This window comes from Herbaspirillum sp. SJZ107 (genome assembly GCF_006715485.1).
Classification (GTDB): domain Bacteria; phylum Pseudomonadota; class Gammaproteobacteria; order Burkholderiales; family Burkholderiaceae_D; genus Telluria.
In genome coordinates this window covers 513,760-744,445 of sequence record NZ_VFNH01000002.1, presented here as the reverse complement: position 1 = coordinate 744,445, position 230,686 = coordinate 513,760, and the positions used below count along the sequence as shown (strand labels likewise).

Below are 230,686 nucleotides of genomic sequence, written 5' to 3'. Positions count from 1 at the left end.
CTACATGCTGTCGCCGGAACGGCTGCAGGCGCTCGACGTGCAGTTCGTGCGCAAGCCGTTCACGGCCGGCGACCTCAACGATGCCTTCGTCAAGGCCTTGCGCAAGAACGACGCCGGCAGTCCGCGGCAGCGCCGCTAGCCGGCCGGCGCCGTGGCGCGGGTTTCACTTGGCCGCGAGACCCTTCAGCAGCGCCGCATGAAACGCCGCCGGATCCTGCATCTGCGGGGCATGTCCCATGTTGCCGAATTCGACCAGCGTCGCATGGGGAATCGCCCTGGCCGCACGCTTGCCCAGTTCCGCGTAATTGCCCAGCTTGGGACGCAGCTCGGCCGGGGCGGCATCCTTGCCGATGGCGGTGGTGTCCCTGGTCCCGATCAGCAGCAGCACCGGCATTTTCAGTAACGGGAATTCGTACACCACCGGCTGGGTGTAGATCATGTCGTACAGCAGGGCCGAATTCCAGGCCACGATCTGCTTGCCGGCGCCGCGGTACATCCCGGCCAGCATCTGCACCCAGGGCTCGTACTCGGGCTTCCATTGATTGACGTAATAGGTCGATTTTTCGTAGTTGCGGATCTTGTCGGCGCTCTGCCCCTGCTCGCGCTCGTACCACTTGTCGACGCCGAGCGAAGGCACGCCGAGCGCCTTCCAGTCTTCCAGCCCGATCGGGTTGGCCAGCACCAGCTGCTCGGTCTGCTCGGGATACAGCAGCCCGTAGCGTACCGCCAGCATGCCGCCGGTGGAGTGGCCCATGATGGTGGCCTGCTTCACGCCGATCGATTCCAGCAGACCGCGGGTGTTGGCCGCCAGCTGCTGGAAGCTGTATTGATAGTGTTCCGGCTTGCTCGACTTGCAGAAGCCGATCTGGTCCGGCGCCACCACGCGGTAGCCGGCCCTGGTGAGCGCGTCGATCGATCCTTCCCAGGTCGCGGCGCAGAAGTTCTTGCCGTGCAGGAGGACGACGGTGCGGCCGTTCGGCTTGGCCGGCTTGACGTCCATGTAGGCCATGTGCAGCTGCACGCCCTGCGAGGTGAAGCGGTATTGCTGCACCGGGTGCGGGTAGTCGAAGCCTTCCAGTTCGGGGCCGTAGGCGGGTTCGGCGGCGGGCGCGGCAGCATGGGCGCCGCACACGGCGACGGTGAGGAGTGCGCCGAACAGTGCGGACAATCGTGCTGGTGCAGGCATGGGGCTTCCTTGTTGGATGGCGATGCCTGAAAGTCTAGCCGATCTGCTGTTTTAGCGTCGTCCCACGCAGGCGGGGACGACGTGGACAGGCATCAGTCCTGGGAAATCAGGGCTACCGGCGCAAGCGCATTGAATTGCACCTTGCCGTTTGCAACCACCGCGCTCTTGCCCGAATACGCATCGCGCACGGTCTGGCCGTCGTTGAACACGCCCGCCACCGAAATCGGCAGGTCGCGGTCCAGCGGCAGGTTCAGCGCGATCACGACGCGGTCGCGCACGCCGTTCTTGTCGTAGGTGCGCTTGAAGGTGTACGGCATCGAGGCGATCATCTGGTGCACGCCGGCGCCGACCGCCGGGTGGGCATGGCGGAAGCGGCCCAGTCGCGCCCAGTGCGCCTGCACGTCGGCCACGCCGTACAGACCGACACGCGCATTCGACTTCAGCTGGTCCCAGTTCATGAAGGAGCGCAGGTTGGCGTCGCCCTGCGCACCCTCGATCTTGAGCACGCGCGCGGTTTCGTCGCCGTAGTAGATCTGCGCCGCGCCCGGCGCCAGCAGCAGCTTGTTGGCGGCTTCCAGCGGATACTGGCGCATGGCGTCGAAGGGATTGCCGTCGTCGTGCGAGTCGAGGTAGTTGAGGACGGACACGCCTTTCAAGGGGCCGTTGAGCATGGCGGAATACCCCGAGAACAGCTGCTCGTAGCCCTTGGCCGCATCGCCCGCCATGCTGAAGTTGATCATGCTGTCGAAACCGTTGGCGAAGTAATCGACTTTGGTGCCGTCGTCGTAGGCGAATTCTCGGCCGGACTTGACCGAATAGCCGTACACCTCGGCCGTCATGAAGAACGGCAGGTCGCCGGCCACCTTCTTGGCCGGATTGGCGCGCTTCCAGTCCTCGTAGGCGGCGCTGGCGACGGTCTTGAGGTCTTTCCACACGCCCGGCTCGGTGTGCTTGACGGTGTCGGCGCGGAAGCCGTCGAAGCCGTACTTGCGGACCCAGTCGGCATGCCACTTCATCAGGTAGTAGCGCGGCGCGCGCGGGTAGCCGGTGCGCTTGAAGAAGTCGTCCAGCTCCTTCACCTCGCGCTCGTAGCGCCCTTCCCGCTTCCACTTGGCCACCAGTCCCGGGGGCAGCTCGACCTTCGCGTTGCTGTCGGTGCGGATGTCGGGCAGGTTCTTCACCAGCGTGCACTCGATGGTGGTGCGCATGGTCTTGAAGCCGCATACGGGTCCGGTACGCACCCAGTCGGCCGGCCAGGCCGGGTCTTGCGCCGTCACCGGACCGGTATGGTTCATCACCACGTCCAGCAGCACGCGGATGCCGCGCGCGTGGGCGGCATCGACCAGCTCGTGCAGGTCCTGCTCGGTGCCGAGGTTGGCGTCGACCGCGGTGAAGTCGCTGGCCCAGTAGCCGTGGAAACCGTAGGACTTGCCGGTGCCTTCGTCGGTGGCGCCGTGGATCTGCTCCACCGGCGGGGTGATCCAGATCGCATCCACGCCCAGGTCCGTGAAATAACCCTCCTTGATCTTCGCCGTGACGCCGGCCAGGTCACCGCCCATGTAGCCGCGCGCGGTGGCGGCGTCAGCCTTGCGTCCGTAGGCGAGATCGTTGGCCGGGTTGCCGTTGTTGAAGCGGTCCGTCAGCAGGAAGTAGACGGTCGCGTTTTCCCAGGTGAAGGGTCGGGCCGCGCTCGGCTTGCCTTGGGCTGCCGGGGCCGGGGTGGCGGCCGAGGCGGTGCCTAGGGCGAGCATCAGGGAAACGGCAAGAGCGGAGAGTTTCATTCAGGGTCCTGTCTTAGTTAGCATAAACCCGTCGCCCCTGCCTGCACAGGGGCGACGGCGGTAAATCACGTGACAACGGTAGGCTGCTCGCGCCCGGTACGCTGCTTGAGTCCCGACACCTGCCCGGCAATCGCGATCAGCGGCGCCAGCGCTTCCTGGGTGTCGAGCTGGTGGCGTGCCGGGTCGGCTTCGTAGCGCTCGAGGTAGAGGCGCACGGTCGCGCCCTCGGTGCCGGTGCCCGACAGGCGGAACACGATGCGCGAGCCATCGGTCATGATGATGCGCACGCCCTGGCGCGTCGCGACCGACTTGTCGATCGGGTCGGTGTAGACGAAGTCGTCGGCCTGCTGCACGCGGAATTCGCCCAGCGTCTGGCCGGCCAGGCCTTCCAGCTGGCCGCGCAGCGCCACCATCATGGCGTCGGCGGCGCCGGCATCGACCGCCTCGTAGTCGTGGCGCGAATAATAGTTGCGGCCGAAGCGCGCCCAGTGTTCTTCCACCAGCTGGTTCACCGACTTGCCGGTCACGGCCACCAGGTTCAGCCAGAACAGCACGGCCCACAGGCCATCCTTTTCGCGGATGTGGTCGGAACCGGTGCCGTAGCTCTCTTCGCCGCACAGCGTGGCCAGGCCGGCGTCGAGCAGGTTGCCGAAGTACTTCCAGCCGGTCGGGGTCTCGAAGCAGGAGATGCCGAGCGCCTCGGCCACGCGGTCGGCCGCCTGCGAGGTCGGCATCGAACGCGCGATGCCCTTGATGCCGGCGCGGTAGCCCGGCGCCAGCGTCGCGTTGGCGGCGATGATGGCCAGGCTGTCCGACGGCGACACCGCCAGGTTGCGGCCGACGATCATGTTGCGGTCGCCGTCGCCGTCCGAGGCGGCGCCGAATTCGGGCGCGTCCGGACCGTTCATCAGCGCCACCAGTTCGGCGGCGTTGACCGGGTTCGGGTCCGGGTGGTGGCCGCCGAAGTCCTCGAGCGGTTCGTCGTTGACGACGGTGCCGGCCGGTGCGCCCAGGATGCCTTCGATGATCGCCTTGGCGTACGGGCCGGAGACGGCGCTCATGCCGTCGAAGCGCATCGTGAAGCCGCGCCCGAACAGGGCGCGGATGGCATCGAAGTCGAACAGGCGGCCCATCAGCTCGGCGTAGTCGGCGACCGAATCGATCACCTCGACCTGCATCGCTTCCAGCCGGGTGGTGCCGAGCTGGTCGAGATCGACCGGGCCGGCGTCGCTGATCAGATATTGGCTCAGGGACTGGGTATGGGCGAAGATCGCTTCGGTGATCTTTTCCGGGGCCGGGCCGCCGTTCTCGATGTTGTACTTGATGCCGAAGTCGCCGTCCGGGCCGCCCGGGTTGTGGCTGGCGGAGAGCACGATGCCGCCGTAGGCGCCGTGCTTGCGGATCACGCAGCTGACGGCCGGCGTCGACAGGATGCCGCCGCGGCCGACCAGCACCCTGGCCACGCCGTGGGCGGCGGCCATGCGCAGGATGGTCTGGATCGCCTCGCGGTTGAAGAAGCGGCCATCGCCGCCGAGCACCAGGGTACGGCCGCTGCAGTCGCCCAGGGTCAGGAAAATCGCCTCGACGAAGTTTTCGAGATAGCCGGGCTGCTGGAACTCGGTCACCTTCTTGCGCAGGCCCGAGGTGCCTGGACGCTGTCCGGCGAAGGGTTGGGTGGCTACCGTTTGAATCGTCATGTTGCGCTCCTGTTGATGCATGGGTTTGTTGTCAAACCATTACAATACGACAGGAACGCAAAACACGTCGCAATTATCGCGTGGCCTGCTTGGCGTTATCGGTGACGAACAGCGTCAATACCGCCGCCAGCACCATGCAGGCACCGCCCAGCACCAGCGTGAGGATCGCATGGCCGCCGAACAGGTGCTTGGTGAAGAAGCCGAGCAGCAGGCCGCTGACGATCTGCGGGATCACGACGAAGAAGTTGAACAGGCCCATGTAGTAACCCATGCGGCTGGCCGGCAGCGCACCGGCCAGGATCGCGTACGGCATGGTCAGGATGCTGGCCCAGGCCAGGCCGACGCCGATCATCGGCAGCATCAGCATCGTGATGTCGATGCCGAACACGTGCGCCAGCACCTGGCGGTCGTGGATGAAGAACAGGCTGGCGAGCGACAGGCCGCCGATCGCCAGGCAAACCGCGTGGCAGGCCTTGCGGCTGGTGGCGCGCGCCAGCACCGGCAGCACGAAGGCGGCCAGCGCAGAGATGCCGTTGTAGACCGCGAACATGACGCCGACATAGTTGGCGGCTTCCTGGTAGGCGCTCGATTGCGCATCGGTGGTGCCGTAGACGCTGTCGGCGATCGCGGTGCCGGTATAGATCCACAGCGAGAACAGGGCGATCCAGGTGAAGAACTGGACGAAGGCCAGCTGCACCATGGTTTTCGGCATCTGGGCAAAGCCGCCGACGATCTCGCGCAGGGCCACGCCGAAACCACGCGATGCGCGGCGCTGGGCCTGGAAGCGCTCCATGTCCGGCGGCGGCAGTTCGGTGGCGGTGAACACGGTCCAGCTGACGGCCACCAGGAACACCAGGCCGCCCAGGTAGAACGAGTAGCGCACCGTGTCGGGAATCGCGCCGGCCACCGGCGTGTTCGAGACGTGCATCACCTCGGAGAAGAAGGTCGGCAGCAGCGACGCGATCACCGCGCCACAGCCGATGAAGAAGGTCTGCATCGCGAAGCCGGCGGTCTGCTGCGACGGATCGAGCTTGTCGCCGACAAAGGCGCGGAAGGGCTCCATCGACACGTTGATCGCCGCATCCAGCATCCACAGTACGGCCACTGCCATCCAGACGGCGGCGGAATTCGGCATCAGGAACAGCGCGATGGTGGCGAAGATCGCACCGAGGAAGAAGAAGGGACGGCGGCGGCCCCAGGTCGGGTGCCAGGTGTTGTCGCTGAGGTAGCCGATGATCGGCTGCACCAGCAGACCGGTGACCGGTGCGGCCAGCCAGTACAGGGACAGGTCGTCCATGTTGGCGCCGAGGGTGGCAAAGATGCGGCTGGTGTTGGCGTTCTGCAGTGCGAAGCCGAACTGGATGCCGAAGAAGCCGAAGCTCATGTTCCACAGCTGCCAGAACGACAGGCGCGGCTTGAGCGAGTGAAGTTGCATGTCCATCTTTGTCCCCTGATGGTGCCCGGACGTACGCCAGACTACCTGATGTAGCAAAATAACATGGGGATTGATGAGTGTCAATTCATACAACACCGGGCGGAAGATGGAATTTTGTAGTCAAACAACAGAACCATCAACGCAGGTGGGCGCCACGCTCCCACCCCACGCTACCAGCAACGCAACGTGGTCGTATCAACCTTTGCGATGCGGCTTCTTGTCGGCAAACTTGCGCTTGGCGGCCGGCTTCTTTTCCGGCGGTTCCTCGCCGTCGCGCGTGATGCCGAGCTGCTGCCCCGCCACCCACACCTTCTTCAGGTGGTCGACCAGGTCCTGCGGCAGGTCGGCCGGCATGTCCAGCGTACTGAAGTCGTCGTAGATCTCGATGCGGCCGATTTCCTTGGACGCGATGCCGCCTTCGTTGGCGATGGCGCCGACGATGTTGCCCGGCTTGACGCCGTGCGCGTGGCCGACTTCGATGCGGTAGGTGGCCATGCCCGGCTCCGGCGCGCGCGCCACGCGTTCCTTTTTGAAGCCTTCACGCGGTGCGAAGCCTTCGCGGGCGCCGCGTGCCGGGCGCTCCTCGCGCTCGCGGAACTCGCGCGGCTCACGCTCGCGGAACTCACGTGGCTCACGCTCGCGCCACTCGGCAGCCGGCTTCGGCTCGCGGTCCGGCTTTTCGATCAGCAGCGGCTCGTCGCCGCGGTACAGCCTGGCCAGCGCGGCGGCGATGTCGATCGCCGGCACGTTCTGGTCGCGCTCGTATTCTTCGATCAGCGAACGGAACACCTCCAGGCCGCCGGCGGCCAGGGTCTCGCCGATCTGGTCCTTGAAGCGGGCGATGCGCACGTCGTTGACGGCCTTGACGGTCGGCAGCTTCAGTTCGGCCACCGGCTGGCGCGTGGCGCGCTCGATCGACTTCAGCAGGCCGCGTTCGCGCGGCGTGATGAACAGGATCGCCTGGCCGCTGCGGCCGGCGCGGCCGGTGCGGCCGATGCGGTGGGTATAGCTTTCCGGGTCCGACGGCACGTCGTAGTTGATCACGTGGCTGATGCGCTCCACGTCCAGGCCGCGGGCGGCGACGTCGGTGGCGACCAGGATGTCGATCTTGCCGTTCTTGAGCTGGTCGATGGTGCGCTCGCGCTGCTGCTGGGCCAGGTCGCCGTTGATGGCGGCGGCCAGGAAACCGCGCGCCTGCAGCTTGCTGGCCAGTTCTTCGGTACCGAGCTTGGTGCGCGCGAAGATGATCATGCCGTCGAAGGGCTCGGCTTCCAGGATGCGCGTGAGTGCCTCGATCTTTTGCAGGCCGGCCACCAGCCAGTAGCGCTGGGTGATGTTTTCGGCGGTGCCGGTCTTGGCGGCCACCGTCACTTCCTGCGGCTCGCGCAGGTAGGTCTTGGCGATGCGCTTGATCGCCGGCGGCATGGTCGCCGAGAATAGCGTGGTCTGGCGCGTGGCCGGGGTCTGCTGCAGGATCTGTTCGACGTCGTCGATGAAGCCCATGCGCAGCATCTCGTCGGCTTCGTCGAGGATCAGGGTCTTCAGCTGCGACAGGTCGAGCGAACCCTTTTCGATGTGGTCGATCACGCGGCCCGGGGTGCCGACCACCACGTGCACGCCGCGGCGCAGCGCCGCCAGCTGCGGGCCGTAGGCCTGGCCGCCGTAGATCGGCAGCACGTGGAAGCCCTTGATGTGGGCTGCATAGCTCTGGAAGGCTTCGGCCACCTGGATCGCCAGTTCGCGCGTGGGCGCCAGCACCAGCGCCTGCGGCGCGGTGAGCTTGGTGTCGATCTGGGCCAGCACCGGCAGCGCGAAGGCGGCGGTCTTGCCGGTGCCGGTCTGCGCCTGCCCCAGCACGTCGCGGCCTTCCATCAGCAGCGGAATGGTGGCCGCCTGGATCGGCGATGGCGTTTCGTAGCCGACGTCCTTGAGCGCCTTGAGGATGGGCGCGGGAATATTCAGGTCGGCAAACGTCTGGAGCGGGGTTTCAAGCATGAAAGAAAATCTCTTAAAAAATCTGGGCAATCCTATAGTTTACTCGTTCAAGGGCTGGACGCTGTGATTATTTGAGATAAATGCCTGTTATTTAACGGTTTGCTGTGGCAATTGCCCTGATGAATTCCTTATGTGAAGGCATCACATCGACGCACTTGCCGACCACGCGCTCGATATTGCCGAGAAAATCGGCCAGTTCCTTGTCGCTCAACAGGTCCACCAGCGGGTTGTAGCCTGCGGCCTGGACGCCCTGCCCGTGCAGCACCTGCTGCCAGCCGATCTCCGTGAACAGTTCGTTGTTTTCTCGCACCACCCGGCCGTGTGCCCCATATAAATCCAGCTTGCGCCGCAGCGTATCGGGAATGGCCATGGTGCGTACATGGTCCCAGAACGGCGTGTCGCTGCGCTCGGTCGCGTGGTAATGCAGGATGATGAAGTCGCGGATGCGCTCGACCTCGAAATCGCACTGGCGGTTGAACTCGTCGATGTCGGCCTGGTGGAAGCCGGCGTCCGGGAAAAAGCTGACCAGGCGCGAGATCGCCGACTGGATCAGGAAGATCGAGGTCGATTCCAGCGGCTCCAGGAAGCCCGACGACAGCCCGACCGCGACCACGTTCTTGTGCCATGCCTTCTTGCGCTTGCCGGCCGTGAAGCGCAGCAGCTTCGGTTCGGCCAGCGGCTTGCCGTCCAGGTTCTTCATCAGGATGGCGGCCGCTTCGTCGTCGCTCATGAAGCGGCTCGAAAATACGTGGCCGTTGCCGGTGCGGTGCTGCAGGCCGATGCGCCATTGCCAGCCGGCCGGGCGCGCGCTGGCGCGCGTGTACGGGAGCAGCTCGCCGCCCGATTCGCACGGCACCGCCCAGGCGCGGTCGCAGGGCAGCCAGTGGCTCCAGTCCTCGAAACCGGTGTTCAGCGCCTGCTCGATCAGCAGGCCGCGGAAGCCCGAGCAATCGAGGAACAAATCGCCCTCGACGACGCTGCCGTCTTCCAGCGCCAGCGACTCGATGAAGCCGTCGCGGGGTCCGCCATTCAGACGCTGGCGCACCTGCACGATCTTGCCTTCGGTGCGCACCACGCCGTGTTTCTCGGCGTAGCTGCGCAGGTAGCGCGCGTACAGGCCGGCATCGAGGTGGAAGGCGTAGACGATGTCGGCCAGCGGCGAATTCGCCATCTCGGGCGACGGCCGTATGAATTTGTTCGCATGCGCCGCCATGCGGTTGATCGAATAGCGCTCCAGGTCGGGCGCCTGGCCGGCCCGGTGGGCCTTCAGCCAGTACTGGAAGAAGTCGACCGTTTCGAGGTCCTGGCCGAACCGGCCGAAGCCGTGCATGTAGCGCTCGCCGATTTTGCCCCAGTCGGTGAATTCGATGCCGAGCTTGAAAGTGGCCTTCGTCTCGCGCATGAACTCGTCCTCGTTGATGCCGAGGACGTTGTTAAACAGGCGCATCATCGGAATCGTGGACTCGCCGACGCCGACGCTGGAAATGGCGTCCGACTCGACCAGGCAGATGGCGTACTTGTTCTTCAGGAGGCGCGACAGCGCTGCGGCTGCCATCCAGCCGGCGGTGCCGCCGCCGACGATCACGATGCGCTTGATGGGTGTGGGTATGCTCATCTGGACAGAATACAAAAAAACCTCCTGCACGGTACACCGGGCAGGAGGCTGTTGTCGACATTTACACCGTCGAATTACATTTTATAGTTCAGGCCAAACATCACGCTGCGGCCAAAGCGGCGATCTTCGATGATGTTGTCCTTGGTCTGGCGATAGCGAATGAAGTGCGAATCGTTCAGGTTGTTCATCTGCAGGAGGAAGGACAAGCCCTTCATCGGGCCACCTTGCAGCTCGTAACCGAACTGCAGGTCCACGACTTTGTCGCCGACGATGTAGGTCAGTTCACGGTCGCCGGTGTTGGTGGCGACTTCGCCGATGAAGTCCGAACGATAACGCTCTGCCACACGCGCCGAGAAACCGGCCTTCTCGTAATACAGCGCCAGGCTTGCGGTGCGCTTGGACAGGCCAGGCAGCTGCATGGTGCCCGAACCGCCATTGGCGATATTCGGCAGCGAAACCGAGCTGCTGTTCTGCGAACCGTTGACCACGATGCCGAAGCCGTCAAGGTAACGGGTCATCAGGTTGAACGGCAGCGATGCCGCCAGTTCGACACCTTTCAGGTTGCCGCCCGAGCCGTTCACCGGCGAGGTGTAGATACCGATGTTGGTCGGTGCCTGGAACGACGTCGGCAGCAGGCGCGGGGTGAAGTCGTAGGTCTGGCCGGCATCCACGATGTAGGTGTCCAGCTTGCGGTAGAACACCGCGGCGCTCACGTAGGCCTTGCTCTCCCAGTACTTTTCATACGAGAGGTCGATGCCCTTGGCGCGGTACGGCTTCAGTTCCGGATTGCCGCCGTTGCCGCTGAATTGCTGGCGGGTCTGGTCGTAGCCGAAGCTGCTCGATGCGCGCATCTGATTCAGGTTCGGACGGGCCATGATCTTCATGGCCGAAAAGCGCAGGGTCTGCTGGTTGCCCAGGTCGCCGATCAGGTTCAGGCTCGGCAGGAAGTCGTTATAGCTGACGCCATCCGTGAAAGTGCCGGTCTGGTTGATGACCGCGGTATTCTCGCGCGGCGCATCGATCGAGTATGCGGTCGACGACTGCTTGGTGTGCACCAGTTGCGCGCCCAGGGCACCACGTACCGGCATCGAGCCCAGGTGCGAATCGATGTTCAGCTTGGCGAATGCCGTGCTGACCTTTTCGCTGACGATCCAGTCCTTGTTGAAGATGTCCGGGTGCTGCTTGCCTTTCAGCGTGTACAGATTCAGGTTGGCAACCGGATCGAAGGTGATCACGTTGATGCCGGTGTCACCCGCCATGCCGGAACCGCTGCCGCTGGGGTACTGGGTGCTGGCGAACGGGCTGGTGGTGCCGGCGATCGACATCAGGTTCTCGGTGTACTCGCGGGTCTTCGAACGGCTCGAGAAATTCACGCCGGCAGTAAGCTTGTTGAAGATCGAGTTATCGAGATCGCGGGTGACATCGAAGCGCTGGGCACTGATCTTGTCATACACGTGCGGGAACTTGACGTAGCCAGCCTGGATGTCGGCGCCACCCCAGCCCTGCGGGTCGGTCAGGACGACCACTTTCGGATCGGCGTAATTCAGGCCGGTCGTGAAGGTACGGCTGCCGGCCGTGAAACCGACCGTATCCGGCGTGGTGCCGGTACCGTAGGTCTCGATATTGGTGCCCGCGCGTTCCGCCGAGTTGAACGACAGGTCGAGGCTTGCGGTCCAGTCCTGGTTGAGCTTCAGCTTGTTGTTCCAGCCGAACGATTTGGTGGTATCGCTCCAGACTTCGGCGTCGTTGCGCAGCACGGCATGCACATTGTTGAAGCTGCCCGAGGTGACAGTGTTGCCCGACAGCGTCGCATTGATCAGCTGGCCCGGCTTGTCATACGCATTGTTGGTCGCATCGGCCAGCGGCACCTGGATGCCGCGGTTGTTCGTGGCACGGTCGTACTTCGAGTAGAACAGGTCGATGGTGCTGCTGAATTCCTTGGTCGGGCGGAACTGCAGCACGCCCATGAAACCGTTGCGCTCTTGCGAGTAGACTTCGCTGAAGGCGTTGAAACCGGTGTACGGAATGTTGACGGTCTGGCCGTTATAGGTCGTGGTGCCGTTGCCCCAGGACTCGAAACGGCTGGTTTCGGCGCTCTTGCCCTGCAGGCGTGCGAAACCGAAGGCGATGCCGACGGTGCGGTTCGCGAACTGGTCGATGTAGGAGAACGTGAAGCGGTTGCCGTGGCCTTTGGTATCCATGCCCAGGCCGTTCTTTTCACGGCGGTAGTTGACCGCCATGGTGCGGCCCTTGAAGTCCAGCGGACGCACGGTCTGCAGGTCGACGGTGCCCGACAGGCCCTGGCCCACCAGGCCGGCATCCGGGGTCTTGTACACCACGACACCCGACAGCAGCTCGCCCGGGTACTGGTCGAATTCCACGCCGCGGCTGTCGCCGGTCGAGACTTGTTCGCGGCCATTCAACAGGCCGGTCGAGAAGTCCGAGGACAGGCCGCGGATCGAGATGACCGTGGCGTTGCCGTGGATGTCACGCTGGGCAGCCAGGCCCGGCAGGCGCGAGATCGATTCGGCGATCGACTGGTCCGGCAGCTTGCCGATGTCCTCGGCCGAAATCGCCTCGACGATGGAGTCGTTGTTCTTCTTGACCGAGATCGCCGCTTCGATACCGCGGCGAATACCGGTCACTTTCACGCTCTGGATGCCGATGTTGCCGTTGTTGGCGGTGGCGTCGCCGTTACTTTGCGCGACAGCCTGGCTGGTGCTCTGTTGTTCTTGTTCCTGTGCGAAGGCAGCCTGGGTTGCCAGTGCCATGAAAACGGCGCAGCCTGCTGCGACCGGACGGAGTTGGAATGCAACATTGCCCGGCACTTTGCGCGCCGAGCGCTTGTTTGCGAAAAGGTTCATTTGTCCCCTCGAATACATTTAGAACTACATTTTTTCCCGCAAACACCGGCCGGAAGCCAACAACACGGGATCCTCGAATAAACGTTTCTTAGACGTTCTGTCAACGATTCTGTACTAAAACTAGATGCACTGTCAACGAGACTTGCCTTTGACTACTTGGATGTAAATTTTTTACGTCAATTTCTCTAAAACAGGGGGTTTAACGTTGTATTCGAGCTACAAACGCCGGTATTTGTTATTGTAGTCGTACTACAACCCTGTTGATTTGCACCAACTTAACGCATAAATGCACTGAATTAGTGCAAAACTACGTAGTAGGTTTACGGAACGATCAAACGATTGATCAATATCCGTTGACTTTTGCTCCATGAGTGTTTGTAGCAAAACTAGCCCATAAATTTTGCGTGCGCGTTGTCGCTACCCCTGCCCTGTAGTATTCTCGCGGCAATAATAAGCAAACAGCATCTTTTTCTGAGGAAAACTAGTCCAGTGGGCCTGTAGTTTGGCTACTTGGCCTTGGGGTCGCTCAGCCCTTTCTATACTGGAGACATCAATGAACAAGACCCTTGCCCGCCTGCTCACGCCGCTGCTGGCGAGCGGCGCCTTGCTGGCTGCCGGCGCCGCCCATGCACAAGCACCGGCACAGGCGCCGGCCATCGACCACATGGATCCGCCGTTCTGGTGGGCCGGCATGCAGCACAAGGGCTTGCAGCTGATGGTCCACGGTCCCGCCATCGCCGCCCTGGAACCGACCCTGAGCTACCCGGGCGTGCGCATCGCCTCGGTCAGCCGGGTCGCCAGCAAGAATTACCTGTTCATCGACCTGCAGGTCGATGCTGATGCCAAACCGGGCAGCTTCGACATCGTGTTCAAGGGCGCCGACGGGCGCAGCACGACGTATGCCTACCGGCTGCTGGCACGCGAGCCGGGGTCAAGCCAGCGCAAGGGCTTCGATACCAAGGATGCGATCTACCAGATCATGCCGGACCGCTTCGCCAACGGCGACCCGAAAAACGACAGCGTCGCCGCCCTGCCCGACAAGCTCGACCGCAAGCTGGGACACGGCCGCCACGGCGGCGACATTCAGGGCATCATCGATCACCTCGACTACATCGAAGGCCTGGGCTTCACCCAGCTGTGGCCGACGCCCCTCGTCGAAAACGATATGAAGGCCGCCTCGTACCACGGCTACGCCGCCACCGACCTGTACAAGATCGACCCGCGCTACGGCAGCAACGAGGACTTCAGGCGCCTGTCCACCGAAGCGCGCAAGCACGGCATCGGCCTGATCCAGGACGTGGTGCTGTCGCACATCGGCCTGAATCACTGGTGGATGAAGGACTTGCCGACCCCGGACTGGATCAACCACCCCGGCACCTTCGTCGCGACCCGTCACGCCCACACCGCCGTGCACGATCCGTATGCGTCGAAGGAAGACGCCGACAACTTCACCACCGGCTGGTTCAGCCCCGGCATGCCGGACATGAACCAGACCAATCCCTACGTCGCCAACTACCTCATCCAGAACAATATCTGGTGGATCGAGTATGCCGGCCTCACCGGCCTGCGCATCGATACCTTCGGCTATTCCGACGGCGGCTTCCTGAGCGAGTACACGCGGCGCCTGATGCAGGAATACCCGCACCTGAACATGGTCGGCGAAGAATGGAGCAAGCTGCCGTCGCTGGTGTCGCACTGGCAGCGCGGCAAGGTCAACTTCAACGGCTACGTCAGCTCGATGCCGAGCCTGATGGACTTCCCGCTGACCGAAGCGATGCGCGACGCCCTGGCCAAGAAGGACCGTGGCGACGGCCGTGGCGGCAACATCTTCAACGACGTCTACGAGACCCTGTCGCAGGATTACCTGTACCCGGACCCGAAGCGCCTGGTGCTGTTCGAGGGTAACCACGACACCGCGCGCATCTTCAGCGTGGTGAACGAGGATTACGACCGCTATCGCATGGACATCGCCTTCGTGATGACCATGCCGCGCATCCCGCACTTCTACACCGGCGACGAACTGCTGATGACCAGTACTGTCGGGACACGCGACGACAACAGCTACCGCCACGACTTCCCGGGCGGCTGGGCCGGCGACAAGGTGAATGCCTTCACCGGCGCCGGCCTCACGGCGCGCCAGCGCACGGCCCAGGACTTCGTGCGCAAGCTGGTCACCTGGCGCAAGAACAGCCCGGTCATCCATGACGGCAAGCTGATGCAGTACGCGCCGGAAAACAATACCTGGGTCTACTTCCGCTACGACGAACAGGCACGCGGCGTGAAGAAGGTGATGGTGGCGATGAACGCGAACGCCAGGGAGATGGTGCTGCCGGCGGCGCGCTTCCACGAGATGCTGGGTGGCGTGGCATCCGGACGCGACGTATTGAGCGGCAAGACGTACACTCTCAAGGACGAGATCCGCCTGCCTGCCAAGTCGGTGCTGATCCTGGAACTCTGATCGATGCACGCACTTGCCCACCCTACCCGAGACGCCTGATGAAAAAAACCGTGATCGCCCTGGCCGCCCTGTTCGCGGTGCTGGTCCTGACCGCCCCCACCGCGCCTGCCGCCGAGGCGGTGCCGCTGAAGTACGACATCTACGTGCGCGGCGCCTTCAACGGCTGGGGCACCGACGACCTGCTCGCCTACAAGGGCAAGGGCCTCTATGAAGCGGATGTGCTGGTCAGTCCGGGCAACCATGCCTTCAAGATCGGCAGCAAGGACTGGAGCGCGGAATGGGTCGCCGATCCGGCGGCCAGCGTGCGGGTCGACCTGGAACGCGCCTATCCGCTGGCGACCCAGCCCGGTCCCGAGGATTACCTGTTCACCCGGCAGACCGCCACCTTCCGCTTCCGCGTCGACGTCAGCAACCCGGCCAGGCCGGTGCTGAGCGTGACGCGGCTGCCGGCGCAGGCGCAGGCCCAGGCGCTCGATCCGCACAAGGATGCCGCCGCCACCCGCACCCTGGACTTTGCGACCTGGGACGGCAAACAGGAGCACGCACGCTTTTCCAGCCCCGATCCGGCGGCGCCGCTGCGCACCTACGTGCACTCGACCACGATGCAGCTGCGCGACCCCGGCCCGCAATTCGCCTCCTACCAGGAAGACCCCGCCCTGCCCCGGGTCCGCAGCGGCAACCTGGCCTTCGACGCCCTGTTCGCGCTGGCCGTGCACGAGATGCGCCAGGATTCGGTCAAGGAAATCCGCGACAGTAACTACAACGGCAACGCACCGATCCCCTGCGACTGCTTCGAGACCGGCGAGAAGTGGCATTACGTGTGGACGCGCGACCTGTCGTATGCCGCCGAGCTCGGCCTGGCGATGCTGGATCCGCAGCGCGTGCGCAATTCGCTCGAGTTCAAGCTGTCCGGCTGGCGCGACGGCGTCACCAGGGCGGCGCACGTTGCCGGGACGGCCGACGGCCTGCAGATCGTGCAGGACACCGGCAGCGGCGGCAGCTGGCCGGTCAGCACCGACCGCGTGACCTGGGCCTTCGCCGCCGAGGAAACGCTCAACAACCTGGCGCCCGCCGAGCGCCCGGCCTTCGCCGCCAGGGCCCTGCAGGCGCTGTCGAACACGATCGAGAACGACCGCCTCGCCGCCTTCGACCAGGCAGCCGGCCTGTACACCGGCGAGGAATCCTTCCTCGACTGGCGCGACCAGAGCTACGCGGCCTGGATCCCGAACGACCTGGCCTCGATGGCCAGCAGCGCCGCGCTGTCGACCAACGTCGCCCACTACAAGGCCTTGACGCTGGCTGCGCAACTGGCGCGCGAACAGGGCGACCCGGCGCGCGCCAAGCGCTACGGCGACTGGGCGGCCGCGCTCAAGCGCAGCATCAACACGCGCCTGTGGCTGCCCGACGAAGGCATGTACAGCAGCCTCACCGCCGCCCACTTCGACGGCGCGCCGCTGCACAAGTTCGACTGGCTGGGCCAGGCGCTGGCGATCGTCACCGGCGTCGCCGACGGCGAACGGGCACGCAGCATCCTGGCCCGCTATCCGCACGGCCCGATGGGCGCACCGGTGATCTGGCCGCAGCAGCAGGGCATGCCGGTCTACCACAACCGCGCCATGTGGCCGTTCGTGACCGCTTACGGCCTGCGCGCCGCGGCGCTGGGCCGCCACGCCGGCGTGGCCGATGCCGCCTACGATGCGCTGATCCGCGGCGCCGCGCTCAACCTGTCGAACATGGAGAACCTGGAGTGGCTGTCCGGCCAGCCGGTGCTGCTGGACGAAGCGCACCCCGAGCTGATCGGCCCCGTCATCAACTCGCGCCGCCAGCTGTGGTCGGTCGGCGGCTATATCGGCATGGTCGTACGCAACGTGTTCGGCGTGTCGGCCACGGCCGGCGGCATCCGGCTGCAGCCTTTCGTCACCACCCGGCTGCGCGCCGGCATGATCGGTGCGGACGGTGTCGCCACGCTGCGTAACCTGCGCCTGCGCGGCCATACGATCGACGTCACGCTGCATCTGTCGGCGGATGGAGGCAGCAATCATGCCCCGGGCATCTACACCGTCGAACAGATCCTGCTGAACGGCCAGCCGTCAGGACCGGACATCCGCTGGGACCAGCTGCGCGCCGAGAACACGATCGAGATCCGCTTCGGCAAGGCAGCCGCCGATGCGCAGCCGATGCGGCGCGTGCAGGCCGACCCCTACCGTGAAGATCCGGCCGTGTTCGGCCCGCGCGAGCCGCTTGTCAAGAGCATGACGCGCGACGCCGCCGGCCATCCCGTGCTGACGGTCGGCGGCCCGGGCGAAGCGGCCGGCGTCACCTACAACGTCTACCGCGACGGCAAGCCGGTCGCGCACGGGCTGGCGGCCGGCGCCTGGACCGACCGCGCCGCCCCTGCCAGTGCCTGCTACGCCGTCGAAGCGCAATTCGGTGCGAGCACCAACCGCAGCCACCACAGCCAGCCGCACTGCATCGGCACTGTGGTCGACATCGCGGCCACCGACGCCCGCGTCGCGGCAAGCGTCGCGCTGGCCGGCCCGAATGCCCGTTTCGCCGAAACCCACCTGGCCAACTGGGGCAAGCCGGACGACCACTTCACGGTGCGCGACGTGCGCGTGCCGCAGGACGGCGACTACGCCGTGCAGGTGCGCTACCACAACGGCGCCAACCAGGTGAACCTGGGGATCAGCGGCGGCGTGAAGTGGCTGACGGTGAAGGACGGCGCCGGCGCCATCGTGGCGCAGGGCGTGGTGCAGCTGCCGCACGCGCGCATCGACAAGGCGAATACGCCGACGGTGTTCTCGACGCCGCTGGCGGCGAAACTCGCTGCGCACGCCAGCTACCGCATCGAGATGAGCGACTTCTTCAACATGAGCTATTTGCAGAGCAACAGCAGCTTCAGCGCCGCCGGCGGCGTCGAGGGGCCGTCGAACCGCTTCGACATCTACGGCGTGCGGTTGCTGCGGGTGCGCTGATTATCGGGACACGGCGCGGACACGGGCGCGGAAACGGTGCGCGGCGTCAGCGCCTCGAGCGCCTGCGCAATGCGCGGCAGGCGCCCGTCATCCAGCCGCGGCGCCAGGTCGATGCTGTATAGATTGGTGCCGGCGTCGCCCGGCGCCAGGTGCGTGAAGCGCTCGAAGCGCATCCCCATCTTGCGCAGCAGGTAATTGGAAGCGATGTTGTTCGGCGAGGTGATCGCCAGCACGCGCCGCAGGCCGAGGCTGGGCGCGAACCCGAGCACTGCCACGCCGGCCTCGAAGGCGTAGCCCTGGCCGCGCCAGGCCGGCAGGAAGGCGTAGCCGATGTCGACGCCATCCAGGCTGTCGCGCTTGATCAGGCCGCACATCCCGATCGGCACATTACTATCGCGCAGTTCGGCCACGTACAGCGAGTGGCCGCGATCTTCCTGCATCGCGATCGGACCGGCCAGCAGGGCTTGCTGCGCATCGTCCAGCGTGCGCAGGCCGCGGTCGCCGATCTGCTCGACGAAGGCCGGGTCGTTCAGCAGCGCCAGGTAAAAGGCGGCGTCGCCGGGTTCGACGGTGCGCAGGTTCAGGCGCGCGGTGGCGAGGATATGCAAGGGGTCCTCAGTCTTCCTCGGGAAGCGCCCAGCGGGCCGGGTCTTCCAGCAGCTTGTACATCACGTAGGCGTCGACGTAGCCCAGGCGGCGGTGGCGGTAGGCCTTGGGCAGGGTGCCGACGATCGAGAAGCCCAGCCGCTTCCACAAGTGGAGCGCGCGGCTGTTGGTGCTGACCACGAAATTGAACTGCATCGCCAGGAAGCCCTGGCGCCGCGCCTCGCCGATACTGTGCTCGCCCAGAAGGTGGCCGATGCCGACGCCCTGCGCGTTCGGGCTGACCATGTAGGAGGCGTTCGCCACGTGGGCGCCGCGCCCGAGCTGGTTGGGCTGCAGCCGGTACATCCCGAGGATGCGCTCGCCACCCTTGACGGCCACCCAGGTGGCGACGCCCGGCGCGAACCAGTAGTCCAGGGCCTCTTCGCGGCTGGTCGTGCCGTCGTGAACATATGTTTCTCCCTCGGCGACATGCGACTGGAAGATCGTCCACATGGCGTTGAAATCGGCATCGGTCGCTGGACGAACACGGATATCTGTCACTTGCTGGGCCTGCTTAAAGTATCGAAAGCGCAAGAGTTTATCACCAGGATTTGGCTGCACGGCTAGCGAATCTGACAGGTTTGACGACTATATTTTTGTGCAATTACAAGAGGAAATAGATGCTGCATCCAGGCATGCTGGCGGCGGGAGCCGGCGCCCCGCTTGCTGTATGATCCGCTCCTTCAAAAGAAGGACATACATGCTCATCATCACCATCAAACAGGGCAAGGAAAAAAGCATCCTCGCCGGCGATCCCTGGATCTATCTCTCGGCCATCGACAAGGTCGACGGCAAGCCGCAGGAGCGCAACAAGCCGGGCGCCACCGCCATCGTGCAATCGTCGTCGCGGCAATTCCTGGCACGCGCCGCCTACAACGCCAGGTCGCAGATCGCCGCCCGCGTCTGGACCCTGCGCGAAGACGAGCCGGTCGACCATGCGCTGATCAAGCGCCGCGTGCAGGCCGCCGTGGAGCGCCGCGCCGGCGCGCTGCGCGCTGCCGATCCGCAGGCGCTGGTGCAGCTGGTCGACGGCGAAAAGGACGGCTTGCCGGGCCTGCTGGTGCACAGCCTCGGCGGCAGTAGCGGCTATCTGACCTGCCAGTTCAATGCCGCCGGCGTCGATGCATGGAAGGTGGCGATCGTGCAGGCCCTGCTGAAAGCCACCGGCTGCCCCAACGTCTACGAACGCTGCGACGAGCTGCTGCGCAAGGGCGAAGGCCTGCCGGTCATCTGGCGCGCGCTGGCCGGCGACGAGCCGCCGCAGCGCCTGACCGTGCGCGAAAACGGCCGCCTGGTGCCGATGGATATCCGCACCGGTTTCATTTACCCACGCTGAGCCGCCGCCCCTTCCTTGTTATTCAAGCCTCGCGCCCGAGCCGGAAATCCACCGTCTCCGGCCGACCCGGCAAACGCAGGCTGGCGCGCGCCCGCGGCGCCTCGCTGACCACCTGCCCGCGCCTTACCACCGCGCGCCGCGCCGCGCGCAGCCGGATCGCCTCGACCGGGCCGCCGGCATCCAGCAGCACCAGGTCGGCCTTGCAGCCCGGCGCAATGCCGTAGCCCTGCAGGCCGAGGATGTGCGCCGGGGTCTCGGTCACGGCCAGGAAGCACTGGTGCATCGCGGCCTGGCCGGTCATCTGCGCCACGTGCAGGCCCATGTGCGCGACTTCCAGCATGTCGCCCGAGCCCATGCCGTACCACGGGTCCATCACGCAGTCGTGGCCGAAGGCCACCGGCACGCCGGCGGCCAGCAGTTCCGGCACCCGGGTCATGCCGCGCCGCTTGGGGTAGGTGTCGTGGCGCCCCTGCAGCGTAATGTTAATCAGGGGATTCGCGATCGCCGCCACGCCGGACTCCGCGATCAGCGGCAGCAGCTTGCTCACGTAATAATTGTCCATCGAATGCATCGAGGTGAGGTGCGAACCGGTCACGCGTCCCTGCAGCCCGAGGCGCTGGGTTTCATAGGCCAGCGTCTCGATGTGGCGCGACAGCGGATCGTCGCTCTCGTCGCAATGCATGTCGACCATCAGGCCCTGCTCCGCCGCATATTCGCACAGCAGGCGCACCGACTCGGCACCCTGCGCCATCGTGCGCTCGAAGTGCGGGATGCCGCCGACCACGTCCACGCCCATCGCGATCGCGCGCTTCAGGTTGTCGAAGGCGGTCGGACTGCGCAGCAGGCCGTCCTGGGGAAAGGCTACCAGCTGCAGGTCGAGCCAAGGCGCGACGCGCCGTTTTACCTCGAGCAGCGCCTCGACCGCCAGCAGCCGGTCGTCGCAGACGTCGACGTGGGTACGGATCGCCAACAGCCCGCGCGCCACCGCCCAGTCGCAATACTGCAGTGCGCGTTCGATCAGCGCTTCCTGGGCCAGCTGCGGTTTCAGTTCGCCCCACAGGGCGATGCCCTCGAGCAAAGTGCCCGACTGGTTCACGCGCGGCAAGCCGTAGCTGAGCGTTGCATCCATGTGGAAATGGGCGTCGACAAAAGGTGCCGAGACCAGATCGCCGCCGGCGTCGATTTCGTGGGCCCCTTGCAACGGCAGGCTGGGACCGACCTCGACGATGGTGTCGCCGCGGATCGCGATGTCGATCTGCTTGCGGCCGTCGGCCAGGGTGGCGTTGCGAATGACGAGGTCCATTTGTTCTCCTTCGGCACAGGTAATGGGACCAGCTTATCACATCCAAAATTAATGCTGCGTTGCAATATTTCCTTGTAAAAACTACACAGAATTCCCTTTCCAACCCTGATGAACGGCTTTACACTAGGTCTATTGCAGTGCGTCATAACCTGAATGAACAAGGAATTTCCAATGACTTCACTCCCCGATCGCCTGTCCGTCGTGCGCCCCCAATGGGAAGCCCAGCTCGACGCCTTCCATGCGCTGACCACCCGCGCGCTCGACAGTGCCGAGCAGCTGTTTGTCCTCAATATCAAGACTTCGCGTGCTTCGGTGGAACAAGCCACCGGCACCCTGCGCCAGATGCTGCATGCCAGCGATCCGCGCGACCTGCTCGCCATCGGCAGCCAGGCCCAGGGCCAGTGGCAGCAGATGTTCTCCTATTCGCGCGAACTGCTGGGCATCGCCATGGGCGCGCGCGAGCGCAACTGGAGCACCATTCCGATGCCCGTGCCGGCGCCGATGCCGATCCAGCCGCCGGCGCTGCTGGCGGCCCCGGTCGCGCACGTCGTCGAACAGGCCGGCATCGCCATCGCCGATGCCACCACCGTGACGACCGAGATCGCGACCGCCGCGGCCGAGAGCAATGCGGCGCTGGCCGAGGACACGATGGGCGTGGGTGACCAGACCTCGCCGGCACCGGCAGAAGCGCCGGCCGCGCCGGTGGAAGCACCGACCGAACTCGGTGCCGAAAAGACCGGCGAAGCGCCGTCCGAAGTCCCGCCCGAGCCGGATGCCGCTCCCCTGCAGGCCAAGGCGCTCGACGAGGAAACCAGCGCCAACGTCGATGCCCTGGTCGACATCGTGATCGCCGACGAGGCGCCGCCGGCCAAGGCCAAGCCGCTGGTCGAAGCCCTGAACGACCTGGCCCCCAAGCCCGTGGGCGCCGAGCACCCGATCGCCTCGACCGTGCCGCTGGAAAACGGCAAGCACGTCGAACTGCCGCCGGTGGCGCCGCTCGACACCACGCCCCCGGTGCAGCTGAGCAACGGCCCGGCGCCGGAACGCCGCCGCGCGTCGCGCAAGAAATCGTGAGCACGGCGCCTGAACAGCGCGCCTGAGCACGGCGCGCGCTGTTCCGCTTGTGGGCGCCCCGCCTGCAAGGGCTGCTCAAAGGTAGTACATTAGCGGGCCTTGGCCCGCTTCCAACGATCCCTCAAAATCGCTGGCGGGCTTCGGCTTGCTTTCTTTTTTCAACGGGATAATCAATGGGTTTGGCTAGCCTGATCGGCGGCTTCGTGCGCCGGCATTGGCGTTCTTATGCGTCGTCGGCCGTGATGCTGTTCGGCGTATCGATATGCTCGGTGCTGGTGCCGCGCAAGGTCGGCGCGATGATCGACGGACTGGCGGCGCACCGCCTCGGCGGCCACGATCTCACCATCCAGTTGCTGGAACTGCTCGGCCTCGGCCTGGCGATCTACGGCCTGCGCGTGGCCTGGCGCCTGCGCTTGTATTCGGCTGCCTATCGCCTCGGCGTCGAGCTGCGCACGCGCCTGTATGCGCGGCTGTCGGCCCAGGGCCCGGCCTTCTACCAGCGCCAGCGCACCGGCGACCTGATGGCGCTGGCCACCAACGACATCGACGCCATCGAACAGGCATCCGGCGAAGCGATGCTGGCCGGTTTCGACGGCACGCTCACGCTGATCATGGTGCTGGGCATCATGCTGCTCGGCGTCGACTGGCGCCTGACCCTGATCGCGCTGCTGCCGTTCCCGCTGATGGGCGTGGCGTTCTGGCACATCTCGCGCCACATCCACACCGCCTCCGGCGACTCGCTCACGCGCTTCTCGAAGCTGAACGACCACGTGCAGGAATCCTTGAGCGGCGTGCGCACCCTGCGCGCGCTCGGCCTGGAACAGCGCAGCAGCAAGCAGTTTTCGGAACTGGCCGCCGCCGCCGCCGACGCCAGCCTCACCGCCCAGAAATGGGAAGCCGCCTACGAACCGGCGGTCGGCCTGACCCTCACCGCCGCCACCGGCCTGACGCTCGGCCTGGGCGGCTACCTGGTGTGGCAGGGCCAGCTCACCATCGGTCTGCTGACCAGCTTTACCATGTACCTGGGCCAGCTGATCTGGCCGATGTTCGCGGCCGGCTGGGTGCTGTCGCTGATCGAACGCGGACGCGCCGCGCTGGCGCGCCTGGAGCCGCTGCTCGACGCCCCGCTCACGGTCGACGACCACGGCACCGTCCAGCAGCTGGCGCGCGGGCCGCTGGTGCTGAAGGACGTCAGCTTCACCTACGGCGGCCAGGAAGGCTCGACTCCGCCGGCGCTGAACGACATCTCGCTGCGCCTGGAACCGGGCCAGACCCTGGGCCTGGTCGGCGCCACCGGCGCCGGCAAATCGACGCTGCTGCGGGTGCTGCTGCGCCAGGCCACGCCGCAGCGCGGCACGGTCACCTGGGGCGGCCATGCGCTCGACGTCTACACGCTGGCGACGCTGCGTTCGGGCCTGAGCTGGGTGCCGCAGGAATCCTTCCTGTTCTCGGCCTCGATCGCCGAGAACATCGCACTGGGCCGCCCCGGCGCCTCGCGCGAGGAGATCGAGGAGGCGGCGAAGATGGCGGCGATCCACGACGACATCCTGCGCTTCCCGTACGGCTACGACACCCCGGTCGGAGAAAAAGGCATCACGCTGTCAGGCGGCCAGCGCCAGCGCGTCGCGATCGCGCGTTCGCTGCTGGCCCGGAGCAGCCTGCTGCTGCTGGACGATGCGCTGTCCGCGGTCGACACCGGCACCGAGACCAGCATCCTCGAGCACTTCGACGAATTGCGCCGCACGCGCCCGGAACTGTCGGTGATCATCGCCAGCCACCGCCTGTCGGCCGTGGTCAAGGCCGACCTGACGGTGGTGCTGCGCGACGGCCGCATCGTCGAATCGGGCACCCACGAACAACTGCTGGCGCGCGACGGCTGGTATGCCAGCCAATGGCGCTATCAACAACTGGAGGCCAGTCTCGATGCAGTCTGACGCAGACAACGACAAGACCAAGGGCGCATCAAAGGACCAGGCCTTCCAGGCGCTCGGCCTGCTGCGGCGCGCCGCGGAACCCGACCGCGTCCACCTGAAATGGGCCACCGGCTGGCTGATCGTCGCCGCCGCCCTCGAGGTGCTCGGCCCCCTGCTCGGCAAGAAGCTGATCGACGAACACCTGCTGCCGCACCACCTCGACTGGACCCGCATGGCGCTGCTGCTGGCCGGGGTGCTGCTCACCGGCTGGGCCGCGTCCTGGCTGCGCTTCCTGCAGCTGGTGCGCCTGTCCGGCCTGGCGATGCGCTCGGTGCAGCGCCTGCGCGAATGGGTGTACGGCCACGTGCTGCGCCTGCCGATGGCCTTCTTCGACAAGGCCATCACCGGCCAGCTGGTCAGCCGCGTGACCAACGACACCGAGGCCGTCAAGACCCTGTACATCCAGGTGCTGTTCGTGATCCTCGACAGCAGCATCGTGCTGGTCGGGACTTCGATCGCGATGGCCTGGCTCGACTGGCGCCTGATGCTGATCGTGCTGGCGCTGGTGCCGGCGGTGCTCGGCATCGTCTGGCTGTACCAGAAGATGTCGGCGCCGGCGGTCACGCGCGCACGCGCGCTGCGCAGCGACATCAACGCCCAGATGGCGGAATCGATCGGCGGCATGAGCGTGCTGCAGGCGAACAATGCCCAGCACCGCTTCGGCGAGCGCTTCGCCGGCACCAACGAACAGCATTACACGGCGCGCGTGGCCGAGCTGCGCGCCAACGCCTTCCTGCTGCGCCCTGCGCTCGACTTCCTCAACGTGGTGCTGCTGGCGGTGGTGATCTTCAGCTTCGGCCAGCGCAGCCTGAACGGGGTCGAAGTCGGCGTGCTGTACGCCTTCATCAGCTACATCGCGCGCGTGGTCGAGCCGCTCATCCAGATCACGATGCAGTTCAGCGGCCTGCAGCAGGCGGTGGTCGCCACGGCGCGCGTGTCCGCCCTGCTCGACGAGACCGGGGCGCCGGAACACGGCCGCCGCCGGGCCAGCGCAGGGCGCAATGCCGACGGCGCCGCCGATGTGGACCCGAACGCGCCGGCGGTCCGCGTGCGCAACCTGAACTTCGCCTACATCGAAGGCCAGACCGTGCTGCACGATCTGTCGCTCGAGATCCCGCGCGGCGCCTTCTTCGGCATCGTCGGCCACACCGGCAGCGGCAAGTCGACGCTGCTGTCGCTGCTGCTGCGCTACTACCCGGCGACCCGCGGCAGCATCGAACTGTACGGCGAGCCGCTGGCGGCGATCGACAACGAACGCTTCCGCAGCGAAGTCGGCCTGGTGCCCCAGGACCCGTTCCTGCTGGCGGCGTCGGCGCGCGAGAACATCGACATGGGCCGCGGCCTGTCCAGCGAGGCGATCGAGGCGGCGGCGCGCGCGGCCCATGCCCACGGCTTCATCGCGGCGCTGGAGAATGGCTACGACACCCCGCTCGGCGAAGGCGGCTCGCGCCTGTCGTCCGGCCAGAAGCAGCTGATCGCGATTGCGCGCGCGCTGGCCGGCAAGCCGCGCGTGCTGCTGCTGGACGAGGCCACCTCGCGCATCGACAGCCAGACCGAGCAGATCGTGCAGCAGGCACTGACCGAATTGCGCGGCAAGGTGACCATCATCGCGATCGCGCACCGGCTGTCGACGATCCGCGATGCCGACCGCATCGTCGTGCTGAACCACGGCCGCATCAGCGAAGCCGGCAGCCATGACGAGCTGATGCACATTGAAGGCGGCCTCTACCAGCGACTCTACCTGTTGCAGCAATTGGCCGCCTGATCCCGCCTTTTAACGACACATTTGCACCATAACGGAGCAAATGTGTCTTGACATACCTTCATGGTATGTCTTTTTTTCGCATACGAGAGATAAAAAACGTCTTTCTGTTATGCAACAGGCCTATAATCCCAAGGTCGGTTCCAAGACCGGTCTCATCCATTCTTGGGACAGCCTATCTCCGGGGAGAGCTATCTTGGCAGGCCTGCATTGCGCATCGCAATATCGAAGCAGCCGCGCAGTCTTGCGTGCGCCGCTGCTATCGCTGTTGCTGGCGTGGGGTAGCGCTTTCGCCGCCGCGCCGGCACAGGTACCGGCCACCGCTGCCGCGGTCGCCTCGCCACTGCACAAGCAACTGGGCGAGATCCAGGAAATCACCCGTATCAACCCGCAGCGCGCGCTGCCGATGCTGGACAAGCTGGCTGCCGAACTCCCCACGGCCACGACCGGCGAACGCGCCAATTTCCTCAGCCTGTCCTGCATCGCCCAGTACCGCCTGGGCCACAACGAACGGGCGCTGCCCCTGTGCGAAGAGGCGCTGGCGCTGGGCCGCAGGCACAACGACGAGGATGCCATCGCACGTGCCCTGCTGGCCAAGGCCTATGCGCTGTTCGCAATGAACGAGATGGCGCAATCGCACCAGCTGGTATGGGAAGCCGAGAAGCTGGCCCTGGACAGCCAGGACCGCGAGCTGCGCATCCGCGCGATGGTCTCGTCCGGCGAGTCGTATGCCGAGGACGGCAACTTCCCGAGCGCCCTGAACCGGATCCAGGCGGCCGTCACCCAGGCACGCCAGAGCGGCGATCCATTGTCCATCGTGATCACGCTGAATTCGCTGGCCTATCTGTACAACCAGATGCGCGAACACGGCAAGGCCTTCGACGCGCTCGACGAAGCCTACCGCGCCGCCAGGACGCTGGATTCGCCGGCGCGCCTGGCGACGCTGAAGAACACCGAATATGGCGTGGCCATGGATTCCGGCCAGCTCCAGCGCGGCCTGAAGGTCATGCGCGAAGAACTCGCGCTGGCGCGCCAGATCGGCGCCGACCCGATGATCGGCACCGCGCTGGTCAACCTGTCGGATTGCCACCTGAAGCTGCGCAACCACCACGCCGCGCTGTCGTATGCCCAGCAGGCGCTGGAACATGCCCGCAAACGCAAGGACGAGCAACTGATCGCCGTCGCGCGCCTGAACATCGGCCAGGCCTATCTCGCCATGGGCCGCCTTACCGAAGGCAAGAAAAGCATCGAGGAAGGCATGGCCTGGTACGAGAAGTCCGGCCACAAGCCCGACCTGCAGATGATGCTGACCGAATACGGCGACGCGCTGGAACGCGCGGGCGACTACGCAGGCGCGGTGGGTGCCTACCACCGCGAGCGCGCGCTGTCGAACGAGCTGTTCGAGAAGCGCCGCCAGAAGGCGATGCTGGAGCTGCAGGAAAAGTACGAGGCCGACAAGCGCCAGCGCCAGATCGAACTGCTGCGCCAGGAAAACCAGGTCAAGTCGACCGAGATCGACAACCGCCGCCTGCAGCAGCGCGTCTGGTGGCTGCTGGCCACGGTCTTCGCGCTGGCGTCGGCGATCGTCTTCATGTTGTACCGCAAGGTACGCCAGGCCAACGCCCAGCTCGAAGAAAAGAACCAGGAACTGAAACAGCAGAGCGCACGCGATCCGCTGACCGGCCTGTACAACCGCCGCCACTTCCAGGAATACATGCGCGGCCACCAGGACACCGAACGCCGCGGCGCCGGCCTGAACCCGCAGGGCGACGACATGGTCAGCGCCCTGTTCCTGCTCGACGTCGACCACTTCAAGCACATCAACGACACCTACGGCCACGGCGCCGGCGACGCGGTGCTGCGCGAGATCGCCAGCGGCCTGCGCGAGATCCTGCGCGAGACCGACATGATCGTGCGCTGGGGCGGCGAGGAATTCCTGGCCTTCCTGCCGGCGGTGCCGCGCGGCGGCCTGGACGAAGTCGCGCTGCGCCTGCTGAGCGACATCCCGGCGCGCACCATCGACTACCAGGGCACGCAGTTGTCGGTGAACGTGTCGATCGGCTTCGCCCCCTTCCCGCTGACGCGCGGCGCGGCACTGTCGTGGGAGCGCGCCGTCAACATCGTCGACATGGCGCTGTACCTGGCCAAGGGCCACGGCCGCAACCGCGCCTACGGCGTGCGCGGCCTCAAGCGCCTCGACCCGGCGGCCCTGCTGGAAGTCGAACAGGACATCGAACGCGCCCGCCGCGCAGGACTCGTCGATCTCTCGGTCGTACAGGGCGGCATGCCGGTGTTGAGGGCAATGTCCTGAGCATGCCGGGATAAACCCGCCTTAATGCGCGGCCTGCTGGATCTTCTCGCCGGCCTGCTCCACCTTCTTCCCGACCGCCTCGGTCGCCTTGTCCAGGTTGCGGCTCGCCTGCGCCGTCGCTTCCTTGGCGTTCTCGCGCGCCTGGGCGGCAACGGCATCGGCCTTCTCGACCTGTTCCTGCACCTTGCCGGCGACTTTGGCGCCGGCGTCGTCGATGGCCCGGCCCGCCTTCTCGGCAGGACCGACGCCATCGGCCTGGGGTTTGCAGCCGGCCAGCACAAGAGCCGCCAGCAGCACCGCCGATGAGATCGTACGATTCATTTCAGCCTCCTTTTTGTTATCAATATTACACCTGGCAAGTCCATGCCGGCGGACGGCTGCGCAGTGATGCTCGGACTAGTCTTACGTGATTTTTGGCTGTGCCGACCTTGTATGCAGCACGGGTCGCTTGCTACCTTCATGTCGACGCAGGCCCACAATCACGAACAGGAGCAGACGACCATGTATGTCATGCCATTGCCATTCCTGCTGGGCACGCTGGCCAGCATCGCTTCGATTGCCCTGCTCGGCGGCGGCATCTATATCCTGTGGGCCTGGACTACCGGCGTCCTGATCGCCACCAGCTGGCTGGTGTCGGGCATCGCGATGCTCGTGTGGTCGGCGTTCGGACGCCAGATCGTGCTGGCCTTCTACCCGCGCGGCAAGGATGAGCCGCACGCCGAACGCGGCGCCGAGATCCGGACCATCACCGGCGCCAGCGGCAGCACCCTGCATCTCGAGTTCGATGGCCCGGCCGACAAGCCCGTCATCCTCCTCACCCATGGCTGGGCGCTCGACAGCACCGCCTGGTACTACGTACGCAAGGCGCTCGCCAGGGATTACCGGCTGGTGCTGTGGGACCTGCCCGGCCTCGGCCGCTCGAGCCAGCCCGCGGACAAGCAATATTCGGTGGAGAGACTGGCCGAAGACCTGCGCACCGTGATCGCGGAGACCGGCGAGCGGCCGGTCACCCTGGTCGGGCACAGCATCGGCGGCTTCATGATGCTGACGCTGGCCCGCAAGCATCCCGACCTGTTCAGGAACAAGGTGAACGGCATGGTGTTCATGGATACCACCCATACCTGGCCCCTGAAGACGGTGATGGCGGGCGGTTTGCTGCGGCTCCTGCGCTGGCCCGTCATCGAACCCTGCTGCTGCTCACCATCGTCCTGTCGCCGCTGATGCGCCTGATGAACCTGCAAAGCTACCTGAACGGCAGCAGCCATATCGTCAACCGCATCACGTCCCTGAGCCGTGGCGTTACCCGTGGCCAGCTCGACTTCGGCTCGCGTTTCAACGTCAAGGACACGCCCTCTGTGATTGCGAAAGGATTGCGCGCCGTGCTGCGCTGGGACGAGACGGCCACCCCGGCCACGCTCCCGGTGCCGGTCCGCGTGCTGGCCGGCGACGCCGACCGCATCACCAAGCCCGAAGCTGGGGTTGCCATCAGCAAGCTGGCGCCGCGCGCCGATTTCATCCTGATCCGCCCGGCCGGCCACAACGGGCTGCTGGAAGAAGGCGGCCAGTACGCCGCCGCCATCGCCCAGTTCGTGCAGGGCCTGGCCGGCGCCGCCGGCAGCGGCCGTGTCCAGCCGCTGCGCGGGACTGGCCAGCGCTAGCGGCTTACTTCACGTTGATGAAGGGGACCGCGCCGCCGCCGGCCACGGTCGGCAGCTTGCCGTCCCACTTCTCGATAGCCATGCGCTGGTTTTCCATCTCGCGCAGGCGGATCAGTTCCGGCGTCACCTGCTGGCGCTGCACCGCCAGCGACTCGGCTTCGGCGCGGGCCTGGGCCACGCGCTGCTTGGCTTCGACCTCGATGCGCTGGAGGTCGCGCTCGGCCTTCAGCTTCAGCTGCTCGGCCGTGGTCTTGGCTTCGATCGCGTCGTTGAACGAGCGCGAAAAATTGAAGTTCACGATCGAGAACTCGTCCACCATGATGCCGTGGCGCGCCAGGCGCTCGCGCAGCTGTGCCACGATCTGGTCGCGCACGTCGGTGCGCTTGGCGATCAGCTCTTCGGCGGTGAAGCGCGCGGTGACGGCCTTCACGGCTTCCTGCACGGCCGGGATGATGATGCGCTGGCCGGGCTCGTTGCCAAGATCGCGGAACACGGTCACGGCGCCTTCCGGCCTGACGTGGTAGTTCAGCGCCACCCGGGTGTGCACGGTCTGCAGGTCGCGCGAGGCGGCATCGCCGTCGCCCTCGCCCTTCTGGATCGACACGTTGACCAGGTTGAGCTTCTGCGCCAGCGGAATGCGGAAATGGATGCCTTCGCTGAGCACCTGGCTGCTCGGACTGCCGAAGGTCGTCATCACGCCCCGGTAGCCCGCCGGCACGGTGCCGAACGGCGCCAGTGCCCACAACACCATCAGCAGGACCAGACCGCCGATGAGCCTTACCAACAACATGCTTTTCATGTCGAATCCCTTTCGATCGGTTCTGCCGGCCAGGTAATGAACGGACAGATCGTCGTATAAATTGACGACAAGAAAAGTGTATAGCTTGATAATTCTCAGAGAAATATAAAATTTCCGGGCGTTGACTGCGGAAAAACCTGAACTGCGCACAGCCTGCCGCTCTGCTGCACGACGCGCTACCCACCTTGCGTGCGCCAGGCATGAAGCGATCCCCACCATAATTCAATATCTGTATGACATTGTCCAGTATTAATTCACGGGAGAAATAATGAAACGCACATCCGCAGTTGTCGCTCTCGCACTCGCCGGCATGGCCGGCAGCGCCGCTTGGGCCGCACCGGCCCAGCCCACCCTGGAACCGGTCGCACAGTTCGCGCATCAGGTGACCGGCGTCACCGTCAGCGAACGCGGCCGCATCTTCGTCAATTTTCCGCGCTGGACCGAGGATTCGCCGGTGTCGGTGGCCGAAGTCATGAAGGACGGTTCGATCAAGCCCTACCCGGATGCGCGCTGGAACGCCTGGCGCAATGCGAATGGCGACGAGACCTCGCCGGGCGACCACTGGGTCTGCGTGCAGAGCGTGGTGGCCGACGGCCGCGGCAACGTCTGGGTCCTCGACCCGGCGTCACCGGCGCATGAAGCGATCGTGCCCGGCGGGCCGAAGATGGTGCGCATCGACCTCGCCACCGACCGCGTGGCCCAGACGATCGCGTTCGACCAGTCGGTGGCGATCCCCGGTTCCTACCTGAACGACGTGCGCTTCTCCAGTGACGGCAAATTCGCCTTCATCACCGACTCCGGCGAGCGCGGCGCCCTGATCGTGGTCGAACTGGCCAGCGGCAAGGCAAAGCGCGTGCTCGACGGCCATCCGTCGACCCAGCCCGAAAAAGGCGTGGTCGTGCATTCGGACGGCAAGCCGGTGCGCTCGCCCGACGGCCGCAAGGTCCAGTTCGCCGCCGACAGCATCGCCCTGTCCGGCGACGGCTACCTGTACTGGAAGGCGCTGACCGGCAAGACGCTGTACCGGATCCAGGCCAGTGTGCTCGAATCGCGCGGTTTCCAGGGCCAGGACGTGGCGGGCGACGTCCAGTCCTACGGCCAGACCGGTCCGACGGACGGCTTCTGGATCGGCCACAAGAACGGCAAGCCGGGCAACCAGCTGTACGTCAGCCTGATTGAAAACAATGCGATCGGCGTGCGCGACCTGGCGCAGGGTGCATCCGGCAGTCCGCGCACGCTGGTCCAGGATGCCCGCCTGCGCTGGCCCGACACCTTCAGCCAGGGTCCGGACGGCAGCCTGTACGTGACCACCTCGCGCATCCAGGATTCGGCCTTCTACAAGAAGGATGCGCCGCCGGCCCTGCCGACCCAGCTGTGGCGCGTGAAGCTGGGCGACTGAGCGCAGCGCCGGCGCCGGCGCTTGCCGCCTCAGGCGAGCATCTTCAGCAGTGCGCCCGCGCCGGCAACCGCCAGCACCACGGCCAGGGGCGGGCTTTTCCAGATGACTAATAGAAGGAAGCCTGCCACCGCCACGGCGAAATCCTTCCCATCCAGCACGGCGCCGGTCCAGACCGGGTCATACAGGGCCGCGCCGAGAATGCCGACGACCGCGGCATTGGCGCCGCGCACCGCATGCTGCGCTTGCGGCCAGGCCCGGAACAGGCGCCAGAAAGGCAGGGCCGCATACACCAGCAGCAGTCCAGGCAGGAAGATCGCGACCAGCGCGACGACGGCCCCGGCTGCCGCTGCGCCGGTGCCGGCGCCGAGGCTGGCACCGAGGCTGGCACCGAGGTAGGCGGCGAAGGTAAACAAAGGACCGGGTACGGCTTGCGCCAGGCCATAGCCGGCCAGGAAGCGGTCGTCCGCCAGCCAGCCGGTCCCGACCACTTCCGCACGCAGCAGCGGCAGCACCACGTGGCCGCCGCCGAAGACCAGCGCACCCGCGCGATAAAAGGCGCCGAAGATCGACGTGGCGGACGCAGTGGCGGCCTGGGGCATGGCGACGGCCGCCAGCAGCAGGCCGCAGAACAGCGCCAGCGCCACGATGCTGCCCTTGTGCGCGCCCGGCGATCCGGACCGCGGCAGCGCGGCCGATACCTGGCCACGGCCCAGCCACATGCCGGCAAGGGCGCCGGTAACGATCGCCGCCACTTGCCCGAACGTGCCGCCTGCAAACACCACGATGGCGAGGGCCGCCAGCGCGATGCCGGCGCGCGGACCGTCGGGCGCCAGCGAGCGCGCCATGCCCCAGACCGCGTGGGCAACGACGGCGACGGCCACCAGTTTCAAGCCGTGGATGGCGGCCGCCGCCCATGGACCATTCAAGACAGCGGCGCCCAGGGCGCATCCAAACAGGATCAGCGCGGACGGCAAGGTAAAGCCGAGCCATGCGGCGCAGCCGCCTGCCAGGCTTTGCGCTCGCAACAAGCCCAGGCAGAATCCGACCTGGCTCGATGCCGGCCCCGGCAGGAATTGGCAGAGTGCGACCAGGTCCGCATAGTCGGCTTCGTCCAGCCAGCGGCGGCGCAGTACGAACTCGTTGCGGAAGTAGCCGAGGTGGGCGGCGGGGCCGCCGAATGCGCTCAACCCGAGTTTCAGGAAGATCGCGAAAATCGCCAGGGCGCTGTCTTTATGATGCGAACCGGGTATGGATCGAAGAGGTGGCGCGGACATCGTTTTCCGAAAAATTCAAGCTTCAGCGTTGTCTTGCCATCGATGGCGCATGCAGCGCCGCGATATTGCACGATCCCGGTCGTGAGAAACAGCGGTCGTCCGCCGCACGCAGTTCGGGGCCGAGCATGTATCCGAACGAGGCCTTCGCGGGCAGCTGTGGAATGCGGCGAACGATCCGTCCTTCGGGCACCGAGACTTCATACAGATTGAATGTTCCCATATTGTCGCAATTAGAATGCGGCAGCACCTCGGCCGCCACCATCACCCTGGTGCCGCTTGCGGACCAGGCGACGCCGGCGACGTTCGGCGTCTCCGGTTCAAAACACTTTGGATAACGGCGCCGGAAGTCGCGCCGGACAGCCGATGCGATATCGATCTTCTCCATCTTCCCAGCGCCGATGCGATACGCCGCCACCTCGTAGGTACCCACGGCCCCCCCATCGCTGTAATTGATGAAGAAAAGCGTCGAGTCCGAAGCCCAGGCGACTTCCGGACAGGGCCACGCCGCCGTGTCGATCGGGGTTTCCCGGCCGTTGCCATCGATGGCGAAAGTCGCCGTGTCACCGTCTGCAGTGAGGCGCAGTGCGATCTTTTGCCGGCGGTCAGGCGACCATACGGTGGCATCGGCTACCTCCGGGGACGATGTCTTACACAGGTTGCGGGCAGCGGCGGCAAAGACGCCGTTCCCGGCCGGGACATACCAGTCCTGGTTACCGGTGCCTGTCCCGGCATACGCATGCTGCGCCAGCGTCCAGGCCAGGACGCACGGCATCCATCGCTTCGGCATCGCCACCTCGAGAGGAAAGAAAGCGGTTGATTCAGGGCGTCACCGACGGCGCCCGCTTCAGGCAACGCAGGGTAAACGTCGAACGCGTATGCCGCACCCCCGGCAGTTTATACAGTTTCTGCCGCAGAAAACGCTCGTAGCCTTCGGTGCCCGCCACCGCCACCTTGATCAGGTAATCGTATTCGCCGGACAGAAGGTACGCCTCCATCACTTCCGGCAGCTCGGCCAGCGCATCCGAAAAAGCCTTGAAGATCTCGTCGTCGTGGCGGTCGACCGTGACTTCGATGATCACGGTGTCCGGCATACCCAGCGCGCGCTGGTCGAGCATCGCTGCGTAGCCGGTGATGTAGCCGCCCTCTTCCAGCGCGCGCACGCGGTGCCAGCACGGCGTCGGCGACAAGTTCACGGTCTCGGCCAGTTTCTGGTTGCTGATGCGGCCATCCTGGCTCAGCGTGCGCAGGATCTTGCGGTCGATTTCGTCGAGTTGCCCATCTTTCATGAAGCGTGTCCTTACGGGTTTTCGATGAATCATAAAAGGAATATCTTCATTTTACCTTTTCCAAAGATAAATCCTTGGAAAAAACCGCTGTTATCGGTATCGAACAAAAGCACATTCTATTCATACTGCCTTACCATTCTCGCGCGCGTTGATGCAACGCACAAAACACCCATGCGCCGAGCCACTTCCTTACCGGGAATGCGCTGTCGGCGCTTTGTTCACCCTCACCATCCATCGAGGAGTTTGCGTGTCCGAAGCCATTTCGCAGGGCAGTCTGGGCTACCGGGGCAATGCCTTTGCCGCCGAATTGCCGCTGATGTTCATTGCCCCCGCCCTGTTCGCCGCCAACCTGATCGTGGCGCGCTGGGCGCAAGGCGCCGGCATCGCACCGGTGTTCCTGGCCTTCGGGCGCTGGGCGCTGGCCTTCCTGATCCTGCTGCCGACCGTCGGCCCGCGCATGTACGCGCTGCGCCATACTTTGCTCGCCAACTGGCCGCGCATCCTGCTGCTGGCCAGCCTCGGCATGGGCGTGGCGGTGGCGCCGCAATACGTCGGCGCGCGCCATACCAGCGCTGCCAACATCGGCATCATCTTCGCCGCCTGCCCGGCGCTGGTCACCCTGATCGAGACCCTGGTGTGGCGCGTGCCGCTCGAGCGCAAGCAGGCCGGCGGCATGCTGCTGGCCATCTTCGGGGTGCTGATCGTGCTCTCCAAGGGCAACCCGGCCGCCCTCGGCCAGCTGGAATTCGGCCGCGGCGATCTGTGGGTGGTGCTGGCCGGCTGCGGCTGGTCGCTGTACACGGTATTCAACAAGCGCGTGCCGCTGCTGCCGCTACCGAGCACGGTCAAGCTGGCGTCGCTGATCGGCGGCGGCGCGCTGGTGCTGGCGCCGTTCGCCGCGCTGGAAACCCTGCACGGCAACGTCCCCGATTTCGGCGACAGCCGCTTGTACATCGCGCTGGGCTTCCTGGCCGTCGTGCCGAGCCTGGGCGCCTACTTCTGCTTCGACCGCCTGGTGTCCCTGGCCGGCCCGACGCGCGCCAGCATGAGCCTGTACCTGATTCCGCTGTTCGCGACGCTGGCCGCCTGGCCGCTGTTGAAAGAAGCGCCGCATCTGTACCACGTGGCCGGCTTTGCCGTGATCCTGGGCGGCGTCGCGCTGTCGAGCATGCGCCGCCGCGCCTGAGCACCGCGGCGCGCGCATCATTTTCCGTTCGCGGCGTCCCTGCCTCATGGCCGGGACGCCGTTTTTTTATCCGCAAGCTGTTGTATCCTTCACAGAATTTCATTTGCGAAGGTTCAACATGCCCCTCAACGTCCAGCCGCTGCGCACGCTCGTCATTGCCGCCGCCCTTGGCGCAGCTGTCCCCATGATGTCCGTGCAGGCCGCGGCGCCGACCGCCGCCCAGGCGCAGGCCGCCGCGCAGCAGGTCGACCGCATCGCCGCGCGCTTCTACGACCTGCGCGCCAAGTACGACCCGATGCTGTACGCGACCGCCAACGGCGACAGCCGCTACGACGACCAGCTCGGCATGGCGATCGCACCGACGGTGCGCGCACGCTACCTGGCCGACAACCATGCGCTGCTGCGCCAGCTGCAGACGATCGATGCGTCGCGCCTGGCACCCAAGGGACGCCTGAACTACGACATCCTCGCCTTTGAAATCGGCAGCCAGCTCGACCTCGAGAAATTCCCCGAGCACCTGCTGCCGCTGAACCATTTCGACAACATGCCGAGCAACCTGGCGAACTACGCCGGCGGCACCGGCTCGCAGCCGCTCGAGACGCCAGCCCAGTACCGCGCCTACCTGAGCCGCCTCGAGCAGTTGCCGGCCTGGATCGACCAGGCCATCGCCAACATGAAGGAAGGCATCCGCGTGGGCGTGGTGCAGCCGAAGATCGTCACCGAGCGCATGCTGCCGCAGTTCCGCCAGCTGAGGAGCGCCAAGGCCGACGCCAGCGTGTTCTATTCGCCGGTGGCGCGCATGCCGGCCAGCTTCTCGGACGCCGACAAGCGTACCCTGGCGGCCGGCTACCGCCAGGCTGCGGAAAAGATCGATGCCGCGCTCGGCCGCCTGGTCGGCTTCCTCGAGACCGACTACCTGAAAGCGGGCCGCACGACCGCCGGCTATGGCGCCCTGCCGGACGGCGCCGCCTGGTACCAGGCGCGCATCCGCAACAACACCAACCTGAACCTGACCCCGGCCGCCATCCACGCGCTCGGCCTGAAGGAAGTCGCGCGCATCCGCCAGCAGATGGCGGCGCTGGCGCCGCAGCTGGGCTACCAGGGGCCGCTCGAGCGCTTCCCGCACTGGGTCGAGGAGCAGGCGAAGTTCAAGCCGTTCAAGACCGACCAGGAAGTGCTGGCGCGCTACCGCGAGATCTACGCCACGGTCGAGGGCAAGCTGCCGGCCTATTTCTCGCTGTTGCCGAAGGCCAGGCTGAGCATCCAGCTCGAACCCGAACTGACGCGCGCCACCGCCTCCGACCACTACACCCCGGTCGCGGCCGACGGTTCGCATCCGGGCGTGTTCTGGGCCGTGGTCAACGATCCGAAGCAGTACAGCACCGTCGGCATGTCGACGCTGCTGCTGCACGAAGGCGTGCCGGGCCACCACCTGCACGCGGCGCTGCTGAAGGAACTGCCGCTGCCGGACTTCCGCAAGTTCTTCACCGAGCACCCGAGCGCCGCCGCCTACGGCGAAGGCTGGGCACTGTACTGCGAAACCCTGGGCCGCGACTTCGGACTGTACGAAGATCCGGCCGCCTACTTCGGCCACCTGAACGACGAACTGCTGCGCGGCGTGCGCCTGGTGGTCGACACCGGCATGCACGCCCAGGGCTGGTCGCGCGAAAAGGCGATCGCGTACGCGGTCGAGAACCTGGGCTACGGCGAGGCCGAGGCGGCCAACCAGATCGAGCGCTACATGGTGTGGCCGGGCCAGGCGCTGGCCTACAAGATCGGCGCGCTGAAGATTCTCGAACTGCGGGCCAAGGCGCAGAAGGCACTGGGAGCAAAGTTCAGCTTCCCGGCTTTCCATGCGGTGGTGCTGGGGGACGGGACCTTGCCGTTGCCGATTCTGGAGGCGCAGGTGAACCGGTGGATTGCGGCGACGAAGTGAGTGGTGAATGCTGAGCGGTGAGTGACTACGCTCGTTGAACTCTAGCCATCTACAGTAGCACGTCGCCCCTGCGGAGGCAGGGGCGACGTGCGTGGCTAACGAATCCTGCCAAGCCCACAGGGCATCACACCCCGTCCGCCCGCCGTCCCACACCCACCTCCCCCTGCTCCGGCGGCACCGCCAGCGGATGCTTCTCGCGCGCCGCCGCCTCGTCGATGCGCGCCTTCAGCTCGCGCGTCTTGCCATCCTCCCCCCAGCGCCGGATGAAACCCTGCAGGCGTGCGCGTGCCTTCTCGGCGCTGCCGGCATCCAGCGCGGCGTCGGCGGCAGTGCTGGCTTCGAGCCAGGCCTTGTTGCGCAGGCGCCGTCTGGTGCAGATCGCGGACTGCTCGTTGAGCGTCTTCTGCAGCTGCTCCAGTTGCGCCGGGGTGGCGCGGCTGCGGCCCAGCGAGATCAGCTCGGCCTGCGCTTCGTTACTCTTGCACTCCTTTGCGAGTGCCACGGCGTGGTCGATCTGGCGCTCGATCTTCTTCGGCGACGGCCTGGCCAGCAGCCACACGCCCGCCAGGATGGCCAGCGCCAGGATCCACCAGCGCAGCTGCACCGGCCGGCGCTGCGGCGGACGCGCCGGGATCGGCGGACGCGGCACTTCCTGGTGCGGCGGGGCGGCGCCAGGCGCGTTGCTGCCGCCCGCCGATGCCGAGCGCCCGAAATCGGTCGCACTGGGCGGGACGCCGGGGCCGCGCACATTGGCGGTGACGCCCTTGCGGGGCGTTGCCGGATTGGGCTGCGCCGGTGGCGCCGGTGGCTCTGGTGGCGGTGGTGGAGGTGGCACGGGTACGTCGGACAGCGGCATATCCAGCCCGCCGGACATGGCGGCCGCCGCGGCTGCCCCGGCATTGGCGGCAACGGCCGCGGCGACGTCCGGACGGCGCGCATGCACGTCCGCCTCCGCGCCCGTGCCTGTGCCCGCGCGCGCGGCCGCCTGCCCCTGCGCGGTACCGCACCAGGGGCAGAAGTTCACCGGGCGCGGCATCGGCCGGGCGCAGGCCGGATTGATACAGCGGTAGATCACATCTTCTTGCACGTCACTCCCTTATTCCGGATCCGGAATGGCGTCGTCCGGATCGGGGATCGCCGACGCGAGCGCGCCCGCCAGTTCCGGCATCTCGCCGACCGTCTTCCATTTGTCCTGGCGCGGATTCCAGCCCATGTTCCAGACCCGCGTGTTGAGGTCGATCTCGCCGCGCAGCAGCAGTTGCACGACTTCGTCCTGCGCGTACGGTCCGCGCTGGCTGCCGCCGATGAACAGTTTGTAGCGCGCCGCCAGCGGCGTGGCGCCGATCACGCTGGCCGCGGGGCCGGGCATGGCGGCCGGCGGCAGACCGGCCGTGCCGCCGGTCGGGCTGACCACGAACGCTGCCGGCGCGCTGCTGCCGCCGCCGATGGTCGGATCGAGTGGCCCGGTACCGGGGGCGGCCCCCGCTGCAGCGGGGGCCGCGGCCGCACCACCACCGCCGGCACGCCGCTCCAGCACCTGCGCCGCGCGCGCATCCTGGGCCAGCACATCCGGCTTGATCACGCGCTTGTCGACGGCGCGCTCGACTTCCCAGTTGTAGGCATCGCTGGCCGAATCCGGCACGGCGTCGGTCCATTGCTCGAGCTGGGCCAGCGCGGCCTCGACCTGGGCCGGCGACAAGGTCGGATCGAGCGTGACGGCGCGCCGGAACCAGGCGTCGTACAGCCGGCGCGCGGTGATGTTGGGCAGCGACGGCGACGGCAGCTGGGCGCCGGTCTCGTCGACTTCGAGCTTGGGTTCGTACACGCGCAGCTGGTAGTGGCGCATCAGCGCCGCCAGCAGCGCCAGCTGGTGCGGTCCCATCGCGGCCAGGCGCTTGCGCACGCCCGCGATCACCTGCTCGCGGTAGTACGAAGGCAGGCCGTTCGAGCGGATCGCGTATTCGTTGCCGATCTGGAGCCATTCGCCGCTGCCCGGCTCGACCTCGAACAGGTACTGGCCGCGCGGCTGGAAGCTGGCTTCGCGGTCGCCGGCATCCCCCTTGCGCCGCACCACGCCGAGCGCGATCGCCTGCAGGAACCATTCGTAGTCATCGGCCAGGCGATTCAGTTCGTCCATCGATGGCGAGATCGGATGGCGGAAGCGCGTCGAATCGAAGTGCAGGTGGGTCGGGATCTTCGGGTTTTCGATCTGGTAGGAGGCACGCCAGGTCGGCAGGCCGCGCAGCACCGTCATCGGGTAGCCGGACAGTTCGATGTAGCACACCGCCCTGCCGGCGACGCCGGTATTGACGATGGCGACCGCATCGCCCTGCAGGAAGCCGGTCGGCACGGCGCCGCGGATCTCGGCCTCCATGCGGCGCCAGGCAACCGGGTCGCCGACGCCGATGAAGCACTTGAACTGGTCGGCGCTGGGCGTGAACTCGGCCGAGAAGCGCGCATTAATCCAGGGCATGGCACTCCTGATCCATTCGCTGAACACGCGGTGGCGCTCCTGCGGCGACATCGCGCCCAGGCGCTCCAGCAGCGGGTCGCCCGGCTCGGCGCCGGCCGCATGTTCGGCGCTCAGGTGGGTCTGCGCGCGCCGGAACAGTTTAAGTAACAAGTCGGACCGCAGGCGTTCGTCGCCGAGCTGGGGGAACAGGCGCGCCGAGCCGCCGAATTCGTTCAGGACTTCCTCGCTCCAGCCGTCGACGTCGCCGGTCAGGCGTACCGGTTCCGGCAGCACGTCGCTGGCCAGCTTGATGTAGGTGGCATGCTCGTGGCGGGCGTCGGCACGCAGCTGGCCGATGCGCTGGTCGACCGCGCCAAGCATGGCCTGCACCGCGCGCCGGCCTTCCTGGAATTCGCCGGCGATGCCGCTCCACTGCACCTGGCCCTGCTCGTCGGGTGCCTGCGGATTGCCCAGCCAGGCCGACATGCTGTGCATGACCTCGACCGCCTGGCCGGCCGCCACCGCCAGCAAGTGGAAGCGCAGGAAGTCGGCGATGTCGCGCTTCAGGTGGTTCATCACTTCGCGCGCCTGGGTATCCTTGCCGAACAGGCGGCTGGCCGCCTGGGTCAGGTTGTTCAGCGATTCCTCGACCTGGCGCGTGCGCAGGGCATCGCGGATGTCGCGGTAGCGCTTGCCGTTGCGCTGGACGTTGGCCAGGTCGCGCTGGTTCAGGCGCGCCTTGACCTGCTCCAGCAGCGACAGCACGAATTCCAGGCCGCCCTGCTTGCGGTCGTCGAGCAGCATGTACAGGCGCCCGCGCACGCCCAGGCGCAGGTTGGCCAGCAATTCGCCGGTATGGCGCTTGATGCGGTCTTCGCTGGTCTCGGCGGTGGCGCCGGCTTCGCGGATGGCGTCGCGTTCCAGGTTGGGCAGCAGCTCGACCACCTTCTCGCGCCACAGTTTCAGGTCGTACGAGGCCATGATGCGGTCGATCTCGAGCTGCACCTTGCTCTCGATCCGTTCCAGCAGCGAGCGCTGGTCGCGGTCCATCAGCAGCATGTCGGTCAGCGCGTATTCCTGGAAGGGCGTGACGTCGACGGTGCCCTTGCGGAAGTCCGGGAATTCCGAGAACGGGTGTTCGGCCATGCCCATCTGCTCGCGCATGAAGGCGTCGCGCTCGGCGTCCGTCGCGCGGCGCGCCTGCACGCCGTCGGTGCCTGCCAGGCCAAAGAAAGCCTTGACCATCAGCGCCGCCAGTTCGTAGGCGCGGATGTCGTCGCGCAGGCTTTGCTGGGTGTCGAGCACGGCCTGGCCGAAGGCCGAATACACCTTCGAATAGGACAGGCGCATCTCGCCGAAGCGCGCCTCCGGCACGCGCGGGTTGTAGGGGCCGAGCTTGTGCTGCTGCTGGTTGACCGCGACCGAGCGCTTGCGGTTGGCGAAGTCGGCCGAAGCAAAATCCTCGAACAGCGTGTCCGCCACCATCTGGTAGACGTCCTTCACGTCCTGGGTCGCCTTGTTGGCCAGGTTGGCGGTGTCGACGAAATACACGTCGTCGAAGGGCGTGCCGCGCCCGACCACGCTGTCCGGGTCCATCCAGCGGACCTGCGCGTTCATGTCGCGCATCGTGGTCTCGAGTTCCATCATGGTTGCATAGGCGTTGGCCTCCGTGCGCTCCTTGTTGGCCTTGGCATAGCCCGAGGGCAGGAACATCACCAGGTCGACCTGGCTGTCCGACACCTCCTGGCGCGCGATGGCTTTCGCGATCCAGCCCAGGTCGATCGCGCTGCCGGCGCCGGTGCCGCCGGCATTGGAGGCGATGACGACGATGCGGAACTTGGAGGTATCCACCTGCAGGCCGAGGCGCTGGTAATTCTCCTTGCGCTCGATGCCGGCGTTACTGCTCAGGAAATTCAGCGCGCCCTTGATGCGGCCGCGCAGCTTGGGATACTTGTCGAACAGGTAGAGCCGTGCCAGTGCGCGGATCTGGCCGGCGCCCTTGGACGGGTCGATGCCGAGCGAGCGCAGTTTTTTCGGGCGCAGCGGCATCCAATTCTCGATCAAGGGGAACCGCGCCAGGCTGTCGTCCGACTCGTGGTACTGCGGCAGGTCGAGCGGCTCGACGAGCCGCTCTTCGTCGGTCAGCTTGACCAGCTCGAACCAGGGGTCGGTGCGCTGCGACTTGCCCTCGTCGATGATGGCGTTGTTGTCGAGGTCGAAGTGCAGGAAGCGCGCCACCGGGAAGTCGGCCAGCGATTCCACTCGTGTCGGGTGCTGGCGGTTCCACACCGCCGACAGGATGCGCCGGCGGATGCGCATCATGACTTCCATGCCGGTGCCGCCGGCGCCGATGAACAGCGTCGGGCGCAGGTCGACTTTTAGCTCGGCTTTGTTGTTGGCGTTCAGCGTTGCCGGATCGGGAAAATCTGCCATCTTGAGTCCTTTTATTTAGCGGCGGCCGACGAACAGCGCCGCCACCAGCGTCACCACGCCGACCAGCACCAGCGGCCCGGTAATCGCGAGCGTCAGGTATTTGGCGGCGTTCACGATTGCCAGCACCGCCGCCAGCGACAGGAAGCCCAGCCCGACGAACAGCAGCCAGCCGGCACTCCCGGCCGACGAAGGCGACACCCGGCGCACGACCAGGTGGTGCACGTAGGCGTTACGCACGAAGAAGTAGATGACCAGCAGGACCAGGAACACGGCGCCGGAAATCGCCAGGTCGCGCGCCGAGGTGTCGCGCAGCGGCGCGGCCGACGGATTGGTGGCGCCGCCGGGCGCGATCTCGACCGGCTGCCGGGCGGTATCGGGCGTGGTCTTGGGCATGCCCTCGTCGGGGGTCTGGCCCGGCAGCTTGAAGCCGGGGTCGGCGCTTGGCGCGGTGGTGGGCTGGGTCTTCTGGTCTTGCATGGGTGTCCTTTATATTTATCTGCCGAGCCGGACCTGCGCGCCTTCGCGCAGGTCGAGCAGCTGGTTGCCGAACAGGGTCGTCTTCAGGCGCGCCACCTGCTGGCCCGCCTTGTCGTAGATCGGTTGCGTGGCCCCGGCGCGGGTGTGCACGGTGCGCAGTTCGTCTTCCACCGTCAGCACCACGCGCCGCGGGCGGGCATAGGCATAGGCAGCGCCCACGCCCAGTCCCAGCAGCGCCAGCGCCGCGCCGATCGCGGCGAACAGCGGGCCGGACCCGTAGTGCACGCGCACCTCGATCGGCAGCACCGCGGTCGACGCCTGGATCTCGCTCGGGGGCGTGAAAATGTCCGGCAGCGGATCGCCGGGGAACAGCGCGGCCATGCGGTCGCGGAAAGCCTGCGACAGTTCCAGGCGCTGGCCCTGCAGCTGGAGTTCGATCCGTCCCGGCAGCACGTAAGCCGAGCCGGCCGACTGCAGCGCCGCCAGCGACCATTTGCCGGGCAGCTGCGCCACCGGCAGCTGCATGGTCGAGGCCAGCGGCGCGGCCTGGCCCGGCGCCAGCCGTCCCACATTGTTGTTTGCCAGCGCGATCCGGTGGTTCTCGCCGCCGAGCATCGAGCGCGCCGCGAGCGAGGCGCCGGCGATGGTGTACGGATAAATCGTGTTTTCCAGATTCCAGCGGATGCTGGCGCTGGGGCTGCGCGCATCGGGTGCGACGTCGGCGCGCAGCAGGCCGTTCGCATCCATCGAGAAGTCGACCCCGGGTGCGTTCTCGACCTTGCGCGGGACCAAGCGCACCGTATCGCGGTCCAGCGGCTTCAGGCGCGCCGGCGGCTCGGTGATCACGCGCTGGATGCGCCCGGCGGCCAGCAGGCGGTCGAGTGCCTGCGCGCCCTCGCGCCCGACCGCGAACACGTAGATCATCAAGCCGTTGGCGCGGTAGTGCTGGCCCTCGACCTGCATGCGCAGCGGCCAGGCCAGCGCCTTGTCGATGGCCTGGCCGCGGTGGATCAGCGTATAGAACTCGCGGTTGCGCGCGCTCGTGGCCTGGTCGTTGTTCGGGCTGTTGCGGTTGTTGGTGACCAGCCAGACCAGGCCGGGCTTGCCTTGCAGGACCTGGGTGACGGCGGCGTTGACGGCTTCGCCGAGGTCGGTATCGGCCAGCGCAGCGCCGCCGGGCTTGCGCGCCAGGTCCAGCCCGGCCAGCGCCGTACCCACGTGCGCCTGCACGGTCTTGGCATCGACCGATTCGGACAGCAGCCCGCGCGGCGAGGGCGCGCCGGGACGCGACTGGTTGAAGGCGGCCAGCACCAGCGCGTCGCCCGGCTGCGCCACGCTGCCGGCCAGCGCCGCCACCAGCGGCTTGAACTGCGATGTGGGGTCGCTGTAGAAGGGTTCCATCCAGCCCGAGTTCTGGACCAGCACCACCTGCGGCACCGCCAGCGCGGGTTGCGCGACGCCCACCAGCCCGCCGAGCAGCAGCGCGGCCCGCGACAGGAACGAAGGCAAGGTACGGCCCCTCACGACAGCGCTTCCAGGTGCCAGCCGCGGATCCGGTTCCAGTCGGGATGGTGCAGCCAAAGCCGGTTGGCGTACACGAAGGGCACGCATTCGTGCGGACGGGCCAGGCGCGCGATCTCGTCGAGGATCACATTGCTGCGGCCGATCCACTCCACCGTGGTGCGCGGGATCACGCGGTTGGCCAGCGCGTCTTCCGCGCGGCCGGTGTATTTGTGGAAGCGCAGCACCAGCCCGCTCGGCTGGCTGCGGTTGTTGTTGAAGCTGCGCAGCAGCGGCAAGACCAGCGAATCGTCCTCGCCCTGGTCTTCGACGTGCTCGCCCGACCACGGCTCGTCCAGCACCGGGTGGCCGCGCCGGAACAGCAGGTTGGCGAAGCCCAGGCGGGCGCCGTCGATGCGTTCGCGCTGGGGCGACGCCGTCCCCAGCTCGAGGAAGCAGTAGGACTGCCCATCGTGCCCGATCAGCCACATGCGGCCGTCGCGGCTCAGGGTCGGGCCGCCGAGGTCGAGGCTGGGCAGCCAGGTGTCGGGCCAGGGCAGGAATTGCGGCGCCTCGCCGGGACGCCAGGCCAGCTGCCCTTCCGGGTGCAGCCACAGTAGGCGGCCGTCGTAGCCGACCGGCCGGCTCCAGCCGGTCAGCGGCAGCGCGCCGCAATCCTGGGCCGGGCTGGGGGCCAGGTCGGCATCCAGCGCATACAGGCTGACGCCGCCGCCCGGATTGCGCGCCAGGCAGGCGATATGGCGCCGCATCGTGCCCGGCGCGGCCACCAGCGGCGCGGCCAGCAGGGTCTCGGTGCGGTAGGTTTCGCTGACCGGGTTGATCCACAGGCGGCGCAGGCCGTGCGCGGTGGGCAGCAGCGCGACTTCGCCGCGGCGCGGCTCGTGGCCGAGGCTGGCGACCGGCAGCCAGCCGTAGTCGGAGGCGGTAAAACTCAGGTCGGCGGCGCCGTCCTCGGGCTGCAGCACCTGCCATAGCTCGGCCAGCGGGTCCCAGTATTGCAGCACGCCGCGCCCCGGCGCCAGCGCCAGCAGGCGCTGCTCGGGAAACCCGTAGCCGGCGGCGGCAAACACGCAATGGGCGTTGGGCGGCGTCGGCATGGCGTCGTCGAAGCGGCCGATCACGGGCGCCGCGGGCCGCTCCTCGAGGCTGTCGCCGAGGGCCAGCGAAGTAACCGGCAACCCGTGCGGCACGTGGCGCGGCAGCAGCGCATCGGCATGGGGTCCCCACCAGTCGGGCAGGTGCTGGCGGCGGCCGGCAAAGCGTTCCAGCGGGCGCCCGCATTCGGGGCAGAAGGCGAAGCCTTCGGGATAGATGGCCGCGTGCGCGCAGCCGGCCGGCAGCGAGGCGCCGAGCAGGCGCGCAATATCAGGAACGCGCGCAGCCACGGCGCCCGCCTGCGCCCGTGCGTTCCAACCAAGTTGGCCCAGCCCTTCGCTGGTGGCCAGTTCGAACTGGCCTGTCCTGTCGTCTTCCAGCCAGACGCTGGCTGGCGTTTCCCATCGGTATGCCATTAGCTCCGCCGTTAGATCGTCAAAAAGGCACCGGCCCGCCGCAGATGTCGGGCCGTTGTGCTTTTGGAATCATAGCGCCACCGTCAAGCATACGGCGCGCTGTTCACGGAGTAGCGTGTGGCGGTACCTCAACGGTCAAATTGTGGACGGGTCGGGGGAACTTCCGGCAGGCCTCGCTTCCGCCAGCACCACCTGGCGGATTTTCCAGCTGCCCGCTTCCAGCACCATGGCCAGCGCCAGCACCCGCTTGGCGCCCTCCTCGCCGCCCAGCGTGACGATGACGTCGGCGCCGGCACCGCTCTGGCGCACGGTGGTTGCGGCCACGTGGCGGCGCCAGTCGCTCCGGTAGCCGGACGACTGCAGGAAGTAGTCGGTGTCGGGCACGCGGCCGCCGACCAGGCGCGTATTCAAACGTTCGACCAGGCGCGCCGTCAGCTCCCTGGCGACGTAATTGTTGAAGGTGGCATGGCGGTCGCTGAGCGGGTCCTGGTCGGCCGCCAGCGTGTCCAGGTACCAGCCGTAGAACTCGGTGGCCACCGCATCCGGCGCCGGCTGGCGCTGCGGCGCGGCCTGCACCTGCTCGGAGCCCATCCAGGCCAATGCGAGCACCATCAGCGCCGCACCGAGCGGGGCCAAAAACTTGGAGATTAGAAATTTTCCCTTTAGAATCAACATGATGCGCTCCTGACAACCCAACTGTGCAGCAAAGCGCGACGGCCGGCCCTGCGCTGCCGCAAGCGCCGCTGCCCCCACTGGACGGGCCTGTTTCGACCGCTGTTTGCACTTATAATGCCGGGTTGCCTCCTGATCCGTGCCGCCATGACCACCGCCCCGCTCTCCAGCCCCGACCTGCCCGCATCCGCCATCGACAGCGCCACCGCGCACCTGCGCGACGTGCTGGCGATCGCCCTCGAACACAGTCCCGGGCAACGCGCGCTGGTGGTATACGACACCCGCACCGGGCTGGCGCGCGCGCTGGCCGAGGCTTACCGGCGCAACCTGCCGGACGCCGTCTTCGTCGACTTCGACAGCGTCGCGCCGAGCGAGGTGCTGGCCCTGTTCAAGACCTTCGCGCCGCGCGACCTGGTGGTGCTGGTGCAGTCGTCCAACTTCCGCCTCGACGGCTTCCGCCTGCGCGTGGAACTGTTCAAGCTGGGCCTGAAGGTGATCGAGCACGTGCACTTGTCGCGCATGCCGGGCACGCAGGGCGAGCACTACATCGAATCGCTGGCCTACGATCCGCGCTACTTCCGCGGCGTCGGCCACGCGCTCAAACAGCGTATCGACCGCGCCCGCCGCGCCGAGGTGCATGGCGGCGGCGCCGTCCTGCGCTTCGATTCGCCGCTGGAAGCCGCCAAGCTGAACGTCGGCGACTACAGCGCGATGGCCAATGCCGGCGGCCAGTTCCCGATCGGCGAAGTGTTCACCGAAGCGCAGGACCTGGAAGCCGTCAGCGGCCGCGCGCAGATCCACGTGTTCGGCGACACCCAGTACCTGGTCAACCGGCCCGACAAGCCGGTCACCATCGTGATCGAGCGCGGGCGCGTGGTCGAGGCGATCGACGCCACCCCAGAATTCCAGCAGATGCTCGACATCATCCGCCGCGACGAGGGCGAGGTCTGGGTGCGCGAACTCGGCTTCGGCATGAACCGCGCCTTCACGCGCGAACGCCGCGTCGACGACATCGGCACCTACGAGCGCATGTGCGGCATCCACCTGTCGCTGGGCGCCAAGCACGGCGTGTATGCCAAGCCGGGCTTCAAGCGCAAGGATGCGCGCTATCACATCGACGTGTTTGCGGTGACCGATGCGGTGTATCTCGACGATGAGCGGGTGTATGCGGATGGGGCCTGGACCGTGGAAAGTTAACGGTGAATCAGGCCCGGTTCTTGCTTGTTTTTTCGGCATGACTACCGCCGCCACCCACCCCACCCGCGACCCCGAACCGCCGCAACGGATCGTCAAGATCCGGCGCGACTACAACACCTGGGTTGCCGACGAAACGATCGAAGACTATGCGCTGCGCTTCACGCCGCGTTCGTTCCGCAAGTGGTCGGTGTTCCGCGTCGCCAACACCGCCTTCGGCGCGATCTCCTTCCTGGTGCTGGAAGCGATCGGCGGCACCATCGCCGTCAACTACGGCTTCGTCAACGCGTTCTGGGCCATCGTCGCCATCGGCCTGATCATCTTCCTCACCGGCCTGCCGATCAGCTACTACGCCGCGCACTACGGCCTCGACATGGACCTGCTGACGCGCGGCGCCGGCTTCGGCTACATCGGCTCGACCATCTCCTCCTTCGTCTACGCCTCCTTTACGTTCATCCTGTTCGCGCTGGAAGCGGCCATCATGGCGTATGCGCTGGAGCTGTACTTCGGACTGCCGCTCTACCTCGGCTACCTGGTCAGCGCGCTGGTCGTGATCCCGCTGGTGACGCACGGCGTGACCCTGGTCAGCCGCATCCAGATGCTGACCCAGCCGGTCTGGCTGCTGCTGCTGGCCCTGCCCTTCGTCGCGATCGCCGTCAAGCAGCCGCAATTGCTGGCGCAGCTCGGACATTTCGGCGGTGCCTCCGGCACCCACGGCAGCTTCAGCATACTGCAGTTCGGCGCCGCCACCGCGGTCGGCGTGGCCCTGATCACGCAGATCGGCGAGCAGGTCGACTTCCTGCGCTTCATGCCCGAGCGCACACCCGCAAACCGGGTGCGCTGGCACCTGGGCGTGCTGGCCGCCGGGCCGGGCTGGATCCTGCTCGGCATGGCCAAGATGCTGGGCGGCGCGCTGCTGGCGCTGCTGGCGATCGAGGGTGGCGCCACGCTGGCGCAAGCCGTCAATCCCAACCAGATGTACCTGGCCGGCTTTCGCCAGGTATTCGCCAACCCGGCGCTGGCGGTGGCGGCGACCGCGCTGTTCGTGATCGTCTCCCAGGTCAAGATCAACATCACGAATGCCTATGCCGGCTCGCTGGCGTGGTCGAATTTCTTTGCGCGCCTGACCCACAGCCATCCGGGCCGCGTGGTGTGGGCCGTGTTCAATGCGCTGATCGCCGTGCTGCTGATGGAACTGGACGTGTTCCAGGCGCTGGAACAGGTGCTCGGCCTGTATGCCAACATCGCGATCGCGTGGATCACCGCGGTCGTCGCCGACCTGGTCATCAACAAGCCGCTCGGCCTCAGCCCCAAGGGCATCGAGTTCCGCCGCGCCTATTTATATGACATCAACCCGGTCGGCGTCGGCGCCATGCTGCTGGCATCGCTGCTGTCGGTGGCCGCCTTTGCCGGCGTGTTCGGGCCGCGCGCGCAAGCCTTTTCGGCTTTCATCGCGCTGGCCACGGCCTTGATCAGCGCACCGCTGATCGCCTGGGCCACGCGTGGCAAGTACTACCTGGCGCGCGCCCAGCCCGGCTGGCCGGCCGGCAGCACCACGCGCGTCTGCTGCATCTGCGAAAAGGAATACGAAACCGACGACATGGCGCACTGCCCGGCCTACCAGGGGCCGATCTGCTCGCTGTGCTGCTGCCTCGATGCGCGCTGCGACGACGCCTGCAAGCCGCACGCGCGCCTGTCCGCGCAATGGGAGCAGGCGGCCAAGGCCTTGCTGCCGGCGGCGATGTGGCCCTACATGAGCAGCCGCCTCGGCCACTACCTGCTGCTGATGGTGGTGACGGCGGGCTTCTTCGGCGGCCTGCTCGGGCTGCTGTACGTGCACGAGGAAACCGCGATCGGCGCCGCCGGCGCCCACCTGCTGCCGGCGCTGCGCCTGGCTTTCGTGAAGGTGTTCAGCGCCCTGGTGCTGGCCAGCGGCATCGTCGCTTGGTGGCTGGTGCTGACCGGCGAAAGCCGGCGCGTGGCCCAGGAAGAATCGAACCGGCAAACCAGCCTGCTGCAGCGCGAGATCGAGCTGCACGGCCGCACCGACGCCCAGCTGCAGCAGGCCAAGCGCCAGGCCGACCAGGCCAACGGGGCCAAGAGCCGCTACATCGCGGGCATCAGCCACGAGATCCGCACGCCGCTGAACAGCATCCTCGGCTACGCCCAGCTGCTCGACAACGATCCGGCTATTCCTGCTCACCGCCAGCAGGCGATCCGTGTGATCCGCGGCAGCGGCGAGCACCTGCTGTCGCTGATCGAAGGCTCGCTCGACATCGCGCGCATCGAAGGCGGCAAGTTCAGCTTCGACATCAAGGAGCTGGCCCTGCCCGAGTTCCTGGCCCAGATCGTGCGCATGTTCGAGCAGCAGGCGCAGGACAAGGGGCTGGGCTTCCGCTACGAGGTCGCCGGCGCCCTGCCCGAAGTGGTGCGGGCCGACCGCAAGCGCCTGGGGCAGATCCTGATGAACATCCTCGGCAACGCGGTCAAGTTCACGGGTCGCGGCGAGGTCGTGTTCCGCGTGCGCTATGCGCGCGAGATGGCGACCTTCGAGATTACCGATACCGGACCCGGCATCCTGCCGGATGAAATCGAGCGCATCTTCGAGCCGTTTGCGCGCGGCAGCGCCGCCAACAGCGCGAACACCGCCGGCACCGGCCTGGGCCTGCCGATCAGCCGCATGCTGGTGCAGCTGATGGGCGGCCAGCTCGCCGTCGATGCCACGCCCGGCAACGGCAGCCGCTTCACGGTCCGCCTGCAGCTGCCGCGCGTGCACGCGCCTGCGCACGCGCGCATCGCGCCGGCGCCCGCGCCCGGCGGCTACCTGGGGCCGCGCAAACGCATCCTGGTGGTCGACAACGAACGCGTCGACCGCGAGCTGCTGGTCAACATCCTGGCGCCGCTCGGCTTCGAGATCCTGCAGGCCGAGACCGGCGCCGACTGCCTCGCGCGCTTCGACGACGCCAGGCCCGACCTGGTGCTGATGGACCTGGCGATGCCGGTGATGGACGGCTGGGAAGCGAGCCGCATCCTGCGCCACGAGCGCGGGGTCACGGTGCCGATCCTGATCGTCTCGGCCAACGCCTACGAGAAGGGAAATTTGGAGCAAGGGGCATTGGACAACCCGGCCGCCATCGCAGCCGAGGATTTCATCGTCAAGCCGGTCAACGTGGCCGAGCTGCTGGAGCGGATCGGCATCCGGCTCGGGCTGACGTGGACGGCGCAGACAGACTCCCCAGCCCCTGCCCCGGTCGCGGCGCCGGCACCCGCGCTGGTCTTCCCGCCGGCCGAACAGGTGGAAGCCTTGCGCGCCCAGATCGCGCTCGGCTATGTACGCGGCATCAACCGCCAGCTCGATGCGATCGCCGCGCTCGGCCCCGACCATGCCGGCTTCGTCGACGCGCTGCGCACGCTGGCCGCACGATTCGACCTGGACGCCATGTCCGCCTTCCTCGACCGCGGAGCACACCATGCGTAACCAAGCCTTCGACCGCCACGCCAGCCTGGTGGTGCTGATCGTCGACGACGTGCCGGAAAACCTCGCCGTGCTGCACGATGCGCTCGATGAATCGGGCTACACCGTGCTGGTGGCGAACAACGGCGCGGCGGCGCTGGAGCGCGCGCGCCAGACGGTCCCGGACGTGATCCTGCTGGACGCCCTGATGCCGGGCATGGACGGCTTCGAGACCTGCCGCCGGCTGCGCGCCGACAGCGCCACCCGCACCATCCCGGTCATCTTCATGACGGGGCTGACCGAGACCGAGCACGTGGTCGCCGCCTTCGGCGCCGGCGGCACCGATTACGTGACCAAGCCGGTGCGCCAGAGCGAAGTGCTGGCGCGCATCGGCGCGCACGTGCAGACCGCGCGCCTGATGCAGCAGGCGCGCAGCGCGCTGGATGCCTTCGGGAACGCGGTGCTGGCGGTGACCCCGCACGACGGCCGCATCGTGTGGCAGACGCCGCTGGCGCGGCAGTGGATGCAGGCGTATTTCGGCGACGACGGCGACGCCGCCACGCCGGCGCCGCTGGCGGCCTGGCTGGCCGGCCTGGGCACCAGCGTGGCGCCGCAGCCGCTGGCCGTGATCCGCGGCGCCGCGCGCCTGGTCTTCAATGCGCCCGACCTGCGCAACGGCGAACAGTGGATGATCGTGCTGCGCGAGGAATCGGACACGGCGCGCGTGCAGGCGCTGATGGCCCTGTTCCGGCTGACCCAGCGCGAATCCGAGGTGCTGCACTGGGTCATCCAGGGCAAGACCAACCGCGACATCGGCGACATCCTGGGCATGAGCCCGCGCACGGTCAACAAGCACCTCGAGCATGTGTTCGAGAAGCTGGGGGTGGAGACGCGCACGGCGGCGGCGACCCTGGCGACCAACAAGATGCGGACGTCGGGCTAAAGCCGCTGACGTGCTTCAGCCAACCATATCAGACAGCCAAGTGTCTCCTCACATGCTCCCCATCCATCTCCCCGGCCGTCCCGCTGGCCACCACCTCCCCGCGCGACAGCACCACGAACTTGTCCGCCAGCGCCCGCGCAAAATCGAAATACTGCTCGCACAGCAGGATGCCGATATCGCCGCGCTCGCGCAGCAGCCGGATCACGCGCTCGATGTCCTTGATGATCGACGGCTGGATGCCCTCGGTCGGCTCGTCGAGGATGATCAGCTGCGGCCGCGCCAGCAGCGCGCGCGCGATCGCCAGCTGCTGCTGCTGCCCGCCCGACAGATCGCCGCCGCGCCGGCCCAGCATCTCCTTCAGCACCGGAAACAGTTCGTACACCTCGCCGCTGATGCGCGCCGCTTCGCGGCCCGATAGCGTGGCCATCCCCATCAGCAGGTTCTCTTCCACGGTCAGGCGCGCGAAGATGTCGCGTCCCTGCGGCACGTAGGCGATGCCGCGTGCGGCGCGCCGGTGCGGCTTCAGGCGCGTGATGTCGCTGCCGTTCCAGCGCACGCTGCCGCGCGCCACCGGCAGCACGCCGGTCAGGCACTTCAGCAGCGTGGTCTTGCCGACGCCGTTGCGGCCCAGCAGGGCCAGGCATTCGCCCTTGGCCACCGACAGCGACACCCCGCGCAGCGTGTGCGACGAGCCGTAGTACTGGTTCACCTGTTCCACCTGCAGCATGCTGTCTCCCCGAATCATCTGCCTAAATACACTTCGATCACGCGCTCGTGCGCCTGTACCTCGTCCATGCGCCCTTCGGCCAGCACCGCGCCCTCGTGCAGCACCGTCACCTTGCCCTGCTGCGCGATCTCGGCAACAAAACCCATGTCGTGCTCCACCACCACGATCGAGTGCTTGCCGCGCAATTCGTTCAGCAGCTCGGCGGTACGCGCCGTCTCGGCATCGGACATGCCGGCCACCGGCTCGTCCAGCAGGATCAGCTGCGGTTCCTGCATGAGGAGCATGCCGATCTCCAGCCACTGCTTCTGGCCGTGCGACAGCAGACCCGCCAGCCGCTCTTCCTGGCCGTGCAGGCGGATCAGGCGCAAGGTGGCGTCGATGCGGTCGCGCTGCTCGCTGCTCAGGCGCGCGAACAGCGTCGGGCGCACCCGCTTGTCCATCTTCATCGCCAGCTCCAGGTTCTCGAACACCGTGTGCTGCTCGAACACGGTCGGACGCTGGAACTTGCGGCCGATGCCGGCGTGGGCGATCTGGTATTCCGTCATGTGCGCCAGGTCGTGCGACTGGCCGAACCAGGCGCTGCCGCTGGTGGGCCGGGTCTTGCCGGTGATGACGTCCATCATGGTGGTCTTGCCGGCGCCGTTCGGGCCGATGATGCAGCGCAGTTCGCCCACCGAGATGTCGAGCGTCAGCCTGTTCAAGGCGCGGAAGCCGTCGAAGGAGACCGTCACGTCTTCCAGGTACAGGATGGCGCCGTGGCTGGTGTCGACGCCGGGGCGTTTCATGGCCATGTCGATGCTCATGCGGTTTCCTCCTTGGCGCCGGGCGCCGGCTTGCTCGCTGCCCTGCCGGGCAGCAGGCGTTTCAGGTCCGGCAGCGTGCCCACGATCCCCTTGCGCAGGAACAGCGTGACCAGGATGAACAGCAGGCCGAGCGCGAACAGCCACAGGTCGGGGAAGGCGGCCGTGAACCAGCTTTTCAGGCCGTTGACGGCAAAGGCGCCGACGATCGGGCCGACCAGGGTGCCGCGGCCGCCGATCGCCACCCACACCACCATCTCGATCGAATTCGCCGGCGACATCTCGGACGGGTTGATGATGCCGACCTGCGGCACATATAAAGCACCGGCGATGGCGCACAGCACCGCCGACAGCGTCCACACGAACAGCTTGAACGCCAGCGGATCGTAGCCGATGAACATCAGGCGCGATTCCGCGTCGCGCACGCCCTGCAGTACGCGGCCCAGGCGCGAGCCGACGATCCAGCGGCACAGCAGCAGCGCGCCCACCAGCAGCACCAGCGTCGCCAGGTAGAGCGCGGCGCGCGTCTCCGGCGCCGTGATCGCATGGCCGAGGATGCGCTTGAAGTCCGTAAAGCCGTTGTTGCCGCCGAAGCCGGTGTCGTTGCGGAAGAACAGCAGCATGAAGGCATAGGTCATGGCCTGGGTGATGATCGAGAAGTACACGCCCTTGATGCGCGAGCGGAAGGCGAACCAGCCGAACACGAAGGCGAGCAGTCCCGGCACCAGCACCACCAGCAGCATGCAGTACCAGAAGTGGTCGGTGAAGGCCCAGTACCACGGGTAGTCCTTCCAGTCGAGGAAGACCATGAAGTCGGGCAGCAGGCTGCCGTAGCTGCCGTCGCGGCCGATGGCGCGCATCAGGTACATGCCGTGGGCATAGGCGCCGAGCGCGAAGAACACGCCGTGGCCGAGCGACAGGATGCCGGTATAGCCCCACACCAGGTCGAGCGCCAGCGCTGCCAGCGCGTAGCACATGAATTTGCCGACCAGGCCCATCGCATAGCCGGACACGTGCAGCGGATGCCCGGGCGGCAGCGCCAGGTGCAGCAGCGGCAGCAGCACGGCCACCAGCACGCAGGCAGCCAGCACGGTCCAGCCACGCTTGTTGAATAACGGTTTCATTCGACGCTCCTTCCCTTCAGCGCGAACAGGCCCTGCGGCCGGCGCTGGATGAAGATGATGATGACGACCAGGATGCAGATCTTGGCCATGACGGCGCCGGCCAGCGGCTCCAGGAACTTGTTGATCTCGCCCAGGCCGAGCGCGCCGATCACGGTGCCGGCCAGCTGGCCGACGCCGCCCAGCACCACCACCATGAAGGAATCGACGATGTAGGACTGGCCGAGGTCGGGGCCGACGTTGCCGAGCTGGGACAGCGCCACGCCGCCCAGGCCGGCGATGCCGGAGCCGAGGCCGAAGGTCAGCATGTCGATGCGGCCGGTGGGCACGCCCACGCAATCGGCCATGCGCCGGTTCTGCATGACGGCGCGCACGAACAGGCCGAGGCGCGTGCGGTTCAGCACCAGCCAGACCGCGCCGACCACCAGCACCGCGAAGACGATGATGGCGATCCGGTTCCACGGCAGCACCAGCGAGCCGAGCACGGTGACGCCGCCCGACATCCACGCGGGATTGGCCACCTCGACGTTCTGGGCGCCGAAGACCGTGCGCACCGCCTGCATCAGCACCAGGCTGATGCCCCAGGTGGCCAGCAGGGTTTCCAGCGGCCGCCCGTACAGCCAGCGGATCACGCTGCGCTCGAGCAGCACGCCGACCGCGAAGGCGACGACGAAGCCGGCCGGCAGCGCCGCCGCCAGGTACCAGTCCAGGGCGCCGGGCAGGTACTGGCGGAACAGCGACTGCACCACATAGGTCGTGTAGGCGCCGATCATGAGGAGTTCGCCGTGCGCCATGTTGATGATGCCCATCAGGCCGAAGGTAATGGCCAGGCCCAGCGCCGCCAGCAGCAGTACGCTGCCCAGCGAGACGCCGTAGAACAGGTTGGCGACGATGTCGTTGCGGGTGGCGCGCCGTTCGATCGCGGCCAGCGTCGTGGCGGCGGCCGTGCGCAATGCGGCGTCGGTTTCGATGTACGTGCCGTCCGGATTGCGCGCCAGGATCGCCTGCAGCTGCGGCCGCAGCGCCGGCGTGCCGCTGTCGGCCAGCGCCGTGACGGCCGCCTTGCGCCGGGCCGGGTCGCCCGATTGCAGGTCGGCCGTCGCCACCAGCTGGCGCAGGATGCCCTGGATGTCCGCGTCGGTCTCGCGCGCGAGCGCCTGGCGCAGCAGCGGGGCCTGGGCCGGATCGAGGTCGCGTGCCTGCAGCGCCTGCGCGGCGGCCAGGCGCTGTTCGCGTGCCGGCGCCAGCAGGGCCAGGCCGGACAGTGCCGCCTCGGCCGCGCCGCGCAGGCGGTTGTTGACGACCACGCCGCCGGCGCCGTCGGGCAGCGCCACCGCCTGCCCGCTGGCGGCGTCGACCGCCTGGCCGTCGTGCACGATCAAGAGCTGGCCGGCGGGCGTGGCCATCAGTTCTTCGTCGAGCAGCGCCTGCAGCAGCTTGCGGGCGTCCGGGCTGCCGGTGGCGGCGATGCGGGCGACGGCTTCGACGCGGGCGTCGGGATCGTCGCCGGCCAGGGGTTGCAGCAGCGTGGGGGCGATGGCGGCTTGGGCCAGGGTCGCCCAGCACAGCGTCAACGCGGCGAAGAAATATGTGAGCATGCGCCTCATGATCTAGCCTATTCAAGTAGCACGTCGCCCCTGCCTGCGCAGGGGCGACGGTTTTTCGGTTACCGTCTTGCGGTTGCGATTCAGCGGTTCAGCGGTTCAGCGGTTCCGCAATGCCGCGGTGCCGCGGTGCCGCGTTCACAAGCTCTGCTTGCCCTCATTCCCCTTGATATAAGGGCTCCACGGCTGCGCCCGGATCGGCTCCTTGCTCTTCCACACCACCGTGAACTGGCCATCGCCCTTGATCTCGCCGATCATCACCGGCTTGTGCAAGTGGTGATTGGTCTTGTCCATCACCAGCGTGTAGCCGGACGGCGCCTTGAAGCTCTGCCCCGCCATCGCCGCGATCACCTTGTCGGTGTCGGTCGACTTGGCCTTTTCCACCGCCTGCGCCCACATGTGGATGCCGACGTAGGTCGCTTCCATCGGGTCGTTGGTGACGGCGCCGGCGGCGTTCGGCAGCTTTCTGGCCACGGCGTAGGCCTTCCACTTCTTGACGAACTCCGCGTTGGTCGGGTTCTTGACCGATTCGAAGTAGTTCCAGGCCGCCAGGTGGCCGACCAGCGGCTTGGTGTCGACGCCGCGCAGCTCTTCCTCGCCGACCGAGAACGCCACCACCGGCACCTCGGTCGCCTTCAGGCCGGCGTTGCCCAGTTCTTTATAGAAGGGCACGTTGGAATCGCCGTTGATGGTCGAGATCACCGCGGTCTTGCCGCCGGTCGAGAACTTCTTGATGTTGGCGACGATGGTCTGGTAGTCGGCATGGCCGAACGGCGTGTACAGTTCCTGGATGTCGCTGTCCTTGACGCCCTTGGTGTGCAGGTAGGCGCGCAGGATCTTGTTGGTGGTGCGCGGATACACGTAGTCGGTGCCGAGCAGGACGAAGCGTTTCGCGCCGCCGCCATCCTTGCTCATCAGGTATTCCAGCGCCGGAATGGCCTGCTGGTTGGGCGCCGCGCCGGTGTAGAACACGTTCTTCTCGAGTTCCTCGCCCTCGTACTGCACCGGGTAGAACAGCAGGCCGTTGAGTTCCTTCACCACCGGCAGCACCGACTTGCGCGACACCGAGGTCCAGCAGCCGAAGATGGCGACCACCTTGTCCTTGGCGATCAGCTGGCGCGCCTTTTCGGCGAACAGGGGCCAGTTCGAGGCCGGGTCGACGATCACCGGCTCGAGCTTCTTGCCCAGCACCCCGCCCCTGGCGTTGATTTCGTCGATCGCCATCAGCGCCGTGTCCTTCAGCGAGGTCTCGGAAATCGCCATGGTGCCGGACAGCGAATGCAGGATGCCGACCTTGATGGTATCGGCGGCGTGGGCGGAAACTCCGCCGGCCAGCAGGGCGGCCGCGGCGGCGCTGCGGGTCAGGTTGGAGAGAAAAGTGCGACGGTTGGACATGGTAGGCCTCTTGGATTGGATGATGAATCAGTACTGGAGCTGGAGCGTGACCGAGAAGGTCGAGCGGTCGTCGGCGCCGGTCACCTTGGTGCGCGAATACAGCGCCGCCAGCTGGGCGTTGTAGCCGTCGATGACGTAGTTGACGCCGGCGTCGGCCTGGCGCGTGTCGATGCCGGTGTCGGCCTCGAACTTCTGGTAGCGCACGAAGGGCTGGAAGCGGTTGACGATGTAGCCGGCGCCGACCAGCCAGGCCTTGCCCTGCTCGGCACGCACCACGTTGCCGGTGTCGTAGTCGTACCAGGCGCCTTCCAGCGACACCGCACCTGCACCCGGCAGGCGCTTCTCGAGCAGGACGTCGAGGCTCCAGGAGCGGTAGTCGCCGCCGGCGGCGGGCGTCAGCACGCCGTTCTTCTGCGAGCGTCCGGCCAGGCCGACGGCGAGGATGTCCTTGGTGCCGAGGTAGTTGCCGGTGCCGTAGTAGCCCGGCTCCGGGTCCCAGAAGTCGTATTGCAGGCGGCCTGCGAACATCGGCTTGTCGGAGGCGCGCAGGCCGGCCGCGTTGGCCTGGCTCTGGGTGAGCGAACCGATGCCGAAGGTATGCCCTTCGAAGGCGCCGAAGGAATAGCCGAGGCGGCCGTCCAGCAGGTTGCCCCAGACGGTGACGCCGTCGTCGCGGCCGCGGAAGATGCCGCCGTTGTAGCCGTAGCGCGAGGCCACGCCGGCCCAGTAGCCGCCGCCCAGGGAATAGTAGGGTCCGGCCATGTTGGCGCGGTCGCTCGGCGACAGCATGCGTCCGGCCCAGACGTTCAGCTCGGGCGAGAACGCGAATTCGCCGACCGCATCCAGCACGCGGATCTTGTCACCGTCCCACTCGGTGTTGAACATGCCCTTGATCTGGCGGTTCAGCGAGCCGCCGAGGTAGAGGCGCGCGCTGTCCAGGTTGAAGTCGTTCGAGCGCGAGCCGTCCGCCGCGCCGTGTTCGACGCTGGAATAACTGGTGCGCATGCCGAAGCCGAGGCTGACCGACTGGTCCGGCCCGAAATTCACGGTGGCGCCGGCCTGCGCCTCGAGCGCCGGCAGCGTGCCCGCCATGGCGATCAGCGCCAGCAGCAAGCCCTTCTTCCCTGATGATGTCATTCCTGGTCCCTGGTGGATGAGTGGATGAGTTGTTGTGTTCTCATCATCGCCACCGGGAAGCGCCGCGGCCATACGTCAGGTTACGTAGTTGTGTCTTATCATGTGCAGAGAATCACGAACGAGGACCCCATGCTGACCACCGCACAGCGCGAACGATACCAACGCGACGGCTACATCGTCATCCCCGATTTCAAATCCCCGGACGAGATCGCGCGCCTGCGCGCCCGCGCCGAAGCCATCGTCGACGCCTTCGACCCGGCCGAATCGCGCGCCATCTTCACCACGCGCGACCAGGCCCGCGCCAGCGACGCCTGGTTCCTCGGCTCGGACAACACGGTGCGCTGCTTCTTCGAGGAGGAGGCCTTTGGCCCGGACGGCCAGCTGAAGCAGGCCAAGGCGCTGTCGATCAACAAGATCGGCCACGCGATGCACGACCTCGACCCGGTGTTCGACGCCTTTACCCGCGATCCCAAACTGGCCGCCGTGGCGCGCGACCTCGGACTGGAGCAGCCGCAGGTCTGGCAATCGATGTACATCTTCAAGCAGCCGGGCATCGGCGGCGAGGTGCGCTGGCACCAGGACGCCACCTTCTTCGACAGCACGCCAATCACCGTGACCACCTTCTGGTTCGCGCTGGAAGACGCGACGGTCGACAACGGCTGCCTGTGGGCCGAGCCGGGCGGCCACCGCGGCCCGCTGCGCGAGCGCTTCCTGCGCGAGGGCGACCACATCACGATGGAAAAGCTGGACGCCACGCCGTGGCCGGACAACAGCACCGCGGTGCCGCTGGAAGCGAAAGCCGGCACCCTGGTGTGCTTCCACGGCCTGCTGCCGCACTACTCCGCACCGAACCGGTCGCCGGTGTCGCGCCATGCCTTCACGCTGCATGCGACCGATGCGCGCAGCATCTACTCGGCGCGCAACTGGATCCAGCGCGGTGCCGCCCTGCCGGTGCGGGGTTTCGACTGACTCGATGTCGTCATTTTTCCAAGCGGTCCGTCACGGCGGCTGCCAAGCGCCGGGACAGCCCGGGCTTCACCTTGATCCAGCCGGTTTCGGGGCATTGCGCGATTATATGTTTTCGGCCGGCAGGAAAGGTTAGCAAGCCGCGTTCGACCGCTACCGAACTGGCTGCCAACAGCGTGCCCAGCGCGTACGAGATCATCTCGTCGGCCGAGTCCACATGAAAGATCGCGAGCGCCATCAACTCATACATCAGCGCCGAATCGGGATGTGCGGCCATCAGCCGTGAGGCATGGCGCACGCATGGCATGACCTCGTCCTCATCGTAGCACTCGAGCGCCTGGGGCAGTCGTCGGGAGGTCTCCCTATCCGCACCGCCACCCGACTATGCGAAGCGCCCATACAGCGCGTCAGCTCTCTTGAATACGCGAACAATCTCCACCGCCGCCCTGGCGTGGCAGTGTTTGCCAGTTAAGGACAGTGCGGCCGACGTAAAAGTTTGGAAGGAAGCAGCGAAAGCGTCAACCAGCGCCACCGCCAAGCATTTCTGACTGTCTGACTCGACCTTAAAACGCTGTTGTGCAACTTGAGTCACGTCGATAGCTAGAAGCCATGATTACGGCGTTGTAGCTACCAATCAACGAATATGACTGGAAACGTTCTCTAGAGCCTGTAAGACACTTTCCTGAGCCTACTGCAAAATATTTTATTATTAGGCAATACTCCTAATAGCCCGCCCTGTGTACACTAAGCCGAGTAATCACCCTGAAAATATCTTCCTTACAGGAAGACGTTCGGCAATCCCATATAACCTGCACTAAGCCGACACTTCAGCATGGCAGATATTCTCTGCCGCCCTCTACATCTCTATCCCCACTGGGAACTTTAAATTTTTAGAAACTCAGCCACCGAGAATAATTAGTTGTTTGTGTAATAACACATACGATCTATAACAACGGACTGTCCTCTGCAACTTTCTCATCTTCGACGATTAGATTGTAACCACCATAAATTAATGATAAATTTGAGGAAAAATTTTACCGGGGAAACATTATGTTTAATCTATCATTCACTACATCACAAGGCTATACTCAGCTAATTCTTTCTCCTGGAAACATTCTTTTTGTTGTCGGTGCAAACGGGACAGGGAAATCAAGCCTGATGAATCATTTCTACAGGCAAAATGTTTATAACGCAAAACAGATCTCTGCACATCGGCAAACATGGTTTATGTCGGGTGCACCGATGCTTTCAGCATATGACAAGAAAAATATTGAATCAAGTATGCAGAACCAAGACGCAAATACTCAAACTAGGTGGATGGACCATTATCCGTCTCAGAGAGCAAGCATCACGATCTACGATTTAATCGATGCAGAAAACTCTCGCGCGCGGAAAATCACAGATGCCTTCGAGAACAATCGTTTTGAAGAAGCCCAACGTTTAAGCCTGTTCGATGCACCACTTAAAGCCATTAATGAACTCCTTGCACAGGCGAACATACCTATCAAGATTTTCATTAGAGAGGCTGATCAAATGATGGCCACGAAAAGTGGCGGAGCAGAGTACAGCATTGCGGAGCTATCAGATGGGGAGCGCAATGCACTTTTGATTGCTGCTAATGTGCTAACTGTTAAGCCGGGCACTTTAATACTTATCGACGAGCCAGAGCGTCACTTGCATCGTTCAATTATATCTCCGCTACTTACTCAGCTATTCGCCAAGCGAACAGACTGTGCATTTGTTGTGTCTACCCACGATGTTATGCTTCCAATCGATAATCCAGCCTCGCAGGCCGTGCTTGTTCGCGGCTGTACTTATTCCGGAGCACTTGTAACTAGTTGGGATGCCGATGTCGTTGATGCAAACGAGACTATAGATGAGACGTTGAAGCAGGATATTCTTGGCTCCCGTCGTAAAATCATTTTCGTGGAAGGAAGTGAAATTAGTCTCGACAAGCCTCTGTATAGTTTGATTTTTCCATTTGTCTCTATCCTGCCAAAATCGAGCTGCCATGAGGTGGAGCGTGCAGTCGTCGGAATTCGGGATGTTCAAACTCTTCACTGGGTCTCGGCGTGGGGTATCGTGGACAACGATCGCCGAAGCGAAGAAGAAATTCGTGAACTGCAGAGCCGAGGCGTGTACGCATTACCGGTCTTTTCCGTCGAATCAATCTTTTACCACCCGCACTTGCAGCGTTTAGTCGCAGAGAAGCATGCGGTAGTTGTCGGTGGCGATGCGCAACATTCAATTTCCGAAGCGAAGAGCGCCGCTTTAAACGCAATCAAACCTCACGTTAACCGCCTGAGCGAGCGGGCAATCGAGAAAACGCTTCGGGATGAAATGTTTAAACATCTTCCAAGGAGGCAGCAGATATCAGCAGGACAACCTATTAAGGTAGAGATTGATTTGGCTGAAATTATCAGAGAAGAACGTGAGCGATTTTCAACTATGCTAGAGGAAGGGAATCTTCAGAAAATTATTTCTCTATACCCGGTACGAGAGACTCCTGCATTGGATCAAATTGCTGAAAAGCTTGGATTCAGAGGGCGGTTGCAGTACGAGAATGCTGTTCGGAAACTAATTAATGACAGCGAAGAAGCGTTAAATTTTGTCCGCTCGATGTTTGGAACATTGGTTTCCGAGATCAATAACTCTTTATCTTGATCTTCGGAAACTTCCTATGTCGTTGTTGTTGGTGATTTCCAACATACAATCTACATCTTCAAGCAACCGGGCATCGGTGGCGAAGTGCGCTGGCACCCGGACGCCACCTTCTTCGACAGCACGCCGATCACCGTGACCACCTTCTGGTTCGCGCTGGAAGACGCGACGGTCGACAACGGCTGCCTGTGGGCCGAGCCGGGCGGCCACCGCGGCCCGCTGCGCGAGCGCTTCCTGCGCGAGGGCGACCACATCACGATGGAAAAGCTGGACGCCACGCCGTGGCCGGACAACAGCACCGCGGTGCCGCTGGAAGCCAAGGCCGGCACCCTGGTGTGCTTCCACGGCCTGCTTCCGCACTACTCCGCGCCGAACCGGTCGCCGGTGTCGCGCCATGCGTTCACGCTGCATGCGACCGATGCGCGCAGCATCTACTCGGCGCGCAACTGGATCCAGCGCGATGCCGCCCTGCCGGTACGGGGTTTCGACTGACTCAGGCACCAAGTATTAAAACTACATACTCTTCAAAATCCGATTGACACATAAATAAGCGTGTTCAACAATCCCTCCATCGGGATTGAGGAGACACTGACATAACCATGTCCCGATACGTAGTAAAAGTACCTGCGCTCACCCGCCAGGACCTTACCGTATAAAAAATCGGAGAAGAGTATGAAAAACCGTCACATTGCCGCCATCCTGGCGGCAGGCATTCTCACGCTTGCAGGACATGCAAGCGCCGCCACCCCGGCCCAGCAGGCGGGTAACAGCAACGCCATCCTGCTGCAGGGCTTCCACTGGAATTCGGCGGGCTACGCCGGCCCGGACTGGTACAACACCGTGATGAACAACGTCGGCGACCTGAGCGCGATGGGCTTTACCCATGTCTGGTTCCCGCCGCCCTCGGATTCGGCCGCACGCGAAGGCTACCTGCCGCGCCAGCTGAACAAGCTGGATTCCAGCTACGGCAGCGCGGCCGAGCTGACCAACGTGGTCAGTGCCTTCAAGAGCCGCGGCGTCAAGGCGATCGCCGACGTGGTCGTCAACCACCGCGTGGGCACCACCGGCTGGTCCGATTTCACCAATCCGAACTGGACCACCTACACCATCGTCAACAACGACGAGTGCAACTGCGGCCTGGGCGCCGGCGACACCGGCGACGGCTTCAGCGGCGGGCGCGACCTGGCCCACACCAATGTCGGCGAAGTCCAGAACGGCATCATCAACTGGCTGAACTACACGATCAAGCCGGTCGGCTTTTCCGGCCTGCGCTTCGACTACGTGAAAGGCTTCAGCCCGGCCTACGTGGCGCAGTACGCGAACGCCTTCCAGGCCGAGTTCTGCGTCGGCGAGCTGTGGCCCGACTTCGACCTCAACAACATGGACGCCAACCGCCAGGCGATCATGAACTGGATCAACGGCACCAACAGCAGCTGCGGCGCCTTCGACTTCACCACCAAGGGCATCCTCAACGATGCCCTCGCCAACGGCAACTACTGGCGCCTGAAAGCCACCGACGGCAAGCCGCAGGGCGCGCTCGGCTGGTGGCCGGCGATGTCGGTGACCTTCGTCGACAACCACGACACCGGCCCGGCGGAAAGCTGCGGCAGCGGCCAGAACCTGTGGCCGGCGCCGTGTGGCAAGGTGATGGAAGGCTATGCCTACATCCTGAGCCACCCGGGCATCCCGACCGTGTTCTACCCGCACATCTACAACTGGAACCTGAAGACCCCGATCGCCGCCCTGATGAAGGCGCGCAAGGATGCCGGCGTGACCTCGACCTCGGCGGTCGCGATCCAGCAGGCGACCCAGGGCCTGTATGCGGCCATCGTCACCGGCAGCACGCGCCAGCTGGCGATGAAGATCGGCCCGAACAGCTGGAGCCCGGGCAGCGGCTGGACGCTGCAGACCTCGGGGACCAACTACGCGGTCTGGATGAAGTAAGCGCGCCCGTCTAGGTCCACGCCATGCACGCTGACGCGGTTGCGTCCGTTCTGCTTGGCGTGGTACAGCGCCTCGTCCGCGCGCCGCAGGATGTCTTCCCAGCGCAGGTCGCCGGCATCCAGTCCCGCCACGCCGACGCTGACCGTCATGGCCACCGCCCGCCCCTCCGTCACCAGCGGCAGGGCGGCCACCATCTCGCGCAGGCGCTCGGCCATGCGCCAGACCTCGTCCGCCCGGCTGTCGGCCACCAGCACCGCGAACTCTTCGCCGCCGATGCGGAACAGCGCGTCGCAGCCGTGCAGCACCCTGGATGCCACGGCGGTCACGTGGCAGATCGCGGCGTCGCCGATGCCGTGGCCGTAGCGGTCGTTGATCGACTTGAAGTGGTCGATGTCGAAGGTGATGAAGTGGAGCGCTGCGCCGCTGCGTTCGCTGCGCTGGAATGCGCGCAGGGCGGTGTCGTGCAATGCGCGCCGGTTCAGCCAGCCGGTAAGGACGTCGGTCAGCGAGGCGCGGCGCAGGGCGCGGGTCTGGTCGTGGGTGACGATCAGGGCGCAGCTCATGGTCGCCACCGACAGGAACACCAGCACGAACAGCGCGTCGCAGGCCTGCAGGAACTGGCACGCCGCCATGCCCGGCGCCGTGTGCAAGGCGTCGGCCAGGATGCGCACGCCCTGCTGGGCGGCAAAGCCCGCTTCCAGCACGATCATCGGCAGATAGGCCACGCGCGCCTCGCGGTCGGGCTGGCGCCACAGCAGCCGGGCGACCGCCAGGTCGATCGCTACCACGGCCGGCACCAGCACGGCGGTCAGGGCGCCCTGCAGGGCCGGCACCAGGTGCACGCCGAACACCAGCAGCGCCACGGCGGCCAGCAGGTCCCAGCGCGGACGCAGCTTCAGGTGGCGGCGCAGGCCCGCCAGGATGCCGTAATGGCCGGCCACGTAGAGCACGTTGCCGAAGGCCGGCACCCTCACGTCATGCAGCTGGAAGTGGATGGCGCAGGCGACGATGCTGCTGCTGGCGGTGAAGAACAGCCCGGCCACGGCCCAGTTGAACAGGCAGACGCGGCGGGAGCTGGCGAGATACAGCAGCCCCATGCTGACGGCCATGATCGTGGCCGCCAGTGCGGAAGCCACGGCCAGCGTGAACGAATCCATGTCTACCCTTGCTCTTCTATCTGTACACTCGTATTTCCATAAGTATAAAACTCTTGCATATATTCAAATCTCACGCATTGTTTCAGTAGCAGAAAAACATCAGCTTCTTCAGAGCGCTTCAAGAGGCACGCCGACACGCGCAAGTGAAACCGTCTGCGGATGGCCTGTGATATAAGTGCAAACCGCTTCCACTCATCGAGGCCCCATGAGCCCGGCTTTTTTCGCCATCGTTGGCGCCCAGTTCTTTTCCGCGCTGGCCGACAGCGCCCTGTTCATCCTGTGCGTATCGCTGATCTCCACGCTGGCCTTTCCGGAGTGGATGACGCCGATGCTGAAGATGGGCTTCGTGCTGTCGTACATCCTGCTCGCCCCGTTTGCCGGTGCCTTCGCCGATACCTTTCCGAAGGGCCGCGTGATGCTGGTCACGAACACCATCAAGATGTTCGGCTGCTCGCTGATCCTGGCCAAGGCCAATCCCCTGCTCGCCTACGGCATCGTCGGTTTCGGCGCCTCGGCGTATTCGCCGGCCAAGTACGGCATCCTGGCCGAGGTGCTGCCGGCGCGGCGCCTGGTGGCCGCCAACGGCTGGATCGAGGGCACGACCGTGGTCGCGATGATCCTCGGCACCATCCTGGGCGGGCTGATTTCCTCGAACGAGCAGACCATCGCCTGGCTGCTGCACGTCAACTTCACGCTGTTCGGCTCGCTGTTCGGCCATGCCGTGCCGAGTCCGCTGCACGCGGCGGTTACCGTCATTGTCCTGACTTACCTGCTGGCCGCGCTGCTGAACCTGGGCGTGCTGAACAAGGGCAAGCGCTACGCGCACACCGGCCGCAACCTGCAGACCCTGTTCCAGGATTTTTACCGCTGCAATTCCACGCTGTGGCGCGACCGCGCCGGCCGCGTGTCGCTCGGCGTCACGTCGCTGTTCTGGGGCGCCGGCATGGTGCTGCAGATCCTGCTGCTGGCCTGGGCCCAGACCGCGCTCGGGCTGAGCCTCGACAAGGCGGCGCTGCTGCAGGCGGTGTTCGCGCTGGGGGTCGTGCTGGGCGCCGCGCTGGCCGGCAAGGCGGTGCCGCTGGTGCGCTCGATGTCGGTGATGCCGCTCGGCGCCGTACTCGGCCTCGCGCTGTGCTCGATGGCGCTGGTGCACTCGGTACAGGTGGCATTGCCGCTGCTGCTGGTCATCGGCATCCTGGCCGGGCTGTTCGTGGTGCCGATGAATGCCGTGCTGCAGCACCGTGGCCACAGCCTGATGAGTGCGGGGCAATCGATCGCGGTGCAGAACTTCAACGAGAACCTGGCCATCCTGGCCATGACCGGCGGCTATGCGATGGCGCTGCAGGTGCAGCTCGGCATGAACACGGTCCTGATCCTGCTGGGCACCGGCATTACTCTGGCGACCCTCTATTTGCGCATGATCGCGCGCACCATCTCGGGGCCTCCGCCCGGATCCTGAGCCGGTCCGGTGCATTGCTGCACCGCCGTAGCGGCGCCATATGTCGCATTTGCTACACCTTTCTGTTTGTAACAGCCTTGTTACAAATCAACTAAACCTATGCAAGAGAGCTAAGACTAGAATATTTTCTTTCTTTCAATCTCTTACACAGGGAAAACATGATACGTTTGCCGATCGGCCTGGCGGCGCTCTGCCTCACCATGTCAGCAATCGCAGCGGAACCTTTCGACGACAAATTCCGCCAGCTCGACGAACTGCTTCCAACCCCGACCACGATCCGCACCGCATCCGGTGCACCGGGTCACGCCTACTGGCAACAGCGCGCCGATTACCAGATCCGCGCCACCCTCGACGAAGCCAACCGCTCGATCAGCGGCGCCGAGACGATCACGTATCACAACAATTCCCCGGACACCCTGAGCTACCTGTGGGTGCAGCTCGACCAGAACATCTACAAGCCGAACTCGGACGCCCGCACCACGGCCACCCTGCCCTCGCGCGAAGCATGGCAGGGCCGCAGCGCGACCGACGGCGTGAAGTTCGACGCCATCCGCACCGTGCTGGAAGCGCGCACCTTCCCGGGCGGCTTCAACATCAAGAGCGTCAAGGACGGCAACGGCCGTCCGCTGAACTTTGTAATCAACCGCACCATGATGCGGATCGACCTGCCGCAACCGCTGAAAGCCGGCGCGCGCACCGCCTTCAGCATCGAGTGGAGCTACAACATCACCGACATGAAGGTGCTGGGCGGCCGCTCGGGCTACGAGAAATTCGACGACAAGAACGACCTGTTCGAGATCGCCCAGTGGTTCCCGCGCATGGCGGCCTACTACGACGTCTACGGCTGGCAGCACAAGCAGTTCCTCGGCTCGGGCGAATTCACGCTGGAGTTCGGCGACTATGACGTGCAGCTGACCGTCCCGGCCGACCACGTGGTCGCCTCGACCGGCGAACTGCAGAACCCGGACGCGGTGCTCACGCCCGCCCAGCGCGACCGTCTGAAGCAGGCGCGCACGGCCGACAAGCCGGTGCTGATCGTCACGCAAGCCGAAGCGGAAGCCAAGGAAAAGCAGCGCGCCACCGGCACCCGCACCTGGCACTACAAGGCCAAGAACGTGCGCGACTTCGCGTTCGCCTCGAGCCGCAAGTTCATCTGGGATGCCCAGGGCTTCAAGAAGGACAGCACCAACGTGCTGGCCATGTCCTACTACCCGAAAGAGGGTAACCCGCTGTGGGGCCAGTACTCGACCCAGTCGATCATCCACACCATCGACCAGTACAACAAGTATTCGTTCGACTACCCGTATCCGGTGGCGATTTCCGTCAACGGCCCGGTGGGCGGCATGGAATACCCGATGATCTCGTTTAACGGCCCGCGTCCGACCAAGGACAAGAAGACCGGCGAACTGACCTACTCCAAGCGCACCAAGTACGGCCTGATCAGCGTGATCATCCACGAAGTCGGCCACAACTACTATCCGATGATCATCAACTCGGACGAGCGCCAGTGGACCTGGATGGACGAGGGCCTGAACTCCTTCGTGCAGTACCTGGCCGAGCAGGCCTGGGAAGAGCATTATCCGCAGTCGCGCGGCGAACCGCGCGTGATCGCCGACTACATGAAGAGCCGCAACCAGGTGCCGATCATGACCAACTCGGAATCGGTGCTCCAGTTCGGCAACAACGCGTATGCGAAACCGACCGCCGCGCTGATCGTGCTGCGCGAGACCGTGCTGGGCCGCGAACTGTTCGACTTCGCGTTCAGGGAATACGCGCAGCGCTGGAAGTTCAAGCGCCCGACCCCGTCCGACTTCTTCCGCACCATGGAAGATGCGTCCGGCACCGACCTCGACTGGTTCTGGCGCGGCTGGTTCTACACCACCGACGCGGTCGACGTCAGCGTCGACGGCATCAGCGAGTACACCATCGGTACCAAGGATCCGGACATCGAGAAAGCCTGGCAGAAGGCCCAGCGCGACGCCCAGCCGATCTCGATCACCGACCAGCGCAACAAGGGTACGCTGCCGCGCCGCGTGGATGCACATCCGGAGCTGAAGGACTTCTACAACGAGCACGACGACTTCACCGTCACCAACAAGGACCGCAACAAGTACAACGAGGAGACCGAAGGCCTGGAAGACTGGGAAAAGGCGCTGCTGAAGGAAGGCAAGCACCTGTACCTGGTCGACTTCTCGAACCTGGGCGGCCTGGTGTCCCCGCTGGTCCTGGAAATCACCCTCCAGAGCGGCAAGAAGTACATCGAGCGCGTGCCGGCCGAAGTCTGGCGCTACTCGCCGAAGAAGATCACCAAGCTGATCATCACCGACGAGCCGATGGTCGGCCTGACCCAGGACCCGTACTTGGAAACCGCCGACACCGACGTCAGCAACAACGCCTGGCCGCGCAAGGCGACGCCGTCGCGCCTGGAGCTGTTCAAGTCGCAGCGCGAGCAGAACGACATGATGAAGGACTTCGCCGAGAAGCTGAAAACGGCGAAGGACAAGGACGCCAAGACCGAAGCCCAGAAGGCCGAATAATCCCGGTCACAACCGTCCATGTGGGCACCTTGTGCCCACCCTGCGATCCATCGGCGGCCGTACTCACAAGGTACGGCTGCCTTTTCTCTATCTGGAACCTACGATGAAACGTCTTGCCGCGCTGACCCTCCTCGCTTCCCTCGTCTCTTCCGCCTTTGCCGCCGAGCCTTTCGACGACAAATTCCGCCAGCTCGACGAACTGCTGCCCACGCCCACCGACACCCGCACCGCCTCCGGCGCCCCGGGCCACGCCTACTGGCAGCAGCGCGCCGACTACCGCATCCGCGTCACGCTGGACGAAGCGAAGCGCGCCATCGCCGGCAGCGAGACGATCACCTACCACAACAAGTCGCCCGATACGCTGACTTACCTGTGGGTGCAACTGGACCAGAACATGTTCCGCGCCGACTCGGACAACCGCAGCGTGGCGAGCTATCCGTCGCGCGAAGCGTGGCGCACCGCCAGCACCCCTGGCGGACAGGCCGGCCTGGGCTACGAAGCGGCGCGCTTCCTGGTCGAGAGCCGCACCTTCGACGGCGGCTTCAAGGTGGCCAGCGTGACCGACGGCAGCGGCCGTCCGCTGCGCAACGTCATCAACAAGACCATGATGCGCATCGACCTGCCGCAGCCACTCAAACCGGGCGCCAGCTTCTCGTTCAACATGGCCTGGAGCTTCAACGTGCCCGAAACGAACGTGCTGGGCCGGCGCATGGGCTTCGAGCGTTTCGACAAACAGGACAAGAACGACCTGTTCGAGATCGCCCAGTTCTTCCCGCGCATGGCGGCCTACTACGACGTCCACGGCTGGCAGAACAAGCAGTACCTGGGCGATGGCGAATTCACGCTGGAATTCGGCGACTACGAAGTCGAGATCACGGTCCCGGCCGACCACATCGTGGCCGCCACCGGCGAACTGCAGAACGCGGATGCGGTGCTCACCGGCGCCCAGCGCGAGCGCCTGCAGCGTGCGCGCACCTCCGACAAGCCGGTCGTCATCGTGACCCAGGCGGAAGCCGAAGCCACCGAAAAGGGCCGCGCCACGGCCACCAAGACCTGGCGCTTCAAGGCAAAAAACGTGCGCGACTTCGCCTGGGCGTCAAGCCGCAAGTTCATCTGGGATGCACAGGGCTTCAAGAAGGGCGATACCGACGTGCTGGCCATGTCCTACTACCCGAAGGAAGGCAACCCGCTGTGGGAAAAGTACTCGACCCAGGCCATCATCCACACCATCGACAACTATAACAAGTACGCGTTCGACTATCCGTACCCGGTGGCGATCTCGGTGAACGGCCCGGTCGGCGGCATGGAATACCCGATGATCTCGTTCAACGGCGGCCGCCCGACCAGGGACAAGAAGACCGGCGCCCTCACCTACTCGAAGAACGTCAAGTATGGCCTGATCAGCGTGATCATCCACGAGGTCGGCCACAACTACTTCCCGATGATCGTCAACTCGGACGAGCGCCAGTGGACCTGGATGGACGAGGGCCTGAACAGCTTCATGCAGTTCCTGGCCGAGCAGGCCTGGGAAGAGCATTATCCGGCGCGCCGCGGCGAACCGCGCAACATCGTCGACTACATGAAGAGCCGCAACCAGCAGCCGATCATGACCAACGGCGAATCGATCGTGAACCGCGGCGCCAACGCCTACGCCAAGCCGGCCACCGCCCTCAACGTGCTGCGCGAGACGGTGCTCGGGCGCGAGCTGTTCGACTTCGCGTTCAAGGAATACGCCCAGCGCTGGAAGTTCAAGCGCCCGACCCCGGCCGATCTGTTCCGCACGCTGGAAGACGCGTCCGGTACGGACTTGGACTGGTTCTGGCGCGGCTGGTTCTACAGCACCGACGCGGTCGACGTCAGTGTCGACGGCATCACCGAGTACACCATCGGTACCAAGGACCCGGACATCGAGAAAGCCTGGCAGAAGGCCCAGCACGACGCCCAGCCGGTCTCACTCACCGACCAGCGCAACAAGGGCACGCTGGCGCGCCGCGTCGACGCCCATCCGGAACTCAAGGATTTCTACAACGAGCACGACGATTTCACCGTCACCAACCGTGACCGCAACAAGTACAATGAAGCGGTCGAGGACCTGGAAGACTGGGAAAAGGCGCTGCTCAAGGAAGGCAAGCACCTGTACCTGGTCGACTTTTCCAACCTGGGCGGCCTGGTGACGCCGCTGGTCCTGGAAATCACGCTCCAGAGCGGCAAGAAGTATGTCGAACGCGTGCCGGCCGAAGTCTGGCGCTACTCGCCGAAGAAGATCACCAAGCTGATCGTCACCGACGAGCCGATGGTCGGCCTGACCCAGGACCCCTACCTGGAAACCGCCGACACCGACATCAGCAACAACGCCTGGCCGCGCAAGCTCACGCCGTCGCGCCTGGAACTGTTCAAGACGCAGCGCCCACAGAACGACATGATGAAGGATTACGCGGAGAAGCTGAAAGTGAAGGACGCCAAGGAAACGAAGGATCCGAAGGATGCGGCCAAGGCGGCCGAGCAGGCCGTCGAAGCGGGCAAGGCGGTCGAATGAATGTCCGCCGCATCATGGTGAAGGCCGCCTGCGCGGCTGCGCTGGCCTGTGCCTGCGTGGCTGGGCAGGCGCACCGCTTCCACGCGGGCATCACCGACATCGCCTTCAACGCGCACACCGGCAATACCGAAGTCGTGCACACCTACATGGCGCACGACGTCGAAGCCCTGCTCGCCAACCTGTACCAGCGCCAGTTCGACCTGTCCGATCCCGACGACCAGGCCGTGCTGCGCAAGTACCTCGAAAAGCAGTTCTGGCTGGCCGACAAGGCCGGCAAGCGCCTGCCTTTGCGCTGGGTCGGCCTGACGGTCGACACCGACAGCGTCACCGTATTCCAGGAAATCCCGGCCACGCCGGCCGAGAAAGTCGAGACCATCCACGCCGCCGTGCTGGTCGACTTCCTGCCCGACCAGGTCAACACCGTGAACTACAGCGCCGGCGGCAGCCTGCGTACCTTCGGCTTCAACGCCCGCCAATCCGAACTGTCCGTGCACTGATGAAATTACGTGTCCTCCCCTGCGCGCTGGCCGCGCTGTTCGTCCACGCCCATGCGCTGGCCGACGACCCCGTGATCCAGCGCGTGCTGGTCGAAGGCGCGCGCGCCAGCCAGCTCGGCATCGCCGATTCCGCCAACATGGGCAGCGTCAGCCAGAAGGAACTGGAGATGCGCACGATCTACCGGCCCGGGGAGCTGCTGGAAGCCACGCCCGGCCTGATCGCCAGCCAGCACAGCGGCGAAGGCAAGGCCAACCAGTTCTACCTGCGCGGCTTCAACCTCGACCACGGCACCGACCTCGCCACCTTCGTCGACGACATGCCGGTCAACCAGCGCAGCCATGCGCACGGCCAGGGCTGGACCGACCTGAACTTCCTGATCCCGGAGCTGACCGCGCGCCTGGATTACCGCAAGGGTCCGTATTCCGCGCGCGACGGCGACTTCGCCTCGGCCGGCAGCGCCTGGGTGACCTATGCGAACCGCCTGGTGCGCAACGTCGCCACCGTCAGCGCCGGCCAGAACGGCTATGTCAGGACCGCGGTGGCCGCATCCAGCGATGCCGCCGACGGCACCCTGACCTATGCGCTGGAAGCGCTGCACAACGACGGCCCCTTCACCCGGGGCGACGATTACCGCAAGCTGAACGGCGTGCTGCGCTACAGCCGCGGCTACGCCAACAACGGCTGGAGCGTGACGGCGATGGCCTACCACGGCAGCTGGAACTCGACCGACCAGATCCCGCAACGCGCCGTCGACAACGGTACGCTGGGCCGCTGGGACGCCATCGACAATACCGACGGCGGCGAGGCGCGCCGCTACAGCCTGTCCGGCGTATGGCGCCGGACCACGGCCGACAGCGCGTCCAAGGTCAACGCCTACCTCATCCGCAACCAGCTCGGCCTGTGGTCGAACTTCACCTATTTCATGGACGACCCGGTCCACGGTGACCAGTTCGCCCAGCCGGACCGGCGCGTGACGGGCGGGGTGAATGCGGTCCACACCTGGCACGCGCACCGCACGGACGACTTCTCGTCCGACATCACAGTCGGTGCCCAGGCGCAGAACGACAACATCTTCAACGCGCTGGAAAACACCGAGGCGCGGCGCACGCTGTCCGTCACGCGCCAGGACCACATCGTCGAGACCAGCAAGGCGGCCTGGATCGAGCACGCCGCGCGCTGGGGCGACTTCTTCCGCAGCACGATCGGCCTGCGCGCCGACGGCTACCGTTTCAAAGTGCGCAGCGACCGGCCCGAGAATTCCGGGAAAGCGTCCGATACCCTGGTCAGCCCGTCGCTGAACCTGGTGTTCGGCCCGTGGCAGCAGAGCGAGCTGTACCTGAACTATGGCCAGGGCTTCCACAGCAACGACGCGCGCGGCACCACGACCACGATCGATCCGAAGACGCTCGAGGCGGTCGGCGCGACGCCGGGCCTGGTACGCTCGCGCGGCATGGAAATCGGCCTGCGCACCGAGATCGTCCCGAAGAACCAGACCGCAATCTCGCTGTACCGCCTCGACTTCGATTCCGAGCTGACCTACATCGGCGATGCCGGCAACACCGAAGCCGGGCCGCCGAGCCGGCGCATCGGCATCGAGTTCTCGAACTACTACAAGCCGTATAAATGGCTGTCGATCGACGTCGACGCGGCGTTCGCGCGCGCCCGCTCGCGCGGCGTCGAGCCGGGCCAGGACCGCATCCCGGGTGCCGTCGAGGGTGTCGGCCAGCTGGCGCTGACCGTCAGCCAGGTCGGCAACTGGGAGGGGGCGCTGCGCCTGCGCTACTTCGGCCCGCGCCCGCTGATCGAAGACGACAGCGTGCGCTCGCACGCCAGCACCACGCTCAACGGCCGCATCGGCTACCGCTGGGCCAGGGACCTGCGGCTGGAGCTGGAGGGCTTCAACCTGGCCGACAAGCGGGCCTCGGCGATCGACTATTATTATGCATCGCAGCTGCGCGGGGAGGCGCAGGCGCGGGATGACATCCATTTTCATCCGATCGAGGGGCGGTCGTTCAGGCTGACGCTCATCAAAAACTTCTAAAGGTGCTACGCTATCGGGATGAGTACACCGCAAGCACCCTACACCGATCCCGCGCGCGTCGTCGATGCGCTGCGCAGCGACGGCTACGCCCTTCTCTCCCCCGCCACCGTGGCGTCGTTGGCCGGCTGTCCGCTCGACGAGCTGATGGCCCTGGCGCCGAGCTGGGACCGCCTCGAGCTCGACAATTACCTGAAGGACGGCGGCCGCTACCGGCGCCGCCGCCATTCCTGCTTCGTCGACAGCGGGACAGAGCTGACGCAGAGCCCGCACCGCGCGCACTGGCAGCCGGTCGAGTACAACGCCCTCCACGGCGGCATGCACCGCCTGTTCGTGCCGATCGAACCCGGCACCGTCGAGCAGCCGGCCTGGGGCAAGCTGCTGCGCGCCCTCGGCAGCGTATGCGCGCAGGTCCGCGGTCCCGAGACCTGGTACGTCGAAGCGCACCAGTTCCGCATCGACACCGCCGACGGCATCGGCCGCCCGACGCCGGAAGGCGCGCACCGCGACGGCGTCGATTTCGTGGCCGTGATCCTGATCGGGCGCCACAACATCAAGGGTGGTGAAACCCGTGTGTTCGAGGCGAACGGGCCGAAGGGGCAGCGCTTCACCATGACGGAACCGTGGACCCTGCTGCTGCTCGACGATGCCGCCGTGATCCACGAGTCGACCCCGATCCAGCCGGTGGGCGAGCACGGGCACCGGGATACGTTGGTGCTTACCTGGCGCAAGGGGGCGTTCCAGGGGGACGATGTCGAGGTCACCGGCGCCTGAAGCGCAGGCAAAAAAAAGGCCCGCTGTTGTGCGGGCCGGAATCCAGGTTTTCGGAGAAAAACTGGAGGAGACAGTTCCAATATAGCCCTCATTTTTGTGCACTGCAATACAGTAAAAATACGGTATCCAATCGTGCGCACCCAGAGGGAAGGCTAGCCTCTCACCACCTGAAATGCAGCAGTTCTTTGCGGCATTGCGGGAAACACCTGCGTCAGTTGCTTATCGCCCAAAAGTAAATGTCGTTCAGAAACTTGGGCCAGCACCGAACGGAAATCGGTATTGACCGGTAAATCCCGTCCTTCGTTCAGCGCAGCGTCGCTGACGCCTTCCCACTCGCCGTACACCTTGCCACCGTTCACGCTCCCGCCCAGCAGCCACATGACGTTGCCATGGCCGTGGTCGGTGCCGCCGTTGCCGTTCTCGCGCGCCGTGCGGCCGAACTCCGACATCACGATCACCAGCGTGTCGTCGAACAGCGGTCCCAGGCGCTCGGCCAGCAGCGCCAGCCCCTGCCCCAGCGGCGCCAGCCGGTTGGCCAGCTGGCCGCTGCCGGCGCCCTGCCCCGCGTGCGTATCCCAGCCGCCGAGCGCGACGAAGGCGAGCTGGATCCTGGGATCGTTGCGCATCAGCGTGGCCAGGCGCGCGGCATCGTCGGGGAAGCCGTTGGGCAGCGGCGCGCCGCGGTCGGCGGCCATCATCGGCGCGCTTTCATGATCCTTTTCGATGGCGGCATCCATCACTTCCCGGTGTGCCGTGCGGCCGTCGGCATAGGCGCGTCCGAAGCGCGGGTGGCCGCCGTACAGCGCATCGAACGCCGCCGCCACCTCGGGCCGGTCGAGCACGTCCGCCTTGGCCGCGCTGGCCACGTTCGGCAGGTTGACCGCGGCCGCCGTGCCGGCCAGGATGCGCGGCATGACCGGGCCGATGCCCAGCAGCCGGCTCGGCGTCGCGCTGCCCGGCAGCGCCGCCACCAGCCGGTTCATCCAGCCATCCGGCGTGTTCTTGCGGCCGGGCGTGGCCGATTCCATGTAGTCCTGGGCGTCGAAATGGGAGCGGGTGGCGTCGGGCGAACCGCTGGCGTGCACGAAAGCCAGCTTCTTGTGCTGCCACAGCGGCTGCAGGCTACTCAACGCCGGATGCAAGCCGAAGTAGCCGTCGAGGTCGAGCGCCCCGCCTTCCATGCCGGGCGCCGCCAGGCCGATGGTCGGGCGCAGGCGCAGGTAATTCTCGTCGCCGACCGGGGCGACCACGTTCAGGCCGTCGACGGCGCCGCGCAGCATCACCACCACCAGCTTGCGGCGCGTGGGCGCTGCGGATGCGGTCGCGGCCCAGGCATGCGGCCCGAGCGGCAGCACGATGCCGGCGCCGAGCGCCAGCGCATTCAGGAAATCCCTGCGGTGCATGATCTGTCTCCTCCTGTCGTCCGTCAGCGCTGCATGAAGTCCGGGCTGCCGAGCAGCATGGCCGCGCGCAGGCGTGCCGGCCCCTGGCCGACGATGCCGAGCGTGCGCGGCGACAGCGATCCGGCCAGCGCCGCCTGCAGCGCGGCCGGGTCGAGCGGCACCGGCTTGGGTGCCGGCTGCGCATCGGCCAGCGGCAGCCGGCCGCCTGCCAGCGCCGTGGCAAAGGCGATGCGCCGCGTCAGCGCATCCGGGTTCAGCCAGGCCTCCTGCGTATTCTTGTAGCCGTCCGGCGTCTGGCAACCGTACAGCGGCATCCCGAGCTGGGACATGGTGCTGGTCAACGGCCCCACGTTGGCAACCGCCACGCCGCTCGCGCGCAGCGCCGACAGCACGAACTGGTAGGGCGTCTTGAACTTGGCCCCGGCCGCTTCCGCGGACATGAATTCGGGGCTGGCGAACAGCGTGCGCAGCACTGCGCGGATGTCGCCGCCGCTGGCACGCCAGGTAGCTGTCATGCGCTCGACCAGCGCCTGCGGCGGATCGTCGCTGACGAAGTACTGGGCCAGCTGGCGGCTGACGTGGCGCGCCGTGGTCGGGTGCAGGGCCAGCACGTCGAGCGCGCGTTCGCCCTCGCGCTGGCCGTCGGGCGCGATCGCCTGGCCGAGCCAGATCTTGCTTCCCTGGTCGTGGCGTTTGGGGTCGAAGCGAAAACCTTCGCCGCCGGCCGCCAGGCGGCGCTGGTCGAAGGTCCAGCCGGTCAGCATGCGCGCCAGTTCGGTCACGTCCTGCTGGGTGTAGCCGCCGTCCACGCCCAGCGTGTGCAGCTCCATCAGCTCGCGCGCATAGTTTTCGTTCAGGCCGCCCTTGCGCTTCGCCTTCGGGTTCGCCTCCGGTGCCGAGGACACCGCGTTGTCGAGGTAGAACAGCATCGCCGGGTGTCTGGCGGTGGCGCCCAGCAGGTCGCGAAATCTTCCCAGCGCATGCGGCCGGATCGCCTCGTTCTCGTAGCTGGTGACCAGCGCGCGGTCGATCCCCTTGCCGGCAAACACATTGAAATGGTTGTACCAGAAGTCGACCATGACTTCTTCGAGCTGGCGCGGACTCTCCAGCGCGCGCTGCAGGCGCGCCTCGGCCGCTTCGCGCGCCACCCGCGCGTCGCGTTCGCGCCGCCGCTGCCGGGCGCCCTCGTCCTCGTCGCGCACCTGGCGGCGCAGCGCCAGGTATTCTTCCAGCGAGGCGCCGGCGCTGCGTGTGACCGTGCCGAGGCCGTCCAGGCGCGCCGTCAGCGGCGCCGGCAGCGCGATCGCCTCCGGCTGCAGCTGTTCGTCGATCCAGCGCCCCACGCCCATCCGGGTGACGCGCTCGACGTCGCCGGGACGCGGGCCGAAAGCCAGCCGGTTCAGCACGTGGGCCGCCTGCTGGTCCGGCGCCAGCGGTGCCGGCGGCGCGGCCCCGGCCAGGGCCGGTTGCGTGCACAAGGCAGCGCAGAGTAATAGAACAGGCAAGGGATGGGGGCGCATGCTGGCTCCTGGCCAATGGCGGAGATGGCTCGATGGTATGAGTCTGCCTATCGACGTCCTGCTGCGAAAGCAATGTTTTGTAACATCGTCGCACGGACACGGCGCGTCTTACCATTTGTTGCGGTATTTACGATGCCTCTTTGTTACACTATGGCAGTTAAGTCCATGCCATCCGCCATGGCCGGATCGCCCTTCCTCCAGACACCATGACTCCATTCCGCCCCCGTACCCGGCTTGCCCTGGCCGGCCTCGCCCTGCTCCTCGTTGCCGGCACCGCCGGGATCCTCGCCACCGGCCGCGCCGCCGACGACAGGAAAGCGGCCGCACCGCGGCCTGCGCTCACCGTCACCACCGCGCGCCCGGAAAGCGCACGCATGCCGCTGCAGCTGGCCGCCAACGGCAACGTCGCCGCCTGGCAGGAAGCCGTGATCGGCAGCGAATCGAACGGCCTGCGCCTGCTGGACGTGCGCGTCAACGTCGGCGACGTCGTCAAGAAGGGCGAGGTGCTGGCGGTGTTCGACGCCGCCAGCGTCAAGGCCGACCTGGCGCAGGCCCAGGCCGCCGTGCAGGAAGCCGAAGCGAATGCGGCCGCCGCCAGCGCCGACGCCAAGCGCGCACGCACCCTCACCAACTCCGGCGCGCTGAGCGAACAGCAGATCACCCAGTACATGACCACCGAACGGGCGTCGCGCGCGCGCGTGGCCGCCGCCAGGGCGACCGTGGCCCAGCAATCGCTGCGCCTGAAATACGCCGAGGTGCTGGCCCCGGACAGCGGCATCATCTCGGCGCGCAACGCGACCGTGGGCGCGGTCGGCGGCGTCGGCATGGAGATGTTCCGCATGATCCGCCAGGGCCGGCTGGAATGGCGCGCCGAAGTCACCGCGGCCGAACTGCCGCGCGTGAAGCCGGGCGCCAGGGCCGAGATCAAAACCGCCGCCGGCGGCACCATCCGCGGCACCGTGCGCATGGTGGCGCCCACCGTGGACGCCCAGAGCCGCGTGGCGCTGGTCTATGTCGACCTGCCGCCGATGATGAAGGCCGACGCGCCGCTGAAAGCCGGCATGTTCGCCAGCGGCACCTTCGAACTCGGCCACTCGACTGCCCTGACCGTGCCGCAGCAGGCGGTCGCCGTGCGCGACGGCTTTCCGTACGTGTTCCGCCTGAACGCCGACAGCCGCGTCAGCCAGGTCAAGGTCAGCACCGGGCGCCGCCTGGGCGACCGCATCGAGGTGGTGGACGGCCTGGCGCCGGATGCCCAGGTAGTGGTCAGCGGTGCCGGTTTCCTCAACGATGGGGATTTGGTACGACAGGTACCAAATCCGGTGCCTAACGCAACGCCCGCAACCCCGGCGGCCCGGCCGGCACCGGCCAGGGCCGGCGGCAGCGTCGCGGCGCGCTGAGGAGCGGCGATGAATTTCTCGGCCTTCTCGATCCGCAATCCGATCCCGGCGATCATGCTGTTCGTCCTGCTCACGCTCGCCGGCCTGCTGGCCTTCAAGGCGAGCAAGGTGCAGGACTTCCCGGACATCGAACTGCCGATCGTCACCGTCACCGCCACCCTCGACGGCGCCGCCCCGGCCCAGCTCGAGACCGAGGTCGCGCGCAAAATCGAGGACTCGATCGCGACCCTGCAGGGTGTCAAGAACATCTACACCAAGGTACTGGACGGCGTGGCCACCGTCACCGTCGAGTTCATCCTCGAGAAGGACCTGTCGGATGCGGTCAACGACGTGCGCGACGCCGTCTCGCGCGTGCGCGCCGACCTGCCGGCCGAGATGCGCGACCCCAGCGTGACCAAGACCACCACCGCCGGCCGCGTGGTGCAGACCTTCACCGCGCAGGCGGCCAGCCGGGACGGCAAGCCGGCGCTCGATGCGCCCGACCTGAGCTGGTACGTCGACAACACAGTCTCCAAGCGCCTGCTCAGCGTGCCCGGCGTCGGCGCGGTGAAACGCGTCGGCGGCGTCAACCGCGAAGTGCGGGTCGAGCTGAACGACGAGCGCATGGCGGCGCTGCGGGTATCGGCGCTGGACGTCTCGCGCCAGCTGCGCAACGTGCAGCGCGAGGAACCGGGCGGACGCGGCGACGTCAGCGGCGCCGAGCAGTCGGTGCGCACGCTGGCCACGGTGCAGACCGCGCAGGAGCTGGCGCGCATGGACATCCCGCTGCCGGACGGCCGCCGCGTCAAGCTGTATGAAATCGCCGACGTGCGCGACACGATCGCCGAGCCGCGCGCGATCGCCGAGCAGGACGGCAAGCCGGTGGTCGGCTTCGAGATCTTCCGCACCCGCGGCGCCGGCGAGATGGACGTCGCGGGCGGCGTGCGCGCGGCCATCGCCGAGCTGCAGCAACAGCACGGCAACGTGGTGCTGAAGGAAGTGATCGACAATGCCGCGCCGGTGGAGGACAACTTCGACGCCTCGATGGAGATGCTGTACGAAGGCGCGGTGCTGGCGGTGCTGGTGGTGTGGTGGTTCCTGCGCGACTGGCGCGCGACACTGGTCGCCGCCGCCGCCCTGCCCCTGTCCGTGATCCCGGCCTTCCTCGGCCTCTACCTGTTCGGCTACACCCTGAACATGGTGACCCTGCTGTCGCTGGCGCTGGTGGTCGGCGTGCTGGTCGACGACGCCATCGTCGAGATCGAGAACATCGCGCGCCACCTCAAGATGGGCAAGACCCCGATGCAGGCGGCGCTGGAAGCGGCCGACGAAATCGGCATGGCGGTGATCGCCACCACCTTCTCGCTGGTGGCAGTGTTCCTGCCGACCGCCTTCATGAGCGGCATCCCCGGCAAATTCTTCAAGCAGTTCGGCTGGACCGCGGTGCTGGCGATCCTGGCCTCGCTGCTGGTGGCGCGCCTGCTGACGCCGATGATGGCAGCCTACTTCCTGAAGCCGGCCAGGCACCATGACGACAAGGACGGTCCGCTGATGCGGCGCTACATGCGCACCATGCAGTGGTGCCTGCGCCACCGCCGCCTGACCATGATCGCGGCGGCGCTGTTCTTTGCCGGCTCGGTCTCGCTGGTGCCGCTGCTGCCGACCGGCTTCGTGCCGGCCAACGACCGCTCGCAGACCCAGATCAACGTCGAGCTGCCGCCCGGCGCCACGCTGGCGGAAACCCGCGCCGTGGCCGAACGCGTGCGCCAGGCGGCGATGCGGGTACCGAACGTGACCGGCGTGTTCAGCTCGATCGGCGGCGGTTCCAGCGGCAACGCCCTGGCGCCGGGCGCCGCCGCCGAGGCGCGCCGCGCCGTGCTGACGCTGACCACCGTGCAGCGCACCGCGCGCAAGGAAAAGCTGGTGGAGATCGAGTCGGCGGTACGCGCGCGCCTGGCGGACATCCCGGGTGCGCGCTTCACCGTCGGCCTGCCCGACACCGGCGTCAAGATGCAGATGGTATTGCGCAGCGAAGACCCGGTGGCCCTGATCGCGGCCGCGCGCCAGGCCGAGCGCGAGATGCGCACGCTGCACGGCATCGGCAACGTCAACTCGAGCGCCTCGCTGGTGCGCCCGGAAATCATCGTGCGTCCCGACTTCGCACGCGCCGCCGACCTCGGCGTGACCGCGGCGGCGATCGGCGAGACCGTGCGCGTGGCCACCGCCGGCGACTACGACCAAGTGCTGGCCAAGATGAACGTGTCCGAGCGCCAGGTACCGATCCGGGTGAAACTGCCGGACGCGGTGCGCACCGACCTCGACGCCATCGGCAGGCTCACCGTGCCGGGCAAGAACGGCCCGGTGCTGCTGGCCAACGTGGCCGCCATCACGGTGGAAAGCGGCCCGGCCCAGATCGACCGCCTGAACCGCAGCCGCAACGTGACCCTCGACGTGGAGTTGAACGGCCGCTCGCTGGGCGAGGTGAATGCCGAGGCGCGCGCCCTGCCGGCGCTGCGCAACCTGCCGCCGACGGTGCAGATCGCGGAACTGGGCGACGCCCAGGAAATGCGCAACCTGATGGGCAGCTTCGTGATCGCCATGCTGATCGGCGTGCTGTGCATCTACGGGGTGCTGGTGCTGCTGTTCACCGACTTCCTGCAGCCGGCCACCATCCTGGCGGCGCTGCCGCTGTCGATCGGCGGCGCCTTCGTGGCGATGCTGGTCACGCGCAGCGCGCTGTCGATGCCGACCATGATCGGCCTGATCATGCTGATGGGGATCGTGACCAAGAACTCGATCCTGCTGGTCGACTACGCGATCCTGGCGCGCAAGGCCGGGATGAACCGCATCGACGCGCTGGTCGACGCCTGCCACAAGCGTTCGCGCCCGATCGTGATGACCACCATCGCGATGGGCGCCGGCATGCTGCCGCTGGCGCTGGGCCTGTCGGGCGACCCGAGCTTCCGCTCGCCGATGGCGATCGCGGTGATCGGCGGCCTGATCACCTCGACTTTATTGAGTCTGCTGGTGGTGCCGGCGGTGTTCACCTACGTCGACGACATCGAGCACTGGTTCGGGCGCATGGCCGGCAAATTGCGCCGGCAGCCGAGGCAGGCGGTGAAGGGGCACGAAGCGGTGAAGTAAACGTGGCGCCTCAGGCCAGCAGTTTCACATCCATGCCCCGTTCCACCAGCCAGGCCAGCGCCACCAGCACGATCAGGCAGGAACCGAGTCCGAGCACGCCGCGGCGGTACAGCGCCGTATTGCGCGCCAGATAAGCCAGCGGCAGGAACAGCAGCACGATCGCCAGCTGCCCGAGTTCGACGCCGACGTTGAAGCCGACCAGCGACAGCAGCAGCGCCGCCTTCGGCAGGCCGAGGTCGAGCAGCACGCTGGCGAAGCCGAAGCCGTGGATCAGTCCGAAGGCGAAGGCGACCAGCGCGCGCCGGCCATGGAACAGCGGCCACACATTGTTCAGCGCCGCCAGCGCCACCGATGCCGCGATTGCCGATTCCACCAGCCGCGACGGCAACGCCACCACGCCCAGCGTGGCCAGCGTCAGCGTGATCGAATGCGCCAGCGTGAAGGCGGTGACGATCTTCAGCACGTCGATGGCGGCGGCGCGGAAGGTGGTACGGCCTTCCCAGCGCCGGCCGCGGTACACCAGCACGGCCGGCAGCAGCAGCGACAGCAGGAACAGGATGTGGTCGAAGCCGATCCAGATATGCCAGACGCCATGGCGCACGTAGTCGCCGAACTGGCGCCAGCCGGAGGCATCGGCCACCTGCAGCGACTGGCGCGCGCTGTCGGGCGCGAAGATCGCGGTCGACACCTGGCCGGCGTGGCGCAGCTGCAGCAGGCCCTTGTGCTGGGGATCGATGTCGAACAGCAGGCGGTAGTCGACTTCGAGAGCGGCGACCGCGCCGCCGCAGTCGGCGTGCAGGCGCAGCACGGCGTAGGCGCCGTCGCTGTGGTCATCCAGCAGCTGTTCGGTCACCCGCAGCGGACAGGGCGCGCTGGCGCTGGCCAGCTTCAGGCGCGCCAGTGCATACGCGGCGATCGCATCGTGGCGGGCACGCACCTCGCTCCATGTCAGTTCGCCGTTGCCGTCCTGGTCGAGGCCGATGGCCATGTCGAGGTCGCGCAGGGCGATGTCCCATTGGCCGTCGACACCGGCTTCGCGCACGTCCAGCGTCAGGTAGCTGTCGCTCGGCTTGTGGGCCCGGGCCGGGGCTGCCGCCAGCAGCAATGCCGCGGCCAGCAGCCACAGGTAACGCAAGCCGGACATCATGCGGCCGCCTTCAGGCGCGCGGCCGCCGCCGTCACGTGGCGGTCCTCGATGCGCGAACTGCGCAGCCAGTCGCGCAACAGGCGTGCCGCCTCGGCATCGCCGCTGGCGACGGCGCAATCGGCCAGGATGCGCAAGTCGGCCGGCTCCTTCTGCACCTGCCAGTTGGCCTTGGCCAGGCGCACGGCGGCGGCCGGGTCGCGCCGCAGGGCCAGTTCGAAGCGTGCCTGCTCGCGCTGGTGCACGGTATCGCGGCGCAGCACGGCGGCGTCGAAACGCGCGCCCAGGGCCTCGATCTGCGGGCGCGCCTCGGGCGAACCGGTGGCCTGCAAGGCCAGCGCATAACGCAGCAGCAGCGCATCGACCCGGGTCTTGTCCTTGAGCAGGCGCACCACCTCGGGCGCGCGGCCATGGTCGAGCAGGAAGTCGGCATAGGCGCCCAGCAGGTAGCTGTCCGGCTCGCCCAGGCCCAGCGCGGTGCGGAAATGGGTCTCGGCCGCGCCGTCGTTGCCGCTGCGCGCCGCCATTTCCGCCAGCAGCGTGGCGACCCAGACGTCAATGCCGCGGTCGGCGAGCGGATGCGCGGCCTGGGCATCGACCAGCTGGCGGTAGCTGGCCGCCGCCTGGCCATTCACGCTGCCGACGCTGGACAGGCAGGTCTGCACCACCAGCGCCGGCGCGCGCGAATACAGGCGCATGCAGCTGGCGCGCGCGGCCGCCAGATCGCCGGTCACCATCTGCACGGTGGCGCGCGTGAGCCAGGCCTGCACGTTGCCGCTGTCGCGCTTGACCGCCTGGTCGAGGTCGGCCAGCGCGGCCGGGAACTGGTGGGTGCTCTGGCGCAGCGTGGCGCGCAGCACCAGTACCGGATCGGGCGGGGCGGCCTGGGTCCACCACGGCGCCAGCGCCGCCTGCGCATAGCCGAGGTAGCGCGGGTCGCCTTCGATCCGCGCCTGCTCGATGTAGCGCTGGGCCAGCGCGCCGGCCAGGCGCAGGTCGTCCGGTCTGGCGGCGAGTTCGCCGCGCAGGCGGCGCAGCTCGCGCTGTACCGGAGCGGCGCGGCTGGGCAGGCGTTCGACCACCTGGTTCGGGTCGGCCGGGATGTAGGGCGCGGCAGCCGCCATCCCGGCCACCCCGGCCAGGCTCAACGCCAGCGCGCCACCACAAGCGCGCAGGCGTGACACGGCTCCCGCCATCACGAAGCCGGCAGCGCCACCGGCTCGCTGTTCTCCGGCACGGTAGGGTTCACGCCGTCGGTCGACTGCGGTTCCGCGGTCTCGCTCTGGGTCGCGACCTGCTGCGACACATAGGTGACGAAGGCATCGCTGGTCGCCACCGGCGGCGGGTTGGTGGTGCCGCCGCCGCCCGGGTTGTCGTCGTCATGGTGGTGGCCGCAGGCCGCCAGTGCCAGCAGCACCGGCAGGGCCGCCAGCGCCAGCCGGCTGCGCCGGTTCGCCAGAAGTTTGCTCATGATCTGCGCCTCCCTTTATTGATTGCCCGGCAGCGGGGTGTTCAGGTAAGGGAAAGCCGGCTTGAAGTCGGCCGCGCTCTTGCGCACGCCGTCGGTCAGCTTGAGCCCGCCGGCCGGCGCATCGGCCGGTTTGCAGCCGACGCCCAGCGCATCGCTCGTGCCGGTGAGTACGCACAGCGCGCCCATCGCCACGCGCAGCGAGACGTCGACCACGTCGTCGGCCGGGCGGCGTCCGTTGGGGAAGCCGGCATTATCGCCGCCGGCCACGCCGAGCACATTCTGGTTGGCCAGCGCGGTCGGCGCGGTGCTGGTGTTCAGGCGCAGCATTTCCGAGGCCACCACGTTCTTCGGCTGGTTCACGCCCGGCAAGCCTTTCAGGAAGGCGGTGACCAGGTCGGTGCGCGGGAAGTTGGTCGGCGCCTTGGCGGACGGGAACAGGGTCTCGACCACCGCCGGCAGCACCGGATTGGTGACGTAGTTCAGGAACTGGGCATCATCCTTCGGTTTGGAGGAATTGAAACGGTCCTTGTCGTCCATCCCGATGATCACCTCGTTCACCAGCGGCATGCCGAGGCGCGAGACCTGGGCCCACGGGCCGCCTTCCTTCACCGCGCTGTTGATGCCGGAGCCCGGCGCCGGATTGATCAGGCGGCCCTGGCGCACGCTGGCGGTGGCATAGCCGCCGATGACGGGTTCGCCGGCCGCGGTCAGGCAGGCGATCGGCACTTCCAGCGCGATCGAGCTGACGTTCTTGCCTTCGAGGTCGTTCTTGTTGCCGGCCGCTTCGGCGCCCAGCGGATTCAGGTTGAACAGGTCGAAGATCTTGCCGACCGCGATATAGAAGGGTTCCTTGCGCTGGCCGACGAAGACGCGGCCGGTACCGCAGCCGGGGATCGTGATGTCGTAGATGTGCTGGTTGGCGTAGGTTTCGTAACCGCTGGTGCCGCCGAAGGTCTTGTCGCCGATATTGTCGACCGGCTTGTCGAATTCGGTGGCGCCGCCGGTACCGGCCAGGCGCGTGCGGGTACCGGCGCGGCGGTCGCCCTTGACCATGTCGATGGTGTAGGTCTCGCGCACGTTGAGCGAGGCCGGATTGACGCCGCTGATGGTGGACGAATTGATCAGGGGGATCAGCACCTGCTTGCCGCCGATCGTCAGCGCGGTACGCTTCGAGGTGTTCTTGAAGCGCAGCTGGAAAGTGATGTCTTCCTTGGCATCGCCGTTATTGTCGATATGGATCTCGTACAGGGCATTCTGGTCGAACTGGTAGAAGTTCGGGCCGCCCTGCGGATCCTGGAACGGAATGAAGTTGGCAATCAGCGTGACGTAGTCCTGGCGGCCCGGCGCATAGCTGCGGAACATGTAGAAGTCGGTGCCGTCGACTTTGGGCGCATTGGTCAGGAAAGGTGCTTCGCGGTGGCTGGACGCGCCGGCCGGTGCCATGACTGCGCCCAGGGCGACGCCGGCGAGCACGAGCGCCGGACTCCATTTTTGTAGCTTTTGCATTGCTCCCCCTTGATTTGATGTTATTGATTGCCGATGTCAGCAATAAATACATCTTCTCCCCAAAAGGATGAGCGCACGATTGAAGTTATTAAATAAATTTGGCATTTTTGCCGAAAGCCAACAGTGTCGGTCAGTTTGGCTGGGCGGATCGGGGGCAATAAAAAAGCCGGCATGATGCCGGCTTCAAAGGTCGAGGATCGGCGGCCTCCCGGAGCGGGAGGCGCAACCGACCGGTAGCGATATCAATAATCGCGGCGGCCGCCACCCAGGATCTTGGCCAGGATGAAACCGACGCCGGCGGCGATCGCCACGGCGGTACCCGGGTTCTGGCGCACGTAGTCGCGGCCCTGGTCCATGTACTGGCCGTAGGCGTCGCTCAGTTGCTCCTTGCGGTCGCCCAGACCCGAGGTGGCACCGCTCAGCAGGCCCTGCAGCTTGTCGACGCCGGCGTGGGCGCTGGTAGCCAGGCGGTCGACGACCGGCTGCACGCTGTTGACGGCCTTGTCGACCAGCGGCTTGGCGGCGTCAGCGGCCTTGTCGATCGACTGGTGCAGGTCTTGCGCCTTCTGGTCGGCGGCGTCCTGGGCCTTGCCGATCACGTTCTGGGCCTTGTCGGCTGCATCCTTGGCTGCGTCCTGGACCTTGCCGGCTGCATCCTTGGCGGCGTCCTGGGCCTTGCCGGCTGCGTCCTTGGCTGCGTCCTTCAGATCGCCGCCGGTGCCCGAACCGGTAGCAGCGCCGCTCTGGCTGTTCTGCTGGCCGCTCTGGCTGTTGGTGCCGCCCGCGGTCGAACCGCTGGCGCTCATGGCGCCCATCGAGCCGACGCCCTGGGTGCTGGCGGTGGCGCCGCCGGTGCTGGAACCGGTCGAGCCGCCGATGGTCTGGTCCTTGCCCTGGTTCAGCTGGGTGCTCTTGTTCAGGCTGCCCGATGCGTTGCTGGCGCTGCCCTGGTTGCCTGGGGTGCTGCCTACATTGGTGCCTTTTGCTTCGTTCGACTTTTGATTATCCATGATGAATTCCTCTTTAAATTGTAGACCGACGCGGAGTAGACCGAAACTCGACCATCACCACATTCTTCCCTCATTCCCTACCAAACAAAACGAAGGCACGTGAGTGGGCTGCGCTATATCAACGTAACCAACTGAACAGTGCACACAATCAAGACTTATCGCCGTTGACAATGAAGCTGCTCAAAAGTTCCCGGAGTAGCCGATCCCTCTCGCATTCGCTGCTGTTCCGCGGCGCCATTTCCGGCGCTGTTGAGTTCGCGGAGTTCACGATAGAAAAAATATAACTTTCAGCACGTCGGGACTGTGCGGTGCCTAACAGAGCTATTCGATCGGAGGAAATTGTGCCGGCCAGGCACCGGCAACGCGCTCACATCACCCGCACCCAGTTGCCCTTGTACAGGATCGGACCGGTCGGCCCCTTCGGATCGGGCGAGCCGCCGCGCGGCTCCAGCGACACCGCCAGCATCGCCACCCCGGCACCGAGTGCGGCGCGGTCCAGCGCCAGCGTGCTCTCGCGGCCGGCCAGGATGCCGAGCGAGCGCGGGTTGCCCTGCACCGGCACCGCCCACAGCTGCAGCGTCCGGTCGGCGGCGACGGCGACGTTGCCGAGCAGGCGCACGGTCAGCAGGCGGCGCTCCTCGTCGCCGGTCAGCAGCAGCACCGGCTGCGCCTTGTCGTCCGCCAGGGTGGCGATGTAATCCGGCTGCGGCGCCTGCCGGCCCGGACCGAGCGCGAGCACCGTGACCAGCACCAGCGCCGCCGCCGTCGACAAGCCGCCCAGCCAGCGCCAGAACAGCAGCGACTCGCTGTGCCAGAACTGCCAGGCAGGATGCCTTTCGCGCAGGTGCAGGCGCTGCGCGATCCGCTTCCACACCTGCTTGCGCGGCTGCCGTGGGGGTGCGAACTCGGCCAGCGGCGCCAGGCGGTCGCGCCATTCGTCCGCGGTACGGCGCAGGGCCGCGTCGCCGTGCAGGTAAGCCTCGAAGCGGCGCCGCGCGCCGCCCTTCAGCGTACCGAGCACGTACTCGGCGGCGAGGCGGTCGCGCAGTTCGGGTTTGTCGCGCAGGTTCATGGCTGCCCGCCTTTCTCGAGGCAGGTTTTCAGGCGCCCCAGGCTGCGCCGGATCCAGGTCTTGACGGTACCGATCGGCAGCGCCATCCGCTGCGCCACTTCACTGTGCGACAGGTCGTGGAAGAAGGCCAGGCCGACCACCTGCCGGTGCACGCCTTCCAGCGCCGACATGCAGTAGGCCAGCGCCCTGGCTTCGCGGCTGATCGCCAGCGCTTCGATCGGGGTCGCATCCGGATCGCGCAATGCTTCCACCACCTCGCTGTCGAACGGTTCGAGGCTGATGTCGGCGCCGTTGCCGCCGGCCCGCAGCAGATCGAGCGCCTTGTTGCGGACGATGGTGGTCATCCAGGTCATGGGCGCCGCCAGCTGGCTCTGGTAACTGCCCGCGTGGTGCCAGATGGCGACGAAACCGTCCTGCAGCGCTTCCTCGGCCAGCTCGGGCTTGGCCAGGATGCGCAGCGCAAACCCGTACAGCCTGGCCGAGGTGGCCTCGTAAAGCGCGCGGAACGCCTCCGCATCGTGCAGGGCGGCGGCGCGCAGCCAGGCCTGCAGCTGGACGGAATCGGGAGGATGGACGTCGGACACTGCGCGCCTTTGTCGAAAATGGTGGGTTGAAAAAATGGCAAGTGCAACGAAAGTACCATAACTTTCCTCGCTGCACTGCTGACATCGCGAAATGTTTTCCGGTAGCCGGCGGCGCTCATGACAGGGCCTTTCCGATCAGCACGGCGTTCAGAGCGACGATCGTGGCCATGGCGGCCCATGCCAGCAGCGTCATCCAGCGCGGATTGGCGAAGCGTCCCATGATCCGCGGGTCGGCAGTAAAACGGATCAGCGGGAACATCGCAAACGGCAGCTGCAGGCTCAGGATGACTTGGCTCAGCAGCAGCAGGCGGCCGATGCCCTCGTCGCCGCACAGCAGCGTGACCAGGAAGGCCAGCACCACCGCCAGCGCGCGCGTCGCCAGCCGCCGCTGCCAGGCCGGCACGCGCAGGCGGACAAAGCCCTCCATCACCACCTGGCCGGCCAGCGTGGCCGTGATCGACGAACTCTGCCCCGCCGCCAGCAGGGCCAGCGCGAACAGGACGCCGGCCAGCGCGCTGCCGGTCAAGGGTCCCATCAGGCGATACGCATCTTCCAGGTTCGCCATGTCCTGGTGGCCGCTGGCATGGAATACCGCTGCCGCGGTGACCAGGATCGCGCCGTTGACGAGCAGCGCCAGGGCCAGCGCCACCACGATGTCGGCGGTGGCGAAGCCGATCGCGCTGCGCCGGCCGGCGTCGCCGGCACCGGGGCGGCGCGTCTGCACGATCGAGGAATGCAGATACAGGTTGTGCGGCATGACGGTGGCGCCGATGATGCCGATGGCAAGGTAGAGCATGCGGGGGTCGGTGACCGTGCGCGCGGTCGGCACCAGCCCGGCCGCGACGGCCTGCCAGTCCGGCCCGGCCAGTACCAGGTTGATGCCGAAGCACAGGAACACGATCCCCATCAGGCTTACCACGAAGGCCTCGAGGTAACGCATCCCGCGCTGCTGCAGCCACAGGATGAGCAGCACGTCGAGCACCGTCAGCAGCACCCCGGCGCTGAGCGGCATGCCGAACAGCAGCTTGAGCGCGACCGCCGTGCCGATCACCTCGGCCAGGTCGCAGGCGCAGATCGCCAGTTCGCACAGCAGCCACTGGGCGATGCACGAGCGCGGCGTTGCATGGCGGCGGCACAGTTGCGCCAGGTCGGCGCCCGCCACGATGCCCAGCCGCGCCGCCAGGATCTGCAGCAGCATCGCCATCCCGCTCGACAGGCCGATCACCCACAGCAGCGAATAGCCGTAGGCCGCGCCGCCGGCCAGGTCGGTGGCCCAGTTGCCCGGGTCCATATAGCCCACCGCCACCAGGTAGCCGGGGCCGATGAAGCCGAACAGGCGGCGCCACCAGGAAGTGGCAACGTGTCCGGCTCCACCTTCCACGCTCGGCGTGAGTACGGGTGGCGTCATGCCCGCTCCTCCGTGGCCCGGAGGATCAGGCGTACGCCGTGCTCAGGTTCAGCGTGCCATTCGCGCCTTTCGGGAAAAAGCCGCCCATGGTCACCGATTCCTTGGTGAGATAGACGATGTTCAGCACGTCGCCCGGGCTACGGCTGAAGGCGATGCCGTTCTTGTCGAGCGGGACGATGTTCGACACCGTGTTGTCGGCCGTGTCGACGATGCCCTGGTCGACGTCCGCCGCATTGTCGAGGCTGTCGCGCGCATCGGAAATCGCGCCGGCGGCGGTGCGCAGGCTCGGCGTGCTCAAGCCTTTCGTGTACAGCACCGTCCGCACCAGGCCGGCGTGATAGGCTTCCGCGGCCAGGATGCCGGCGGCCGCTTCAAGGAAGGTCTTGTTCTGGATCAGCGGCGATGCGCCCTTGTACGCTGTCACGCCGACGTCCTCGAAGATGAAGGCGCCCAGCAGGAAATTCTCGTCGCTGGCATAGGGATCGAAGGCCACGCCGGCACCGACCAGCCCGGCTGCCCGCGCCGCATTCGAGAACGCACCGTTCGGATCGGACCCGCCGATGTCGATCGCCGGCTGCGCCACCGCGGCGCTGCCGAGGGCCGAGCGCAGGAAGCCGACGTGCGCGATCTCATCCTGAGCAATTTCCTTGGCGTATTGCGCGACCAGCGGATCCTTGAACGGCACCTTCTTGCCGCCGGTGACTGCACCCTGGGTGCCGGTGCCGGTCAGCATGTTGGCGGCCAGCCCGGTGCCGAACACCGCATACGAATAGAACTGCGCTTCCAGGTATTCCAGGTTCAGTGCAAAGTTGAGGATATCGGTATCGGTCGGCTGCGCCGACTGGGCAATGGCATCGTGGACCGAGCCGCCGCAGGCGCTGAGCAGGGTGCCGCCCACCAGGCCGACGCTGAGGCCGCCGACATTCTTGAAAAACGAGCGCCGCTTTTCCAGCTTTTGCTTGCGCGATTCCAGTAAAGCCAAGGTGACATTGGTGTCCGTCATGGTATTTCTCCCGTTCAATTTGAGGTCGAAAAACATCGCCGGCACATGGCAATCTCATATGTGCGTAAAGCTTGTACTGGATGGGGCTGCGTTCGGATTCAAATTTTTTTCATAACGCTCGTTTTAAGTTCATCAATGAAGACGCGCACCTTGTGTGGCAGGTTCGGCGACGCCGGATAGACGGCATGGATATCGCTCGCCGGCAGCGACCAGTCCGGCAACAGGCGCACCAGGCGCCCTGCCGCGACGTCGTCGTGGACCGAAAACACGGTCGCGCGCAGCACGCCGTCGCCGGCCAGCGCCGCCGCGCGCGAGGCATAGGCGGTGTTGGTCGAAAACACGGTATGGCGCATTGCCACTTCCTGCACCTAGCCGCCGGCGTCGCTCAGGGTCAGGCTGCCAGGCTGGGCCACCACGGTCAGTTCCACGTACGGCAAGGCTGCCAGCGCGGCCGGCGTCGCCGGCATGCCGTGGCGGGCAATGAAATCGGGGCTGGCCACCAGCCAGCGCAGCAAGGGCCCGACGCGCGCCGCCTGCAGGCCGGAATCGGCCAGCTTGCCGAGTCGCACGGCCACGTCGATGCCTTCGGCAATCAGGTCGACCCGGTGGTCGGCGCACAGCAGCTCGACCGTCAGGCCGGGATGCTGCGCCCGCAGCCTGGACAGCAGCGGCGCCACCACCATCACCCCGTAATCGACCGGCGCCGCCACGCGCAGCTTGCCCTGCACGCTGTCGCGTCCGCTGCGCGCCTGCTCGATTGCCGCTTCGGCCGTCTGCAGCACCTGGCGGCTGGCGTCATAAAAGGCGCGCCCGGCCTCGGTCAGGCGCAGTGTGCGCGTGGAGCGCACCAGCAGGGCCACGCCGACCTCGGCTTCCAGCAACTGCATGTGCTTGCTGACCATCGACTTGGCCAGGCCCAGGCGTCCGGCCGCAGCGGTCAGTGACCCGGCTTCGACGACGGCGACGAAGATGGCCAGGCGGTTCAGGTTGACGGCAGAAATATCCATGGGGACGATTGTACGCTTTGGATGAACAGTGATTCCCCGATTGTCCGTCTTATCGAAACGGAGGGCCTTGCCTACACTGATGACTCACTGATAAAAGGAAGCGCCACCATGAAACTCCACGGCATACCCCTGTCCGGCCATACCCACCGCGTGCAGCTGTTCCTGAGCCTGCTGGGACTCCCGTACGAATTCGCCACGGTCGACATGGCCGCGGGCGCCAACCGCACGCCGGCCTTCCTGGCCATGAGTCCGTTCGGCGAAATCCCGGTGCTGGAAGACGGCGACGCCGTCCTGGCCGACTCGACCGCCATCCTGGTCTATCTGGCCCTGAAATACGACGCCGGCGGACGCTGGCTGCCGCGCGAACCGCTGGCCGCGGCCCGGGTCCAGCGCTGGCTGTCGACGGCATCCGGCAAGATCGCCTACGGCCCGGCGGCGGCGCGGCTGGTGACCGTGTTCGGCGCACGCATCGACCACGACGTGGTCAAGGCGATCGCGGTACGCCTGTTCGACACGATGGAAGGCGAACTCGCCGGGCCGTTCCTGGTCGGCGCCGCGCCCACCCTGGCCGACGTGGCCGCCTACAGCTATATCGCGCATGCGCCGGAAGGCGGCGTCTCGCTGCTGCCCTATCCGCGCATCCGCGCCTGGCTCGACCGTGTACGCGCCCTGCCCGGCTTCGTCGCCATGCCGTCAACCGTCGCCGGCGTCGCACCCGAGGAGTACGCATCATGAATCCATCGCGCTTTCACGCCGGCGAACTGCAGGTGCAGGCCCGCGCCGGCGTCCCCGCCGAATACGCCCAGCGCGCCTCTGCCGCAATCCGCGACCACATGCCGGACCAGCACCGCCAGTTCTTCGGCCAGCTGCCCCTGTTTTTCCTGGGCGCGCTGGACGCGGACGGCCAGCCCTGGGCCACGGTGCTGGCCGGCACGCCGGGTTTCATCTCGGCGCCGGATGCGCGCACGTTGCGGATTGTCGGCGGCCCGCTGCCCGGCGACCCGCTGCAGGGCCAGCTGCTGCCCGGGCGCCGCGTGGGCGGACTGGGCCTGGTGCCGGCGACGCGGCGGCGCAACCGGGTCAACGGCGTCATCGATACGGTGGATGGCGGCGTGGTGACTGTCGCCGTGGAGCAGAGCTTCGGCAATTGTCCGCAATATATCCAGCAGCGCACGCCGCGTGCCGTGACGCCGCCTGCCGCGCCGCTGGTCGTGCGCGCCGCCGCGCTCGACGAGCGTGACCTTGCCCTTATCAGGCGTGCCGATACCTTGTTCATCGCCAGTGCCAACCCCGATGCGCAGGCCGCTGCACAAGCCGATGGGGCGCGCGGCGTCGACGTCTCGCACCGCGGCGGGCGGCCGGGTTTCGTGCATGCCGCTGCCGGCGGCATCCTGCTGGTGCCGGACTTTGCCGGGAATTCTTTCTTCAACACGCTGGGGAACCTGGCGGTCTATCCGCGCGCCGGGCTGCTGTTCGTCGATGTCGACAGCGGCGACCTGCTGCACCTGGCGGTCGAGGGCGAGATTGTCTGGGACGGGCCGCTGGTCGAGGCCTTCGAGGGGGCAGAGCGGCTGCTGCGCTTGCAAGTACGCGAGGTGGTGCGCAATGTCGGGGCGCTGCCCTTGCGGTGGAGCGAGGCGCAGCCGGCGGCGCAGCTGGCGCGGACCGGGGACTGGGACGCCGCGGCGCAAGAGCTGGAAAGAAAAAAGGGTCACAAGCTTTCGCTTGCAACCCTTTGATCTCTTACTGAATTCTGGTGCCGCTGACCGGAATCGAACTGGTGACCTTCGCATTACGAATGCGCTGCTCTACCGACTGAGCTACAGCGGCGACACACTGCTTGACGGACTGGCCGTGCAGCAGGGACCCGTATTCTAACAAACAACAGTGCAAACTTGCTAGTCTGCCTCGGCAATTTTGTGTGCGAGGCTGAAAACAGTCGCCAGAATCATCGTCGCCCCTGCGAAGGCAGGGGCCCAAGTTCTGCCTGCGCTATCGAAACGCACGCAACTTGGGCCCCTGCCTTCGCAGGGGCGACGGTTTCACGGCTAGCGAACGAATTATTCCGCGTGGTAGCTGGTCACGCGCTCGACTTCGCTCTTCGACCCCAGGAACACCGGCACGCGCTGGTGCAGCTTGGTCGGCGGGATGTCGAGGATGCGCTGGCGGCCGTCGGTGGCGGCGCCGCCGGCCTGCTCGACGATCATGGCCATCGGGTTGGCTTCGTACATCAGGCGCAGCTTGCCCGGCTGCGACGGGTCGCGCAGGTCGGCCGGGTACATGAAGATGCCGCCGCGGCTCAGGATGCGGTGCACGTCGGCCACCATCGAGGCGATCCAGCGCATGTTGAAGTCCTTGCCGCGCGGGCCGGTCTTGCCTGCCAGCATCTCGCTGACGTAGCGCTGCACCGGCGGGTGCCAGTGGCGCTGGTTCGACATGTTGATCGCGAATTCCTTGGTGTCTTCCGGAATCTGCATGTTCTTCTGGGTCAGGACCCAGGAACCCATCTCGCGGTCGAGCGTGAAGCAGTTGACGCCGTTGCCGGTGGTCAGCACCAGCATGGTCTGCGGGCCGTACACGGCGTAGCCGGCGGCGACCTGCTGGGTGCCGGGCTGCATGAAGTCGGCTTCGGTCGGGGCGCTCATGCCTTCCGGCGCCTTCAGTACCGAGAAGATGGTGCCGATCGAGACGTTGACGTCGATGTTCGAGGAGCCGTCCAGCGGATCGAACAGCAGCATGTATTCGCCCATCGGGTAGCGGTTCGGGATCGGGTGGATCGATTCCATTTCTTCCGACGCCATTGCTGCCAGGTGGCCGCCCCACTCGTTGGCTTCGAGCAGGATCTCGTTGGAGATCACGTCGAGCTTCTTCTGCACTTCGCCCTGGACGTTCTCGGAACCGGCGCTGCCGAGGATGTCCCCGAGGGCGCCCTTGCCGACCGAGTGGCTGATGGTCTTGCAGGCACGCGCCACGACCTCGATCAGGAGGCGCAGCTCGGCGGGGATGTTGTCGTGGAGGCGTTGTTCCTCGACGAGGTATTGGGTCAGGCTGACACGTTTCATGAACTTCCAGTTCCTTTGTTTATATGGATTCCTACAATTAATTCGCTAATGCCTTGCTGATCACTTCACGCACGTCATTCGACAATTTCGTCTGTCCTGCGACCTCCTGCAGCGCTTTTTTCATGTGCGCCTGCAGGGCCGGTGCGTAACGGCGCCAGCGGTCCATCGCGCGTGCCAGGCGGCTGGCGACCTGCGGGTTGAGCGCGTCCAGCGCGACGACCTGCTCGGCCCAGAATGCGTAGCCGCTGCCGTCGGGCGCGTGGAAGGCGACCGGGTTGCCGGCGCAGAAGGTAGACACCAGGCTGCGCGCGCGGTTCGGATTACGCAGCGTGAAGGCCTTGTGCGTCATGAGTTCGCGCACTGCCTCGACGCCGGTGCTCGGCGCCGACGCCTGCATCGCGAACCACTTGTCGACCACCAGCGCCTCGCCCTGGAACTCGTCGTAGAAGCGCTGCAGCGCCTCGCTCGCGGCGGCATCCGCTTCATCGCTGGCGGCACGCGCATGGATCAGCGCCGACAGTGCGGCGACGCGGTCGGTCATGTTGCCGGCTTCGTCGAACTGCTTGCGCGCCAGGGCGATCGTCTCGGCATCCGGCGCCGCGCACAGGTAGGCCAGCGCCAGGTTCTTCAGCGCACGCTTGCCGATCGATACGGCATCCGGGCTGTACTCGCCCGGCGTCTGGTTGGCCTGGTACTGGGCCAGCAGCTCGCTGCGCAGGCGGGCGCCGATGTCGGCGCGCACGAACTGGCGCGCCATGTGGATGGCCAGCGGGTCGACCACGTCGAACTGGTCGGCGATCATGGTCTCGGAAGGCAGCAGCAGCGCCTGCTCGCGGAAATTCGGGTCCAGCGTGTCGTCAGTCAACATCTTGCGCATCGCTTCGACGAACACGTCGTCGAGGTCGAGCGCGGCGGCGACCCGATCGGCGTCCAGCGCGACCGTCGCGTTGTGCGCGGCCAGGCTGCCGGCCAGCCGGACCAGGCGGCTCATCGCCAGGCGCTGGCCGGCTTCCCAGCGGTTGACCGGATCGCTGTCGTGATTGAACAGCAGCGTCAGTTCGGCGTCGTTGTAGCCGTATTTCAGGATCACCGGCGCCGAAAAGTCGCGCAGGATCGACGGCGTCGGCTGTTCAAGGACGCCGGTGAAGACAAAGGTCTGGTCCGCTTCGGTCAGCTCCAGCACGGCGGTGGTGCCGTAGTCCTTGCCATCCACCGTCAGCGGCAGGTCGCGGCCATCCTTGCCCAGCAGGCCGACGGCGACCGGGATGTGGAAGGGCAGCTTTTCCGGCTGGCCCGGGGTGGCCGGGCAGGACTGGACCAGGCGCAGTTCGTAGGTGCCGGCCTGCTCGTCGTAGCGGGTCTCGGCCTGCACCACCGGGGTGCCGGCCTGGCTGTACCAGCGCTCGAACTGGGTCAGGTCGCGTCCATTCGCATCGGCCATGGCCAGGCGGAAATCGTCACAGGTGACGGCTTGCCCGTCGTGGCGCTCGAAATACAGGTCCATGCCTTTGCGGAAGCCTTCGCGGCCCAGCAGGGTCTGGTACATGCGCACGACTTCGGCGCCCTTCTCGTACACCGTGACGGTATAGAAATTGTTGATCTCGACAAAGGAGTCGGGGCGCACCGGGTGGGCCATCGGACCCGAATCTTCCGGGAACTGGGCCTGGCGCAGGGTGCGCACCTGGTCGATGCGGGTAACGGCGCGGCCGGTATCGGTGCCGATCATGTCGGCCGAGAATTCCTGGTCGCGGAACACGGTCAGGCCTTCCTTCAGCGACAGCTGGAACCAGTCGCGGCAGGTCACGCGGTTGCCGGTCCAGTTGTGGAAGTATTCGTGGCCGACCACGGCTTCGATGCCCTGGAAGTCGACGTCGGTGGCAACCCGCGGATTGGCCAGCACGTACTTGGTGTTGAAGATGTTCAGGCCCTTGTTTTCCATCGCGCCCATGTTGAAGTCGCCGACGGCGACGATCATGAAGCGGTCCAGGTCGAGCTCGAGGTTCCAACGCTCTTCATCCCAGCGGATGCTGCGCTTGAGCGATTGCATCGCGTAATCGGTCTTGTCGAGGTTGCCGTCTTCGACCCACACCTGCAGCAGCGCCTGGCGCCCATCCGCCAGCGGGAAAGTCTCTTCCTGGCACACCAGGCGTGCGGCGACCAGCGCGAACAGGTAGGAAGGCTTCTTGAACGGGTCTTCCCACAGCGCGTAATGGCGGCCGTCGTCCAGCTCGCCTTCTTCGATCAGGTTACCGTTCGAGAGCAGGACCGGGAACTTGTCCTTGTCCGCGCGCAGCATGACCTTGTATTTCGCCATCACGTCCGGACGGTCCGGGAAATACGTGATGCGGCGGAAGCCTTCGGCTTCGCATTGCGTGTAGAAATTGCCGTTGGACACGTACAGGCCGCTGAGCGTGGTATTGCTCTCCGGAACGCAGATGGTCTCGATTTCCAGCACAAGCTCATCCGGCGTATCGAGCGCAGCCGTCGGAATACGCAGCAGCGTACCGTCGCGCTGGTAATCCTGCTCCTGCAGCACCTTGCCGTTCAGCCGGATCGCCACCAGTTCAATATCTTCGCCGTACAGCTCGATTTCACGCTGGGCACTGTCCGGATTGCGGCGCAGCGTCAGCCGGTTGGCGACGATGGTACGGGCGGGATCGAGGTCGAAGCCGAGCTCCACGGTCTCGACCAGGTAGCTGGGGGCGGTGTAGTCCTTCCGGTAAATGGTCTGGGGCGTATCGGTGCGCATGGTAGGGTCCGCAAAAGCCGTTGGTGAAGTGCTTATTTTACCAACAGCTTGCAGACCATTTCCGTTCGATTTCATGTATCGATATGTACACCCGGTAACCGCCGGTAAATGGTCAAGCGAATATCGCACAACCAGAATAAGATATATCCCTGCACCAGACCGATTACAAAGCGCGCTCACAAAGCGCGATACCAGAGAGATATCCATCATGAAACGCACAATGATTTTGGCAGCGGCTTCATTGAGCCTGCTGCTGGGCGGCTGCGCGACCACGATTCGCAGCAACGTCACCACCTTCAACCAATGGCCGGCCCAGTTGCCCGAGAAGAGCTACGCCTTCGAGACCGCGCCGGCCCAAGACAATACCCTCGAGCTGCAGAGCTACCAGAACCTGGTGCGCGGCCAGATGGCCCGTCTCGGCTTCCATGAAGCGCCGCAGGCGCCGGCGCTGAAGGTATCGATGCGCTTCTCGACCATCGACGTGCCGACCCAGGTGGTCTACCCGGCCTTCGCCCCGACCTACGCCTACTCGCCGCGCTTCGCCTACTTCGGCGGCCGCCGCCGCTTCTGGGGCGGCGCCGGCTGGTACAGCCCCTTCTATGACCCGTTCTGGGGTCCGATGCCAATGTACGACGTGCAGGAAGAGCACCGTTACCATCGCCAGGTCCAGATCGGAATCCAGCAGGCGGGCGACGGCAAGCGCCTGTTCGACGTCACCGTGCGCAACGTCAGCAGGCAGGAATCGACGCCGGCGGTGATGCCGGCGCTGGTGCAGAGCGCGTTCGAAGGTTTTCCGGGGCCGAATGGCGGGTCGCGGGTGATCGAGTTGAAGCAGCAGCCGCAGCAGAATGGGTGATCGGTAGACTGAAACGGCTACCGGCTTAACCGATACCTGTAAAGCGTCGTCCCTGTGGAGGCAGAGACCCAAGTTTGGCGATACGCCTCGAACTTGGGTTCCTGCCTTCGCAGGAACGACGTTTTACTTTTGCGGACTGAAGCGCAGGTAGTGGCCCGTTCACTTATGAAAAATACGCCTCCGACCCAAACGTAATCGCCACGATCAGCAAGATCGCCAGCAGCAGCACCACCAGCAAACGCCCGAAACGCGGCTGGGTGGCCGGCTCCGGTTCCATCGGCGGTTCCCTGTCGTCGCTGAATTCCCTCATGGCAGGCTCATGGCAGCAGGATGGTCTTGCCCGTGGTGCGGCGCGCTTCCAGCTCGATGTGAGCCTGGGCGGCGTCGGCCAGCGGGAAGCGCTGGTTGATCTCGATGCTGACCTGGCCGCTGGAGACCATCTGGAACAGGTCGGCCGCCATCGCCTCGAGTTTTTCGCGCGTCGAAGCATAGGTCTGCAGCGTGGGGCGCGTGATGAACAGCGAGCCGCGCGACACCAGTTCGCTCAGCGCGAACGGCGGCACCGCCCCGGACGAATTGCCGAAGCTGACCATCAGGCCGAGCGGCGCCAGGCAATCGAGCGAGCGCGCAAACGTGTCCTTGCCGACCGAGTCGAACACGACCGGCACCTTGGCCCCACCCGTGATCTCCATGACCCGCTGCACCACGTCCTCCGTGTTGTAGTTGATGACATGGGCGGCCCCATGGCTTCTGGCCAGCTCCGCCTTCTCGTTTGACCCCACGGTACCGATCAGGTTCGCGCCGATCGCGCGTGCCCACTGGCAGGCGATCAGGCCGACGCCGCCGGCTGCCGCATGGAACAGCACGGTCTGCCCGGGTTCGAGCTTCCAGGTTTGCCGGAACAGGTATTGCACGGTCAGGCCCTGCAGCAGCATGGCGGCACCCGTGTCAAACGGGATGTCGTCCGGCAAGCGCACCAGGATATCCGCCGGCATCACGCGCACTTCACTGTAGGCCCCGTTCGGGCGCGCCGCATAGGCCACACGATCACCCGGCTTGACATGGGTCACATCCGGTCCGACGGCCTCGACCACGCCCGCCCCTTCCTGGCCCAGGCCATTCGGCAGATCGAGTGGATATAGACCATTGCGGAAATACACGTCGATGAAATTCACGCCGATCGCGTGGTTGCGCACGCGCGCCTGCCCGGGGCCGGGTTCGCCGACGTCGACGTCGGCCAGTTCCAGCACCTCGGGACCGCCGGTGCGCGCGAAGCGGATTGCCTTTGCCATGTTCTTCTCCTCAGGGGTCCGTGGAAAAATCAGTGTGCCGATTGCGCGATCAGCTGCGACAGCACCAGCCGCGCGCTGGCCACGTTGGTGGCGCACGGGACGTCGTGGACGTCGCAGGCGCGCACCAGCGCGTTGATGTCCGGCTCGTGCGGCTGCGGCGTCATCGGGTCGCGCAGGAAGATCACGCAATCGACTTCGCCGTTCACCAGGTTGGCGCCGATCTGCAGGTCGCCGCCGAACGGGCCGGAATGCATGCGCGTGACGTCCAGGCCGACCTCCGCGATCAGGCGCGCGCCGGTGGTGCCGGTGGCCGACAGCGTGCAGGTGCGCAGGAAGTCGCGGTATGCGGCGGCCAGCGCGACCATGTCGTCTTTTTTCTTGTCGTGGGCAATCAGGGCGATTCTTGGCTTGAGCTGTGGGTTCATCGTCTCTCTTTTTCGTTAAGGTTATTTTTTCAGCGACAGCATATAAATTCCCCCCAGCACCAGCGCAGTGCCGCCGAGCTGGATCGCCGTGATCGGCTCGCCCAGCAGCGCCCAACCGAGGAACAGCGTCGACACCGGGCCGATCATGCCGGCCTGCGACGCGCTGGGGGCGCCGATGCGCTGCACCGCGGCCATCGTCATGAAGACCGGGAAGATGGTACAGAATAGCCCGTTGACGAAGGACAGGCCATATACCTGCACCGGCTGCACCAGCAGGCTGACCGGGCGCAGCAGGAAGAACTGGCCGATGCAGGCGGCACTCGATACGCACATCGCATACGCGACCAGGCGCAGCGAGCCGATCCTTTTCACCATCTCGCCGGTGCCCAGCAGGTAGACCGCATACGCGACCGCCGAGCCGAGCACCAGCAGCGAGCCGGCGGCGATGCTGCCGCTGCCGCCCTGCAGGTCGTGCAGGAAGACCAGCACGATACCGCAATACGACAGGGCCAGTGCCGCCCACTGGGCGCCGTTGACGCGGCGCTTGAACACCAGTGCCGTCATCAGGAGGACGAAGGTGGGCGTGGTGAACAGGATCAGGCGCTCCAGGCCGACCGAGATGAATTGCAGGCCGAGGAAATCCAGGTAGCTCGACAGGTAGTAGCCGAGCAGGCCGAGCACGACCAGGCGCCAGCGGTCGCCCTTCGACAGCGCCGGCCCGGTGCGCATCTTCCACAGCGCCACACCGGCAAATACCGGAAACGAGAACAGCATCCTGAAGGCGATCAAAGTTACCGCATCGATGTGGTAGCGATACAGCAGTTTGGCGACAATGGCCTTCGTGGAAAACAAAATGGCCCCGCCAATGGCGATCGAGAGGCCGGCGAACTGTGCCGGACGTGTCACCGGCGCAACAGAAGTGTCGATTGCAGTTTTGCTCATCAGGCAATTGTAGGATGAATCCGGCCAGTCGGCTGAGGACGGCTGCGAACGCCATCGCGGCGGCGCGGTCCAATCGCGGTCCACACCTCATCCTTGGAGGATTCATGGCGTTTCCAAGCGGCGCCCCGCTATCCGCGCACGTCTCCGCGCAAGTCCCTGCCCTGGTCCCGGGCCAGGGTGCCACGCACGTGCCCGACCATGCACCCTCGCGTGCCGGCGTCGACCGTACCGTGGTCCTGAGCCTGCTGGGCCTGGTCATGGCCCTGTGCTGGGCCCTCCTGCTGTTCCGTGCCGGCAGCATGCCGACGACCGATTTCAGCCTGCACGCCGTCGATACGGCGCCCTGGAACGCGGCCGACCTGGCGCTGCTGCTGGCGCTGTGGGTGGCCGCCATCGCCGCCATCATGCTGCCGGCGGCAGTTCCCGCGGTGCTGCTGTATGCGCGCGCCAAGCGCCTGCGGCGCGAGCGCTGGGTCTACCTGTCCACCCTGCTGTTTACGCTGGGCTGCCTGTCCGTGTGGAGCGGCTGCGCCCTCGCCGCCGCCACGCTGGCCTGGCTGCTGCACGATGCCGGCGCGCTCGACGAATCGATGGCGGTCCTGGTGCCGGCGGCCACCGGGCTGGCGCTGGTCGCGGCCGGGGCCTACCAGTGGACGCCGGCCAAGCATGCCTGCCTCGAACATTGCCGGGCACCGCTGGCCTTCGTGCGTACCGAATGGCGGCGCGGCCTGCCCGGGGCGTTCCGCATGGGGGTAGCCGATGCCCGCTGCGCTACCGGCTGCTGCTGGCTGCTGCTGGCGCTGGTGCTGCCGGCCGGGGTGCTGAACCTGCCCGTCATCGGCGGCCTGGTGGTGCTGATCCTGGCCGAAAAACTGTTGCCGAGCGGACATCTCCTGGCCTGTGCTGCGGGTCTCGGACTGGTTGCCTGGGGCACCGCCCTGTTGTTTCCCTGACAGTTTTAAGAGAGGGGGCTATGTTAAAATGCTGGGGATTACGCTTAATCCTTTAAGGGACTTTTAACATGGCTGGACACAGCAAATGGGCCAATATCAAGCATAAGAAGGCCGCCACCGACGCCAAGCGCGGCAAGATCTGGACCCGACTCATCAAGGAAATCACGGTCGCCGCACGCATGGGCGGCGGCGACATGAACACCAACCCACGCCTGCGCCTCGCCGTCGAAAAGGCTGCGGATGCGAACATGCCGAAGGACAACGTCACGCGCGCGATCCAGCGCGGCTCGGGCGGCCTGGAAGGCGTGAACTACGAAGAAATCCGCTACGAAGGCTACGGCATCGGCGGCGCGGCGATCATCGTCGACTGCATGACCGACAACCGCGTGCGTACCGTGGCCGAAGTCCGCCACGCGTTCAGCAAGTTCGGCGGCAACATGGGCACCGAGGGTTCGGTGTCCTTCATGTTCAAGCACGTCGGCCAGTTCCTGTTCGCCCCGGGCGTGGAAGAAGACAAGCTGATGGATGCCGCACTGGAAGCCGGCGCCGACGACGTGATCGCGGACGAGGAAGGCGGTTTCGAAGTGCTGTGCGACCCGAACGCCTTCCCGAGCGTCAAGGGGGCGCTGGAAGCGGCCGGATTCAAGGCCGATTCGGCCGAAGTCATCATGAAGCCGGACACCGAGACCGAATTCACCGGCGAAGACGCGGTCAAGATGCAGAAACTGCTCGACGCCCTGGAAAACCTGGACGACGTGCAGGAAGTCTATACCAACGCGGTCATCGAAGAATAAGCCGCCCATTCAAGTAAAGCGCCCATGAAAATCCTGGTAGTCGGCTCTGGCGGCCGTGAACACGCCCTGGCCTGGAAACTGGCCCAATCCGATCGCGTGCAGATGGTCTACGTCGCGCCCGGCAACGGTGGCACCGCGCGCGATCCGCGCCTGGTGAACATCGACATCACAGAGCCGGCCGCGCTGGCCGACTTCGTCGTCGCCGAGCACATCGCCCTGACCCTGGTCGGTCCGGAAGTGCCGCTGGCGGCCGGCATCGTCAACCTGTTCCGCGCGCGCGGCCTCAAGATCTTTGGCCCGACGCGCGAAGCGGCGCAGCTGGAAAGCTCGAAGGACTTTGCCAAGTCCTTCATGCAGCGCCACGGCATCCCGACCGCGAAGTACCAGACCTTCTCCGACGCCGCCCAGGCCCACGCCTACATCGACGCCAACGGCGCGCCGATCGTGATCAAGGCCGACGGCCTGGCCGCCGGCAAGGGCGTGGTGGTTGCCATGTCGCTCGAAGAAGCGCACCAGGCGGTCGACGACATGCTGTCCGATAACCGCTTCGGCGACGCCGGCGCCCGCATCGTGATCGAGGAATTCCTGGCCGGCGAGGAAGCCAGCTTCATCGTCATGTGCGACGGCAAGAGCGTGTTGGCACTGGCCACTTCGCAAGACCACAAACGCCTGAAGGACCACGACCAGGGTCCGAACACCGGCGGCATGGGCGCCTACTCGCCGGCGCCGATCGTGACCCCGTCGATGCATGCGCGCGTGATGCGCGAGATCATCAACCCGACCATCCAGGGCATGGCCCGCGACGGCATCCCTTTCACCGGCTTCCTGTATGCCGGCCTGATGATCGACGCCGCCGGCAATCCAAAGACGCTGGAATTCAACTGCCGCATGGGCGATCCGGAAACCCAGCCGATCATGGCGCGCCTGAAGAGCGATTTCGTGACCGTGCTCGAGCACGCCTGCAACGGCACGCTCGACGTGGTCGAACTCGAATGGGACCGCCGCACCGCGGTGGGCGTGGTGATGGCCGCCGGTGGCTACCCGGACAGCCCGCAAAAAGGCGACGTCATCGACGGCATCCCGCCAGAAACCCCGGAATGCATCACCTTCCACGCCGGCACCCAGCTGGTGAACGGTACCCTGCAAACTGCGGGCGGGCGCGTGCTGTGCGTGGTGGGCCTGGGCGACAGCGTCAAGATGGCGCAGAAGCAGGCTTACGACACTGTCGACAAGATCCATTTCAATGGGGCGCAGTACCGCCGCGACATTGGGTGGCGTGGGGTGAAGCAGTCTTGATACACTGTATTCAACTTGGGCCCCTGCCTGCGCAGAGGTGACGATCTCAAGGCCAACACGGTAAGCACGTCGCCCCTGCGCAGGCAGGGGCCCAAGTTCTCTCCCTACCGCACGATCTCTTCGTAGAGATCCCGCCACTCCGGATTCATCTCCTGAATCAGGTTCACTTTCCAGTCCCGCTTCCACAACTTGATCTGCTTTTCGCGAAGCCCGGCGTCCATGATTTCGCCATGGACCTCATACCAAACCAGCCTCTTTAAACCATGCAGCTTGGTGAACCCTTCGATCACACCCTCGCGGTGCTGCCAGATACGCTGGACGAGGTTGGTAGTGGAGCCGACATACAAGGTGCCATAAGGCGTGTTGGCCATCATGTAAACGTAGCTGGACTTTTCCATATCGACGCAGCGGGAAGATAAAGCGGCCATGGTGAATGGAGGCGCCTTTCATATTGATGATTCGCCGCAAGGACATGCAGTATCGCTATTCGGGAAACTTGGGCCCCTGCCTTCGCAGGGGCGACGGTTTAACGATAACGCCATGAAAGCGTTGCGAGTGATTTGCTTTTCCGCCCATTATCGGTCTCCTATCACAATCCCCCGCATCAGTGTACAATCCCCGTTCATTTTTTCGTTCCTGTCCAATTCCCACATGTCCACCCCCAACCCTGCCGCCGTCAAGGCCTGGCTGCTCGACCTGCAGGCGCGCATCGTGCAAGCGCTCGAAGACGTCGATGGCAAGCCCTTCCTGCGCGACACCTGGGAGCGTGCCGAGGGCGGCGGCGGTGTGTCGCGCCTGATCGAGGAAGGCAATGTGTTCGAGCGCGGCGGCGTGAATTTCTCGCATGTGCGCGGGGCCAGCCTGCCGCCGTCGGCGATGGCGGCGCGGCCGGAACTGGCCGGGCGTGCATGGGAAGCGATGGGGGTGTCGCTGGTACTGCATCCGCGTAATCCGTATGCGCCGACCGTGCACATGAACGTGCGCTTTTTCGAGGCCACGGCGGAAGGCAAGGAACCGGTGTGGTGGTTCGGCGGCGGCATGGACCTGACGCCGTATTACGGCAACTTTGATGATGCGCGCCATTTTCACCAGGTCTGCCACGATGCGGTGGCGCCGTTCGGCAGCGAACTGCATCCGCGCTTCAAGCGCTGGTGCGACGATTATTTCTACCTGAAGCACCGCAAGGAAGCGCGCGGCGTCGGCGGCATCTTCTTCGACGATTTCAACGAGCTCGGCTTCGATGCCTCGTATGCGCTGATGCAGAAGGTCGGCAACGGTTTGCTCGACGCCTACCTGCCGATCGTCAAGGCGCGCAAGGACCAGGCCTACGGCGAGCGCGAACGCGACTTCCAGGCCTACCGGCGCGGCCGCTACGTCGAGTTCAACCTGGTGTGGGACCGCGGCACCCTGTTCGGCCTGCAGTCGGGCGGTCGTACTGAAGCGATCCTGATGTCGATGCCGCCGATCGTCAAATGGCGCTACGACTGGCATCCGGAACCGGGCAGCGCGGAAGCGGCCCTGTACAGCGATTTCCTGCCGCACCGGGACTGGCTGCTCAGTGACGGACAGCGTGACTGACAGCGTGACGACTTGCGTTGCTTTGCTGGGCGGCAGTTTCGACCCGGTACACCATGGCCACATCGCACTGGCCGAACTGTGCGCGCAACTGCTGCACCCCGACGAACTGCGCATCATGCCGGCCGGCCAGCCGTGGCAGAAAGCCGGGCTGCAGGCCAGCGATGCCGACCGTGTCGCGATGCTGCAGCTGGCACTCCAGGCGGGCAGCTTTCCGCCCGGCGTGAAGGTCGGGATCGATACCCGCGAGATCGACCGCAAGACCCCGACTTATACCGTCGAGACCCTGCGCGAATTGCGTGCCGAACTGGGGCCGGACGCCTCGCTGGTGTTCGTGATGGGTGCCGACCAGCTGCAGAAGCTGGACACCTGGCGCGACTGGCACAGCCTGTTCGACCTGGCCAACTTCGTGGTGGCGGCCCGTCCCGGCTACAGCCTCGAGGAAGCGGGCCTGGCGCCTGGCGTGGCGGCCGAACTGGCGCAGCGCAAGAGCACGCCGGAAGACGTGCGCGCCAGCGCTGCCGGACGGGTCTGCCTGGCCCATACGCTGGCGGTCGATATCTCGGCGACCGAGGTGCGCCAGGCATTAAAAAACAGCGTGAAATCCGGCATGGTGAACGAGGAAAATGCGGCCTCCAAGGCTGGCGCGTGCCTCGCACCGCAAGTGCTAGACTATATTCAACAACATAACTTATACAAGAGCTAATGGATATCAAGAAACTGCAAACGCTCGTCGTCGACGCCCTCGAAGACGTCAAGGGCCAGGACATCGTCCTGTTCGACACGACCAACCTGACCAGCCTGTTCGACCGTATCGCGGTCGTGTCCGGCACGTCGAATCGCCAGACCAAGGCGCTCGCCGCCTCGGTGCGCGACAAGGTCAAGGAAGCAGGCGGCGATGTCGTCGGTCTGGAAGGCGAAGACACGGGTGAATGGGTGCTGGTCGACCTCGGCGACATGATCGTCCACATCATGCAGCCGGCCATCCGCCAGTACTACCGCCTGGAAGAAATCTGGGGCGAGAAGCCCGTCAAGCTGGGCGCCGCCAAGCGCAAATCGAGCGCCGAAGCGCAGGAAGCCGACGCTGCACCGAAGACCAAATCGAAGCACCTGGCCGCAACCCAGGAACAGCCGGAAGCCAAGCCGGTGCGCGAGCGCAAGCCGGCTGCAAAGAAGGCCGAAGGTGCCGCCGCCAAGAAACCGGCCGCCAAGAAGATCCCGACCGGCGCCACCGTGAAAGTCGCCGTGCCGAAAGCCGCTGCCGCCGATGCCGCCGCCGCCAAGGCCGCCAAAGCCGCGACCACCAAGCGCCTGGCCAAGGCCGCCGCGCCGGCAGCCGATGCCGCGCCGGTGAAGAAGGTCATCCGCCGCGCCGTCAAGAAAGCCGCCGAATAAGCCTTCTGCCTTTTGCGTAATTAATCGATGCAGTTGATCATTGCCGCGGTCGGCCACAAGATGCCGGCCTGGATCGAGACCGGGTTTGCCGAGTACGTCAAGCGCATGCCGCCCGAGCTGCGCATTTCGCTCAAGGAAATCAAGCCGGTCGAGCGTTCGGGCAGCAAGACCGCGGCCACCGCCATGGCGCTCGAACGCGAGCGCATCGAAGCCGTGCTGCCGAAGGGCGTGCGCATCATCGCCCTCGACGAGCGCGGCAAGGACCTGACCAGCGTCGGCCTGTCCCAGCAGCTGGAAGCCTGGCAGCAGGACGGGCGCGATGTCGCCTTCTTGATCGGCGGGGCCGACGGCCTCGATCCCGAGTTGAAGGCGCGCGCCGATGGGCTGATCCGCATTTCCAGCATGACCCTGCCTCACGGTATCGTGCGGGTGATGCTTGCGGAACAGCTTTATCGTGCGTGGTCGATTACCCAGAACCACCCCTACCACCGGGTTTAAATGAGACCGCTCGACAAGAAAATCTACCTCGCCTCGAAAAGCCCGCGCCGCCGTGAACTGCTGCGCCAGGTCGGCATCGATTTCGAACTGCTGAGCCTGCGCTCCGACCCGGGCCGCGGCGTCGACGTGAGCGAGGACGTGCACACGAGCGAGCCGGCGCTGGCCTATGTGGAACGGGTCGCGCGCGAAAAAGGCGCGTTTGCCTGGAAGGTGCTGCACCTGCGCCGCATGCCGCTGCGCCCGGTGCTGTCGGCCGACACCACCGTCACCATCGACGGCGAGATCCTGGGCAAGCCGGAAAGCCCGAACGAGGCGGTCGCGATGCTGGAGCGGCTGTCGGGCCGCACCCACCAGGTGCTGACCTCGGTCGCGCTGCACCATACCGACGTGACCGAGCAGATCACGCAGGTGTCCGACGTGCGTTTCGCCAAGCTGCCCCCGGAGATGATCAAGGCCTACTGCGCGACCTCGGAACCCTACGACAAGGCGGGCGCCTACGGCATCCAGGGGCTGGCGGCACTGTTCATCGAGCATATCCAGGGCAGCCATTCGGGGATCATGGGTTTGCCGGTGTTCGAGACGGCGCAGTTGTTGCAAAAGGCAGGCATCAAGGTTCTGTGAGGCCACACGGTCCCCGTGTATGATGGCACCCTGAACAATAAATGCACGGCCTTGGCTCATGACTGAAGACATCCTGATCAATATCACCCCACAGGAAACACGCGTCGCGCTGGTGGTACAGGGAGCCGTGCAGGAATTGCACATCGAGCGCACGCTCACGCGCGGCCTCGCCGGCAATATTTATCTGGGCAAGGTGGTGCGGGTGCTGCCGGGGATGCAGTCGGCCTTCATCGACATCGGCCTGGAACGCGCCGCCTTTCTGCACGTGGCCGACATCTGGGAAGCGCGACCGCACGACGGTCCCAACGGCAGCAGCACGGCCAGCCCGACCCCGATCGAAAAGATCCTGTACGACGGCCAAGTGCTGACCGTGCAGGTGATCAAGGATCCGATCGGCACCAAGGGCGCGCGCCTGTCGACGCAGATCTCGATCGCCGGCCGCATGCTGGTGTACTTGCCGCAAGACAAGCATATCGGCATCTCGCAAAAGATCGAAAAGGAATCCGAGCGCGACGCGCTGCGCAGCCGCATGCAGGGCCTGCTGCCGCCGGAAGAAAAAGGCGGCTACATCGTGCGTACCCAGGCCGAGGACGCGTCGGATGCCGACCTCGCGGCCGACATCGATTACCTGCGCAAGACCTGGAGTGCCATCGTCAAGGGCTCGCGCACGCGGCCAGCCACGAGCCTGCTGTACCAGGACCTGAGCCTGGCCCAGCGCGTGCTGCGCGACTTCGTGCACGACGAGACCGCCGCGATCCTGGTCGATTCGCGCGAAAACTACCTGCGCCTGGTGGACTTTGCCCAGATCTACACGCCCAGCGTGCTGTCGCGCCTGCAGCACTACACCGGCGAGCGGCCGCTGTTCGATTTGTACGGCGTCGAGGAAGAAATCCTGCGCGCGCTGGGCCGCCGCGTCGACCTCAAGTCCGGCGGCTACCTGATCGTCGACCAGACCGAGGCAATGACGACGATCGACGTGAACACCGGCGGCTTCGTCGGCGGGCGCAATTTCGCCGACACGATCTTCAAGACCAATCTCGAGGCTGCGCACGCCATCGCGCGCCAGCTGCGCCTGCGTAACCTGGGCGGCATCATCATCCTCGACTTCATCGACATGGAGAACAACGAGCACCGCAATGCCGTGCTGGCGGAGCTCAAGAAGACCCTGTCGCGCGACCGCACCAAGGTGTCGGTGAGCGGCTTCTCGGCGCTGGGCCTGGTCGAGATGACGAGGAAGCGCACGCGCGAATCGCTGGCCCACATCCTGTGCGAGCCCTGCCCGGCCTGCAGCGGCAAGGGGCAGGTCAAAACCTCGCGCACGATCTGCTACGAAATCCTGCGCGAACTGCTGCGCGAAGCCAAGCAGTTCAACCCGCGCGAGTTCCGCATCCTGGCCTCGCAGGAAGTGGTCGACCTGTTCCTGGAAGAAGAGTCGCAGCACCTGGCGATGCTGGGCGATTTCATCGGCAAGAAGATTTCGCTGCAGGTGGAAAAAGGCTATCACCAGGAGCAGTACGACGTGATCCTGATGTGATTTTCGGCTCGTTTGGACTACACTAACGAGCACTGGCGGCACCGTAAGACATAATGAATCCACCTCTCATCCCTGCCGACTTGCTGGCCAAGTCGGACAAGATCCTGTTCATCGCCCACCTGGCGCTGGGCGACTACACCTATTTGCAGAACTGCTTCGCGGCATTCGCACGCGCCTATCCGCACCTGAAACTGCACCTGTGGGTGGATGAGGTGCGGCGCACGGCGGACGCTGCGCAATGGCCGCACCTCAAGAAGAACGTGCTGTACGACTGGCTGGCCGCCTGCGATTTCATCGACAAGGTGTACGACCAGAATTACTCGCCCGCGCTGTTCCAGGCTTCGATCCAGGACGCGCGCCAGGAGCAGTACCCGATCGTGGTGTCGCTGGCCACGCTGCGTCCGCATTTCTATGCGCACCTGGCGCGTGAGATCAGTCCGGACGGCTTCGTCACTGGCTTCAAGAAGCCGCTCGGCTTCGGCCTGCACCGCTACTTCAGCTACCGCAAGCTCGATGCGAGCATGGATCCGGACCCGGCCGACCGCAGCGCCGCGCCGCACATCAGCGACGTGTATGCCGGCTGGTTCCGCCAGCTGGCCAACGTCGATATTCCCCCTAGCGGACGCATTCCGTTCGTGCACATCCCGGAACGCTACATCGAAGGCGCCCGCGCAAAATTGGCCGAATGGGGCTTCGCCGGGCGCCAGGGCAAGCTGGTGTTCATCAATCCGTTCGCCAAGACCCGCAAGCGCTGCTGGCCAGTCGAGCGCGTGGCCGAGCTGATCACCACCATGCGCGCCCAGCCCGAGTGGCGCGACGCCTGCTTCATCGTCAACGCGGTGCCGCAGGAAATCGATAACGTGAAGGCCATGCTGGCCGAACGCCAGCTCGACCGCACCGAGCTGTTCAGCGCCAACGAGAATTTCTTCCAGCTGCCGGCGATGCTGGCGCAATGCGACCTGATCGTATCGGTGGAAACCGCGGTGATGCACCTGGCGAACGCGGTCGGGGTGCCGGTGGTGGCCTTGATGCGCCAGAAGACGCCGGAGTGGGCGCCGGTGGACAAGGCCAACAGCACCGTGATCACGGCCGACCAGCGGCGCGATTGGGTGAAGGCGATTCCGGTGCAGGCGGTGATGCACGCTTTGGCGTGATTGCTTGCTCGGGGATGAAATGAAGGCCGCTGCTTGCGGCCTTTTTTAATTTTTGGACGGTCCGGAGAACTTGGGCCCCTGCCTGCGCAGGGGCGACGGTTTTACAGCCGCAGGTGGTGGATACGTCGCCCCTGCGAAGGCAGGGGCCCAAGTTGCACGAAAACCGTTAACGCATCACTTGGCCGACGGGAAGAACAACTGTTCTCCAGCCGGTCTAAAAGCCGCAATCTTCGCCTGCCCCTCGGCAGAGGTCATCCACTCGATCAACTGCTTCGCCCCCTTGTAGTTGATCCCCTTGTGCTTCTGCGGATTCACCGCAATGATCCCGTAGGGATTGAACATGCGCTTGTCCCCTTCCACCGCGATCGCCAGCCCGGTCTTGGCTTTATAGGCGCCATAGGTCGCGCGGTCGGTCAGCGTGTAGGCGCCGATTTCGGCGGCCATGTTCAGCACTTCGCCCATGCCCAGGCCGGCCGAGACGTAGTTGGTGCCGGCCGGCTTGGCGCCGGCGCTTTGCCAATAGCCTTTTTCCATCACGTCGGTGCCGGAATTGTCGCCGCGCGAGATGAACTTGACATTGCCGGCGGCGATCTTTTTAAAGGCGGCGATCACGTCGCGTTCGCCCTTCAGCTTGGCCGGATCGGCGACCGGGCCGACCACGATGAAATCGTTGTACATCACGTCGCGGCGGTCGATGCCCCAGCCCTCGGCCACGAACTTGTCTTCCAGCGCGCGCGCGTGGACCAGGGTGACGTCGACGTCGCCGTTCTTGCCCAGTTCCAGCGCCTTGCCGGTGCCGACCGAGATCACGTTGACCTTCATGCCGGTCCTGGCTTCGAAGCTCGGCAGCAGGTAGGCCAGCAGGCCGGAATTCTCGGTGCTGGTGGTGGTCGACAGGCGCAGTACCTTGTCGTTCTGGGCATGGGCGAAAGGCGTGGCGAAAGCGACACTCAAGACGAGTGTGAGCAAGGAACGGCGTTGCATGGTGACCCCTAGTCTGGTTATAAAACTGACCAGATTATAAATCGGTCAACGGTATTCGAGGTGGCCGTCGCGCAGCTTCATCCGCTGCACGCCCGGCAGGTTGATGAGGTCGCGGTCGTGGCAGGCGATGACGACGCTGCTGCCCGCTTCGACCAGCGTCGGAATCAGTTCGATCACCTGTTCGCGCGCCGAACCGTCCAGGTTGGCCGTCGGCTCGTCCAGCAGCAGCAGTTTCGGCTGCAGCACCTTGGCGCGTGCCAGCGCCACGCGCTGCTTCTCGCCGCCCGACAGCCTGGCCGGGTCGGTGCCTTCCAGATGGCTCACGCCGGCCCAGGCCATCGCTTCTGCCACGATGCGCGCGATCTCGTCCTTCGGCATCTTGCGCAGGCCGAGGCCGTAGCCGATGTTGTGGGCGACGCTGGTCGAGAACAGGATCGGATGCTGGTGCACGTAGACGATCGCTTCGCGCAGCGCGCGCGGGTAAGGATGCACGCGCAGCACATCGTCGCACTGGAAGCGCAGGCTGTCGATCTCGGCGCGCTCGAGGCCGCCCAGCACGCGCAGCAGCGTGCTTTTTCCTGCGCCGTTAATCCCGGTCAGCACATAGGCGCCGTGGGTGGCGATTTCGATGCGCTCGATGTCGAACAGCAGGCGCTCGCGTTTGTGCTCGTGAAAGCGCTTGCGCAGGCCGCGCACGCCCAGCAGCGCCTTGCGCCGCTCGTCGCGCTGGCGCTGGTTCTCGTTTTCGTACACCGCCGCGCTGATGCTGGTGTGGATGCTGATGCTCATCCGCGCTCCCTGGCCGCGTGGGCGTCGCCCTGCAGCAGCATCAGCGCGCCGTTCATCAACAGCGCCAGCGCCACCAGCACGATGCCGAGCGCGATGCCCTGGGCGAATTCGCCCTTGCTCGTTTCCAGCGCGATGGCGGTGGTGATGGTGCGGGTCTGGCCTTCGATGTTCCCACCCACCATCAGCGCGCAGCCGACTTCCGAGATCACGCGGCCGAAGCCGGACAGCACCGCCGCCATCACGCCGAAGCGGCCCTCGTACAGCACGCGCAGCATCACCTGGCGGCGCGAGGCGCCCAGCGCCACCGCCGTTTCGGCGTAGCGCGGATCGAGGCCCTGCACCGCCGCCAGCGTGAACGCCAGCAGCACCGGCAGCGCCACCACGCACTGGCCGAGCACGATGCCGGGCTGCGAGAACAGCCATTGCAGCTCGCCCAGCGGTCCGCGCCGCGACAGCAGCAGGTACAGCAGCAGGCCGATCAGGACGGTCGGCAGCGACAGCGCCGCCTGCGCCAGCCAGATCACGATGCGGCGTCCGCGGAAGCGGTTCATCGCGATCAGGTAGCCGAGCAGCACCGCCGGCGGCGCCGCCAGCAGCAGGCCGATCACGCTGGTCTTCAGCGATACCCAGATGATGTGCCACAGGTCGGCGTCGCCCGTGACCAGCAGCCTGAAGGCGTGCAGCGTGGCGTCGACCAGGGGCAGTGCCATCTCAGGCCACCGGCACGCGCCGCGGCGCGTTCAGGGGTTCCAGCAGCCCCGGCTCGAACACCAGCCGTTCGGCACCGGCCAGCAGCAGGAAGTGGGTGCCGCTGCAGCGCGCCAGCAGCGACATGCCGACCTTCCCGGCCACCATGTGTCCCATCTGGGTGGTGCCGGAGCGCGACAGCAGGAAGGGGATGCCCATCTGGGCACCCTTGATCACCATTTCGGACGTGAGCCTGCCGGTCGTGTAGAACACCTTGTCGGCGCCGGCCACGCCGTCCAGCCACATCAGGCCGGCGATGGCGTCGACCGCGTTGTGGCGGCCCACGTCTTCGACGAAGTACAGCAGCTCGCCGCTGTTGGAGAACAGCGCGCAGCCGTGCACCGAGCCCGCCTGTTTATAGACCGACTGCTGGGTGCGGATGGTATCGACGATGCGGTAGACCACCGACTGCGCCAGGCGTGCGTCCGCAGGCAGCGTGATCGTCTCGACCTCGTCCATCAGTCCGCCGAACACCGAACCCTGGCCGCAGCCTGTGGTCACCACTTTTTTCGCGGTGCGCGCCTCGACGTCGGCAATGCCGTTGCGGGTGACGACCGCCACCGCGTCCACCGACCAGTCGACCTGCACCGAGACGATGTCCTCGATCGAGCGCACCAGGCGCTGGTTGCGCAGGTAGCCCAGGGTCAGCGCCTCGGGCGCGCCGCCCAGCGTCATCAGGGTCACCAGTTCGCGCTTGTCGACATACACGGTCAGCGGGCGCTCGGCCGGGATGTGCAGCGTGGATGGACGGCCGCGCTCGTCGATGGACACCACTTCGTGGGTCAGGCCGGCGCTGGACGCGGACATCGCAGGGCGGTAATGTGGCACTGCAGCAAAGAAATCGGTTCGCTTCATCTTGTCAGTGTGCCATGGCTGGCAAAAACGGGACGCCACCATGCGTGTGCGGGTGGCCGTCCCAGGCGTATGATGTGCGCCTTTTGTGTCAGCGACGGATTCCATGATCGACGTACAGGCCTTACTGGCAGCCCTGCCGGCACGCATCGATGCCATCCCGCGTGCTGCAGCCGCGCGCACCCCGGACGCGCCGGCCCTCATCGAAGGAACCGCGGAACAAGGGCGCACGCTGTCGTACGCGGCGCTGGTCGGCGAGATCGACCGCTACGCCGCCCTGCTGCGCGGCTGCGGCGTGCGGCCCGGCGACCGCGTGCTGCTGGTCAGCGAGAACTGCAGCGCCCAGGTGGCGCTGATCTTTGCCGCCTCGACCGTGGGCGCCTGGATCGTCAACCTGAACCCGCGCCTGTCGGCGCCCGAGATCGACGCCATCCAGCTTCACTGCGGCGCGCGCCTGGCGCTGTACACGGCGGCGCTGTCGGCGGAAGCGGCTGCGCACGCGGCGCGTGCAGGGGCGTCGTTCGCCGCCGATACGGATGTGATGATCGGCCCGCTGAACGAGGCCTGCGCACCCGAGCCGGTGCATGACGATCCGGCGGCCGGCGACCCGGCGGCCGGCGCACCGGTCGCCGCGCTGGTCTATACCACCGGCACCACCGGCCAGCCCAAGGGCGTGATGCTGAGCCATCGGAACCTGCTGTTCGTGGCCGGTGTGTCGAGCCGCCTGCGCGGCCTGGCGCCGCAGGACCGCGCCTGGGGCGTGCTGCCGATCTCGCACGTGTACGGCCTGACTTCGGTACTGCTGGGGACCCTGAGCGCCGGCGCCTGCCTGCAGCTGGCGCCGCGCTTCACGCCGGACGCGATGCTGCGCGCGATCCGCGACGACGGCCTCACCATCGTGCAGGGCGTGCCGGCCATGTATGCGCGCCTGCTGGAGCTGGCAGGGAACGCACGGCTGCCATCGCGGCTGCGCTTTGCCTACGCCGGCGGCTCGCCGCTCGATCCGGACCTCAAGCGCCGCGTGGAAGCGCTGCTCGGCCTGCCGCTGCACAACGGTTATGGCTTGAGCGAAGCCGCGCCGACGGTCAGCCAGACCCGCCTCGACGCGCCGCGTGCCGACACGTCGGTCGGCCAGCCGATCCCGGGCGTGGACGTGCGCATCGTCGACCAGGCCGGCCGCGACCTGGCCGATGGGCAGGCCGGCGAACTGTGGGTGCGCGGTCCGAACGTGATGCGCGGCTATTACCGCGAACCTTTGCTGACCGCAGCGGCGCTACGCCCGGGCGGCTGGCTGAATACCGGCGACATGGCGCGCCACGGGGAGGATGGGGCGCTGTTCATCGTCGGCCGCACCAGGGAGCTGATCATCCGCTCCGGCTTCAACGTGTTTCCGCTGGAGGTGGAGACGGTGCTGAATGCGCATCCGGGAGTGACGCAGTCGGCCGTGGTCGGCAAGGCGGTGGCGGACGGCAACGAGGAGGTGGTGGCGTTCGTGCAGCCGGATCCACGGCAGGCGCCGACGGTGGACCAGCTGCAGGCCTGGGCGGCCGAACGGCTGGCGCCCTATAAGCGGCCCGGGCGGATCGTGCTGATGAAAGCCTTGCCGGCCGCGGCTACCGGCAAGATCCTGAAAAATGCTTTGAAGGACCTTGCGGCTGAATTGGCGTAGGGTTGACGGCAGAGCCGTCCACCTGAGCTGCTACGATTACTTGCGCCGCTTCTTCCAGTTGTAATCCGGCCCCGTCACATCCACGCCCGGATGCCCGACCACATCCGGATGCTCCGAGCACATCGTGATGAAGCGCACGCCCTCCCCCTCGCGCTGGCGCTTGCGCAAACCTTCCATGAATTTCATCGCTTCGACCATCTCGCTGGTGTCGAAGGCTTGCGCTTCGGGCCGGCTTTCCTCGTCCCCGATCAGCGTCCAATACACCATATACATGCTTCTGTTCCTTTCCGCTGTCATCTTGCACTGAAATGGGGCCATCGCCCCGAGCTGTCAAGCCGGATAGCCGAAAAAATTCTTATTAGAAATAGAATCTCCTTATCGAATGCCGACATTACGTAGGACTTCTCCTAAATCGCGTTTATATGTTCGGCAGCTCACACAAGAAGCAGTGTCAGCCGACTATGGTAAAGCTTCGATTTAAAACGCAGGAAGCGCTCATGAATCTCAACAACCCTATCCAGCCAGCAACCTCTTCGCTCCAGCTGTGGGGCGGCCTCGAATGCACCGTCAATCGCGTACGCGACAATTACTTCTCCCAGATGGACCGTAACGGTCACGCAGAAAGGCTGCAAGACATCGAACGTTTTGCGTCCCTCGGGATCCGTGCGATCCGCTACCCTGTGCTGTGGGAACGCACCGCGCCTGACGGCGTCGACAAGGCTGACTGGTCCTGGCCGGACGAACGCCTGCCCGCACTGCAACGACTGGGCGTCACGCCCATCGTCGGCCTGGTCCACCATGGCAGCGGTCCGCGCCATACGAGCCTGGTCTCCGAAGATTTTCCCGAAAAGCTGGCCGAATATGCCGGCGCCGTGGCGCGCCGCTATCCCTGGGTCGAGTATTACACACCGGTCAATGAAATCTGCACGACCGCCCGTTTCTCCGGCCTGAACGGCGTGTGGTACCCACATGGCAACAGCGAGGCCACCTTCATCCGCGCCCTGATCGTCCAGTGCAAGGCGACCGTGCTGTCGATGCGCGAGATCCGCAAGGTCAACCCGGACGCCAAGCTGGTGCAGACCGACGACTTGTCGCGCACCTACGGCACGCCGGAAATGGCCGAGTTCGCCAACTTCTTCAATGAACGCCGTTGGCTCGGCTGGGATATGTTGTGCGGCAAGATCGACCAGGACCACGCGCTGTGGAACTACCTGCTCGAAGCCGAAGCGACCGCCGAAGAACTGCTCTGGTTCAAGGATAACGCCTGCCCGCCGGACATCATGGGCGTCAATTACTATGCGACCAGCGAACGCTGGCTCGACCACCGCCTCGATCGCTATCCGGAGAACCGCCGCACCCAATACCGCGGCGTGCCGCACGCCGACATCGAATGCCCGCGCGTGCTGGCCACGCCGACGCCGGGTATCGGCCCGCTGCTGCAGGAAACCTGGGAGCGCTACGGCCTGCCGATCGCCATCACCGAAGCCCACATCGACGCCAACCGCGAAGACCAGATGCGCTGGCTGCTCGAAATCTGGAACGCCGCCAAGAAGGTGCAGCAGAGCGGCGCCGACATCCGCGCCGTCACGGTCTGGGCCCTGCTCGGCTCCTACGACTGGAACTGCCTGGTCACCGAATGCCGCGGCTACTACGAACCGGGGCCGTTCGACGTGCGCGGCCCGCAGCCGCGTCCGACCGCGGTCGCCTCGATGATGCGCGAACTGGCCACCGGCCGTCCGCTGTCGCACCCGGTGCTGCAGGGCCAGGGCTGGTGGCGCCGTCCAGGCCGCTTCTTTGCCAAGCCGGTCGCCACCCGCACCGCGGTGGCGGACATCAACGACCGCGGCGCCTTCCGCTCGACCTTCCCGCAGCCGATCCTGATCTCAGGCGCCACCGGCACGCTGGGCCGCGCCTTCGCCCGCATCTGCGAACGGCGCAACCTCGCCTACCACGTGCTGACGCGCCAGGAAATGGACATCGCCGATCCGGCGTCAGTCGAAGCCGCAATCGTTCGCTACAAGCCGTGGGCCGTCATCAATGCCGGCGGCTACGTGCGCGTGGATGACGCCGAAGGCGAAGCCGAGCGTTGCATGCGCGAGAACACCCACGGCCCGACCGTGCTGGCCCTGGCCGCGATCCGCCATGGCGTGCGCCTGATGACCTTCTCGAGCGACCTGGTGTTCGACGGCAATACCGACCGTCCCTATGTCGAATCCGACCGGGTGTCGCCGCTGGGCGTGTACGGCCGCAGCAAGGCCGACGCCGAGCGCCGCGTACTCGATTCCGATCCGCAAGCCCTGGTCATCCGCACCAGCGCCTTCTTCGGCCCGTGGGATGAGCACAACTTCGTTGGCCAGGCGCTGGACGCGATCGGCAGCGGCCGTCCGTTCGCCGCCAGCGCCGACCAGGTGGTGTCGCCGACCTACGTGCCGGACCTGGTCAACGTCGCCCTCGACCTGCTGATCGACAAGGAATGCGGTGTCTGGCACCTGACCAATGGCGAAGCCATGAGCTGGGCCGAACTGGCACGCCGCGCCTGCGCCGCCGCCGGCATCGAACCCGCGACGCTCGAGGAAGTCGGCGACGATGCGCTCGGCCAGCCTGCCCCGCGCCCGGCCTACAGCGCGCTCTCGAGCGAGCGCGGCATGCTGCTGCCGTCCTTCGGCGATGCGCTGGGACGTTATCTGAACGAACGCGAGGTCGGCGAGCGCGCGGTCGAGAAGGAAGAAGCGGCACCGGCGCATTACGCAAGCTGACCGCCTTACTTTTACTGTAAATACAACAGCCGGCCTGAGGTCTGTCAAGACTCAGGCCGTTTTTTCTACATTACCGTTTTGTAACGGAACAATATATTTACTGCAAGCATCTCCGTCGTTACACTATGTTACATAGCGTTACTTAACGAAACCTGTGTGACGGAGAGCCCGCATGAAACTGTATCGCGATGAACCGGGCTGGGCCGAACGTCTGGTTGCCCGAGCCCTGCCCTCGGTCACGCTGCGCTCGGCAGTACCGCCGCATTTGCCGCGCCTGGCGTTCGTGCGGGAACTTGGCAAGATCCGGCTGCGCGCCCTCCTGCACCCCGGCCTGACGCCCCAATGGCTGCAGCTGCTGAATTCGCATCCTGCGTTTTCCGAATACGTGCGCAGCTGCCCGCGCTTCCTGTACAAGGTCTATCGCCCCTACAGCAGCCACGCGCTCGGCCCCGGCCGTCGGCTGGCGGCGATCCGCGCCCACTACGAATTCATCTTCCGCCGCGGCCTGGGACAGGTGGCGGCGCGCGCCAGCCTGGCGGCGGTCGTGCTGGCCGAAGCCCAAGGCCGCAGCGGCCCGCCCTACCGCATCGAACTGCGCACCCTGACCGAGTTCGACCGCGAGGGCGAAATGGTGCTGCAGCTGGTCCAGGACGGCAAGACGCTGTACACGGTGGCCTTCACCATCGCCGCGCGCGACGGCGGCCCGGTGCCCGACATCCACGTCGGCTGCATCCAGGGCGGCAAGACCGACGATGCGCGCGCAGCGATCCGCAGTGCCACCCGCGAACTGCACGGCTTGCGCCCGAAGCAGCTGATGATCGCCCTGGTGCGCCAGCTGGCCCACGACTACGGCTGCGCGCGCGTGCTGCTGGTCTCGAACCGCAACCGCGTGGTCTACAAGGCGATCCGCAACGGACGCGTGCTGGCCGACTACGACGGGCTGTGGGAAGAACTGGGCGCCCGCAAACGGACCGATGGCGATTACGAGATCGATTGCGCGGCGCTGGCGGCACCCGACATGGAAGCGATACCGTCGAAGAAGCGGGCCGAAGCGCGGCGCCGGTTCGAAGTGCTGATGCAGCTGGCGGATGGCGTCGGCACAGGCTTGCGCGCGCGCTAGCCGCGGGCGGCCTGCAGCACCGCCGCCAACTCTCCCCACACCTGTTCCACGCTCATCCTGTTCATGCAGTCGTGGTGCCCCAGCGGGCATTCGCGCTGGCGGCACGGCGAGCACGGCAGCCGCAGCGACACCGTGCGCGCCAGGTCGGACAGCGGCGGCGCGTAGTCCGGGTCGGTCGAGCCGTACAGCGCCACCACCGGCCGGTTCAGCGCCGAGGCCACGTGCAGCAGGCCGGAGTCGTTGGCGACCACTGCGGTGGCCTGGGCCAGCAGCGTGATCGCGTCGTCGAGCGAGGTCTGGCCCGACAGGTTGAGCATGCCGCTGCCGGCCTGGCCCGCACAGGCCTGTACCTGCTTGCAGGTGTCGTGGTCGTTGGGCGATCCCATCAGCGCGATCTGGGCACCGGGCAGCTCGCGCACGACCTGGCGTGCCAGCGCGCCGTAATAGGCCGGCGGCCAGCGCTTGGCGCTGCCGAATTCGGCGCCGGGCGCAAAGGCGATCAGCGGCCGCCCCAGGTCGACGGCGAGGCGCGCGGCGACCCGCTCGGTCTCTTCGCCGGCCACCACCAGGCGCGGCCGCATCGTTTCCCAGCGCGGATCGTGCAGCGGCAGGCCGGGTTCGCGCGACAGCGCCGCGTAGAACGGCACCATCGCGCGCTGCGGGCGTTCGTCGTGGTGCATCACGTTGACGATACCGTAGCGCGATTCGCCCTTGTAGCCGATGCGGTGCGGAATCCGCGCCAGCCAGGGAATCAATGCATATTTGAGGGTATTCGGCAGCACGTAGGCATCGCGGTAGCCGCGCCGCCTGAGCAGGCGCGCATAGCGCAAGCGCTCGCCCAGCTGCAGGGCGCGGTGGCGGAACGGGGTGGCCAGGATGTCGTCGGCTTCCTGGATGCGGCGCCACACCGGCACCACCTGCGGCGGCGCCAGCACGTCGATGGGGCGCTCGGGCCGCGCGCGCTTGAGCAGGCGCAGCAGCGGCTGCGCCATCACGACATCGCCGATCCAGTTCGGCGAAATTACCAGGGTGCGCGCATTGTCCATATCCAGGACCGGTTCATGACTCCTCCGCCAGGGTGGCGAACTGCAGGCGGTACAGGTTGGCGTACGAACCGCCCAGCGCCAGCAGCTCGTCGTGCGTGCCCTGCTCGACGATGCGGCCGAGTTCCATCACGACGATGCGGTCGGCGCCTTCGATGGTCGACAGGCGGTGCGCGATGACGAAGGTGGTGCGCCCGGCCATCAGGGTGTCGAGGGCGGCCTGCACCGCGCGTTCGGACTCGTTGTCGAGTGCGGAGGTCGCTTCGTCGAGGATCAGGATCGGCGCGTCCTTGTAGATCGCGCGCGCGATCGCCACGCGCTGGCGCTGGCCGCCGGACAGGCGCATGCCGTTCTCGCCGATACGGGTGTCGACGCCTTCCGGCAGCCGCTCCACCACGTCGCTCAGGTGCGCCGCGCGCACCGCCGCCATCAGGCGTGCCTCGTCGACGCGCTCGGCGCCGTAGGCGATGTTGGCGCGCAGGGTATCGTCGAACAGCACCACGTTCTGGCTGACCAGCGCCAGCTGGGCGCGCAGCGAGGCCATCCTGATGTCCTGGTAGGGCACGCCGTCGAGCAGGATGCGGCCCGATTCCGGTTCGTAGAAGCGCGTGACCAGGTTCACGAAGGTCGACTTGCCGCCGCCCGACATGCCGACCAGCGCGATGGTCTGGCCCGCCTTGACGTCGAGCGTGACGCCGTCCAGCGCCGGCGCCAGCGCGCCCGGGTAGCGGAACTTGACGTTCTCGAAGCGCACGTGGCCTTGCGCGCGGCCGAGGGTGCGGGTGCCGGGGTCGTGCTCGCCCGGTGCGTCGACCAGCTCGAACACGGTCTCGGCGGCGGCGATGCCGCGCTGCATCGGGCCGTTGACTTCGGCCAGTGCCTTCAGCGGCGTCAGCAGCATCAGCATCAGGGTCACGAAGCGGGTGAATTCGCCGGTGGTCATGCCGGCCTGCAGTGCCAGCACCACCACCAGCGACAGCGCCAGCGAGGTGGCGATCTGGGTCACCGGGGTGGTGGCGGCGAAGGCCACCGTCATGCGCTGCCAGAAGCCGCGCATGGCTTCGCTGCGCTGCCAGAAGCGGTGGTTTTCGTGGGCCTCGCCGGAAAACACGCGCACCACCTGGTGGCCGCGCACGGCTTCCTCGACGACTTGCGTCATCTCGGCCGTCACGCGCTGGTTTTCGCGGTTCAGGTGGCGCAGGCGCTTGCTGGTGGTACGCACGATCACCGCCGTCAGCGGCACCACCACGATCGCAATCAGGGTCAGCCACCAGTTCATCCACAACAGCGAACCGAGCAGGCCGACCACGACCAGCACGTCGCGCACAAAGGACAGGAACACCGAGTTGATCATGTCGACCACCTGGCGCACGTCGCCGACCACGGTATTGATGATCTTGCCGGTCGATTCTTCCTGGAAGCGCGCCACCGGCAGGCGCAGCACGCGGTCGAAGGCCTGCGCGCGCAGGTCGTTGGTGACGCGGCTCAGGACCCAGCTGTTGTAATAGGCGGTGGCGAAGGTGCCGACGCCGCGCACCACGAACAGCATGACCAGCACGCCCGGGATCCACCACAGGGAAAACCCCGGCTTGCCGCGGAAGCCTTCGTCCATCAGCAGTTCCAGCGCCTTGGCGAGCAGCGGATTGGTGACGGCGGTCAGCGCCATCGCCAGCAACGCCAGGAAAGCGCGCGTGCGGTAGGGTTTGACGAGTGCCCACAGGCGTTTGACGATGATACGGTTATCCAATTTTTCTCTTTCGCATTCAGGCGGACGCCCATGAGGAAAGCCGGTGCCCGCAACCCATCATTATGCATGGAAGCGAGAACACCATGGGAGTGCGCCGGGACATCCCCGGCTCGGTTTGAACCAGATCAACACACTGGCCGGGAACGAATTCCGACGGGGCCGACAAGGCTAGGCTTGCGCTTGACCCGATACGGCAGTGACCTTCGACACCATGCAACCCGCCCGGCCCCTCTCGCTCGTGATCACCACCTATGACCGGCCGGATGCGCTGGCCGCCGTGGTGCGTGCCTGCTTCATGCAGGACGACAAGAACTTCGAAATCATTATCGCTGATGACGGTTCGGCTGCCAACACGGCGGCCTGCATCGAGCAGCTGGCGCGGGCATCGCCGGTGCCGCTGAAACACGTCTGGCAGCCGGACCAGGGTTTCCGTGCGGCGATGGCGCGCAACCGCGGGATCCTGGCGGCGCGCGGCGGCTACATCGTGTTCCTGGACGGCGACTGTATCCCGCAGCACGACTTCATCGCGCGCCACCGGGCGCTGGCGCGGCCGGGACGGCTGGTGTCGGGCAGCCGCGTATTGATGAGCGAGGCGCTCACGCGGCGTGTGCTGGACGACGGCATCGACGTGGCGGCGGCGTCGAGCGTCACGCACCTGGGCTGGCGTCTGGGCGGACACATCAACAAGGTGGCGCAGTTGCTGGTGCGCTGGCCGGACATCGGCCGCCGCATCGGGAGCAATGCGCGGCGCTTCAACTGGCGCCGCATCAAGAGCTGCAACCTGGGGGTGTGGCGCAGCGACCTGGAGCGCGTGAACGGCTTCGACGAGAGTTTCACGGGATGGGGTTACGAGGATTCGGACCTGGTGCTGCGGCTGTTTCACGCGGGGGTGCTACGGACCGACGGGGCGTTTGCGACCGAGGTGTTTCATTTGTGGCACCGGGAGGCCGGGCGGGATCGGGCGGGGAGTAACCTGCAGGAGGTGCTTGCGCGCGCTGGAACCGGGATCACGCAGGCGGTGAAAGGATTGCATGAGCACGCAAACACAAGGTTGACGCCGGCGTTACCGCCAGGGTGGACGGCACAGCCGTCCACCCTGCGAATCAATACTCGACCGCCACTTCCTTCGCCCCCAGCTGCATCTCGAGCGCATACTTCAACTCGTCCGACGGCGCCACCCGCCAGCCATCCCCCAGCTGCAGGGTGCACGGAATCCCCTGCGGCGTCACGCGCAGGCTGACCGGCAGGCCATCCTGCTGGCGGTACGGCTGCAGCACCTCGGCCAGCTTGCTCGGGGCGATGGTGCACGCCACATCCATCTCCAGCTTGTGGCCGTACTGGATGCGCGCCGCCGCGATGTCGAACACCTTTTCGGCGGTGATGCGCAGGCCGCCGTTGAAGCGGTCTTCCGACACTTTACCCACCACCAGCAGGAACTCGTCCTCGCGGAAGATGTTCTTGTTCTGCTCCAGCAGCTCGTTGTAGACCGTCACCTCGACCGTGCCGGTCTTGTCGTCCAGCGAGACGATCAGCAGCTTGCCGCGCTGGGTCATCTGGGTGCGCACGCCGGTGATCACGCCGCACAGCATGCGCGGATCGCGCGACGGCTCCAGGTCCTTCAGCTTGGTCTTGGCGAAGCGCCGCACCTCGGCCGCGTACGAGTCGAACATGTGGCCCGACAGGTAGTAGCCGAGCGCGATCTTTTCCTCGGCCAGCTTCTGGCGGTCGGTCCACGGCGTCGCTTTCACGTATTCCGGCGGTGCCACCAGGTCGCTGTCGTCGCCGCCGAACAGGCTGACCTGGTTGGCGGCCGCCGCGGCCTGGCCGGCCGCTTCCATCGCGAAGCCGACCGATGCCAGCAGCACCGCGCGGTCGACGCCGAAGCAGTCCATGGCGCCGGCGCGGATCAGCGATTCGATGGTACGGCGGTTGATCTGCTTGCGGTCGACGCGCAGGCAGAAGTCGAACAGGTCCTTGAACTTGCCGCCCTCAGTACGCGCGGCGATGATCGCCTCGATCGCACCCTGGCCCGCGCCCTTCACGCCGCCCAGGCCGTAGCGGATGTTCGACACCGGCTTGCCGGTAACGGATTTCGGCTGGCCTTCCGGCGTGAAGCGGAACTGCGATTCGTTGACGTCCGGCGGCAGCAGGGTCAGCTTGCAGACGTCGAGCGCATCCTCGACCAGGATCTTGATCTTGTCCGTGTCTTCCATCGCCAGCGACATGTTGGCGGCCATGAAAGCGGCTGGATGGTGATGCTTGAGGTAGGCCGTGTGGTAGGACAGCAGCGCGTAGGCGGCGGCGTGCGACTTGTTGAAGCCGTAGCCCGCGAACTTTTCCATCAGGTCGAAGATCTCGTCGGCCTTTTCGGTCGACAGGCCATCCTTGGCGGCACCGGCGCGGAAGATCTCGCGGTGCTCGGCCATCTCCTCGGCCTTCTTTTTACCCATCGCGCGGCGCAGCATGTCGGCGCCGCCGAGCGAGTAGCCGCCCACGATCTGCGCCATCTGCATCACCTGCTCCTGGTAGACCATGATGCCGTAGGTCTCGGACAGGATGGACTCGGTGCGCGGGTCCGGGTAGTCGAATTTTTCGCCGTGCTTGCGCTTGCAGAAGTCCGGGATCAGGTCCATCGGCCCCGGACGGTACAGCGCCACCAGCGCGATGATGTCCTCGAAGCGGTCGGGACGCGCATCCTTCAGCATGCCCTGCATGCCGCGCGACTCCAGCTGGAACACGGCCACCGTCTTGGCATCGGACAGCAGTTTATAAGACGGCCGGTCGTTCAGCGGCAGCGACTCCAGGTTGAAATCGGCGTCCGCCGGGTCGAGCGCGCGGATGTAGTTGACGGCGCGGTCGAGGATGGTCAGCGTGGTCAGGCCCAAAAAGTCGAACTTGACCAGGCCGACGGCTTCGACGTCGTCCTTGTCGTACTGCGACACCACGCCGGCGTCGCCGCCCTGGGTGTACAGCGGGCAGAAGTCGGTGAGCTTGCCGGGCGCGATCAGCACGCCGCCGGCGTGCATGCCGATGCCGCGGGTGATGCCCTCGACCTGCTGCGCGAGGTCGAGCAGCTGCTTGACCTCTTCCTCGTTGTTCAGGCGCTCCTTGAGCAGCGGTTCTTCTTCGATCGCTTCGGCAATGGAGACCGGCTTACCCGGCTTGAACGGGATCAGTTTCGAGATGCCGTCGCAGAAGGTGTAGCCGAAATCGAGCACGCGGCCGACGTCGCGGATCGCGCCTTTCGCGGCCATGGTGCCGAAGGTGGCGATCTGCGACACCGCGTCGCGGCCGTACAGGTCCTTCACGTGCTGGATCACCAGCTCGCGCTTTTCCTGGCAGAAGTCGATGTCGAAGTCGGGCATCGAGACGCGTTCCGGATTCAGGAAACGCTCGAACAGCAGGTTGTACTTCAGCGGATCCAGGTCGGTGATCTTGAGGGCATACGCGACCAGCGAACCCGCACCCGAGCCGCGGCCAGGGCCGATCGGGACGCCGTTGTTCTTGCCCCACTGGATGAACTCCGCCACGATCAGGAAGTAGCCCGGGAACTTCATCTTGATGATGGTCTGGTTCTCGAACTCGAGACGCGCGTCGTAGCGCGGCCGTTCCGCCTCGCGCTTTTCCGGATCCGGATACAGCTGGATCAGGCGTTCTTCCAGGCCCTTCTTGGTCTCCGCAATCAGGAAGTCGTCGATGGTCATGCCCGGCGGCGTCGGGAAGTCCGGCAGCTGCGGCTTGCCGAGCGTGAGCGTCACGTTGCAGCGCTTGGCGATCTGCACCGAGTTGGCGAGCGCGCCCGGCAAGTCCTTGAACAGCTCGGCCATCTCGGCCTGCGACTTGAAGCACATCTCTTCGTTGAAGCGGCGCACGCGCTTGGCGTTGGCCAGCATCTCGCCTTCGGCGATACAGACGCGCGCTTCGTGGGCGATGAATTCATTCTTGTTAATGAACTGCACTGGATGGGTCGCCACCACCGGCAGGCCGAGGCGCGACGCCAGCGCCACCGAATGGCGCACCTGCTGTTCCTGGTTGGGCTGGCCGGCACGCTGGATCTCGATGTAGAAGTGGCCCGGGAACATGGCGGCCCAGCGCTGTGCGCACGCTTCGGCCTTGGCCAGGTCGCCGTTCTCGATGGCACACCCGATGTCGCCGAAATGGGCGCCCGACAGGACAATGAGGGCATTCGCCTGCGGCACGTCCGGCTGCAGGGTGGAGGTGCTGGTGGCCAGCGCTTCCAGCCACTCGGTGCGGATCTCGGCGCGGCCCTTGTGCTGGTTGGTGAGCCAGGCGCGCGCCAGCAGGTCGCACAGCTGCAGGTAGCCGGTGTAATTCTTTGCCAACAACAGCAGGCGCGACGGCTTGTCGCGGTTGTCGTCGTTGGTGATCCAGGCATCGACCCCGACGATCGGTTTGATGCCCTTGCCGCGTGCCGCCTTGTAGAAGCGCACCAGCGCAAAGGCGTTGGCCAGGTCGGTCACCGCCAGCGCCGGCTGCTGGTCCTTCACGGCGGCGGCCACGAGGTCGTCAATACGGACCAGGCCGTCGACGATGGAATACTCGGAGTGGACGCGGAGATGGGTAAAAGTTGGCAATGAGGTCGGGGAAGTCATCCTTTCATTTTACCGCGCCCGGGCGGGGGACGGGAGCGCCGGCTTTCCGTTCGGAATGCCGGCGTGGCAAATCCGTCAAATGAAAAAGCCGGCCTTGCAAGCCGGCTCGTGCTGGTTTATAGCAGCGTTACGCCTGCTTGCGGCGGCGTACGAGACCGAGGCCGGCAGCAGCCAGGCCGAACAGTGCCAGGCTGCCCGGTTCCGGCACGGCGTTGACGCTGATGGCGCCGACGTTCAGGCTGACGCCATTGTCGATGTTGACGGTGCGGTAGCCGGCGCTGGTGATCGACGACAGGCCGCTGTCGCCCTTGATCGTGATATCGGCGCCGCGCAGGGAAGCGATTTCATTCGCGGTCGGGTTGACCCACAGGGACAGCGTGTTGTAGTTGCCGCTGCTGTTGCCGCTCTTCGACAGGTAGCCCAGCAGCGCGTAGTGGGTACCGGCCACCAGGTTGCTGCCTGCGAGGAAGGTGCCATCGGTACCGCCCAGGCGCACGAACAGGTCGCTGGTAGTGCCGCCATTGCCGCCATTGGCTTTCAGGCCGAAGCTCGGACCGGTCGAGCTGCCGAAGAAGGCGCCGAAGAAGTCATTGTTGCCGAGGACGCCGCTGTAGGTGAAATCGAAATTGATGTAGACGCCATTTGCTTCCGACACCGCCGGCATCTTGTAGTTTTCGACAGTATTGAGCGCGGTGGTGACGACATGGCCCGTCGTGTCGTTGACCAGCGAAATCGTGTTGGCATTGGCCAAGGTCGACGAGGCGAGCAGGACGGTGGCGAAGAGTGCAGTAATGGCTTTCATGAAGGATTTCCCTAGGAATAATTTGTTTCCTTCATTCAGCAAAAATTATGCCAGATAAATAATTCCTTTACATTTCAATTAGTTAATTTATTTAAAGGCAATTTAGTTTTCTTATTGTAAATTTTTCCGACACTTCAAAACGGTGACGGCGAGCCTTCAGACACGGTCGTGCTCGCCGTTTCGGTACGTGTCGATTCAAAAGTAATAATTGATGGCCGCTCCCACGGTCCACTGGTTTTCATTGCCGCGCGTACGCACGAGCGGGCTGTCGGCAGCATCGTTAAGCAGCCGTTCATAGCGCCCGGCAACCGTCACCGACCAGTGCGGATCGAGTTGCGACGTCAGCGACACCGGGATCCGGATCGACGTCAGCCCGCCCTCGGGACGGAAAGGCACCCCGCCCAGTTCCGGATACAGCGCCAGGTCGGCCCCCTGGATGCCGAAATAACGCTCGGTGAAATGGTCGCTCGTGAAGAACAGGCCGAACCCGGCCGACCCCAGCAGCGGCTTGCCGCCCAGGCCCTGCGGGAAGGGGTAGAAGTAGGTCGCACGGACGTTGCCGGCGGCGCCGCTGTACACCGTATTTGTGGCCCAGGCCGCATCCCCGCTGAACACGATCTTGTGCATGGGATTACCGCCGGGCATCGGCAAGCTGTAGCTGGCAAATACCCCGAGCTCGCTGGCAATCGGGATCCGCTGCATGCGCTGGACGACCTCGTCGTCGACGTCGTTGTCGCGGCTCGGGCGCCCGCGGTAGATGAAACCGGCGCGCACCGTGCTGAGCTGCTGGAAGTTCTGCCCGACATAGCCCGGCACCACGTTCAGCCGCAGTTCCTGGCCGAGCAGTTCCAGCCACAAGCCGTTGCCGAGATTGACGTGCAGGAAGCCCGCCCCTTCGGCGTGATAATCCTCGGCACCATAGAAGTCCGGCACGGCAAACGCCCCCGCCCCTATCATGTTCCTTTCGTCCGGCAGCTCGACCGGAATGACTTCCTGTGCCATGGCGCCGGCACTGCACAGCATGGCACAGCCGGCGGCCCAGGCGGCCCGCGTCAATCTCAGCGTCTTCTTCAGTGTGGTCATGATCGCCCCTTAGGAAACCGAAGCACCCACTGCGGGTGCCCCGTGCATGCAGTTCATCCTAGGGGCATGGGTTGGTGTCGATATTTGCGACGAATCAGAGACGTGGGTGAACTTTTATGAAGGTATTCGCTCGTGGCGCTCCAGTACGCCGCAATCGCGCGCCGCCTTGTGGTGCCACCGCCACGATTTTTATTGCCTGATCGACTCGCCCGGCGTGCTGGAGCGCATGCGGCGATGGCAGGTGCAATCGCTGCAAACGCGACGGTATTTGTATGGAATATGTCCCTGGCCGCTGACCTCGCGCAAGCCCTGACTTATAATAGCGGGCTGTCCGCCAGCACCTCATTTTCTTCCATCATGTACGTCAACATCGCCGCCTACAAATTCATCTCCCTCGACAACCTCGAAGAAATGCGCCCGCAATACCAGGCGCTGTGCGAGAAGCTTGGCCTCAAGGGCACGGTGCTGCTGACGCCGGAAGGGATCAACATGTTCCTGTCCGGCACGCGCGAGCACATCGACGACTACCTGGCCTGGGTCCGCAGCGACGCCCGCCTGGCCGACCTGGAGTGGAAAGAAAGCCTGTCGAACGAGCAGTCGCATCGCCGCATGCTGGTGCGCATCAAGAAGGAAATCATCACGATGCGCATGCCGCTGATCAAGCCGGAACTCGGCCGCGCGCCGTCGGTCGATCCGAAGACGCTCAAGCGCTGGCTCGACCAGGGCCATGACGACGACGGCGTCCCGGTCGTCATGATGGAAACCCGCAATGCCTTCGAAGTCGACGTCGGCACGTTCAACAATACGCTGGACTACCGCATCGACAAGTTTACCGAATTTCCCGCCGTGGCGGCCGCCCACAAGGACGAGTTGCAGGGCAAGACCGTGGTCACCTTCTGCACCGGCGGCATCCGCTGCGAAAAGGCGGCGATCCACATGCAGAACATCGGCTACGACCGCGTGTACCAGCTCGACGGCGGCATCCTGAAGTATTTCGAGGAAGTCGGCGGCGACCACTACAACGGCGACTGCTTCGTGTTCGACTACCGTACCGCGCTGAACCCGAAGCTGGAGCCGACCGAAACCGTGCAATGCTTCGCCTGCCGCGCGGTGGTGACGCCGCGCCAGCAGCTGGCGCCCGAGTATGTGGTGGGGGTGTCGTGCCCGCATTGTGCGAAGCCGGCGGGTGAGGCTTCGAATGCCGACGCCATAGCCGCGCAATAAGAACACCGTCATTCCCGCGGAAGCGGGAATGACGCTTCGCTTCAGCGGAAATACGCCGCCACTTCCCGCACACTCCCCCCATCCAGCGTCCCTGCAGCCGCCCGCAGCCGCAACAACCCGATCAGATACGAATAGCGCGCCTGCGCCAAGTCGCGCTGGCTCGTGTACAGCTGCTGCTGCGCATTCAGCAGATCCAGGTTGATGCGCACCCCGCCCTGGATGCTCTTTTCGGTCGCCGTCATCAACAGCTTGCCGGAGGCCACCGCCTTGTCCAGCGCCTCGATCTTGCGCACGCTCGACTGCACCAGGCTGTGCGCCTTGCGCAGCTCGACCAGCACCTTGCTGGTCCGGGCGTCGAGGTCGGACTGGGCGCGTCCGTAGCCGGCCGCCGCCTGGCGCGTGGCGGCACTCACGGCGCCGCCCTGGTAGATCGGGATGTTGACCTGCACGCCGATCGCGCGGTTCACCGTGTTCTGGGTATAGGTGTTGATCGATTCGGCGTCGCCGCGGCTGTAGGCGGCGACCAGGTCCACGCGCGGGTAATGGCCGGCGCGGTTCTTGTCGATCTCGAGGCGCGCGTTTTCCACCGCCAGGCGCGCCGCCGCCAGCTCCGGGTTGCGTTCGCGCGCGATCTTTTCCCAGTCTTCGAAACTGGACGGCGTGATGCCGGCCGGGCGGAAGTGTTCGCCCAGCTTGTCGAGCGGCCCCGGGTCCATGCCGATGATGCCGGCCAGGGTCTCGCGCGCGGCGACGGCGTTATCCTGCGCTTCGGTCAGCTGGGCCTCGGCCAGCTCGAGCCGGGCCTGGGTTTCCAGCATGTCGGTGCGGGTGCCCTCGCCCTTCTCGAACAGGCGGTCGTTCACGTGCATCTGCTCGACGTACATGTCGCGCGCCACTTTCGACAGCGCGACCTGGTCGTCCGCGAACAGCGCATCCATGTAGGCGCTGACCACGCGCACCGCGACGTCGTCGGTGCTGGCTTCGAAGGCAGCTTCTCCCTGCGCGGCCGCCACCTTGCCCTGGCGGTAGCGCGCCACGCCATCCAGGTTCAGGATCGGCTGGCGCAGCTGCACGCCGGCCGAGCGGCTCAGGTAGTGCGGATGGGTCAGGAAGCGGGCGTCGCCGATGCCGAGAACGTTCTGCTGCAGCGTGTCGACGTCGGCCACGTTGCGGCTCAGCGCATAGTTGGCCGACACGCTCGGCAGCAGCGCGGCGCGGCCGATGACGCGGTTTTCCTTGCTGGCTTCGCGGTCGTAATACGCCATCCGGTAAGCCGGGTCGTTCTTCAGCGCGGCCTCGTAGGCCTGCTGCAGGGTGACGGCGCCGGCTTGCCCCGCCAGCATGACCGACAGCGCGAGCGCCGCGCCGATCTTGAGTTTCAAACGCATGGTACTCACTCTTCGCTCAAGGCCGAACGGGCACGGTCCAGCACCGGCTTGAGCAGGTAATTCATCATGGTGCGCTCGCCGGTTTTCACGAACAGCTCGACCGGCATGCCGGGACGGATGTCCATCCTGTGCTCGGCCACCATGCGCGCGCCCTTCGGCGTCACCTTCACCCGCACCTTGTAGAACGCGGTGCCGCTGCGCTCGTCGACCGTGCTGTCGGCCGCCACCTGCTCGACCACGCCGTCGATGTGCGGCGTGCGGTTGGCATTGAAAGCCGAGAAAATCAGCTCGGTCTTCAAGCCCGGATGCACGCGGTCGACCAGGTTGACCGGCAGCTGGCCCTCGACCACCAGCGCGTCGCCGCTCGGCACGATATCCATCATGCGGAAACCGGCCGGCACCACGCCGCCCGGCGTGAACACGGCCAGGCCGACCACGGTGCCGGCGGCCGGCGCTTTCACTTCCACGTTGGACAGCTCGAACTTCTGCGCCTGCAGGCGCGCCTGCTGGGCTTCGGCTTCGCGCTGGACGTCGGTCAGCTGGGTGCGCACTTCCTTCTGGTAGTCCTGCAGGCGCTGGGCCTTGCGCAGCACGAGTTCCGCCACCTGGCGCTGGGCGCGGCCGATGTTGCCGATGTCTTCCGAGATCGCGCCGCCCAGCTGGGCATAGGTGCGTTCCAGGTCGAGCAGGCGGTTGCGCGCCACATAGCCTTCTTTCGCCAGGTCGCGCATGCCGGCCAGCTGCTCCTTGAGGATGGCGACCTGCTCCTTCTTGCTGTCGCGCGATGCCTGCAGGCCCTGCACCTGGATTTTCAGGCCGGCGATGCTCTCATCGACGCCGGCCAGTTCGTTCTGCAGCGAGGCCTGGCGCGAGGCCAGCAGCCCGCGCTGCAGGCTCATGATGCCGGCGACACGCGCGTCACTCTGACGTTGCTCGAGCGCGTCCGGGAACCTGATCGACCTGGCGCCGGCCTGCTCGGCTTCCAGGCGCGCCTGCACCGCCAGCGCGGTCAGGTACTGGCTGTCGGTCATGTCGACCGCCGACTGCGCCACGACCGGGTTCATGCGCACCAGCACCTGGCCAGCCTTCACCACGTCGCCGTCGCGCACCAGGATCTGCGCGATGGTGCCGCCCGCCTGGTGCTGCACCGCCTGGCGGTTCGATTCCTTGGCCACGGTGCCGGCCATCGGCACGCCCTTGTCGAGCGGCGCCAGCAGCGCCCACAACAAAAAGCCGCCGACGCCCAGCAGGACGATCAGCCAGCCCATGCGCGCATAGGCACGGGCGTCGGTATTCACCTGAGGGACTTCGTTCGGTATCGCGTTCATTGCTTCGCTTCTCCAGTGGCGGCGGCCAGCGGGGCACGCATCGCCTGGGTTTTGCCGGCTGCCCTGGCGGCTTCCTGCACTGCGGCCAGCACCTGCCCGGTGGGGCCGAAGGCCTGCACCGCGCCGTCGCGCAGCAGGAGCAGCTTGGTGGTGACCTGCACCGCGCCCGGGCGGTGGGTGATCATGACGATGGTCTTGCCGCGCTGGCGCAGGTCGGCCACCGCGCCCAGCAGCGCTGCCTCGCCGGCCTCGTCGAGGTTCGAGTTCGGCTCGTCCAGCACCAGCAGCGCCGGGTCGCCATACATCGCGCGCGCCAGGCCGATGCGCTGCTTCTGGCCGCCCGACAGGCCGGCGCCGGCGTCGCCGAGCTGGGTGTCGTAGCCTTGCGGGAATTGCAGGATCATGTCGTGCACGCCGGCGCGCTTGGCCGCCTGCACCACCTTGGCGGCATCGACCTCGCCGAAGCGCGCGATGTTGTCGCTGATGCTGCCGGCGAACAGTTCGATGTCCTGCGGCAGGTAGCCCAGGTGCGGCCCCAGTTCCGTCTTGTTCCATTGATGGACGTCGGCGCCGTCCAGGCGCACCTTGCCGATCATCGCCGGCCACACGCCGACCAGCAGCCGCGCCAGCGTCGACTTGCCGCAGCCGCTCGGCCCCAGCACGCCCAGTACGTCGCCGGGCGCAAGCGCCAGCGACACGTTCTTCAGCACCGGGTTCTTGAGGCCGGGCGGCGCGGCGGTGACGTTGTCCAGCACCAGCGTGCCCTGCGGCGCCGGCAGGGCCATGCCGGCCGCGCGCGCCGGATTCGCGTCGAGCAGCGCTTCCAGGCGCGTCCAGGCGCTGCGCGCGCCGCTGACGCTCTTCCACACCGCGATCACCTGCTGCACCGGCTGCAGGGTGCGGCCGAGCAGGATCGAGGCGGCGATCATCATCCCCGGGGTGATCCTGTTTTCCAGGACCAGCAGCGCGCCCAGGCCCAGCACCAGCGACCCCATCGCCACCTGCACGAACTTGGTGACGGCGCCGATCAGGCCGGCCTTCTGGCTGGCGTCGGCCTGCAGGCCGAGGAAGGTGCCGTGCAGGCGGAACCAGCGCTGGAACAGGTGCGGCAGCATGCCCATCGCTTCGATCACCTCGGCGTTGCGCAGGTTGTTCGTGGCCAGGGTGCCCGCCTGGATCGCCATCGCGTTGGCCTGGGTCAGCGGCGCCCGGGTGACGCGTTCGTTGACGATCGCCAGCACCACCAGCACCACGGTGCCGGCCAGCGCGAACGCGCCCAGCACCGGCTCGAAGATGAAGATGACGACCAGGTAGATCGGGAACCAGGGCGCGTCGAAGAAGGCGAACAGCGCATTCCCGGTGAGGAACTGGCGGATGCTGGTCAGGTCGGCCAGCGCCTGCCCTGCGTTGCCGCCGGCCTGCTTCAGGTTCTGCTCGAAGGCCACGGTGTAGACGCGCTGGCCCAGGCGCAGGTCGAACTGGGCGCCGATGCGCACCAGCACATACGAGCGGATCAGTTCCAGGCCGCCCATGAATAGGTAGGCGCCGACGATCAACAGCGTCAGCATCAGCAGCGTGACTTCGTTGCGGCTGGCCAGCACCCGGTCGTACACCTGCAGCATGTACAGCGAAGGCGCCAGCAGCAGCAGGTTGATGATCGCGCTGAACGCGCCGACCGTGAAGAACGTGCTCTTGAAGGACCGAAGCACCTGTTCGATCTCGCTCTTCTTTTCCAGCGATGTATTCATATGAGGGGGAGTGGCGGGCCGGACAGGGCGGCCTCGATGACGAATCGTGATTCCGAGAAACTTATCCGCGCCAATTATGGACCAAAAGTGTCGCACCATGTGCCTAGTGTCACATTCAATCCGGGTGTTCAGTAGCGCCGGGGTCACATCCATTGCCATACCAAAAATAAAAAATTTCAGACATTAAAGAGATCCAGCCTGTTGAACGGCCCGGGCTGGCGCAGCGCAAACCCGCGTCATGATCCGAGTGACTATCGCCTGTGCATACCGTAGAGTGGTTTTTTCCCTAGCCGGCCCTGCCCGCCATGAACAACGACCTCAGCCGTGCCTTCCCGGCCGCCACGCTGCGCGGCCTGTGGACCTACCGCGGTTTCGTGCTGGGCAGCGTGCGGCGCGAATTCGAATCGAAGACCAGCAACGCCGTGCTGGGCGCCTCGTGGTCGCTGCTGTCGCCGCTGGCCATGATCGTGGTGTACACCGTGATCTTTGCGCAGGTCATGCACGCGCGCCTGCCCGGCGTCGACGCCGCTACCGCTGAAAATGCCCCCTACGCCTATGGCATCTGGCTGTGTGCCGGCATCCTCGGCTGGAACCTGTTCGCCGCCATCGTCGCGCGCGCCCAGGGCATGTTCATCGAGCAGGCCGGCCTGATCAAGAAGATCAGCTTCCCGCGCATCTGCCTGCCGGCAATCGTGGTGCTGAGTGCCCTGCTCGACTTCGGCATCATGTTCGGCCTGTTCACGCTGTTCCTGCTGGGCTCAGGCAACTTTCCCGGCTGGGTCTTCGCCGCGCTGGCGCCGGTGCTGCTGCTGCAGACGCTGCTGGCGATCGGCCTCGGCACCGCCGCCGGGGTGCTCAACGTGTTCTTCCGCGACGTCGGCCCCTTCGTCTCCATCGCCATGCAGTTCTGGTTCTGGCTGACCCCGATCGTCTATCCGGCGGCGATCCTGCCCGAGGGCGTGCGCTCGCTGCTGATCGACTGGAACCCGATGGCGCGCCTCGTAGGGGCCTGGCAGGGCGTGCTGGTGGCGCATACTGCGCCCGACTGGGCCGGGCTGGCGCCGGTGGCGCTGCTGGCCGTGCTGCTGTGCGGGCTGGCGCTGCACCTGTTCCGCCGCCGCGCCGGCGAGATGGCGGACGAACTGTGATGGGCGCGCTCACCGTGGCGGGCCTGGGCAAGGCCTACCGTCAGTACCCGGCGCGCTGGTCGCGCCTGCTCGAGTGGCTGCTGCCGGGCGCGCCGCCGCGCCATACGCTGAAGTGGGTGCTGCAGGACATCAGCTTCACGGTGGCGCCGGGCGAAGCGGTCGGCCTGGTCGGCATCAACGGCGCCGGCAAGAGCACGCTGCTCAAGCTGATCGCCGGCATCACGCAGGCCAGCGCCGGCAGCGTGCAGCTGCAGGGGCGCCTCGCCGCGCTGCTGGAACTGGGCATGGGCTTCCATCCCGACTTTACGGGCCGCCAGAACGCCGTCATGGCCGGCCAGCTGCTCGGCATGGGCGCGGCGGAAGTCGTGCGCCTGATGCCGCAGATCGAAGCCTTTGCCGAGATCGGCGACTACATAGACCAGCCGCTGCGCGTGTACTCGAGCGGCATGCAGGTGCGCCTGGCGTTCGCGGTAGCCACCGTGCGCCGGCCCGACATCCTGGTGGTCGACGAAGCGCTATCGGTGGGCGACGCCTACTTCCAGCATAAAAGCATCGAGCGCATCCGCCAGTTCCGGCGCCAGGGCACGACGCTGCTGCTGGTCTCGCACGACAAGCAGGCGATCCAGTCGCTGTGCGACCGCGCGCTGCTGCTCGACGGCGGGCGCCTGGTGCGCATGGGCGCGCCCGAGGAGATCATGGATTACTACAACGCCCTGATCGCCGAGCGGGAGAATAATCAAATGCGCGCCACCGTGCGCGTGATCGACACCCCTGCCGGCAAGCTGCAGACGATCTCCGGCACCGGCGAAGCCACGGTCGCCGACATCGCATTGCTGGACGAGCACGGCGCGCGCGTGGAAGTGGTCGACGTCGGCGCGCCGGTCACGCTGCGGGTGACGGTGCGCGCGCACGCGACTATCCCGCGCATGGTACTCGGCTACATGATCAAGAACCGCCTCGGCCAGCCGATGTACGGGACCAATACCCACCTGAAGGAACTGCCGCTGGCCGACGTCGCCGCCGGCGAGGACGTGGTGTACCGCTTCGCCTTCCCGATGAACCTGGGCCCGGGCAGCTATTCGGTGGCCACCGCCATCGTCAGCACCGAGACCCACCTCGTCAACAATTACGAATGGCGCGACCTGGCACTGCTGTTCACGGTGGTGAACATGCGCCGCCCGTATTTCGAAGGATCGGCCTGGCTCGACCCGGCCATTGCCATCGAACGCACTTCCATCACCGCGTGAGCCGCGCATGCCTTTCCTGTCCTATTCCCAGAACAACGAAGACGTGCTGCTGTGGCGCGCCCTCGGCGACATCGACCCGCAAACCGGCTTCTACATCGACGTCGGCGCCAGCGACCCGGTCGAGCATTCGGTCACCAAGGCCTTCTACGACGCCGGCTGGCGCGGCATCAACATCGAGCCGCTGCCGGCGCACGCCGCCGCCTTCGCCGAACAGCGCCCGCGCGACCTCAACCTCGCCATCGCCGCCGGCAGCGCCGAAGGCAGCCTGACGCTGTACGACGTGCCGGCGGTGCGCGGCTGGGCCTCTCCGGAACCCGCGGTGGCCGCCATGCACCGCGCCGCCGGCCATGCCGTGGCCGAGCTGACCGTGCCGGTGCGGCCACTGGCGGCGGTTTGCGCCGAGCATGTGCGCGGGCCGATCCACTTCCTCAAGATCGACGTCGAAGGCTTCGAGGGCGAAGTCTTGCGCGGCATGGATTTCGCGCGCTGGCGGCCGTGGGTGCTGGTGATCGAGGCAACGCTACCCAACAGCCGCGCCACCTGCCACGAAGGCTGGGAACCCCTGGTCACCGGCCACGGCTACCGCTTCGCCTGGTTCGACGGCCTGAACCGGTACTACGTTGCGCCGGAACATGCGGCGCTGCTGCGCCACTTCGGCGTCCAGCCGAACGTGTTCGACAACTATATCTCCTATCACCTCGAGCGCGCCTGGGAAGCCACCCGCCGTAGCCAGCAGGCGCTGCAGGCCAGCGACGCCAGGCTGGACGAAGCGCTGCGCCGCGCCGATGTGCTCGCGCACGAAAAGCACGGCGCGCAGGCCGAGGCCGACGCCGCCCGGTCCGCGGCCGCGGAAGCCCAGCGCGGCATCGCCGCGGCCCAGGCCGATGCGCTGCAGCTGCGCGCGGCGCTCGACGCGCTACGGACGGCAAGCGCCGAGGCCCAGGCAGCGACCATCGCGGCCCAGGCAGCCACGATCGGGGCCCAGGCCGAAGCCCTGCAGGCGCGCACCGATGCCACCCAGGCATGGAGGAGAACCACGCAAGCGCTGGCCGAAGCTGCCGCGGCGCGCATTGACACCGTGCAGGCGCGCGATGCCGCCGCCGGTGCCCGTGCCGAGACTGCCCAGGCCCGCCACGCCAGCGCCGCGGCCCAGGCCGAGGCCGCCCAGGCACGTACCCAGGCCGCTGCGGAGCGCGACCAGGCCAGCCGCGTCCGGGCCGAGCTGGTACGTGCACACGCCGCCAGCGCCCGCGCCCATGCCGGGATCGCCGAAGCCCAGGCCGAGATCGCCCGGCTGCACGGCGAATACGAGCAGGCGGTGGCCAATGGCCGCCAGGTGGCGGCATGGGCGCACGACCTCGAACAGCGCTTGCTGGCGACCCTGGCCAGCCCCTCGTGGAAGCTGACCGAGCCGCTGCGCACGCTCGGCGCCTTTGCCCGGCGCCTGCACGGTGCCGGCCTGGCACGGCGCGCGCTGCAGCGCGTCGTGCAGCACGCGAGCAGCAGCGAGCGGATGCGGCGCACGCTGATCCCGGTGCTGCTGCGTTATCCGGCACTGAACCGGCGCGTCTCCAGCCTGCTGCGGCGGGTCCGGCAGGCGCCGCCCGTCGCCACCGCCGGCGCGGCCGCACTGGCGGTGCCGGAAGACCTGCGCCACCTGCCGGCGTCGGCCCGCAGCGTGCTCGCCGACCTGCGCCGTGCGCGCGGCCGGCAGAAACAACAGGAAGGCAAGCCATGCGCATCGTGATCGACCTGCTGGACGGCCCCGATGCCGTCGATGCCGCCGCACTGGCCCAATTGCAGGCACTGGTACGCAGCGCCGCCGCCAACGACATCCGCGTGGCGCTGCCGGACGACCCGGCCGCCGGCGATGCGCTGGAGCGCGCCTTTGCCGGCCTGCTGCCGCGCACGCACCTGCGCCCGTTCGCGCTGCCCGGTGATGCCCGCTCGCCGTCCCTGCTGCCGCCTTCCCTACGGACACTGCTGCGGCGCCATGCGCTGGCCGGCCTGGCGCCGGACGTGGTGCTGGTGGCGCGCGCACCCGAAGCCGCTGACGATACGCTGCCGACCGTGGTCCTCGATCCCGAAGCGGACGCCGCCACCCTGCTGACCCGCCTCGCCGCCACCGCCGCCGAACGCATGCCGCCGTCCACACCGGCCACCCGGCCACGCCTGGCCTACGTCTCGCCGCTGCCGCCGGAACGCTCGGGCATAGCCGACTACAGCGCCGCGCTGGCTCCGGAACTGGCGCGCTACTACGACGTCGAGCTGGTGGTCGGCCAGGCCGATGCGCGGGACGACGACGACACGCGTCCGCGCGACGCCCGCCTGGACGCCCTGCCCCGGCGTCCGGTCGACTGGCTCAGGCAGCACGCACACGACTACGACCGCGTGCTCTACCACTTCGGCAACGCGCCGATGCACAGGCACATGTTCGAGCTGATCCGCGACGTGCCCGGCGTGGTGGTGCTGCACGACTTCTATTTCGGTAACGTGATCGATCATCTCGACCACCAGGGCTACCTGGCCCAGGGCTTCGTGCGTGCCCTGTACGAATCGCACGGCTATACCGGCCTGCTCGGCCTGCGCCGCGAGGGACGCACGCCGGCCGTGTGGGCCTGGCCGGTCAACCGCGGCATCCTCGACCATGCGGCCGGCATCATCGTCCATGGCGAGTATCCGAAAACCCTGGCGCGCCAGTGGTACGGCGCCGACGCCGCCGAGGGCTGGCGCACCATCCCGCTACTGCGCGCCATACCGGCATCGCGCGCAGCAGACGCAGATGCAGATACAGACGCCCGCAGCGAAGCGCGCGCACGGCTCGGCCTCGATCCCGGCGACTTCGTCGTGTGCAGCTTCGGCATGCTCGGCCCGACCAAGTTGAACAAGGAGCTGGCGGCGGCCTTCCTGGCCTCGCCGCTGGCGCAGGCGCCGTCCTGCACCCTGGTGTTCGTCGGCGAGAACGATCCCGGACAGTACGGCGCCGAACTCGCGGCGGCGATCCGCGCCGCCGGCGCCGCGGGCCGGATCCGCATCACCGGCTTCGCCGATGCCGGCACCTATGCCGGCTGGCTGGCCGCCTGCGACGCCGCCGTGCAGCTGCGCCGGGCCTCGCGCGGCGAGACCTCGGCGGCCGTGCTCGACTGCCTGCTGTACGGCGTGCCGACCATCGTCAACGCGCACGGCGCCGCCGCCGCGCTGGACGAGGACATGGTGCTCAAGCTGCCCGACCTGCCGGACTCGGCCGCCCTCACCGCTGCGGTGGCGGCAGCGCTGGGCTGCCTGCATGCGGATGCCGCGCTGCGGGCCCGGCTGTCGCGCCGCGCCGCCGCCCACATGCGGGCCGAGCATGCGCCGCAACATGCCGGGCGCCAGTGCGCCGAAGCGATCGAGCACTTCGCGCGCCATGGCGAACCCGCCGCCTACCGCGCTTTGGTAGAGGGCGCGGCCGCACTGTGCCCCGCGCTGTGCCCCGATGAGGCGCTGCCGGCCCTGGCCGCGGCCATTGCCTTCAACCGCCCGCGCGCGGGGCCGCGCCAGCTGCTGGTCGACGTCTCGGCGCTGTTGCTGGACGACCTCAAGACCGGTATCCAGCGCGTGGTGCGCAGCATCCTGCTGGCCCTGGTCGCCGAACCGCCGCCCGGCTACCGGGTCGAGCCGGTGTTCACCCCCGGCGCCAACCGCGGCTACCGCTACGCCCGCCAGTTCGGCCTGGCGCTGGCCGGTGCGGCCGGCCCGGGTGCCAGCGGCGGCCTGGCGCTGGAAGACGCGCCGCTCGACCTGCACCCCGGCGACATCTTCTTCGGCCTCGACCTCTACCTGAGCGGCACCGCGCAGAACGAACAAGCCCTGCGCGCGATGCGCGCACGCGGCGTAGCCCTCTACTTCTGCATGTACGACGTGCTGCCGATGCTGCGCCCGGACGCCTTCCCGTTCGGCACCGAGCAGCACTTCGGCGCGTTCCTGCGCACCGTGCACCGCGTGGCCGACGGCGTGCTGTGCATCTCGCGCGCAGTGGCCGACGAGCTGGCCGGCTGGATCGAGGCCGAGGGCCTGGCGCCGCAGCGCGCCGGGCGGCCGCTGCAGCTGGGCTGGTTCCACCTCGGCGCCGACATCGATGGCGGCGCACCCGCGCGCGCTCCGGCACCGGACAGCCCGGCCGCGGCGGCCGCGCTGGCGGCACTGGCGGCGCGCCCGACCTTCCTGATGGTCGGCACGGTCGAGCCGCGCAAGGGCCACGCCCAGGCGCTGGCCGCGTTCGAGCTGCTGTGGGCCCAGGGTGTCGACGTCAACCTGGTCGTGGCCGGCAAGGAAGGCTGGATGGTCGAAGCGCTGATGCAGCGCCTGCGCAGCCATGCCGAACGCGACCAACGCCTGTTCTGGCTGGGCGGCGTCCGAGGGCGAAGGTTTCGGCCTGCCGCTGATCGAGGCGGCGCGCCACGGCATCCCGATCGTGGCGCGCGGTTTGCCGGTATTCCGCGAAGTGGCCGGCGACCATGCGCATTATTTCGAAGGCCGCGACGCCGGCGACCTGGCGCGCGCGCTGGCGGAATGGCTGGCCCTGTGGCGTGCCGGCGAGGCGCCGTCGTCGGCCGGCATGCCCTGCCTGGACTGGAACGCCAGCGCGCGCCAGGCCATGGAGGCCATCGTCGGCGGCAAATGGTACCGCACGGTCTGAACAACACCGGTGCTTGGGTGCGCTCCCTAACAGTGCGTCCATCTTCCCGCTACTACAATCATCGACAATACACCCAACGGGGACGCTGCGATGGTAATGGGTAGCAACAAGGAAGAAGGACTGGAAAAACCCCTCGATGAAAAAGGCGGCCAGAGCGCAGGCGTACCTGCGTCCGGCGAGGTCGAAGGCAATGCCTACAGCCCGCTCGGCGCGCCTGGCATCAAGCACTGGCAGGCCAGCTTCATCAGCCGCGAAGGCTTACAGGACCGCAACAACGTTTTCTTTGCCGCCGTCGAGATGACGCGCATGCCGATGGTCGTCACCGATCCGCGCCAGCCCGACAATCCGATCGTGTTCGCCAACGGCGCTTTCTTCGACCTCACGCATTACAAGGAAGAGGAGGTACTGGGACGCAACTGCCGATTCCTGCAGGGGCCGGACACCGACCGCGGCACGGTCCGTGAAATCCGCAAGGCGATCGATGAGCAGCGCCCGGTCTCGGTCGACATCCTGAACTACAAGGCCGACGGCACGACCTTCTGGAATGCGCTGTTCCTGGGTCCGGTGTTCGACACCGAGGGCCAGCTGCTGTACTTCTTCGCGTCGCAGATGGACATTACCGAGCGCCGCAGCTCGCAGGACGCCTACCTGCAGGCGCAGAAGATGGAAGCGATCGGCCAGCTGACGGCCGGCATGGCGCACGACTTCAACAACCTGCTGCAGGTCATCAACGGCAACCTGGAAGTGGCGCTGGTCAGCTTGCACAACCCGAACGCCGCGCGCGAGGCGCTGGTACGCGCCCAGCGCGCCGCCATGCGTGCCGGCAAGCTCACCCAGCAGCTGCTGACCTTTGCCCGCAAGCAGCGGCTGGAACCGAAACGCCTCAACATCAATTCACTGGTGGTCGAGTTTTCCGAGATGCTGGTACGCACGCTGGGCGACCGGGTCGAGCTGCGTCTCGACCTGCGGCCCGGCTTGCCGGCCTGCCTGCTGGATCCGACCCACCTCGAGATGGCGCTGCTGAACGTGTTGATCAATGCGCGCGACGCCATGCCCGAGGGCGGCGAGGTCAGTGTCGGCACCGCGATCGTGCGCGAGGAAGACCGCATCCACAAGCACAGGCTGCCGCCCGGTACCTACGTGACCCTGTGCGTGATCGACAAGGGCAGCGGCATGCCGCCCGAAGTGCTGCGGCGTGCCACCGAACCCTTCTTCACCACCAAGGGTCCCGGCACCGGCCTCGGCCTGGCGATGGTGCACGGCTTCGTGCAGCAGTCGCACGGCAAGCTGGAAATCGAGAGCGAACCGGGCAAGGGGACGACGGTCAAGATGATCTTCCCGGTGGCCGACAACGCGGCCGACACCGCGCACGCGGTACGCCAGAGCGACGCCTCGAAGACGGGATCCTTGGGCATGGCCGCCGACAAGCCGAGCGTGCTGGTGGTCGAAGACAACGACGACGTGCGCGAACTGGCCGTCAGCGTGCTGGGCCTGGCCGGCTACACGGTGCTCTCGGCATCCAGCGGCGAGCAGGCGCTGCAACTGATCGAAGGCGGCGCCGAGGTCAGCCTGCTGTTCACCGACGTCATCATGCCGGGCGGGATGAATGGCCTGGAGCTGATCGAGAAGGCGCGCAGGCGACATCCGGGCCTGCCGGTGCTGGTCACCACCGGCTACATGGACGACCTGCCGGAGCGCGGCCGTTCGACCGACCTCAAGATCCTGGCCAAGCCCTATCGCCACGAGACGCTGCTGGAACAGGTGCAGGCGGCGCTGAAGTAAACGGACAAGGGGCGCTGCGGCGCCCCCTTTTTTTCAGCGCCGCACGGCGCCCCTTCTACATCGTTTGCCGGCTTACTGCTTCGGCAGGCCACCCAGCAGCGCCGCCAATTTCTGCTTCGGCTTGGCCTGGCTCGACGCCTGGGCCGGTGCCGGCTCCTGGCGCGGCGCCGCCGACGGCTCGTACGGCTTCAGGAACCACGGATCGACTTTCTCGCGGCGCGGTACGAAGCCGCGCCCACCGCGTTCACCACGATCGCCGCCGCGGTCGTAGCTGCGCGGCGCATCGGCGCGCGGCGCATCGGTACGCGGCGCATCGCCGTCGCGGCGCGGGCCGCGCGCACGGTCGCCGTAGCGTTCGTTGTCGCGTTCGCCGCGCGGGCCGCGCGTCGGTGCCACGTAGCCGGTCAGCTCGCCGCGGGTGATGGTCTGCTTGATCAGCTTCTCGATATCGGCCAGCAGGCGCTCGTCCTTGTCCGAATAGACCGACAGCGCATCGCCGGTGGCGCCGGCGCGGCCGGTGCGGCCGATGCGGTGCACGTAATCCTCGGCGTTGTACGGCAGGTCGTAGTTGATCACGCACGGCAGGTCGGTGATGTCGAGGCCGCGCGCGGCGACGTCGGTCGCGACCAGCACGTCGATCTCGCCGTTTTTGAAGGCGTCGAGGGCCGCGATGCGTTCCTGCTGGGTCTTGTCGCCGTGGATCGCCGACGCCTTGATGCCGGCCTGCTCCAGGGTGCGCGACAGGCGCGAGGCGCCGATCTTGGTGTTCGAGAACACCAGCACCTGCTTCAGGTCGCGCGAGCGGATCAGGTGCTGCACCACGTCGGCCTTCTGCGCTTCGTCGACCTTGTACAGGATCTGGGTGATCGAAGTATTGGTGGCGTTGCTGCGCGCCACTTCGATGGTCAGCGGGTCGTTCAGGAAGCTCGAGGCCAGCTTCTTGATCTCGGGCGAAAAGGTAGCCGAGAACATCAGGTTCTGGCGCTTTTTCGGCAGCAGGTTGATGATGCGCTGCAGGTCGGGCAGGAAGCCCATGTCGAGCATGCGGTCGGCTTCGTCCATGACCAGCATCTGCACCTGGCCGAGGCTGATGTTCTTCTGCTCGACGTGGTCGAGCAGGCGGCCCGGCGTGGCGATCACGATCTCGACGCCGCGGCGCAGGATCTCGGTCTGCGGCTTCATGTCCATGCCGCCGAAGACGACGGTGGAACGCAGCGGCGTGTGCTGGGCGTAGGCCTTGACGTTGTCGGCGACCTGGATCGCCAGTTCGCGGGTCGGGGTCAGGACCAGCGCCCGCACCGCGTGGCGCGCCGGCGACATGCTGGTGTTCGCATGCGGCAGCAGGTTCTGGATGATGGGCAGCGAGAAGCTGGCGGTCTTGCCGGTGCCGGTCTGGGCGGCGCCCATGACGTCGCGGCCCTGCAGCACGATAGGGATGGCCTTGGCCTGGATCGGGGTCGGATGCACGTAGCCCTGGTCCGACAGCGCGCGCTGGATCTCGGGCGCCAGGCCGAAATCGGCAAAGCGCACAGTCGGTGCGCCGGCGGCGTCAATAATGGTCGGTGTTTCAGACATGTGTTCTTTCAGGCATTAAATCGTTGCGTCTATGACCTGACTGCACGGCAGCGCTGCAGCCCTGGCATGGCCAACGCGGGAAAACCGGGGTGACGGGACGCGCGCTCGCGGCGGATCGCGGTGGCGGCTTGGGACGTAGACGCGGACAAAGGGAGTCTAAACCGCGCTCAAGGTTACCCGAAATTGCAACCCCTGTATATGGAATCCTTTGTTTTCGCACGCCGTCTGCCCGATATTTATGCACAAGTTCGCTTTACATCGTTTTACCTGGCTTTACAAATGGCAATCTTCATTCCCTCTTTTTGCATCCGATAATTGATATAACAGAACATAAACAAAGGAATGTCATGGTTGCCAGCGTCAGCAATAGCACAAGCGGTGTCTCGAACTGGACCGATTCGGTCTTTTCCAAGCTCGACACCAAGAACCAGGGCTATATCGACAAATCGGACCTGGCCACTGCCCTCTCGGCCACCGGCGACAGCAGCGGCAACGGCGACACCAGCGCGGTCGACGACATGTTCGGCGCCATCGACGGCGACAGCGACGGCAAGGTCACCAAGAGCGAACTGAGCGAAGCGGTGAGCAAGCTCTCCGACCAGCTCAACGCCCAGTTCGACGCGTCGCGCATGCAAGGCGGCATGCCGCCGGGTCCGCCGCCCGGCGGGGCGCCGTCGGATGAAGCGGCAGCGGGGTCGGATGACGGCAGCGTCAGCGTAGCCGATGCCGCCGGTGACATGGCGCCGGCGGGCGGCATGCGCGGCGCCGGCGGTCCGCGCGGCGGCGGCAGCGCGGGTGGCGCCGGCGCTGCGGAAAGCACCGACAGCACGGACAGTACCACCAGCACCGACTACGTCGCGGCAGCCGACACCGACGGCGACGGCACCGTCAGCGACGCCGAGCAGGCGGCCTACGACAAGAAAGTCGCGAGCGGCGAAATCGACAAGAACGGGAACAGCACCGAAAGCGGCTCGGCGTCCGGGACCGGACCGGCACGCGAGAAAGACCCGGCGCGCGAACTGGCGCACGCGCTGCACATGCTCAAGGCGTATGCCGACAACAGCGGCGACGCCGATGCTTCGGCCGCCTCGACCGCCGGCGTCAGTGTCGAAGCCTGAGGCTGCCTAAGCCCGGCATCACTTCCCGCCCGGCCAGCCGCGGTCGCGTGCCGCGCGCTCGGCCGGAGCGTCCAGCGTGCCCCCTGCGATGCGCTGGTCGATCGCATCCAGCACCGCCGCCGGCAGCGCGCTGCCGGCCTGGCGGTAGGCCCCGGCCTGCGCCTGTTCGGCTTGCGCCATGACCGGGATACGCCATTCGCCACCCTCGCGGCAGGCGAACCCGCCGGTCGTGCCCAGCATGAAGCTGCGGCAGTAGGCGCCATCGCGGTCGCGGAAACTGACGCCCAGGCGCACCGCGTCCGCCTGCGCCGGCTCGGCGGCCAGGCGGTGCGACAGGGCATCGGCCAGCTCACCCTGCGCCACCATGGCGCCGCCGCGGCGCCCGAACGGCGCCTGTCCGGCATTGTCGAACGCCTGCCAGCCCAGCGCCCCGGCCAGCACGCCGACCGCCAGCGATGCCGCCAGCGCACCCCAGCGCGGCCGGGCCGGTGCCGGGCGTGCGGCCTGCGCCTGCCGCGCCGCGCGCCGGGCTTCCAGGCTGTGCACGGTGGCGGCACCGGCTTCGGCAACCGGCGCAGATACAGGCTTGGAAGCGGGCTTGGAAGCAGGCTCGGTAGCTGTCGCCGGCGCCGCAGCGGGCTGCAGGCGCGCGGGCACCGGTTCGTCGAGCACGCCCGCAAAGGCGGCGAACACGTCGCCACGCAGGGCGCGGTGGCGCCGTACCGCCTCTTCCACACGGGGATCGGCCCGCATGGCTTCTTCCACCCGGGCCGCCAGCGCGGGTTCCAGTTCGCCGTCGGCGTACGCCATCAGGGTCTCGTCGGAAAAGCTCATTCCTTGTTCCTTGTTCGGTCGGACAATAATGCCTGCAGCGCCTCGCGCGCCCGCGCCAGCCGGCTGGTCAGCGTGCCCATCGGGATCTCCAGCACCTCGGCCGCTTCCTTGTACGGCATGCCGTCGACCAGCACCAGGCCGATCACCATGCGGTGCTCCTCGGACAGGCGGCGCAATGCCTGTTCGATCGCCATGCGCTGCTGCTGCGCCTCGGCGCGGTCGTCACCGACATGTTCCCCCTCTTCTTCCGGCGCGAACAGCTGGTCGCGCCGGGCGCGCGCACGCACCTCGTCGATCCAGGCATTCTTCACGATCCGGAACATCCAGCTGTCCAGGCGCGTGCCCGGTTCCCACTGGGCGCTGCGGGTCAGGGCACGCTCGACCGCGATCTGCACCACGTCGTCGGCATCCTCGCGGTGAAAGGTGATCGAACGCGCGAAACGGCGCAGGCGCGGCAGCAGGGCAGCGATGTCGTTTTCCAGCGAATTACTCATGGTCACGATGGGAGAACGTGCGGGCGAGGGATTTTATTCCACGCCCCGTTCGTTATAGTTGCATTAGTTGATTCAGAGCATATTATCCCACCATGAACCGTCTTGCCTTCCTGTGCGCCCTGCTCGCCTGCGGCCACGCATCCGCCCAGCTGCACTTGCCTGGCCCGAACCTGCCCTTGAACCTGCCGTCCGGCCTGTCCCAGGGCCTGGGCCAGGCCGGCTCGTTGATCCGGCCGGTCGAGCGCCTGGTCGACCGGCGCGAACTGCCCGACCTGCGCAGCCTGCGCTTCGAGCAGGGCGCACGCCTGCTGCGCCTGTATCCCGACCGCATCGAAGCCGACCCGCGCGGCGAACCGGTGCTGCGCGGCGAGATCCTGGCCTGGAACCCCTCCCCGGCCGCCCTGCGGGCAGCACAGGCGGCCGGCATGGCCGTGCTGCGCGAAGACCGGCTGGAAGAACTGGACCAGGTGGTGGTCGTGCTGGCCGTGCCCGCCGGCAGCGCCACCGCCGCCATGCTGGAACGCCTGCGCGCCCTCGATCCGGACGGCCACTACGATTTCAACCATCTATATATGGGCAGCGGCGGCGCCCTGCCCTCCGCTGCGCCGGCGGCCGCTGCCGATGCGGCGGACCCGCCATCGCCCGCGGCCGGCATGGCGCCCAGGATGGGACTGGTCGACAGCGGCGTACAAGCGGATCACCGCGCGCTGCGCGGCGCCACCGTCCGATCCTGGGGCTGTGACGGTGGCGCCCATCCCGCCGCGCACGGCACCGCGGTGGCGGCCCTGATGGTCGGGCGCGACGGGCGCTTTCGCGGCGCCGTGCCCGGCGCCACCCTGTACGCTGCCGACATCTACTGCGACAGCCCGACCGGCGGCTCGGCCGAACGCATCGCCCAGGCGCTGGCCTGGCTGGCGCGCCAGCAGGTCGGCGTCATCAACCTGAGCCTGGTGGGTCCGCCCAACGGCGTGCTCGAACGGACGGTCGCGGCCATGCTCGCGCGTGGCCACCTGCTGGTCGCCGCGGTGGGCAACGACGGCCCGGCCGCCCCGCCACTGTTTCCGGCCAGTTACCCGGGCGTGGTCGGCGTGACCGGGGTCGACCGCGACGGCCGCCCGCTGCCGGAAGCGGCGCGCGGCCCCCAGGTGCAGTTTGCCGCACCCGGCAACCACATGGCCAGCGCCAGCCCCGGCACCCCACCCTACCGTGCGGTGCGCGGCACCTCGTTCGCGGCACCCATCGTCGCCGGCCTGCTGGCGCCGGCACTGCCGCGCCCCGAGCGCGAACGCGCACGCGCAGCCGTCGCCGCGCTGGCACGCCAGGCCACCGGCGCGGCTGCCGATGGCAGCGCCACCGATGGTACCGACAAGGGCCTGGGCCGCGGCATCGTCGGCGCCGACATCCGCACCGATCCGGCCAGCCTGCGCTAGTTTTCAACTTTTTTAAAAAATTTTTCGGACGATGGAATAAACAGCCGAGCCGGCACGTTTTCCTTACAAGGCGGCGGAGAGTCCGCGCCACTTCAAGGAGATCCATCATGAACAAGAAACGCATCGTCCAGAACATCACCCTCGTCCTCGCCCTCGGCATCGCGGCTTCGGCCCAGGCCCAGCTCCTCGGCGGCGGCCGCCTCGGCGGTTCGGTCGGCGGCATGCTCGGCGGTTCCGCCGGTGGCATGCACGGCATGAGCGGCATGGGTGGCATGAGCGGCATGGCCACCCGCAACGCCGGCATGGACCAGGTTCGCAACACGCCCCGTCCGGTGCGCAACGAGGGCGCCACGGCCGGCGGCCGGAACAACGCCGGCGGCAGCCTGGCCGGCAATGGCGACGTCGCGCTGAGCGGCGGCGCGAGCGGACTGGGCAGCGTTGCTGGCGCCGGCGCCGATGCCGCACGCGGCATGGCGGCCCCGGTGCGCCAGGGTGCCGCGGCCCAGGTCGACAGCACCCGCGGCTACGCGGCCTCGAGCGCGGCCAATGCGCGCGACACGGCACGCGCCCTGCCCCAGGGTGCGGCGGGCGGCGTGCAGGGCATCGGCGCGGCGGCATCGCCGCTGGGAGTCTTGGGTTCGACCAACGGTTCGCTGCAGGCGGGCGGCAGCGGCAGCGGCAGCGGTAGCACCAGCGGCGCCGGCACCAGCGGCACCTCGGCCGGTTCCGGGCAGGCAAGCGGTCAATTGAGCGGCAGTGCAAGCGGGCTGGGCAGCGTTGCGGGCGCCGGCGCCGATATCGCGCGCGGCATGGCGGCCCCGCTGCGCCAGGGTGCCGCGGCCCAGGTCGACGGCACCCGCGGCTACGCGGCCTCGAGCGCGGCCAATGCGCGCGACACGGCACGCGCCCTGCCACAAGGTGCTGCGGGCGGGGTGCAAGGCATCGGTGCCGCGGCGTCTTCGGTAGGTGTCTCGGGTTCGACCCAGGGGTCGCTGCAGGCGGGCGGCAGCGGCAGCACTAGTACCAGCGGCGGCAGCGGCACCTCGACCGGCCAGTAAGCCTACAAACGAAACCGCACCGCAGCAGTCAGGAAGTGATCAGGCCGTGCTCGTCGAGCACGTCGTGCAGCAGCTCCAGCCTGATCATCGGATTGTCCAGCATCAGCATGTTCTGCTTCTGTGCGTTCGGCAGCGGCAGCAGCTCGCACCAGCGGTTGGCGACCCAGCCGCAATCGTCGAGCCGGAACGGCGGCTGCACCGGCCAGCGGCTCTGCGGCACGTCGTGCAGCGAGGCCAGCACGCGGTCGAGCGCATCGGCGGCACCCTTCAGGTCGGACGGGATGCGCACCGCGTGGTCTTCTTCGACCAGCTCGGCCTCGGCCATCCACAAGCCGTTGGCGCGGCGCTCGGTATCGAGCACATTGAAGCGCGTGCCGCCGCGGCACACCACCTGCAGCAGGCCCGGCGTGGACGCCGTCGTGTCCTGCACCGAGGCCAGCGTGCCGGCGCCGACGAAGCGCTCGATGCCTTCCGGATGGCGCACCTCCTGGCCCTGGGTCAGCAGCACCACGCCGAAGGGTTCGTCCTCGGTCAGGCAATGGCTGATCATGTCGAGATAGCGCACCTCGAAGATCTGCAGCGGCAACACGCCATCCGGAAACAGGACCGTGCTGAGCGGGAACAAGGGTAAGGAGATCGTCGCCATGCGGGCATCATGACAGATTCGCCGCGCCGCATGGAGCACGATTGGGAGCACGATCACGAGCGCGATCGGCGGCGCTTCAGCTCACTCGTCCGGCGCCTGCAGCGGCAAGGTGCGCAGCGCATCGAACAGCGTCATCAGGCGCCAGCGCAGCCGTGCCCAGCCGGGATCCGGCTGCTCCAGCACCTGCACCAGCACGCGCGCGCCGGGCGCGAGGTCGCAGGCGAACGGAAACTCGCCGGCCTGCTCGAAGGGCAGGCGGAATTCGCGGCCCGGCAGCACCCGCACCTGGCCGAATACGTGCGGCGCCGCGTCGCGGTTACGCAGCAGCAGCACGTCGCGCACGCCCAGGGTCAGCCACACCTGGCCCGGCACCCGGACGCGTCCAGGCTGCGGCGCCGCAGTTGGCGATGGGGTGCGCGGGAAATCGAAACCGAGTTCGCGGGTCGGGTAACGCAGCGGCGCCAGTGCGGCCCAGGCCAGCACGGCCAGCAGGATCGCAGCCAGCGCCAGCTGCACGCGGCGTACCAGGCTCATGCGGCCACCGTGAGGAAGCGAAAGGGATGGGGAATCATGACAGGAAGGAAAATAGTGGTCGATTGTAGCCGGAGGAATTGCGCATCGTAAATGCCAGGTTGTCCATGACAAGCCCTTTTGTGCGCCTGCCATCGGCAGAGATGCGTATGCTTTCTGGCGACGGCGCGTCCCCTGCCGGCAACGGAACTGACGATCGTCCCTGTCGCGTCTCGTCTGTCACTATTGTATACATGCCGCCATCCGATTCCTCACACGCCGCGCCTCCTGTCCATCCTGCCCCTGCGCGCAGCCCAGCATCCATTCCGCTGCTGCTGGCCGCCCTGGTCTTCCTTGCGTCGCTGGTCGTCACCTACATGGTCGCGGACAGTGCCGAGCGCGCCACCGAAAGCGAACTCGAAAGCACCTTCCACTACCGTGCACGCGACCTCGAAACGCTGCTGGGGCGCCGCCTGGCGGTCTACGAGCAGGTGCTGCGCGGCGGGCGCGGCTTCCTGCGCGGCTCGGTCGACCTGAGCCGCGCCGATTTCGCCGAATACTACGGCGTGCTGCGCCTCAACGAACGCTTTCCCGGCATCGGGGCGCTCGGGATCGCGACGATCGTGCCGCGCGCCCAGCTCGACGCCCACGTGGCCGCCGTGCGCGCCGAGGGCTTCCGCGACTACGACATCCGTCCCGCCGGCGAGCGCGACCCGTACACCGCGATCACCCATATCGAACCCTTCAACGAACGCAATCACCGCGCCTTCGGCTACGACATGTTCAGCGAACCGGTGCGCCGCGCCGCGATGGAAGCCGCGCGCGACAGCGGCCGCGCCGCCTCCACCGGCAAGGTCGTGCTGGTGCAGGAAGGCCCGCTGGCAGGCCATGCGGCCGAGCAGCCCGGCTTCCTGATGTACGTGCCGGTCTACCGCGCCGGCCTGCCGCAATCCACGCTGGCTGAACGGCGCGCGGCCATCATCGGCTGGGTCTACGCGCCGTTCCGCATGAACGACCTGATGCAGGGCCTGGGCGGCGCGCACGCCAGCGAACTCGAAGTGACCATCTACGACGGCCGCCAGCCGCTGCCCGCGGCACTGCTGTACCGTTCGCCGGCCGCGCTCAAGCGGCAAGCGGCAGCGGGCGCCGTCCAGCGTCCGCGCTACAGCTACACCGCGCAGCTCGACAACGCCGGCCATCCGTGGACGCTGGTGATCGCCTCCTCGCCGGCCCTCGAAAAGGCCGCCGGGCGCCGCACCACGCTGGCGATCGCGCTGACCGGCATCGGCCTCGGCCTGCTGCTCAGCCTCGTGATCTGGCTGCTGGCCAGCGAACGCCGCCGCGCCCTGCAACTGGCCAGCGGCATGACCCAGGAACTGCGCGTCTCGCGCGACCGCATCGACGCCGACCGCCAGCGCATCCGCCTGATCCTGCAGACCGCCTACGACGCCTTCGTCGGCGTCGGCCCGGACGGCCGCATCACCGACTGGAACGCGCGCGCCTGCAAGCTGTTCGGCTGGCACGAGGAAGAAGCCCTCGGCCGCGACGTGGTCGAGCTGCTGGTGCCCGCCTCGCGGCGCGAGCACGAGCGCGCCTGCCTGGCGCAGTTTGCCGTCAATGGCGCGTGCGCGATGCTGGAAGGCCCGACCGAAACGGTCGCGCTCGACCGCCACGGCCACGAAATTCCGGTGGAAATCGCGATCACCCCGCTGCCGACCGCGCACGGCTACGGCGTGACCGCCTTCGTGCGCGACATCCGCCCGCGCAAGGAAGCCCAGCAGCGCCTGGAAGATGCCCGGGCGGCGCTGCTGCGCTCGCAGAAGCTGGAAGCGGTCGGCAAGCTGACCGGCGGCGTGGCGCACGATTTCAACAACATCCTGCACATCATCAGCGCCAACGTGCAGCTGATGCTGCGCAACGACGAAGGCGAGCGCAAGCGCCTGGTCGGCATCATGGATGCGGTGGAACGCGGCAAGAAGCTGGCGGCGCAGCTGCTGGCCTTTGCCCGGCGCCAGCCGCTGCACCCGAGCGTGGTCGACCTGGCCCAGCTGATCGAACGCATGGACACCCTGCTGCACCGCGCCGCGGGCGACGCCGTCGCGATCCGCTTCGCACTGCCACCCGGCCTGTGGTACGCGCTGGTCGACCCCAACCAGCTGGAAAACGTGCTGCTCAACCTGGTGATCAACGCGCGCGACGCCATGGGGCGCCAGGGCGAGGTCACGATCACGCTGGCCAACCTGACGGTGGCGCCCGGCGACGCGCTGGCCAACACCGGCATCCGGCCCGGCGAATTCGTGACGGCGGCGGTGAGCGACACCGGCAGCGGCATGCCGCCGGAGGTGATGGAACGGGCTTTCGAGCCCTTCTTCACCACCAAGCCGGAAGGCGAAGGCACCGGCCTGGGATTATCGATGGCGCACGGCTTTGCCAAGCAGAGCGGCGGACATATCCGCATTGCGAGCGTGCTTGGGGAAGGAACGACCGTGACGCTGTATCTGCCGCGGGCGCTGCAGGATACGCCGGATCCGGCGTTTTTGCCGGTGATGCATTGATCAGTAGTAACGATAAGTAAAAGCAAAAAACGCCGTGCCCGCGAAAGCGGGGACGACGTTGTTCAAGTAGCGCGGGCGCCCCAACTACGCTCAGTCGCGCACTACACGGCCCTGCAGCACGCGCACATGATCGCCATTGCGCAGATGCGGATTGCCGCGCTCGGTGATTGTACGGTGGCCGCCACGGGCCATCTTCACGCGGATGTCGGTGTAGGTATCGGTCTTGATGTTGCGCTCGAGCTTGTTACCGGCATAAGCACCGCCAACGGCACCGGCGACGGTGGCCAGCGTGCGGCCGTTGCCGCTGCCGATCTTGTTGCCCAGCAGGCCACCGACCACGGCGCCACCGACACCGCCCACGCCGCTGCCGCGCTCGGCTTCACGTTCGTAGGTGTGGGTCGACACGACGGTGCCGCAATTCTGGCACTGCGGCGCGGCCTGGCTGATGGCTGGAGCGGCACCGGCGGTAACGAATGCGGCGACGAGAGCGGCTTTGCGAATCGAATTGAAGTTCATGGTTTTCCCCTTAGGTATTTTTGTAACAAACATGCCCATAGAGTAACGTTAAGACGGGCTCGGGGAAAGCCGGATTCGGTATCAAATGCAAGCGGATGTAACCACTGGGCATGGCGCGGGTTACAGGTTCTTCGCCAGGAAGGCCTCCACCCGTTTCCAGAAATCGATGCGCGTCGCTTCGGTGTGCCAGCCATGGCCCTCGTTCGGATAACTGATCCACTCGACGTTCCGGTTCTTTTCGGCCACCGCGCTGCGGAAACGGGTCGCATGGATCACCGGCACGCGCCGGTCCTCGCTGCCGTGGGCGATCAGCAAAGGCTGCTTCAGCTCGGCCGCGCGGCGCAGCGGCGAGAACTGGGCGAATTGCGCCGCGTCGGCGACCGGATCGCCGATCAGGGTTTGCAGGCCGAAGCGGCGCGCATCGTCCGACATGTCGCTCTCCACTGCGGTGAACAGCAGGTCGAGATCGGTCACGCCGGCCCATTCGACGCCGCAACGGAACAGGTCCGGATCGCGGATCATGCCCATCAGCGCCGCATAGCCGCCGTAGCTCGCGCCCATGATGGCAACCCGCTTCGCATCGACCCAGCCCTTGCCGGTTGCCCAGCGCACGGTATCGGCCAGGTCGTCCTGCATCGCCCTGCCCCACTGCTTCCAGCCGGCCTTGAAGTGCGCGTAGCCGAAGCCGGTGCTGCCGCGGAACTCGGGCTGCAGCACCACATAGCCGCGCGACGCCAGGAACTGGGCTTCGTCTTCCCATTCCCACGACGCGCCGCGCACGTACGGGCCGCCATGCACCAGCAGCACGGCCGGCAGCGCACCCGTCGGCTTACCCGGCGGCATGGTGACGTAGACCGGCACCTGCAAGCCGTCGCGCGCGGCGAAGCGGTAGAACTCGCGCCGTCCCATCTGGGCTGCCTTGATGTCGGGATGCATGCCGCCGAGGCCGACGATCTTGCCGTTCGCCGGCGTATACACGTAGAAGCTGGTCGGCAGGCGGTCGGACTGCGACCGCACCAGCACCGCCGCTGGGTTCGCGCAATCGATGCCGCAGGTGACGAAGTTGGACGTCCCCGGCAGCAGCGCATCGACCTTCTGCTGGATCCCCTTCATGACCGGATCCAGCCACACGGTGCCTTCGGCATCCGCACGCAGGTGGACACCGATGATCTTGCGCGCGACGTGATCCTGCTCCACCGCACCGGCATAATCGAAACCGTCGACGTCGACGAAAGGTTCCTTGGCCAGTTCACGCTTGTTCAGGTCGTACTGGAACAGGGCCGAACGGCCCATGTAGCCGGCGCGCACGTACAGGGTGTTGCGGCTGTCGAAGAACACCGGCTCGAAGCGCACGTCGTTCAGGCAGTCGCGGTTGCTGATTTCGCTCCACTGCGCATCCTCGCCCGCCCGGTACCAGACACCGCAGCGTCCCTTGGCCTCGGTCAGCGCGACGCGCGGCCGGCTGTCCGCATCCAGCAGCCAGCTGCGCACCCGGGCCGGCTGGCCGCCGGGCAGCAGGTCGGCCAGCTGGCGCGTGCGCGTATTCAGGCGATACAGGCGCGAGGATTCCACGGTGCGGTCGACATTATTGAAGGTATAGCGCCTCACGATGATATCGTCCGAGCCGTCTTCGGTTTCCCGGAAATAGGCGTAATCGGCGGTCAGCGTCTTGTCCTTGATATTCGAGCCGAGGGCGGCCTGCTCGTGGCGCCAGCTCCCGGAAATCAGATGGACGATATTCGCGCCATCGCGGTCCACCGCGAATTCGTCCAGATTGCCGACGAAATCCAGCTTCGGATTCATCACCGTGAAACCGAGGCGCTTTTCATTGATCCAGCGGATGTCATGGATGCGCGCCGTATCGAAGGTGGCGGCCACGGTCATTTTGGTCAGGTCCGCGGTATCGCGCACCACCAGCGCCTGGCCGCCGTCGCTGGTGCGGCTCAGGAGGGCGACGTAATGGCCGCCGGGCGACAGCGTGGCGAAATTGACGGCAGGGTCGCCGAAAAAGCTTTCGACTTTCGGTTTATCGTCGGCGTGGGCGAGCAGGCTGGTGGTGATGCATACCGCGGCAAAGAGCGCGTGAATCAACTTGGGCATGGCAGCTTGAATTAGGGAAAGATATTAAATATTTAATCCTGGCAATTCCTTTGTCAAGCGGTAGATAAATCCCGGTCATTTTCTGTTGCTGGCCACAGCGTTTTTTTATTTTCCAGCGTCGTTGTGACAATTGAATAGATTTTTTACCTGTGCGGCATGCAACGGAAATCGGCACGCGCAAGGTTTATGCTCGCATCATTCCCGACAATGAATGATGCGAGGCTCGGCCCATGGAAAAACAAGCGTTCGATATCGGCGTCGCGCTCGAGCGTATCGAGCAGGCCGTGCAGCCCTGGCCCAAGGCGGCGCTGTTCCAACTGGCCGAAGAAGGCTATACCTCGGTCTTCGAACAGCTGCTCGCCTGCATGATCTCGATCCGCACCTATGACGAAGTGACACTGCCGGTATCGCGCACCCTGTTTGCACGGGCACGCACGCCTGCATCGATTGGCCAGCTGAGTTGGGAAGAACTCGATGCGCTGATCAGCCCCAGTACTTTTCATGAGCGCAAGGCCCAGCAGATACTGGCCATTGCCCACCAGGTGGAAACGCAATTCGGCGGCGACCTGCCCGGCGACCGCGACGTGCTGCTGTCGTTTGCCGGGGTCGGTCCCAAGTGCGCGAACCTGGTGCTGGGCGTGGCCTGCGGGACGCCGGTGATCAGCGTCGATATCCACGTGCACCGGGTGACCGGACGCTGGGGCTACGTCAAGGCGTCGACGCCCGAGAAAACGCTGCTGGCACTGGAAACGGTATTACCGCAGGAATACTGGATCACGATTAATCGCTTGCTGGTGCCGTTCGGGAAGCATATATGTACGGGGACCCGGCCCAGGTGTTCGACTTGCCCGGTGCTGGATATGTGCCGGCAGGTGGGGGTTGAAGAACATCGTTGAGGCCTGTCTCAATACCCGTCAGCGCGGAAAATCCCGACGACCTTGCCGATCACCTGGTCGGCGCGGACGAAACCGAAATAGCGGCTGTCGACACTGTTGTCGCGGTGATCGCCCATCACATAGTAATGCCCTGCAGGGACGTCGCAACGAACCTCGACGTTCGTATAAACGCAGCGGTCGATGAAAGGAATATTCGGCGCTTCCGGACGCGCTTTCAGCAGCATGCCCTCACCTTCATTTTTAGCCAGGGTGTCGAACTGCACCCCGTCGAGCCGATTTCGGTAGCGCCGCCAGAGATATGGTAGCTCAGGGTCGGCAAAATCGCTTAGCTGGCTGATACGGGTGTCCTGCCCGTTCACAATCAGGTGGCCATCGCGATACGCCACGCGATCGCCCGGCAATCCCACCACGCGCTTGATATAGGTTTCGGCCGGCTTAAGCGGCCTGTCGAACACGATCAGGTCGCCGCGCTTGAGCGCTGCCGTATGCGGCAGGGTGGCGAGATGCAGTCCGAAGGTGCTGACGTGTCCATAACCGATCTTCTGGACCAGGATGCGATCGCCCACGCCGATCGTCGGCAGCATCGACGTCGACGGTGATTTGTACGGCTCGTACAAGAACATGCGCAACAGCGTGGCCACCAGCGCCATCGACATGACGATGAGCAGCATGCCACGCCAACGCGCATACCAGGGCCGGGGCTGGTCGGCAGCGGCCCTGGCGCGGCGATAAGCGATGATCGCACCGGTGACGATCAAGACGATTTGCAGCAGTCCGAGAACGGCTACTACATTTCCACTGGCGACAAATGCCGTGATGCCGATGGCGACTTGGACGACGAAAAACAGTATGGCCAATCGCCCCTGTCCCGCATACAGCAGGCCGAAGGGACTGAGCACGATGTTCAGCAAGGCCGCGAGCCAGGGCTTGGGAGTGGACATGGAAAGCCGAATAGTGGCGTGATATTGCAACATTAATATCATAACAATTAACGGCAGGAATCGCCTACTGAAGCGTTAACTTGATGTTATTGGCAACACTGTATCCGGCGCTGCAGGTTTTGCTGGTGAGTCAGGGATGGCGTTTGGGCAGGCGCCAAAACGACAAAAGGCTTACGCAAGTGCTTGCGTAAGCCTTCATCTTGGTAGGCCTCCCCGGAGTCGAACCGGGCACCAACGGATTATGAGTTATTTGGCCATGCTTTTCTGGCAGGTATTTTTCAATCTTTTCAGATACTTACCATGTTTTTTCGTGCACAATACTATTGCACATGATAACCATGTGCAAACGCTTTGCACACGGAAAAATGAGGTTAGAATGAACAAAATTACAATAATTGGTGTGGCGCTTTATACACTCTTTACAGTCTCAATGGATGTCTATCTTGGCCAGGTCGGTACCTCAATTTTCATTCCATGGTGCGCGTTGATGCTGCACAAGACGGCCGGCCCGGCGAGCTACACCGAGCCGTCTGTAACGCACATTAACCGGGCCACAGGCCTCCCCATGCAGATGCCCGACACAACGGTTGGCTATGACGTCGGCGGTCATCTTTACGGGTTTAGCGACTAAAGCTAAGCATGTTTAGACTCAATACTACTCCGTTATAAAACGGCGTCTAGGTACTTATAAGCGCTGATAAACCAAAGTTAAAACGTCTTGTGCCAGTGATGCCCAGTCATCCGGTGTACGACTATCCCACTTATGGTGTGCTGGGTTAAGGTCCTGCCTAAATAAGTGGAGTTCATTGCAGATTTGCTGTGGATAGCAACCGTGGGTATGTAAATTGTCTATAATTTCAGCGAGCGCCGCGTTCCCGATATTAAGAGTAAATATCTGCTGTCTATAACGACTTTTTATTTCCTCCTCAAGATACACTCTAAGGTCTGATTGGATTGGGTCTGACTTTTTCTTATTAATATAGTCGACAATGTTGGTAAACCGTCGATGATGTTCCGAATGAACAAAGGCACTTTGGTCGCCCACAACAAAATAGCTTGTCTCATCATTTTTCTCAAGCATTACGAAAGAAAAATCGCCACCAACCTCCTCGAGTTCAAGATAATGTTTCACGAAGCTTTGATAATGACTCAATAAAATCATTTGGCGACATTGCATCGCCATTGAACGGAACGTACGTATTGCCGCACTAATCCGATTATCGTCAAAACTTGTGACCGGGTCATCAAGGATGATGATAGTATTGCCGAGTACTTTTTCTTCGACAAGCGCAAGACTAGCCCAAAATATTGATAAAGCTAACGCCCTACGGTCGGACTCACTAAAAACTAAACCAAGTTTGTCTAATCCAATCTCTTGCTGCTTATACGTAATCGAAAGAGTGTAGACCGGAAAATCGCCACGGTCGTCTAATTTCTTCGCAATCGAAAAATCACGACTTCCAAAAAGCTGGAAATAATCGTGTATCTTAACAAAGAACTTATCCAGATATGCCGACTGCTCTGCATCAAGCTCCGCTTGCATGACATCAGCTGCTTTTTCGCCTACTGCAGCACTTGCAGCTTTCGCAAGATAATCCTGGCAAAGCTTATCGTTATCGAGTCTCTTGACACGGTAAGCAATTTCCTTACATCCGGCTTGAATTTTGGCAAGGTCTGCATTTAGTGCGCTAACATCTATACCATTTTTAAAATCAGCATGAGTCTGCGCAATCGTTTGAAGCAGCTTATTGTAGTCATTGATAAGAGCTATAAAGCGTTGCTCACCCACCTCAAGTTTCGCATAATCCTCCAGTTCAACTTTTTCAAAAAGCGATTCGACCTTATTTTTTATGGAAGACCTAGCACTAGAGGTGTGTAGTTCTACCTCACTCTGCAATTCTACTGACAACTCACTAATTTCTTTAGAAAGACTCTGTAATTCTATTAGCAACTGGCTACACGCCGGGTCTGATTGAAGCTCAGGATAGACTCCAATAACAGCTATATTCGAAGCATGTATGATGTCGAAATTTGGGAACTTATGCTTTAGAATTAAATTCTCGATTCTAGCCAGCTCATCCTTTAAGAGTTTTGATGCGGCCGCGAATCCCTCATCAAAGGCCTCTGCATACTGCCGAATCAAAGCTTGGCTTTGCTCTTTGATTTCTTGCTCGCAGAATGGGCAAGTATTGTCTTTCTTAAAAAATAACCCGCTTTGTAACCACTCTCGACCTCCTCTTCCAGGGTTCATGTGCTTGTCTAAATGCTCAGCCAAGCGGATTCGTGCGTCGGTATGAATGTCAGCTAGTACATACGATAGGTTTTTAGGAAGTATCGCTAATGTAGCGGATAGCGGTGTATAGCCTTCGGACAGTTTTACTGTCGGCCGTTGCCGAATAGCATCTACACCACCGATGCGTTCGTGAAGCGTTGCCGCCGCACCTACCTCCTTATCATATTTAGCCTTTAATTCTTCGATAGTTTCATTATTCTGCAATCCAACAAACTCTTCCAGATTCAAAGGAGCGGCAATTTTTCTAATAGCATCGGCGGCTTGCCTACTCTCTTTCAGAAAGCGCCGAGTTTCCTGCCGCTTCTCAACTATCGCTTGGGCTTTAGTAACGCCTTCCTCGCCCAAAACAAATTTCGTTAAATTTTCTTTGTGCCCTCTTTCTACACCATCATTAGACAGCACATTTCGGCTTATAAAACCCGAGTCGAATACGCGCCATTTTAGCGACCATTTATCTGACCCCTGCCATTTCTTACCATCGAAAATAAAAGGAACTTCGCCACCACCATCCGGCACTATATTAAACTGCACCGTCTGAGATTTTCCTCCCGGAATAGTTAGTCGATTATTGACAATGTCGACATTCCCACTCTCGATAGACCGGAATATTTCTGTAAGCGTTGATTTGCCGCGACTGTTATATCCGAATACGAGTGACGTTCGCCTAAATTCCGCCTTCGCGGAATTTAAACAACTTGCAAATGTTCCGATTCCTTGGATTTTTTGAATTCTTTTTAGCATATTTGAGCCCTAGTTTGCGTTGTACAAATTGCATTGACAATGCTACTACACCTTGGCTCAACAACGACAGCATTTGTTGCAGCGAAACCATGCGGGCTCTACCTCAGCGCCAAGACTGCAAACGCGTGACGTCCGGTGACCACAGAGGAAGTACCTCCTTATGTATCCAGCATAGGGTGCTGGATAGAGGCTGCATTGACAACCAAACCTCTGTATCACTACTGCTTAGAAAATTGCCACGTGACATCGTCGCCGCAGTCGCAAGAACAAGCGAGCATACTCGCTGATTTTGGGTTTTTAAGCCTTTTTCAAAATATCGGCGTAGCTATGCTCAAAGCCCTCAGCAGCTACCTTGAATTCCTCTTCAGTCATCGAGTACGAAAGATAAAATTTAGCTACATCCGCATCAGAGTAGGTACGTTTGCTTGAAGCAATGAAAATAGCAATATCTCGGATAGCTTGATATTTATCGACGCGGACCATAGTTTGCGGGAGCTCTGATAGAGTTGCAGCAGAGGCCATCGCTTCGACCTTTGCAAGTGCCTTGCGGCGGTTTTCTTCCAACTCTGCGTTGAGTTCTTCGGTAGTCTGATGAACCGCATACTTATCATGTTCTGCGAGACACGCATCGATTACATCTCTGCGTTTTTGAATTTCATCTTGAGAAAGCGGTTTATTTTTATACGAAAAATCGCCATTTTGGTTTAGAACTTCAAGCCCTGCATCAGGAAAACGAAGATGGATGACCAAAGTTTGTTTGTGACGATAAACAACCTCAACCCAACCGAGCGAAGCTAGAAGCTTAACCGCCTCGGAAACACGCGACTTTTCGGAAAGGCACGCGATTCTTCCGATTGTCTCAAGAGCTGGGGTTTGATAAGTATTGGTTTTATCATCGAAACGCCCAACAAGGCCCGTATAAACGTTAGCCAATTGGCAGAGCGCCACAAAGACACGAAGTGCCGTCGTGCCTCCCTTCGCCTTACGCACACGTTCATCAAGCAGAAATTGGATAGGCACGGGATAAGCGTGCAAATTGCCATGCTGAGCAAGCTTTGGTTCGTACCAACGAGCAGGTTTTTTATGTTGTTGCGACATTTTTATCTCTATACATTTTTATCAGGCTCTAGTTGCCGAAGTCAGCAACTTAAAATGTATAGGTACAAAAATGTAGTTTTTTATATTTTTTATAGAAAACTTCGAATTTATTTTTCCAGACCTGGCCTCAGCACACCATCCCGTGGCATATAACGGGCGTAAGCACGCGAGGGGCGAATAGGCCCAACTTTTCCTTGATTAACCTCGTTGAAAAACCCTACCTTCGATTCATTCCGCTCACCTCGGCGCACCGCAACGTGGCATATCGCACGCGTAAGCGTGAAGGGCCGCGAGTAGCGGCCCAACTGTGCCTAGATATAGTTCTTATGAAAGGTTGCTGTTTTGAGCAACTATGCGTCAGGGGGTGCAACAGTACACCTAGATATAGGTACAAAGTTAGGACGCTTAAAAAATCCGCGCGCTAACAGGACTTAGGCGCTCAGAACAGACGGCTTACGCCTTTCGTAGCACAAACTGGGCTCCGTGTTTTGCAAAGAAAAACGCGGAGCAGCCCTCGGCAGAGCTGCAAAGCGTATCCACCTAACAATGGGCTATTGGAAAGGAAACAGTAGCATAAAGCGGTGGGTTAGTGCCCGAAGGGGTGCAAGCTCGTCCAGAGCGAAGCAGCCTCCGCGCCCTAGCGTGGAGGCCACGGGGGGAGCCAACAGGTGGAAAACGGGCGTACAGCCTGTTTTAGGTCCCCCAAGGGGCCGACGACTTTTGGGGGGCGGAGCCCAGCCGGGTCGGGCGACAGCCGAGCCCAACTGCGCTTAATAGCTGGCGAAGCACAGCGGTCAGTAGTCGCCGGGTCCCCTCATTTTTGCGCAGCGAAAATGGAGGGGCGACGAAGGAATTTAGCGCAGTTGGGCTCGGGTGGAGGCTCCAAAGGAGTTGGAACCCGTGCCAGGCCCATAGAGGAAGGGGGGCCCTAGCCCCCCAGCGCACGACCTCGCGTTCAGCGAGGGAAAGTAAGCGATTCCGGACTCTTACCGACTACACTTTTATTTCGAAAATTCGACTAAACGGTTATACGCGGTTTCTATATTTATTGTTATATCGCTGGAACAGGGGTTATAACAATTCACATAACAATTGAAGGGACCGTATATGAACACTATTCTGCTCGACAGGAAAACAGTAATCGAACGCACGATTATTAAGCTGCTTGCGGCGCACGATGTAGCGACGATGATACAGATTCTGAACGCGTGTATCACAACACAGAGAACTCAGCAGTAGCAGCAACACAGCGTAAGCTGAAAGAAATGATGAATGCAGGTTTCATCGGACGCAAGAAATCGAACGAAGGGATTTTTAGGTACTATCTGCAAACCGCTGGATGCTACGCTGTTGCACAGTACATTAACTTTGAAGCGACGCCGGGACACGACAGAAGCTTTCTGAACTGCTCACGCTACGACAGAATCGTTGAGAAGATGATTCGTGATGCAAACGAGGTAGATACAAAAACAGGTGAAAGTATCATGCTGGGCCGTGGTGCACTGCGTCGTATCAAGAACGGAAAATTCTCAGATGTAGACGGCATACTCGGTGTGCGCATCGGGAAAGACACAAGAATGCTGAAGGTCTATGTCAAAATCAACGCGCCGGACGTTGTGGGAATCGCGAAGTACGAGAACGCAAATAAGCGGGCGAAACAATTTGGTACAAAACTGGTCGTCGTCGGTGACAATTTTACGAAAAAATCGCTCGGCATCACGAAGTAAGTTGCTATACATAGTGCGAGCGTATGCAAAACGCTCAGCAGGATGATTAAGGATACGATTTGTGAAAGTCTAGACAACAAAGAGTCATTTGAGTGCCCCGCCTCGTGCGGGGCTTTTTTATTCTTTCAATAGAACAGCTTTCATAGGCGAGACATATTCGCCTCGCGCCTTTGCCAGCGCTTCTTTGACTTGTTGCGGACTCATACCCATACGAGTCAAAACGCCGATAAGTTCATCTTCGTTAATAGCTTGTTCGTGCCTGTTGAGTGCTTCGCGAATCTCAGGAGCAGTCGATAACCCTTCGTCGTAAATTTCGATTGCTTGCGAGCTATGATGGCCTGTTAACTTTTTGATAGTCGAGTACGGCATGTTAGTCTCAATAGCTCTAGAGATGTATTCGCGCCGCATCGCATGAGCATGGAAGCTTTGCTCAACAACACCAAGTCGACGCAAAAGCTTGATAGCTGATTCATAGTTGTAATACACATAAACCGGCGTTTCAGGCGTGCTAGTCTTTGCTCGGGTAGAAAACACATACTCCGACTCGACGCCCTCAACAGTGTTTTGATAGAACTGAGCATTGAGAATTGATACGGCGCGCGGCGTCAAGTGGATACTTCTGTCTTCGCTTTTAAATTTTGTGTTGCGAAAAACCAGTGTCTCGCTTGATAAGGACACATCATCGCGGCGTAAGCGCGCGAGTTCTCCAGGCCTGCACCCTGCGTATCTCAGTAACAAGGCGAACCTTGCGGCTTCCGCGATTCGCGAATCATGGGATTGTGCTGCATGACCTAAGCCCGCAAGCTCGACACCTCCAACTCGACGCTTGCGCTTAGCCTGCGCAGGACGGTCGATTTGGCGTACGAAATTGCTTTGCACGATTTTGCGCTGCTTAGCGAAAGCGACAACAGCGGACAACGCGGCCACTTCGAGACGAACACTAGTTGTTGAGAGCTTTTTCTTAGTGCGCGGAGAAATGGCGTTGCTACGTTTATCGATGTAGTCTTATATGAGAGAAGGCGCGTTTTGTAGGTTATGCAGAGAGTAACTTCCCAACTCAGCTAAAACAGGCTGTATGCGACCGGCTTCGGTGGAACGTGTTTTAGCGGCCTTTTGCAAGAACGATTGGGACTGGCAGTACTTCCCCCAAGCTCCTGATAGTGTTAGCTCAGTAGGGTCCACTACTGCCTTTTGTTCTCCGAGAATAGAGGCTTGAGCTTCTTCTGCCGCCTCGCGGCTCAGGAACACTTTGTGGAACTTGGGGAAGCCTGCACGACGTATCTGAACGCGAAATTTGCCGTTCGGTAGCTGCAAGATAGACATTGAAAAGCCTCGTGCTGTTGGTCATGTGCAATAGAATTGCAAAACGGATTGCACGTGGTCAAGAAAAAAGGGGTTACGCTTTTACGTAACCCCTTGATTTGATTGGTAGGCCTCCCCGGAGTCGAACCGGGCACCAACGGATTATGAGTCCGCTGCTCTAACCAGGCATGAGCTAGAGGCCCGAAACTGGTGTATCTACTCGCAAGGGACGCTGGAAAACTCGCCACTTGCGGACAACGCAACGATGTCGCGTATCCGAAGTGGCGAGAGCATATTGCCTTAACGTAGGGCCGTCAAGCCTCAGCCGCTGTTACCCTCGAGGAAACTCTTCAGCTTGTCCGAGCGCGACGGGTGACGCAGCTTGCGCAGGGCCTTGGCTTCGATCTGGCGGATGCGTTCGCGGGTGACATCGAACTGCTTGCCGACCTCTTCCAGCGTATGGTCGGTCGACATTTCGATGCCGAAGCGCATGCGCAGCACCTTGGCTTCGCGCGGGGTCAGCGAGTCCAGCACGTCCTTCACGACACCGCGCATCGAGGCGTGCAGCGCGGCGTCCGAAGGCGCCAGCGTGTTATTGTCCTCGATGAAATCGCCAAGATGGGAGTCGTCATCGTCGCCGATTGGCGTCTCCATCGAAATCGGCTCTTTCGCGATCTTCATGATCTTCCGGATCTTGTCTTCCGGCATCTCCATCTTGACCGCGAGGGTTGCCGGATCGGGCTCGGCGCCGGTCTCCTGCAGGATCTGGCGCGAGATCCGGTTCATCTTGTTGATCGTTTCGATCATGTGCACCGGAATACGGATCGTGCGTGCCTGGTCCGCGATCGAGCGGGTGATGGCCTGGCGGATCCACCACGTCGCGTAGGTCGAGAACTTGTAACCACGGCGGTATTCGAACTTGTCCACCGCCTTCATCAGGCCGATGTTGCCTTCCTGGATCAGGTCGAGGAATTGCAGGCCGCGGTTCGTGTACTTCTTGGCGATCGAGATGACCAGGCGCAGGTTGGCCTCGGTCATTTCACGCTTGGCCTTGCGCGCCTTCATTTCACCGGCCGCCATCTGGCGGTTGATGTTGCGCAGGTCCGGCAGCGGCAGCACGACGCGCGCTTGCAGGTCAATTAAACGTTGCTGCAGCTCCTTGATCGTCGGGATATTGCGGCCGAGGATGGCACTGTAGGCGTGGCCGGCGTTGACTTCGGCGTCGACCCACTCCAGGTTCGTCTCGTTGCCCGGGAAGACCTTGATGAAGTGGGCGCGCGGCATGCCGCAGCGGTTCACGGCCACGTCCAGGATCTGCTTCTCGATGTGGCGCACTTCGTCGACCTGGCCGCGCAGGGTGTCGCACAGCTTTTCCACGACTTTCGCCGTGAAGCGGATGCCGAGCAGTTCGTTCGAGATTGCTTCCTGGGCCTTGACGTAGGCGTCGGAGTTGTAGCCCTGCTTTTCATAGGCCTTGCGCATCTTGTCGAATTGCTGGCCGATGAAGCTGAACTTGTCGAGGGCGGCCGTTTTGAGCTGCTCGAGCTGCTCGGCGGAGTAGCCGGCGGCGCCGGAGGCGGCATTGCCCTCTTCTTCCTCTTCACCTTCTTCCTCGTCGTCTTCGTCATCCTCGTCGTCGTCGGACTCGGTGGACGTCGGCGCGACCGCGGTCGGCGAGGTGACTTCGGAAGACTCGTCGTCGACCAGGCCATCGACGATTTCGTCGATCTTGATCTCGTCGGTCTCGATGCGGCGGGCGGCGTCGATGATTTCGTCGATCGTCACCGGACAGGCCGAGATCGCCTGGATCATGTCGCGCAGGCCGTCTTCGATGCGTTTGGCGATTTCGATCTCGCCTTCGCGGGTCAGCAGCTCCACGGAACCCATTTCGCGCATGTACATGCGTACCGGGTCGGTGGTGCGGCCGAAGTCGGAGTCGACGGTCGAGAGCGCCGCTTCGGCGGCGGCCTCGGCTTCGTCGTCGCTGGTGGCATTCGGGACGCTATCGGACAGCAGCAGGGTTTCGGCGTCAGGGGCATGCTCGTAGACGGCGATGCCCATGTCGTTGAAGGTGCCGATGATGCCTTCGATCGCTTCCGGATCGACGACGTTGTCCGGCAGGTGGTCGTTGATCTCGGAATACGTGAGGAAGCCGCGCTCCTTGCCCGACTTGATCAGGGCCTTGAGCTTCTGGCGGCGGATTTCGAGTTCTTCTTCGCTGGCTTCGGTGTCGGACGAGAACGCGTCCTTGAGCAAGGCTTTTTCCTTGGCTTTGCGATCCTTGGCCTTGGCCTTGTCGACCGCCTTCAGTTCGGCGCGTTCGACCGCGTTCAGTGCGGCGACTTCGTCGTTTTCAGGCGTAAATTCCTTGGGCTTGCGGCCGCGCCGTCCCGGTACTTTGACGGACGGCAGCACATAGCCCGACGTGTCGATGGCGGCGAGTGCTTCCGCATCGGTGGTCTGGCTGACAGGCGCAACACCCGCGACGCGGGCTTCCGCCTTGTCTTGCGAATTGTCCGCCTTGGCGGACATCCTGGTGGATTTGGTAGCCACGTTGGTTTCGGGTTTCTTGGTTGGCACAGGCGCTTTCGAAGTCACAAACGACCACTTTACGATGGTTAAAGATAAAGTTTTGTTACCTTACATCCTACCTGCAGGCACAAATCTGTTGCCCCACTAACTGAACCTCCACGCAGGTTTCGAACGAAAAGTCGTTTCAAAGCTTGCAATAGTTAGCGTTTTATTATAGCACGCGCCCCAAGACTTTCCAGTCGAGAACACCCCCACCGTGGCGCCTGCTCGTCAGGCGAATTTGGCCGGGGTGTCATTGGCGGCTTCCCGCATCAAGAGGTCCTGCTGTGCTGTGATTTCGCGATAGCGGGCACTCACCTGATCTGGGGTCAGACCCGACGAAAACAACTGGTTCAACTCCTGTTTTAAGACATCCATCTTGATTTGCCTCACTGCGCTAACGATCCAAACGCGGTCCTGGTCAATATCCGATTCGGGTGAGGAAGCGATCTCGGAAATGAGGCCATCGTACTCGTTGCTCGTCTCTTTCAACTGCTGCGACAGCGCGGCGAAGGTGCCGTTCGCGCCCAGGGCCTGGGCCATCTCGACCAGCTGGCGCAGGCGTTCGCCCGCCTCGCCGCCGAAGTGGTCGAAGGCGCGTTGCGCGGCATCGTCCAGTTCCAGCGAAATGGCGGGATGCGACACCAGGATGCGCATGATCTGCAGCTCCAGTCCGACCGGTTCCGGCCGGCCCTGGCGCGGCGGTGCCTTGCGTGCCACCGATACCGGCTTGGACAACTCGAACAACGCTTCGATCTCCGCCGGCGTTGACGCCGTCAAATTCGCCAGGCCGCGCACGATCTGCAGGCGCAGGGCCGAGGGGGTCATCGATTGCAACAGCGGCTTGGCGTCGAACTGGACGCGGGCGCGCCCTTCCGGCGTGTCGAGGTCGTGCTCGGTGGTGACTTCGCGCAGCAGGAATTGCGACAGCGGCATCGCTTCGTTGATCTCCTGGGCAAATGCCTCGGCGCCAAATTCACGCACATAGCTGTCCGGGTCGTGCTCTTGCGGCAGGAACAGGAACTTGATGGTCTTGTTGTCCGACACCTGCGGCAGGCAGGCTTCCAGTGCGCGCCGGGCGGCGCGGCGGCCGGCCTTGTCGCCGTCGAAGCTGAAGATCACGGTGTCGGTCTGGCGCAGCAGCTTTTGCACGTGGGTGCTGGTGCAGGCGGTGCCGAGGGTCGCGACCGCTTGCGGGAAGCCGAGCTGGGCCAGCGCGACCACGTCCATATAACCCTCGGTGACCAGCACATAGCCGGCGTCGCGGATCGCCTGGCGCGCTTCGAACAGGCCGTACAGTTCGTGTCCCTTCTGGAACAGCGGCGTTTCCGGCGAGTTCAGGTATTTCGGTTCGCCGCCATCCATCACGCGGCCGCCGAAGCCGATCACCTGCCCTTTGGTGTTACGGATCGGGAACATCACGCGTTCGCGGAAGCGGTCGTAGCGTTTCTTGTTGCCGCCGTCTTCGTCGACGCGGTCGATCACCAGGCCGGACTCGACCAGGGCCAGTGCATCGTAGTCGCTGAACACCGAGCGCAGGCTGTCCCAGCCGGACGGCGCATAGCCGAGGCCGAAGCGTGCGGCCACTTCGCCGGTCAGGCCGCGCCCTTTCAGGTAGGCGATCGCGGCCGGGGCCTGGCGCAGCTGGGCGCGGTAGTAGTCGCAGGCCTGGTTCAGCGCGTCGGTCATGGCCATCGATTGCGCCTGCTGGGCAGCGCGCTGTTGCGGTGGGATCTTGTCATCGGCTTCGGGCACGATCATGCCTACGCTTTGTGACAGGTCCTTGACGGCATCGACGAATCCCATGCCCGAGTATTCGATCAGGAAGCCGATCGCGGTACCGTGGGCGCCGCAGCCGAAGCAGTGATAGAACTGCTTGGTCGGGCTGACGGTGAAACTGGGGGACTTTTCGTTGTGGAATGGGCACAGGCCCATGTAGTTGGCGCCGCCCTTCTTGAGCTGGACGTAACGCCCTACCACGTCGACGATGTCGACGCGATTGAGGAGATCAGTAATGAATGATTGCGGGATCACGTGAATAGAACCGTATTTGTCTAAGGTCAGACTATACCGCAGGGCTCGCTACCGGTTGATTTTCGACAAGGCAACGAAGATGCCGGCGCCACGCCGTCGACAACGTGTGGCACCAGCAACAGATGGAACATCAGGCGCCGGCGAGCGCCTTCTTGACCTGGGCCGATACGGCGGTCATGTCGGCGCGGCCAGCCAGCTTCGGCTTCAGCACGCCCATCACCTTGCCCATGTCCTGCGGTCCCGATGCGCCGGTCGCGGCCACGGCGGCGGCAACCTCGGCGGCGACTTCTTCATCCGACAGGCCAGCCGGCATGTAGCCCGTCAGCACGGCCAGTTCGGCTTTTTCGATATCGGCCAGGTCGGCACGGCCGCCGGCTTCGAACTGGGTGATCGAATCCTTGCGCTGCTTGATCATCTTTTCGACGATGGCGACGGTCTGGGCGTCGTCCAGTTCGATGCGCTCATCCACTTCCTTGCGCTTGATTTCGGCGAGGATGAGGCGGATGGTGGCCAGCCTGCCGGCTTCCTTGGCGCGCATGGCGGCTTTCATGTCGTCGCTGATCTGGGTTTTCAAGCTCATGGATTCTTTCTCCGTATTATTTTTGAAGGGGGAAAAGGCAAAACCCGCTGCGGCAACAAACCGGAGCGGGCTTCGTCATATTCAGGCCTGTGATCCGCGACTGGCATCGTGGCCGTCGCCGGAAAGGCAGCTGAACCGAATTAGTACAGTTTCTTCGGCAGTTGCTGGCTGCGGATGCGCTTGTAGTGACGCTTCACGGCAGCTGCCAGCTTGCGCTTGCGCTCTGCAGTCGGCTTCTCGTAGAACTCGCGTGCGCGCAGTTCGGTCAGCAGGCCGGTTTTTTCGATAGTGCGCTTGAAGCGACGCATAGCGACTTCGAACGGCTCGTTTTCTTTAAGGCGGATAGTGGTCATGTAAAAATGAAACCGTTGGATTTAGGGAAGAACGAAATTCTAACAGCTTTTCAAGTTCTGTAAAAGGTTTTCGACCGGCGTGACTGAATTGCTACAAGTATCAGTCTCGCCGTCAAGTCCCCAACGCTAACGGCTTACTCGACGCTGGCGCCGGCCGCGACCCCGGAAGCCCAGGCCCACTGGAAGTTATAGCCGCCGAGCCAGCCGGTGACGTCGACCGTTTCGCCGACGAAGTACAGGCCCGGTACCTGGTTCGCCATCATTGTCTGCTGCGACAGTTCGCGCGTATCGACACCGCCCAGCGTCACCTCGGCCTTGCGGTAGCCTTCCGAGCCGGTCGGCACGATGGCCCAGCGGTTGATCGCGTCGCCCAGCTTGCGCAATTTTGCGTCGGCCATGTCCGCCAGGCGTGCATCGGGTGCAAAACCGTTCGCAACCAATAAACCTTCGGCCAGGCGTGCCGGCAGCCATTGGGACAGGATATTGCCCAGCTGTTTCTTGACGGTCGTCTTGGACGAGATCAGTTCCTCGGCCACATCCAGTTCCGGCAGCAGGTTCAGCACGATCGGCGTGCCCGGCTGCCAGTAGCTCGAGATTTGCAGGATGGCCGGGCCGGACAGGCCACGGTGGGTGAACAGCAGGTCTTCGCGGAAGTGGCCGTATCTGCTGCCCTTCCCTTTCCTGGAGCCCGTTTCGACCTCGACTTCGAGGGCGATGCCGGCCAGCGGCACGAAGGGTTGCCAGCTGGGGCCGTCGAAGGTCAGCGGCACCAGGCCGGGACGGGTCTCGACGATCTTGAGGTCGAACTGCCTGGCGATGCGGTAGCCGAGGTCGGTCGCGCCGATCTTCGGGATCGACAGGCCGCCGGTGGCGACCACGACATTACCGGCGAAGATGGGCTCGCCGTCGGTGGCGATGCGGAACAGGTCGCCGTCCTTGTCGACACCGCTCACCTTGCACGGCATGCGCCAGCTGACGCTGCCGGCGTCGCATTCGGCTTTCAGCATGCGGATGATCTGTTCGGCCGAGTCGTCGCAGAACAGCTGGCCGCGGTGCTTTTCGTGGTACGCGATACGGTGCTTCTTCACCAGCGCCAGGAAGTCCTGGGCCGTGTAGCGCGACAGCGCGCTGCGGCAGAAGTGCGGGTTCTCGGACAGGAAGTTCTGCGGGCCGGCGTTGATGTTGGTGAAGTTGCAGCGGCCGCCGCCGGAGATGCGGATTTTCTCGGCCAGCTTGGCGGCGTGGTCGATCAGCACCACGCGCTTGCCGCGGCTGGCCGCAGTGGCCGCGCACATCATGCCGGCGGCGCCCGCGCCGATCACTGCCACATCATATTGTTTTGCCATCGCTGCCACCCGCACATCCGTTTTGCCGAACCCGTGATTGTAAACGCTGAGCCGTGTTCGGGTAAAACCGGAATCGCCCGCTTACCCTTCTCCGGCAGGCATCACATGGAAGTCGCGGCCATTCAGCACCGTGCCGTCGGGCTTGATTGTGATCAGGTGCGTGCCGGCAGCCGTCAGCCCCAGGCGTTTGAGCTGGTCGGGCGCCACCCTCAGCCAGTAGTCGCCGGGGAGCACGCCGGTGATCACGTAGTACCCATCGGACGCGCTGTTCATGCTGCCCACGACCTTGCCCGTGGCATCCGCCAGCTCCAGGCGCAGGTCGCCGATCGGGCGGCTCTTGCCTTTGGTGACGAAATACGTCGTGCCGTCGATCTCGCCGGTCACGGCCACCGCGAAGTCGACCTGATTGACCTTGCCCGGCCGCGGCACGATGCGCACGCCCCTGGTCTGCGGCTGCCACTGCGGGTCGTCGAGCGTGCCCGGATCCAGCGCCAGGTCGATGTTCTGGTGGGCAGGCAGGCGCGCCAGGTAGGCGATGCCATCGGCGCCGGTGCGCGCCAGCTGGTTGCCACCGTTGATGGTGAAGCCGACGCCTTTGATGGGCTCATCAGTGCCGTCCATCTCGCCGTTCAGGTTCTTGTCGAGAAACACGCGCACCGAGGCCGAGCCCATGTTCGCCATCGGCTGCGCATCGGTCATCATGCGCGCATGGCGCGGCTCCAGCCCCAGCGCCATGAAGAACTGCACGCCGCCGCCGTACGCGTGCCGGGTCGAATAATAAGCGTTGACTCCGAGCCCGTAGCTGCCCAGGCTCTTGTTCAGCGCGCCGTTCAGGCGGGTTTCGCGGGTGTCGAACATGCGGCTCAGGCCCAGGTTCACCAGATAGCCGCCGGTCAGGTAGCGGTCGGCCGAAACGGCAGCGCTGCCCAGCTGCGCCACCGGCTTCAGCAGGTATTGCAGCTGGCCGGTCAGACCGATGCCGGCGACACGGCGACTCACCTGCAGTTGCCCGTTCGCCACCTTGGCACCGTCCAGCGACTGCCAGCGCAGCGCGTTGGTGAGCGCGGTGCCGTCGCGGTAGGCGGATAGCCGCCCCTGCACCAGGACGTTTTCCTTGTGCGAAGCCAGGATGTCGCGCCGCACTTCGAACGAAAGCGGGAAGAACATGCCCGCGCCCGGCGCGACCGCGCCCTCGGCGCGCAGTTCGTCCCGGGTGCGGACCGGGTCAGGGGCCTGGGCGAACACCTCGCTGGTGAAGCCATCGAGGCGGGCGCGGCTGGCCGACAAGGCAAGGTTGCCGACCCGCGTCTTGAGGGCCAGCTGGGCCAGCCTGCCGCCGTCGGCGGCGCGGACCGCGTCGCCGCTCAGGATGAAGGCGCTCAGGTAGCCGCGCAGTCCGAGGTTGGCATAGCCCTGCTCGCTGCCATCGGGCAAAGGCACGCGCTGCCAGCCGCCGGTGGCGTTCAGGTGTTGGCCCAGGCCCCATTCGAACTGGGCCAGGGCGCGCGGGCGTCCGTACTGGTCGCGGTGCGCAGCCACGTCGTAGAACAGCTCGCCGCGCCGCACCGCCGACTCTTCGAGCAGGAAGCTCTGGCGCTCCACCCGCACCTGTCCCAACGGGCCGTGGAACACCAGCCGGAAGTCGTTCGGCCCAAAGGCCAGGCGCTGGTCCGGGAAGCTGTATTTACCGTCGGGGCGCGACTGCTGAAAGCCGACCAGCGCCTCGTTGTAGTACAGCTCGACGTCCCAGCCGGGCGGCAGGTCGCCCTGCAAGGTGTGACGGTCGAAGCTGCTTGGCTGGCTCAATGGCCGGTTGCTGACTGCGATGCCGTTGCCGGTCGCGCTGCTGACCGAAATGTTCGCCATACCCGGCACCGCCACACTGCCGAACAGCGCCGTGCGCGCGCGCAGGGGGCCGAGCAGGCCGCCGCCGGGATCGTTGCGGCCCAGCGTCAGGCGCACGGCAGTCGAGGGATCGACCGAGTTGCGGCTCGCGTACAGCGCCGCTTCCATGCCGAGCAGGTCGGCCGTCAGGTAAGTGGCATACGACGTAGCGGTCGCGCGCCGTCTGCCGGCGCTGCCGTCCGTCGTGATGGACAGGGTCTGGTCGATGAAAGGCAGGCCCGCCACCCGGTACGGCGTCGCCAGACGCGGATAACCGGGATCGGTATACACGCCCTGGCTGCCCGGCAGCTTGCCACGTTGGCGCCGCGCCAGGCGCTCCTGCAGCGGCAGTGGCTCGCGCGGGCGTACCTTGAGGGTCAGGCTGGACATGTCGATATCGAGGTCGACCGGCAGCCAGCGCGCCAGCAGCGTGCTGTCGACATAGATGTCTTCGGCCTCGACCTTGACCTGCGAGCGCTCGAGTTCCTCGCGCTTGCCGCCGCTGTGGACTGCCCCTTCGGGCACGTCGAGGCTGAAGTTGCGATCTTCACGCAGGATGTAGCCGCTGGCACGGCCTTCGTCCGTCACCCGCACCGCCAGGGTCAGCATGCGCGCCAGCTCGCCCAGCGGCAGGAACACATGGCGACCGATTTCATACGCGGTGACGCCGTCGGACAATACCTGGCTGTCAAGGCGTACTTCGAGCAGGATCAGATTGGCTTCGGTTTTCGGCGACGGTTTTGCCGCCGCTGCAGTTGGCGCTGCAGCAGCGGCGACACCCGGCTGAAATGCGGGCAGCATGCCCAGTCCAGCAAGAAGAAAACCGTTTCGGAATACCTGCATGGATCGCCAAAACGCATCGCCGGCCAACCGGCGGCTGGCCCTGCGATACGATGAATTACGCCGCGAAATGACTACGCACGCCCGTTCGCCGATCGGGCGTTACGGCAGTTCCAGATTTGCCTGCGCCAGCAGCGTGCCGCCCGCTTCGGGCCGGTCCCGGTAGGTCACGTCGAGCGTGCCATGCGCCAGCGTCAGTCCTGCCGGCACTTGCAGCTGCAGTGCGGCGTGGCGCACCCGGTTCGGCGTGTACACGGCGATGCCGCCGACCTCGCCCACCGTCTGCGGCTTGCCGCCGCGCGGCGTGAAGGTCACACTCAGGTCGCCATACACCGAGCTGCCGCCTTCGCGCTCGAACTGCAGCTTGAGGACCGGGTGCTGCGCATCCTCCCTCTGCAACGCAAGGTGGCCGAGGCTGACCTTTGCGCTGGCCGCCCCATGGCGCACGATGACCGGCACCGAGGCACCGACCAGGGCATTCAGGACGATACCGATGCCCTTTTCTGCCTGGCCCTGGTGTTCGATGCTGGTGCTGCCTTCGACGTCCGGCAGCTTGTCGAACTGCAGGTGCGAACGGTATTCACCTTCGGCCAGCTCGGCAGGCTTGCGCAGCATCACGCGCACGGTCTGCACGGTGCCTGGTTGCAAGGTGACCTGGCGCGGCGAAAAGCGCAGCATGTCGTTTGCAAAGCGTTCGTCCGGTGCCGGCGTGTCCGCCACTTCGAACTGGCCGGTCTCGGTCATGCGTCGGTTGACCAGCGCAATCCGGTAGGTGGCGGGCTTGCTGCCGTTATTGATCAATTCGATTTGCGCGGCGCGCTGGTTTTTCTCGAACACGATGCGGGTGGGGTACAACATCAGGTCCGCATGCGCCGGCAGGGCCAGCACCAGCAGCAGCCAGGCAAGCAGCGAAGTCAGGATGATGCGCAGCTGCCGGCGCAGCCTACCCGGGGAAACCGGTGCGAACGAAGGGAAAGACATGGCATCCTTTCCAGCTCAATTGAAGTTGACAGTGACGGAAAATGCACCGGAATACGTGCCGGCAGCCTGGGGGGATTTGACGTGCAGGGTGGCGCCGACCGATACGCTGGCGGCAGCGGCCGGAGCAACAAAGGTATCCGCCGCCGGCAAGCTGCGGAAGGCGTCGACCGTCATGGTGCTCGTTACGCCGCCGGTTACGCTGGTGAGCTGGATACTGGGGCTGTTGAACGTGATCACGGCTTGCCTGTTGCCGACGATCCCGCTGACGGTGAAGCTGGCCGGACCGGGGCTGCCGCCATTCAGCACGATGACGCCGTTTCCAGTCGCCCCCGGCACGCCGGGGGCGACGGCCACCGTGCCGGCGCCGACGGCAACGATACGGCCGAAATCGAGGCCCCGTGTATTCGTCACCGTAACCTTCTGGGCGCAGGCTTCGCGCCCGGCAGGCAACAGCAACGCCGGCAGCGATGCGATGCCGGCGATGAGGATGGGACGAGAGACGCGCCGCATCCTCCGCATGTCAGTTGTAGTTGACCGCGACGACGATATCGCCGCTGTAGGTGCCGGCGTTCTGGTTGGCGCCGACCGTCAGGATGCCGCCGACGTAGATCGATTGGGCGCCGTTGGACAGGGTGCCGGTGGTGACGGTGCCGCTGGTCTTCGCGCTGGCGCTGGTGTCGCTGATGGGGGCGAAGGCCATGCTGTCGCTCCCGCTGGTGAGCGTGCTGGCGGTGCCGGTCATATCGATCGCATAAGTCAGATTGCCCGAACCGGTCACGTCGAACTTTGCGGCAGCAGGGGTACCGCCGGTGGCGACCGTACCGCCGCCGACAGTGCGCGTGCCACCCGGGGTGAGCGTCACCGTACCCGCGCTGGCTCCCCCTGCGATGGAGCCGAACGACAGGTCGACCGCCTTGCTCACGGCGATCGGCGCGACGACGGTGCTGTTTGCGGTCGCGGTCGCGTTGTTGGCGGCCATCGTATGACCGGTTGCGGCGATTGCCATTGCCATCAAAGCCAGTTTTAAACCATGTGCGGTGAAGCGGACTTGCTTGTTCATTGGTCTTCCTTCCGATTGAATAACTGGCATGGGAAAGGCCGGCGAGCTTGGCATTCGTACCGGCAGCGTGTTTCGCAGAGGAAACCTTATACTTTCCTGCCGGCATCGCCTTGCTATTTCGCAAGGCAATCGAATCCAGTATTCGAACAAGGTGAAGAAAGACTTCCGCCTTCGAAGCGGAACAGGTGGGAGGCAGGCGGGAGGGTGCGGCGCCGACAGAAGCCGGCGCCGCTGAAGGCGTTATTGCGTGGTAGTGCGCAGCGTCCTTGCCACGCGCACGCACTGCGCAACCTGGGCCGCGATCGGCGGCGGCACGGGTTGTTCCCCGCGCAGGGCGCGCAGGATCCAGTCGGCGGTGGCGGCGGCATCGCGGCCGTCCGGGGCGGCTGCCAGCTCGTCGGCCGGCGCGTCGCGCTCGACCAGCAGGGTTTTCTGGCCGGCGTGGAACCAGTTGATTTCCTGGGCCCGGTTGGCGTTGGCCACCGTCTCGCCTTCGGTGCCGCGCATCAGGAAGGCGTCGCCCCTGGCGTGCGGCGCGGCCGTGCCGAAGTACTCGCTCAGCATGCCCAGGTATTCAGGGTGCGTGTACGAGACCAGGCGCAGCGCCGGGCCGTCGAAGGGCTGCAGGATTTTCACCAGGGTGTGCGTCGAATTGCGCACGCCGAGGATGCGGCGCAGCGACAGCTGGTGCGCTAGCTGCGGCGCCAGGCGCTCGATCGGCATGAAGCACGGCTTGCCGGCCGCGAAGGCGTCGAGCATGTCGGCAGTCGAGCCGGTCGGGCCGATGCCGAGTTCGGCGAAGATTTCGAAGGTCGTGACGCGGCCCGGGTCCTGCTGGACGCCGTGCACCAGCACCGGCACGCCCTCGCGCGCCAGCAGCAGCGCCAGCAGCGGGGTCAGGTTGGCGAGCTTGCGCGCGCCGTTGTAGCTGGGGATCAGCACCGGCGCGAATTCGCCCGGCGGCGCAGGGAGCGGCGCGAACGAGGCTTCGGCGGCGTCCATGAAGCCGGCGATCTCGTCGACGGATTCGCCCTTGATGCGCATCGCCAGCAGGATGCCGCCCAGTTCCAGGTCGGACACGCGCCCGTCCAGCATGGCGCCGTACAGCAGGCGGGCATCGTCGCGCGACATGCTGCGCGCGCCTTTCACGCCGCGGCCGATTTCCTTGATGAAGCGGGCCGCCGGGAATGGTTGCAACTGCGGTTGCAACTGCGGTTCCCGTTGCGGGTCGGTGGTCGTTTGATGATTGGTTTCCATGGACAGGAGAATACCATTGCGCGCAATGGCTGGCGCGTCCGCTCGATGTTGCTACTGGGCAAATTATCTGCGGAATTTGTGTGCAGTCCGCTGCATGCCTGCCGATTTCCGGCTAGACTGGTCAATCCTTCAGGAAAGAATGCCATGCCATGCTGATCACGCCCGATATCGAAAATACCAATGTCACCTCGTTCGCGACGATGCCGTCGCCTGTCGAGCTGCATAAAAAACTGCCGCTCACGGACAAGGCCTTCACCACCGTGATGAAGGGCCGCGAGACCCTCCGTAACATCCTCGACCGCAAGGACAAGCGCCTGTTCGTGGTCGTCGGCCCCTGCTCGATCCACGATCCGGTCGCCGGCCTGGATTATGCGCGCCGCCTGAAGGCGCTGCAGGCCGAAGTCGCGGACACGATGGTGCTGGTGATGCGCGTGTACTTCGAAAAGCCGCGCACCACCACCGGCTGGAAGGGCTACATCAACGATCCGTTCATGGACGATTCCTTCCGCGTCGACGTCGGCATGGAGCGCGCGCGCCAGTTCCTGCTGGATGTGTGCGAACTCGGCCTGCCGACCGCCACCGAGGCGCTCGATCCGATCTCGCCGCAATTCCTGGGCGATCTGATCGCCTGGACCGCGATCGGCGCGCGCACCACCGAATCCCAGACCCACCGCGAGATGTCGTCGGGCCTCTCCACCCCGGTCGGCTTCAAGAACGGCACCGACGGCGACGTCGAGATCGCGATCAATGCCGTGCTGTCGTCCTCGAGCCCGCACTCCTTCCTGGGCATCAACGACCAGGGCACGGTGTCGATCGTGCGCACCAGCGGCAACGCCTACGGCCACGTGGTGCTGCGCGGCGGCGGCGGTCGTCCGAACTACGATTCGGTGTCGGTGACGATCGCCGAGCAGGCGCTGACCAAGGCCAAGCTGCCGACCAACCTGGTGGTCGACTGCTCGCACGCCAACAGCTACAAGAAGCCGGATCTGCAGCCGCTGGTGATGTCGGACGTGATCCAGCAGATCAGGCACGGCAACAAGTCCCTGGTCGGCGTGATGATCGAATCGAACATCGTCAGCGGCAACCAGCCGATTCCGAGCGACCTGTCGCAGCTGAAGTATGGCTGCTCGGTGACCGATGGCTGCATCGGCTGGGAAGATACCGAGGCGATGCTGCGCAGCGCGCACCAGGAACTGCTGCAGCGGCCCTGAACCTTGGATCGCAGGGTGGACACCCCGTCCACCCTGCTGCATGCAACACATCCGAGCAGGCCGTTCGCGCCTGCTTTACAATGGCGGATTACGCTTTACGTCCACCATTCTCTTTATCTCCCCATGATTGTCCTCGGCGTCGAATCCTCCTGCGATGAAACCGGCCTGGCTCTGTACGACACCGAGCGCGGCCTGCTGTCCCATGCCCTGCATTCGCAGGTCGCGATGCACGAGGAGTACGGCGGCGTGGTGCCCGAACTGGCCTCGCGCGACCACATCCGGCGCGCCCTGCCGCTGCTGGAACAGGCGCTGAACAAGGCCGGCGTCGCCAAGCAGGACATCGATGCCATTGCCTACACCCAGGGACCGGGCCTGGCCGGCGCGCTGCTGGTCGGCTCCTCGGTCGCCTGCAGCCTGGGCCTGGCGCTGGATAAACCCGTGCTCGGCGTGCACCACCTGGAAGGCCACCTGCTGTCGCCGCTGCTGGCCAGCGAGCGCCCCGAATTCCCCTTCATCGCGCTGCTGGTGTCCGGTGGCCACACACAGCTGATGCGGGTCGACGGCGTCGGCCGCTACACCCTGCTGGGCGAGACCCTCGACGATGCCGCCGGCGAAGCCTTCGACAAATCCGCCAAGCTGCTCGGCCTCGGGTATCCGGGCGGGCCGGCGATCTCGCGCCTGGCCGAATTCGGCGATCCGGACGCCTATAAACTGCCACGCCCGATGCTGCATTCGAAGGATTTCAACTTCAGCTTCTCGGGCCTGAAGACCGCGGTACTGACCGTGGTGAAGAACCGCGAGGGTGGCATGGCGAATATCTGCGAACAGGACAAAGCCAACATCGCGCGCGGCTTCGTCGATGCGATCGTCGACGTGCTCACCGCGAAGTGCGTGTCGGCGCTCAAGCACACCGGCCTGAAGCGGCTGGTGATCGCCGGCGGCGTCGGCGCCAACCGCCAGCTGCGCGCCTCGCTGGATGCCGCGGCCGCCAAGAAGAAGTTCAAGGTGTATTACCCGGAGCTGGAATTCTGCACCGACAATGGCGCGATGATCGCGTTTGCCGGGGCCCTGCGCCTGCAGCTGAATCCGGATGCCGCCCAGCGCGACTACGGCTTCAACGTGCGTCCGCGCTGGCCGCTGGACGAGATCGAAGCGGCCTGACACCGTCTTGACACCGTCCCGGCCGCAGCTTGCCGGGATTGAACTTGCTAGCCTGTCATCGATCCTACCGTGTGACCGGCGATAGCCAAAGGATGGCAATATCGGGCCGTTGAGTTTTACGGAGGTGCTGCATGCGCGTAGTAAGCTGGAATATTCACTGGGGCTGTGGAAAGGACGGGCGCATCCGGATCCACGCTGTGATCGATGTTCTACGCAAGCTGAATCCCGACGTCATCTGCCTGCAGGAAGTGGCAGGCAATCATCCCGAACTCGAAGGCAGTGCAACCGCCAGCCAGTTCAAGCAGCTGGCCGGTGCATTCGGCGGCTATCACATGATCGAGCAGGCACCGAGCGAGATCTACAAGAACAACCTGCCGCGCCAGTTCGGCAATATCCTGCTGTCCAAATACCGCATCACCCAGGCCCAGCGCCACATGCTGCCGTGGCCGGCCGATCCCGAGCATCCGTCCGGCATGCCGCGCGGGATGATCGAAACCGTGCTCGAAGCGCCCGGCGGCAAGCTGCGCGTGCTGACCACCCACCTCGAATATTATTCGCCGCTGCAGCGCCGCGCCCAGGTGCGCCGCATCCGCGAACTGCACCGCGAAGCCTGCGCCCGCGCCCGCATCTACCAGTCCGAGCCCGATCTCGATCCGCCCTTCCAGCTGGGCTTTCGTCCGGGCAGCGCGATCTTTTGCGGCGACTTCAATTTTGCGCCGGATGCCGAGGATTACCAGGAGCTGGTGGCACCGGTCGAACCCGATACGCTGCGCCTGCTAGATGCCTGGCGCGTCCGCCACGGCGACATGGCGCGCGCGCCGACCGCCGGGCTGCACGGTTTTCCGTGGCCGGAACGGCCGGCGTGCTACGACTATTTCTTCGTCACCGAAGACCTGGCGGCGCGCGTGAACGAAGTGAACGTGCAGTCCGAGACGGCGGTCTCGGACCATCAGCCCATTGTGCTGGACCTGGTTTAAGCCATCGCTTCTTCGCGGGCGATCTTTCTTAACGCCTGCTCGAACACCTCGGGCGGTTGTCCACCCGAGATCAGGTGGCGCTGGTTGATGACGATCGCCGGCACCGAGCGGATACCGGCACGCTGCCAATAGTATTCGGCCTGGCGCACCTCGTCGGCATAGGTATTCGATTCCAGCACCTGGCGCGCCGCATCCTGGTCGAGACCGACCTCGCCCGCCACCCGCAGCAGCACCTCGTGCGAGCCCGGGTTTTCGCCCTTCGTGAAATACGCTTCGAACAGCTTTTCCTTGAGTGCCTTCTGGCCGGCGGGCTGGGTTGCGGCCCAGTGCAGCAGGCGGTGCGCGTCGAAGCTGTTATAGATGCGGCCGCGCGCGCTCATGTCGAAGGTAAAACCGAGGTCGGCGCCGCGCTGGCGGATCATCTCGCGCGACTTGTCCTGCTGTTCCTGGCTGGATCCGTATTTTTCCGCGATGTGTTCGAAGATGTCCTGGCCGTCCGGCCCCATGCCCGGGTTCAGTTCGAAGGGCTGGAAGTGCATGTCGACCTCGATTTCGTCCTGCAGGTTCGCCAGCGCTTTCTCCAGCGATTTGAGGCCGATCACACACCACGGGCACGACACATCCGATACAAAATCGATTCTCATCTGCTGACTCACGACTCACCACCTTCCATTTATTACATTTACGATTGCCTATCTTGACACATTGTCAGAAAGGCGTCAGCGCGCCTACCGAAATACCGAAAATGCGTGCTTGAGGGCACAATCCTGCAGCGGGGTCGGCACGGAATCTGAGCAATTCGCGGCCAGATGTGCTTCGGGGCCAGAGCCCACCAAAGTGCCCTGACCCCGAATCGTGCGCTGCCTCAGAATTGGCTTATTTCTTTTTGGTAGCGGCCTTGGCGGCGGCGGATTTGCTGCCGATGCGCGATTCCTTGCCGGCGATGAGGTTGGCGATGTTGCCGCTGTGGCGCCAGAGCAGCAGTGCGCTCATGACGATCACGGCGAACAGTTTTTCGTCGGCGCCGAACAGCAGGCCGTAGTAGAACGGGGCGAACACCGCGGCCACCAGCGCCGCCAGCGACGAGTAGCGGAAGGCATAGGCCACCACCAGCCAGGTAACCAGGGTCGCCAGGCCGAGCCAGGGATTCAGGCCGAGCAGCACGCCGAGCGCGGTGGCCACGCCCTTGCCGCCGACGAAGCGGAAGAACACCGGCCACAGGTGGCCCAGGAACACCGCGATCGCGACCAGCGCCACGGTGCCGTCGCCGAAATCGAACTGCTCGCTGAAGTGAATCGCCAGCCACACCGCCAGCCAGCCCTTGGCGCAATCGCCGATCAGGGTCGCGATCGCGGCCTTCTTGCTGCCGCTGCGCAGCACGTTGGTGGCGCCCGGGTTCTTCGAACCGTAGGTGCGCGGGTCGGACAGGCCGAAGGCGCGGCTCGCCACGACGGCGAAGGAAATCGAGCCGATCAGGTAGGCTGCGATGGTGAAGATGATTGTATACATGTGTCTCTTTCTTTATCCCCAAGCCGGCGCTACGGGGGAGGCCGGCGCGTGACTATACACCATGGCTTATGCCCGGCGGCAAGCCTTTACTCCGCCAGCGCACAATGCACAGTCCGCGCCTTCAGCACGTCGACCAGCACCTGCGGCGCGATCCCGACCAGGAAACCGCGCCGCCCGCCATTGATATAGATTTTGTCGAGCTCGAGGATGGATTCCTCGACGTACACCGGCATCGCCTTGCGGATGCCGAACGGCGAGGTGCCGCCCACCAGGTAGCCGGAATGGCGCTGCGCCACCTCGGGCTTGCACGGCTCGACCGACTTGCACGGGATCGCGCGCGCCAGGTTCTTGGTCGATACCTTGCAGTCGCCATGCATCAGCACGATCAGCGGGCGCGCCGCCTCGTCCTGCATCACCAGGGTCTTGACGACGTCGTGTTCGGGCACGCCGAGCGCGCGCGAGGAGACCGCCGTACCGCCGTGTTCTTCGTATTCATAGGGGTGCTCGGAAAAGACCACACCCTGCTTGCGCAGGAACTGGGTGGCGGGCGTTTCGGAGATGTGCTCTTTCTTGGCCATGCGTGTTACGCTAAAAGCAAACGGAGGAGTTTCTGATTATGCAGCAAGAAATTCGCTTTGCCACCTTTAATGTCTATAACCTGGCCCCGGCGGGCGCCCGGCTCTATGACAACCTGGCGCCCTACACGCCCGAGGAGACCGAAGCGAAGATCGATTGGACCGCGCGCCAGCTCGACACGCTGAATGCCGACGTGATCGGCTTCCAGGAGGTGTTTTCGCAGGCGACGCTGGCCGAGGTACTGTCGCGTACGCGGCGCTACCGCGAGGCGCTGCATATCGGCTTCGATCCCGACCCCGGCGCCGACAAGCTGACGCCGAGCGTGGCCCTGGTGTCGCGCCTGCCGCTGGCGGCGGCGCCGGAACCGCTGCCCTATTTTCCTGCCGGGATCGCGATGCCGCCCGGGAACCGCGACCCGGAGCGCTTCACCCGCCCGCCGCTGCACGCCCAGATCGAGCTCGCGCCCGGGCTGGTGGCCGACGTGCTGGTGGTGCACCTGAAGTCGCGCCGCCCCGATTACCGCACCGGCGACACCGGCGACGATCCGCAGCTGTTCGCGCTGGCTTCGCTGCGCTCGCTGATCCGGCGCGGCACCGAGGCGGCGGCGCTGCGCGTGATCCTGTCGCGCCTCGGCCGCGAACACCACCGCCCGCGCATCGTGCTGGGCGACTTCAACGACGTCGCCGACGCCGTCACCACCGGCATCGTGCTCGGCATCGGCGGTCCGGCCGGCGACCGCCTGTACGACGCCTGCGGCATGCAGCGGCGCCAGGACCGCGTGCGCCACGTCGGCTTTTCGAACCTGCACGAGGGGCAGTACACGACTATCGACCATATCCTGGTATCGAGCGAGTTCAATCCCGAGCTGCCGGGGGCGCTGGGGGAAATCGCCGACGTCGTGTACCTGAACGACCACCTCGACCTGGGCCTGCCGGAAGCGTCGGACCACGGGCAGGTGCTGGCCAGGCTGCGCCTGTTCGAGCGGGTCGAAGGGGAACCCGAGGGCGATGGCTGAGCCGGCAACGCCCACGCCGCCTTTTTCACCATTCAGCGGTCCTTTTTCACCGCTCGTCGCATTCCGATAGCTGTTCGTCATCCCCTTCCCTACCATGCCTTCATGCGCATGGAGCTCCATCCCTCCGACGGAACACGTGCGCTCCCCTTCCAACGCGCTCAACAAGAACGAGGCCATGAAGATCGAGACGCTCCCCCTGTCGCCGGCCGAGCCGGCCGCAAGCACCGTGCCCCATCAACGCCGCCGCGCCGCCATCGGCCTGGCGGCCGTGCTCCTTGCCGGCGCCGCCGGCGGCTACGCCTGGACCCAGCGCGCGGCGGCCCCCGCCCAGCCCGCGCCCGGCGCCGCCGCCAAGGCGGACAAGGAGTCCGTGCACGAACTGTCGAAGCGCGACATCGCCGTGGTCGAGGCGCGTCCGCTGGCGGTCACCCTGCCCCTGTCCGGGTCCTTGATCCCGCTGGCCCAGGCGACCGTGAAATCGAAGGTGTCGGGCGTGGTGCTGGCCACCACCGTACAGGAAGGGATGCGGGTCGCCGCCGGCCAGGTGATCGCCCGCCTCGACGACGCCGAAGCGCGCGCCCGCGTGGCCCAGCAGCAGGCGCTGCTGGCCGACGCCAACGCGCGCCTGACACTGGCGAAGAAGAACCAGGCCAACAGCGCAGCCCTGCTGCAGCAGAAGTACATCGCCCAGAGCGCCTACGACACGAGCTCGAATGCGGTCGACCTGGCCCAGGCCGCGGTCGATGCCGCCCGCGCCCAGCTCGACCTGGCGCGCATCGCGCTGGCGGACACGGTGATCCGCGCGCCGCTGTCGGGCGTGGTCAGCAAGCGCCATGTGCAGGCCGGCGAAAAGCTGTCGCCGGACAGCCCGGTGTTTTCCATCGTCGACCTGCAGCATCTGACCCTGGACGCCCAGGTGCCGGCCTCCGACATCCCGCGCATCAAGGTGGGCCAGGAAGTGCAGTTCCGCGTCGACGGCTTCGGCGAGCGCAACTTCGCCGGCAAGGTGGTGCGCATCAACCCGTCCACCGAAGCCGGCTCGCGCGCCATGCTGGTGTATATCGGCGTCGACAATCCGGATGGCCTGCTGCGCGCCGGCATGTTCGCGAAAGGCGCGGTGACGACCGAGAAATCGGCAGCGCACGCGCTGCTGCCTTTGAGCGCCGTGCGTACCGGAGAAGGAGAACTGCGAGGCGAGGACGTGGTGTACCGCGTCGACGGCGGCAAGGTCGTGGCGCAGCCGGTGAAACTCGGCCTGCGCAACCAGGACGAAGGCCTGGTCGAAGCGCTCGACGGCATCCAGGCCGGCGCCACCGTGCTGGCCCTGCCGCTGGACGGCGTCAAACCCGGCCACCGCGTCAAGCTGCCCACCGCCACCACCGCTGCGAAAGGCTGACCCCATGTGGATGACCCGCGTCAGCATCAAGCACCCGGTGTTCGCGACCATGGTGATGGTCGGCCTGATGGTGCTCGGCCTGTTTTCCTACCGTGGCCTGGGCGTGGAAAACATGCCCAACGTCGAGATCCCGGCCGTGTTCATCGAGACCCAGTACCCGGGCGCCTCGCCCGAGCAGGTCGAGAACGACGTCACCCGCCCGATCGAGGAAGCGGCGAATACCGTCGGCGGCATCAAGGCGATCCGCAGCTCTTCCTTCGAGGGCCGGTCCGGGGTCGGCGTCGAATTCCAGCTGACCGTCAACATGGACCGCGCCGTCCAGGAACTGCGCGACCGCATCAGCACCGTGCGCGGCGGCTTCCCGCGCGAAGTCAAGGAGCCGGTGGTCTACCGCCAGGAAGGCGACAATGCGCAACCGGTGCTCCAGCTTTCCTTGAGCTCGCACGAACGCAGCCTGCGCGACCTGACCATGCTGACCGACCAGGTCATCGTCAAGCGCCTGCAGGCAGTGGCCGGCGTCGGCCAGGTCCGCGTCAACGGCAAGCAGAACCGGCAAGTCCTGGTCGACATCCGTCCGGACCAGCTGCGCAGCCTGAACGTCGGCATCGACGAAGTCATGGCCGCGATCAGCGCCACCAACGCCAACCTGCCGGCCGGCCGCGTCAGCCGCGGCGAGCGCGAGAACCTGGTGCGCATCGAAGGCAAGATGAAGGCAGCGCGCGACTTCAACCGCATCATCGTGGCCCAGCGCGCCAGCGGCCCGGTCTACCTGGAACAGGTGGCCCGGATCTCGGACGGCGCCGCGGAAGAGGACTCGATCTCGCGCGTGAACGGCGAACGCGCCATCTCGCTGGAAATCGCCAAGGTCCAGGATGCCAACACGGTTGCGGTGGGCACGGGCGTGCGGGCGGCGATCGAGGCGATGAAGGACAGCCTGCCCAAGGATATCCGCTTCACCGTCCTGGACGACCAGGCCAAGACCGTGCAGGGCCAGCTCGACAACGTCAAGGACACCATCATCGAAGGCGCGATCCTGACCATGGTGATCGTGTTCCTGTTCCTGCACTCCTGGCGCAGCACCATCATCACCGGCCTGACCCTGCCGATCTCGGTGCTGGCCAGCTTCATCGCCATGAAGTACTTCGGCTTCACGCTGAACTTCCTGACCCTGATGGCGCTGTCGCTGTCGATCGGCCTGCTGATCGACGACGCCATCGTGGTACGCGAGAACATCGTGCGCCATCTCGGCATGGGCAAGAACCACGTGCGCGCCGCCGAGGATGGCACCAACGAGATCGGCCTGGCGGTGATGGCCACCACGTTTGCCATCGTCGCCGTGTTCGTGCCGATCGCCTTCATGCAGGGCATCATCGGCCGCTTCTTCCTGCAGTTCGGCATCACGGTGGCGGTGGCGGTGCTGGTCTCGCTGTTCGTCAGCTTCACGCTCGACCCGATGCTGTCCTCGGTATGGCCGGACCCGGCCAAAGACCGTTTCAAGTATGTGCCCTGGCTGGGCCGCCTGACGGCGCGCATCGACCGCGGCATCGAGCACGTGCACGGCTGGTACGCCAAGGTGCTCGGCTTCGCGCTGGCCTGGCGCAAGTCGACCCTGCTGCTCGCCTTCGCCCTGTTCGCCGGCAGCCTGCTGCTGGTGCCGAAGATCGGCGGCGAGTTCACGCCCCAGGTCGACAACGGCTTCATCCAGCTGCGCTTCAAGACCCCGGTCGGCTCCAGCCTCGACTACTCCGACGCCAAGCTGCGCCAGATCGAGACCGCGCTCGGCGAATTCAAGGAAATCGACAGCATGTCGACCATCGTCGGCTCCTGGGAAGGCCGCAATTACTCGCAGGTCAACCTGAAGCTGACGGACGTGCACACGACGCACCGCCGCTCGCAGCAGGAACTGGAACAGGTGATCCGCGACCGCCTGTCCTCGATCGCCGGCGTCACCCTCACCGTGGGCGAGCGCCCGATCTTCATCGCCATCCTCGGCAACGACGACGCCAAGCTGGATGCCGTCGCACACCGGCTGATGGACAAGATGGCAGCGATCAAGGGCGTGGCCGATATCGAATACAGCCAGGAAGGCGCGAATCCGGCCACGCTGGTGAAAATCAACCACGAACTGGCGCGCGACCTCGGGCTGTCGGTGCAGCAGATCGGTGCCTCGCTGCGGCCCTTCGTCGCCGGCGACCAGACCAACCGCTGGCTGGCCCCGGACGGCCAGAACTACGAGGTCAACGTGCAGCTGCCGAAGACCGGCCGCCAGAAGATCGCCGACCTGGGCGACCTGGCGGTGGCCTCGAGCCGCCTGGACGCGGCCGGCAACCCGATCATGGTGCCGCTGCGCCAGGTGGTGGAGTTCGTGCCCGCGACAAGCCCGCAGGTGCTCAAGCGCCAGGCCCTGCAGCGCCGCGTGGCGGTCTACGCCGGCCTGGACGGCCGGCCGCTGGGCGACGTGATGAGCGAGGTGCGGCAGGCCATGAAGTCGATCGAGATGCCGGACGGCGTGCGCTTCGACGTCGGTGGCCGCGCCGAGCAGATGGACGAGACCATGGCCGGCTTCGGCGTGGCGCTCGGCATCGCGGTGATCTTCATCTACCTGGTGCTGGCCTCGCAGTTCGGCAGCTTCCTGCAGCCGATCGCGATCATGGTGTCGCTGCCGCTGTCCTTGATCGGCGTGCTGGTGGCGCTGCTGGTCACCAAGACCACGCTCAACATCTTCTCGGTGATCGGGGTGGTAATGCTGATGGGCCTGGTGACCAAGAACGCGATTTTGCTGGTGGACTTCGCCAACCACGGCCAGCGCGAAGGCAAGTCCCAGTTCGCGGCCCTGATGGAAGCCGGCCAGGTGCGCCTGCGCCCGATCCTGATGACGACGCTGGCGATGATCTTCGGGATGCTGCCGATGGCGATCGGCATGGGCGAAGGCGGCGAGACCCAGGCGCCGATGGGACGGGCGGTGATCGGCGGCGTGATCACCTCGACCCTGCTGACGCTGGTGGTGGTGCCGGTGGCTTACACTTACCTGGATGCGCTGGGCAAGCGGGCCGTGCGCTGGTTCCGGCGGCATGAGGAGCATGCTGCCGCAGACGAGGGTGCTGCGGGTGGGGAACAGCAAACTGCGTAATTTTCCGCGTTAGCTCCAAAACCGTCGCCCCTGCGCAGGCAGGGGCCCAAGTTCGACGCGGGCCGCCAGCATATGCGGCTGATTGCTCGCAAAACTTGGGCCCCTGCCTTCGCAGGGGCGACGCTCTTCAAGCCGGATCCCGCTCCCCCTGCCCCACCGGCTCCGCCTCGACCTGAGCGTCCGAACCTTCCGAAGCCTCCCCAACCGCCTCGCCCGCCTCCCCGGGCGCCTTGTGCAGCTTGGCCTCCAGCTTGCGCTTTGCCTTCTCGTCCGCCTTGCGCTTCTTTTCCAACTCGCGCTGCCGCTTCTCGTACTGGAAATTCGTCCTGGGCATAATCACCTCGAGCATGTCAATGGGACCCGGTTGGGAAAACTCCTACCGAACCATTATGGGGCACGCCGGTGGCCGGGCCTTGAGATTTATCCGCGCGGGTGGTGCTGGGCGTGCAGGTGTTTCAGGCGCTCGCGCGCGACGTGGGTGTAGATCTGCGTGGTCGAAATATCGGAATGGCCCAGCAGCAGTTGTACGACGCGCAAGTCGGCGCCGTGGTTCAGCAGGTGGGTGGCGAATGCGTGGCGCAGCGTGTGCGGCGACAGCGGCGCAGTGATGCCGGCCCGGGCCGCATGCTTCTTGATGACGACCCAGAACATCTGGCGCGTCATGGCGCCGCCGCGGCCGGTGACGAACAGGGCATCGTCGACCTGGCCGTCCAGGATCTGACCACGCGCCTCCCTGAGGTAGCGTTCCAGCCAGTGGCGCGCCTGTTCGCCGAAGGGCACCAGTCGCGTCTTGCTGCCCTTGCCGGTGATGCGCAGCACACCGTCGTTCAGGCTCAGCTCGACCACTTTCAGGGTCACCAGTTCCGACACGCGCAAGCCGCTCGCATACATCAGTTCCAGCATGGTGCGCTCGCGCAGGCCCAGCGGCGTGCTCACGTCCGGCGCATTCAGCAAGGCGTCGACCTGGGCTTCGCTCAGGGTGTGCACGAAGCGCGCCGGCTGCTTCGCCGATGCCATCTTGAGGCAGGGATCGCTGCTGATGCGGCGTTCGCGCAGCGCCAGCTGGTAGAAGCGCTTCAGCACCGACAGGCGCCGGTTGGCCGAACTCGGCTTCGATTCTTCGTGGCGCTCGGCGAAATAGGCAGCAATGTCCTGCGGCTGCACTGCGTGCAGGTCGGCGCGCTCAGGGCGCTTGGCCTGCAGCCAGCGCGCGAACAGGCGCAGGTCGCGGCGGTAGGCGTCCAGCGAGTTCTTCGACAGCCCGTGCTCGAGCCAGAGCGTGTCGCAGAACGCGTCGATCAGGGGAAAATCGGCTGTTGTTGCCATGGCATGTCGGTGGCGAGCGCGCCTTCGTGGCGCAGCAGCCAGCGCTTGACCGAGAGGTGGAAGCCGTTTTCGTCGTCGTGGCTGGCAAAGCCGCCCAGGCCGCCGGCCGCGGTCACGCGGTGGCAGGGAACCACCAGCGGGAACCAGTTGGCGCCGCAGGCCTGGCCGACCGCGCGCGGATGCGATTCCAGCAACTTGGCGAGCTGGCCGTAGGTGCGCACGCTGCCGCGCGGGATCGCCCCGATCATGTCCCACACGCGGCGCTGGAATGCGGTGCCGGCCGCATGCAGCGGCAGGTCGAAACGGTATTCGGGATCGGCAAAATAGCGCATGACCTGCACGGCGGCCTGTTCGGCGACGGCGTCGAGCGGCGCCTTTTCCTGGTAATGCGGCGGCAGGTAGACCAGCTCGCGCAAACTGTCCTGTTCGGTGCGGATACCGATGGCCCCGAACGGCGCGGCCGTGATGGCGCTGAAGATCTCGCTGCCCTGTTGTGTATTCATCAGTCTAGTGTAAGACGCCGGTAGCGCCGCGGCAAGGGCCGGTGTCCGCCGCCGATAGATGCACAAGCGAAAAAAAAGCGCACCCTGGGGTGCGCTTCAATCTGGTTCACGTTCCCGGCCGCTCGGTCGTGCCGGCAGCATCATGTAAAACGTGTGTCTCCTCCAAACTTTTTTCCGGTAAATGAATGCGATGTACTTGTGGTACCGTCATTACCGCTTTTTCTACCTCTCCCCAACATGTATCCGGTTCGCCTTCCCTACGCACCAATGTAGTGCTGAAGGTGCTCCATCATAACGCATCCGCATAAGAAAAACGTACATTTCTATATACATTCACGGAATATATTTCAGCTATAACCAACTTAAAAACAACAGAAAGTGGGCTCAGCCGGCATTTCATTGCTGACAAGAAATTTGACAATCGAAAGTGTCAAGCCAGATCGTCAATCCTTATGCCGGATGCGTATAAATGGTGCAGGATCAACGATTCTGGGCCGTGGTCCGGTTGATCGATTCGATCAGCTCGGTCCCGATGCGCCCTTCCACCTGCTTCTGGACCGGCAGCAGCGCACGGCGCCAGGCAGCCTGCTGTTCCGGCGTGAGGGTGTAGACAGTGGTCTTGCCGGTCTTGCGGATCGTCTCGAGCGCGCGCTCGTTATCACGCTGGGCTATGGCTTTTTCGTAGATCGTGGCTTCGCGCAGCGCCCCTTCCAGCTGCGAACGGATATCGCGCGGCAAGCCATCCCAAAACTTCTTGTTGACGATCACGGCATACCCCAGGTAACCGTGGTTGGACACCGTCACGTGTTTCTGCACCTCGTTCATGCGCTGGGTCAGCATGTTCGACGGCGGGTTCTCGGTACCGTCGACCACGCCCGACTGCAGCGCCGGGTAGGCTTCCGAAAACGCCAGCACCTGGGGCACCGCGCCCAGCGCCCGCATCTGGGCATCGAGCACCTTGGACCCCTGGATGCGCATGCGCAGCCCGCGGAAGTCGGCCGGGTCGTGCAGCGGCCGGTTGGCCGACATCACCTTGAAGCCGTTGTCCCAGTAGGCCAGTCCGGTGAGTCCTTTCGATTCCAGCTTGCGCAGCAGGCTGCGCCCGATCGGCCCCTCGGTCACCGCGTTCAGCGCGGCCTTGGTGGGGAAGATATAAGGCAGGTCGAAGGCTTCGAATTCCTTCACGCCCAGCGGCCCGAACTTGGCCAGCGACGGCGCCAGCATCTGCACCGCGCCCAGCTGCAGGGCTTCCAGCTCTTCCTTGTCCTTGTAGAGCTGGCTGTTCGGGTAGACTTCGACCTTGACCCGCCCGCGCGTCATCTGTTCGGCCAGCACCCGGAAGCGCTCGGCCGCCAGCCCCTTGGGCGCGCCCGGTGCGACCACATGGCTGAACTTGATGATGATGGGGGCCTGGGCCCGGGCGCTGCCGGTGCCGACCGCGGCACAAATGCCGATAATGATGGGCAGCGAGGCCAGCGCGGCCAGGGCGGCTTTGATCCGCATGACGTTTCCTCTGACTGAAGCAATACAGGTATATTCTGAAGCTGGCCCCAGTGTGCCGTTTCCCGGACGGCGCCGCCATCGTGGAAAACCGCAAGGCCGGCAGCAACGCAACCGATATGAAGAATCCATTTACGACGCCCCGCCCCGTTCCCGAAGGCCCCTGGCGCTGGCTGGTGCCGGTGCTGCTGGTGCTGCTGTTCCTGCTGGTACTGCTGTGGCTGCCCTGGCAGGCGCGCCAGATGGAAGCCAACGAACGCCAGGAACAGCTGATCGCCGACACCCTGTGGGTCGAGCAGACGCTGCGCTTCGAACTGGCGCGCAGCGAAGAGGCGCTGGCCACGCTCGGCGCCGACCTGGTGGTGGAAGCGCCGGCAGCGAACGTGCTGCAGGCGCGCCTGGCGCAGATGTTCAAGAACGGCCACGAACTGCGGCGCGTGGTCTGGCTCGGCCCCGACGGCAGCGTGCGGGCGCTGCGCGGCATGGAATTGCCGGCCGCCGGCCTGACCGAATCCTCGCGCGAGGCGGCCGAGATGGCGCGCACCACGCGCGCCGGCCGCTACAGCGAACCGTATGGCGCCACCGCGGCGCTGCATGGCCTGGTCGACTTCCATTTGCCGCTGTACCGTGCCGGCACCTATGCCGGCAGCCTGGTCGCCACCTACAACCTGCAGACCCTGCTCGACGAAAACGTGCCCTGGTGGTTCGCCCAGGACAACGCGCTGTCCCTGCTCGACCGCGACGACCGCGTGGTGGCCCAGCGCGCCGCCGGCGGCCCGGGACGCGGGGTCTACACCCACAAGCGCGCGCTCGACCTGCCCGGCTCGCAGATCGTGCTGGCCACCGACAGCGTCAAGGGCGCGCCGAAGCTGCTGCCGAACCTGCTGGTGGGTTCGGTGATCGTGCTGGCGCTCGGGCTGGTGCTGTCGCTGGTCGCGCTGTGGCGCCACATCGCGCGCACCATCGCCGCCGAGAACGCGCTGCGCCAGCAGATGGCGTTCCGCACCGCGATGGAAGATTCGCTGCTGACCGGCCTGCGCGCGCGCGACCTGGAAGGCCGCGTCACCTACGTCAACCCGGCCTTCTGCCGCATGGTCGGCCTGCCGCGCGAGGAACTGCTGGGCAAGAAACCACCGATGCCCTACTGGGCGCCGGAAGCCATGGCCGAGTACGAACAGCGCTTCCGCAAGGTGCTGGCGGGCCAGGCCACGCCGCAGTTCGAGACCGTGTTCCAGCGGACCGACGGCGTGCGCGTGCCGGTGCTGATCTTCGAGGCGCCGCTGGTCGACAACCACGGCCGCCATACCGGGTGGATGAGCTCCGTGCTCGACATCACCGACCGCAAGCGCGCCGAGGAACTCAACCGCCAGCAGCAGGAAAAACTGGAAACCAGCGCGCGCCTGTCGACCATGGGCGAGATCTCATCGATGCTGGCGCACGAGCTGAACCAGCCGCTGGCGGCGATTTCCAGCTACACCGCCGGCGCCTTGAATGTGCTGAACCGGGCCAACGCGGATGACGTCAGCGGGCCGGGTGCATCGCCCGCGCTCGACATCGGCATGCTCAAGCGCGCGCTGGAACAGGCGAACACCCAGGCCCGGCGCGCCGGCCAGGTGATCCGCAGCGTGCACGAATTCGTCAAGAAGCGCGAGCCGCACCGCGAGAACGTGGCGATGCAGCAGGTGGTCGACGGCATCCGCGCGCTGATCGACATGCAGGCGCGCCAGAGCTACGTGACGCTGCAGGTCGACTTCCCGCCGGCGCTGCCGCCGGTGCTGGCCGACCGCGTGCTGCTCGAGCAGGTGCTGCTGAACCTGACCCGCAACGCGATCGAGGCGATGCAGGACATTGCGCCCGAGCGGCGCCTGCTGCGCATCACGGCGCAGGAAACCGATGCCCAGGTGGCGGTCTCGGTCATCGACAATGGCCACGGCATCGCGCCCGAAGTGGCCGAGCGCCTGTTCTCGCCCTTCTTCTCGACCAAGGCCGAGGGCATGGGCATGGGCCTGTCGATCTGCCGCACCGCGATCGAATTCCACGGCGGCACCCTGAGCCACGCCGACAATCCGGGCGGCGGCACCATCTTCACGTTCGCCCTGCAAAAAGCATGAGCACCTGCCGAGAGGCAAACGCTGAGCTAAAATAACCGCCCAATAAAAGGAGATCCATCGCATGCTGCATATCGTCGACGACGAAGACGTCATCCGCGACGCCCTCGAATGGCTGGCGCAATCGCGCGGGCTGGCGGCGCGCGGCCATGCCGGCGGCCAGGCCTTTCTCGATGCCCTCGGCGAACAGGTACAAGCCGCCGACGCCGACGGCGCAGGCGGCGCCAGCGCAGCGAGTGGCGACTGCGTGCTGCTCGACGTGCGCATGCCCGGCATGAACGGCATCGCGGTATTCGACCAGCTGGTCGCGCGCGGCCTGCTGGCGCGCCTGCCGGTGATCTTCCTGACCGGCCACGGCGACGTGCCGATGGCGGTCGACTCGCTCAAGCGCGGCGCCTTCGATTTCTTCGAAAAGCCGTTCAACGACAACCAGCTGATGGACCGCGTGGAAGAAGCCATGGCAGCCTCGCGCAAGGCCGCCGGCGCGGCCGCGGTGCACGCGCGCCTGGCGACCTTGTCGGCACGCGAGCGCGAAGTCCTCGACCTGATCCTGGCCGGCAACATGAACAAGGTCGTGGCCGACAAACTCGGCATTTCCATGCGCACGGTGGAGGTGCACCGGGCGCACATTTTCGACAAGATGCAGGTCAAGACGGCAGTGGAACTGGCAGGGCTGTTGAAGTAATCCCGTCTACGGAACAGGCGCGCACAACAGGTTGTTGCCTCCAAGCTTTTCGCAAGTTCGCTTGTAAAATCATTGAACACCCCATGGCCCCACCGGCCATGCAAGAAAAATTCTTCAGGGAAGAACAGATGAGCGAAAAGACGATTGCAGACAAGATGTTTTTGCGGACCGCGAAATCGATGCTGATCTTGAACGGAAGCGTTCACCCCGGCATGGTCGCGCAGATGCCTCCCAACCTGATCAAGAGTGATCAAGAAAAAGTAGACGTGGTATTGCTGTTCGCAATGAACCGCAAGGAACTCGAGCAGTATTTCCCGACCGCCAAGGAACGCATGGGCGACAAGGGGTCGCTGTGGGTGGCTTACCTGAAGCAGACCGCTTCCAAGGCCACCGATATTAATCGCGACTCGATCAATGCCTATGCAAAGGAAAACGGTATCACAGGTGTGGCGATGATCTCGATCGACGGCGACTGGTCGGCATTACGCATGAAGCGCATCGAGCTGTAGCACGACCCCGTGGCGCGCCAGCGCCCAGGCCACGTGCTCGCGCACCAGCGCCGACGGATGCGCTGCGCGGGCCTGCAGGGCAGCCACGATGGCCGGGTCGCCCGGGCGCTCCGCCGCTGCATTACCGAGTCCCACCGCCAGGTTGCGCAGCCAGCGCTCATGGCCGATGCGGCGGATCGGACTGCCCTCCATGCGGCGATTGAATTCTTCCTCTTCCCAGGCAAATAGGTCCACCAGGCTGGCCGCGCCGAGGCCGTTGCGCTCGTCGAAGTCGGGCAGCATGCCGCGCTGCGCGAACTTGTTCCACGGGCACACTAGCTGGCAATCGTCGCAGCCGTAGATACGGTTGCCGATCAGCGGCCGGAATTCTTCCGGAATACTGCCCTTCAATTCGATCGTCAGGTAGGAGATGCAGCGCCGCGCATCGAGCCGCCCCGGCCCGAGGATGGCGCCGGTCGGGCAGGCGCCGATGCAGGCCTCGCACTGGCCGCAGTGGGCACCGCCGGGTTCGTCCACCGGCAGCGGCAGATCGACCAGGATCTCGCCGATGAAGAAGGTCGAGCCGGCTTCGCGCGACAGCAGCAGGGTATGCTTGCCGCGCCAGCCCAGTCCCGCCTTTTGCGCCAGCGGCAATTCCATCACCGGCGCCGAATCGGTGAACACGCGGTAGCCGTAGTCGCCGATGGCCGCCCTGACCTTCTCGGCCAGCGCCTGCAGGCGGTTGCGCAAGACCTTGTGGTAATCGCGTCCGCGGGCATAGACCGAGACCACGGCCGCCTGCGGATCCTGCTGGCGCAGGCGTTCGCGGGCGCGCCAGTCGTCCGCGGTGGCGCGCGGCAGGTAGTCCATGCGCGCGCTGATCACGCGCACCGTGCCGGGCACCAGTTCGGCCGGCCGGGCGCGCTTCATGCCGTGGCTTGCCATATAATCCATCTCGCCATGGTGGCCTGCGTCAAGCCAGGCTTGCAGCCCGGCTTCCGTATGCGCCAGGTCAACGTCCGTGATGCGGACGTCGGCAAAGCCGAGTTCGGCGCCCCATGCCTTGATGGCTTGCGCGAGTTGGTCGAGGTCGGGAGAAGCGTCGGACATGGTGGGAAAGTTGACAACACGATGCGGCGCAAGCGTCCGCAACACACTATTTTAATTGATGCAGTCCATAAGAACTTATCTTCCTGATGAAGACGCGACCCGCGCCCTGGGCGGCGCCCTGGCGCGCGCGCTGGAGCCGGGCCTGGTGATCTACCTGCACGGCGACCTCGGCGCCGGCAAGACCGCCCTCACGCGCGCGCTGCTGCACGCGGCCGGCCACCAGGGCGCGGTCAAGAGCCCGACCTATACGCTGTCGGAACCCTACCGCATCCGCCTCGGCGGCCAGCCGGTCGAGCTGATCCACTACGACCTGTACCGCATGTCGAGTCCGGAAGAATTTTTGGACGCCGGCTTCCGCGAAGATTTCAATGGTCACAACATTTGCATCGTCGAATGGCCGGAAAAAGGCGAGCCGGTGTTGCCGCCACCCGACGTGAACGTGTTGCTGGAAGTCAGCGGGCTCGGGCGTACTGTAGAATTGCAGGCGTTGTCCGACTTGGGCCTGCTATGCCTCGAACGCCTGCACTACCCCCCGACTCCCTGATTCCCGATGAGCTCATTGGCTCGAGAACACGGCGTGCCACCCTGAAAAAAGGCGGCACGCTGCTGCTGTCGGTGCTCGCGCCTGCCCTGCTGCCCACAAGCGCCATGGCTGCCCAGATCATGGCCGTGCGCGTCTGGCCGGCCGACGACTACACCCGCGTCACGCTGGAAAACGACGGCGAGCTGAAAACCACCCATTTCATGGTGCCCGACCCGCCGCGGCTGGTCGTCGACATCGATGGCCTGGCCCTCAACGACACCCTCAAAAGCCTGGTCGCCAAGGTCGAATCGAACGATCCCTACATCAAGCAGGTGCGGGTCGGCCAGAACCGCCCGAACGTGGTGCGCCTGGTATTCGACCTGAAGGAAACCGTCAAGCCGCAGGTGTTCACGCTCGATCCGGTGGCCGGCTACCGGCACCGCCTGATCTTCGACCTGTATCCCGTCAAGCCGGTCGATCCGCTGACGGCGATGATCGACAAGGAAAAGTGGAGCGGCAGCGAAGTCGCGGCCGCCACCCCGACGCCGAGCGCCCAGCCGGGCGCCCCGAGCGTCGGCCAGGTCGGCCCGGCCGCGGTGGCCCAGCTGGAAGCCGACGCCGCCCGCGCCGGCACCACGCCGGCCCAGCCGCAGCCGAGCACGCCGCAACCGCCGGCCGCGGTCCGCAATCAGGCACAAGCGCAGGCAAAGGTGGAGGCCCATCCGAAGGCCGCGCCGGGCCAGAAGGTGACGCGCATGGTCACCATCGCGCTCGATCCCGGCCATGGCGGCGAGGACCCGGGCGCGACCGGCGCCACCGGCGTGCACGAAAAGGACATCGTGCTGTCGGTCGCCAAGCGCCTGAAGGCCAAGCTGGAAGAGTTGCCGAACACGCGCGTGATGCTGACCCGCGACGCCGACTTCTTCGTGCCGCTCGGCCAGCGCGTGGAAAAGGCGAGAAAGGTACAGGCCGACCTGTTCGTGTCGATCCACGCCGATGCCTTCGTCCAGCCGAGCGCGCGCGGCTCGTCGGTGTTCGTGCTGTCGGAAAAAGGCGCGAGTTCGAGCGCCGCGCGCTGGCTGGCCAACGACCAGAACAAGGCCGACCTGATCGGCGGCACCAATTTCGCGTCGCACGACAAGGACATCGCCAGCGTGCTGTTCGACCTGTCGACCACGGCCCAGATCAACGACAGCCTCAAGCTGGGCAAGGCCGTGCTGTCCGAGATCGGCGGCATCAACCGCCTGCACAAGGGCTCGGTCGAACAGGCCGGCTTTGCGGTGCTGAAGGCGCCCGACATCCCCTCGATCCTGGTCGAGACCGCTTTCATCTCGAATCCGGAAGAGGAAGCGCGGCTGAAGGACGACGGCTATCAAAATCAACTGGCCGACGCGATCACCAAAGGCATCAAGCGCTACTTCGCGTACAATCCGCCGCTGGCGAAGAGCCGCATGACTTGATCCCGATGGCGTGGTTGCCGCGCGTGACGACTCCATTGGTTTTACCTGAGGAGAGGCCCGTGAGCGCAACCACCACGCAGTTTGGGCAATTGCCCGCCTTACAACTTCGCGCGCCCGACGGCGCCGAAGCGACCATCACCCTGTATGGTGCCCACCTGCTGTCATGGAAAACCCCGCCCAGCCCGCAGGCCAGCGCGGCCGGCGCGGTGGGCTTGCAGGCACCGGCAGCGCAGGAACGCCTGTTCCTCAGCACCCTGTCCGCGCTCGACGGCAGCCGCGCGATCCGCGGTGGCGTGCCGGTGATCTTTCCCCAGTTCGCCGAACGCGGCAGCGGCATGCGCCACGGCTTCGCGCGCGTCAGCACCTGGCGCGTACTCGAGTCGGGCGAGCAGGACGGCGCCGCGTTCGCCGTGCTGGGCCTGTCGCAGGCCGACCTGGCGCCCGCGCTGGCGGCCGCCTGGCCGGCGCCGTTCGAACTGTCGCTGCGGGTGACGGTGGGGGCGCAGACCCTGGCCCTGCAGCTGGAGGTGCGCAACACCGGCACCGAGGCCTTCCCGTTCTCCGCCGCGCTGCACACTTATTACCTGGTCGAAGACGTGGAAGCGGTGCGCATCGACGGCGTGCAGGCCGAGACGCTGGCGATTACCGACAAGCTGGACCAGGTGTTCGAGGGGATCGCCGGCAACATCGTGTTCGATACCGGGGCCGACAAGCTGGGGTTGCAGCAGAGCGGCTTTAGCGATGCGGTCGTGTGGAATCCGGGAGCGGCCGATGCGGCCGCGCTGAACGATATGGACGATGACGAGTACCGGCAATTTGTCTGCATCGAGCCGGCCTTGCTGGGGCCGCAGGTGCTGGAGCCGGGCGGGAGCTGGCGCGGGGAGCACCGGGTGGTGGTGTCGGCTTGATGGTTCGCCGACTCCACCTGAATCGTTAGCTTGTAAACGTCGCCCCTGCGCAGGCAGGGGCGACGGTGGCTGCGCTAAGCCAGCCTCAGTTCGACTCCTTGATCATCCGCCCCGCCGTCGACTGCACCGGCCGCGCATTCAGCGGATACAGCCGCGAAAACAGGGCCATCTGCGCCGGCGACGCCTGGCGCGGCTGCTTGAACACCATCCACAGCACACCCTCGGTGCACGGCGGTTCGCTCAGGGACCCCATGTAAGTGAAATACTCGCGCTTTTCCGGCAGCGCATCGGTCGGGTCGATCACGATCGCCGGCGACACGGTCTCGTGCTTTTCCAGCGGCAGGTTGTCCCAGACCGTCTGCATCAGGCCGTGCGGCTGGCCGCGTTCGAGCAGCACGGCGATGATCGCGATCTTGCCGTCGGCGCTCTTGTGCACCATGTGCATGACCATTTCCGTGCCCTTGCCGTTGATCTTTTCCTCCGACGGACGGTGGAAGTGGAATTGCTGCAGCTCATAGGTCTGGTTGCCGACCGTGATGAAATTGCCGCTGCCGACTTCGACCTGGATCGTGCGGCCATTGTTGACCTCGCTGAACGAGGACGGGTGGTAATCGAAGCTGATCTGTTCGAGGTTGACCTTGATGCCGTCGCGCAGGTCGATCGGCGACTGGCGGTTGCCGGTGGCGCACTTGGCCCAGCCGTCGTTGATCTTCGACCAGTTGGCGGGACCGAGTTCGCCCTCGTAGGACCAGTCGGTGCCACGCTTCGGTGCGGCGGCAGCCGTGATCGCCGCTGCGGCGGCGGCGACGGCGGCCTGCTCTTCCTGCTTGCGGCGGGCATCGGCCACCTTCCTGGCGCGCGCGGCGGCGCCGGCGCGCGCCTGCTGGCGCTCGCGCAGCTCGGCCAGGCGCTCGGCGATCTTGGCGGACAGCGCGACTTCGGCGTCCTCTTCCTTGGCGCTTGCAGCCGGTGCAGCGGCCGCAGCGGCCGGCCCGCCTGCAACCTTGGCATCGGCGGCCGCCACCAGTTTCTTGACCGCGTCGGAAGACGTGGTTTTGGCGCTTGCCGGCATGGAAGCCGACGCCGGTTTCGAGATGGAGGCCGCGAGCTTGGCTGCCGCGGCGGCAGGATCGTTCGCGCTTGCGCTCATGGCGACACAGCAGCAAGCGAACAGGGCGATCAGGTTACGCATGGGATTCCAGTAATGAAGCAGTCCATGCTTTAACGGGTTGCCGTAGGCAAACTTGAGGGCCGCATCCCCCCGTAAACGCACAGCGCGCCGTCGATGCGGCGCGCTGGCTGACCTGACAATGTCGAGGTGTTATCGGGTGTTATCGGCTCAACATGCGGCGCCCGAACTTGTAGATGCCACCCAGCGCCAGCGGCACGATCGCGGCGCCGACACCGATCAGCACGATCGCGGTCAGGTGGTCGCGGATCACCGGGATATTGCCGAAGAAATAGCCGGCGGTCACCAGACCGGCCACCCACAGCACGGCGCCGGTGATGTTGAACATCTGGAAGCGGGTATGCGTCATGTCGGACACGCCGGCCACGAACGGGGCAAAGGTCCGCACCACAGGCACGAAGCGCGCCAGGATGATGGTCTTGCCGCCATGCTTTTCGAAGAAGTCGTGGGTGCGTTTCAGTGCATCCTTGTTGATCCAGCGGTAGTCCTGGGTGAACATGCGCTGGCCGATGGCTTCGCCGATATGATAGTTCAGGGTATTCCCGGTGACGGCGGCCAGGATCAGGAGCCCCATCAGCAGCGGATAACTCATCTCGCCGGTGGCGCAGAAGGCGCCCGCGATGAACAGCAGGGTGTCGCCGGGGAAGAAGAACAGGACCACCAGGCCGGTCTCGCAAAACACGATGGCGAACAGTACTGCGTAGACATAGATGCCGTACTGGCTGAGCAACATGCCCAGGGTTTTATCGACATGAAGAATCATGTCGAAAAATTGCATGAAATCCATAGTAGTCCTAAACGGTAGCGCAGCATCATACCACCAGTCTGCCCCGATAAATGGCCGGAAACACAACTTAAGCAACAGAATCGCGACACCCTGCGATGGGCCCCGGTTTGAGTTGGCGCACGCCGAGCTATAATGTGTCGGATGAACGCTCCGGTCCCTACCCATCGCCCGATCCAGCAGCTGCCCGATCAGCTGATCTCGCAAATCGCCGCCGGCGAGGTGGTCGAGCGGCCATCGGCCGTGGTAAAGGAGCTGCTCGAGAATGCGCTCGACGCCGGCGCGACCCAGGTCACGATCCGTCTCGAGGAAGGCGGCGTCAAGCGCATCGCCATCACCGACAACGGCAAGGGCATCCCGCCGGAAGAGCTGCCGCTGGCGCTGGCGCGCCATGCGACCTCCAAGATCGCCTCGCTGGCCGAACTGGAAAACGTGAACACGCTCGGCTTCCGCGGCGAGGCGCTGGCCTCGATCGCCTCGGTGGCGGCGGTGTCGATCACCTCGCGCACGGCCAACGCGCCGCATGCGTGGGAAATCGTCGGCTCGCACCTGGGGGTGGTAGCGCCCTCGTCCGGCGCCTTCGGTACCACGATCGACGTCCAGGACCTGTATTTCAACACGCCGGCGCGCCGCAAGTTTTTGAAGTCCGAGCAGACCGAATACGGCCACTGCGCCGAAGTCGTGCGCCGCATCGCGCTGGCGCGGCCCGACGTCTCGTTCAGCCTGACCCACAACGGCCGCACCATCGACCACTGGAACGTCAGCGAAGCCGCCAAGCGCAGCGCCCAGATCCTCGGCAACGATTTCGCCGAGGCGCGCCTGGCGGTCGAGGAAGCCGCCGGCCCGCTGCGCCTGCAGGGCTACGTCGGCTTGCCGACCGCCTCCAAGGCGCGCGCCGACGGCCAGTTCTTCTACGTGAACGGCCGCTTCGTGCGCGACAAGCTGCTGGTGCACGCGGTGAAAGCCGCCTACGAGGACGTGCTGCACGGCGACCGCTTCCCGACCTATGTGCTGGCGCTCGAACTCGACCCGGCGATGGTCGACGTCAACGTGCACCCGTCCAAGATCGAAGTGCGCTTCCGCGACAGCCGCGCCGTGCACCAGTTCGTGTTCCACGCGGTGCAGCGCACGCTGGCCCAGACTTCGGCGACCGCCCACGGCAACGCGCCGGCGCCGGTCAGCGCGGCCGAGATCACGGCGTCGCGCACCTCGCTCGACAGCATCCTGGGCCGTGGCCCGGGCGGCAACTTCGGCCTCGGCGGCAGCCCGGGTGGTGGTGGTGGTGGTGGTGGTGGCGGTGGTGGCGGTGGTGGCTCAAGCAGCAGCGGCACCCCGGCCTGGCGCCGTCCGCACGAACAGACCTCGTTCGGCAGCCAGCTGACCTCGACCTTCTCGCCTTCGCCCTTCCCGCCCGGCAGCCGCTGGGATGCGCCGGGCGTCGGTACGCCGACCAGCGCCGGCGTCCCGCAGCGCACCGACAGCTACGGCGCCCTGTTCAAATCGGACCGCGCAGCGGACGCGCCGGCCAGCGGCAGCGCGGTGCGCGAAGCCAGCTTGCCGGAGACCACGCAACCGGCCTCCGACGACGACTTCCCGCTCGGCTTCGCGCTGGCCCAGCTGCACGGCATCTACATCCTGGCCCAGAACCGCAAGGGCCTGGTGCTGGTCGACATGCATGCGGCCCACGAACGCATCCTGTACGAGCAGATCAAGAACGCGCTCGACGCCCAGGCCGGCGGCGAGCAGATGCAGGTGCAGCAGCTCCTGATCCCGGTGACCTTCTTCGCCGACGCGATCGAAGTCGGCACCGTGCAGGAAAACCAGGACACCCTGAAGGCGCTCGGCTTCGACATCGCCGCGCTGTCGCCGACCACCCTCGCGGTGCGCGCCGTGCCGACGCTGCTGAAGAACGCCGACGCCCAGACCCTGGCGCGCGACGTCCTGCGCGACGTGCGAGAGTATGGCGGCTCGCGCGTGCTGATCGAGCGCCGCAACGAATTGCTCGGCACCCTCGCCTGCCACACGGCGGTGCGCGCCAACCGCATCCTGGCGGTGCCCGAGATGAACGCCCTGCTGCGCCAGATGGAAGCGACCGAACGCGCCGACCAGTGCAACCATGGCCGCCCGACCTGGGTCCAACTCGAGATTTCCGCGCTCGACAAACTGTTCCTGCGCGGCCAGTAAAACAATGAACCAGCAAGCCAAACCGATGGCCGTCGCCATCATGGGTCCGACCGCGTCCGGCAAGACCGCCGCCGCCCTCGCCATCGCAAAAGAACACCCGGTCGAGATCATCTCGGTCGACTCGGCCCTGGTCTACCGCGAGATGGACATCGGCACCGCCAAGCCGTCCCCCGAGGAGCTGGCCAGCGTGCCGCATCACCTGATCGACATCATCGACCCGCTCGACGCCTATTCGGTCATGCAGTTCCGCGAAGACGCGATCCGGCTGGTGGCCGAGATCGCGGCGCGCGGCCGGCTGCCGCTGCTGGTCGGCGGCACCATGATGTACTTCAAGGGACTGGCCGACGGCCTGGACGACCTACCGACCGCGGATGCGGAGGTGCGCGCACGCATCGACGCCGAAGCCGCGCGCATCGGCTGGCCCGGCATGCACGCCAAACTGCAGGTGCTGGACTCGGTCACGGCGGCGCGCCTGGCGCCGAACGACGCCCAGCGCATCAACCGCGCGCTGGAGATCATCGAACTGTCGGGCCAGCCGATGTCGGCGTTACTCGCGAAGCGCGACAAGACCGAGCTGCCTTTCGACCTGCTGTCGTTCGCACTGGAGCCGTCCGACCGCGCGGTACTCCATCAGCGCATCGCGCTGCGCTTCGACCAGATGCTGGGCAGCAGCGACGACGGCGGCATCGTGGCCGAGGTGGCGCGCCTGCGCGCCCGCGGCGACCTGAACCCGAACCTGCCCTCGATGCGCTGCGTCGGCTACCGCCAGTCCTGGGAATACCTCGACGGCCTGATCGACCGCCCGGCGCTGCGCGAGACCGGCATCATCGCCACGCGCCAGCTCGCCAAGCGCCAGCTGACCTGGCTGCGCTCGATGCCGGAGCGCATCGTGATCGATTGCCTGGGCCCGGACCCGGCGCCGATCATGCTGTCCCATCTGGAAAACGCCAAGCCTTGACACCGCCAAGTCCGGACGGCATAATATCTTTCGTTCCGGTGATATAGCTCAGTTGGTTAGAGCATAGCATTCATAATGCTAGGGTCGGTGGTTCAAGTCCACCTATCACCACCAAGATTCAAGCGGAATGGCTTGGCTTTCAAAAGGCTGGGCCATTTTGTTTTAGAAGTTGAGTAGTACCAGTTGGTGATATAGCTCAGTTGGTTAGAGCATAGCATTCATAATGCTAGGGTCGGTGGTTCAAGTCCACCTATCACCACCAGAATAAGGAAGGCCGCCGGTTCGCAAGAGCCGGCGGCTTTTTTCTTTTCATCTTCCCTCAAACGCCGCACGGTAGGCGAACAAGCCCGGCAAGCCGCCGGTCATCAGGAACAGCACGCGCGCGCCGGGTGCCAGCCTGCCCTCGCGCGCATCCGCCAGCAAGCCCGCCAATGCCTTGCCGCCGTAGACCGGATCGACCAGCAGGGCTTCCCGGATTGCCATCTCGGACAGCGCCGCGTGCATGGCCTCGGTCGGCACGCCGTAGCCGGGGCCGAGCTGGCTGCCGTCGATGTGCACCGCGTCCTCGGCCAGCGCCAGCGCGGGCCGCAACAGCGCCAGCGTCTCGGCCGCCAGCCGGCGCGTCGTGGCGCGTGCCGTCTCGACCGGCGCCAGCACGGTGTAGGCGCGCACCCGGCCCGGATCGAGGCCGAGCGCGGCATGGCCGGCCACCAGGCCGGCCTGGGTCCCGCCGCTGCCGTTGGGCAGGATGATGCGATCGAAGGACAAGCCCGACGCCCGCTCCTGCCTGGCGATCTCCAGGGCCGCCGCCGCATACCCCAGGCAGCCGGCCGGCGACGATCCACCCAGCGGCGCCAGGTAGACGCGGCGCCCGCGCCGTTCGAGTTCCGCCCGGCGCGCGGCCGCGAAAGCGGCGGCATCGGCACCGGCCGGCAGCGCATGCACGCGGGCGCCGAACAGCCGGTCGAGCAGCACGTTGCCGTTGTGGCGGTAGTCCTCGTCGTCACGGCCGGTCGAGCGCGTCAGCACCAGTTCGCACTGCAGCCCGGCACGCGCCGCCACGGCCGCGGTCAGGCGCGCATGGTTCGATTGCAGCGCGCCGACGGTGAGCACGGTATCGGCGCCCTGCGCCAGCGCCTCGCCCAGCAGGAATTCGAGTTTGCGCAGCTTGTTACCGCCACCGCCAAGTCCGGTCAGGTCGTCGCGCTTGACGTGGATGTCGATGCCGAGGCTGTTGCTCAAACGCGCCAGGTGCTGGATCGGCGTCGGCGCATCGAGCAGGCGCTCGCGCGCGAAAGCGGTGAACAGGCTGGCTGACCTCGGCATACGGATGGGCTCCCGGTGGTTGCATTAATTTACATACAATAAGCAAATTAGCATAACAGCGGAGCACGACGCCATGGCCGCCGCCCTCGACGACCGGGAAATCACGGGACGCGCAGGCACTCACGTGCTGCAATCCTGGCAGCCGCGCCTTGCCGCCCAGCCGGCGGCGCTGGACGCCTTCCTGCCCGCTGAGGCCTCAGCGGGCGGCCGGCGTGAAGTCCTTGCCGAAATACTCAACCAGGAAATCGATGAACGCTCGCGTCCGCGCCGCCTGGTGCCTGCGCTCCAGGTAATAGACGAACAAATCCGCTGACGGCAGCGCATAGTCCGGCAGTACGATCTTCAGGCGTCCGCTCTCGACGTACCTGGCCAGGTCCCACTCCGAGCGGATCAGGATGCCGTGCCCGTCCAGCGCCCAGCCCAGCACGATGTCGCCGTCGTTGCTGGACATGGCACCGTGCACCTTGACCACGTCGTCCTTCCCCTCGTGCGTAAAACGCCAGATGCCGTAAGCGTCGTCGTTCTGGCGGTGCAGGATGCAGCGGTGGGCCGACAGATCGGCCAGCGTCGCCGGTGTGCCATGCTGCTCCAGGTACAGCGGCGAGGCGCACAGGAAGCGCCGGTTGGACATCACGCGGCGCGCGTTCAGGCGCTGGTCGGGTGGTGCGCCGAAGCGGATCGCCAGGTCGAAGCCCTGCTCCGCCAGGTCGACCGGGCGGTCGGTCACGTCCATCTGCACTTCGATTTCCGGATGGCGCCTGGCAAACGCCGATAGCAGCGGCGCGATCGTCGTGCGGCCGAAGCCGAGCGTCGCGTTGACGCGCAACAGGCCGCGCAAGGTGCTGCCGGCGCCGGCGACTTCGTCTTCCATGGCGCGGATGTCGGCCAGGATGCGGGTCGCATGGGCCAGGTAGGTCTCGCCCTCGCCCGTCAGGCTGATGCGGCGCGTGGTGCGGTTGACCAGGCGCACGCCGAGGCGCGCTTCCAGCTGGGCCAGGCGCTTGGTGGCCGCCGGCGGCGTCAGGTCGAGCGCGCGCGCGGCCGCGGCCAGGCTGCCGTGGCGCGCCACCAGCACGAAGAATTCCATCTCGGAAGCCGCGTCATTATTCATTTGCAGTAACTAATCAATTCACCATTCGGTAATTATAGGCAATGATCTGCGGCGTATGCTGGTGGTTCCTCAACCGCACCACCGAGTCCATCATGAAAATCGTCGAGATCCGCGAACAAACCCTGCCCATCAGCTCCCCCATCCGCAACGCCTACATCGACTTCAGCAAGATGACGCTGAGCCTGGTGGCGGTGGTCACCGACGTCATCCGCGACGGCAAGCCGGTGGTCGGCTACGGCTTCAATTCGAATGGCCGCTACGGCCAGGGCAAGCTGATGCGCGAACGCTTCATCCCGCGCATCCTGGAAGCCGATCCCGCCTCGCTGCTGGACGACAAGGGCGACAACCTCGACCCGCACCGGGTCTGGGACGCGATGTTCACCAACGAAAAGCCGGGGGGCCACGGTGAGCGCTCGGTGGCCATCGGCACCATCGACATGGCGGTGTGGGATGCGGTGGCCAAGATCGAAGGCAAGCCGCTGTTCCAGCTGCTGGCCGAGCGCTACGGCAAGGGCACGCCCGAGCGCAAGGTATTCGTGTACGCGGCCGGCGGCTATTACTATCCGGGCCAGGACCACGGCAAGCTGAAGGACGAGATGCGCAGCTACATCGACCGCGGCTACACGGTGGTCAAGAAGAAGATCGGCGGCGCCTCGCTGGACGAGGACCTGCGCCGCATCGACAGCATCCTGTCGGTGCTGGGCGACGGCCAGAAGCTGGCAGTGGACGCCAATGGCCGCTTCGACCTCGACACCGCGATCGCCTATGCCAAGGCGCTGTCGCAGTACGATCTGTTCTGGTACGAGGAAGCCGGCGACCCGCTCGACTTCGAGCTGCAGGCCACCCTGCGCAACTACTACGACAAGCCGATGGCCACCGGCGAGAACCTGTTTTCGATGCAGGATGCGCGCAACCTGGTGCGCTACGGCGGCATGCGCCCGGACCGCGACTGGCTGCAGTTCGACTGCGCCCTGTCGTACGGCCTGGTCGAATACCTGCGCACGCTCGACATGCTGCACCAGCACGGCTGGTCGCGCTCGCGCTGCATCCCGCACGGCGGGCACCAGATGTCGCTGAACATCGCGGCCGGCCTGGGCCTGGGCGGCAACGAATCTTATCCGGACCTGTTCCAGCCCTTCGGCGGCTTCCCGGATGGCGTACAGGTCGAGAACGGCTTCATCACGATGCCGGACCTGCCGGGCATCGGCTTCGAGGGCAAGGCCGACCTGTATGCGGAAATGCAGAAGCTGTCAGCGTAAATCCGGTTCGCCCACGTCCGCATCCTCGTCCAGCGCGAACTCGCCGCGCTCGTAGGCGGCCAGCACGGCTTCGGCGCGCCGCAGGACGTCTTCCGGGACCAGGATGCCGACGCCGCCCAGGGCCGGCGCCAGCAGCAGGTCGGTCTGGACCAGGTTGGCGTCGGCCAGCACGGCGGGAATGCCGGCGGCGACCAGGCAGCCCTGCGCCAGCCTGGCGTCCATCGGGACCAGGTAGCGCGCGAGTTCGACCTGCGGTACGTTCGATGCGTGGTTCATGGCGGCCTCCGATTGATGATGCCTACGATCTTACGCTCATCCGGCATCAGCCAGCGCGCCCCCAGCACCAGCCCCGCGATCACGTAGGCCAGCCCGCCCGGGATCCACATGATCAAGCCGCCCAGCTGCTGGTCTTCGAGCGGCGTCAGGCCGAACAGCGCAGGCCGGTCGCCGTACAGCGGATACCAGACCGCTTCCGAAAACGTGAACAGCGCCCCGAGCGCCCCGGTATGCATCATGGTCGTGAACAGGTAGACGATCGAGGCCCCGCGCGAATGGTGGATGCCGTGCTGGCCCAGCACCGCCCACCAGAACAGCAGGGCGCTGAACAGGAAGCTGGCGTGCTGCAGCGCGTGGATGTCGTTGTCGACCAGGCCGGCCTGGAACAGCGCGGGCACGTGCCACACCCACAGCGCGGCAAAGTGGATCAGCCAGGCGTGCATGGGGCGCGTGATCATGTCCCAGCACCAGGCGAGCCAGCGCCAGCGCGTGGCCTTGCCGACGCCGCCGCGCCATGCCGACGGCAGCGCCCAGATCCAGACCCCGAACGGCCGCCCCAGCACCATCAGCGGCGCGCTGACGATCATCAGGACTTCGTGCTGCACCATGTGCGCCCAGAAGCCGTAGCTGCCGGCGCTGTCCAGCGGCGAGGCCAATGCCAGCAGCAGCAGCGCCCAGCCGGCGCCGAAGCAGGCGAACTGGCGCAGCAGCGCGGGCCGCGACTTGCGCGCGCGCGGCCACAGGCGCAGCATGCCCTGCACATACCAGACCAGCGACAGCGCCAGGCAGGCGGACACCCAGGGTTCGGCACCCCAGCTCAGGTAGTTGCCATTCACGTCGTGCGCCAGTGCCGGCGCGGCCGGCAGCCCGAGCAGCAGGACCGGAAGAATCAGCTTGCGCACGGCGACAGCACCCATTGCGGGAACCACATGGCCGCGATCACCAGGCAGGACAGCGCGCCGACCACGCAAGACACCATGGCGATGAAGAATGGCCGGCGCGCGGCCGCGTCGTTTGGCTGCGGCGCCGGTGCCGCCTTCCAGTTATGCCGCGCCATCCAGGTGAATGCGAGGCAGGCCAGCAGCGTCACGGCCGATACGGCGTGCAGCGCCAGCGTGCTCTGGCCCTTGCACGAGGGCGTCACCAGCGCATAGATGACCGACTGGCTGGCCAGCGCCAGCGACGGCGCCAGCAGCAGCGCGGGCCAGTTGGGGAGTTTCATATGCGTGCGCCCCAGTAGATGACGGCATAGATCGGGATCCAGCTGAGCACCACGAAATACCAGTAGCCGGCGTTCTCGCTGACGTCGACGAAGCGCTTGCCTTCCAGCGGGCCGGTGAACATCAGCACCGTCAGCACCAGCGAATCGTAGGCATCGGTGATCAGGTGAGTGGTGTGCAGGCCCATCAGCATCCAGACGATGGAGCCGTAGGCATCGCTGTCCCAGTGCGTGTTCAGGGTCTTGAACTCGAACACGCGCACCGCCAGGAAGGCGACCGACACCAGCATGCACACGGTCATCCACAGCCGCACCTTCTTCAGGTCGAGGCGCTCGGCGGCGCGCTTGGCGAAGTGGTTCGGGACCATGCTGGCCACGATGATGCCGGTGTTGACGGTGCCCCACAGCAGGTCCGGCGGCAGACCGCTCATCGGCCAGGCGCCGGCATGGCTGCGCAGGTAGAAGTAGGACATGATGGCCAGTGCGAACACGGTGCTCTCGATCGCCACCAGGCCCATCGTGCCCCACCACATCGGGCTGCGGTGACCGAAACCGAAGGTGGGCAGCCCCTTCACGTCGAGCAGCGCGTCCTTTTCCTTGTCCTTTTCCTGCACTGCGCTCACGATTCCACCTCCACATCGTACGGACTGACTTCGGAACCGGTGCGCTGCTCGACGATGTCCTTCTTCGGCCAGAACCACCAGGTGGCGCCGGCCGCGACCGGCACCGCGGCCCACACCACGGCCCAGGGCGTGAAGATCGAGCCGACGAACAGGACGGTGGTGGCCAGCGCGGTGACGAAGGGTGCCAGCGAGGACGACGGCAGCCACAGGCGGTGATCGAGCTCCGCGTCGGCCACCGAGGTGACCAGGATCTCGCGGTAGTCGTTGGCCAGGCCGGTCACGTGCGAGGGCAGGCGCTTCGGTTCCCACAGCGGATCGCGCGCATGCACCACCGGCACCATCTCGAAGTTGCCGGCCGGCGGCGGCGACGCGATGCTCCATTCGAGCGTGCCCGCGCCCCATGGGTCGTTGCCCGCCTCTTCGCCGTGGCGGCGGCTGCGCAGCACGTTGATGATGAACAGCAGCACGCTGACGGCGATCATGAAGGACCCGACCGTGGCGGCGAAGTTCAGGCTGCCCCACTCCATTGCCGCCGGATAGGTGTAGACGCGGCGCGGCATGCCCTGCAGGCCGAGCACGTGCATCGGGAAGAAGGTCAGGTTGAAGCCGATGAAGAACAGCCAGAAGTTCCAGCGTCCCAGGCTTTCATTCAGCATGCGGCCGGTGAACTTCGGGAACCAGTAATAGAAGGCGCCGAACAGCGGGAACACGGCGCCGCCCATCAGCACGTAATGCAGGTGGGCGACCACGAAGTGGCTGTCGTGCAGCTGGGTGTCGAGCGAGACCGAGGCCAGCATCAGGCCGGTCAGGCCGCCGGCCACCAGGATCACGAAGAAGGCCAGCACGAACAGCAGCGGCGTGCGCAGGTTCAGGCGCCCGGTCCAGAGCGTGGCGATCCAGCAGAAGATCTGGAGCGCGGTCGGGATTGCAATCATCAGGCTGGCGGCGGTAAAGAAAGTCTTGCCCAGTTCCGGCAGGTTGGTCGCGAACATGTGGTGCACCCACAGGCCGAAGGCGAGGAAGGCGGTAGCGACCACCGACAGCACCATCGCCGGATAGCCGACGATCGGACGGCGCGCAAAGGTGGCGACGATGCTCGAGATGAAGCCCAGCGGCGGGATGAAGATCATGTAGACCTCCGGGTGGCCGAAGAACCAGAACAGGTGCTGCCACAGCAGCGCGTCGCCGCCTTTCAGCGGATTGTAGAACTGGGTATTCACCAGCCGGTCGGTGATCAATGCGGTACTGGCCAGCATCACCGCCGGCATCGAGAACAGCACCATGAAGGAGGTCGCCAGGATGGCCCAGACGAACAGCGGCATGCGGTTCAGCGTCATGCCCGGTGCGCGCATCTTGAGGATGGTGGTGATCAGGACGATCGCTTCCATCAGGCCGGCCATCTCGGTGAAGGTGATCATCTGGGCCCAGATGTCGACGCGCTTGGTCGGCGAGTACTGCAGGCTGGAGAGCGGCACGTAGGCGAACCAGCCGGCATCCGGGCCGACGTTCAGGAAGAAGGCGACGAACAGCATGATCCCGCCCAGCGTGAAGATCCAGTAGGAGAAGGCGTTCATGCGCGGGAAGGCCACGCTGCGCGCGCCGATCATCAGCGGCACCAGGTAAGTGGCGACCGCCTGCATCACCGGCACCGCGAACAGGAACATCATGGTGCTGCCGTGCATGGTGAACAACTGGTTGTACAGGTCGGCGCCGATGATCTTGCCGTCCGGACCGGCCAGCTGTAGCCGGATCGCCAGCGCCAGCAGCCCGCCCAGCACGAAGAACACGAAGGTCGTGATCATGAAGCGCAGGCTGATGGTCTTGTGGTTGATGGCCGAGAACCAGCCGCGCAGGCCCGGCGGGTCGCGCCAGGTCTGTTCGAGCATTGCAGCATCCTTGGCATCGAGGCGCGGCGCCGTCATTTGAGAGTCTCCAGGTAGGCCAGCAGGTCTTGCAGTTCATCGGGGCGCATGCGGTTGACCGGCATGTAGACGCCGGGTTTCAGGGTTTGCGGATCGCGGATCCAGCTGGCCAGGTGCTTGGTGTCGTTCGGCAGCATGCCGGCGGCGATGGTCTTGCGTCCGGCCAGGTGGGTCAGGTCGGGGCCCATCGCCGCGGTGGCGCCGGTGCCGTTGATGGTGTGGCAGCGCGCGCAGGAGTGCGCCAGGAACAGCGCACGGCCGCGGCGCGCGGCGTCGCCCGCGGGTCCGGCGTCAAGTGCGGGCGCCGGCTGGCGCTGGCGTTCGGCCCAGGCTTCGTACTGCGCGTTCGGCTCGGCCTCGACCAGCAGCGCCATCATCGCGTGTTCGAGGCCGCAGAATTCGGCGCACTGGCCGCGGTAGGTGCCCGGCTGGTCGGCACGGAACTGCATGGTGGCGGTACGGCCTGGGATCATGTCGCGCTTGCCGTGCAGGTTGGGCACCCACAGCGTGTGGATCACGTCGTCGCTGCGCAGCGTGACGATGACCGGGCGGCCGACCGGGATGTGCAGCTCGTTGGCCGTGGTGAACTGGCGATTCGCATCGGGATCGAGATAGCGCGCTTCCCACCACCACTGGTGGCCGATCAGTTCGATGTTGACGGCGTCCTGCAGCGGCAGGCGGCCCAGCGCGCGGCTGGTGAAGACGTCGGCCGCGAGCAGCGCCAGCAGCCCGAGGGTGGCCAGGCCGGCGGCCCAGGCCACGGTGCGGTGGATGCGGCGCTCGGGCCGCTCCAGCGAACTCAGGTCGGGCGGCGTCTGAGCATCGCTGCGCGGCGCGCGCCACAAGGCGAACAGGAAGGCGGCGACAACCGCGCTGAAGACCAGCACGCACAATCCCAACGTGAAGTTCCACAGGCGGCCGATGTGCCAGGCCTGGATGCCATAGGCGTGTAAAGCGTCCTGGAGCGGCGCCGCCGAGCATGTCTCCGTTGCGGCTGCCATGCCGAGGATCGGGATGAAAACGGCGCGTAAACGCATCGAGGGCCCTGTCTCGGTTCTAAAAATATAGTGTCCTTACTATATAAGCTTTTTAACAATTCACGCCGCACGCATGAGCTGTTCCGATTGTTCAGCGCAACAGTACGGGCAGGGTCGAACACAGGTACAGCAGCACGCCGATCAAACCGCCGACGATGGTGCCGTTGATGCGGATGTACTGCAGGTCCTTGCCGATGTTGAGTTCGATCTGTTCCGACATCTCGCGGCTGTCCCACTGCTTGACGGTGTCGGCGATGTGGCGCGTCAGGAAGCCCGCGAATTCGGGCGCGGCGCCGCGCGCCGCCAGCTCCAGGTTGGCGTTGAGCGAGGCGCGCAGCTGCGGGTCGTCGGCCAGCATCCGGCCGACCCAGGCGCCGGTGGCGACGATGCGCGTGCGCAGGACCGAATCGTCACTATCGAGGTCGCGCTTGATCCAGCCTTTCAGGTCGCCCCACAGCGAGCCGATGTAGCCGTTCAGGGTGGCGTCGCCGATCAGGTGGCGCTTGATGTCCTCGCCCTTTTCGAGGAAGGCGGGGTCGGTCTTGAGACGCTCGACGAACTCGCGCGTAAAGGCGTCGAAGCGCTGGCGCAGCGGGTGCTGCATGTCTTCGCTGACGCGGTTCAGGATGCCGGACGCCATGCGCACGGTAAGGTCGGCGCCCTTCCTGCCGATCATGTCCGAGGGCAGCATGCGCTCCATGAACGCGTATTCCTCGCGCAGCCAGTCGACGATGCCCTGCGCGATCACGGCCTGGGTCTCTTCGTTGGCGAGCAGCTTGGCCAGCTGGTCGATGCCTTCGTTGAGCAGTTCGTGGTGGCGGTTATCGCGGGTAAAACTCTCGAGCAGTGCGCCGCTGGTCTTCGACAGGTCGACCTGCTGGACCATCGTGTGGATTGCGCGCCGGATGAAGTTCTGCACGGCGGCGTCTTCGATGAAGTCGAGCGCCCAGCCGCTCATGCGCACCAGGTAGTTCCCCAGCAGTTCGGTGTTGGCCGGCTTGACCAGCCAATCGGCCACCTGCCCGGCCGGATCGTGGCGCTGGATCAGGCCGACGATGGAATCGGTGTCGAGGAATTTTTCGTGCACGAAGGCGGCCAGGTTGTCGGCGATGCGCGCCTTGTTGGCCGGGATGATCTCGGTATGGCGCGACACGATCGGAATCGGGATGCGCCGGAACAGCGCCACCACCGCGAACCAGTCGGCCAGCGCGCCGATCATGGCCGCCTCGGCAAAGGCTTTCAGGAGGCCGCTCCACCAGGTCGGGGGTAAAAACAGCGAGATGAGGAACAGGACGGCGGCGCCGGCGAAGAAGGCCAGCGCCAGCTGTTTCGACTTGCGCAGCTCGATGCGCTTGGCGTGGTTATTTGCGGTGTTGGATGTTGTGCTCACGCCATTATCCTAGACGAGGCCGGACGGAATCGGCGCGCCGCACCGGATCGCGCGCTGCACCGGACTACCCATCCTGCGTCGATTTGCGATCATTTGCTGCGTTCGAGGTGGAAAACATGGGTATTTTCAGCTATTTCAGGTCTTTTCTGGGTCCGGGGCGCCATCGTCCCTTATACTGTCGCGGAATATTGACAAGGAGGCCACCCCCGCATGGATCACAACATCAGTCTGATCACCACCATCGCCGCCGCCCTCGGACTCGGCCTGCTGCTCGGCATGCTCGCCGTGCGGCTGCGCCTGCCGGCCCTGGTCGGCTATCTCGCCGCCGGCGTCATCATCGGCCCGGCCACGCCCGGCTTCGTGGCCGACGTCGCGCTGGCTTCCCAGTTGGCCGAGATCGGGGTGATGCTGCTGATGTTCGGCGTCGGCCTGCATTTTTCGCTCGACGACCTGCTCGAAGTGAAAGGCATTGCCCTGCCCGGCGCGGTGCTGCAGATCGCGGTGGCGACCCTGCTCGGCCTCGGTGTCGCCCACTGGTGGGGCTGGAGCATGGGTGCCGGCCTGGTGTTCGGCCTGGCGCTGTCGGTGGCCAGCACGGTGGTGTTATTGCGGGCGCTGGAAGACCGTGGCCAGCTCGATTCCTTCAACGGCCGCATCGCGGTCGGCTGGCTGGTGGTCGAAGACCTGGTGACGGTGCTGGTGCTGGTGCTGCTGCCGGCGCTGGCCGGCCCGCTGGGCGGCAAGACCAGCGGCGACCCAAGTGCCTCGCTGTGGGCCACGCTGGGCTGGACGCTTCTTCAAGTGGGCGCCTTTGTCGCCTTCATGCTGGTGGTCGGGCGCAAGCTGTTCCCGTGGTTCCTGTGGCGCGTGGCCAAGACCGGTTCGCGCGAGCTGTTTACGCTGGCCGTGATCGCCGCGGCGGTCGGCATCGCGTTCGGTTCCTCGCACCTGTTCGGCGTGTCGTTCGCGCTGGGCGCCTTTTTTGCCGGCATGGTGCTGCGCGAATCGGAGCTGAGCCACCGCGCGGCCGAGGAAACCCTGCCGCTGCGCGACGCCTTCTCGGTGCTGTTCTTCGTCTCGGTCGGCATGCTGTTCGACCCGCGCGTGCTGGTCGAGCACCCGCTGCAGGTGCTGGCCGTGCTGGCCATCATCCTGTTCGGCAAATCGCTGGCCGCCTTCGTACTGGTGCTGGTGCTGCGCTATCCGCTGAATACCGCGCTGACGGTATCCGCCAGCCTGGCCCAGATCGGCGAATTTTCGTTCATCCTGGCGGCGCTGGGGATGTCGCTCGGCCTGCTGCCGGAACTCGGCCAGAACCTGATCCTGGCCGGCGCCATCGTCTCGATCGCGGTGAACCCGGTGATGTTCAAGGCCATCGCGCCGCTCGAGCGCTGGGTGCGCGCCCGCTCGGCACACGCGCGCCACATGGAGCGTTCGCCCGACCCGCTGGCCGAACTGCCGGCCACGGTCACCCATGAGCGCCTGACCGACCAGGTGGTGCTGGTCGGTTATGGCCGCGTTGGCCGGCGCATCGCCGAAGAGCTGACGCGCCAGGGCGTCCACTTCGTGGTGGCCGAGCAGAACCGCGAGATGGTCGAAGACCTGCGCCGGCGCGACCAGCCGGCGGTGGCCGGCAATGCAGCCGAGCCGGCGGTGCTGATCCAGGCCCACATCGCACGCGCCGCGATGCTGGTGATCGCGACGCCCGACACTTTCCACGTGCGCGCCATGATCGAGACCGCGAAAGTGCTGAACCCCGGCATCAAGGTGCTGGTGCGGACCCACAACGAGGAAGAGGCGCGCCTGCTGCGCGAGGAAACCGGCGGCACGGTGCTGGTGGGCGAGCATGAACTGGCGCGCAGCATGACGCGCCACGTGATGGAAGGCCTGGCGCACGCCGCCGCGGCGGCGCATTGATGCCGTGACGATCGGCGCTTGCCGATGTCCTGCACCGGCTGCGTGGCGATCGACGGTTCGCCGCGTCAGCCGTGCGAAGGTCTTTCTTGTCGTCTTGTACAGTAGAGGCTCGCCAGCACAGCCCGGCCCATGTTCGAGCCGACATGAACCGCCACCCATCCGCTTATCCGCTTTACCTGTTCAACCGCCTGCTCGCGTCCGATCCTTCGCTGGAGCGCTGGCGCAGCGGCCTGCGTGCCGTGCTGACGGCCGCCCTGTGCGCGGGCATGTTCCTGCTTCTCACCCGTTGGCTGGACCTGGACTACAAGCTGTCGCTCGCCGGCATCGTGGTGCCGATGATCGCGGTGGTCGCGATGGGCGACCCGGGGCGCCGCCAGCAGCAGGTGACGATGGCGTGGATTCCGGTAGTGGCCAGTGCGGCCCTCGTCGTGGGCGCGCTGGTGGCCGACAATCCCTGGCTGAGCGGTGCCCTGTTCCTGGCCACCATTTTCGCGGCCTTCGAAGCGCGCCGCTTCGGCCCGCGCGGCAGCGCCCTGGGCACGATTGCCTACCAGTCCTTCTTCTATGCGCTGCTGTTCAAGACGCCGCCGGACAAGATCCTGTGGCTCCCGCCCTTCGTGCTGGCCGGCTGCGCCATCGCTTATGGCGTCCACTTCCACCTGGTGCCGGAACACCCGGGCCGGATGGTACACAGCGAATTGCGCGCCTTTCGCGCGCGTATCGAAGCCTGCCTGCATGACCTGGCACGCTGGCTGGATCGCGACAGCAAGGCCGGGCAGGCGCGCATCGACGCCCACCTGGCCGCGCTCAATGCGCAATCGCTGGGCCTGGAATCGCGCCTGGCCGGCTTTGCCGATCCCGCCGGTGCGTGCGCGGACGATCGACCCGGCGGCGCCGAACTGCGCCGCCGGGTCCTGGGCTGCGAACTGGCGCTGGAAGCCATCGCCGCGGTCGCGCGCAGCTGTGCGGACGATGCGCGCCCAGTGCTGGCGCAACGGCTGCGCGCCCTGGGGGCCGCCATCCATCGTGGCGATGCCGCCGACCTGGCGGATCGGGACGGGGGCCAAGCGTGGCTGACGGACGAACAGGGCTGGCGCCTGGACCGCGCGGCACGCACGCTGGCCTGCGAGCCACCCTGGCGCCAGGCCCCGCCCGCGACCCGCGACGAGGGCAAACCGCCCCCGGTACAACAACCGCAGACGCTACCCGGGCCGGCGCCGCGCAGGCACCCCTGGCTCGACGACACCACGCGCAGGGCATTGCAGGCGAGCGTGTCCGCACTGGGCGCGATCGTGGCCGGGCACGCGATCTCGTCGTCGCACTGGTACTGGTCGGTGTTCGCGGCCTTTGTCGTGTTCACGCGCACCGCGACCATCGGCCAGACACTGTCCGGCGCCTGGCGCCAGGTGCTGGCGTCGATTGCCGGCCTGTGCCTCGGGGTGACGGTCGCCCAGTTCGCGCACGGCAGCCGCGGCCTCGAGCTCGGCCTGCTGTTCGCCTTCATCGCGGCCGGCTTCTATGCCTTCCGCGGGCTGCAGAACGTCTACACGGTGCTGCTGACCGCGATGCTGGCCATGGTCTACGAATTGATGGGGATGGACAGCGAAGGCCTGCTGGTGCTGCGGCTCGCGGAAACCGTGGCCGGTGCGGCCAGCGCAGTGCTGAGCGCACGGCTGGTGCTGCCCGTGCACACCCAGGACGACTCCAACGGCAAGAGCGCGGCACTGCTGCGTAGCGCGAGCGGCCTGCTGCGCGCGGCGCTGGCGGAGGCGCCGCGCCCGCCCTGGGATGCGGTGCGCGAGCTGGACCGCAAGCTGGCGGCCCTGCGCGCGTCGCTCGGCCCCGTCACCGGCACCGCCTATCCGGCATCGAAGGCACACCGCCGGCGCCAGCTCGACCGGCTGTCGCGCATCGCCTATTGCATCCGCCATTTCCACGGCCTGGCGCTTGGGCAGGCGGCCTGCATCCTTCCCTCACCGCCGCTACAGGCGGGCACGCGTACGCTCGGGGACGCGCTGGATGGCGTGGCCACGATGCTCGACGCCCCTGACCAGCCCGCTGCCGCCCTGCCGCACCCGGGAGCGGCCGCGGCGGACGATGCGCAGGCCGGCGGCGAATGCGCCCTGCCCCTGCGGGTGGCCAGCCACTTCCTGGCGGAGGCGGACGAGGTGCTGCGCGCGCTGCGGGCCGACGTGGCGGCGGCGCGGCCGTAAAAAAAGCGGCGGACATCGCTGTCCGCCGCTCCAACCCCGGCCTGCCCGGGCTATTCGATCAATCTTGCTTGCGGCTCAGGCCACGGCTTCCTCGGCACACAGCTTCAGGTTGGCGTGACGCTGGTGCGCCAGGCCGGCCTGCAGGGCATCGTGGTGCTCTTCCAGCAGCGCGAACACGGCATCCTTGGACAGCACGTACTGGTCGAGCAGCGTGTCCTTGATCGCCACGATCACGTCGCGGTAGTCGCGGATCGCGTCCAGCGTGTAGCTGTACAGCTCATCCGACTTCTCCTCGACCTGGCGCAGCGTGTGCTCGCCGCTGGCGTCGTTGCCGAGTTGGCTGTAGTCGATCTTGGCACGCGAGTACATCGACAGGCGGCCGACCATCAGGTTCAGCATCTTGGTGATCTTCTCGATGTCGTTCTGGCTGCCGACCGAGATGCCGCGGGCGCCGTAGAACAGCTCTTCCGCCGCCACGCCGCCGTACAGGCCGACCACGTCGCGCTCCAGCTCTTCCAGGGTGCGCAGCGACATGTCTTCACCCGACTGCAGCACGTAGCCCAGCGCGCCGATCTTCGACACCGCTTCGGTGCTGATCTTCAGCAGGTGCGATTTTTCCTTCACTTCGGCCAGGCTCATGCCGGCGCGCAGATAGGGGTCGATCTGCATGAAGAAGTGGCCCAGTTCGTGCACCGCGATACGCTCGCGCTGCTTGTGCTTTTCGGCGGTGGTGGCACGGTCGGTCAGGCCGATGGTGGCACGCTCGTAGGCACGGAACAGCAGATCGGTATCGATGATCGCCTTTTCCTGGATCGACAGCATCGAGGCGCGTTCGACCACGGTTTCCAGCAGCGCCGGGCTCAGGTTCTGGGTGATTTCCGCGACCTGGTCGAGATCCAGGTTGTTCCAGTCGACCAGGCCGTCCTTCTTCTTGGCGAGGAAGCTTTTGAGTAATTCGCGCCGCTCGTTCTTGTTCGGCAGGCGGAAGTTGATCTTCACCGAGAAGCGGCGCAGCATCGCTTCGTCCATCTCGGTCGAGGCATCGTCGAAGTTCGAGGCGATCACCCAGATCACGCCCTGGCCCTTGTCGCTCTTCACGCCGTCCAGCAGGCCCAGCAGGGTATTGGCGGTGTCGTCTTCCCATTTCTTTTCGCTGCGGCCGCGCGGCATGAACAGGCTCTGGCCTTCATCCAGGAAAATGATGCACTTGCCTTTGGCGCAAGCCTTGCGGTACAGGGCGTTCAGGGCCTTGGAGCCGCCGCCGACGTAGCCCGATTCCAGTGCCGAACCGGACGCCTGGATCAGCGGAATGTTGAGGCGCTTGGCCAGGTAACCCACCAGCTTGGTCTTGCCGGTACCGGCCGGACCGGTCAGCATGACGTTGAACGGCTTGTCGATATTGTGTTCCTGGTACAGGTCGCGGTTGCGGATCATGTCTTCCAGGTGCAGCACTTCCTGCTTGATGTCTTCCATGCCGATCAGATCGTCCATGCTGCCTTTCAGCTTGTCCGGGGCGATCATCTGGGCGCCGCCGTTCATGCCCGGGATGCCGAACTTCATGAAGTACAGGATCGCCACCAGCACGGTCAGGTCGAGCGCATGGCGCTTCAGGAATTCGATGGCGTTGCTGGCAAAGCCTTCGCCCTCTTCTTCCATCACCGCCTTGTGCGTGTTCAGGAAATCGTCCTTGGCAATCGAATACGGGATCGCATTCTTCAGCAGGACCTCACGCTCGAGCGACAGGTGCGAGGTGCTCGGCACCTTCACAACGTGCAATTGCGGCGCGTCCTTGAACTTGTAAACATAGCGTGGCGAATCGGACAGCGGCTTGGCTACCAGCAGGTAGTCCAGGCGGTCCTTCTGTGCGGCCAGCTGGGTGATTTCGGCAATGTTCTGCGAATGGACGACCGGGGCGGTGTCCTGCGGAATGTCAGCCTTGTAAATTGCCCATCCCGTCAGGATGCCGAGCAGCACCGCAGTCAGGATACGAACGTACACGTTCTTGAAGGCAATTTGGATTCGAGCGAAATTGGGCATATCGGTACTCTATAAAACAAAAAGGGTGCGTGATATTGCTGAAACGCTTGGTACGGCCTGGATGCAGCGTCGGGTCTTGCTTGCCTTCGTGATGCCGGCTGGACGTGGAAGGCAGCGGTGCGGAACCGCGGTGATGCGCAAACATGTGCGTTTGCTAATGTTTCGATGCCGGCGGGCAATAGGTTTAGGGAGACTATACTCGCAAAAAAAAGGGAGGTGTATACCGTGCGCCGAAAAAATTTTGAGCCGCAACATCTGCTATTGATCTAGCATTGCTTTTCCTTGGCTTTTCAATAATCAAACTAAACAAAATGCAAAGAATGCGCAGCTTTTTATCATTTTTATAAAACTCTTCGCTACGGAGAATTGTATTTTTTCTATTTGAAGAAGATTAATTTTGACAAGCTGTAACGAGACCTGGACCGTGCAAAACGAGTCGGATGCGCTGCGCATTTTTTGCTATGCTCAATGAGGCAGCGGTGGACTGGATGCCGGCGCTGACGGCAGCCGTGACCGCACCGGGGTACATCGTTGCAGGGCAGGCAGACACTGCGAAGGAATGATCGTGAAACCTCATGCGCTTGCAGCACTCGGTCTATTGTCATTGTTGTTCAGCGGTGCGGCGCGGGCCGCCATCGTCGATCTCGGCGATCTTGCCCATCCAGGCAGCGGCGCCGGCGTGCGCGTGGCGGATCTGGCGCCGGTACCGCGCAACCAGCCGGTGACGCCGCCGGCGTCGATGTCCGAACTGCCCGAGCCGGAGGTGCTTGCCATGATGCTGGTCGGCCTGGTGCTGATCGGTTACCGGGCCAGCCGCGACAGCAGCGAAAAATTCGAATGAAGAAACAAGGCAAGGCGGCACGATCGCCGCCATGCACTATAAATGGCGCCGGCTTCGGCGAAATCAAGCCCTGAGGAAATTACGCTGCCGCTGCGCCCGACAGCGCATGCAACTTGAGCAGCGTGGTCCAGTTGCGCGAGGTGGTCGCGTCGCCCAGCAGCTTGCCGAGCGCCGCTGCCGCCGCGCTATCGAGGATGCCGTCCGGACACCAGACGTAGACGGCGCGCTCGCCCAGCGCCAGCGCGCCCGGTCGCCAGTCCTGGTGGCACAGCGTCTCGATCGCGCGCAGCGTGTCGGGCATGGACAGCGGGTCGGACAAAATGAACGTGACCAGGCGCGCATGGTCGGGCGCCTGGTCGAGCAGCGGGTTGGCGGCCATGATCGCGGCCAGTTCGGCGCCGTCGAGCACCAGGGTGCGCGCCGCGACGCCGAGCTTGAGCACCAGCGCTTCCTCGATGCCGGCGGCCACCTCGGCCTGCGGCCGCGCCGACCCGCTGAACACCACGTTGCCGCTGTTGAGGACGCTGCGTACCTCGGTATAGCCGAGATCCTCGATGAGTTTGCGCAGGTCGGCCATGGCGATGCGTTTTGCTCGCCCGACATTCACACCCCTGAGCAGGGCAATGTAGCGTTTGCTGGTCATGGCGCGCATGGTACCTTGCCGCGCGACCGCACGGCACATGCGCACCCTTATATTTTACTTAATTGAGCAAGCCTTCCGCTCGCAGTGCCTGCTGCACGGCCGGACGGCTGGCGACGCGCTGCTGGTAGGCAGCCAGGGCCGGCCATGGCGCCAGGTCGAAGTTGACGAAGGCTGCCCAGCCCAGCGCGGTGAACAGGTAGGCGTCGGCTACGGTGAATCGGGAACCCATCAGGAAGTCGCGGCCATCCAGGCGCGCCGCGATCCAGCCCAGGCGATTGCCCAGGTTGCTACGCGCCGCTTCCTTCATGTCTTCGGTCGCGTTCGGGCGGAACAGCGGACCGAAGCCCTTGTGCACTTCGGTGGCGATGAAATTCAGCCATTCGATCACCTGGTAGCGTTCCAGCGTGCCGTGGGCCGGGACCAGCTGGCGGTCCGGCACCAGGTCGGCGATGAACTGGACGATGGCCGGGCCTTCGGTCAGGACGGTGCCGTCCTTGAGTTCCAGCGCCGGCACATAACCCTTGCTGTTAATGGTGAGGAAGTCGGCGCCGCCGGCGGTCTGGCGCGCACGGATGTCGACGCGCTCCAGTGTGAAGTCCAGGCCTGCTTCCTGCAGGACGATGTGGGGAGAAAGCGAGCAGGCGCCGGGGCTGAAATACAGTTTCATGTGAAGTCTCTATCGGTTCAGGATAACGGTCTTTGCGAGGGCAAAGCCGGACGAGAATACAACATATCGCCAGGCGCTGCTGTTGACCCGATTTCCCTGACTCGTCGTGGGTGATAATATAAATATATTGATAGGAGGAAAGAATGAGTGCAGCCGACCAAGCTCCGGCACCCCATCCCGCGCCATCGACGGCGCAGCAAGCCCGCCTCGATTACCTGTTCCGCCACCACCTGCGCAACGATTCTGCCAACGCGGCGACGCGCGCCTTGCGCCGCTGCATGGAAAGCTACCGCGTGGCGGCTGCGGGGGAAACGGAGCACCGGCCATGAAGCTTGCACCTGAACAGCTGGTCGAGGGCCTCCACGACCTGCCCTCGCCGCCGGCCGTCGTATTGGACCTGCTGGGCACGCTGGAAAATGACGATATCGATATTTCGGTACTGGCAAAGAAGGTGTCGCTCGATCCGGCCCTGACCGCGAAGACCTTGCGCCTGGCAAATGCCTCGGCCTTCGGCCTGCAGGTCAAGGTCACGACGATCCAGCAGGCGATCACTTTCCTCGGCTTCCAGACCATGCGCAACCTGATCACCGCGGCGGCGGTGACTGGGTGCTTTCCGACCGGACGTTGCCCTGGCTTTAACGACAGGGCTTTCTGGCGCCATGCCAGCGCCAGCGCCGTCTGTGCCCGGGCGTTGGCTCGGCGTATGCGTTTCAACCAGGATGTCGCTTTTACAGCAGGCTTATTGCATGATCTGGGTCAACTTGTGCTCGTATGCAGTCATCCGGACGCTTACAGCGCCGTGCTTGCGTGGCGCCGCCAGCACGATTGCCCCCTGATCGAGGCCGAGCGTGCGGTACTGGGTGTCGACCATGTCGATGCCGGCGTGGCGCTGGCCAACCACTGGCATTTTTCCGACGTCATGCGCCAGGCCATTGCGCGTCACCATGCGCCGGACACGCCGGGCGCCGGGATGCTGGCCGCGATCGTGCACGTGGCCGATGCGATCGTGCATGCGCTCGACATCGCCGGCGCCGAGGACGAGCTGGTGCCGCCAGTGTCTGCGGTGGCCTGGGAAGCGATGGGATTGAACGAGGAAGCTTACGGGTACCTGTTCCAGGAGACGGAACGGCAATGCGAGGAAATGTCGGCCATCATGGCGGCGTGATGCCGGATGGCCCGATCATGCGGTGACGGAAGGAAGCCTGGGCCGGAAAAACCCAAGCCTCCCGCCGGGTTGCGCCTCAGGCATGACAGAACCGCCTGTCATGCCCTCGGCATTAGTGCGCATAGTTGCCCGACTTGTCGTTGCCTTGCGCTTCCTGGCCTTGCGGCTGGGCTTGCTGTGCAGCTTGCTGGGCAGCCAGCTGTGCAGCTTTTTCTTCTGGTTTCGGGCGGCCCTGGGCGTCCGACAGGCGATACTTGGTGCGGCGGTCGCCCATCAGGTCGCGCAGGTCGCGGATGCTCATGCCGGTCACTTCGTGCATGCGGATCAGCAGCGAAGCGCCGACCGGCAGGCGGTGGTGACGGATCTTGCTGATGACCGGCGGAGCGACTTCCAGCATGCGCGACAGCGCGGCGTCGTTCTTCAGTTGCATCTTGCCGAGCAGAATATCGAGCAAGTGGTTCGGGTTGTAGCTTTCCTGCGATGACAGTGCGTGATGTGCCATGATTACCTCGTGAGTGGTTAAAATAGTTCCTTTACGAAGTTTCGTTAAGGACCAGTTTTCGTCTACTTAAGTTCCCGGATCGCGCTTGAAAACGCTACCGGGCCGCGTGCGCTCCCTAATACACTTCGGATACCTCGAAAAGCCTTTCGGGACCCTAAACTAGCTTCCAGCACGCACTTGCCTTTCGAACAAATTATCAAACTCATACGAGGGTTCCACCCTCGACCCGAGCACGAAATGCATTGGTCGAAATCAAGCTATCGTCCGGAAAGCTTGTCACATAGTCATTTCAGCACATGGTGACAGATTGTGGCGCACGCAAGAGTTTTTTTGGACAAATTTTTGCAATTGCCTTTGCGCAGGAACTTATTGATTTACAAGAGGAAACTAGTTCGAGTCGCACAGGCAACTTTAAGATAACAGTTGGCAATAAGATTTCAAGAATTAACAATGTAACTGACTGTATCTGTTTTAACTTATAGAAATTATCAATTCCGCGGGACAATTCATACCGGGCGCACGCCGCTTTACCGGGCGTATTTCCGATTTACGGTAAACTGAATCCCACTTGTCAAAGCTTTACGACCAGAACAAGCCTTCATGCAGAAAAAAGTATTCATCAAGACCTTCGGCTGCCAGATGAACGAGTACGACTCGGACAAGATGGCGGACGTGCTCGGCGCCTCCGACGGACTCGTGCGCACCGACACGCCGGACGATGCCGACGTGATCCTGTTCAACACCTGCTCGGTCCGCGAAAAGGCCCAGGAAAAAGTCTTTTCGGACCTCGGCCGCCTGAAGGAACTCAAGCGCGCCAAACCTGAGCTCATCATCGGCGTCGGCGGCTGCGTGGCATCGCAGGAAGGCGAAGCCATCGTCAAGCGCGCGCCCCACGTCGACATGGTGTTCGGCCCGCAGACCCTGCACCGCCTGCCGCAGATGATCCAGCTGCGCCGCCACACCGGCGCAGCCCAGGTCGACATCAGCTTCCCCGAAATCGAAAAGTTCGACCACCTGCCCCCGGCCAAGGTCGACGGCCCGATCGCCTACGTCTCGATCATGGAAGGCTGCAGCAAGTACTGCAGCTACTGCGTGGTGCCGTATACCCGCGGCGAGGAAGTGTCGCGCCGCTTCGAGGACGTGCTGACCGAAGTCGCCGGCCTGGCCGCCCAGGGCGTCAAGGAAATCATGCTGCTGGGGCAGAACGTGAATGCCTACCGCGGCATCATGGAAAACGGTGACATCGCCGACTTCGCCCTGCTGCTGGAATACGTGGCCGAGATCCCCGGCATCGAGCGCCTGCGCTTCGTGACCAGCCATCCGAAGGAATTCACCCAGCGCCTGATCGACGCCTATGCGAAGATCCCGCAGCTGGTGAACCACCTGTACCTGCCGGTGCAGCACGGGTCCGACCGCATCCTGCAGGCGATGAAGCGCGGCTACACCGGCCTCGAATACAAATCGATCATCCGCCGCATCAAGGCGGTACGCCCGGACATCGCGATCTCGTCCGACTTCATCGTCGGCTTCCCGGGCGAAACCGACGCCGATTTCGAAGCGATGATGAAGCTGGTGGAAGACGTCGGCTTCGACAACAGCTTCAGCTTCATCTTCAGCAAGCGCCCCGGCACGCCGGCGGCCAGCCTGGAAGACGACACGCCGCATGAAGTGAAACTGGCGCGCCTGCAGCGCCTGCAGGCGCTGATCGACGCCAACACCCGCAAGACCAGCGCCGCGATGGTCGGTACGGTCCAGCGCATCCTGGTCGAAGGGCCGTCCAAGAAAGGCGTCAACGCCGATGGACAACCCGAACTGCAAGGCCGCACGGAAAACAACCGTGCAGTGAATTTCGCCCCGGGCGCAGCCGGCGACGCGCTGATCGGCCAACTGGTCGACGTGCGCATCACCGAAAGCCTGGATTACAGCCTGCGTGGCGACCTGGTCGCCAGCATTGAGACGATAGCAAAAGCCAGTTGAAAACCCAGACGCCTACCCAGCCTTCGTATTTCGTCCCCGAGCCGCTCGACAACACCCGGCTCGCCCACCTGTGCGGCCCGCTCGACGAGAATTTGCGCCAGATCTCGGCCGCGCTTGACGTGACCATCTTCCGCCGCGGCGAGCGCTTCATCGTCAGCGGCAGCAATGCCGAGCGCGCGGTCGAGCTGCTCGAACGCTTCTATGCCGTGGCCGACAAGGTCGTGCCGATCGAGGAAGTGCAGCTGGCGCTGGTCGAACAGCGCGCCGGCCTGAAGCCGACGATTCCCGAACCGGCCGACGCGCCGAAAAAGGAACCGGGCGCCACGGCATCGGCCGCCGCCGCGTCCGCCGAGGATGGCGACGAGGCCGCCTCCGACGACGAACTGGTCAGCCCGACGCTGAAGACCCGCCGCACCGACCTGCGCGGCCGCACCCCGCACCAGATCCAGTACCTGAAGGCGGTGCTGGAGCACGACATCAGCTTCGGCATCGGCCCGGCCGGTACCGGCAAGACCTATCTGGCGGTGGCATGCGCGGTCGATGCGCTCGAGCGCGATGCGGTGAAACGCATCATCCTGACCCGCCCCGCCGTGGAAGCCGGCGAGCGCCTCGGCTTCCTGCCGGGCGACTTCGCGCAAAAGGTCGACCCCTACCTGCGTCCGCTGTACGACGCGTTGTACGACCTGCTCGGCTTCGACCGCACGCAGAAGCTGTTCGAGAAACAGGTGATCGAGATCGCCCCGCTGGCCTTCATGCGCGGGCGCACGCTGAACCACGCCTTCGTGATCCTGGACGAAGCCCAGAACACGACGGTCGAACAGATGAAGATGTTCCTGACCCGTATCGGCTTCGGCAGCAAGGCCGTGGTCACCGGCGACATCACCCAGGTCGACCTGCACAAGACCCAGCGCAGCGGCCTGGCCGATGCGATGCACGTGCTGAAGGATACCCGCGGCATCGCCTTCTCCCACTTCTCCAGCGCCGACGTGGTGCGCCACCCGCTGGTGGGCCGCATCGTCGACGCCTATGAAAAAGCGGCGTCGATCCAGGAGATCGGCGCCCTGCCCAAGACTGCAACCGTGACCCGAAATGCAAGAAAAAAAACATAATCTCGACCTCGACGTCCAGTACCCGGACACCCGCCTGGAAGCCGACATCACACCTGCGATGATCGAACGCTGGGTGCAGGCCTCGCTGCTCGGCCCGGCCGAACTGGCGATCCGCTTCGTCGACGCCGAAGAAGGCCAGAGCCTGAACAAAGAGTATCGCGGCAAGGATTACGCGACCAACGTCCTCACCTTCGCCTACAACGAAGGCGCGGAGATCGCCGACGACGAACCGACGCAGGCCGACATCGTGCTGTGCACCGACGTGCTGCAGCGCGAAGCCGACGAGCAGAAGAAGACGGTCGAGGAACACGTGGCGCACCTGGTGGTGCACGGGGTGCTGCATGCGCAGGGCTTCGACCACGAGAACGATGAAGAGGCCGAGGAGATGGAGCAGCTGGAGCGCGACATCATGGAGGCGCTCGGGTATCCGGATCCTTACGCCGAGTACGACGCATAAATCGTTGCGGCTATATCAGCCGCGCTCTGAAACAACGTCATTCCCGCGCA

The 230,686-nt window shown here is 65.4% G+C and carries 184 protein-coding genes, 4 tRNA genes and 3 pseudogenes (1 of these 191 cut by a window edge); 84 read left to right on the top strand and 107 right to left on the bottom strand.

The annotated features are described in order from the left end of the window. Nucleotides 1-139, top strand: the end of a protein-coding gene (locus tag FBX97_RS12950; protein ID WP_185748576.1) for a response regulator. It extends 1,538 nt beyond the left edge of the window; the window shows 139 of its 1,677 coding nt (coding positions 1,539-1,677); its start codon lies off the left edge, out of view; it ends in the stop codon at nt 137-139. Nucleotides 140-163: 24 nt separating this feature from the next. On the opposite strand, the gene FBX97_RS12945 is transcribed toward FBX97_RS12950, so the two are convergent. The 7 genes from FBX97_RS12945 to FBX97_RS12915 all read right to left on the bottom strand — a co-directional run bounded on the left by FBX97_RS12945 (nt 164) and on the right by FBX97_RS12915 (nt 12,480). Continuing rightward, nucleotides 164-1,186 (bottom strand): alpha/beta fold hydrolase, encoded by a 1,023-nt coding sequence (locus tag FBX97_RS12945; RefSeq protein WP_141832210.1) that lies wholly within the window; start codon nt 1,184-1,186, stop codon nt 164-166. Nucleotides 1,187-1,278: 92 nt separating this feature from the next. Continuing rightward, nucleotides 1,279-2,967: an alpha-amylase family glycosyl hydrolase gene (locus tag FBX97_RS12940; RefSeq protein WP_141832208.1), complete on the bottom strand. Its 1,689-nt coding sequence runs from the start codon at nt 2,965-2,967 to the stop codon at nt 1,279-1,281. A gap of 65 nt (nt 2,968-3,032) precedes the next feature. Next, the gene (locus tag FBX97_RS12935) at nt 3,033-4,664 is read right to left on the bottom strand and encodes an alpha-D-glucose phosphate-specific phosphoglucomutase (protein WP_141832206.1); all 1,632 of its coding nucleotides are present in this window, start codon (nt 4,662-4,664) and stop codon (nt 3,033-3,035) included. A 73-nt stretch (nt 4,665-4,737) separates the two neighbouring features. Beyond that, nucleotides 4,738-6,105, bottom strand: a complete 1,368-nt coding sequence (locus FBX97_RS12930) for an MFS transporter (protein ID WP_141832204.1) — start codon at nt 6,103-6,105, stop codon at nt 4,738-4,740. 189 nt (nt 6,106-6,294) lie between these two features. After that, on the bottom strand, nt 6,295-8,094 hold the full coding sequence (locus tag FBX97_RS12925; protein WP_141832202.1) for a DEAD/DEAH box helicase: 1,800 nt from the start codon (nt 8,092-8,094) through the stop codon (nt 6,295-6,297). Between the two features lie 91 nt (nt 8,095-8,185). Then, on the bottom strand, nt 8,186-9,709 hold the full coding sequence (locus FBX97_RS12920) for a tryptophan halogenase family protein (RefSeq protein WP_141832199.1): 1,524 nt from the start codon (nt 9,707-9,709) through the stop codon (nt 8,186-8,188). Nucleotides 9,710-9,783: 74 nt separating this feature from the next. Continuing rightward, entirely contained in the window at nt 9,784-12,480 is a 2,697-nt protein-coding gene (locus FBX97_RS12915; protein ID WP_185748575.1) for a TonB-dependent receptor, read from the bottom strand. A gap of 646 nt (nt 12,481-13,126) precedes the next feature. Between FBX97_RS12915 and FBX97_RS12910 the strand changes: the two genes are divergently transcribed. Together FBX97_RS12910 and FBX97_RS12905 are read left to right on the top strand one after the other, a co-directional pair. After that, entirely contained in the window at nt 13,127-15,031 is a 1,905-nt protein-coding gene (locus tag FBX97_RS12910; RefSeq protein ID WP_141832195.1) for a glycoside hydrolase family 13 protein, read from the top strand. Between the two features lie 38 nt (nt 15,032-15,069). Then, nucleotides 15,070-18,006 carry an esterase gene (locus tag FBX97_RS12905; protein ID WP_141832193.1) on the top strand — a complete coding sequence of 979 codons (2,937 nt, stop codon included), beginning with the start codon at nt 15,070-15,072 and terminating at the stop codon, nt 18,004-18,006. On the opposite strand, the gene FBX97_RS12900 is transcribed toward FBX97_RS12905, so the two are convergent. Continuing rightward, nucleotides 17,976-18,614 (bottom strand): GNAT family N-acetyltransferase, encoded by a 639-nt coding sequence (locus tag FBX97_RS12900; RefSeq protein WP_141832191.1) that lies wholly within the window; start codon nt 18,612-18,614, stop codon nt 17,976-17,978. The two genes, FBX97_RS12905 and FBX97_RS12900, sit on opposite strands and share 31 nt — an antisense overlap. A gap of 7 nt (nt 18,615-18,621) precedes the next feature. Continuing rightward, nucleotides 18,622-19,152, bottom strand: coding sequence for a GNAT family N-acetyltransferase (locus tag FBX97_RS12895; protein WP_141832189.1), 531 nt, complete (start codon nt 19,150-19,152; stop codon nt 18,622-18,624). A 199-nt stretch (nt 19,153-19,351) separates the two neighbouring features. On the opposite strand from FBX97_RS12895, the gene FBX97_RS12890 reads away from it, so the two are divergent. After that, nucleotides 19,352-19,987 carry an SAM-dependent methyltransferase gene (locus FBX97_RS12890; protein ID WP_141832187.1) on the top strand — a complete coding sequence of 212 codons (636 nt, stop codon included), beginning with the start codon at nt 19,352-19,354 and terminating at the stop codon, nt 19,985-19,987. A gap of 22 nt (nt 19,988-20,009) precedes the next feature. Here the strand turns inward: FBX97_RS12890 and FBX97_RS12885 are convergent, their stop codons facing one another. Further along, a complete protein-coding gene (locus FBX97_RS12885; RefSeq protein ID WP_141832185.1) occupies nt 20,010-21,290 on the bottom strand; it encodes an amidohydrolase family protein in 1,281 nt (426 codons plus the stop codon). 171 nt (nt 21,291-21,461) lie between these two features. Between FBX97_RS12885 and FBX97_RS12880 the strand changes: the two genes are divergently transcribed. The 4 genes from FBX97_RS12880 (at nt 21,462) to FBX97_RS12865 (ending at nt 28,410) form a co-directional block, all read left to right on the top strand. Further along, nucleotides 21,462-22,364 (top strand): phasin family protein, encoded by a 903-nt coding sequence (locus FBX97_RS12880; RefSeq protein WP_185748574.1) that lies wholly within the window; start codon nt 21,462-21,464, stop codon nt 22,362-22,364. 173 nt (nt 22,365-22,537) lie between these two features. After that, the gene (locus FBX97_RS12875; protein WP_141832181.1) at nt 22,538-24,298 is read left to right on the top strand and encodes an ABC transporter ATP-binding protein; all 1,761 of its coding nucleotides are present in this window, start codon (nt 22,538-22,540) and stop codon (nt 24,296-24,298) included. Continuing rightward, a complete protein-coding gene (locus FBX97_RS12870; RefSeq protein ID WP_141832179.1) occupies nt 24,288-26,102 on the top strand; it encodes an ABC transporter ATP-binding protein in 1,815 nt (604 codons plus the stop codon). The genes FBX97_RS12875 and FBX97_RS12870 overlap by 11 nt, the downstream gene beginning before the upstream one ends. 241 nt (nt 26,103-26,343) lie before the next feature. Further along, nucleotides 26,344-28,410 (top strand): tetratricopeptide repeat-containing diguanylate cyclase, encoded by a 2,067-nt coding sequence (locus FBX97_RS12865; RefSeq protein ID WP_255517450.1) that lies wholly within the window; start codon nt 26,344-26,346, stop codon nt 28,408-28,410. Between the two features lie 21 nt (nt 28,411-28,431). Here the strand turns inward: FBX97_RS12865 and FBX97_RS12860 are convergent, their stop codons facing one another. Then, nucleotides 28,432-28,731 carry a hypothetical protein gene (locus FBX97_RS12860; protein WP_141832175.1) on the bottom strand — a complete coding sequence of 100 codons (300 nt, stop codon included), beginning with the start codon at nt 28,729-28,731 and terminating at the stop codon, nt 28,432-28,434. A 189-nt stretch (nt 28,732-28,920) separates the two neighbouring features. Between FBX97_RS12860 and FBX97_RS12855 the strand changes: the two genes are divergently transcribed. Then, the gene (locus FBX97_RS12855; protein WP_185748573.1) at nt 28,921-29,631 is read left to right on the top strand and encodes an alpha/beta fold hydrolase; all 711 of its coding nucleotides are present in this window, start codon (nt 28,921-28,923) and stop codon (nt 29,629-29,631) included. Between the two features lie 8 nt (nt 29,632-29,639). Then, nucleotides 29,640-30,068 carry an alpha/beta fold hydrolase gene (locus FBX97_RS12850; protein ID WP_141832171.1) on the top strand — a complete coding sequence of 143 codons (429 nt, stop codon included), beginning with the start codon at nt 29,640-29,642 and terminating at the stop codon, nt 30,066-30,068. A 4-nt stretch (nt 30,069-30,072) separates the two neighbouring features. Here FBX97_RS12850 and FBX97_RS12845 read toward each other — a convergent pair whose 3' ends face one another. Then, entirely contained in the window at nt 30,073-30,867 is a 795-nt protein-coding gene (locus FBX97_RS12845) for a prohibitin family protein (RefSeq protein ID WP_221631800.1), read from the bottom strand. Between the two features lie 268 nt (nt 30,868-31,135). Here FBX97_RS12845 and FBX97_RS12840 point away from each other — a divergent pair, with 268 nt between their 5' ends. Then, the gene (locus tag FBX97_RS12840; RefSeq protein WP_141832169.1) at nt 31,136-32,266 is read left to right on the top strand and encodes an L-dopachrome tautomerase-related protein; all 1,131 of its coding nucleotides are present in this window, start codon (nt 31,136-31,138) and stop codon (nt 32,264-32,266) included. Between the two features lie 29 nt (nt 32,267-32,295). Here the strand turns inward: FBX97_RS12840 and chrA are convergent, their stop codons facing one another. The 3 genes from chrA to FBX97_RS12825 are packed head-to-tail and all read right to left on the bottom strand — an operon-like array spanning nt 32,296 to nt 34,826. Next, the gene (gene chrA, locus FBX97_RS12835; RefSeq protein ID WP_141832167.1) at nt 32,296-33,540 is read right to left on the bottom strand and encodes a chromate efflux transporter; all 1,245 of its coding nucleotides are present in this window, start codon (nt 33,538-33,540) and stop codon (nt 32,296-32,298) included. A gap of 22 nt (nt 33,541-33,562) precedes the next feature. Next, nucleotides 33,563-34,327 (bottom strand): hypothetical protein, encoded by a 765-nt coding sequence (locus FBX97_RS12830; RefSeq protein WP_141832165.1) that lies wholly within the window; start codon nt 34,325-34,327, stop codon nt 33,563-33,565. 31 nt (nt 34,328-34,358) lie between these two features. Next, nucleotides 34,359-34,826, bottom strand: a complete 468-nt coding sequence (locus FBX97_RS12825; protein ID WP_141832163.1) for an Lrp/AsnC family transcriptional regulator — start codon at nt 34,824-34,826, stop codon at nt 34,359-34,361. A 247-nt stretch (nt 34,827-35,073) separates the two neighbouring features. Here FBX97_RS12825 and FBX97_RS12820 point away from each other — a divergent pair, with 247 nt between their 5' ends. Together FBX97_RS12820 and FBX97_RS12815 are read left to right on the top strand one after the other, a co-directional pair. Beyond that, nucleotides 35,074-36,012: a DMT family transporter gene (locus tag FBX97_RS12820; RefSeq protein WP_255517449.1), complete on the top strand. Its 939-nt coding sequence runs from the start codon at nt 35,074-35,076 to the stop codon at nt 36,010-36,012. Between the two features lie 118 nt (nt 36,013-36,130). Continuing rightward, the gene (locus FBX97_RS12815; protein ID WP_141832161.1) at nt 36,131-37,948 is read left to right on the top strand and encodes a DUF885 family protein; all 1,818 of its coding nucleotides are present in this window, start codon (nt 36,131-36,133) and stop codon (nt 37,946-37,948) included. 124 nt (nt 37,949-38,072) lie between these two features. On the opposite strand, the gene FBX97_RS12810 is transcribed toward FBX97_RS12815, so the two are convergent. From FBX97_RS12810 to FBX97_RS12785, 6 genes are all read right to left on the bottom strand, one after another. Beyond that, the gene (locus FBX97_RS12810) at nt 38,073-39,035 is read right to left on the bottom strand and encodes a hypothetical protein (protein ID WP_141832159.1); all 963 of its coding nucleotides are present in this window, start codon (nt 39,033-39,035) and stop codon (nt 38,073-38,075) included. 9 nt (nt 39,036-39,044) lie between these two features. Next, nucleotides 39,045-42,833 carry a tubulin-like doman-containing protein gene (locus tag FBX97_RS12805; protein WP_185748572.1) on the bottom strand — a complete coding sequence of 1,263 codons (3,789 nt, stop codon included), beginning with the start codon at nt 42,831-42,833 and terminating at the stop codon, nt 39,045-39,047. A 15-nt stretch (nt 42,834-42,848) separates the two neighbouring features. Continuing rightward, the gene (locus FBX97_RS12800) at nt 42,849-43,310 is read right to left on the bottom strand and encodes a hypothetical protein (protein ID WP_141832157.1); all 462 of its coding nucleotides are present in this window, start codon (nt 43,308-43,310) and stop codon (nt 42,849-42,851) included. 15 nt (nt 43,311-43,325) lie between these two features. Continuing rightward, a complete protein-coding gene (locus FBX97_RS12795; protein WP_255517448.1) occupies nt 43,326-44,834 on the bottom strand; it encodes a hypothetical protein in 1,509 nt (502 codons plus the stop codon). After that, complete coding sequence (locus FBX97_RS12790; protein WP_141832155.1) at nt 44,831-46,342, bottom strand: hypothetical protein; 1,512 nt, start codon at nt 46,340-46,342, stop codon at nt 44,831-44,833. The genes FBX97_RS12795 and FBX97_RS12790 overlap by 4 nt, the downstream gene beginning before the upstream one ends. A gap of 135 nt (nt 46,343-46,477) precedes the next feature. Continuing rightward, nucleotides 46,478-47,017: a DUF3828 domain-containing protein gene (locus FBX97_RS12785; RefSeq protein WP_141832153.1), complete on the bottom strand. Its 540-nt coding sequence runs from the start codon at nt 47,015-47,017 to the stop codon at nt 46,478-46,480. A gap of 114 nt (nt 47,018-47,131) precedes the next feature. Here FBX97_RS12785 and FBX97_RS12780 point away from each other — a divergent pair, with 114 nt between their 5' ends. From FBX97_RS12780 to FBX97_RS12770, 3 genes are read left to right on the top strand one after another with little or no spacing between them, the layout of a single operon-like run. Continuing rightward, nucleotides 47,132-48,211, top strand: coding sequence for a hypothetical protein (locus FBX97_RS12780; RefSeq protein WP_370457236.1), 1,080 nt, complete (start codon nt 47,132-47,134; stop codon nt 48,209-48,211). A gap of 37 nt (nt 48,212-48,248) precedes the next feature. After that, nucleotides 48,249-51,686 (top strand): ATP-binding protein, encoded by a 3,438-nt coding sequence (locus FBX97_RS12775; RefSeq protein WP_141832151.1) that lies wholly within the window; start codon nt 48,249-48,251, stop codon nt 51,684-51,686. Continuing rightward, a complete protein-coding gene (locus FBX97_RS12770; protein WP_141832149.1) occupies nt 51,679-52,605 on the top strand; it encodes a response regulator transcription factor in 927 nt (308 codons plus the stop codon). Before FBX97_RS12775 ends, FBX97_RS12770 begins: the two co-directional genes overlap by 8 nt. A 28-nt stretch (nt 52,606-52,633) precedes the next feature. Here FBX97_RS12770 and urtE read toward each other — a convergent pair whose 3' ends face one another. From urtE to FBX97_RS12740, 6 genes are all read right to left on the bottom strand, one after another. Next, nucleotides 52,634-53,332 (bottom strand): urea ABC transporter ATP-binding subunit UrtE, encoded by a 699-nt coding sequence (gene urtE / locus FBX97_RS12765; RefSeq protein ID WP_141832147.1) that lies wholly within the window; start codon nt 53,330-53,332, stop codon nt 52,634-52,636. A 14-nt stretch (nt 53,333-53,346) separates the two neighbouring features. After that, nucleotides 53,347-54,135, bottom strand: coding sequence for an urea ABC transporter ATP-binding protein UrtD (urtD, locus tag FBX97_RS12760; RefSeq protein WP_141832145.1), 789 nt, complete (start codon nt 54,133-54,135; stop codon nt 53,347-53,349). Further along, a complete protein-coding gene (gene urtC / locus FBX97_RS12755; RefSeq protein WP_141832143.1) occupies nt 54,132-55,256 on the bottom strand; it encodes an urea ABC transporter permease subunit UrtC in 1,125 nt (374 codons plus the stop codon). The genes urtD and urtC overlap by 4 nt, the downstream gene beginning before the upstream one ends. Beyond that, complete coding sequence (gene urtB / locus FBX97_RS12750; RefSeq protein WP_141832141.1) at nt 55,253-56,860, bottom strand: urea ABC transporter permease subunit UrtB; 1,608 nt, start codon at nt 56,858-56,860, stop codon at nt 55,253-55,255. The genes urtC and urtB overlap by 4 nt, the downstream gene beginning before the upstream one ends. A gap of 135 nt (nt 56,861-56,995) precedes the next feature. Continuing rightward, entirely contained in the window at nt 56,996-58,252 is a 1,257-nt protein-coding gene (gene urtA, locus FBX97_RS12745; RefSeq protein WP_141832139.1) for an urea ABC transporter substrate-binding protein, read from the bottom strand. Between the two features lie 27 nt (nt 58,253-58,279). Next, nucleotides 58,280-59,389: a porin gene (locus FBX97_RS12740; protein ID WP_141832137.1), complete on the bottom strand. Its 1,110-nt coding sequence runs from the start codon at nt 59,387-59,389 to the stop codon at nt 58,280-58,282. 129 nt (nt 59,390-59,518) lie between these two features. On the opposite strand from FBX97_RS12740, the gene FBX97_RS12735 reads away from it, so the two are divergent. Further along, nucleotides 59,519-60,358 (top strand): phytanoyl-CoA dioxygenase family protein, encoded by an 840-nt coding sequence (locus tag FBX97_RS12735; protein ID WP_141832135.1) that lies wholly within the window; start codon nt 59,519-59,521, stop codon nt 60,356-60,358. Nucleotides 60,359-60,368: 10 nt separating this feature from the next. Here the strand turns inward: FBX97_RS12735 and FBX97_RS12730 are convergent, their stop codons facing one another. Further along, nucleotides 60,369-60,662, bottom strand: a complete 294-nt coding sequence (locus tag FBX97_RS12730; RefSeq protein ID WP_141832133.1) for a hypothetical protein — start codon at nt 60,660-60,662, stop codon at nt 60,369-60,371. A 743-nt stretch (nt 60,663-61,405) separates the two neighbouring features. On the opposite strand from FBX97_RS12730, the gene FBX97_RS12725 reads away from it, so the two are divergent. The 3 genes from FBX97_RS12725 (at nt 61,406) to FBX97_RS12715 (ending at nt 64,960) form a co-directional block, all read left to right on the top strand. After that, complete coding sequence (locus FBX97_RS12725) at nt 61,406-63,019, top strand: AAA family ATPase (RefSeq protein WP_221631799.1); 1,614 nt, start codon at nt 61,406-61,408, stop codon at nt 63,017-63,019. A 48-nt stretch (nt 63,020-63,067) separates the two neighbouring features. After that, nucleotides 63,068-63,508 carry a phytanoyl-CoA dioxygenase family protein gene (locus FBX97_RS12720; protein ID WP_255517524.1) on the top strand — a complete coding sequence of 147 codons (441 nt, stop codon included), beginning with the start codon at nt 63,068-63,070 and terminating at the stop codon, nt 63,506-63,508. Nucleotides 63,509-63,688: 180 nt separating this feature from the next. Next, nucleotides 63,689-64,960, top strand: coding sequence for a glucan 1,4-alpha-maltotetraohydrolase domain-containing protein (locus FBX97_RS12715; protein WP_141832129.1), 1,272 nt, complete (start codon nt 63,689-63,691; stop codon nt 64,958-64,960). On the opposite strand, the gene FBX97_RS12710 is transcribed toward FBX97_RS12715, so the two are convergent. Beyond that, nucleotides 64,939-66,117 (bottom strand): diguanylate cyclase, encoded by a 1,179-nt coding sequence (locus FBX97_RS12710; RefSeq protein WP_141832127.1) that lies wholly within the window; start codon nt 66,115-66,117, stop codon nt 64,939-64,941. The genes FBX97_RS12715 and FBX97_RS12710 overlap by 22 nt on opposite strands. Before the next feature lie 205 nt (nt 66,118-66,322). On the opposite strand from FBX97_RS12710, the gene lplT reads away from it, so the two are divergent. The 6 genes from lplT (at nt 66,323) to FBX97_RS12680 (ending at nt 75,959) form a co-directional block, all read left to right on the top strand. Further along, nucleotides 66,323-67,576 (top strand): lysophospholipid transporter LplT, encoded by a 1,254-nt coding sequence (gene lplT / locus FBX97_RS12705; RefSeq protein ID WP_141832125.1) that lies wholly within the window; start codon nt 66,323-66,325, stop codon nt 67,574-67,576. Nucleotides 67,577-67,734: 158 nt separating this feature from the next. After that, entirely contained in the window at nt 67,735-70,113 is a 2,379-nt protein-coding gene (locus FBX97_RS12700) for a M1 family metallopeptidase (RefSeq protein ID WP_141832123.1), read from the top strand. 103 nt (nt 70,114-70,216) lie between these two features. Continuing rightward, nucleotides 70,217-72,649, top strand: coding sequence for a M1 family metallopeptidase (locus FBX97_RS12695; RefSeq protein ID WP_141832121.1), 2,433 nt, complete (start codon nt 70,217-70,219; stop codon nt 72,647-72,649). Next, nucleotides 72,646-73,146, top strand: coding sequence for a DUF6702 family protein (locus FBX97_RS12690; protein ID WP_255517447.1), 501 nt, complete (start codon nt 72,646-72,648; stop codon nt 73,144-73,146). Before FBX97_RS12695 ends, FBX97_RS12690 begins: the two co-directional genes overlap by 4 nt. Beyond that, entirely contained in the window at nt 73,146-75,188 is a 2,043-nt protein-coding gene (locus FBX97_RS12685; RefSeq protein ID WP_141832119.1) for a TonB-dependent receptor, read from the top strand. Before FBX97_RS12690 ends, FBX97_RS12685 begins: the two co-directional genes overlap by 1 nt. 18 nt (nt 75,189-75,206) lie before the next feature. Further along, nucleotides 75,207-75,959, top strand: coding sequence for a 2OG-Fe dioxygenase family protein (locus FBX97_RS12680; RefSeq protein WP_141832117.1), 753 nt, complete (start codon nt 75,207-75,209; stop codon nt 75,957-75,959). A 152-nt stretch (nt 75,960-76,111) separates the two neighbouring features. Here the strand turns inward: FBX97_RS12680 and FBX97_RS12675 are convergent, their stop codons facing one another. Continuing rightward, nucleotides 76,112-77,362, bottom strand: a complete 1,251-nt coding sequence (locus FBX97_RS12675) for a DUF1501 domain-containing protein (RefSeq protein ID WP_141832115.1) — start codon at nt 77,360-77,362, stop codon at nt 76,112-76,114. A 23-nt stretch (nt 77,363-77,385) separates the two neighbouring features. Continuing rightward, complete coding sequence (locus FBX97_RS12670; RefSeq protein ID WP_141832113.1) at nt 77,386-78,882, bottom strand: DUF1800 domain-containing protein; 1,497 nt, start codon at nt 78,880-78,882, stop codon at nt 77,386-77,388. 206 nt (nt 78,883-79,088) lie between these two features. Between FBX97_RS12670 and FBX97_RS12665 the strand changes: the two genes are divergently transcribed. Next, nucleotides 79,089-80,282 (top strand): efflux RND transporter periplasmic adaptor subunit, encoded by a 1,194-nt coding sequence (locus FBX97_RS12665; RefSeq protein WP_141832111.1) that lies wholly within the window; start codon nt 79,089-79,091, stop codon nt 80,280-80,282. A gap of 9 nt (nt 80,283-80,291) precedes the next feature. Beyond that, a complete protein-coding gene (locus FBX97_RS12660) occupies nt 80,292-83,405 on the top strand; it encodes an efflux RND transporter permease subunit (RefSeq protein WP_141832109.1) in 3,114 nt (1,037 codons plus the stop codon). Between the two features lie 10 nt (nt 83,406-83,415). Here the strand turns inward: FBX97_RS12660 and FBX97_RS12655 are convergent, their stop codons facing one another. The 10 genes and pseudogenes from FBX97_RS12655 to FBX97_RS12610 all read right to left on the bottom strand — a co-directional run bounded on the left by FBX97_RS12655 (nt 83,416) and on the right by FBX97_RS12610 (nt 93,610). Next, nucleotides 83,416-84,549 (bottom strand): HupE/UreJ family protein, encoded by a 1,134-nt coding sequence (locus tag FBX97_RS12655; RefSeq protein ID WP_370457272.1) that lies wholly within the window; start codon nt 84,547-84,549, stop codon nt 83,416-83,418. Next, complete coding sequence (locus FBX97_RS12650) at nt 84,549-85,733, bottom strand: hypothetical protein (RefSeq protein WP_255517446.1); 1,185 nt, start codon at nt 85,731-85,733, stop codon at nt 84,549-84,551. Before FBX97_RS12650 ends, FBX97_RS12655 begins: the two co-directional genes overlap by 1 nt. An 11-nt stretch (nt 85,734-85,744) precedes the next feature. Then, complete coding sequence (locus FBX97_RS12645) at nt 85,745-86,020, bottom strand: hypothetical protein (RefSeq protein ID WP_141832103.1); 276 nt, start codon at nt 86,018-86,020, stop codon at nt 85,745-85,747. 15 nt (nt 86,021-86,035) lie between these two features. Next, entirely contained in the window at nt 86,036-87,526 is a 1,491-nt protein-coding gene (locus tag FBX97_RS12640) for a DUF4331 domain-containing protein (RefSeq protein ID WP_141832096.1), read from the bottom strand. 242 nt (nt 87,527-87,768) lie between these two features. Next, the gene (locus tag FBX97_RS12635) at nt 87,769-88,536 is read right to left on the bottom strand and encodes a YqjD family protein (RefSeq protein WP_141832094.1); all 768 of its coding nucleotides are present in this window, start codon (nt 88,534-88,536) and stop codon (nt 87,769-87,771) included. Between the two features lie 367 nt (nt 88,537-88,903). Then, the gene (locus FBX97_RS12630; RefSeq protein ID WP_141832092.1) at nt 88,904-89,608 is read right to left on the bottom strand and encodes an anti-sigma factor domain-containing protein; all 705 of its coding nucleotides are present in this window, start codon (nt 89,606-89,608) and stop codon (nt 88,904-88,906) included. Further along, nucleotides 89,605-90,192: a sigma-70 family RNA polymerase sigma factor gene (locus tag FBX97_RS12625; protein WP_141832090.1), complete on the bottom strand. Its 588-nt coding sequence runs from the start codon at nt 90,190-90,192 to the stop codon at nt 89,605-89,607. Before FBX97_RS12625 ends, FBX97_RS12630 begins: the two co-directional genes overlap by 4 nt. Before the next feature lie 115 nt (nt 90,193-90,307). Then, nucleotides 90,308-91,600, bottom strand: coding sequence for an Nramp family divalent metal transporter (locus FBX97_RS12620; protein WP_141832088.1), 1,293 nt, complete (start codon nt 91,598-91,600; stop codon nt 90,308-90,310). Between the two features lie 25 nt (nt 91,601-91,625). Beyond that, nucleotides 91,626-92,603: a ferritin-like domain-containing protein gene (locus tag FBX97_RS12615; protein ID WP_141832086.1), complete on the bottom strand. Its 978-nt coding sequence runs from the start codon at nt 92,601-92,603 to the stop codon at nt 91,626-91,628. Between the two features lie 98 nt (nt 92,604-92,701). Then, nucleotides 92,702-93,610, bottom strand: a pseudogene (locus FBX97_RS12610) (LysR family transcriptional regulator). Between the two features lie 108 nt (nt 93,611-93,718). On the opposite strand from FBX97_RS12610, the gene FBX97_RS12605 reads away from it, so the two are divergent. Both FBX97_RS12605 and FBX97_RS12600 read left to right on the top strand, forming a co-directional pair. After that, the gene (locus FBX97_RS12605; protein ID WP_141832084.1) at nt 93,719-94,345 is read left to right on the top strand and encodes a glutathione S-transferase family protein; all 627 of its coding nucleotides are present in this window, start codon (nt 93,719-93,721) and stop codon (nt 94,343-94,345) included. Next, nucleotides 94,342-95,349: a pyridoxamine 5'-phosphate oxidase family protein gene (locus tag FBX97_RS12600; RefSeq protein ID WP_141832082.1), complete on the top strand. Its 1,008-nt coding sequence runs from the start codon at nt 94,342-94,344 to the stop codon at nt 95,347-95,349. Before FBX97_RS12605 ends, FBX97_RS12600 begins: the two co-directional genes overlap by 4 nt. A gap of 15 nt (nt 95,350-95,364) precedes the next feature. Here FBX97_RS12600 and FBX97_RS12595 read toward each other — a convergent pair. From FBX97_RS12595 to pepN, 3 genes are all read right to left on the bottom strand, one after another. Further along, nucleotides 95,365-95,440: transfer RNA gene (locus FBX97_RS12595), tRNA-Thr, on the bottom strand. A 230-nt stretch (nt 95,441-95,670) separates the two neighbouring features. Further along, nucleotides 95,671-96,672 carry a class 1 fructose-bisphosphatase gene (locus FBX97_RS12590; RefSeq protein ID WP_141832080.1) on the bottom strand — a complete coding sequence of 334 codons (1,002 nt, stop codon included), beginning with the start codon at nt 96,670-96,672 and terminating at the stop codon, nt 95,671-95,673. Between the two features lie 37 nt (nt 96,673-96,709). Then, nucleotides 96,710-99,421, bottom strand: a complete 2,712-nt coding sequence (gene pepN, locus FBX97_RS12585; protein ID WP_141832078.1) for an aminopeptidase N — start codon at nt 99,419-99,421, stop codon at nt 96,710-96,712. A gap of 208 nt (nt 99,422-99,629) precedes the next feature. Here pepN and FBX97_RS12580 point away from each other — a divergent pair, with 208 nt between their 5' ends. Further along, nucleotides 99,630-100,277 (top strand): DUF4136 domain-containing protein, encoded by a 648-nt coding sequence (locus FBX97_RS12580; protein WP_141832076.1) that lies wholly within the window; start codon nt 99,630-99,632, stop codon nt 100,275-100,277. A gap of 163 nt (nt 100,278-100,440) precedes the next feature. Here FBX97_RS12580 and FBX97_RS29595 read toward each other — a convergent pair whose 3' ends face one another. Genes FBX97_RS29595 through FBX97_RS12565 form a run of 4 tightly spaced genes read right to left on the bottom strand, consistent with a single transcriptional unit; the run spans nt 100,441 to nt 102,936 of the window. Further along, nucleotides 100,441-100,587, bottom strand: coding sequence for a hypothetical protein (locus tag FBX97_RS29595; RefSeq protein WP_185748571.1), 147 nt, complete (start codon nt 100,585-100,587; stop codon nt 100,441-100,443). A 7-nt stretch (nt 100,588-100,594) separates the two neighbouring features. Then, nucleotides 100,595-101,569: a quinone oxidoreductase gene (locus FBX97_RS12575; protein WP_141832074.1), complete on the bottom strand. Its 975-nt coding sequence runs from the start codon at nt 101,567-101,569 to the stop codon at nt 100,595-100,597. 29 nt (nt 101,570-101,598) lie between these two features. After that, nucleotides 101,599-101,994, bottom strand: a complete 396-nt coding sequence (locus FBX97_RS12570) for a methylglyoxal synthase (RefSeq protein ID WP_141832071.1) — start codon at nt 101,992-101,994, stop codon at nt 101,599-101,601. Nucleotides 101,995-102,015: 21 nt separating this feature from the next. Beyond that, entirely contained in the window at nt 102,016-102,936 is a 921-nt protein-coding gene (locus FBX97_RS12565) for a DMT family transporter (RefSeq protein WP_141832069.1), read from the bottom strand. A gap of 104 nt (nt 102,937-103,040) precedes the next feature. Between FBX97_RS12565 and FBX97_RS12560 the strand changes: the two genes are divergently transcribed. The 3 genes from FBX97_RS12560 (at nt 103,041) to purD (ending at nt 105,979) form a co-directional block, all read left to right on the top strand. After that, nucleotides 103,041-103,889, top strand: coding sequence for a DUF2182 domain-containing protein (locus tag FBX97_RS12560; RefSeq protein ID WP_185748570.1), 849 nt, complete (start codon nt 103,041-103,043; stop codon nt 103,887-103,889). 68 nt (nt 103,890-103,957) lie between these two features. Beyond that, nucleotides 103,958-104,683 (top strand): YebC/PmpR family DNA-binding transcriptional regulator, encoded by a 726-nt coding sequence (locus tag FBX97_RS12555; protein ID WP_141832065.1) that lies wholly within the window; start codon nt 103,958-103,960, stop codon nt 104,681-104,683. Between the two features lie 24 nt (nt 104,684-104,707). Further along, entirely contained in the window at nt 104,708-105,979 is a 1,272-nt protein-coding gene (gene purD / locus FBX97_RS12550; RefSeq protein ID WP_141832063.1) for a phosphoribosylamine--glycine ligase, read from the top strand. 104 nt (nt 105,980-106,083) lie between these two features. Here purD and FBX97_RS12545 read toward each other — a convergent pair whose 3' ends face one another. After that, nucleotides 106,084-106,407: a GIY-YIG nuclease family protein gene (locus tag FBX97_RS12545; protein ID WP_255517445.1), complete on the bottom strand. Its 324-nt coding sequence runs from the start codon at nt 106,405-106,407 to the stop codon at nt 106,084-106,086. A gap of 223 nt (nt 106,408-106,630) precedes the next feature. On the opposite strand from FBX97_RS12545, the gene hemF reads away from it, so the two are divergent. The 7 genes from hemF to FBX97_RS12510 are packed head-to-tail and all read left to right on the top strand — an operon-like array spanning nt 106,631 to nt 112,756. Further along, the gene (gene hemF, locus FBX97_RS12540) at nt 106,631-107,557 is read left to right on the top strand and encodes an oxygen-dependent coproporphyrinogen oxidase (protein ID WP_141832061.1); all 927 of its coding nucleotides are present in this window, start codon (nt 106,631-106,633) and stop codon (nt 107,555-107,557) included. Nucleotides 107,558-107,561: 4 nt separating this feature from the next. After that, on the top strand, nt 107,562-108,260 hold the full coding sequence (locus FBX97_RS12535) for a nicotinate-nucleotide adenylyltransferase (RefSeq protein ID WP_141832060.1): 699 nt from the start codon (nt 107,562-107,564) through the stop codon (nt 108,258-108,260). Next, nucleotides 108,260-108,949, top strand: coding sequence for a ribosome silencing factor (gene rsfS / locus FBX97_RS12530; protein ID WP_141832058.1), 690 nt, complete (start codon nt 108,260-108,262; stop codon nt 108,947-108,949). Before FBX97_RS12535 ends, rsfS begins: the two co-directional genes overlap by 1 nt. Nucleotides 108,950-108,976: 27 nt before the next feature. Beyond that, nucleotides 108,977-109,447: a 23S rRNA (pseudouridine(1915)-N(3))-methyltransferase RlmH gene (rlmH, locus tag FBX97_RS12525; protein WP_141832056.1), complete on the top strand. Its 471-nt coding sequence runs from the start codon at nt 108,977-108,979 to the stop codon at nt 109,445-109,447. After that, a complete protein-coding gene (locus FBX97_RS12520; protein WP_141832054.1) occupies nt 109,448-110,068 on the top strand; it encodes a nucleoside triphosphate pyrophosphatase in 621 nt (206 codons plus the stop codon). It abuts the gene before it with no gap. Between the two features lie 58 nt (nt 110,069-110,126). After that, nucleotides 110,127-111,602, top strand: a complete 1,476-nt coding sequence (gene rng, locus FBX97_RS12515; RefSeq protein WP_141832052.1) for a ribonuclease G — start codon at nt 110,127-110,129, stop codon at nt 111,600-111,602. A 53-nt stretch (nt 111,603-111,655) separates the two neighbouring features. Next, nucleotides 111,656-112,756 (top strand): glycosyltransferase family 9 protein, encoded by a 1,101-nt coding sequence (locus FBX97_RS12510; protein WP_141832050.1) that lies wholly within the window; start codon nt 111,656-111,658, stop codon nt 112,754-112,756. Between the two features lie 174 nt (nt 112,757-112,930). On the opposite strand, the gene FBX97_RS12505 is transcribed toward FBX97_RS12510, so the two are convergent. From FBX97_RS12505 to FBX97_RS12490, 4 genes are read right to left on the bottom strand one after another with little or no spacing between them, the layout of a single operon-like run. After that, the gene (locus FBX97_RS12505; protein WP_141832048.1) at nt 112,931-113,740 is read right to left on the bottom strand and encodes an extracellular solute-binding protein; all 810 of its coding nucleotides are present in this window, start codon (nt 113,738-113,740) and stop codon (nt 112,931-112,933) included. Between the two features lie 45 nt (nt 113,741-113,785). Continuing rightward, complete coding sequence (locus FBX97_RS12500; RefSeq protein ID WP_141832046.1) at nt 113,786-114,529, bottom strand: energy-coupling factor ABC transporter ATP-binding protein; 744 nt, start codon at nt 114,527-114,529, stop codon at nt 113,786-113,788. After that, complete coding sequence (locus FBX97_RS12495) at nt 114,526-115,233, bottom strand: ABC transporter permease (RefSeq protein ID WP_141834392.1); 708 nt, start codon at nt 115,231-115,233, stop codon at nt 114,526-114,528. Before FBX97_RS12495 ends, FBX97_RS12500 begins: the two co-directional genes overlap by 4 nt. 7 nt (nt 115,234-115,240) lie before the next feature. After that, complete coding sequence (locus FBX97_RS12490; RefSeq protein ID WP_370457233.1) at nt 115,241-116,083, bottom strand: formate dehydrogenase accessory sulfurtransferase FdhD; 843 nt, start codon at nt 116,081-116,083, stop codon at nt 115,241-115,243. A 151-nt stretch (nt 116,084-116,234) separates the two neighbouring features. Between FBX97_RS12490 and FBX97_RS12485 the strand changes: the two genes are divergently transcribed. After that, a complete protein-coding gene (locus tag FBX97_RS12485) occupies nt 116,235-117,797 on the top strand; it encodes a class I adenylate-forming enzyme family protein (RefSeq protein ID WP_141832044.1) in 1,563 nt (520 codons plus the stop codon). Between the two features lie 36 nt (nt 117,798-117,833). On the opposite strand, the gene FBX97_RS12480 is transcribed toward FBX97_RS12485, so the two are convergent. Next, nucleotides 117,834-118,070: a hypothetical protein gene (locus FBX97_RS12480; protein ID WP_141832042.1), complete on the bottom strand. Its 237-nt coding sequence runs from the start codon at nt 118,068-118,070 to the stop codon at nt 117,834-117,836. 224 nt (nt 118,071-118,294) lie between these two features. On the opposite strand from FBX97_RS12480, the gene FBX97_RS12475 reads away from it, so the two are divergent. Continuing rightward, nucleotides 118,295-120,553: a family 1 glycosylhydrolase gene (locus FBX97_RS12475; RefSeq protein ID WP_141832041.1), complete on the top strand. Its 2,259-nt coding sequence runs from the start codon at nt 118,295-118,297 to the stop codon at nt 120,551-120,553. A 172-nt stretch (nt 120,554-120,725) separates the two neighbouring features. After that, nucleotides 120,726-121,673, top strand: a complete 948-nt coding sequence (locus FBX97_RS12470; protein ID WP_141832039.1) for a DUF535 family protein — start codon at nt 120,726-120,728, stop codon at nt 121,671-121,673. Here FBX97_RS12470 and waaF read toward each other — a convergent pair. Next, nucleotides 121,670-122,719 carry a lipopolysaccharide heptosyltransferase II gene (gene waaF, locus FBX97_RS12465; protein WP_141832037.1) on the bottom strand — a complete coding sequence of 350 codons (1,050 nt, stop codon included), beginning with the start codon at nt 122,717-122,719 and terminating at the stop codon, nt 121,670-121,672. The genes FBX97_RS12470 and waaF overlap by 4 nt on opposite strands. Before the next feature lie 13 nt (nt 122,720-122,732). After that, nucleotides 122,733-124,463 (bottom strand): lipid A export permease/ATP-binding protein MsbA, encoded by a 1,731-nt coding sequence (msbA, locus tag FBX97_RS12460; protein WP_141832035.1) that lies wholly within the window; start codon nt 124,461-124,463, stop codon nt 122,733-122,735. A 211-nt stretch (nt 124,464-124,674) separates the two neighbouring features. On the opposite strand from msbA, the pseudogene FBX97_RS12455 reads away from it, so the two are divergent. Continuing rightward, nucleotides 124,675-125,391, top strand: a pseudogene (locus FBX97_RS12455) (glycosyltransferase family 2 protein); the annotation flags it as partial. Nucleotides 125,392-125,566: 175 nt separating this feature from the next. Here the strand turns inward: FBX97_RS12455 and dnaE are convergent. The 3 genes from dnaE to FBX97_RS12440 form a co-directional block, all read right to left on the bottom strand. Then, the gene (gene dnaE, locus FBX97_RS12450) at nt 125,567-129,076 is read right to left on the bottom strand and encodes a DNA polymerase III subunit alpha (RefSeq protein WP_141832033.1); all 3,510 of its coding nucleotides are present in this window, start codon (nt 129,074-129,076) and stop codon (nt 125,567-125,569) included. Nucleotides 129,077-129,203: 127 nt separating this feature from the next. Next, on the bottom strand, nt 129,204-129,878 hold the full coding sequence (locus tag FBX97_RS12445; RefSeq protein ID WP_141832031.1) for a PEP-CTERM sorting domain-containing protein: 675 nt from the start codon (nt 129,876-129,878) through the stop codon (nt 129,204-129,206). Between the two features lie 195 nt (nt 129,879-130,073). Further along, on the bottom strand, nt 130,074-130,961 hold the full coding sequence (locus FBX97_RS12440; protein ID WP_141832029.1) for a MipA/OmpV family protein: 888 nt from the start codon (nt 130,959-130,961) through the stop codon (nt 130,074-130,076). A 357-nt stretch (nt 130,962-131,318) separates the two neighbouring features. Between FBX97_RS12440 and FBX97_RS12435 the strand changes: the two genes are divergently transcribed. Further along, nucleotides 131,319-132,185 carry a sulfurtransferase gene (locus tag FBX97_RS12435; protein WP_141834387.1) on the top strand — a complete coding sequence of 289 codons (867 nt, stop codon included), beginning with the start codon at nt 131,319-131,321 and terminating at the stop codon, nt 132,183-132,185. A gap of 41 nt (nt 132,186-132,226) precedes the next feature. Here FBX97_RS12435 and FBX97_RS12430 read toward each other — a convergent pair whose 3' ends face one another. Genes FBX97_RS12430 through FBX97_RS12420 form a run of 3 tightly spaced genes read right to left on the bottom strand, consistent with a single transcriptional unit; the run spans nt 132,227 to nt 136,649 of the window. Continuing rightward, complete coding sequence (locus FBX97_RS12430) at nt 132,227-133,573, bottom strand: TolC family outer membrane protein (RefSeq protein ID WP_141832027.1); 1,347 nt, start codon at nt 133,571-133,573, stop codon at nt 132,227-132,229. Nucleotides 133,574-133,578: 5 nt separating this feature from the next. Continuing rightward, a complete protein-coding gene (locus tag FBX97_RS12425; RefSeq protein ID WP_141832025.1) occupies nt 133,579-134,901 on the bottom strand; it encodes an HlyD family type I secretion periplasmic adaptor subunit in 1,323 nt (440 codons plus the stop codon). Beyond that, entirely contained in the window at nt 134,898-136,649 is a 1,752-nt protein-coding gene (locus FBX97_RS12420; RefSeq protein WP_141832023.1) for a type I secretion system permease/ATPase, read from the bottom strand. The genes FBX97_RS12425 and FBX97_RS12420 overlap by 4 nt, the downstream gene beginning before the upstream one ends. Nucleotides 136,650-136,954: 305 nt before the next feature. On the opposite strand from FBX97_RS12420, the gene FBX97_RS12415 reads away from it, so the two are divergent. The 6 genes and pseudogenes from FBX97_RS12415 (at nt 136,955) to FBX97_RS12395 (ending at nt 145,504) form a co-directional block, all read left to right on the top strand. Next, a complete protein-coding gene (locus FBX97_RS12415) occupies nt 136,955-137,797 on the top strand; it encodes an ABC transporter permease (protein ID WP_141832021.1) in 843 nt (280 codons plus the stop codon). Next, complete coding sequence (locus FBX97_RS12410; RefSeq protein WP_141832018.1) at nt 137,797-139,044, top strand: ABC transporter ATP-binding protein; 1,248 nt, start codon at nt 137,797-137,799, stop codon at nt 139,042-139,044. Before FBX97_RS12415 ends, FBX97_RS12410 begins: the two co-directional genes overlap by 1 nt. Before the next feature lie 7 nt (nt 139,045-139,051). Next, nucleotides 139,052-140,791: an FkbM family methyltransferase gene (locus tag FBX97_RS29855; protein WP_221631798.1), complete on the top strand. Its 1,740-nt coding sequence runs from the start codon at nt 139,052-139,054 to the stop codon at nt 140,789-140,791. Then, a pseudogene (locus FBX97_RS30475) lies at nt 140,779-143,373 on the top strand (hypothetical protein); the annotation flags it as partial. The gene FBX97_RS29855 and the pseudogene FBX97_RS30475, both read left to right, overlap by 13 nt. A gap of 25 nt (nt 143,374-143,398) precedes the next feature. Then, nucleotides 143,399-143,722, top strand: a complete 324-nt coding sequence (locus FBX97_RS30125) for a glycosyltransferase (protein ID WP_370457271.1) — start codon at nt 143,399-143,401, stop codon at nt 143,720-143,722. A gap of 96 nt (nt 143,723-143,818) precedes the next feature. Then, nucleotides 143,819-145,504 carry a histidine kinase famiy protein gene (locus FBX97_RS12395; RefSeq protein WP_255517444.1) on the top strand — a complete coding sequence of 562 codons (1,686 nt, stop codon included), beginning with the start codon at nt 143,819-143,821 and terminating at the stop codon, nt 145,502-145,504. Between the two features lie 72 nt (nt 145,505-145,576). Here FBX97_RS12395 and FBX97_RS12390 read toward each other — a convergent pair whose 3' ends face one another. Then, nucleotides 145,577-147,079, bottom strand: coding sequence for a DEAD/DEAH box helicase (locus FBX97_RS12390; RefSeq protein ID WP_141832014.1), 1,503 nt, complete (start codon nt 147,077-147,079; stop codon nt 145,577-145,579). Between the two features lie 347 nt (nt 147,080-147,426). Between FBX97_RS12390 and FBX97_RS12385 the strand changes: the two genes are divergently transcribed. Then, on the top strand, nt 147,427-148,197 hold the full coding sequence (locus FBX97_RS12385; RefSeq protein WP_141832012.1) for an EF-hand domain-containing protein: 771 nt from the start codon (nt 147,427-147,429) through the stop codon (nt 148,195-148,197). Nucleotides 148,198-148,215: 18 nt separating this feature from the next. Here FBX97_RS12385 and FBX97_RS12380 read toward each other — a convergent pair whose 3' ends face one another. Both FBX97_RS12380 and FBX97_RS12375 read right to left on the bottom strand, forming a co-directional pair. Then, on the bottom strand, nt 148,216-149,031 hold the full coding sequence (locus FBX97_RS12380) for an anti-sigma factor (protein WP_141832010.1): 816 nt from the start codon (nt 149,029-149,031) through the stop codon (nt 148,216-148,218). Continuing rightward, nucleotides 149,028-149,525, bottom strand: a complete 498-nt coding sequence (locus FBX97_RS12375) for an RNA polymerase sigma factor (protein ID WP_141832008.1) — start codon at nt 149,523-149,525, stop codon at nt 149,028-149,030. The genes FBX97_RS12380 and FBX97_RS12375 overlap by 4 nt, the downstream gene beginning before the upstream one ends. Nucleotides 149,526-149,617: 92 nt before the next feature. Between FBX97_RS12375 and FBX97_RS12370 the strand changes: the two genes are divergently transcribed. Next, complete coding sequence (locus FBX97_RS12370; RefSeq protein ID WP_141832006.1) at nt 149,618-150,955, top strand: S8 family serine peptidase; 1,338 nt, start codon at nt 149,618-149,620, stop codon at nt 150,953-150,955. A gap of 107 nt (nt 150,956-151,062) precedes the next feature. Beyond that, nucleotides 151,063-152,013: a hypothetical protein gene (locus FBX97_RS12365; RefSeq protein ID WP_141832004.1), complete on the top strand. Its 951-nt coding sequence runs from the start codon at nt 151,063-151,065 to the stop codon at nt 152,011-152,013. A gap of 28 nt (nt 152,014-152,041) precedes the next feature. Here FBX97_RS12365 and FBX97_RS12360 read toward each other — a convergent pair whose 3' ends face one another. Further along, a complete protein-coding gene (locus FBX97_RS12360; protein ID WP_141832002.1) occupies nt 152,042-152,659 on the bottom strand; it encodes an LON peptidase substrate-binding domain-containing protein in 618 nt (205 codons plus the stop codon). Between the two features lie 81 nt (nt 152,660-152,740). Then, nucleotides 152,741-153,193, bottom strand: a complete 453-nt coding sequence (locus tag FBX97_RS12355) for a hypothetical protein (protein WP_141832000.1) — start codon at nt 153,191-153,193, stop codon at nt 152,741-152,743. 230 nt (nt 153,194-153,423) lie between these two features. Between FBX97_RS12355 and FBX97_RS12350 the strand changes: the two genes are divergently transcribed. Next, nucleotides 153,424-155,724: a CHASE domain-containing protein gene (locus tag FBX97_RS12350; protein ID WP_141831998.1), complete on the top strand. Its 2,301-nt coding sequence runs from the start codon at nt 153,424-153,426 to the stop codon at nt 155,722-155,724. Nucleotides 155,725-155,814: 90 nt separating this feature from the next. Here the strand turns inward: FBX97_RS12350 and FBX97_RS12345 are convergent, their stop codons facing one another. Together FBX97_RS12345 and FBX97_RS12340 are read right to left on the bottom strand one after the other, a co-directional pair. Then, complete coding sequence (locus FBX97_RS12345) at nt 155,815-156,240, bottom strand: glycine zipper 2TM domain-containing protein (protein WP_255517443.1); 426 nt, start codon at nt 156,238-156,240, stop codon at nt 155,815-155,817. A gap of 120 nt (nt 156,241-156,360) precedes the next feature. After that, nucleotides 156,361-158,340, bottom strand: a complete 1,980-nt coding sequence (locus FBX97_RS12340) for a S9 family peptidase (RefSeq protein WP_141831994.1) — start codon at nt 158,338-158,340, stop codon at nt 156,361-156,363. A 230-nt stretch (nt 158,341-158,570) separates the two neighbouring features. Here FBX97_RS12340 and nth point away from each other — a divergent pair, with 230 nt between their 5' ends. Then, nucleotides 158,571-159,236: an endonuclease III gene (gene nth, locus FBX97_RS12335; RefSeq protein WP_141831992.1), complete on the top strand. Its 666-nt coding sequence runs from the start codon at nt 158,571-158,573 to the stop codon at nt 159,234-159,236. A gap of 8 nt (nt 159,237-159,244) precedes the next feature. Here nth and lepB read toward each other — a convergent pair whose 3' ends face one another. Further along, complete coding sequence (gene lepB / locus FBX97_RS12330) at nt 159,245-160,177, bottom strand: signal peptidase I (protein WP_185748569.1); 933 nt, start codon at nt 160,175-160,177, stop codon at nt 159,245-159,247. Nucleotides 160,178-160,553: 376 nt separating this feature from the next. Between lepB and FBX97_RS12325 the strand changes: the two genes are divergently transcribed. Beyond that, the gene (locus tag FBX97_RS12325) at nt 160,554-160,808 is read left to right on the top strand and encodes a hypothetical protein (protein WP_141831988.1); all 255 of its coding nucleotides are present in this window, start codon (nt 160,554-160,556) and stop codon (nt 160,806-160,808) included. 54 nt (nt 160,809-160,862) lie between these two features. Here FBX97_RS12325 and FBX97_RS12320 read toward each other — a convergent pair whose 3' ends face one another. Further along, on the bottom strand, nt 160,863-163,211 hold the full coding sequence (locus tag FBX97_RS12320) for an AAA family ATPase (protein WP_141831986.1): 2,349 nt from the start codon (nt 163,209-163,211) through the stop codon (nt 160,863-160,865). Between the two features lie 297 nt (nt 163,212-163,508). Continuing rightward, entirely contained in the window at nt 163,509-164,309 is an 801-nt protein-coding gene (locus FBX97_RS12315) for a hypothetical protein (protein WP_141831984.1), read from the bottom strand. A gap of 1,208 nt (nt 164,310-165,517) precedes the next feature. On the opposite strand from FBX97_RS12315, the gene FBX97_RS12310 reads away from it, so the two are divergent. Further along, on the top strand, nt 165,518-166,036 hold the full coding sequence (locus FBX97_RS12310; protein WP_141831982.1) for a hypothetical protein: 519 nt from the start codon (nt 165,518-165,520) through the stop codon (nt 166,034-166,036). A gap of 117 nt (nt 166,037-166,153) precedes the next feature. Here FBX97_RS12310 and FBX97_RS12305 read toward each other — a convergent pair whose 3' ends face one another. The 12 genes from FBX97_RS12305 to ybiB form a co-directional block, all read right to left on the bottom strand. Beyond that, a complete protein-coding gene (locus tag FBX97_RS12305; RefSeq protein ID WP_185748568.1) occupies nt 166,154-166,915 on the bottom strand; it encodes a tyrosine-type recombinase/integrase in 762 nt (253 codons plus the stop codon). Between the two features lie 547 nt (nt 166,916-167,462). Next, a tRNA-Ile gene (locus FBX97_RS12300) sits at nt 167,463-167,541 on the bottom strand. Between the two features lie 118 nt (nt 167,542-167,659). Further along, entirely contained in the window at nt 167,660-169,870 is a 2,211-nt protein-coding gene (gene rpoD, locus FBX97_RS12295; RefSeq protein WP_141834384.1) for an RNA polymerase sigma factor RpoD, read from the bottom strand. A gap of 270 nt (nt 169,871-170,140) precedes the next feature. After that, nucleotides 170,141-171,943, bottom strand: a complete 1,803-nt coding sequence (gene dnaG, locus FBX97_RS12290) for a DNA primase (RefSeq protein WP_141831978.1) — start codon at nt 171,941-171,943, stop codon at nt 170,141-170,143. Nucleotides 171,944-172,073: 130 nt separating this feature from the next. Further along, on the bottom strand, nt 172,074-172,523 hold the full coding sequence (locus FBX97_RS12285) for a GatB/YqeY domain-containing protein (protein ID WP_141831976.1): 450 nt from the start codon (nt 172,521-172,523) through the stop codon (nt 172,074-172,076). A 140-nt stretch (nt 172,524-172,663) separates the two neighbouring features. Beyond that, nucleotides 172,664-172,876, bottom strand: a complete 213-nt coding sequence (gene rpsU / locus FBX97_RS12280; RefSeq protein WP_005665410.1) for a 30S ribosomal protein S21 — start codon at nt 172,874-172,876, stop codon at nt 172,664-172,666. A gap of 134 nt (nt 172,877-173,010) precedes the next feature. Further along, nucleotides 173,011-174,222 carry an NAD(P)/FAD-dependent oxidoreductase gene (locus tag FBX97_RS12275; protein WP_141831974.1) on the bottom strand — a complete coding sequence of 404 codons (1,212 nt, stop codon included), beginning with the start codon at nt 174,220-174,222 and terminating at the stop codon, nt 173,011-173,013. 81 nt (nt 174,223-174,303) lie between these two features. Beyond that, nucleotides 174,304-176,907 carry a collagen binding domain-containing protein gene (locus tag FBX97_RS12270; RefSeq protein WP_141831972.1) on the bottom strand — a complete coding sequence of 868 codons (2,604 nt, stop codon included), beginning with the start codon at nt 176,905-176,907 and terminating at the stop codon, nt 174,304-174,306. A 141-nt stretch (nt 176,908-177,048) separates the two neighbouring features. Beyond that, the gene (locus FBX97_RS12265) at nt 177,049-177,927 is read right to left on the bottom strand and encodes a molecular chaperone (protein WP_141831970.1); all 879 of its coding nucleotides are present in this window, start codon (nt 177,925-177,927) and stop codon (nt 177,049-177,051) included. A gap of 15 nt (nt 177,928-177,942) precedes the next feature. After that, a complete protein-coding gene (locus FBX97_RS12260) occupies nt 177,943-178,437 on the bottom strand; it encodes a DUF4402 domain-containing protein (RefSeq protein WP_185748567.1) in 495 nt (164 codons plus the stop codon). Between the two features lie 10 nt (nt 178,438-178,447). Further along, nucleotides 178,448-178,987: a DUF4402 domain-containing protein gene (locus FBX97_RS12255; RefSeq protein WP_185748566.1), complete on the bottom strand. Its 540-nt coding sequence runs from the start codon at nt 178,985-178,987 to the stop codon at nt 178,448-178,450. A gap of 240 nt (nt 178,988-179,227) precedes the next feature. Beyond that, complete coding sequence (gene ybiB / locus FBX97_RS12250; protein ID WP_141831964.1) at nt 179,228-180,244, bottom strand: DNA-binding protein YbiB; 1,017 nt, start codon at nt 180,242-180,244, stop codon at nt 179,228-179,230. A gap of 149 nt (nt 180,245-180,393) precedes the next feature. Here ybiB and FBX97_RS12245 point away from each other — a divergent pair, with 149 nt between their 5' ends. The 3 genes from FBX97_RS12245 (at nt 180,394) to FBX97_RS12235 (ending at nt 183,593) form a co-directional block, all read left to right on the top strand. Next, nucleotides 180,394-181,455 (top strand): 3-deoxy-7-phosphoheptulonate synthase, encoded by a 1,062-nt coding sequence (locus FBX97_RS12245; RefSeq protein ID WP_141831963.1) that lies wholly within the window; start codon nt 180,394-180,396, stop codon nt 181,453-181,455. 123 nt (nt 181,456-181,578) lie between these two features. After that, nucleotides 181,579-182,616: a tRNA (adenosine(37)-N6)-threonylcarbamoyltransferase complex transferase subunit TsaD gene (gene tsaD / locus FBX97_RS12240; protein ID WP_141831961.1), complete on the top strand. Its 1,038-nt coding sequence runs from the start codon at nt 181,579-181,581 to the stop codon at nt 182,614-182,616. A 131-nt stretch (nt 182,617-182,747) separates the two neighbouring features. Further along, nucleotides 182,748-183,593, top strand: coding sequence for an endonuclease/exonuclease/phosphatase family protein (locus FBX97_RS12235; RefSeq protein ID WP_141831958.1), 846 nt, complete (start codon nt 182,748-182,750; stop codon nt 183,591-183,593). On the opposite strand, the gene FBX97_RS12230 is transcribed toward FBX97_RS12235, so the two are convergent. The 3 genes from FBX97_RS12230 to ybaK form a co-directional block, all read right to left on the bottom strand. After that, the gene (locus tag FBX97_RS12230; RefSeq protein ID WP_255517442.1) at nt 183,590-184,237 is read right to left on the bottom strand and encodes a DsbA family oxidoreductase; all 648 of its coding nucleotides are present in this window, start codon (nt 184,235-184,237) and stop codon (nt 183,590-183,592) included. The genes FBX97_RS12235 and FBX97_RS12230 overlap by 4 nt on opposite strands. Before the next feature lie 232 nt (nt 184,238-184,469). Then, nucleotides 184,470-185,102 (bottom strand): glycerol-3-phosphate 1-O-acyltransferase PlsY, encoded by a 633-nt coding sequence (plsY, locus tag FBX97_RS12225; protein WP_141831954.1) that lies wholly within the window; start codon nt 185,100-185,102, stop codon nt 184,470-184,472. 86 nt (nt 185,103-185,188) lie between these two features. Next, a complete protein-coding gene (gene ybaK / locus FBX97_RS12220; protein ID WP_141831952.1) occupies nt 185,189-185,680 on the bottom strand; it encodes a Cys-tRNA(Pro) deacylase in 492 nt (163 codons plus the stop codon). Between the two features lie 38 nt (nt 185,681-185,718). Between ybaK and FBX97_RS12215 the strand changes: the two genes are divergently transcribed. The 3 genes from FBX97_RS12215 (at nt 185,719) to FBX97_RS12205 (ending at nt 191,219) form a co-directional block, all read left to right on the top strand. Then, entirely contained in the window at nt 185,719-186,693 is a 975-nt protein-coding gene (locus FBX97_RS12215) for an endonuclease/exonuclease/phosphatase family protein (RefSeq protein ID WP_141831950.1), read from the top strand. 136 nt (nt 186,694-186,829) lie between these two features. Then, entirely contained in the window at nt 186,830-188,089 is a 1,260-nt protein-coding gene (locus FBX97_RS12210) for an efflux RND transporter periplasmic adaptor subunit (RefSeq protein WP_255517441.1), read from the top strand. Between the two features lie 4 nt (nt 188,090-188,093). Continuing rightward, nucleotides 188,094-191,219: an efflux RND transporter permease subunit gene (locus FBX97_RS12205; protein ID WP_141831948.1), complete on the top strand. Its 3,126-nt coding sequence runs from the start codon at nt 188,094-188,096 to the stop codon at nt 191,217-191,219. Between the two features lie 127 nt (nt 191,220-191,346). Here FBX97_RS12205 and FBX97_RS29590 read toward each other — a convergent pair whose 3' ends face one another. From FBX97_RS29590 to FBX97_RS12185, 4 genes are all read right to left on the bottom strand, one after another. Continuing rightward, on the bottom strand, nt 191,347-191,553 hold the full coding sequence (locus FBX97_RS29590; protein ID WP_185748636.1) for a hypothetical protein: 207 nt from the start codon (nt 191,551-191,553) through the stop codon (nt 191,347-191,349). A gap of 86 nt (nt 191,554-191,639) precedes the next feature. After that, on the bottom strand, nt 191,640-192,545 hold the full coding sequence (gene xerD, locus FBX97_RS12195; RefSeq protein ID WP_141831943.1) for a site-specific tyrosine recombinase XerD: 906 nt from the start codon (nt 192,543-192,545) through the stop codon (nt 191,640-191,642). Next, nucleotides 192,518-193,048: a methylated-DNA--[protein]-cysteine S-methyltransferase gene (locus FBX97_RS12190; protein ID WP_141831941.1), complete on the bottom strand. Its 531-nt coding sequence runs from the start codon at nt 193,046-193,048 to the stop codon at nt 192,518-192,520. Before FBX97_RS12190 ends, xerD begins: the two co-directional genes overlap by 28 nt. Nucleotides 193,049-193,528: 480 nt before the next feature. Continuing rightward, nucleotides 193,529-194,551 (bottom strand): TRAP transporter substrate-binding protein, encoded by a 1,023-nt coding sequence (locus FBX97_RS12185; RefSeq protein ID WP_141831939.1) that lies wholly within the window; start codon nt 194,549-194,551, stop codon nt 193,529-193,531. A 116-nt stretch (nt 194,552-194,667) separates the two neighbouring features. Between FBX97_RS12185 and FBX97_RS12180 the strand changes: the two genes are divergently transcribed. From FBX97_RS12180 to FBX97_RS12170, 3 genes are all read left to right on the top strand, one after another. Further along, nucleotides 194,668-196,659, top strand: a complete 1,992-nt coding sequence (locus FBX97_RS12180) for a nitrogen regulation protein NR(II) (protein ID WP_141831937.1) — start codon at nt 194,668-194,670, stop codon at nt 196,657-196,659. 61 nt (nt 196,660-196,720) lie between these two features. Next, a complete protein-coding gene (locus FBX97_RS12175) occupies nt 196,721-197,341 on the top strand; it encodes a response regulator transcription factor (protein ID WP_141831936.1) in 621 nt (206 codons plus the stop codon). Between the two features lie 83 nt (nt 197,342-197,424). Continuing rightward, nucleotides 197,425-197,850 carry a DUF3052 family protein gene (locus tag FBX97_RS12170; protein ID WP_255517440.1) on the top strand — a complete coding sequence of 142 codons (426 nt, stop codon included), beginning with the start codon at nt 197,425-197,427 and terminating at the stop codon, nt 197,848-197,850. Here the strand turns inward: FBX97_RS12170 and queG are convergent. After that, entirely contained in the window at nt 197,824-198,939 is a 1,116-nt protein-coding gene (gene queG / locus FBX97_RS12165) for a tRNA epoxyqueuosine(34) reductase QueG (RefSeq protein ID WP_141831934.1), read from the bottom strand. The genes FBX97_RS12170 and queG overlap by 27 nt on opposite strands. Before the next feature lie 58 nt (nt 198,940-198,997). Between queG and tsaE the strand changes: the two genes are divergently transcribed. From tsaE to FBX97_RS12150, 3 genes are read left to right on the top strand one after another with little or no spacing between them, the layout of a single operon-like run. After that, a complete protein-coding gene (gene tsaE, locus FBX97_RS12160) occupies nt 198,998-199,483 on the top strand; it encodes a tRNA (adenosine(37)-N6)-threonylcarbamoyltransferase complex ATPase subunit type 1 TsaE (protein WP_141831932.1) in 486 nt (161 codons plus the stop codon). Continuing rightward, entirely contained in the window at nt 199,447-200,922 is a 1,476-nt protein-coding gene (locus tag FBX97_RS12155) for an N-acetylmuramoyl-L-alanine amidase (protein WP_141831930.1), read from the top strand. The genes tsaE and FBX97_RS12155 overlap by 37 nt, the downstream gene beginning before the upstream one ends. 59 nt (nt 200,923-200,981) lie before the next feature. After that, the gene (locus tag FBX97_RS12150; RefSeq protein ID WP_255517439.1) at nt 200,982-201,830 is read left to right on the top strand and encodes a D-hexose-6-phosphate mutarotase; all 849 of its coding nucleotides are present in this window, start codon (nt 200,982-200,984) and stop codon (nt 201,828-201,830) included. A gap of 85 nt (nt 201,831-201,915) precedes the next feature. Here the strand turns inward: FBX97_RS12150 and FBX97_RS12145 are convergent, their stop codons facing one another. Both FBX97_RS12145 and FBX97_RS12140 read right to left on the bottom strand, forming a co-directional pair. After that, nucleotides 201,916-203,022 (bottom strand): carbonic anhydrase, encoded by a 1,107-nt coding sequence (locus FBX97_RS12145; RefSeq protein ID WP_141831926.1) that lies wholly within the window; start codon nt 203,020-203,022, stop codon nt 201,916-201,918. A gap of 139 nt (nt 203,023-203,161) precedes the next feature. Further along, nucleotides 203,162-203,806: a VTT domain-containing protein gene (locus tag FBX97_RS12140; protein ID WP_141831924.1), complete on the bottom strand. Its 645-nt coding sequence runs from the start codon at nt 203,804-203,806 to the stop codon at nt 203,162-203,164. Between the two features lie 141 nt (nt 203,807-203,947). Between FBX97_RS12140 and mutL the strand changes: the two genes are divergently transcribed. The 4 genes from mutL to FBX97_RS12120 all read left to right on the top strand — a co-directional run bounded on the left by mutL (nt 203,948) and on the right by FBX97_RS12120 (nt 207,207). After that, nucleotides 203,948-205,987, top strand: a complete 2,040-nt coding sequence (mutL, locus tag FBX97_RS12135) for a DNA mismatch repair endonuclease MutL (RefSeq protein ID WP_141831922.1) — start codon at nt 203,948-203,950, stop codon at nt 205,985-205,987. A 4-nt stretch (nt 205,988-205,991) separates the two neighbouring features. Then, a complete protein-coding gene (miaA, locus tag FBX97_RS12130) occupies nt 205,992-206,945 on the top strand; it encodes a tRNA (adenosine(37)-N6)-dimethylallyltransferase MiaA (RefSeq protein ID WP_141831920.1) in 954 nt (317 codons plus the stop codon). Between the two features lie 37 nt (nt 206,946-206,982). Continuing rightward, nucleotides 206,983-207,059, top strand: a tRNA-Met gene (locus tag FBX97_RS12125). Nucleotides 207,060-207,130: 71 nt separating this feature from the next. After that, nucleotides 207,131-207,207: transfer RNA gene (locus FBX97_RS12120), tRNA-Met, on the top strand. A 47-nt stretch (nt 207,208-207,254) separates the two neighbouring features. Here the strand turns inward: FBX97_RS12120 and FBX97_RS12115 are convergent. Continuing rightward, nucleotides 207,255-208,271, bottom strand: coding sequence for a D-cysteine desulfhydrase family protein (locus FBX97_RS12115; RefSeq protein WP_141831919.1), 1,017 nt, complete (start codon nt 208,269-208,271; stop codon nt 207,255-207,257). 196 nt (nt 208,272-208,467) lie between these two features. Then, complete coding sequence (locus tag FBX97_RS12110) at nt 208,468-209,382, bottom strand: LysR substrate-binding domain-containing protein (protein WP_141831917.1); 915 nt, start codon at nt 209,380-209,382, stop codon at nt 208,468-208,470. A gap of 92 nt (nt 209,383-209,474) precedes the next feature. On the opposite strand from FBX97_RS12110, the gene FBX97_RS12105 reads away from it, so the two are divergent. Then, complete coding sequence (locus FBX97_RS12105) at nt 209,475-210,641, top strand: mandelate racemase/muconate lactonizing enzyme family protein (RefSeq protein ID WP_141831915.1); 1,167 nt, start codon at nt 209,475-209,477, stop codon at nt 210,639-210,641. Here FBX97_RS12105 and FBX97_RS12100 read toward each other — a convergent pair. The 7 genes from FBX97_RS12100 to FBX97_RS12070 form a co-directional block, all read right to left on the bottom strand. Next, the gene (locus tag FBX97_RS12100; protein WP_141831913.1) at nt 210,633-210,917 is read right to left on the bottom strand and encodes a DUF2007 domain-containing protein; all 285 of its coding nucleotides are present in this window, start codon (nt 210,915-210,917) and stop codon (nt 210,633-210,635) included. The two genes, FBX97_RS12105 and FBX97_RS12100, sit on opposite strands and share 9 nt — an antisense overlap. Further along, nucleotides 210,914-211,834, bottom strand: a complete 921-nt coding sequence (locus FBX97_RS12095) for a cytochrome c oxidase assembly protein (protein ID WP_141831911.1) — start codon at nt 211,832-211,834, stop codon at nt 210,914-210,916. Before FBX97_RS12095 ends, FBX97_RS12100 begins: the two co-directional genes overlap by 4 nt. Beyond that, nucleotides 211,807-212,139 (bottom strand): hypothetical protein, encoded by a 333-nt coding sequence (locus FBX97_RS12090; RefSeq protein WP_141831909.1) that lies wholly within the window; start codon nt 212,137-212,139, stop codon nt 211,807-211,809. The genes FBX97_RS12095 and FBX97_RS12090 overlap by 28 nt, the downstream gene beginning before the upstream one ends. Continuing rightward, on the bottom strand, nt 212,136-212,759 hold the full coding sequence (locus FBX97_RS12085; RefSeq protein ID WP_255517438.1) for a cytochrome c oxidase subunit 3: 624 nt from the start codon (nt 212,757-212,759) through the stop codon (nt 212,136-212,138). Before FBX97_RS12085 ends, FBX97_RS12090 begins: the two co-directional genes overlap by 4 nt. After that, complete coding sequence (gene ctaD / locus FBX97_RS12080) at nt 212,756-214,681, bottom strand: cytochrome c oxidase subunit I (protein WP_141831907.1); 1,926 nt, start codon at nt 214,679-214,681, stop codon at nt 212,756-212,758. The genes FBX97_RS12085 and ctaD overlap by 4 nt, the downstream gene beginning before the upstream one ends. Next, complete coding sequence (gene coxB / locus FBX97_RS12075; RefSeq protein WP_255517437.1) at nt 214,678-215,682, bottom strand: cytochrome c oxidase subunit II; 1,005 nt, start codon at nt 215,680-215,682, stop codon at nt 214,678-214,680. The genes ctaD and coxB overlap by 4 nt, the downstream gene beginning before the upstream one ends. A gap of 127 nt (nt 215,683-215,809) precedes the next feature. Further along, nucleotides 215,810-217,108, bottom strand: coding sequence for a DUF445 domain-containing protein (locus FBX97_RS12070; protein ID WP_141831903.1), 1,299 nt, complete (start codon nt 217,106-217,108; stop codon nt 215,810-215,812). A 210-nt stretch (nt 217,109-217,318) separates the two neighbouring features. Between FBX97_RS12070 and ybaL the strand changes: the two genes are divergently transcribed. Continuing rightward, nucleotides 217,319-219,025 carry a YbaL family putative K(+) efflux transporter gene (gene ybaL, locus FBX97_RS12065; RefSeq protein WP_141831901.1) on the top strand — a complete coding sequence of 569 codons (1,707 nt, stop codon included), beginning with the start codon at nt 217,319-217,321 and terminating at the stop codon, nt 219,023-219,025. A gap of 143 nt (nt 219,026-219,168) precedes the next feature. Further along, nucleotides 219,169-221,238, top strand: a complete 2,070-nt coding sequence (locus FBX97_RS12060; RefSeq protein WP_141831899.1) for an FUSC family protein — start codon at nt 219,169-219,171, stop codon at nt 221,236-221,238. Nucleotides 221,239-221,313: 75 nt separating this feature from the next. Here FBX97_RS12060 and FBX97_RS12055 read toward each other — a convergent pair whose 3' ends face one another. Further along, nucleotides 221,314-223,275 (bottom strand): AAA family ATPase, encoded by a 1,962-nt coding sequence (locus FBX97_RS12055; RefSeq protein WP_141831897.1) that lies wholly within the window; start codon nt 223,273-223,275, stop codon nt 221,314-221,316. A gap of 565 nt (nt 223,276-223,840) precedes the next feature. On the opposite strand from FBX97_RS12055, the gene FBX97_RS12050 reads away from it, so the two are divergent. Continuing rightward, nucleotides 223,841-224,116 carry a hypothetical protein gene (locus FBX97_RS12050; protein ID WP_141831895.1) on the top strand — a complete coding sequence of 92 codons (276 nt, stop codon included), beginning with the start codon at nt 223,841-223,843 and terminating at the stop codon, nt 224,114-224,116. A 79-nt stretch (nt 224,117-224,195) separates the two neighbouring features. Here FBX97_RS12050 and FBX97_RS12045 read toward each other — a convergent pair whose 3' ends face one another. Together FBX97_RS12045 and gstA are read right to left on the bottom strand one after the other, a co-directional pair. Further along, a complete protein-coding gene (locus tag FBX97_RS12045) occupies nt 224,196-224,768 on the bottom strand; it encodes a DUF1697 domain-containing protein (RefSeq protein WP_255517436.1) in 573 nt (190 codons plus the stop codon). Nucleotides 224,769-224,817: 49 nt separating this feature from the next. Then, nucleotides 224,818-225,426, bottom strand: a complete 609-nt coding sequence (gene gstA, locus FBX97_RS12040) for a glutathione transferase GstA (RefSeq protein WP_141831891.1) — start codon at nt 225,424-225,426, stop codon at nt 224,818-224,820. A gap of 143 nt (nt 225,427-225,569) precedes the next feature. On the opposite strand from gstA, the gene FBX97_RS12035 reads away from it, so the two are divergent. Further along, a complete protein-coding gene (locus tag FBX97_RS12035) occupies nt 225,570-225,755 on the top strand; it encodes a hypothetical protein (protein ID WP_141831889.1) in 186 nt (61 codons plus the stop codon). After that, nucleotides 225,752-226,591: an HDOD domain-containing protein gene (locus tag FBX97_RS12030; protein WP_141831887.1), complete on the top strand. Its 840-nt coding sequence runs from the start codon at nt 225,752-225,754 to the stop codon at nt 226,589-226,591. The genes FBX97_RS12035 and FBX97_RS12030 overlap by 4 nt, the downstream gene beginning before the upstream one ends. 112 nt (nt 226,592-226,703) lie before the next feature. On the opposite strand, the gene FBX97_RS12025 is transcribed toward FBX97_RS12030, so the two are convergent. After that, nucleotides 226,704-227,093 (bottom strand): hypothetical protein, encoded by a 390-nt coding sequence (locus FBX97_RS12025; protein ID WP_141831885.1) that lies wholly within the window; start codon nt 227,091-227,093, stop codon nt 226,704-226,706. 600 nt (nt 227,094-227,693) lie between these two features. On the opposite strand from FBX97_RS12025, the gene miaB reads away from it, so the two are divergent. The 3 genes from miaB to ybeY are packed head-to-tail and all read left to right on the top strand — an operon-like array spanning nt 227,694 to nt 230,636. Further along, nucleotides 227,694-229,070: a tRNA (N6-isopentenyl adenosine(37)-C2)-methylthiotransferase MiaB gene (gene miaB, locus FBX97_RS12020; protein ID WP_141831883.1), complete on the top strand. Its 1,377-nt coding sequence runs from the start codon at nt 227,694-227,696 to the stop codon at nt 229,068-229,070. Then, nucleotides 229,067-230,179 carry a PhoH family protein gene (locus FBX97_RS12015; RefSeq protein WP_141831881.1) on the top strand — a complete coding sequence of 371 codons (1,113 nt, stop codon included), beginning with the start codon at nt 229,067-229,069 and terminating at the stop codon, nt 230,177-230,179. Before miaB ends, FBX97_RS12015 begins: the two co-directional genes overlap by 4 nt. After that, nucleotides 230,160-230,636: an rRNA maturation RNase YbeY gene (gene ybeY / locus FBX97_RS12010; RefSeq protein WP_141831879.1), complete on the top strand. Its 477-nt coding sequence runs from the start codon at nt 230,160-230,162 to the stop codon at nt 230,634-230,636. The genes FBX97_RS12015 and ybeY overlap by 20 nt, the downstream gene beginning before the upstream one ends. Nucleotides 230,637-230,686 lie beyond the last annotated feature (50 nt).

Coding starts and splice junctions, on each gene's coding strand:
- ybaL (WP_141831901.1), top strand. CDS start 217,319: ATGGATCACAACATCAGTCTGATCACCACCATCGCCGCCGCCCTCGGA.
- FBX97_RS12785 (WP_141832153.1), bottom strand. CDS start 47,017: ATGTTGATTCTAAAGGGAAAATTTCTAATCTCCAAGTTTTTGGCCCCG.
- FBX97_RS12235 (WP_141831958.1), top strand. CDS start 182,748: ATGCGCGTAGTAAGCTGGAATATTCACTGGGGCTGTGGAAAGGACGGG.
- FBX97_RS12095 (WP_141831911.1), bottom strand. CDS start 211,834: ATGGGTGCTGTCGCCGTGCGCAAGCTGATTCTTCCGGTCCTGCTGCTC.
- FBX97_RS12710 (WP_141832127.1), bottom strand. CDS start 66,117: ATGGATTCGTTCACGCTGGCCGTGGCTTCCGCACTGGCGGCCACGATC.
- FBX97_RS12805 (WP_185748572.1), bottom strand. CDS start 42,833: ATGGCAGATTTTCCCGATCCGGCAACGCTGAACGCCAACAACAAAGCC.
- FBX97_RS12175 (WP_141831936.1), top strand. CDS start 196,721: ATGCTGCATATCGTCGACGACGAAGACGTCATCCGCGACGCCCTCGAA.
- FBX97_RS12635 (WP_141832094.1), bottom strand. CDS start 88,536: ATGGATAATCAAAAGTCGAACGAAGCAAAAGGCACCAATGTAGGCAGC.
- FBX97_RS12680 (WP_141832117.1), top strand. CDS start 75,207: ATGAGTACACCGCAAGCACCCTACACCGATCCCGCGCGCGTCGTCGAT.
- FBX97_RS12180 (WP_141831937.1), top strand. CDS start 194,668: ATGAAGAATCCATTTACGACGCCCCGCCCCGTTCCCGAAGGCCCCTGG.
- FBX97_RS12105 (WP_141831915.1), top strand. CDS start 209,475: ATGAAAATCGTCGAGATCCGCGAACAAACCCTGCCCATCAGCTCCCCC.
- FBX97_RS12860 (WP_141832175.1), bottom strand. CDS start 28,731: ATGAATCGTACGATCTCATCGGCGGTGCTGCTGGCGGCTCTTGTGCTG.
- FBX97_RS12910 (WP_141832195.1), top strand. CDS start 13,127: ATGAACAAGACCCTTGCCCGCCTGCTCACGCCGCTGCTGGCGAGCGGC.
- FBX97_RS12855 (WP_185748573.1), top strand. CDS start 28,921: ATGCCATTGCCATTCCTGCTGGGCACGCTGGCCAGCATCGCTTCGATT.
- FBX97_RS12315 (WP_141831984.1), bottom strand. CDS start 164,309: ATGTCGCAACAACATAAAAAACCTGCTCGTTGGTACGAACCAAAGCTT.
- queG (WP_141831934.1), bottom strand. CDS start 198,939: ATGTCCGACGCTTCTCCCGACCTCGACCAACTCGCGCAAGCCATCAAG.
- plsY (WP_141831954.1), bottom strand. CDS start 185,102: ATGTATACAATCATCTTCACCATCGCAGCCTACCTGATCGGCTCGATT.
- rng (WP_141832052.1), top strand. CDS start 110,127: ATGACTGAAGACATCCTGATCAATATCACCCCACAGGAAACACGCGTC.
- FBX97_RS12520 (WP_141832054.1), top strand. CDS start 109,448: ATGAGACCGCTCGACAAGAAAATCTACCTCGCCTCGAAAAGCCCGCGC.
- FBX97_RS12840 (WP_141832169.1), top strand. CDS start 31,136: ATGAAACGCACATCCGCAGTTGTCGCTCTCGCACTCGCCGGCATGGCC.
- FBX97_RS12575 (WP_141832074.1), bottom strand. CDS start 101,569: ATGGCAAAGGCAATCCGCTTCGCGCGCACCGGCGGTCCCGAGGTGCTG.
- nth (WP_141831992.1), top strand. CDS start 158,571: ATGGAAAAACAAGCGTTCGATATCGGCGTCGCGCTCGAGCGTATCGAG.
- FBX97_RS12035 (WP_141831889.1), top strand. CDS start 225,570: ATGAGTGCAGCCGACCAAGCTCCGGCACCCCATCCCGCGCCATCGACG.
- rpsU (WP_005665410.1), bottom strand. CDS start 172,876: ATGACCACTATCCGCCTTAAAGAAAACGAGCCGTTCGAAGTCGCTATG.
- FBX97_RS12830 (WP_141832165.1), bottom strand. CDS start 34,327: ATGCCGAAGCGATGGATGCCGTGCGTCCTGGCCTGGACGCTGGCGCAG.
- FBX97_RS12435 (WP_141834387.1), top strand. CDS start 131,319: ATGTACGTCAACATCGCCGCCTACAAATTCATCTCCCTCGACAACCTC.
- FBX97_RS12375 (WP_141832008.1), bottom strand. CDS start 149,525: ATGAGTAATTCGCTGGAAAACGACATCGCTGCCCTGCTGCCGCGCCTG.
- FBX97_RS12230 (WP_255517442.1), bottom strand. CDS start 184,237: ATGAGAATCGATTTTGTATCGGATGTGTCGTGCCCGTGGTGTGTGATC.
- urtE (WP_141832147.1), bottom strand. CDS start 53,332: ATGCTGCAGGTGGAACAGGTGAACCAGTACTACGGCTCGTCGCACACG.
- FBX97_RS12695 (WP_141832121.1), top strand. CDS start 70,217: ATGAAACGTCTTGCCGCGCTGACCCTCCTCGCTTCCCTCGTCTCTTCC.
- lepB (WP_185748569.1), bottom strand. CDS start 160,177: ATGTCCACTCCCAAGCCCTGGCTCGCGGCCTTGCTGAACATCGTGCTC.
- FBX97_RS12205 (WP_141831948.1), top strand. CDS start 188,094: ATGTGGATGACCCGCGTCAGCATCAAGCACCCGGTGTTCGCGACCATG.
- FBX97_RS12045 (WP_255517436.1), bottom strand. CDS start 224,768: ATGCGCGCCATGACCAGCAAACGCTACATTGCCCTGCTCAGGGGTGTG.
- dnaE (WP_141832033.1), bottom strand. CDS start 129,076: ATGACTTCCCCGACCTCATTGCCAACTTTTACCCATCTCCGCGTCCAC.
- ybaK (WP_141831952.1), bottom strand. CDS start 185,680: ATGGCCAAGAAAGAGCACATCTCCGAAACGCCCGCCACCCAGTTCCTG.
- FBX97_RS12870 (WP_141832179.1), top strand. CDS start 24,288: ATGCAGTCTGACGCAGACAACGACAAGACCAAGGGCGCATCAAAGGAC.
- lplT (WP_141832125.1), top strand. CDS start 66,323: ATGAGCCCGGCTTTTTTCGCCATCGTTGGCGCCCAGTTCTTTTCCGCG.
- FBX97_RS12385 (WP_141832012.1), top strand. CDS start 147,427: ATGGTTGCCAGCGTCAGCAATAGCACAAGCGGTGTCTCGAACTGGACC.
- FBX97_RS12645 (WP_141832103.1), bottom strand. CDS start 86,020: ATGAGCAAACTTCTGGCGAACCGGCGCAGCCGGCTGGCGCTGGCGGCC.
- FBX97_RS29590 (WP_185748636.1), bottom strand. CDS start 191,553: ATGCCCAGGACGAATTTCCAGTACGAGAAGCGGCAGCGCGAGTTGGAA.
- FBX97_RS12885 (WP_141832185.1), bottom strand. CDS start 21,290: ATGGACCTCGTCATTCGCAACGCCACCCTGGCCGACGGCCGCAAGCAG.
- FBX97_RS12370 (WP_141832006.1), top strand. CDS start 149,618: ATGAACCGTCTTGCCTTCCTGTGCGCCCTGCTCGCCTGCGGCCACGCA.
- FBX97_RS12685 (WP_141832119.1), top strand. CDS start 73,146: ATGAAATTACGTGTCCTCCCCTGCGCGCTGGCCGCGCTGTTCGTCCAC.
- FBX97_RS12565 (WP_141832069.1), bottom strand. CDS start 102,936: ATGAGCAAAACTGCAATCGACACTTCTGTTGCGCCGGTGACACGTCCG.
- FBX97_RS12660 (WP_141832109.1), top strand. CDS start 80,292: ATGAATTTCTCGGCCTTCTCGATCCGCAATCCGATCCCGGCGATCATG.
- FBX97_RS12470 (WP_141832039.1), top strand. CDS start 120,726: ATGAAACTGTATCGCGATGAACCGGGCTGGGCCGAACGTCTGGTTGCC.
- ybeY (WP_141831879.1), top strand. CDS start 230,160: ATGCAAGAAAAAAAACATAATCTCGACCTCGACGTCCAGTACCCGGAC.
- FBX97_RS12935 (WP_141832206.1), bottom strand. CDS start 4,664: ATGACGATTCAAACGGTAGCCACCCAACCCTTCGCCGGACAGCGTCCA.
- FBX97_RS12245 (WP_141831963.1), top strand. CDS start 180,394: ATGCTGATCACGCCCGATATCGAAAATACCAATGTCACCTCGTTCGCG.
- FBX97_RS12875 (WP_141832181.1), top strand. CDS start 22,538: ATGGGTTTGGCTAGCCTGATCGGCGGCTTCGTGCGCCGGCATTGGCGT.
- ctaD (WP_141831907.1), bottom strand. CDS start 214,681: ATGACGGCGCCGCGCCTCGATGCCAAGGATGCTGCAATGCTCGAACAG.
- FBX97_RS12590 (WP_141832080.1), bottom strand. CDS start 96,672: ATGAAACGTGTCAGCCTGACCCAATACCTCGTCGAGGAACAACGCCTC.
- FBX97_RS12215 (WP_141831950.1), top strand. CDS start 185,719: ATGCAGCAAGAAATTCGCTTTGCCACCTTTAATGTCTATAACCTGGCC.
- FBX97_RS12100 (WP_141831913.1), bottom strand. CDS start 210,917: ATGAACCACGCATCGAACGTACCGCAGGTCGAACTCGCGCGCTACCTG.
- FBX97_RS12390 (WP_141832014.1), bottom strand. CDS start 147,079: ATGTCTGAAACACCGACCATTATTGACGCCGCCGGCGCACCGACTGTG.
- rlmH (WP_141832056.1), top strand. CDS start 108,977: ATGCAGTTGATCATTGCCGCGGTCGGCCACAAGATGCCGGCCTGGATC.
- FBX97_RS12440 (WP_141832029.1), bottom strand. CDS start 130,961: ATGACCACACTGAAGAAGACGCTGAGATTGACGCGGGCCGCCTGGGCC.
- FBX97_RS12380 (WP_141832010.1), bottom strand. CDS start 149,031: ATGAGCTTTTCCGACGAGACCCTGATGGCGTACGCCGACGGCGAACTG.
- FBX97_RS12825 (WP_141832163.1), bottom strand. CDS start 34,826: ATGAAAGATGGGCAACTCGACGAAATCGACCGCAAGATCCTGCGCACG.
- FBX97_RS12445 (WP_141832031.1), bottom strand. CDS start 129,878: ATGAAAGCCATTACTGCACTCTTCGCCACCGTCCTGCTCGCCTCGTCG.
- FBX97_RS12940 (WP_141832208.1), bottom strand. CDS start 2,967: ATGAAACTCTCCGCTCTTGCCGTTTCCCTGATGCTCGCCCTAGGCACC.
- FBX97_RS12425 (WP_141832025.1), bottom strand. CDS start 134,901: ATGAACGCGATACCGAACGAAGTCCCTCAGGTGAATACCGACGCCCGT.
- FBX97_RS12500 (WP_141832046.1), bottom strand. CDS start 114,529: ATGAGCATCAGCATCCACACCAGCATCAGCGCGGCGGTGTACGAAAAC.
- urtD (WP_141832145.1), bottom strand. CDS start 54,135: ATGAGCATCGACATGGCCATGAAACGCCCCGGCGTCGACACCAGCCAC.
- FBX97_RS12145 (WP_141831926.1), bottom strand. CDS start 203,022: ATGCGTAACCTGATCGCCCTGTTCGCTTGCTGCTGTGTCGCCATGAGC.
- FBX97_RS12510 (WP_141832050.1), top strand. CDS start 111,656: ATGAATCCACCTCTCATCCCTGCCGACTTGCTGGCCAAGTCGGACAAG.
- coxB (WP_255517437.1), bottom strand. CDS start 215,682: ATGGCAGCCGCAACGGAGACATGCTCGGCGGCGCCGCTCCAGGACGCT.
- FBX97_RS12365 (WP_141832004.1), top strand. CDS start 151,063: ATGAACAAGAAACGCATCGTCCAGAACATCACCCTCGTCCTCGCCCTC.
- urtC (WP_141832143.1), bottom strand. CDS start 55,256: ATGAAACCGTTATTCAACAAGCGTGGCTGGACCGTGCTGGCTGCCTGC.
- FBX97_RS12715 (WP_141832129.1), top strand. CDS start 63,689: ATGAAAAACCGTCACATTGCCGCCATCCTGGCGGCAGGCATTCTCACG.
- FBX97_RS12675 (WP_141832115.1), bottom strand. CDS start 77,362: ATGCACCGCAGGGATTTCCTGAATGCGCTGGCGCTCGGCGCCGGCATC.
- FBX97_RS12880 (WP_185748574.1), top strand. CDS start 21,462: ATGACTTCACTCCCCGATCGCCTGTCCGTCGTGCGCCCCCAATGGGAA.
- FBX97_RS12580 (WP_141832076.1), top strand. CDS start 99,630: ATGAAACGCACAATGATTTTGGCAGCGGCTTCATTGAGCCTGCTGCTG.
- FBX97_RS12505 (WP_141832048.1), bottom strand. CDS start 113,740: ATGCAACGCCGTTCCTTGCTCACACTCGTCTTGAGTGTCGCTTTCGCC.
- xerD (WP_141831943.1), bottom strand. CDS start 192,545: ATGGCAACAACAGCCGATTTTCCCCTGATCGACGCGTTCTGCGACACG.
- FBX97_RS12945 (WP_141832210.1), bottom strand. CDS start 1,186: ATGCCTGCACCAGCACGATTGTCCGCACTGTTCGGCGCACTCCTCACC.
- FBX97_RS12265 (WP_141831970.1), bottom strand. CDS start 177,927: ATGTCTTTCCCTTCGTTCGCACCGGTTTCCCCGGGTAGGCTGCGCCGG.
- FBX97_RS12655 (WP_370457272.1), bottom strand. CDS start 84,549: ATGTCCGGCTTGCGTTACCTGTGGCTGCTGGCCGCGGCATTGCTGCTG.
- FBX97_RS12255 (WP_185748566.1), bottom strand. CDS start 178,987: ATGAACAAGCAAGTCCGCTTCACCGCACATGGTTTAAAACTGGCTTTG.
- purD (WP_141832063.1), top strand. CDS start 104,708: ATGAAAATCCTGGTAGTCGGCTCTGGCGGCCGTGAACACGCCCTGGCC.
- FBX97_RS12665 (WP_141832111.1), top strand. CDS start 79,089: ATGACTCCATTCCGCCCCCGTACCCGGCTTGCCCTGGCCGGCCTCGCC.
- FBX97_RS12600 (WP_141832082.1), top strand. CDS start 94,342: ATGAATCCATCGCGCTTTCACGCCGGCGAACTGCAGGTGCAGGCCCGC.
- FBX97_RS12845 (WP_221631800.1), bottom strand. CDS start 30,867: ATGAAAAGCATGTTGTTGGTAAGGCTCATCGGCGGTCTGGTCCTGCTG.
- FBX97_RS12730 (WP_141832133.1), bottom strand. CDS start 60,662: ATGCCATGCGTGCGCCATGCCTCACGGCTGATGGCCGCACATCCCGAT.
- FBX97_RS12925 (WP_141832202.1), bottom strand. CDS start 8,094: ATGCTTGAAACCCCGCTCCAGACGTTTGCCGACCTGAATATTCCCGCG.
- FBX97_RS12485 (WP_141832044.1), top strand. CDS start 116,235: ATGATCGACGTACAGGCCTTACTGGCAGCCCTGCCGGCACGCATCGAT.
- FBX97_RS12605 (WP_141832084.1), top strand. CDS start 93,719: ATGAAACTCCACGGCATACCCCTGTCCGGCCATACCCACCGCGTGCAG.
- FBX97_RS29855 (WP_221631798.1), top strand. CDS start 139,052: ATGCCTTTCCTGTCCTATTCCCAGAACAACGAAGACGTGCTGCTGTGG.
- FBX97_RS12770 (WP_141832149.1), top strand. CDS start 51,679: ATGCGTAACCAAGCCTTCGACCGCCACGCCAGCCTGGTGGTGCTGATC.
- pepN (WP_141832078.1), bottom strand. CDS start 99,421: ATGCGCACCGATACGCCCCAGACCATTTACCGGAAGGACTACACCGCC.
- hemF (WP_141832061.1), top strand. CDS start 106,631: ATGTCCACCCCCAACCCTGCCGCCGTCAAGGCCTGGCTGCTCGACCTG.
- FBX97_RS12345 (WP_255517443.1), bottom strand. CDS start 156,240: ATGAACTTCAATTCGATTCGCAAAGCCGCTCTCGTCGCCGCATTCGTT.
- FBX97_RS12670 (WP_141832113.1), bottom strand. CDS start 78,882: ATGCGCCCCCATCCCTTGCCTGTTCTATTACTCTGCGCTGCCTTGTGC.
- FBX97_RS12140 (WP_141831924.1), bottom strand. CDS start 203,806: ATGGATTTCATGCAATTTTTCGACATGATTCTTCATGTCGATAAAACC.
- FBX97_RS12800 (WP_141832157.1), bottom strand. CDS start 43,310: ATGCAAGACCAGAAGACCCAGCCCACCACCGCGCCAAGCGCCGACCCC.
- FBX97_RS12775 (WP_141832151.1), top strand. CDS start 48,249: ATGACTACCGCCGCCACCCACCCCACCCGCGACCCCGAACCGCCGCAA.
- FBX97_RS12920 (WP_141832199.1), bottom strand. CDS start 9,709: ATGAGCATACCCACACCCATCAAGCGCATCGTGATCGTCGGCGGCGGC.
- FBX97_RS12360 (WP_141832002.1), bottom strand. CDS start 152,659: ATGGCGACGATCTCCTTACCCTTGTTCCCGCTCAGCACGGTCCTGTTT.
- FBX97_RS12555 (WP_141832065.1), top strand. CDS start 103,958: ATGGCTGGACACAGCAAATGGGCCAATATCAAGCATAAGAAGGCCGCC.
- FBX97_RS12640 (WP_141832096.1), bottom strand. CDS start 87,526: ATGCAAAAGCTACAAAAATGGAGTCCGGCGCTCGTGCTCGCCGGCGTC.
- FBX97_RS12420 (WP_141832023.1), bottom strand. CDS start 136,649: ATGAATACATCGCTGGAAAAGAAGAGCGAGATCGAACAGGTGCTTCGG.
- FBX97_RS12480 (WP_141832042.1), bottom strand. CDS start 118,070: ATGTATATGGTGTATTGGACGCTGATCGGGGACGAGGAAAGCCGGCCC.
- FBX97_RS30125 (WP_370457271.1), top strand. CDS start 143,399: ATGCCGAACGCGACCAACGCCTGTTCTGGCTGGGCGGCGTCCGAGGGC.
- mutL (WP_141831922.1), top strand. CDS start 203,948: ATGAACGCTCCGGTCCCTACCCATCGCCCGATCCAGCAGCTGCCCGAT.
- FBX97_RS12850 (WP_141832171.1), top strand. CDS start 29,640: ATGAACCTGCAAAGCTACCTGAACGGCAGCAGCCATATCGTCAACCGC.
- FBX97_RS12410 (WP_141832018.1), top strand. CDS start 137,797: ATGGGCGCGCTCACCGTGGCGGGCCTGGGCAAGGCCTACCGTCAGTAC.
- FBX97_RS12285 (WP_141831976.1), bottom strand. CDS start 172,523: ATGAGCTTGAAAACCCAGATCAGCGACGACATGAAAGCCGCCATGCGC.
- FBX97_RS12790 (WP_141832155.1), bottom strand. CDS start 46,342: ATGGCATACCGATGGGAAACGCCAGCCAGCGTCTGGCTGGAAGACGAC.
- FBX97_RS12560 (WP_185748570.1), top strand. CDS start 103,041: ATGGCGTTTCCAAGCGGCGCCCCGCTATCCGCGCACGTCTCCGCGCAA.
- tsaE (WP_141831932.1), top strand. CDS start 198,998: ATGCAGTCCATAAGAACTTATCTTCCTGATGAAGACGCGACCCGCGCC.
- rpoD (WP_141834384.1), bottom strand. CDS start 169,870: ATGTCCGCCAAGGCGGACAATTCGCAAGACAAGGCGGAAGCCCGCGTC.
- FBX97_RS12110 (WP_141831917.1), bottom strand. CDS start 209,382: ATGAATAATGACGCGGCTTCCGAGATGGAATTCTTCGTGCTGGTGGCG.
- FBX97_RS12475 (WP_141832041.1), top strand. CDS start 118,295: ATGAATCTCAACAACCCTATCCAGCCAGCAACCTCTTCGCTCCAGCTG.
- waaF (WP_141832037.1), bottom strand. CDS start 122,719: ATGGACAATGCGCGCACCCTGGTAATTTCGCCGAACTGGATCGGCGAT.
- miaB (WP_141831883.1), top strand. CDS start 227,694: ATGCAGAAAAAAGTATTCATCAAGACCTTCGGCTGCCAGATGAACGAG.
- FBX97_RS12415 (WP_141832021.1), top strand. CDS start 136,955: ATGAACAACGACCTCAGCCGTGCCTTCCCGGCCGCCACGCTGCGCGGC.
- ybiB (WP_141831964.1), bottom strand. CDS start 180,244: ATGGAAACCAATCATCAAACGACCACCGACCCGCAACGGGAACCGCAG.
- FBX97_RS29595 (WP_185748571.1), bottom strand. CDS start 100,587: ATGAGGGAATTCAGCGACGACAGGGAACCGCCGATGGAACCGGAGCCG.
- tsaD (WP_141831961.1), top strand. CDS start 181,579: ATGATTGTCCTCGGCGTCGAATCCTCCTGCGATGAAACCGGCCTGGCT.
- chrA (WP_141832167.1), bottom strand. CDS start 33,540: ATGTCCGCGCCACCTCTTCGATCCATACCCGGTTCGCATCATAAAGAC.
- FBX97_RS12615 (WP_141832086.1), bottom strand. CDS start 92,603: ATGACGGACACCAATGTCACCTTGGCTTTACTGGAATCGCGCAAGCAA.
- FBX97_RS12915 (WP_185748575.1), bottom strand. CDS start 12,480: ATGGCACTGGCAACCCAGGCTGCCTTCGCACAGGAACAAGAACAACAG.
- FBX97_RS12320 (WP_141831986.1), bottom strand. CDS start 163,211: ATGCTAAAAAGAATTCAAAAAATCCAAGGAATCGGAACATTTGCAAGT.
- FBX97_RS12155 (WP_141831930.1), top strand. CDS start 199,447: ATGCCTCGAACGCCTGCACTACCCCCCGACTCCCTGATTCCCGATGAG.
- FBX97_RS12090 (WP_141831909.1), bottom strand. CDS start 212,139: ATGAAACTCCCCAACTGGCCCGCGCTGCTGCTGGCGCCGTCGCTGGCG.
- FBX97_RS12060 (WP_141831899.1), top strand. CDS start 219,169: ATGAACCGCCACCCATCCGCTTATCCGCTTTACCTGTTCAACCGCCTG.
- FBX97_RS12025 (WP_141831885.1), bottom strand. CDS start 227,093: ATGGCACATCACGCACTGTCATCGCAGGAAAGCTACAACCCGAACCAC.
- FBX97_RS12340 (WP_141831994.1), bottom strand. CDS start 158,340: ATGCCCAAGTTGATTCACGCGCTCTTTGCCGCGGTATGCATCACCACC.
- FBX97_RS12170 (WP_255517440.1), top strand. CDS start 197,425: ATGGCCCCACCGGCCATGCAAGAAAAATTCTTCAGGGAAGAACAGATG.
- miaA (WP_141831920.1), top strand. CDS start 205,992: ATGAACCAGCAAGCCAAACCGATGGCCGTCGCCATCATGGGTCCGACC.
- FBX97_RS12570 (WP_141832071.1), bottom strand. CDS start 101,994: ATGAACCCACAGCTCAAGCCAAGAATCGCCCTGATTGCCCACGACAAG.
- FBX97_RS12780 (WP_370457236.1), top strand. CDS start 47,132: ATGCCGGGTTGCCTCCTGATCCGTGCCGCCATGACCACCGCCCCGCTC.
- FBX97_RS12740 (WP_141832137.1), bottom strand. CDS start 59,389: ATGACATCATCAGGGAAGAAGGGCTTGCTGCTGGCGCTGATCGCCATG.
- FBX97_RS12030 (WP_141831887.1), top strand. CDS start 225,752: ATGAAGCTTGCACCTGAACAGCTGGTCGAGGGCCTCCACGACCTGCCC.
- FBX97_RS12185 (WP_141831939.1), bottom strand. CDS start 194,551: ATGCGGATCAAAGCCGCCCTGGCCGCGCTGGCCTCGCTGCCCATCATT.
- urtA (WP_141832139.1), bottom strand. CDS start 58,252: ATGTCCAACCGTCGCACTTTTCTCTCCAACCTGACCCGCAGCGCCGCC.
- FBX97_RS12735 (WP_141832135.1), top strand. CDS start 59,519: ATGCTGACCACCGCACAGCGCGAACGATACCAACGCGACGGCTACATC.
- FBX97_RS12905 (WP_141832193.1), top strand. CDS start 15,070: ATGAAAAAAACCGTGATCGCCCTGGCCGCCCTGTTCGCGGTGCTGGTC.
- FBX97_RS12115 (WP_141831919.1), bottom strand. CDS start 208,271: ATGCCGAGGTCAGCCAGCCTGTTCACCGCTTTCGCGCGCGAGCGCCTG.
- FBX97_RS12545 (WP_255517445.1), bottom strand. CDS start 106,407: ATGGCCGCTTTATCTTCCCGCTGCGTCGATATGGAAAAGTCCAGCTAC.
- FBX97_RS12275 (WP_141831974.1), bottom strand. CDS start 174,222: ATGGCAAAACAATATGATGTGGCAGTGATCGGCGCGGGCGCCGCCGGC.
- FBX97_RS12630 (WP_141832092.1), bottom strand. CDS start 89,608: ATGAACCTGCGCGACAAACCCGAACTGCGCGACCGCCTCGCCGCCGAG.
- FBX97_RS12930 (WP_141832204.1), bottom strand. CDS start 6,105: ATGGACATGCAACTTCACTCGCTCAAGCCGCGCCTGTCGTTCTGGCAG.
- FBX97_RS12430 (WP_141832027.1), bottom strand. CDS start 133,573: ATGCGTTTGAAACTCAAGATCGGCGCGGCGCTCGCGCTGTCGGTCATG.
- urtB (WP_141832141.1), bottom strand. CDS start 56,860: ATGAGGCGCATGCTCACATATTTCTTCGCCGCGTTGACGCTGTGCTGG.
- FBX97_RS12490 (WP_370457233.1), bottom strand. CDS start 116,083: ATGTCCGCGTCCAGCGCCGGCCTGACCCACGAAGTGGTGTCCATCGAC.
- FBX97_RS12725 (WP_221631799.1), top strand. CDS start 61,406: ATGTTTAATCTATCATTCACTACATCACAAGGCTATACTCAGCTAATT.
- gstA (WP_141831891.1), bottom strand. CDS start 225,426: ATGAAACTGTATTTCAGCCCCGGCGCCTGCTCGCTTTCTCCCCACATC.
- FBX97_RS12270 (WP_141831972.1), bottom strand. CDS start 176,907: ATGCTGCCCGCATTTCAGCCGGGTGTCGCCGCTGCTGCAGCGCCAACT.
- FBX97_RS12355 (WP_141832000.1), bottom strand. CDS start 153,193: ATGAGCCTGGTACGCCGCGTGCAGCTGGCGCTGGCTGCGATCCTGCTG.
- rsfS (WP_141832058.1), top strand. CDS start 108,260: ATGGATATCAAGAAACTGCAAACGCTCGTCGTCGACGCCCTCGAAGAC.
- FBX97_RS12620 (WP_141832088.1), bottom strand. CDS start 91,600: ATGACGCCACCCGTACTCACGCCGAGCGTGGAAGGTGGAGCCGGACAC.
- FBX97_RS12890 (WP_141832187.1), top strand. CDS start 19,352: ATGCTCATCATCACCATCAAACAGGGCAAGGAAAAAAGCATCCTCGCC.
- FBX97_RS12260 (WP_185748567.1), bottom strand. CDS start 178,437: ATGCGGCGCGTCTCTCGTCCCATCCTCATCGCCGGCATCGCATCGCTG.
- FBX97_RS12350 (WP_141831998.1), top strand. CDS start 153,424: ATGCCGCCATCCGATTCCTCACACGCCGCGCCTCCTGTCCATCCTGCC.
- FBX97_RS12815 (WP_141832161.1), top strand. CDS start 36,131: ATGCCCCTCAACGTCCAGCCGCTGCGCACGCTCGTCATTGCCGCCGCC.
- FBX97_RS12700 (WP_141832123.1), top strand. CDS start 67,735: ATGATACGTTTGCCGATCGGCCTGGCGGCGCTCTGCCTCACCATGTCA.
- FBX97_RS12325 (WP_141831988.1), top strand. CDS start 160,554: ATGAACAAAATTACAATAATTGGTGTGGCGCTTTATACACTCTTTACA.
- FBX97_RS12055 (WP_141831897.1), bottom strand. CDS start 223,275: ATGCCCAATTTCGCTCGAATCCAAATTGCCTTCAAGAACGTGTACGTT.
- FBX97_RS12395 (WP_255517444.1), top strand. CDS start 143,819: ATGGGTAGCAACAAGGAAGAAGGACTGGAAAAACCCCTCGATGAAAAA.
- FBX97_RS12690 (WP_255517447.1), top strand. CDS start 72,646: ATGAATGTCCGCCGCATCATGGTGAAGGCCGCCTGCGCGGCTGCGCTG.
- FBX97_RS12190 (WP_141831941.1), bottom strand. CDS start 193,048: ATGAATACACAACAGGGCAGCGAGATCTTCAGCGCCATCACGGCCGCG.